The organism is Pseudomonas sp. AC016 (assembly GCF_979253365.1).
The window spans coordinates 2,645,379-2,871,793 of sequence record NZ_CEEDCC010000001.1 but is presented as its reverse complement, the minus strand read 5'-3'; the positions used below and the strand labels follow the sequence as shown (position 1 = coordinate 2,871,793).

The window sequence follows — 226,415 nt, the reverse complement described above, 5'->3', positions numbered from 1 at the left end:
CGACGGACCATTTCCGGCAGGATTTCGGCCGCGTTTCCGCACAGGGCGATGGAGATGGCCTTGCCTTCGGCGGTGTATTTGGCGATGCGGGCCAGCGCGTCATCCAGGTCGTCGGCCTGTTCGTCGACGTAGCGGGTCTTGATACGGAAATCGATACGGCTCTGCTGGCATTCGATGTTCAGCGAGCAGGCTCCGGCCAGTGTCGCGGCCAGAGGTTGCGCGCCGCCCATGCCGCCCAGGCCTGCGGTCAATACCCAGCGGCCCTTGAGGTTGCCGTCGTAATGCTGGCGACCGGCTTCGACGAAGGTTTCGTAGGTGCCTTGCACGATGCCCTGGCTGCCGATGTAGATCCAGCTGCCGGCGGTCATCTGGCCATACATCGCCAGGCCCTTGGCATCCAGTTCGTTGAAGTGTTCCCAGCTCGCCCAGTGCGGCACCAGGTTGGAGTTGGCGATCAGCACGCGCGGGGCATTGCTGTGGGTCTTGAACACGCCGACCGGCTTGCCGGATTGCACCAGCAGCGTCTCATCGTCATTCAGGTGGGTGAGGCTTTCGACGATCTGGTCGTAGCACTCCCAGTTGCGTGCCGCCCGCCCGATGCCGCCGTACACCACCAGTTCGTTGGGGTTCTCGGCGACTTCCGGGTCCAGGTTGTTCATCAGCATGCGCAACGGTGCTTCGGTCAGCCAGCTTTTGGCCGTCAGTTTCGTACCGCGTGCAGCACGTACCTCGCCTTCGCGGTGGCGGGTCCAGTCCTGCTTCAGGTCTTGCTTCTCGGTCACACGTTTCTCGGTCACAAAAAAATCCTCGGCGATCATTCCAAACCAGCCCGCAAAGGGCGCTCACATCCGTCTGGCAGAACCAGCCTGCCAGCTTGTCTCTACTCGTATATACAAGCATATGCAATCCGAAGGCCAACTTGAATCGAGGGTCTTCCCCAACGCGCGGATGCCCGATTTCAAAGGGTTTTGCGGGGAGTTGGAATGAAAGGATATTTTCCTGGCCTGTTCCGAATCTGTTACCTGAAACGTTTCCTGCGCTGTTTTGGGGCGGCGGGTAACAGAATGATGCACGTCACAGTGGAGCGCCTGTGAAACCTGATTTCTCGATAGCTGAGCTGTAGATTTTCGTTTGTGGAGGGGGTGGCGAAGCGGCTTAATCTGCCTGGTTTGATGAGGGCATCAGGCTGCGTGACAGAGACGGCGCAACAAGAACGCCAGACGCTGGCAAAGGACGTGTTCATGGCCGCACAGGCTCACTCGCCACAGGTACATCATGTGTTCGGTCTTCATCGCACCTGGACGCAACGCTACGTTTTCAACAACCTGAACGCCCTGCTGAACGGGCCGCCGAATCTCTCGCCTGACACACTGCTGCGCTCGCTTGCGCGTTATCGGGGCGGCTATTGCCATGAGCTGAACTCGGCATTCAAGGCTCATCTGGAACGTCAGGGCGTCGAGGCGACGCCATATCTGGCGCGGGTGGTCTACCGCACCGGTGACCGGGTTCTGCCGCCTTCGCATCTTTACCTTCTGACGCAGGTCGCAGGCCGGGCACTGCTGTGCGATACCGGCTTTGGCAACGGCCTGCTCTGGCCCATTGAACTGGACACCGAGAGCGCTCGGCCGCAGAACACCCTGGCGTTTCAGGTGCGTCCATCGCAGAGCGGCAGAGGGTTGTGGATCAGTGAGCAGGGCCAGTGGGACGAGTTGTACCGGCTGGGCGATGAGCCTTCGCGGCAGGCGCACATCGACTCGGCCAACCACTATTCCGCTACCTCGCCCGACTCCATTTTCTGTCGCAACCTGGTATTGACCCGTTACACCCGCGGTGGGCGAAGACGCCTGTTGAATCTGCGTTACGTGAATGAAACGCAGCAGACGGTGTTACTGGATTCGCGCTCGGCGTTCGATAGCTGCCTGCAAGGTCAGTTCGACGTCAGGCCCACAGCGGCCGAAGCCGGGCGCCTGTTCGAGATTGCCTGTAATGCCGCCCGCCCGGCCGCCTGACAAATAACTGTAAGTGAATAACTGGGCGTACTTATTTAAAAACTAGCACCCGTAATCGATGCTGTTTACCCATCATGCGTATTGATCCTGTTTTCGGAGCGCATGATGAAAGACGCTGGTTTTTCAACCGCCCATGGCGGAATGGTTATTTGGGCAGCCTTGATTGCCTCGTCGTTTTTTGCCGCCGGTTATGTGAGCCAGGCGGTTGATCCGGTGTTGCTGACCGGGCTGCGCCTGTTGTTTTCGGCGCTGCTTTTTCTGCCGATTCTGCTGGTGAAGGGCAACCTGTCGATGAACATCACACGACTGCGTTGCCACTGTGTGCTGGGGTTGCTGCTGGCGGTCTATTTCGGCTCGCTGTTCGAAGCGCTGCGCTACACCTCGGCTGTGCACACCGCAACGCTTTACACGTTGGTGCCGCTGATGACGTTGTGCTTCGAGGTCGCGTTGATGCACGGGATGATTCTCAAAGGCCGGGTGTTCCCGATGTTGACCGCTGCCGTGGGCGCCGTGTTGCTGATCGTGGCAGGTTCGCATGCGGATGCCACGCCGTCGCTTTACGCGTTGGTGGTCTACGGTGTGGGCTGTCTGGCGATGGCACTTTATTCACCGCTGAGTCAGCGCTACAAGCTCAAGGCGCTGAGCGACACCAGCCCGGTCGCGATGACCTTCTGGAACATGCTGTTTGGCGCGCTCTTTCTGCTGCTGATTGCCGCTGCAACCGGAGGCTGGCGCACCGGGACGGAGCTCATGGCGATCGATGTCTTCTGGCTGTTTTATCTGGCGCTGTTCGGCACACTCGGGACGTTCTGGCTGTTGCACCGCGCCATCGGGGTTATCGGGTCTTCGACCGTGATTTCCTACGTGTACCTGAGCACGCTGTTCGTCACCCTGTCTCGCTGGTATCTGGGGGAGCAGCCGGTATCAATGGGTGTTACCGGCGCGTTGCTGGTCCTGCTCGGCATGGTTGCGCTGGTGCTCAAGAGCCGCCAGCGCAAGCTTGCCACTGTCTGATGTCAGCCCGCTTTGACGAAGGCTGGCTGCCAGCCTTCGAACTCGCTCTCCAGATAGGCGGCCACTCTGAGCAGTTGTTCTTCCTGCCAGTGGGGCGCGACGATCTGAATGCCGATCGGCATGCCGTTTTGTGGATCGTGGCCGCACTTGATGACCGCTGCGGGTGAGCCCGACAAGCTGAAGGGAAAGACGAAGGCGTAGCGGCCCCGATCCTCGAGGGACTCTCCGTGGGCAAAGGCGACATCGCCGTACACCGGGGAAATGAACAGGTCGTAGTCGTTGAAGAACCGCGCAAGCTGGTGACGGAACGTGTCAATCATGACCCAGTCACGCTTCAGCTCTTCGGTACTCAGCTCGACGCCACGGCTCATTTCGAGCAATTGCGCGGTTGCCTTGGTGAACTGGTCCTTGCCGATGGCAGCGAACAGCGCTTCCCACCCTTTGCCGCCGTCGCCACCAGTGATAAAGACCCGCCACAACACGTCGCAAGCCTCTTCGAGCAGAGGCGGCCTTGCGTCCTCCACTGCGCTGACCACGTTGTTCAGACGTCTGGCGACCGCGTCCAGCACGCCCTGGACGGCCGGGGTCACCTGAGCGACGGACGACCTGCCCGATACGGCAATTCGCAGGTCCTGCAAAGGTTTGCCGGGTGCAAAGGGCACGTCCACCGTGTCCGGGTCCTTCTGATCGGCACCGCTGATGAGTTTGCCCAGCACCCGCAGGTCATCGACATACCTGCCCATGACGCCGAAGGCCGAAGTCATGTGGAACAGGCCTGAGCGTTCGTTGGGGTATTGCCCGCTCAGCGGGACGCGACCCTGAGTCAGTTTCAGGCCGCAGATGCCATTGAAATGCGCTGGAATACGCACGCTGCCGCAGGCATCGGAGGCCAGCCCCGCCGGTGACAGACCTGCAGCGATGGCCGCCGCTTCACCGCCACTGCTGCCGCCTGCGGTACGGCTTGAGTCGTGCGGGTTGAGCGTGCGCCCGTACAGCAGGTTCTCGGTCTCGAAGGCCATGCACAGTTCAGGCACGTTGGTGATGCCGAGAATGATCGCTCCGGCTTGTCTCAAGCGGGCCACGGCGGTGGCGTCAACGGTGCTGGGTTCGTTGCGCCACTGCTCCACGCCCCGGGACATGCGAAAGCCCTTCACGTGGCACACGTCCTTGATGGTGATCGGGATGCCATGCAACGGCCCGCTGAACTGCCCTTTGCGTGCCTGGGCATCTGCCGCTTCGGCCTGCTGATACAGGCTCTCGCGCTGCTCCAGCAGAATGATTGCGTTGATCTGTGGATTGCGTTCCTCGATGCGCTGCAGGTAGAAGTCGACCAGCGAAACGCTGGTCAACACTCTGCGCCGGATCAGGCTGGCCATTTCTTCGAGCGTCAACTCGTCCGGTTTAAGCATGCTTGAGTCCTTTCTTGCTGCCGAGCCACTTGTTCGGGATCTGGTACATGTTGCGCACCACCAGCGAAAACGCTTTCACGAACAGCTTCGGCTTGGCGGCAATCACCTCCAGCGATTCCTCGATCATCTTGAGCACGTGCTCCAGCGCCTCGGGCGTGATGTTCAGTGGCGGGTAGAACCTGAGCACCGGATGCTCGGCCTTTTCGTTCATCGAGTGCCCGGCGTGTACGCCACGTTTGCCCAGTTCCATGCTCATCAAGGCTTCGTACACCGAGCCCCGCAGGCGCAGACCGGTCATCAGGCCGACGCCCGGCACGTCTTCGATGATCTGCGGGAAGCGCGAAGCCAGCCGTTGCAGACCGTTACGCAACAGGCCGCCGTTGATCCGCGACAGCTCCACCAGATTGTGCTGCTGGATGTAATCAATGGCGGCAAGTGCCGCAGAGCAGGCCAGTGGATGGCCGCCGGTGGTGCGGTTGTCCGGTTCGATTTCATCGAGCGGAAAACGGTTGGTCAGGGCCTGGCTGTAAACGGCACAGGCGAAGGAGGTGTAGCCGCCGGTCAGACCTTTGGACAGGATCATGATGTCCGGCACCACATCGTCGTACTGAACCGCGAACCACTTGCCGCAACGTCCGAACCCGGTCTGGATTTCGTCGGCGATAAGCAGGGTCTGGGTCGCATCGCACAGTGCGCGGATGTTGGCCATGTAACCGACGGGTGGAACCTGCAGGTGCGCACCGCCCAGGATCGGCTCGACGTAAATGGCGCAGACACCCTCGCCAACAGCCTTTTGCAGCGCGGCGAAATCGCCATATGGCACGTAGGTAACTTCTTCGGAATAGGTGCCGTAGCTGCTGTGGTGCTGTTGCTGACCCAGAATGCTCATGGCGGCCAGGGTTTTGCCGTGATAGGAATCGGTCATCACGACAATGCCGCGCCGATGCTTTTGGACCTGCAGCACGTAGCGCATGGTCTGCTCGATGGCCTCGGCGCCCGACACCATGTAGCGCACCTCGCCCCAGTCACCGGGAATCAGGTGGCGCAGGCGTTCCGACAAGACAGCCTGCGTCGGGTGTTCACGACCTTCCGGCACCCACGCCAGCTCGCTCAGTTGCGCCTGCACACGCTCGCGCACGGTCGGGTTGCGATGGCCGACGATGAACACGCCGTAGCTGCATGCACAGTCGATGAATTTCTTGCCGGTGTGGTCCGTGACGTAAATGCCGTCAGTGCTCTTTTCCACCGAGGTCTTGCCGATGCGATAGAGCTTGGCGGCCGAGGCGCTCCAGAACTGTTCGCAGTCGTCCAGCAGTTGTTCACGCGGCATGGTTGAGGACATGTCTGAAAGTCTCCTTGATACGTTGGCCGGCGCGTTCGACAGGCAGGGATCTGGCGGTAACAGGGCAGCGCAACACCAGCGCACTGCCGCGTGCCGGGCTTGCGTACACACCGTTCTGGTACAGGGATTCGCGCAGTTGCGCTTCGTTGCGACCGTGCAGCGGCACGCTGACCCAGCCACCCAGCGCGGTGGCGCCAAGGTCTGTCAGTACGCCGGTCAGCAGCTGACCGTTGTGCATACAGCGCTGAGGCGAGTTATGGGTGTGCAGGTAATCGAGCGTGGTCAGGGCTGCGACGCAGGCCATCGGGTTACCGGCCGTGGTGCTGCCATGTTTGGCGGGCGTGCTGCGGCCATAGACCTTGTAGGCCATTTCTTCGCTGCAGGTGTAGGTGCCGATCGGCACTGCGCTGCCGCCCAGCGGACCGCCCAATACGGCGATGTCCGGGGTGTTGGTGTACTGCTCGAAGCCGAACAGGGTGCCCAGGCTACCCAGGCAGGTGGCGACGTCCATGGCGATGACCGGCGCCTTCGCGTCACCGGCAGCGGCATACAGGCGGTCAAGCAAGGGCTGCTCGATCAGGCGCAGAACGCCCTTTTCGTCGGTGATGACACTGGTGTGGCAGACCGCAAAGCAGTCGTTCCAGTCGATTTTTGCCAGATCATCGGCATGACTGACGGCAACGCGCTTGAAGCCCAGCAGTCGCTGGATTTCGCTGTAGCGATCAGGTTGAGTGAGGCTGCGGCCATAGGTCAGCGAGCCGTAATCGCCTCCCTTGATGAACACCAGCGTATTGCGACGAGGATTCAGCCCCTTGCACAGCTTCAACGCACCTTCGAAGGCTTCGTCACCCGAACTGCAGACATAGGAGCTGACCAGCGGGTCCGGCAGCAGTCCGGCGAGGCGGCGGCACAGCGCGATCAAGGGTTCGGACATCAGGACCCGATTGGACAGCCCCATGATCTCGGCCTGGGCTTTGACGGCATCGATGACTTCTGGCACCTGAAAGCCGAAACCGCCCGACAGGTCGATGATTTCCTGGCCTTCGGCATCTGTGTAGGTCTCGTAGAGTCCGGCCACAATTGTTTTTTTAGTGTTTTTCATAGGGGCTCTCAGCGATAGCTCAAGGCGTTGAAGATGCGACGGCGGTCGTCGACGATGGCCTGGCGTCCGTGCATGACCCGGCGGTTGTCGATCATCACCATGTCGTTGTCGCGCCAGCCGACCGGGTAGGTCAGGGCGGTCGAAACCTCTTCGATCTCTTTCAGGAACTGCTCGGGAATGGGGTCGCCCGAGACGGTGTCGATGATCGGCTTCTCGTAGTTGAACGACGGGCCAAGAATGCTGTTGGCGAACGCCGGTCGCTGGCTGATCGGCGAAACCGGAATGGCCGGCGTGGAAAAGGCGTAATGAATCGAGTCGTCGCTGGTGTTGAAGGTGATGCGCGTCTGCGGGTCGTTGCCGACGATCTGCATCAGGTCATCCGGCATGACGAGGCTCGGATCGTTCTTGTCGGCCGAATAGTGGCAGACCAGACGACGCCATTTGTCTGCACTGACCGTGCGGCTGTAGCGAATCGGGTTGTTCTCGAAAAAGGCCCGGCATTCGGCCGACAAGGCGCGCAGCACGGCTTCACCGTCGCATAGCGTGGTTTGTGAACCCTGACGGGGCGCTTCCTGACAGTAGAACCAGGTGATGTCCGGCCAGAATGGAGAGTTGCCGTTCTCGCAGTGCAAACCGATTTCCTGGGTCCCGGCATCGACCAGCTGCGCGGCACCGCCGACCATCGTGCGCGCCGGGTCCAGGCTCAGGCGGGAACTGTTGTTCTTCACGAACCGGCTGAAGGTTTCGGCTTCATGAATACAGTCACGCATCAGCACCACGCCATAGGTCCCCAGCAGCTCGTAGAGCGCCTGGGTCGTCAGCGTGGCGAATTGCGCGGGTTCGATCACCGCGAATTCGGGGTTGTCAGAGCGAGAGGCAGGCATGTTCATCGGCAGAAGTCCTTTGCATGGATGGAGAAAAACGGTGCGCGAACGCTTCGGCAATCTCGGCGCGTCTGGGGCGACCGGTCACGGTGTACAGCTGTTCAAGCAGGGGATTGGCGAGGTCCAGCAACCAGAGCTTGCTGGGGCGTTCCACGTCGGAGAAACGTTTGGTCGACCACTGCGCCAGGTCGCTTCGATCCGGTTGTGACTCGACGCACAGCAGGGCGATCAGGCCGTGGTCTTCGTCCAGAAAGACCGCTGCGTCGCGAACGCCGTCGTATTTGCGGTATTCCAATTCGACCTGCTCCGGGCTCACGTTGCGGCCGTTGGCCAGGCAGATCACATTCTTCTTGCGACCGTGGACGTACAGGTAACCGTCGCTGTCCAGTGCGCCCAGGTCGCCGGTGTCCATCCAGCCATCGGCGCTCATGGCGCAGGCGCTCGGGTCCGTGCCGGAATAACCGCTGAACAGCGACGTGCTTTTGACTTCGATGGTCTTGTCGAGGCCGATGCGAACCTGAACGTGTGGCAACGGCTTGCCCACGCTGCCCAGGCGTTGCTGTTCGGCAGTGTTCACGCTCACCACCGAAGCATTTTCGGACAGCCCGTAGCCCTGGAACACCGACACACCCTGTGCTTCAAGGGCGCGCAGGATCTCGACATCAACCGCTGCACCGCCGCAGGTGATGTGCACCTGTTCGGTGAGGTAAGTGGCCAGACTCCGAGCGATCTCCCGGTCTTCCTGGAGCCTGCGCAGAAATTCGTTGAGCATGACCGGTGGCACCGTCAGCGCGGTGGGTTTGACCCGTTGAATCCAGTCGGTCAGGCGCGCAGGCGATGCGCCCGGTTCGCCCAGCAACGGCTCATTGGGCGGCAGAAAATGAATCGTCCCGCCTGCCAGAAGCGGCAGATAGGAGGCAGTGACCTGTTCCAGCAGCAGGCTCAAGGGCACCAGCGACAGGTAACGGAGGTGGGCGTTGGCCGGCATTCTGAAACGCAGCGAGTTCAGCACCTGGCCAATCGCGGCGCAGGACAGTCGAACGCCTTTGGGATTGCTGGTCGTGCCTGAGGTGTGGATGATCTTGCAGATCCAGTCGTGCTCGACAGCTGTCTGTGCCAGTGGCTGGGGAATGGCCGGTAAATCCAGATGCCGGACCTTGTTGGCGGGCAGCTCCAGAAGCCAGCGCTCGGTGAGCGTTTTCTGACCGGCCGAGTCCACGAGAAAACCGTCGCAATGCGCTGCCAGGTTTTCTGCCTGGACCTGACTGAATGCCAGGGGCAGCGGCAAAGAAGTTATGCCTGCGAACAGACACGCCAGATCGGCGATCAGCCACTGACTGGAGTTGCGCGTGACGATGCCGATCACCACCGGATCGTTCGGCATCTTCGGCTGGAATCGGTGCTGCAACTCTGCAGCCAGGGCAAATGCCTGTTGGCGCAGTTCGCGGTAGGTGAGGGATCTGGCGGTGTCGCCATGGTCCACTGCGCAGACTTTCTCGCCGTGAACCTGCAGGGCGGAGCGCAACTGGGCAATCAGGTTGGCGCTCATTGCGTCACCCTCGCTTGTACTGGAAGGTGATTGAACAGCGTGCCCAGGGTCATGGCAGCGAAGCGCGAGCGCTGCGGATCGACCTTGATGAATCCGGTGATCGGGCGTTTGGCGTAGTAGGAGCCCCAGTTCTTGCCGCCGTCTTCGGAAAGAAGCGTGGGGTCGGCGGTCAGCAGCGGCTCGAAGACAATCTGGCAGCTTTCCATCATTTCCCGCACGCGCGGGGTTACGGTGCACAGCAGGTACTGCGCGCCCATGCACCAGGCCAGCAACGGAATCATGTTGACCATGATCACGCCGGCCGTGACGTGATGCGAGATCAGGCTGCCGATTTCAACAATCGAGGAACGGTCGATCTGCTGCCCGTGACGTTCGGACAGAATTTCATGAATGGGGCGGGACAGGTACTGTTCGGAAAACAGTGTGCGGTGATCGCCGAAGGTAATTCCGGCGCATGACATAATTCTTTCATCTTCGTCCTGAGTGAGGGCGAAATACTGCGGGTTGGGTTCTATGGTGGCTTTATATGATGACTGAAATTTACTCTTAACTATTTCGACAGCCTGCTTCCACAGCGGTGATTCACAGTCGGTCACGCGTATAAGCATGATGGCATCTCCATTGTTTGTGATGATCCTGAAACGTGCTGCGAATGTATTTGGGAAAATTCCTACACACCATTTAAAAAACAAAAACGGTCTGTTAATATCTAAATAGCTGGGTACTCTACGAGCACATTGGACTTCTGGAATATATGGATATGCTTAAAAGCAATATGCTCAGAAAGTTGGATATGCAGGACTTGTTGATTTTCATTTCGGTTTACGAAAGCTCCAGCGTCACCGAGGTCTCCGAGTCCCTTTTTGTTAGCCAATCCACCGTCAGCTACTGCCTGAAAAAGCTGCGCAACAGCTTTGAAGACGAGTTGTTCATCAATACCCGCAGCGGTATGCGACCCACGTATAAAGCCACGACCATGTACAGCCATGTTCTAAAGATCGTGGAAAGTATCAATGTTTGTTATTCCGGCGCTGCGCTGTTGTCGCCGCCTCAGAAAGATGTCATCTACAATGTCTGTGCGCCCGAATATTTCGAACTTCTTATCTTGCCTGGTTTATTAAAGTTGTTTTCTTCCAATGAAGTTCCGGTCACGTTGAATGTTCAAAAGATTCACCGCGACATTCCGGTCAAAGAGTTGAACGGTGGCGCGCTGGATCTGGTTATTTGTTTCGGTCCCAATTATCACCGCGGCGGCGGCGGACTGAAATCCCAAATACTGTTGGATGATGATTTAGTGTGTGTGGTGGATCGCAACTTCATGCCACCCGAAACAGGTTTCGAACTTGAAAACTTCGTGGCCCGCAGGCACGTCTATCCGACGCCCTGGACGTCTGAAACCAACATGGTAGACGGCTGGCTGAGCAAGCAGGGCAGCAGCCGGCAGATCGTGGCCAAGGCCAACAGCTATGGGGCAGCCCTGCACATGATCGCCGGTTCCGATGTGGTGGTGACCCTGCCCAGGCGTGTGGCGCAATTAATCGTTAATGATGATATTCATTTTTCAACAGATGCGCCGGCAGGCTTGCCGACATTTACGCTGGATATGGTCTGGAGTGAGAGCGCCGATCAGGATCCGTCCAACTCGTGGATCAGGGAACAGGTGGTCAAGGCGTGTATGGAATACACGGTTTAGATGATGTTCGGTCAGGTCTGATTCTGAACGAGGGGCGTGTTGTCTTTTGGGTGTCACACAGCGCCGTTTATATTCATGTGACGAGTAACGGCGCTGTATTGTTGCATCAGGGAATAGGGTCTATTTCATTATCGGTAACTATCGATAGATTGTCTGACAAAATTAGCCTCAGATGACTTTCACTGCCCGCCCTATGAATTGAATCGGCCCGGTTGGTTTGCCGATTGACGAGCCGGTGGACTTTTCCAGCGTCAGTTCAAACAACTGGTTGGGTTGCAGGGGCGGCAGTTTATCGAGCGCGATGTTCAGGCTTTGCCCTGGCTTGACCAGCCCCAGCGACACCGGTCCCTGCCAGTCGTCACCCTTGGTCCAGAACTCCAGCGCCTTGTCGGCCGGTACTTCGAACGCGCCCAGCGGGATGAGCTGGATTTCCTGTCGATTGCTGGCCTGCACGACCCAGCCGGGTGATTTGTCCTGAGGTCCGACGAGTACCACCAGATAGGAAGGTGGCGCCGGATCGCGGGTCAGCAACGTCAGGCCCAGCACCAGCGAGGCTGCGATGCCTGCACCGGCCAGCCCGCGCCAGATCGCCAGATTGTCCCACCAGCGCACGCGCTGTTCAGGCTGCGCGTGAGGCGTTGCCCGATCCATCAGGTTGCGTTCGATCCGCTCCCACAGGCCGGGTGATGGCGTGACGGGTTCCGCCAGCTCGGTCAACGGCAGCAGGCGTTGATCCCAGGCGTCTATCGCGGCCTGCAGATCCGGTTCGTGAGGCAGGCGACGTTGTACCTCGAGCCTCTGTTCGGCCGACAGCGTGCCGAGCACATACTCGCCTGCCAGCTCGTGAATATTCTTGTCCGAAGGTTGGGTCATCCCATGCACTCCCGCAAAGCCGTCAGGCTGCGCTTGATCCAGGCTTTGACCGTACCCAGTGGCGCGCCGATTTTCTGCGCGATTTCCTGATGCGAATAACCGTCTACATACGCGTGAAACACGCAGTTGCGCCGCACCGGCTCAAGCTGCTCCAGGCACGACGTGATGCGTCCCGGATTGACTCGCCAATCGAAAGCATCGCCGGTTTCCTGCCAGCCTTCCAGTGTCGCCTGTTCATGATGATCTTCGCTGTCGTCATCCTCAACCCGGACTTCCCGCGCCGTGTTGCGCAGGTTGTTGAGTGCAAGATGCCGGGTCACGCTGAATATCCAGCCGCGTGCCGAACCGCGTGATGCGTCGAAACTGGCCGCACGGGTCCAGATTTTCAGAAACGCGTCATGCACGATGTCCTCGGCCAGCTCCCGGTCGCGAACCAGTCGCACGACCACACCGAGCAGCCGTGCGCTTTCCTGTTCATAAAGACGCTGCAGGGCCTGCCGCTCACCGCGGGCGCAGGCTTGCAACGTGCCTTCGTAATCAAAGAGAGATTCGTGTGAGGACAAGGTAATCCGCCATCGATGGACTAATGCCTCGTTGATATCACGAGGACCCGCGCAGCAGCATAGCTCACTGACTGCGCGGTGCCCGATTGCCTGGCTGTATCAGTTGGCAGCCCAGAACAGGTAGTCAGCCTGGTACTTGACCACTTCCTTGGCGCCCTTGTTGCTGGCTGCGCACGCGGTGGTCGGTGCCACGCCGCCTTTCAGCGCGGTGCGCTGGATGTAGGCAACACCGGTCATGGCGCCTTTGCCTTCTGCCGGGTTGGCCTTGACCAGTTGGTACGGCAGGTTGCCTGCGCTCGAAGGTGCAACAGCGACCTGAGTGCCGGTCACTTTCGAGCCGTCTTTGGCTTCCCAGGTAGCCGGCGGGCCGTAGTAGGTGCCGACCTGCTTGCCGCTCTTGTCATTGAGCACGGCCTTGGGACCGACAAACGCCCATTCCATTTCGTTGGGCATGTTGGCTTTTGCGCGGCACTCGTAGGTGATTTCGCCGACCCCGGTGGTTTGCATGCTGATCTTGTGGCCAGCCGGAACCCGAACGCTTTCGGGCAGATCGGTCTGGGCCAGGGCGACGGACGACAGGCAAGTGAAAGCCAGGGTACTACCTGCAAGGCAGAGCAAGCGTTTTGCGTTCATGCAGAAATCTCCAGATTATTTAACCGCGCTCAGCAACTCGAAGTGGCTGCTGTATGTACTACCCGCGAAGAAACAATCTGGATGCAGTGATTTGAAAATATTTTTTCAGGCCCGGCTGAAGCGGCTGCGCAACACGATAATCCCGGCAATTGCCGCAATGCCCGAACCGATCAGCACGCCGACTTTCACCTCGTCGATCAGATGCTGCTGACCCGGGAATGCCAGGTTGCCGATGAACAGACTCATGGTGAAACCGATGCCGCACAGGATCGCCACGCCATACAGCTGCACCCAGTTGCTGCCCTCCGGCAACACCGCGAGCCCTGAACGAATCGCCAGCACAGCGGCGAGGAACACGCCGATCTGCTTGCCCACGAACAGCCCCAGCGCGACACCGAGCGGCACCGGATCAACGAGGTTTTCCACCGTGATACCGGCCAGCGAAACACCCGCGTTGGCAAAGCCGAAGATCGGCACCACCGCGAACGCGACCCAGTAATGCATCTTCTCTTCAAGGAACAGCAACGGCGAGCGCGCTTCTTCCTCGGGCTTGCCCATCGGGATGCACAACGCCAGCGCGACGCCTGCCAGCGTGGCGTGAACGCCAGACTGCAACACGAAGAACCACAACAGCGCGCCCAGCAGCAGATAAGGCAGCAGGCGACGAACGTTGAGTCTGTTCATCACAATCAACACCGCCAGCGTGGCGAAGGCGGCGCCCAGCATCGGCAGGTTCAGGCCGGAACTGTAGAAGAACGCAATGATGGTGACCGCGCCCAGGTCGTCGAGAATCGCCAGTGCGGCAAGAAACACTTTCAGCGAGGTCGGCACCCGGTTGCCCAGCAGCGACAGCACGCCTAGAGCAAAGGCGATGTCGGTGGCCGCAGGAATCGCCCAGCCGCTCATCGTCTGCGGGTTGCCCCAGTTGATGGCGATGTAGATCAGCGCCGGGATCAGCATTCCGCCTGCTGCTGCAAAGCCGGGCAGGGCGCGCTGCCCCCAGGTCGAGAGCCCGCCCGCCAGCACTTCGCGTTTGATTTCCAGGCCGACCATCAGGAAGAAGATTGCCATCAGGCCATCGTTGATCCACAACTCGACCGACAGACCCAGCCATACGCTGTGCAGAATCGAAAAGTAACCGGCGGAGAGTGGCGAGTTGGCGACGATCAGAGCAGCCAGCGCTGCGAGCATCAACACGATGCCGCCTGCCGATTCGGAGGCGAGAAAGCTGGCGAGGATGGCGACGGCTCGGGGTGTTTCCTTGACAGGGAATTGAGTCATGGTCGTCCTTGAACGAGAAGCTGATTTTTAGAGGGCGTCCAGCATACCGTCATTGCCAATGGGGTTCAGCTCAATCAGGCAGCAACGACTGGGGCCTGAGGATTGCAGCTCGATTTCCGTGAGTCCGCCCGTCGTGTCCACTTGAGCGCAGTCGTGTTTGCCGAGGATTTCCCAAGGCTGGCCACTGACGCTCAGCGCCACTTGCTCGGCCATGCTGAACAGCACGAAGGTGCTGGCCGAACTGAACAGCCTTTGCGGCTGACGCACGTCGATCCACTGCTGGCGAGCATTGTACCGATGTGCAGCGTAGATCAGGTTGAAATCCCGGATCGGTCCGTCGAGCAACGTGCACTCGACCTGACTGTCACCGCTGAACGCGAACGGGTCGGATGGCAGCAGCGGGCGGCTGTCGATGCCGTCAACGGACAGCGTCATGCCCGCGCCCTGCAGCACGGTGATTATGCGCTGATAACCGGCAAACACTGAAAAACCACCCGAATTCTCGATGTCGGCGATCGACAGGCGCCAGCCGAAACCGTCCAGATCCTGACCCGCATCGCGGGCGATTTCTTCAGTGCTGCCACCGCCGTTCTTCCACGGCATGCGCGGGTAATCGACGGCGCGCAGAATTCGGGTCTGGGTCATTTGGTGAAACGTCCTTCAAGGCGATGACGGGAGCCGGGATGGATCAGACGTGCGGCGGTCACCGGCTGGCGGCCTGACCAGGTGCGACGACGAATCAGCAGGCAGGGTTCGCCCGCGTCGATCTGCAACAGCTTGCACTCGTCAGCTTCTGCCAGAATCGCCTCGACCACGTGTTCACCCTCGGTCAACGGTGCGACCTGCGAGAGGTAGGCATAAGGCGTCTGTTGAGTAAAATCCTGCTTGAGGTAATCCGGTGCGACCAGGGCGTTCACGAAGCGGTCTTCGATCTGCACGGCGATGTCGTTTTCGTAGTGCACGATCAACGAGTGGAACACCCGCTGACCCTCGCGCATGTCCAGCGCCAACGCACGCTCGGAGCCTGCGGCTTCTTCCTTGAGAACGATGACCTTGCAGGAATGACGATGGCCTCGTGCGGCGATCTCGTCAGCAATATTGTGGACTTCGAACAGCGCCGATTGGCTCTTGGGTTCGGCCACGAACGTGCCGACACCCTGCATGCGCACTAGCAGGCCTTCGGCAGTCAGCTCGCGCAGGGCACGGTTGATAGTCATGCGGCTGAAGCCCAATTGGGTCACCAGCTCGCTTTCCGATGGCACGCGATGATGTGGCGGCCACGTGCCGTTCTGGATCTGCAGGGCGATCATGTGTTTGACGCGGGCGTACAAGGGTGCGGGACTTTCGCCCATCTGGGCTGCCAGTGAGGAAGAGGCGGGCGGCGTCGGCACGTGTGTGTCCTTGTTATCGAGATGATTCAGGCGCTCAAGCTAACCATTAAGCGGTGGCACGGCAAGTTTGCCGACGGTTTACCGGATCGCCAAACGTCTGTATATGTATATACAAATTACAGTGATGGGGTATGAAGTCAATGTCAGCCTTCTTTGCCGAGCGTGCGTTACTCCCTGACGGCTGGGCCAGCGATGTGCGTCTGGAGGTCAGCCCCGAGGGAACGTTGACGCGGATTCAGGTCAATGCCGATCGGCAGGGCGCGGAAGTGGTCAGCGGTCCGTTGCTGCCCGGCATGCCAAACCTGCACTCGCACGCTTTCCAGCGCGCCATGGCCGGACTCGCGGAAGTGGCGGGCAACCCGAATGACAGCTTCTGGACCTGGCGCGACCTCATGTACCGTCTGGTCGGGCGTATCGCGCCGCAGCAACTGGGCGTCATCGCCCGTCAGCTGTACATCGAAATGCTCAAGGGCGGCTATACCTCGGTTGCTGAGTTTCATTACGTGCATCAGGACCTGACCGGCAAGCCTTACGCCGATCCCGCTGAGTTGGCGGTACAGATCAGCCAGGCGGCGAGTTCGGTCGGCATCGGTCTGACGCTGTTGCCGGTGCTCTACAGCCATTCAGGTTTTGGCGGACAGGCACCGAACGAGGGCCAGCGCCGATTTATCCACAGCACCGAGAGCTATCTGGACCTGCAGGCGCGTCTGCAGCCGATTCTGGCAAGTCGGCCGTCGCAGCGACTGGGCCTGTGCTTTCACTCCTTACGTGCCGTTACGCCCGAGCAGATCAGCGCAGTGCTGGCCGCCAGCGACCCGCATTGCCCGGTGCATATCCACATTGCCGAGCAGCAGAAGGAAGTCGCCGACTGCCTGAGCTGGAGCGGTCGGCGACCCTTGCAGTGGTTGTATGAAAACACGCCTGTGGATAAGCGCTGGTGTCTGGTGCATGCCACCCACGCCGAGCCTGATGAAGTGGTGCTCATGGCGAACAGCGGTGCGGTAGCCGGTTTGTGCCTGACCACCGAAGCGAATCTGGGCGACGGCATTTTCCCCGCTGTGGATTACATCGCTCAGGGCGGGCGCTGGGGTATCGGCTCGGACAGCCATGTGTCGCTCAGCGTGGTCGAAGAACTGCGCTGGCTGGAGTACGGTCAGCGGCTACGCGACCAGCGCCGAAACCGGTTGTATCGCAGCGATCAGCCGATGGTCGGACGAACGCTGATGGACGCCGCGCTCGCAGGCGGTGCGCAGGCGCTGGGTCAGGAGATCGGTGCGCTTGAAGTTGGCAAACGTGCCGACTGGCTGGTGCTGGACGGCAATGACCCTTACATCGCCACCGCGACAGGCGACGCCATTCTCAATCGCTGGCTGTTCGCGGGCGGTGATCGTCAGATTCGCGACGTGGCCGTGGCCGGACGCTGGGTGATCCGTGAAGGACGGCATGCCGATGAAGAGCAGAGCACGCGGGAGTTTGCGCAGGTATTGCATACGTTGCTGGGCTAGTCAGTGAAGCCTTGAATCGACGCAAGTCTCGTGGGAGGCGGCTTGCCGGCGATGGCGTCAGTTCAGTCACTGATAGATCGCTTCAGAAAAAGCATCGCCGGCAAGCCGCCTCTTATCAAACTACCTGTAACTTACTGAAGAAAATGGATTTTTTTGTAGGAGCGCGCTTGCCCGCGATAGGATCTTACAGACAGAAAACCAGCGACTGAACTGACGCAATCGCGGGCAAGCGCGCTCCTACGGTCTGAGTTTGCCGCGCGACAGCGCTACGTCGAAGACGTGGTGGCGCCTCCCACAGTCTGGTGTGTGCAATGCTCAACCCCGTCCCGCCAGCGGCTGCAATTTCGCCAGCCGCCATGCCACGCCCAGCGCCATCAGCAGCAACACGCCAATGAACAGCCCGATGCCGTTCCAGCCTGCGTAGTGCCAGAACACGCCGCCGCCGGTACCGGCCACGCTTGAGCCTGCGTAGTAGCAGAACAAATACAGCGAGGTCGCCTGGCCCCTGGCGACGGTGGCCCTGCGGCCGACCCAACTGCTGGCCACCGAGTGCGCGCCGAAGAAGCCGAAGGTGAAGATCAGCACGCCTGTGATCACGACTGGCAATGGCGTGAAGAGCGTCAGGCTCAGGCCGAACAGCATCATCACGATCACCGCCCACAGCACGCGGCGACGGCCCAGGCGGTCAGCCAGTGAGCCAACCTTTGCCGAGCTGTAGATGCCGGACAGGTACACCACCGAGAACACGCCCACCACAGCCTGACTCAGGTGATACGGTTCGCTCAGCAAGCGATAGGCGATGTAGTTGAAGAGCGTGACGAACGCGCCCATCAGCAGGAAAGCGGTCAGAAACAGCAGCGGCAAACCCTTGTCGCGGAACTGCACAACAAAACCATCCAGCAGGCTGCGCGGATGCAGCGAGCGGGCGCGGAAGTTGCGCGACTCGGGCAGGATTCGCCAGAACACCGCCGCTGCAATCAGCGCCAGACCGCCGACCACCAGCATCGCGGCGTGCCAGCTCACATAATCGATCATCACGCCGACGATCAATCGCCCGCTCATGCCGCCCACCGCGCTGCCACCGATATACAGCCCCATCGCCAGCCCCAGGTGCGTGGGGTGTATCTCTTCGCTGAGGTAGGTCATGGCCACCGCCGCCAGGCCACTGAGCGACAGCCCGACCAGCGCCCGGGTGACGAGTACGCCTTCCCAACTCGGCATCAACGCACTGGCGATGGTGAACAGCGAGGCGCAGAACAACGCCATGACCATCACCGACTTGCGTCCCAGTCGGTCGGAAACCGGACCGGTGATCAGCAGGCCGATGGCGAGCATGGCCGTAGCGACCGAAAGGATCAGGCTGCTCTGGGCGGCGGTGATGGAAAACTCCTGCGACAGCATCGGCATCATCGGTTGCACGCAGTACAGCAGGGTGAACGTCGAGAAGCCGCCTGCGAACAAGGCCAGCGCCGTGCGCTTGAACAGCGGCGTGTTTTTTTCGATGTAGCTGTCACCCAGCGGGACCGACGACTCGGCAGACAGGGTGTTTGACTTGATGGTGGATGGAGCGGCGGCAGGGTTCACGGTCAACCTCGGAGCACGGTTCGGGCAGGCAATGAAAAAATCATATAGCTGGCTAATGATTCAATCCAATATATTGTTCGACCTGTTTGATACGTAAAACGACTTGATTGAGGCTGTATGGAACTGCGCCATCTGCGTTACTTCATCGCCGTGGCCGAGGAGCTGCATTTCGGCCGTGCCGCTCAGGTGCTGGGCATTTCCCAGCCGCCGCTGAGCCAGCAGATTCAGGCGCTGGAGCAGGAGCTGGGTACGCGCCTGTTCGACCGCACCAATCGGCGTGTCGAGTTGAGTGAGTCAGGCCGATTGTTTCTCGACGAAGCGCGTCTGGTGCTGGCGCAGGTGGACAAGGCCGCTGACGTGGCCCGGCGTGCGCAACTGGGGCAATTGGGCGAGCTAAAGGTCGGGTTCACGTCTTCCGCGCCGCTGACGTCGAATATTCCCGAGGCGATCTTTGCCTTTCGCCAGGCGTACCCGCAGGTGCATCTGGACCTGACTGAGATGACCAGCCAGCAGGTCGCAGCGGGGCTGGAGGACAAGAGCATTCAAGTGGGCATCATGCGGCCGCTGGAATTGCCTGATTCTCTGGAAGTGTTCGAGCTGCTGAACGAACCCCTGATCGCGATCATGCGGGCCGATCATCCGTTGGCGGCGGGCAGTGAAGACGGGATCTACATGGCAGCGCTGGCGGCGGAGCCGTTCGTGTTCTTTCCGAGGACCTACGGCAGCGGGATCTATGGCCAGATCCTGAGCCTGGCCCGCGCGGCTGGCTTCAACCCGTTGATCACCCAGGAAGCGGGCGAGCCCATGACCATGATCGGTCTGGTGGCAGCAGGGCTGGGTGTCACTGTACTGCCCGCACCGTATCGCCGGATGCGCATCGACGGTGTGGTCTACCGCAACCTGCTCGACCCCGGCGCCACCAGCCCGGTGTGGCTGGTCAAGCGCAAGGACGAACAGTCCGCGATGGCCAGAGCGTTTTTCGAGTTGGCGACAAAGGGCTAGGGTGCTGGAGTAGCCAACACTGATCGTGCCCATCGCTCCGCGTGGGCATTACCACGCTGGAGCGCTCGTTGTTATACACAAATCGACCTGAAGGAATGCGGTATCTGAAGTGGGAGCGGACTTGTCCGCGAATACTGCGTTTCAGACGCTGGATCTTCGTCGGATGTACCAGCTTTCGCGGACAAACGGAACGCCGCCCGGTCCGCTCCCACGGCCGAAATAGTGCCCGCATCCAGATGCGCGTTTCGACTTGTGTATAACGATGAGCGCTGGAGCGTAGGAACGATCAGCATCACGGCCGGAAGCCTCGCCGATCACGCCCAGCGCTTGAAGATCAGCGATGTATTGACCCCGCCAAACGCGAAGTTGTTGTTCATGACGTATTCGTTGCTCATTCGTCGGGGTTCGCCAACGATGTAGTCCAGATCGCCACACTCTGGATCAATCGAATCGAGATTCAGCGTGTGGATATACCGATCACTGTTGAGCATTTCGATGCTGAACCACGACTCCAGCGCGCCGCAGGCACCCAGGGTGTGGCCGAGGAAGCTTTTCTGCGAGCTGAGCGGCATGCGCGAACCGAACAGGCTGCTGGTGGCGAGGGTCTCGGCGATGTCGCCCTGTTCCGTCGCTGTGCCGTGACCGTTCACGTAGCCAATGGCCTCGGGCGGCAGGTTGGCGTCTTCAAGCGCCAGCTCCATGGCGCGGCGCATGGTGATCTGCTCCGGCCGGGTACTGTGTGCGCCGTCGGCGTTGCTGCCGAAACCGACGATCTCGGCGTAGATGTGGGCGCCACGTGCCTGGGCATGCTCCAGTTCCTCAAGCACCAGCATGCCGCCGCCTTCACCGATCACCAGCCCGTCGCGGCCTGTGTCGTAAGGGCGTGGCGTGGTGTGAGGGGCGTCGTTCTTGAGGCTGGTGGCGTACAGCGCGTCGAACACCATCGCTTCGGTCGGGCACAATTCTTCCGCGCCGCCTGCCAGCATGAGCGGCAGACGTCCGAACTTGATCGCTTCATAGGCATACCCGATGCCCTGGCTGCCACTGGTGCAGGCACTGGACGTCGGGATCAGACGTCCGGTCAGACCGAAGAAAATGCTGATATTGGCGGCCGTGGTGTGCGGCATCATTCGCACATAGGAGTTGGCGTTCAGACCGACCGCCACCGAGTTGATCAGCATCGCACCGAACGCCTTGATCTCATCGGTGCTGCCAGTGGACGAACCGCAGGCCGTGCCCATACGGCCATCGCGGATGATCGGGTCGTTCAGCAGTCCGGCGTCAATCAATGCCTGCTCCGACGCGCCCACCGCAAAGCGCGATACACGCCCCATGCTGCGCAATTGCTTGCGCGTCCAGTGTGCGGGCACGGCGAAATCATCGATAGGTCCGGCCAGTCGCGTGTTCAGTTCCGTAAACCGGTTCCACTCGTCCATGCGCCGGATGCCGCTGCGATTGGCGGTAAAATTCGCCTCGACGCTGGCCCAGTCGCTGCCAATCGACGTAATGCCGGACATGCCGGTGACCACCACGCGTTTCATCAACACAGGCCTCCGTTGACAGCCAGCACCTGGCGCGTGATGTAAGCGGCTTCGGCCGACATCAGAAAATTCACCGCACCCGCCACTTCCTCGGGCGTGCCCATGCGCTGTGCCGGAATCATCTTCATCAGTTCATTCACCGGCACGTTCTCGTCGAGCATGGCGGTGTCGATCAGGCCCGGTGCGACGCAGTTGACCGTGATCTTGCGTTTGCCCAGTTCGATGGCCAACGCCTTGGCCGCACCGATCAGCCCTGCCTTGGAGGCGCTGTAGTTGACCTGCCCGCGATTACCGATCAGGCCGGACACCGACGTGATGCACACGATGCGGCCAGCCGAACGACGACGAATCATCGGCATGGTCAGCGGATGCAGCACGTTGTAGAAACCGTCGAGGTTGGTGCGCAGCACCTGATCCCAGTCGTCATCAGTGAGCGCCGGAAAGGCGCCGTCGCGGGTCAGGCCTGCATTGAGCACCACGCCGTAATAGGCACCGTGGGTTTCCACGTCCTGCTCAAGAATTTCCTTGCAGGCCGCTCGGTCCGACACGTCGAATTGCAGGACACGGGCCTGGCGACCCAGGGCAATGATCTCGGCCTGCACCGCTTCGGCTTCGCTGCGGCCGGTGCGGCAGTGCAGGATCAGGTCGTACCCGGCCTGAGCCAGACGCAAGGCGATGGCGCGGCCGATGCCACGGCTTGAGCCGGTGACCAGTATGGATTCAGTCATGCCGGGGCTCCTTCAGCCAGGTAGTCAGCAGTGTTGGGTGGGCAATATACATTGAGGCGCGCAAAGGCGTTGATGTCCGGGCCTGTCAGGGTGCATTCGAAGACACCCATGCCGCTGTCGTCCTGCAGCGACCGCACGGCGTGGATGTTCAGTTCGCTGCCAGCCGGAAAGTGCGCAACGTCGCAGTCGAACTTGCGGCTGCCGAGCAGAAAGCCCAGCTTGACCGCTTCGCCCTTGCTGCGTGCCTGACAGCCGGCAAACGCCGCCACGCTCTGGGCCATCAGCTCCACGCCGACCCAGGCGGGCAGGCTGCCGTCCGCTTCGTTGAAGAGTCCGCCGGCGCGCACGGTCAGGCAGGTCTGGATCTGCTCTTCATCAAAGGCCAGCACCTGATCGATGAGGATCATGTCGCCAGCGTGCGGAATCAGTTCGGCGAGCGGCCAATCGATCATGGTGCATCTCCGATAATCAGGCTGATGTTGTTGCCACCGAAGGCAAAGGACTTGCTCATCAGGTAACGGCTGTCGCCAGCGGCCAGACGTGCGCCCGGTGCAGTCAGTTGCAGTACAGGTTCGGATGGATCGGCCGCGCCGTCCCAAACATGAGGCGGCAGGACGTGTTCAAGGTTGTCGGGCGACAGGCTCAGCCAGCAGAACGCGACTTCCAGCGCCCCGGCTGCACCGAGGGTATGGCCGCTCAGTGGTTTGGTCGACGAGCACGGCACGCCGTTCGGAAACACCGCCTGCACTGCCAGGCTTTCCATGGCGTCGTTGTGAACGGTTGCGGTGCCATGCAGGTTCAGATAACCGATCTGTTCAGGCGCAAGCCGGGCGTTGCTAAGCGCTTGCTGCATGGCATCACGTGCGCCGCGCCCGGTTGGTTCCGGGGCCGAGATGTGGTGCGCATCGCAACTGGCACCCGCGCCCAGCAAGGCGATCGAGTGGTTGCCACCCGCTTCGCGGGTCATGAGAAACAACACCGCGGCTTCGCCGATGTTGATTCCGTTGCGGTTGCTGGAAAACGGATTGCACAGCTGCGGCGACATGGCTTCCAGCGAGGAAAATCCGTTCAGGGTCAGTTTGCACAGGCTGTCCACGCCGCCGCACAGCACGGCGTCGCAGAGCCCCATGTCCAACGCCCGTCGAGCACTGAGCAAGGCCCTGGCACTGGACGTGCAGGCAGTTGAGATCACGTAAGCCGGGCCGGTCAGTTGCAACCAGCTCGCCAGAAAATTGGCCGGTGCACCGAGCTCCTGCTGCGCATAATCGTAGTGCTCGGGGAAGGTCTGCTCACGCAGCCACTGGACCATGCTGCTGCTGGCTTCATCGATGCCGGAAGTGCTGGTGCCAATGATCACGCCGATGCGCGACGCGCCGTATCGGTCGATGGCCTGACGAATGTCGCCCTCGATCTGCAAGGCGGCAGCCAGCAGCAACTGATTGTTGCGGCTGTGTTGCGATTGCAGTGATGCGGGCAACACAGGCAGCGCGTCCTTGACCGCGCCCACCGGCAACGTGCGTTCCGCCACCCAGCCGTCTTCGAAAACCATGCCTGAGCAGTCGCCGGCGAACAACCGGCGAGACACTTCGTCCTGGCCGTTGCCCAGGGCGCAGATCAGCCCCAGTGCGTTGAGGTGGGCGGTCATGGCGTGGTCTCGCTGTTCAACGGGGTCACTTTGTAGCTCAGGCCGTCCTTGAGGCGGACGGTAAAGGCATTGGCCGACTGATATTCGACCAGCCAGCGATTCTCAAGACGGCGCTGCATGCCCTGGCGATAGGCCGTCGGGTAGCGGCTGTTCAATTCCTGATCCGGTGTCATGGCAAACATCAGCGCGGCGAACAGTTCGCGGGCTTCAGGGTTGGGCGGCAACAGGCCGTCTGCCTGCCACTTGCCGTCGATCAGCAACTGACGCGCCTGAGGAATGCCCAGCGGGTCCATCATCGACCAGCGCAGGCCCTTGTTCTCCTGCTGGATGATCAACATCCAGTCCTGGCGCTGATCCGCCTGCCTGCGCTCGATGTGCAACTGCATCGGCAATGCCAGCGTGGGTGCGGTGGTCGGCAATGGCGTCTGGCTGGCGCAACCTGCGAGCAGCAACAACGAAAGAATCAATGCTCGGATCATGTTGCATCACCCCGCAACGGCTTGCGGGCCACCACGTTGACCAGCGTTTCCTTGCGCTGCCCGAAAGGCTTGGGCTTGCGCAGCTTCAAGGCTTCCAGCAGGCCGAAGTCCGTGGCGCGGCTCCACCACAGGTAAGGGTAGGAAACATTGCTGGCCTCGAACTCAAAACCCTGCCGACGGATCATCTCCAGGTACTGCGCGGCGCTTTTCTGAACGTGCATGGGGTGACGGAACAGCCAGCGGATCACCCAGGTGTCGATATAAGCCTCGGTGGATTCGGCGAACAGCAGATAGCCGCCCGGCTTGAGGACGCGATAGAACTCGGCCAGCGCCTGTTCCTGCTCGACCAGATGGTGAAAGGTCTGATGGCAGAACAGCAGGTCGACGCTCGCGTCGGGCAGTTGCAGCGCGGCGCAGTCGCTGCCGATCAGTTCGACGTCGAGCCCGAGCGCGGCGGCCTCTTCGCGGCTGCGCGACAGGCTGTCCGGGTCGGCATCGACACCGAGCAGTCTGGCCGGGCTGAACACCTTGCTCAGGTGCCGGAACGATTTGCCCTGTCCGCAGCCTGCGTCCAGCAACACCGGCGCGGCAGGCAGCGGACCCGTGAACAGACTGCGCAGGTCATCGATGGCGACACGCAGCACCCGGTATTGCCAGATATTGCTGCGCAGAAACCACAGGCCAAAGCGGGTTTCTTCGACGTAGCTGTCGCTCAGGAACGGTCCGTTCATGCATCATCGCTCGTGCAGATTTCCGAGAGCACGCGCAGGCGCCGCTTGGGTTCGCTGACAAACGGGTTGCGCTCGTCCCAGGCGTAACCGGCCAGAATGGAACTGATCATGCGGCGTATGTCAGGCGTTCCGCCCTCATAGAAAATCACGTTCTGAAAGGTGTCGTCGTACCAGCCTTCGACGTAGGCGCGGAATGTATCAACGCCTTTCTTGAGCGGGACGGCGAACTCGGTTTCCCAATCCACCGCTTCGCCGCGCAACTGACGATTCAGCACGCCTGCCGCCATGCTGGCTGAGCGCATCGCGATGGTCACGCCCGAGGAAAACACCGGGTCGAGGAATTCCGCCGCGTTGCCCAGCAGCGCAAAGCCCTTGCCGTGCAGGGTTTTGACGTTGGCCGAGTAGCCACCGATGGTGCGTACCGGAGTGTCCCAGACTGCGTTTTTCAGCACGTTGGCCAGCTGCGGGGTCTCCGCGACGAAGGCCCGCAGGCAGGCGTCCAGGTCTTCGGGTTTGCCTTCGAACCGCTCGGCCGACGCCACCACGCCCAGCGAGCAGCGTCCCTGGCTGAACGGTATGGTCCAGAACCACACGTCGCTGTGCTCGGGATGAATGCTGACGAGGATTTTCTGGCGGTCGAAAGGCGGGCTCTCGATATGGTCTTCGATGTGCGTGAACACGGCCTTGCGCACCGGAAATCCGGACGGCGCTTCGAGGTCCAGCAAGCGCGGCAGCACGCGGCCGTAGCCGCTGGCGTCGAGCACGAAATCGGCCTGCACGCTGTATTCGCTGCCGTCTTCGCGTCTTACGCGCAGGATCGGTTGCGGACCGTCGAAATCGGCGCTGATGATTTCCTGCTCATAGCGGATTTCCACGCCTTGCAACTCGGCCTGATCGGCCAGCAGCTTGTCGAACTCGGCGCGCTGCACCTGAAAGGTGGTGGGCTTGCCGTCGGTGAAAGTGTCGCCGAAGTCGAAATCGCTGTACTGCTCGCCCCGCGCAAAGGCTGCGCCATTCTTCTGCTGGAACCCGGCGGCCTGCACGGCTTCGAGCATGCCCGCCTCCTCAACGAAATCCAGGCAATGGCAGAGCAGGCTTTCGCCGATGGAGAAGCGCGGGAATACCTGACGCTCGACGATCAGCACATCGTGACCCTGGCGTTTGAGCAGCGCCGCAGCAATCGAACCGGCCGGACCGGCACCGATGACGACGACCTGGCGAATTTCCTTGTCAGTGATGGGCACAGGTATTCCTTTTCGGTGGATCGATTGAAGGAGTGGCGCGTGAGGGCAGTCGCGCGGGCGTTATCCAGAACACCAGAACCATCATGGGCGTGGCTCCGGGGATCCAGCAGGTTTCTTCTGGCGCGGGCTGGCCCAGGGCGCGAGCATGAAGCTGAACGCCAGCCCCAGGCTCACCGACAGTCCGAAGTTGCTGATCGCCGGGGTGCCGGAAATCGCCAGCAGCCCGAACGACAGCCAAGTGGTGACAGCGGCCAGCAGCGTGCCCAGCAGGCTCACCGCAGCGCCGCCGACCTGTTCGCGCATCAGAATGGCGTAATCGACACTGATTGCCGTGACCAGCAGCAGGCCGAACAGGCTGAACAGGGTCAGTGGCTGGCCGAGCCAGCCCAGGCTGGCAAGGCTGCACAACGCAGCGAGCAGGGGCAGGGCGACGATGCGCAGTGCGCCGTTGAAGCCGAACGGTACGATCAGCAACAGCACGATCAGCACACACGACGCCAGCTTCAGTTCGGCGGCGCTGACCTGGGTGCTGGCGAACACTTGATTGAGCTCGCCCAGCCGATCCACCAGTTGCACGCCGTCCAGCCCGCCCGCCTGCATGCGCAGCAACGCCGTGCTGTTCAGGCCGCGCAGGCTCACCATGGTCGCCACGCCTTCTTCATTCGTCCCCAGCCAGAGCGTACGCCAGGGTTCGGCCAGCGGGCCTTGCAGCGCAAGATCGATGTCTTGCATCGGCAATGCCTGTAGTTGAGCGAGCTCGGTTTTCAAAGCACTTTCGGGAACGCCAAGTTGCACCAATGGCTGCCAGTATTGCGGCAACTTCGCCAAAGCGGCGCGGGTTGCCTGTTGTTCGGCAGGCGAGTCCAGCAACTGGTTGATCGCCATGTAGCCTTGCAGCTTGTCCATGTTCACCAGTTGATCGAGACGCTGGGTGAGCGCGGTCTGGCGGTCCAGCAGCTCCTGCTGATCCTTGCCGCGCACCAGAAAGAACTGACTGGTGGGCTGGTAACCGGTGATACGTGCGATGGCCTGGGCTTCGTCGGTCAGCGACTGCGGGGCTGCGACCCACTGGCGAATGTCGTTCTTGGTGGTCAGGTGCCAGAGACCGCCGCCGCAGAAAGCCAGCAGCAACACCAGCAAAATCGGCGTGCTGACGCGTTGCAGCAAGGCGGCGCGGCAATCGAGCATCTGCTGGGCCAGCTTGAGCGGCCACTGCGCGGGATGAATTTCGATCCTGCTGAGCAGCGCGGGCAACAGGCATACCGCTGTCAGGTACGCGCCGATGAGACCTGCCGCCGAGAATACGGCAATCTGGGTCAGCGCCGGGAACGGCGTCCAGGCCAGCGCCAGATAACCGATGCAACTGGTGACCAGGCTCAGGCTCAGCCCCGGCAACGTCAGGCGCAAGGCAGGCCAGCTGCGCCAGGGCTTGAGGCTCCAGCTTTTGGACAGATAGTGCAGCGGGTAATCGACTGCCACGCCGATCAGGCTCGAGCCCAGCACCAGCGTCATGACGTGCATGCTGCCAAACACCGTCACGCAGGCGACTGCTCCAAACAGCATGCCGACGATGACGGGTACAAACGCCAGCAGCACGCTCCACCTTCTGAACGCCAGCAACAGCAGCAACAGGATACCGATGGTTGCGCCGCCGCCGACCCAGGTGATTTCCCGGCTGGCCTGTTTCTGGCCGTCCGCTGCGTATAGCAAACCGCTGGCGGCCAACAGTTGGCCTCCTGCCTGACTCGCCTGCTGGCGGGCAGTGGCGAGCAGGTCCGCGACCTGGCCGGGCAGGCGCATGTCGAAGGCATCGTTGCCGGTGCGTGTACGCAGCAATACCCAGCTTTTACCGTCGGCCGAGGCGATCAACGCGCCGCTGGCCAGATCCGGTTCGACCGATCCCTGGCGGGGCAGGCCGTTCTGTATGCGCCCGGTCAGGCCCAGCCAGTCGTCCTGGCTGGGCACGAGGCTGAAACCGGCAAAAGGGTCGAACAGGGTTTGCACCCGCTGATCGATAAAGCCCTGCGGGTCATCGATCAGTTGCGCCCGATCCGCCGCCGGCAGCATCGCGATTCGCCCTTGCAGCAGTTGGTTGCGCAGGGCAGGCAGATCGGCCTGCAGTGTCCACTGTACTTTTTCGAACAACCCGCTGGCCTGCCATTGCTCGGCCAGCGTGCGGGCGAGGGTGATGGCTTGCTGACGGTCGGCGTGACCGACCAGCACCAGCATTTCGCGGTTGAGCGGTTCCTGAATGCGTTTCTCGGCCGTGCTGACCAGCGCGTCGTTGTCAGTGCCCGGCACCAGTTCCATAAGGTTGGCCGACAGCGGCGAGCGGTCGTGCCATTGCCAGGCGGCCAGCGCCAGCACACCCGCCAGAATCAGCAGGAACAGGCGCGGCAGCAGGCGCTCAGTTCGCAAAGTCATTACGTTGCGCGTCGGTCAGCGCGGCGGCGCTGGTGCTGTCGATCATCTTCAGGACCGTGCTGTCGCCCTGGGTTTCCAGCAGTTCTATGCGTTGCACCAGTTCGCCGCCGTCGATATTGATCTGCGTGAACACCTGCTGCAGCAACAGCGAGCGGGGTGTCAACGTCAGGTGCCAGGCGTTGGCGTCGCCTTTGAGTTGCAGTTCGAAATCCCGTTGCAGGCCACTGCTGTCACCTTGCAGCACGGCGAGGAACAGGCGGTTCTGTTCGGCTCCGGCGTTCTTGTTGGGCACCGGCTTCCAGACGCTGGCGCTGCCTTCGGCTTCACGGCGCGCAATGCCGTTGGCGTTGATGCGGTAGTCCTGTTTCAGCGGGGTTTCCAGCAGCCACAGCAGCCCGGCGTCCCTGGCCAGCACGAAACGGCCCTTGCTGATAAGCGGCTGCGGCAGGGCGCGCAGGTGTTTTTCCTGAGTGAAACGCCCTTGCACCACGGCAGACCTGGCCAGTTGATCGCTCAGCTGTTGCAGGTCGAAGGCGTGTGCCAGCGACGACAGGCACAGCAGGCCCAATACGCATAACGCTCGAAGCGGACGGCTCATGGCAAGGCTCTCTCTACGGCATCGATGAAGACCCTGGGCGAGGCCAGTTGCATTTCGTGAGTCTGGCTGTCGACAGCGACCTGAACGGTGCTGGCGCGGGTCAGGCGTTCGCCGGTGACCGCGTCGGTGATCAGGTAGTTGATCTTCAGCCGGTTCTCCCATTCCACCAGATCGGCGCGCACGTTCAGCTTCTGGCCGAACACGGCGCTGCGCACGTAACGCAGCTGGACGTCGATCACCGGCCAACCATACCCGGATTCGAGCATCTGCATGTAGTTGTGGCCGATGTGGTCGAGCAGCGCGCAACGCGCCACTTCCAGGTATTTGACGTAATGCCCGTGCCAGACAATGTTCATCATGTCGACGTCAAAAAACGGCACCACGATTTCGGTGTCGACCTGCAGAAATCCCTTACTGCGCATGCAGCCTCCAGTGTCGGTTGGCGATGTGTTTCAGGCACAGGCGCAGCTCCGCCTCCAGCGCCCGGTCTTCGATGACGGGGGCGAAGTCCTGACTCAGTTGTTCGTGCATGGCGGCCAGCGCGGGTGGCAGCGGGCGTGCATCGGCGGACTTGGTGCGCAGCCAGACGCCCTGGTTGGCGGCGATCAGCGTGGCGGCGGCGACCTGCTCGGTCAGCTCCAGCACCCGGATCGCGTCGCGCGCGGCGATGGTGCCCATGCTGACCTTGTCCTGATTGTGGCATTCGGTGGAGCGCGAAAACACGCTGGCCGGCATCGTGTTTTTCAATGCTTCTGCGGTCCAGGCGCTGGCGCCGATCTGCACGGCCTTGAACCCGTGGTTGAGCATTGCGCGTTCGGCGCTGGCGCCCGACAGGTTGCTCGGCAGGCCGTGGTTGTAACGCTCGTCCACGAGCAGCGCCAGTTGCCGGTCCAGCAGGTCGGCGACGTTGGCGACCAGCGTTTTCAGGCTGTCCATGGCGAAAGCAATGTGCCCGCCGTAGAAATGCCCGCCGTGCAGCACGCGTTCGGCTTCGGCGTCGATGATCGGGTTGTCGTTGGCGCTGTTGAGTTCGATCTCGATGAACGAACGCAACCAGTTCAGGCTGTCGGCCAGCACGCCCAGCACATGCGGCGCGCAACGCAATGAGTAGCGATCCTGCAGGCGATGCAGCGGCGCGGTTGGTGCGTCGATCGCCAGGTCCTGGCGCAGCCATGCGGCCACCCGGGTCTGACCCGGATGCGGCTTGGCCGCGAACAGGCGCTCGTCGAAGTGCTCCGGATTGCCTTGCAACGCCACCACGTTCATTGCCGTGATGCGGGTCGCCAGTTGCAGCAGGTAATCGGCCCGCGCAAATGCGAGGCAGGCCAGTCCGGTCATCACCGCCGTGCCGTTCATCAAGGCCAGCGCTTCCTTGGGCCGCAGCACCAGCGGCGTCCAGCCCAGTTCGCGGTGCACGTCGCTGGCCGCCCGGCGTTCGCCACGGAACATGACTTCGCGCTCGCCCGAGAGCGTCGCGGCTACGTAGGACAGCGGCGTCAGATCACCGCTGGCACCGACCGAGCCTTCTTCCGGGATCAGCGGCAATACGTCCTGATCAATGAACGCCTGCAGACGCTCCAACAGTTCGACGCGCACCCCGGACACGCCCTGACACAGCGACTGCAGCCGCGCCGCGAGCACGGCGCGGGTTGCCTGTGCGTCCAGCAGCTTGCCCAGGCCGCAGCCATGAAAGGTGTACAGGTGACGCGGCAGCGCTTCGACGTGTTCCAGCGGCACGGCAACCACGCACGAATCGCCATAGCCGGTGGTGACGCCGTAGATCACGCCTTCCTTGTTCAGCAGCGAATCCAGAAACCGTGCGCCTTTGGCAATGCGCTCGCGGAACGCGTCATCGCTCTGCAAAACGGTGGGCACCTGGCGGTTGGCCAGCGCCAGCACGTCTTCAATGCGCAGCGCCCGTTCGCCGAAGGTAATGGTGTCAGGAGCGTGGTTCGTCATCGGACTTCCAGAATGGGTAGAAATTGAACCACTGCTGTGGCGCTTCAAGGCAGTAGTGGCCGAGGCGTTCGGCATAGCGCGTGGCCCAGTGTTCGATGACCTGCGGGCGGTCGCTGCGCCGCCATTCGATGGCGTCGGCAAAGGGTTCGAGAATCACGCGATAGCCGGTCGGGCCTTTGAGGCAGAAGAACAGATTGACCGGGCATTTGAGCAGCCCGCCCAGCAGCCACGGGCCTTGCGGGAAGGCGGCGGGCTGGCCGAGAAAATCGACACGCACGTTGCGTCCGCCGTGCAACGGCACACGATCACCGGCAATGGCCAGCCATTCACCTTCTTCGATGCGCTGGTTCAATTGCAGCATGATGGCCGGGTCCAGCTCGCTGACCTGGATCAGCCGCAGGTTGGTCGCCCCGGCTTCGCCCAGCAGACGGTTGAAACGTTCAGCGTGCTTGGTGTGCACCAACACGTTCATGGTGACTTTCTCGCCCAGTTCGGCGAGGGCGCGACACACTTCGAGATTGCCCAGGTGCGCGCCGACCAGCAGTTGGCCACGCGAACCGCGCAGGTTCTGCCGCAGATGCGCCGGGTCGATGATCTCGATCTGGTCGATGCCGAGCCTGCCGTTCCAAACGTCGAGCTTGTCGAGCAGCGCGTCGGCGAAGGCCATGAACTGGCCGAACACCCGGCGCTGGGTGGGGCGCAGTTCGGGCCGGTTGCTCCACTGCGACAGGCGCTGCTGGTACTCGTGGATGCTGTGCCGGGCGCGGCGGCCGAACAGGAAGAAATACAGCACGATGCCATACAGCACCGGTGTCAGCAGGCGACGGCCGAGCAGTTTGACGCCCCACGCGGTGAGCTTCATCAGCAGAAAACTGCCACGCTCCTCGTGGTTCGCCCAATGCTGCTTCGACTTATGTTTTACGCTCATGACCGCCACCGCTGCCAGAGAATGACCGGGAGGCGAACCAGCATGCCGAAGAACAGTTTGGCGTGCATTTTCGAGATCAGCGCGTTGTCGTGGAACAGGCGAAAGTGTGACAGGCCGTCCTGCGGATAGTGAACGCGGGTCGGCAGCCAGCGCATGGGCTGCCTGCGCCATGACAGGCGCACGAGAATCTCCGAATCGAAGTCCATGCGCCTGCCGATCCGCGCGCTGTCGATCAGCTTCAGCACGGGTGCCAGCGGGTAGAGCCTGAAACCGCACATCGAGTCGCGAATCTGCAGCGACAGGGTGTTGATCCAGACCCACACGTGGGTCAGATAGCGCGCATACAGGCGTCCTTTCGGAACACTCTCGTCGTACTGTGGATAACCGCAGATCAGCGCGTCGGGATGCTCGCGTGACTGCTGCAGAAACAGCGCAATGTCCGTCAGGTCATGCTGGCCGTCGGCATCGACCTGCAAGGCATGGCTGAAACCCAGCCGTGCGGCTTCACGAAAACCGGCCATCACGGCGCCGCCCTTGCCCTGATTGACCGGCAGGCGCACCAGATAGACCTGCTCGGTCTGTGCAAGCTGTTGCAACACCGTCGCGCAGGCCGGGCTGCTGGCGTCGTCCACCAGCACGCAGGGCAGCCCGGCTTGACGAACGGCCCTGACCACGTCGGGCACGGCCAGCTCGTGATCGAACACCGGAATGATCGCACAGGGCTTATGCATGCGCAGCCTCCAGCACGATCCGGCCACTGGAGCAGGGCGCGCCTTCGCTGTTGCGAAAGGCGAAATGCAGTTTCGAGCGTTGCTCATCGAAGCGCAGGGTCAGCGTGAGCCAGTCGCCGGGGCGCACCAGTTGCTGAAACTTCAGCACTTCCATCCCCGCAAAGCGCGGTGGCAGGTCCAGCAGGTTTTGGCTCAGTTTCATGGCCCATTCCACCTGCACCACGCCTGGCAGGACGGGAGCCTTGGGAAAGTGGCCGCTGAAGTACGCGAGATCGGGTGGAACGACCAGATTCAGTTGCAACTCGTCATCGACGGTTTTCTGATCCAGCAGCTCCGGAAGTTTCGGGCGCTCGGCCATCAGCAGTGCTTCAACGTCGGCCTGCGGCAGTTTGTCCTGAGCGTTGAGCGGCATCTGCCGCAGCAGCCGCCAGCGCCGAGGCAGCGCCAGGGCTTCGCAATGCGGACGCAGGTGCTGGCGCAGCGCTTCGGTCAGGGCACGACGGCCCTGTGTCCGGAGTGCGAGCAGACCACTGTCGCTCAGCACGACCAGCGCACCGAGTAAGGCACGGTTCTCCTGAACCACGCCCAGACGCGCCTCGCGGACCCACTCATGGGTGACGAGCGCCTGTTCGATCAGGGGCAGCGAGATACGTTTTTCCTCAAGTTTGACGATGCGGTCCAGCCTGCCCAGCAGTTCGAAACGGCCGTCGGGGTCGATGTGTACAGCGTCGGCCGTGTGTTCGATATGGCCAACAGGCAGGTACGGCGAGCGGACGCACAAGGCACCGTCGTCGCCGCGAGTCAGCTCAACGCCTTCGAAGGGTTGCCAACGCTGTTCGCCCTGACGCCACGCAATGCCGCCGGTTTCCGAGCTGCCGAAGATTTCCGTCGGCCATTGCCCCAGTCGCTCATGCAGGCTTTGCGCTGCTTCGCCCGGCAGTACGCCACCGGAGGAGAACACCCGGGTTACGACGCTCAGGCGTGGCCAGTCGAGGTTGTCGCCCATGCGCTTGAGCAGGGCCGGGCTGGCGACCCAGGCGAACGGCGCATTTTCGAGACTGGCGCGCTGCACGTCTTCGGAGAAGGGCAACTGACGACGCAGGAATGAACGCCCCGCGCACAGCGGCCACAACAACCGGAACAGCAGGCCGTAGATGTGCTGGGTCGCCACGCTGCCCACCATGCAGGACTGGCCCAAGTCCGCGCCCCAGAGCTGCTCCAGGGCCGTGACTTCATTGGCAAGTTGGCGCAGACGTTTCTCGATCAGCTTCGGCTCGCCACTGGAGCCTGAGGTGCACAGGCTCAGGCAGCACCGGTCCAGATCAAGCTCTGCCGGTGCCAGGGAGGCTGCGTGCAGGTCGCCCAGCGCTGTATCGCTTGGCTGGTCGGTGATCCAGAGATCCACCTGACCGGCCCAGCGTTCGCGGGTCTGGCTTTGCAGATCGGCAGGCAGCAGCACGCTTACGCCGGCGCGCCAGGCACCGAACAACGCGATGCCCAGTTCGGCGGCATCTTCAAGGTGCACGCCCACTTGCCGGACGCCACGGGCTTGAAGCCCGCCCGCAACGCTCAATGACTGCGCGCGCCATTGGGCGAGCGTCAGCTGTGGAGTGGTGGTCAGCAGTCGATCCGTGGTGGTGTCGAGCAGCAGGTTTTCAAGATTCAGCCAGTTCATGCAATCCATTTCATGGGCCGCCCATGACGCGCAGGCGGACGATCAGTTCGCCTGCGAACAGCAGGCCCATCAGTCCATAGGAAACAAGGCCGGTGTAGAGCGTCCACCATGACAGCGGTGCCCACAGCGTCAGCGCCGCTGCAGCAAGGCCGTTGCCCAGAAAGAACACACACCACACCTGAGTGACCCGCCGGGTGTAGCGAATACCGGATTCAGAGAGTTCAGGCCGGTTGATACGCGCCATGCGTTCGACGATTGGCGGGCCGTAGATCAGGCTCGAACCGAACAGGCCCAGCATGAACAGGCTGACCAGCACCGGGTACCAGCGCAGCATCACATGGCTGTCGAGCAGCCCGAGCACCACGCAGAACCCCAGCGCCACCAGCGCCATCGCCAGGCTGCCCGGCCTGCGCTCACCGGTGACGATGCGCGCCAGCCACAGGCTTCCCAGCAGCAGGGCGAACTGCCAGGGCGCGAAGTGCTCGGTTCCCCAATAGACGGCGAACGGGTACAGCAAACCGGCCAGCACCAGGATCAGACCGACCAGCCGTTTCATTCGGCGGTGCTGACCAGTCGGTAGACGGCCTCGACCACATCGTTGACGGTTCTGACGGACTTGAACTCTTCCGCCGCGATTTTCTTGCCGGTCTTGCGCTTGATGTGGTCGATCAGGTCAACAGCGTCAATGCTGTCGATTTCCAGGTCCTGATAGAGGTTCGCCTCGGGGACGACCCTTTCAGGTTCCAGTTCGAACAGTTCGACCATGGCCGTGCGCAGGGTTTGGAAGATGTCTTCACGGGTTTGCATGTTCAATCCTCAGACCGGCTGTCTGGCGCTGACGAACGCCACAAGGCTGTCGACGTTGGCGAAATGGTTGCGGGTGTCCTTGGCGTCGGCATCTATCTTGATGCCGTAGCGCTTCTGGATGGCCAGGCCCAGTTCCAGTGCGTCGACCGAATCCAGTCCAAGGCCCTCGCCGAAGAGCGTCTGGTCATTGCCGATGTCTTGCGGGGTGATGTCTTCGAGGCCCAGGGCATCGATGATCAGCACTTTAATGTCCAGGTGTAGATCGCTCATCTGTGGCGAGCTCCTTGATGAAGTAGTCATGCAGGTAATCGTTGAGCCTGCGGGACGCCAAAGGCGGCGGGCCCAGCACGCTGAAGGCTGTAGGGTCTATATCGGCACCCACATGCAGGGTGAAATGCACACGGCGTTGCGGAATCCGGTACCAGGGCTCGGCCTTGGTGAGGGTGGTCGGGCTGACCTTGATGGTCACCGGCGTGATCATGCTGGCGCCGCGCAGGGCAATGGCGGCGGCGCCCCGGTGAAAGGCAGGCGGCAGGCCGGGCTGGGTGCGCGTACCTTCGGGAAAGATGATCAGCGTCTGGCCGCCTTGCAGGCGTTCCACAGCGGCATCAAGCATGTCCATGCTGCCGTCGTTGCTGATATAGCCCGCGGAGCGCACCGGCCCGCGCGTGAACGGGTTCTCCCACAGGCTGCGCTTGACCACGCAGTTGGCGTCACGCACCAGCCCGATCAGGAACACCACGTCGATCAGGGACGGGTGGTTGGCAATGATCATCTGGCCGGGGCGTCCCAGCTTTTCGGCGCCTTTGACCTCATAGGTCAGCACGCCCAGACGCGCCATGATTCTGATGAAGCGCCAGAACAGCCGACTGATGGTCCGGCGGGCACGTCGCTGATGGTCTGCGACGCTTCCTGGAAAGCAGCTCAGGACCGGAAAAACGAACACGCGCAGACACAGCCCGCTGATCCCGAACAGACCAAAGCTGAAACCGGTGGCCAGCAGACGCCAGTAATAGGCGTCCCGGCCTTTCTTCAATGGTTGCGTTGCCACTTCCATAATCGGTTGTTCCACGGATGCAGGCATGAGGACTGGTCGGTGTGCAGGGCTTGCAACAGATTCAGGGCATGGGGCCACTGCGTGCGTTGCGCGCCTTGCGTGTCGGTATTCAGGGACAATTGCCACTCGTTACCCGGCGTCAGCAGCAAGCCGACGGCATAGGGAAAGGGCACGTCGTCGATCCATTGGGCATAGGCGTGCGGAGGCTGTTCTTCGGTTACCACCAGCAGCACGGCCGGTGCGCCCTCGGCCAGCAGGGCAGCAGCTTCGAATGCCCCGTATTCAAGTCCGTCGCCGGCGGCCGCCAGTGCGGTCATTTCGCTGGTTTCACCGCGCAGGATCGACCACAGACCAATCACGGCGTTGTGCACCGACAGGCTGAACTGGGTCGGCGACATGGGCTCGTCAGCGGCCAGATCGCGAAGGATGTCGAACGTGCGGGGCGTTTCGCCGTGGCGGGACACGAATACCAGCGGCATGCGCTCGTAGCCCTCGCTGAGGGGCCAGCCGACCGCGAATGCCATGCGCGCCATGCGGCCCAGCCGTCGGCGCTGCATCGCAGGCAGAAAAGACACATCCGGTGCCTCGTTGCTGTCCTGCAACTGTTTAGGGGTGCGGCTCCATTGCTCCCACTCGTCTGCGCTCGCCAGGCCAGGTGCCCAGGCGCGCCATCGTGCAATGTTGAAGGTGATCAAAACTTCTCTTCCCGCCCCTGCGGGCTTGTTTCTCGCTACTTCGATACCAGGACGGCATCAGTCTGGGCGGTAAGTTGAATGAGTGTGCGCATTATCCTTGTGGGGATCGTGACTAGCAAATTTGTTACAAGTAAAGGGTTTACACAGCAGCCATTCTCATTCAAGTGATGCATGCGTACGCATTATTGACGCTCAACCAGACAGTCATTGAAATGACATAAATGTGTCGTATTTTTCACTAGGCTTGCCGATAAGGTCGCCGTTGTCGTATGCATTGCCTAGACTCGACCACGCGTACAGCCTTTATCGGTCAGTCACGTCGTTTCTTAATCTCTCGAGGAATTCAAAGCATGCGTCGTGTGGTATTCAATCAGAAGGGGGGAGTCGGCAAATCGAGCATTGCCTGCAATCTGGCTGCAGTCAGCGCTAATGAAGGCTATCGGACCCTGTTGATCGACCTCGATGCCCAGGCCAACTCCACCCAGTACCTCACCGGCCTAACGGGCCACGATATCCCGATGGGAATTGCCGAGTTCTTCAAGCAGACGCTGTCTTCCGCGCCGTTCGGCAAGAAGAACCATGTCGATATCTACGAGACGCCGTTCGATAACCTGCATGTGGTAACTGCCACGGCAGAACTTGCCGATTTGCAGCCAAAGCTTGAGGCAAAGCACAAGATCAACAAGCTTCGCAAATTGCTGGATGAGCTGGGCGAAGACTACGAACGCATCTACCTGGATACGCCTCCTGCGCTCAATTTCTATGCGGTGTCGGCGCTGATTGCGGCAGATCGCGTCCTCATTCCTTTCGATTGCGACAGTTTTTCCCGGCAGGCGCTCTACGGCCTGCTGCGGGAAATCGAAGAGTTGAAGGAAGATCACAACGAGAACCTGCAAGTGGAAGGCATCATCGTCAACCAGTTCCAGCCTCGGGCGAGCCTGCCGCAGCAGATGCTGGATGAACTGGTGGCCGAAGGCCTCCCGGTATTGCCGGTCTACCTCAATGCGTCAGTGAAGATGCGCGAGTCTCACGAGGCCTGTCTGCCTCTGGTCCACCTTGATCCGCGCCACAAGCTGACAAGGCAGTTCGTCGACCTGCATCACTTGCTGGAAACCAACGCACATCCTTGATTTCCTTTGTCAGGGCGTCGGCGCGCCGGCGCGCTTCGGTGATCATGTCCTCGGGAATGTCGATGGCAGCATCCATGTCGGCCTGGAATGTGTTCTGAGAAGCGATCAGGCGGTTGCTGCCCGGCGGGCAATCGCATCGCACTTCGTGGCCATGCGTGGCAGCCGCCACAAATCCATCGACATAGGTCGGATTGCCCTGGGCGATGTAGCCTGCGCTGCCGCACGCCGGGCACCATACCGGGTCGCCCATGAGTGCCACCCGTTGATCGTCCAGAATCATGCGTGACGAGGTGTTCGACACAAGACCGCCGCTGGTGGTCGTATCACCTTCCCTGACTATGAATGGCATAGAGCTGCTTCCTTTGGAGTGTGGAACGCCGAATGCTAGGCGCAAAACACCTGTCCTGAGGGCTGAATCAGCCGTTAAGGACCGTTCCTACAGGAAAGTCATCCGGGCGTTGGAAAGTGTTGCAGAGCGCGGCCTCCAAGCGGCAATCGTTACTCCAGCCGTAATGATTGAGTGGTCTGCTTGATTGATGCCTGGACCTTCCCGCTCCTAAGGTGAACCACGACAGCGAAATCGTGGAGCGATCATGACAATAACAACTTCCCCCGACGCGCGTTGGACGCGTCGCCGCACCGAGAAGCAGCGGCGGCTCGAACAGGTGCGGTCCCTGGCCGACGGCGTGGTGCTGCCGACCGACAGCATCGTCGCGGCGCTGGAGGCCCTGCTGGTGTCCGGTGATCGCGTGGTGCTTGAGGGCAATAACCAGAAACAGGCCGACTTTCTGTCCCGCGCACTCGCAAAGGTCGATCCTGCCAAGGTGCACGACCTGCACATGATCATGCCGAGTGTCGGACGGTCCGAGCATCTGGACCTGTTCGAACAGGGCATCGCCCGCAAACTGGATTTCTCCTTCGCTGGCACGCAAAGCCTGCGCATTAGCCAGTTGCTGGAAGACGGCCTGCTGGAAATCGGCGCGATTCACACGTATATCGAGCTTTATTCGCGACTGGTGGTCGACCTGATCCCCAACGTGGTGCTGGCCGCAGGCTTCATGGCCGACAAGGCTGGCAACATCTACACCGGGCCGAGTACCGAAGACACCCCCGCGCTTATTGAACCGGCCGCCTTCAGCGACGGCATCGTCATCGTGCAGGTCAATCAACTGGTTGATGACGTGACTGATCTGCCCCGCGTGGACATCCCCGCTTCCTGGGTCGACTTCGTGGTTGTGGCCGACAAGCCGTTCTACATCGAACCGCTGTTCACCCGTGACCCGCGCCACATCAAGCCGGTGCATGTGCTGATGGCGATGATGGCCATCCGTGGCATCTACGAGAAGCACAACGTCCAGTCGCTGAACCACGGCATTGGTTTCAACACCGCGGCCATCGAGCTGATCCTGCCGACCTACGGCGAATCGCTGGGGCTGAAAGGCAAGATCTGCCGCAACTGGACGCTCAACCCGCACCCGACCCTGATCCCTGCGATTGAAAGCGGCTGGGTCGAGAGCGTGCACTGCTTCGGCACCGAACTGGGCATGGAAAACTACATTGCTGCGCGCCCTGACGTGTTCTTCACCGGGCGCGACGGTTCGCTGCGTTCCAATCGGCAGCTGTGTCAGCTGGCAGGCCAGTACGCCGTGGACCTGTTCATCGGCGCGACCCTGCAGGTCGATGGCGACGGGCACTCCTCGACCGTGACCCGAGGCCGTCTGGCAGGTTTCGGCGGTGCGCCGAACATGGGCCACGACCCGCGCGGCCGTCGCCACGCCACCCCGGCCTGGCTGGACATGCGCCAGCAGACCGATGACGGCCCGGCCGCCTATCTGGAGCGCGGCAAGAAGCTGGTGGTGCAGATGGTCGAAACCTTTCAGGAAGGCGGCAAACCGACTTTCGTCGAAACCCTCGACGCCGTCGAAGTGGCCCGCAAGAGCGGCATGCCGCTGGCACCGATCATGATCTACGGCGATGACGTGACCCACCTGCTGACTGAAGAGGGCATCGCCTACCTCTACAAGGCGCGCAGTCTGGAAGAGCGTCAGGCGATGATTGCCGCTGTGGCAGGCGTGACGGCCATTGGTCTGCGCCACAACCCGAAAGACACCGCCCGCATGCGCCGCGAAGGGCTGATTGCGTTGCCTGAAGACCTCGGCATCCGCCGCACCGACGCCAGTCGCGAACTGCTGGCCGCAAAAAGCATCGCCGATCTGGTCGAGTGGTCCGGTGGCCTCTACAACCCGCCTGCCAAATTCAGGAGTTGGTGATGAGTGCACTCAAACAGACACCGCAATCCGTCTCACTGTCCGAGCATCTGGCTGACCTGGCCGTCGATGCGCTGATGGATGAGGCCAATCTGTCGCCCAAGCCTGCCTTGGTGGACCGTCGTGGCAATGGTGCGCACACCGATCTGCATCTGGGGTTGATGCATGCGTCGGCGCTGTCGCTATGGCCGACCTTCAAACTGATGGCCGAGGCCGCTGCGCAGTTCAAGATCGTTGGGCAGCCGTTGCGTGAAGAGCTGGGACGACTGGGGCGCGAAGGTGAAGCCGCGATGCTGCACACCACTGGCGGCGTGAACACCCATCGCGGCGCGATCTGGGCGTTGGGTCTTCTCGTCACCGCCGCAGCGCTGGACGTCAACGATTGCGCGCCAGCCTCGATCTGCCAGCGCGCTGCGCGTCTGGCGCTGATCGAGGATCGCCATGTGGTTGCCAGCAACAGCCACGGCAGCATCGTCGCGCAACGCTATGGCGCAATGGGCGCTCGCGAACAGGCGCAACAGGGTTTTCCCGCCGTGACGAATGTCGCGCTGCCGCAATTGCAGCGCAGCCGTGCGGCGGGCAGTGGTGAGCAGAACGCGCGCCTGGATGCGTTGCTGGCAATCATGACCACGTTGGCCGACACCTGCGTGCTGTACCGCGCCGGGCCTGAAGGTCTGCAGGCCATGCAACAGGGCGCGCAACGCGCGCTGGACGCGGGCGGCAGCGCCAGTCTGGCCGGGCGTCGTGAACTGCACGAGCTGGATAAGCAATTGCTGGCCCTCAACGCCTCGCCCGGTGGCGCAGCCGACCTGCTGGCGGCCTGCCTGTTTATTGATGGTCTTGAGCCTGCGCTCGGCTATGCATCGAGCCCTGCACCGAGGAGTGCCTGATATGGAAACCCTGTCTTTTGAATTCCCCGCCGGACAGCCGCCCAAGGGCCGTGCGCTGGTGGGTTGCGTCGGCTCCGGCGACCTGGAAGTGCTGCTGGAACCCGGACAGCCGGGCAAGCTGACGATTGAAGTGGTGACCTCGGTCAACGGCGCCTCGTTGCGCTGGAAACATCTGTTCGAACGCATGTTCGACGGCCAGATGCCGCCTGCGCTGAGCATCGATATTCATGACTTCGGCGCGACGCCGGGCGTGGTGCGACTGCGCATGGAACAGGGTTTCGAGGAGGTCGGCCATGACTGATACCGCACGTTTGCTGAGCCAACACAGCTTCATCGAACTCGGCGCCCGCCAGCGCGCCCGCGCCTTGCTGGATGCGGGCAGTTTCCGCGAATTGATCGACCCGTTCGACCGGGTCATGTCGCCCTGGCTGGCGCGCCAGGGCGTGGTGCCCCAGGCCGACGACGGTGTGGTGGTCGCCAAAGGGACGGTCGACGGCCTGCCGGTGGTGATTGCTGCCATCGAAGGCTCGTTTCAGGGCGGCAGCATGGGCGAAGTGGGCGGCGCGAAAATGGCCGGCGCGCTTGAACTGGCTGCCGAGGACAACCGCAACGGCATCCCGACCGCCGCCATCGTGCTGCTGGAAACCGGCGGCGTGCGCTTGCAGGAAGCCAATCTGGGCCTGGCCGCGATTGCCGAGATCCATGCCGCAATGGTCGATCTGCGTCAGTACCAGCCGGTGATCGGTGTGGTGGCAGGCAGCGTCGGTTGCTTTGGCGGCATGTCCATTGCGGCCGGGCTGTGCAGCTATCTGCTGGTGACTCAGGAAGCCCGTCTCGGCCTTAACGGTCCGCAGGTAATCGAGCAGGAAGCGGGCATCGAAGAGTATGACTCCCGCGACCGGCCCTTCATCTGGAGCCTGACCGGCGGTGAGCAGCGCTTCGCCAGCGATCTGGTAGACGGCTTTGCCGCCGATGACGTGGCAGCGATCAAACAGCAGGTCGGCAACTGGCTCAGGCAGGGCGTGCCTGCGCAGCATCGCAGTGGTCAGCACACAGTGTTTCTGGAACGTCTGGCGAATCTGGACACTGCGTCGCAGATCGACCCGCAGACCGTCCGCACTCTCTTTCAAGGAGCCCGGTCATGAGTACTCAGCAACGGGGTTTGAACTGGTTCAACGCATTGAGCGCAGGTGCAACGCCGGTCAGCGATTTGCCCGCGTCGCTCAAGGTGGCCGACGGCACACTGGGCGATCAGCCGGTGCGTTTTCTGGCAGTAGTAGCCGATCCGGATAACCGCTTTCCTCGGGCGCGTCAGGGCGAGGTTGGGCTGCTGGAAGGCTGGGGCCTGGCCAGGGCGGTGGACGAGGCAATCGAGCTGGATCGTGAGCGGCCTGACAAGCGCGCGTTGATTGCCATCGTCGACGTGCCAAGTCAGGCCTATGGCCGACGCGAAGAAGCGCTGGGCATTCATCAGGCGCTGGCGGGTGCTGTGGACAGCTATGCGCGGGCCCGCTTGGCCGGGCATCCGGTGATCGGACTGCTGGTCGGCAAGGCGATGTCGGGTGCGTTTCTGGCTCACGGTTATCAGGCCAATCGACTGATCGCCCTGCGTGATCCGGGCGTCATGGTGCATGCGATGGGCAAAGCGTCGGCGGCCCGCGTCACCCTGCGCAGCGTCGAAGAGCTGGAAAAACTCGCCTCGACCATTCCACCAATGGCTTACGACATCGACAACTACGCCAGCCTGGGTCTGCTGTGGGAAACCCTGTCGGTCAGCCAGATCGAACAGCCGGGCGCGGAGGATCTTGCCCAGGTGCGCAATGTGCTCGGCAGTGCAATCAAGGACGTGAAAGCCAGCGGCACTGATCTGAGCAGTCGCCTGGGTGCGAGCAACCGGGCGGCATCGGCCCACGTGCGCCAACTGCTGCGAGCGCAGTGGTGAGGCATTTGTCATCGGCCGTGCTGCCCCACGACTTGTTGTGGGGCATGCCGCTGTCCGCCTTGCCTGAAGACGCGCCTGAGTGGGCCGTCGAAGCCGTGCTGGCCGGTCGGCCGGTGGTGGTGCGCCGTCAGGTCGTGACGGCGGGGCTGGTTGCGGTGGGGCTGCGTGGTCATGCTCGAGAGCAGCGTTACGCGGCGGTCATGGCGTGCGCGGACATTTCCCGTCGGGTCAGCCCGGAGCAATTGGTGGATGTGGTCGACGGTTGCCTGCACGACTGGCCTGCGCTGCGCGCCTTGTGTCTGATCCGCCCGGTCATGGATTCGCTGGAACTGAGCTGGGGCGTGGGTGGCAGCGCCGGATTCGAACTGGCTAGCGGTTTTTCGGCGCTGCATCAGGGCAGCGATCTGGATTTGATCCTGCGCACGCCCCAGCCTGTAGAGCGCTGCTGGGCGGCCGAACTGGTCGAGGCGCTGGAAACGGCCGTCTGCCGGATCGACGTCCAGTTGCAACTCGAGCAGGGTGCCGTGGCGCTGCGCGAGTGGGCGCGGCCGTCGGGTCGAGTGCTGCTCAAGAGTGCCAGCGGCGCCCGTCTGGTTGCCGATCCATGGCAACTGGCCGAGGTGTGCGCATGAGCAGCTTCTGGGTGTTTCCAGGCCAGGGTGCACAGCAGGCGAACATGCTGCATCAGTTGCCGGACGATCCCGTGGTTCGCGACTGTCTGCAGGACGCTTCGACAGCGCTGGGTGAAGACGTCATGGCGCTGGACACCGTTCAGGCGCTGCAATCGACCCGGGCCGTTCAGTTGTGTCTGCTGATCGCAGGCGTGGCCTGTGCCCGGCTGTTACAGGCGCGAGAATGCAAGCCTGATTACGTGTCCGGATTGTCCATCGGGGCCTATCCGGCTGCCGTGATTGCCGGTGCGCTGGCGTTCGACGATGCCGTGCGTCTGGTGGCGCTGCGCGGCGAGCTGATGCAAAGCGCCTATCCCGAAGGCTACGGCATGACGGCGGTCATTGGCCTGGATCAGGCGCAGGTCGAGGCGATGATTGCTCAGGTTCATCAGGCCGGGTCGCCGGTGTTTCTCGCCAATATCAATGCTGACAATCAGCTGGTCATTGCTGGCAGCGCCGAGGCGATGCGTCAGGTCGGCCAACTCGCCAAGGCTGCGGGTGCGGCCGCCATCAAGCGTCTGGCGGTCAGCGTGCCGTCGCACTGTTCGCTGCTTGAAGCGCCTGCGCAGACGCTGGCCGATGCGTTCGCCAGGGTTGAGGTCAGTAAACCGAACGTGCGCTACCTCAGTGGCAGCACCGCGCGCCCCGTGATGGACGCTGAAAAGCTGCGTGACGATCTGGCCTTCAACATGTGCCGGGTCGTGGATTGGCGCAGCACCGTGGAAACCGCCTACGAGCGGGGCGTGCGCCTGCAGATCGAATTGCCGCCCGGTGCTGTGCTGACCGGACTGGCGCGCCGGGTGTTCGACCAGGGAACGGCGGTGGCCTTTCAGGCCGCACGTCTGGACAGCCTGATCGCGCTATCGCGAGAGGAGGGCGCCCGCACCTGATAGAGACGCCGTGCAGCTGCTACGAAGGACAAAAACAACAACTTCAGCAATGCAAACAGAGGAATAACAACAATGATTATCTACGGTGTGGCGTTTTTGGCGTTTTGTACCCTGGTGGGTATTTTTATCGGCGAAGTGCTCGGCAAATTGATCGGCGTGCCTGCCAACGTCGGCGGTGTCGGTATCGCCATGTTGCTGCTGATCGGGCTCGGCAGTTATCTGAGCAAACGCGGCCTGTTCAAGGGCAAGACCGAACAGGGCGTCGAGTTCTGGAGCGCGATTTACATCCCGATCGTGGTCGCGATGGCTGCGCAGCAGAATGTCTATGGCGCGCTCAAGGGCGGCCCTATGGCGATCCTCGCGGGCACGCTGGCCGTGGTGGTGGCCTTCGCGATGGTTCCGGTGCTGACACGCATGGGCAAGGGCCAGACTGAAGTGCCTGCCGCTCCCACCAAGACGGCGGGGTAAGGGCCATGTACGAGTCCATGATAAAAGTCATCACCAGTTACGGGCTGATCAGCGGCTTTGCGGTGATCGGCATCACGATGTGGTTCTCCTATTGGCTTTCGGACACCTTCACCAAAGGTCGCCTGCACGGTTCGGCCATCGCCATCCTGCTGGGGCTGGTGCTGTCGTACATCGGCGGCGCAATGACCGGCGGGCAGAAGGGCGTCGTCGATCTGCCGCTGCTCTCTGGAATCGGGTTGCTGGGCGGCGCGATGCTGCGGGATTTTGCGATTGTCGCCACGGCATTCGGCGTCAACGTCAATGAACTCAAGCGTGCGGGGTACGTGGGCGTGCTTTCGCTGTTTGTCGGCATCGGCACGTCGTTCATCGCCGGTGTCGCGGTTGCCACTGCGTTCGGTTACACCGATGCGGTCAGCCTGACGACCATTGGCGCAGGGGCCGTGACCTATATCGTCGGTCCCGTCACCGGCGCGGCGATTGGAGCCAGTTCCGAAGTCATGGCGCTGTCCATTGCAGCGGGATTGATCAAAGCGATTCTGGTGATGATCGCGACGCCCTTCGTGGCACCGTTCATTGGCTTGAACAACCCGCGCAGCGCAGTCATCTTCGGCGGGCTGATGGGCACGTCGAGCGGTGTGGCGGGCGGGCTTGCGGCCACCGATCCGAAGCTGGTGCCTTATGGCTGTCTGACGGCTGCGTTCTACACCGCGCTGGGTTGCCTGCTGGGGCCGTCGCTGCTGTTCGTGATCATGCGCGGACTGTTGGGATAGGTTGGGATAGTCCGAAAACACCTCAGGCGCAGGTGCGCGCTTGAGGTGCGTTGCGGTCAGGTCGAACGCGGCTCCAGCAGCCGGTTCGCATACATCCTGCACTCCGCCACCAATGCGAGCAGGTTGGGATCACGCTCCTTGGATTTGAGAAAGACCATGCCGATGTGCTGCTGCATGCGATAGCGCTGTTGCAGCGGGATCAGCCGCACGCGGTTCTCATACACCGCCGCAATTCGCCCAGGCAGCAGCGCATAACCCACGCCTGAACTGACCATGCTCAACAGCGTGAAGATGTCGTTGACCTGCATCGCCACCTTGGGCTCGAAGCCAGCCTGCTGGAATACCCGGATGCCATCGCGGTGTGTGGCGAAGCCCTGGGTCAGGGTGATGAACGTCGCTTCACGCAGGTCGCTCAGGTCCACTTCGCTGTGTTCGGCGAACGGCGAGTCGGTCGGCACCGCCAGAAAGATATCGTCCGAGAACAGCGCCAGATGCTCGCAGTCCGGGTCGTTGGTGCTTTCATCCAGGGACACGAGCATTGCGTCCACTTCCATGTTCTTGAGCTTGTAGAGCAGGTCGATGTTGGAACCCAGAATCAGGTCGATATTCAGCTCGCTGCGACGGATCTTCAGGCCCATGATCAACTGCGGCACGGTCTTGACCGTCAGCGAATACAAGGCCCCAAGCCGAAAGCGCGCTGCCGAGAAACCTGCTGCCTGACGCGTCAGTTCCACCGTAGTGATGACGTCGTGCACCAGTTTCTGCGCGCGTTCCTCCAGCACATAGGCACTTTCCAGCGGCGTCAGGTTGCGGCCCTCGTGTTTGAACAGCGGGCAGCGCAGAGCGCTTTCCAGCGAGTGAATGGCGCGATGCACGCTGACGTTGCTGGTCTGCAATTCCGCCGCTGCGCGGGCCAGGTTTCCGGTGCGCATGAAGGCCAGGAAAATCTCCAGCTTCTTCAGGGTAAGTTCGTCATCAATCTGCATGGCGGGGCGCTTAGTGTTGGGGTGGGGGGATTGTGCACAACTCACTCAAGGTTCGCTGCCTGAAATCTGTGCGGCAGACAGACATGTTGCACTTTGTTTCAATAAACGGGAGCCTCTGCAATCAGTGTCTTCGGTAAAACAGGGTATTACGCGGATGTATTACGGAGAAAAATTCAACGCCTGGTCTCATCTCGTCGGCGCAGTGCTGGCAGCCGTCGGAGCCATCTGGCTGCTGGTGATGGCCAGTCTGCATGGCGATGTCTGGAGAGTGGTCAGCGTGGCGATCTATGGCGTCTGTCTGGTCACTCTGTACAGTGTCTCGACCGTGTACCACAGCGTGAAAGGACGTTCGAAGTCCATCATGCAGAAGGTCGATCACTTTTCGATCTACCTGATGATTGCGGGCAGCTACACGCCGTTCTGCCTCGTGACCCTGCGTGGCGCGTGGGGCTGGACCCTGTTCGGAATTGTCTGGGGGCTGGCGCTGATCGGCATCCTGCAGGAAATCAAACCGCGCTCGGAAGCGCGCATCCTTTCCATCGTCATCTACGCCGTGATGGGCTGGATCGTACTGGTCGCCATCAACCCCCTGCTGGCCTCGCTCGGCGTGGCCGGGTTCATCTGGCTGGCGGGCGGCGGCGTGCTGTACACCGTCGGCATCCTGTTCTTCGCCTACGACCACATCCGCCACTGGCACGGCATCTGGCACCTGTTCGTGATCGGCGGCAGTCTGATGCACTTTGTGGCGATCTGTTTTTATGTGCTTTGAGGGTATGTGTTGAGCCAAGGAAAGCGCTGGAACCGCTTATCGAAAGGTATTGTTTTTAAAAAGGATTAAATCGATCAATGATGAGTGCACTTATTTTGGTACATTTCATAGATGAGCAAAATAAGGGCGAAAGTCATGAGTAAGCACATAGGTTCCGACTTCGATGATTTCCTTGCTGAGCAGGGTCTCGCCGAGGAGGTGTCTGCGGCCGCTCTCAAACGCGTGATTTCATGGCAGCTCGCAGAAACCATGAAACGGCAGAAGGTGAGTAAAAAGGCTTTGGCCGAGCGTATGCACACGAGTCGTTCCGCCGTTGATCGGGCACTTGACCAGAATGACGCAGGTATGACCCTTGCCACGCTGGCAAGTGCTGCCCGCGCACTCGGACAAAGAGTTGAGGTACGGCTTGTGCCCGAATGGGATAAAGCTCACGCGTAAGCGTCACCGCCTCGTTAAAAATCACCCCACAACTGCTGCGCCACGCTGAGCGCGACGACGGGGGCGGTTTCGGTGCGCAGCACGCGTGGGCCGAGGCGGGCGGCGTGGAAGCCGGCGGTCTGGGCTTGATCGACTTCAGCGTCGTTCAAACCGCCTTCCGGGCCGATCAGGAAGGCCAGGCTTGCCGGTTTTTCGTGGCTGGTCAGTGGTTCGGCAACCGGGTGCAGGACCAGTTTCAGGTCTGCTTCGGTCTGTTTCAGCCAGTCGGCCAGCGGCATCGGTGGATGAATCACCGGCACCACCGAGCGGCCGCATTGTTCGCAGGCGCTGACCGCAATCTGTTGCCAATGCATCTGGCGTTTTTCAGCGCGCTCGTCCTTTAAGCGTACTTCGCAGCGCTCACTGACGATCGGAGTGATTTCGCTGACGCCCAGCTCGGTCGCCTTCTGAATCGCCCAGTCCATCCGCTCGCCACGCGACAGACCCTGACCCAAATGGATACGCAGACCGGATTCGACCTGCCCGTCAAAGCGTTCATCCAGTTGCACGCGCACGCGCTTCTTGCCGACTTCCAGCAAGGTGCCTCGAAACTCGCTGCCGGAGCCATCGAACAACTGCAGCGCATCGCCTTCGGTCATGCGCAGCACGCGGCTGATGTAATGCGCCTGTGCTTCGGGCAGTTCGTGCTCGCCAAGACTCAGCGGCGTGTCGGTGAAAAAACGGGACAGTCTCATGGTGTTTCTCTGTAGGCGTACTGATGTGTATGTCTTGGGAAAAAGCTTTCGCGGACAAGTCCGCTCCTACGAAGTATGCATTCCAAAAGGAGATATGCGTTACACGTGGGAGCGGACCGGGCGGCGTTCCGCTTTTCCGCGAAGGCGCTGGTCGGATCAGCCCGGATCCCTGAAGTCCGGGTGGAAGTTTTCGCGCACAGCCACGTTGATGCTGCTGCGCGTGGCGATGTCGATGCCTTCACTGGCGACCTCGGCCAGAAAGTCGATCTGTTCCGGTGTGATGACGTAAGGCGGCAGGAAATACACCACGCTGCCCAGCGGCCTCAACAGCGCGCCGCGTTCCAGGGCATGCTGAAACACCTTCATGCCACGGCGCTCCTGCCATGGATAGGCGGTCTTGCTGGCTTTGTCCTGAACCATCTCGATGGCAATCGCCATGCCGGTCTGGCGTACTTCGGCCACATGGGGATGGTCCACAAGGTGCGCCGTGGCGATCGCCATGCGTTGCGCCAGGGCCTTGTTGTTCTCGATGACGTTGTCCTGCTCGAAGATATCCAGCGTCGCCAGCGCCGCAGCACAGGCCAACGGATTGCCGGTGTAACTGTGTGAATGCAGGAAGGCGCGCAGGGTCGGGTAGTCGTCGTAGAACGCGTCGTAGACATCATCGGTCGTCAGGCAGGCCGCCAGCGGCAGATAGCCTCCGGTCAGCGCCTTGGACAGACAGAGGAAATCCGGACGAATGCCCGCCTGTTCACACGCGAACATCGTGCCGGTGCGGCCGAACCCAACAGCGATTTCATCGTGGATCAGGTGCACGCCGTAACGGTCGCAGGCTTCGCGCAAAAGCTTCAGGTAGATCGGGTGATACATGCGCATGCCGCCCGCGCCCTGAATCAGCGGCTCGACGATCACAGCAGCGACGCTGGCATGGTTTTGCGCCAGGGTCTGTTCCATGGCCGCGAACATGTTGCGCGAGTGCTCTTCCCAGCCCATGCCTTCGGGGCGGTGGTAGCAGTCGGGGCTCGGGACCTTGATGGTGTCCAGCAGCAACGCCTTGTAGGTTTCGGTGAACAGCGGCACGTCGCCGACCGACATCGCCGCCATGGTTTCGCCGTGGTAGCTGTTGGTCAGGGTCACGAAGCGCTTTTTATCGGGCTGACCGCGATTGAGCCAATAGTGAAAGCTCATTTTCAGCGCTACTTCGATGCAGGACGAACCGTTATCGGCGTAGAAACAGCGTGTCAGACCTTCCGGGGTGATCTTGACCAGACGCTCCGACAACTCGATCACTGGCTGGTGGCTGAAACCCGCGAGGATCACATGTTCCAACTGATCGACCTGATCCTTGATGCGTTGATTGATGCGCGGGTTGGCGTGCCCGAACACGTTGACCCACCAGGAGCTGACGGCGTCCAGGTAACGCTTGCCTTCGAAGTCTTCAAGCCACACGCCTTCGCCCCGCTTGATGGGGATCAACGGCAGGTTCTCGTGGTCTTTCATCTGGGTGCAGGGGTGCCACAGAACCTTGAGGTCACGCTGCATCCACTGGTCATTCAGGCCCATTTGCACTCTCCGGGTAGCGACTCGCTCGAAGCGAGGACGAACAATCGCGCAAGCCTATGCAATGCCCGGCTGTGTCACAACCTTTGATGCAGTTTTAAGGGGCGACGGACATTGCTGGCGGCTATCTGATGGCTCGCGTATCCTGCCTCGCTATTCGATGTTCCGGGCTGACTTGCCCAACCTTCCCTTGTTTTTTCGGAGTTCACGGAATGCTTTCTGGGTGGCTGCGCGCGTGTGCGCTGATAGTGACAGGGCTGGTCAGCGTTTCGACGCTCGCCGATGACAAACAACGAACCGCGATTGTCGTCGGCGGCGGCATGGCAGGCCTGACGGCTGCGTACGAACTGCAGGCCAAGGGCTGGCAGGTCACTCTGCTGGAAGCCAAGCCGAGTCTGGGCGGACGTTCGGGTCTGGCCACCAGCGAGTGGATCGGCAACACCAAGGCCCAGCCGGTGCTGAACCGCTATCTGGACACCTTCAAGCTGGCCACCGTGCCTGCTCCCGAGTTCGTGCGCACGCCCAGTTACCTGATCGACGGTGTGTACTTCACCCAGGCGGATCTGGCGGTCAAGCAGCCGGCCACCGCTGAAGCCATCAAGCGCTACAACGACACGCTGGATAACCTGGCGCGCTCCATTACTGATCCGGAGAACCCGGCGTCCAACAGCACCCTGTTCGCGCTGGACCAGATCAACGTCGCCAACTGGCTGGATCGCCTGAGCCTGCCCGCGACGGCGCGTCAGTTGATCAATCAGCAGATTCGTACCCGTTATGACGAACCTTCGCGACTGTCGCTGCTGTATTTCGCTCAGCAATCCAGCGTCTATCGCTCGGTGGATGAGCGCGACCTGCGCGCCTCGCGCCTGCCGGGTGGCAGCACGGTGCTGGCTCAGGCGTTCGTCAAACAGCTGAAAACCATCAAGACCAACTCGCCTGTCTCGTCCGTTGTTCAGGACAAGGACCACGTCACCGTCAAGGCTGGCACCGCAAGCTACACCGCCGACTACCTCGTGATGGCCGTGCCATTGCGTTCGCTGGGCAAGATCCAGATGACGCCGTCGCTGGATGCACAGCACATGGGCGCGATCAAGAGCACCAACTACGGCTGGCGCGACCAGATCATGCTCAAGTTCAAGACCCCGGTCTGGGACAGCAAGGCGCGCATGTCGGGTGAAGTGTTCAGTAACACTGGCCTTGGCATGCTGTGGATCGAGCCTGCGCTCAAGGGCGGCGCCAACGTGGTGATCAACCTGTCCGGCGACAACGCCCGCATCATGCAGGCCTTTGGCGACAAGCAGCTGGTCGATCAGGTGCTGATTCGTCTGCACGCGTTCTACCCCGAAGCTCGTGGCGCCTACACCGGCTACGAAATCCGTCGTTACAGCGTCGACCCATCGACAGGCGGTTCTTACCTGGCCTTTGGTCCAGGCCAGATCAGCAAATACTGGCGCCTGTGGGAGCGTCCGATCCAGCGTGTAGCGTTTGCTGGCGAGCACACCGATACCCTTTATCCGGGCACGCTGGAAGGCGCGCTGCGCAGCGGTCAGCGTGCGGCCAGTCAGGTTCAGGATCTGGCGGCAGGCAAGTCGTTCGAGCCGGTCAAGGTCGCTCCGCCGAAAGCGCCAGCGCCTGCTGCGCAGAAGTCGGACTGTAATTTCTTCACCAGCCTGTTTGGTTGCACTTCCGATAAGCCGGTCGAGCCTGCCAAACCACAAGCTGAGAAACCTGGCTTCTTCTCGCGCCTGTTCGGTGGTTCGGACACGCCGGTAGCCGCGCCTGCGCCTGTCGAGAAAGCGCCAGAGCCCGCGCCTGCACCTGCACCTGCACCTGCGCCGGTTCCTGTCGCGCCGGTTGTTGCGCCTGTCGTGACGCCGCCCGCCAGGACTGAGCCGGTCAAGAAGCCTGCTGCCAAGGCGGAGCCTGCGAAGAAGACGCAGTACAAGGAGCCGGCGAAAAAAGAACCGGCCAAGAAAGAGCCCGTGAAAAAAGAGCCGGTGAAAAAGGCTCCGGCCAAGACCGATGACGCCAAGAAGCCTGCAGCCAAGGCAGCAACCGATACAGCGCCTGCCGACGTCAAGAACTGACGGCAATCGCTGAAAAAGAAGGGGCACGGTGCAAACCGAGCCCCTTTTTTTATGCCCGGCGAATTCGTTTTATCTTCGGGGCAGACAGTGGGGCCGGTTCGCGTGGGCAATCATGCCGTTCATCGGCATCGAACGGCCGACGGTCCCGGCAAAGTGTTACAGCGCTGAAATTATCGGGATGCTGTGGGCGGTCTGAGACAGAAAAACTTCTGCAAACGATCGATCATATTCTTCGATGCATCAAAGCGAAATTTTGCGCTTTCATTCGATAGATAAAAAGCTAGTCTGGTAACACTTCTGACAAGGTATAGGCAATGCAGCTACGTAACTCATCCTCTCGCTACGGTCTGGTCAGCATGGCGCTGCACTGGGGTGTAGCGGCTGTAGTGGTTGGTTTGTTCGCGTTGGGGCTCTGGATGGTCGGGCTGGATTACTACGATACGTGGCGCAAGGCCGGGCCTGATCTGCACAAGAGCATTGGCATCACGCTGTTTGCAGTCATGCTGGTTCGCGTGGTCTGGCGTTTGCTCAGCCCGCCGCCTGCGCCGCTGTCCAGCTACAGCCGCATGACGCGCATCGGTGCCACGTTCGGACATCTGTTTCTGTATGTCGCACTGTTTGCCCTGATGTTCGCCGGTTACCTGATCTCGACCGCTGATGGCGTAGGGATTCCTGTATTCGGTCTGTTCGAAATACCTGCTCTGGTTTCGGGTCTCCCGGAACAGGCAGAAACCGCTGGCTGGATTCATCTGTATCTGGCCTGGACCGTCGTGATCTTCGCGGGGCTCCATGGCCTGGCTGCACTGAAACACCACTTCATCGATCGCGATGTGACCCTCAAACGCATGTTGGGTCGTCATTGATTGTTCAACCAAAACGGGAATAAAAGCATGTTGAAGAAGTCTCTCGCCGCTCTGGCTCTGGGTACCGCACTGTTGTCCGCTGGCCAGGCAATGGCAGCCGACTATGTTATCGACAAGGAAGGTCAGCACGCTTTCGTTGACTTCAAGATCAGCCACCTGGGTTACAGCTTCATCCATGGTACGTTCAAGGACTGGGACGGTACGTTCAGCTTCGACGCTGCCAAGCCTGAAGCGAGCAAGATCGCTGTCGAGCTGAAGACCGCCAGCCTGTTCACCAACCACGCTGAACGTGACAAGCACATCCTGAGCAAGGACTTCCTGGACGCTGGCAAATTCCCTGAAGCCAAGTTCGTGTCCACCAGCGTCAAGTCCACCGGCGAGAAGACTGCCGACGTGACCGGCGACCTGACCCTGCACGGCGTGACCAAGCCAATCGTGATCAAGGCTACCTTCAACGGCGAAGGCAAGGATCCGTGGGGCGGCTACCGTGCCGGCTTCAATGGTACTTCGACGCTGAACCTGAACGACTTCGGCATCAAAGGCCCAGGCCCGACGTCGCAGACGCTGGATCTGGACATCACCTTCGAAGGCGTACAGAAGAAGTAAGTGTCCGCCTGAAGCAAAAAACGCCGACCCTTGGGTCGGCGTTTTTGTGTGTGGTGTTTGTGCAGTTTGAGGAAGTGACGCGGAGCGTCACGGGCTGCATGCCCACGCTGAGTACTCATCGTTATACACAAGTCCGCAAGACGCGCAAAACGGGGGGCAAAACGAAAGTGACTGACTGAATGCATACCCCGTGGGAGGCGGCTTGCCAGCGATGGCGTCAGGGTGATGATCGTTCCTATGCTCCGCGTGGGAATGCCGCTCAAGACGCTCCGCGTCCGCTTCGGATGTGATGCGCAGCGATGGGTACGATCACAGCGAGCAAACAGTCTGCACAAACAAAAACGCCCCGAGCGAGTCGGGGCGTTCTGTTTGGTGCTCGGCTATCAGCTGTCGCGATTGCGGGTCAGCAGGGCCGGTTTTTCACCGCGTGGGCGGGCTGGCAACTGATCCAGTTGCTCGGCCGACGGGAAGCGGTCGATCTTGGACTCTTTGTGCACGATCTTCGGCTGTGGCTGACCATCGCGCTGGCTGCGAACTGCAGGTTCCTGCGGCTCACGAGGTGCGCGGTCTTCACGAGGCGCTGACGGACGACGGTTGCGTGGAGCCTGTCCGTCGCGGGAACGGGGTGCGGAGCCGGTACCTGCACCTGCGCCGTTACGCTTCGGTGCGCCAGTGCCGGAACCTGTACGTGCGCCGCCACCGGTACGACCCGGGTTGGCAGGACGCGCTGCGCCACCGGCTGCGGGTGCTGCTGCGCCAGGCGCTGCCGCCGGGCGACGACCACGATTCTGGCCTTTGCCTTGGTACGGGCTGACGTAATCGGCGCGGTTGCCGAAGTTATCCACTTCGTCATCCAGGAACTCGTCAGGCGCACGGTCCGACTGCGGGCGGGGTGCAGCGGCCTGCGAGGCGCGCTGTTCGCCGCGAGGCGTCCCTTCACGAGGTTTTTTTTCGCGCGGTTGACGGGCAGGGCGTTCGCCACTGGCTGCAGCTGCAGCCGGCTTTTCCTTGCCCTTATCCTTTCCCTTGTCGCGGCGACCGCCGTTGTTCTTGTCGCCATCACCACGGGCCGGACGTGCACCACGGGGATTGCGAACATCGGGACGCTCACGCACTTCAGGCTTTTCAGCCTCGACTGCAGTGATGTCGAAACCCATCAGATCGCCGTCCGGGATCTTCTGCTTGGTCATGCGCTCGATGCTTTTGAGCAGCTTCTCTTCGTCCGGAGCAACCAGCGAGATCGCCTCGCCCGAACGACCGGCACGGCCGGTACGACCGATGCGGTGAACGTAGTCTTCATCGACGTTCGGCAGCTCGAAGTTGACCACGTGCGGCAACTGATCGATATCCAGACCGCGAGCGGCGATATCGGTGGCGACCATGATACGGACATCGCCCGCCTTGAAATCGGCCAGCGCCTTGGTGCGTGCGTTCTGGCTCTTGTTGCCGTGGATGGCGACGGCAGCGAGGCCGTGCTTGTCCAGGTACTCGGCCAGACGGTTCGCGCCGTGCTTGGTGCGGGTGAACACCAGCACCTGCTCCCAGGCACCCACGGTGATCAGGTGCGCCAGCAGCGAACGCTTGTGGTTGGCCGCCAGACGGAAAACCCGTTGCTCGATACGCTCGACCGTGGTGTTCGGCGGCGTGACTTCGATGCGCTCGGGGTTGTGCAGCAGCTTGCCGGCCAACGCCGTGATGTCGCTGGAAAACGTGGCCGAGAACAGCAGGTTCTGACGCTTGGCAGGCAAGCGGGCCAGGACCTTTTTCACGTCGTGGACGAAGCCCATGTCGAGCATCCGGTCCGCTTCATCGAGCACCAGGATTTCAACGTGAGACAGGTCGACGCTGCCTTGGCCAGCCAGATCGAGCAGGCGGCCAGGGCAGGCCACCAGTACGTCCACACCGCGGGACATGGCCTGAACCTGTGGGTTCATGCCGACGCCGCCGAAGATGCAGGCACTGACGAACTTCAGGTCGCGGGCATAGATCTTGAAGCTCTCATGCACCTGTGCAGCCAGTTCGCGAGTCGGGGTCAGGACCAGAACGCGGGGTTGGCGCGGGCCGTGACGCTGGGATTTGTCCGGAACACCATTGGGAAACAGCCGCTCCAGAATAGGGAGGGCGAAACCGCCGGTTTTACCAGTACCTGTCTGTGCCGCAACCATCAGGTCACGACCTTGCAACACGGCGGGAATGGCCCGCTGTTGCACCGGAGTAGGCTGGGTGTAGCCCGCTGCCTCGATGGCGCGGACTAAAGCCTCGGAGAGACCGAGGGAAGCAAAGGACATGAGTAATCCTGTTCTGTTGGAGCTTAAGCTCAAGGGATGTCTTGCCTGGCGTGAATGGCGTGTAAAGACAACGCGATCCCGTCCGGTCCTGCGGGGTCTTCAGCCTTCTCCTGACGCCTGCACGGGATGAAAAGTGTGCTGTTGGCGTGAGCGAGGTAGCGTTTGCAAGACCGAGCGTCCGGGCGTAAGCCTGGCGGGAAGGCTGGAGTATAACAGAGCGAACGCAATACGCCGCTTTCCTGCTGCCCAACGGTGTATTGCGCCGCGATCTCCCGGAAATTGTCAGGGAAATCGCGGTATTGCAGCGGCTGTCAGCGTGGCAGTTTGAGGTTGTTCCAGACTGCCAGGCTCGGATCCGCCTGATTCAGGGTGTAAAAGTGCAGGCCAGGGGCGCCGCCTTGCAGCAGTCGCTCGCACATTTCGGTGATGACTTCTTCACCGAACGACTGGATGCTTTGTACGTCATCGCCGTACGCTTCCAGCTGCTTGCGGATCCAGCGCGGAATTTCCGCACCGCAGGCATCGGAGAAGCGGGCCAGCTTGCTGTAGTTGGTGATCGGCATGATGCCCGGCACGATAGGGATGTTCACGCCCATCTTCTGCACGCGCTCGACGAAGTAGAAATAGCTGTCGGCGTTGAAGAAATACTGAGTGATCGCACTGTCGGCACCGGCGTTGGCCTTGTTGACGAAGTGCTTGAGGTCGTCTTCGAAGTTGCGGGCCTGCGGGTGCATTTCCGGGTAGGCGGCGACCTCGATGTGAAAGTGGCTGCCGGTCTCTTCACGAATGAAGCTGACCAGATCATTGGCGTGACGCAGCTCACCACTGGCCATGCCCATGCCGGAAGGCAGGTCGCCGCGTAGCGCAACGATGCGCTTGATACCGGCTTCCTGATACTGGCTCAGCAGACCGCGCAGGTCGGCCTTGCTGTCACCCACGCACGATAGGTGCGGGGCGGCCGGTACTTTGACTTCGTTTTCCAGCTGCAGCACGGTGTTGAGCGTGCGGTCGCGGGTCGAACCACCGGCACCGTAAGTGCAGGAGAAAAAATCCGGGTTGTAGCTTGCCAGCTGACGGGCAACGTTCAGCAGCTTTTCATGTCCAGCGTCGGTCTTGGTGGGGAAGAACTCGAAGCTGTAGCGACGTTCTTGGCTCATGGAGGCCGATCTCATCTTAAAGCGAACGGGGAGGTCGCAGAGTGGGAGCGGACTTGTCCGCGAAGAAATCTGCTTATCAACGAAAGACGGGTGATAAATCAGATGCCTTCGCGGACAAGTCCGCTCCCACAGGTCCCATCTGCCTGCCCGGAGCGTGCGATGTAGCCACACCGAACGCTCCGGGCAGACAAACGATCAGTAGCGGTAAGCGTGTGGCTTGAACGGACCTTCGACGGTCACGCCGATGTAGTCGGCCTGGGTCTTGGTCAGTTTGGTCACGACGCCGCCGAAACCGCGGACCATTTCCAGGGCTACTTCTTCGTCGAGTTTCTTCGGCAGTACTTCAACGGTCAGGCGCTCGGCTTTCTGGGCTGGCGACAGGTTGGCGTACTTCTGTTCGAACAGGAAGATCTGAGCCAGAACCTGGTTGGCGAACGAGCCATCCATGATGCGGCTCGGGTGGCCAGTGGCGTTGCCCAGGTTCACCAGACGGCCTTCGGCCAGCAGGATCAGGTAGTCGTCGTTCTGTGCGTCGAACGCGCCAGCGCCTGTGCGGTGGATCTTGTGAACCTGTGGCTTCACTTCTTCCCATGCCCAGTTCTTGCGCATGAAAGCGGTGTCGATTTCGTTGTCGAAGTGACCGATGTTGCAGACCACGGCACGCTTCTTCAACGCCTTGAGCATGTTGGCATCGCAGACGTTGACGTTACCGGTGGTGGTGACGATCAGGTCGATCTTGCCCAGCAGCGCCTTGTCGATGCTCGCTTCGGTGCCGTCGTTCTCGCCGTCGATGAACGGGGAAACCAGTTCGAAACCGTCCATGCACGCTTGCATCGCGCAGATCGGGTCGACTTCGGTCACTTTGACGATCATGCCTTCCTGACGCAGGGACTGGGCCGAGCCCTTGCCCACATCACCGTAGCCGATCACCAGCGCCTGCTTGCCGGACAGCAAGTGGTCGGTGCCGCGCTTGATGGCGTCGTTCAGGCTGTGACGGCAGCCGTATTTGTTGTCGTTCTTGCTCTTGGTCACCGAGTCGTTGACGTTGATGGCCGGGATCTTCAGTTCGCCCTTGGCCAGCATGTCCAGCAGGCGGTGAACGCCGGTGGTGGTTTCTTCGGTGACGCCGTGGATCTTGTCCAGCATCGCCGGGTATTTCTTGTGGATGATCTCGGTCAGGTCGCCGCCGTCGTCAAGGATCATGTTGGCGTCCCAAGGCTGACCGTCCTTCAGGATGGTCTGCTCGATGCACCACTCGTACTCTTCTTCGGTCTCGCCTTTCCAGGCGAACACAGGGATACCGGCAGCAGCGATGGCAGCAGCGGCCTGATCCTGAGTAGAGAAAATGTTGCAGGACGACCAGCGTACTTCGGCACCCAAGGCAACCAGGGTTTCGATCAGCACGGCAGTCTGAATGGTCATGTGGATGCAGCCGAGGATTTTAGCGCCTTTCAAAGGCTGCTCACCGGCATACTTGCGGCGCAGGCCCATCAGGGCTGGCATTTCGGATTCGGCGATGATGGTTTCGCGACGGCCCCAGGCAGCCAGGGAAATGTCGGCAACCTTGAAATCGTTGAATTCTGCGGGCGTGATTACAGCACTCATTGAGAGTCTCCATTCCATAAAAATGCGAATGGGCGCCGTTGTGCGTTTAAGGCTTGCCGACTGAGCATCAGTCGGTCAAACAACGCCCCATCCGAGCCTGACAGGGAGAACCTGCTGCAGCGCCCCTCGGACAGGTGGCGGGAACGGCATCAGCGTGGATGGCCGCTTGAAACGGAGGGCAGTATAGCTGCGCTGGCGATTCTTCCCAAGGTTTTCTGTCGGCTGGCGGGCGTCTGGATCGGTGCCTGCCGGAATGTTCTTGGCGCACAACGGTTTAGGTGTGCTGTTTTTTCATGTGGGTCGCGGGGCGTCAATTGCCCCGATACAGAGTCACAATGGGTCAAGGCATGGGCGCGAGTGGCTGGCTCTGCCATCATGCGGTTCTCTTATCGAAGACGCTCAGGAGTGAACATGAATTTCCATACCCGCAAATGGGTCAAGCCTGAAGACCTGAATCCCAACGGCACCCTGTTCGGCGGCAGCCTGTTGCGCTGGATCGATGAAGAAGCGGCTATTTACGCCATTGTTCAACTGGGCAACCAGCGTGTGGTGACCAAGTACATTTCCGAGATCAATTTTGTCAGTGCGTCGCGTCAGGGCGACATCATCGAGCTGGGTATCACCGCCACCGAGTTTGGTCGTACCTCGATCACGCTGATGTGTCAGGTCCGCAACAAGATCACCCGCAAGAGCATCCTGACGGTCGAGAAGATGGTGTTCGTCAATCTGGGTGAAGACGGCCAGCCCGCGCCGCATGGCCGGACCGAGATTCGCTACATCAAGGATCAGTTTGACGCGCCTGAGTAAGCGGTATTGATCGCTCCTCCGCGTCCACTCTGGAATGTGACGCAGAGCGTCACGGGCTGCATGCCCACGCGGAGCATGGGCATGATCGGCGTGCCGAGATCACGCTGATCGTTCCTACGCTCCAGCGTGGTAACGCCGCTCAGGACGTTCCGCGTCCGCTGTCTATCAGTGTGATTACTTCCCCTGCAACTGCCGCAACCACGCCAGCCCTTCGCTGGTGTCGCCTTTGGGGCGGTATTCGCAGCCGATCCAGCCTTTGTAGCCCAACTCGTCGATGACGTTGAACAGGTGCTCGTAGTTCAGTTCGCCCAGGTCCGGCTCGTTGCGATCCGGCACGCCTGCGATCTGGATGTGGCCGATACCGGCGAAGTCGCGACGCAGTTTGCTGGTCAGGTCGCCTTCGACGATCTGGCAGTGGTAGCAGTCGAACTGAACCTTGAGGTTATCCGCACCCACCAGTTTGCAGATGTCCTGCGCCTGATCCTGACGATTGAGGAAAAAGCCTGGCATGTCGCGGGTGTTGATCGGCTCGATCAGGATCGTCACCCCGGCGCCCTTGGCCTGTTCGGCCGCAAACGCGAGGTTCTCCAGATACACCGCCTGATGACGTTCGCGCAGGGCTTCGCTGGGCAGCAGACCGGCCATGACGTGAATCCGGTCATTGCCCAATACCTGCGCGTACTCCAGCGCACGTTCGATGCCGCTGCGAAATTCCGCTTCACGACCGGGCAGTGTGGCGATGCCTCGTTCGCACGCGTCCCAATCGCCCGGCGGTGCATTGAACAGCGCCTGCACCAGGCCGTTGTCGCTCAAGCGCTGCTTGAGCTCCTGCGGCGTCCAAGCATAAGGAAACAGGTACTCGACCGCGCCGAAACCGTCGGCGGCCGCTGCGGCAAAGCGCTCAAGAAAATCATGCTGCGGGTACAGCATGCTGAGGTTGGCGGCAAAACGAGGCATGTTAACTCCAGTCTTCAAAGGGTCAGACGAATGGCCAAAGCAGCAGGGTAATCACGAAGCCCAGTGTGCCCAGCAGCGTGACCAGTACGGTCCAGGTGCGCAAGCCGTCGGCGACGTTCAGGCCGGCCAGCTTGGTGAACATCCAGTAACCGGCATCGTTGATGTGCGACATCGCCAGACCGCCACCACCCATGGCCAGGCACAGCAGGGCCAGATGGTTGGCGCTCAGGTCCAGGGTCGCGATCAACGGGCTGAGAATGCCGGCGGTGGTGACCAGTGCAACGGTGGTCGAACCTTGCACGGCGCGCAGCAGCAGGGTCAGCAGGAAGCCCAGCGCCAGCACCGGCAGACCGGTGTTGCGCAGCGCTTCGGAGACGACCGCACCGATGCCGGTATCGACCAGCACCTTGCCGAACACACCACCGGCACCTGCAATCAGGATCACCATCGCCACACCCGGCAACGCCGAGCCGATCACATCGGAGACTTGCGTACGGCTCCAGCCACGGCGCGAACCCAGCAGCCAGGCGCACAGCAGTGTGTCAATCAACAGCGCCACGAGTGGCGCGCCGAGCACAGTCAGGATGGCGCGCAGGGTCGAATCGGCAGGCAACATGGTGGTTGCCAGCGTACCCATCAGGATCAGCACGATTGGCAGCAGAATCAGCGCGATGATCAGACCGAAGCCCGGTGCAGGCGCAGGCGGCAGTTTGCTCGCCAGACTGCTGGCACTTTCCTCGGCACCCATCGAGCGGGTTTCGGTGGCTTCACGCACGTTCGAATAGTCGTTGCGCGCCCAGGCTTCCAGGTCTTCGTTGGTGACGTGCGGGCCGTAGACTTCGGCGCGGATGTCGTCGGTCATCGGGTAGGTCTTGCGGGTCATGCGACCGGCTACGAAGTAACCGATCACACACAGCGCGGCGACAATCGGAATGCCCAGCATCAGCACGCGACCCAGGTCTGCGCCCAACTGGCTGGCTGCGGCAACAGCGCCCGGATGCGGCGGCAGAAAGGCGTGGACCGCCAGCAACGCGGCGCACATCGGCAGGGCGAAGATCATCAGCGGCTTGCGTGCGGCACGGGCCACGCCATAAGCCAATGGCATGAGGATGATCACGCCGACTTCGAAGAACACCGGAATGCCGACCATGAAACCCGCCACCGTCAGCGCCAGCGGCGTGCGCTTGTTGCCGAAACGGTTGATCAGGGTTCTGGCCAGCGCCTCGGCGCCACCTGAGAGTTCGATGATGCGTCCGATCATCGCGCCCAGGGCAATGATGATCGCGATATGACCCAGGGTCTTGCCCATGCCGCCTTCAATCGTGGCGACCAGATCGGCAGGCTTAACGCCCGCGACCAGCGCCACGATGATGCTGACCAGCATCAGGGCGACAAAGGGCTGGAATTTGTACTTGAGGACCAGAAACAACAGCAGTGCGATGCCCGCACCGGCCACGACCATCAACATGATTGGCGTCATGCCTGCGCGCTCCCTTCAGGAGTGACAAGGGGTGACAGTGAGCAAATCCGAACAAAAACGGGATGTAGGTAAGTCATGCTCTCGATTCCTGTTGTTATTGTTTTCCGGCCACGCCGGGGTTGGCCAAGAGGCGCGACGCGCCTCCGGATCAATGGGTTTCGGTTACCACCTGGCGCCGAACACCTGCCGCAGTTCTTCCAGAGCCGCAGGCTCCAGCGGGGCAGGTTTGGGGTTGCTCATCAGCCACAGACGGGCCGTTTCTTCGAGTTCTTCCAGGGCGTAGCAGGCCTTGGCCACCGAGCTTTCCCAGACCACCGGGCCGAGGCGTTCGAGCATCACGCCACGCACGCTGTTGGCCAGTTGCGCGACCTGTTCGGCGACCTTCGGCGAGCCCGGACGCTCGTAGGGGATCAGCGGAATGTGCCCGACTTTCATGACCTGATAAGGCGTCAGCGGCGGCAGAATGTCGTCTTCACGCCACACGCCAGCCAGCGTCAGCGCCACCAGATGCGTGGAGTGGGTGTGCACCACGCCGCCGACTTCAGGGTTGCGGTCGTAGACTTCGCGGTGCAGCGCCAGGGTCTTGGACGGCTTGTTGCCGGAGACCCATTCGCCCGCCAGATTGACCTTGGCGATGTCGGCCGGGTCCATGCGACCCAGGCAAGCATCGGTCGGCGTGATCAGCCAGCCATCGTCGAGACGGGCGCTGATGTTGCCTGCGCTGCCGACGGTGTAGCCACGGCCGTAGAGCAGTCTGCCGACATCGCAGATTTCCTGACGCAGAGCGTTTTCGTCGATCATCAGGCTTCCCCCGCCAATTGCTTGAGGGCCTTGGCGAAGAAGTCGCGTGCGCCGAAGTTGCCGGACTTGAGAGCCAGCGCCAGCGGTTGGGCGCCAGTGCTGAAGGTGGCTGGAACGCCCGGATCGATCTGCGTGCCGATCTGCAGCAGTTGCACGCCCAGCGCCTGAACCACCGCGCCGGACGTTTCGCCGCCTGCGACCACGAAGCGTCGCACGCCTGCGTCCAGCAGACCCTTGGCGATCTGACCCAACGCGTCCTCGACCATCGCGCCGGAGCGCTCCACACCCAGCTCTTTCTGCACGGCTTTGACTTCATCCGGCGTGCTGGTGGCGTATATAAGTACGGTCTGCCCGGCGTCTTTGGCGAACGCCAGCGCCTGCTCGACCACAGGTTTGCCCGCGGCGAGGTCCAGCGGGTTGACGCGCAGTGCAGGGCGATTGCCTTCCAGCCAGGCCGCAACCTGACCGTTGGTGGCAACCGATGCGCTGCCTGCCAGCACCACTTCGCCGCCGCCCACGTTGATGTGTTTCGCCGCGTCGAGATCACGCAGCTTGCCCGCCTTGCGAAAGTTGCCCGGCAGGCCCAGCGCCAGGCCCGAGCCGCCTGTCAGCAACGGCAGGTCGGCACAGGCTTCGCCCAGCGTATACAGGTCGGCGTCGGACAGCGCATCGGCAATCGCCATGCTGACGCCTTCGGCGCGCAGTTCGGCAATTTTGCTGCGCACGCTGTCCACGCCTTTGGCGACGCTGTCGTAACGCAGCAGGCCGACCTTGTGAGTGGTTTGAGCTTGCAGCACGCGCACCAGATTGGCATCGGTCATCGGCGTCAGCGGGTGATTCTGCATGCCCGATTCGCTGAGCAACTGGTCCTGCACGAACAGGTGACCACGGAAGATCGTACGGCCGTTTTCCGGGAATGCTGGACAGGCCAGGGTGAAGTCGCTGCCCAGTTGTTCCAGCAGCGCTTCGCTGACCTGACCGATGTTGCCAGCGGCGGTCGAGTCGAAGGTCGAGCAGTACTTGAAGAAAATCTGTTCACAGCCGCGTTCACGCAGCCATTCCAGCGCCGCCAGCGATTCGGCGACCGCGTCGGCCGAAGGCGTGGTGCGGGATTTCAGGGCGATGACGATGGCGTCGGCATCCAGACCGGCCGCCATTTCGGCGCTCGGAATACCGATGCTCTGCACAGTGCGCATGCCGCCGCGTACCAGCATGTTGGCCAGGTCGGTCGCGCCGGTGAAGTCATCGGCAATGCAGCCCAGCAGCGGGCGAGAGTGAGTCAGGCTCATCGAAGGCTCCTCAGGCTTTATCGGTCTTGGCTTTCGGCAGTTCGATGCCCGGGAAAATCTTGATCACGGCCGAGTCATCCTCGCGACCGAAACCGGCGCTGGAGGCCTGCATGAACATCTGGTGTGCGGTGGCCGAAAGCGGCAGCGGGAATTTGCTGCTGCGGGCGGTATCCAGTACCAGGCCCAGGTCCTTGACGAAGATGTCGACGGCAGACAGCGGCGTGTAATCGGCATTGAGAATGTGCGGCACGCGGTTTTCGAACATCCACGAGTTGCCTGCGCTGTTGGTGATTACTTCGTACAGCGCGTCGGCATCGACACCTTCCCGCAGGCCCAGCGCCATGGCTTCGGCGCTCGCGGCGATGTGCACGCCTGCCAGCAACTGGTTGATGATTTTGACTTTCGAGCCCAGACCGTGGACGTCGCCCAGGCGATAGACCTTGCCTGCCATGCCGTTGAGGATGGCTTCAGCCTTGGCGTACGACTCGGCGGGGCCGGAGGTCATCATGGTCATCTGGCCGGAAGCGGCCTTGGCTGCGCCGCCGGAGATCGGGGCGTCGAGGTACAGCAGGTTCTGCGCGGCCAGACGCTCGCCCAGTTCGACCGCGAAGGTCGGCGCAACGGTGGCGCAGCCGATCACCAGACTGCCGGGACGCAACGCTGCAATGGCACCGTTCTCACCGAACAGCACGGTTTCAGTCTGCTCGGCATTGACCACGACCGTGACGATCACATCACAGGCAGCGGCCATCGCCGCCGGGGATTCACAGGCAACACCACCTTCCTGAGCGAACGCCTCGGTCACGCTGGTGCGCACATCGCAGGCATGCACATTGAAGCCGCTGCGCAGCAACGAACGGGCAATGCCCAGACCCATCGCACCCAGGCCGATGACGCCAACATTCTTAGTGTTCATGCAGTAATCCTCAAAGTCAGTGTCCGCGCCTGTGAGACCGGCATGTGGACGTTATTGTTCTGATCTGTGAATTGGATAGTGGATCAATGAGTAAATAATGTGAAGTATTTTTATTTTTCACATAATTTAACATTCGATAGAGTTTTTCCATCGGGCAGGGTGGGGCGGTGACGCAGATCGTCACAGGCACGATCATTCATACGGCTTCAGCCCTCACGCTGATCGTTCCCATGCTCCAGCGTGGGAATGCATCTCGGGACGCTCCGCGTCCGCTTCCAAAGGCGACGCGCAGGTGAGGGCGGGACGAACCTAGCGCTTGCCGCCGACCGGGGCGAGGAGCAGTTCGATGCGTTGTTTGCGGATGCCGTCGGCGGCAGCCTCGGCCAGGGCGGCGTCGGTGATGATGGTGTCGAACTGGTCCAGCGCGGCGACCTTGTACATGCCAAAGGTGCCGTATTTGGAGCTGGTCGCGACCAGTACGGTTTGCGAAGCGGATTGCATCGCAGCCTGCTTGACCTCGACTTTCAGTGCCGAGGGCGTCGTGGTCCCGCGCTGCAGATCCCATGAACTGGTGGACATGAACGCCACGTCCGTTGCCAGTTGCCGCAAGGTCGCAGCCGCCAGCCCGCCGACGCTTGAACGGTTCGGATGATCGAGCAGGCCGCCGGTGTGAATCACGTCCACGTGCCCGGCATCGGCCAGCGCGTTCACCACGCCAAAGTCATTGGTGACCACCGTCATACCCGACAGCGCAACAATGTGCGGCACGATTTCCAGCGTACTGGTGCCTGCGTCCAGATAGATCGTCATGTCCGGATGCAGCAGACCGGCCGCCAGCCGCGCCATGCCCTGTTTGTGCGGCAGCTCGACCACAGCCTTGGATTGATGGCTGGGTTCGCTGTGCACCTGACTGGCGATGCGCACCCCGCCTGTGACCGAATAGGCACGACCTTCCTGCTCCAGCAACGCGATGTCTCGGCGGATGGTCATGTGCGAGCAATCGAACATCTCCATCAACTGATGCACGCTGAGCACCTGATGCTTGCGCAACTGACGCAGCATCAGCTCCCGACGCTGATCGGGAATCATCGGTGTGCCGCCGGAAATGGCGAGCTCCTCTTCGGTGGACATTGCAGCTCCTGTGCCTCGGTGATGCCGCGGATCACGACGTGCGGTCCGGGCATCTTAGCCAATCGCCCCGCCAATGGAAGTGGCGACCGGCTTTTGTTCACAGGATCAGCTCATCCAGTTGCCGCCATCCACGTTATACGTCTGCGCCACCACGTACTCGCTGTCCGCCGAGGCGAGGAAAATCGCCATGCCGGTCAGGTCGTCCGCCGTGCCCATGCGCCCGAAGGGCACCTGTTCGCCGACCAGCTTTTTCTTTTCACCGAGCGGGCGGTTTTCGTAACGGGCGAACAACGCATCGACGCCGTCCCAGTGCTCGCCGTCCACCACGCCGGGCGCGATGGCGTTGACGTTGATGCGATGTTTGATCAGGTCCAGACCGGCCGACTGGGTCAGGCTGATCACGGCAGCCTTGGTCGCGCAGTACACACCGACCAGTGCTTCACCTCGACGTCCCGCCTGACTGGCCATGTTGATGATCCTGCCGCCATGTCCCTGGGCGATCATCTGTCGGGCAGCCGCCTGCAGGGTGAACAGCGTACCGCCGACGTTGATCGAGAACAGACGCTCGAAGCTCTCGCGGGTGATGTCGGCAATCGGTGCCAGATCGAACAGCGCAGCGTTGTTGATCAGGATGTCCAGCTTGCCGGTCTGCGCCACCACGGCAGCGATTGCCTGATCAATGGACGCCTGATCGGTCACGTCCATCCTGACCGCATAGGCGTTCAACCCGAGTTCGTTTGCTGTGGCTTGCGCACGTTGCAGATTGATGTCGGCGATGGCGACCGTTGCACCTTCGCGGATATACGCCTGCGCAAAGGTACGGCCGATGCCACGGGCAGAACCGGTGATGAGCGCGCTTTTACCTTCCAGTCTTTTCATGATTCGTTATCCGTCTTTCAGAGAGTGTGTCGGATTACTTGGGATACCCGGCGCGTTTCATCTCGCGTTCAGTGACGGTCTGGGCGGCGGCAAGGGTCTGTTCGACCGTGGTCTGCCCGGTCAACGCTGCGGTGAACAGCTTGCCGACCGAGGTGCCAATGGCTTGGAATTCCGGGATGGTCACGTACTGAATGCCGACGTAAGGCACCGGTTTGGCGGACGGATGCGCGGGATCGGCGTGCTGCATCATCTGCAAGGTCACCTTGGCGAACGGCGCAGCCTTTAGATAAGCCTCGTTATAGGTCGAAGTACGAGTGCCTGGCGGTACGTTGCTGATGCCGTCTTTCTCGGTCACCAACTGGATGTATTCCTTGGACGTCGCCCAAGTGATGAACGCCTTGGCGGCCTCTTTATGTGTGGAGGTGACGGGAATTGCCAGCGACCACGCGTAGAGCCACGACGAACCCTTGTCGGTGACTTCGGTGGGGGCAGGCGCAAAGCCAACGCTGTCGACGACCCGGCTCTGTTCCTTGTCGGTGGTGAACGAGCCCGCGACGCTGGCGTCCACCCACAGCGCACACTTGCCGCTGTTGAACAGGGCCAGCGTTTCGTTGAAGCCGTTGCTGGTCACGCCGGGCGGGCCGTACTTCTTGAGGGTGTCGACGTAGAAGTTTGCCGCTCTGGTCCATTCCGGGCTTGTCAGTTCAGGCTTCCATTGTTCGTCGAACCAGCGCGCGCCGAAGGCATTCGCCATGGTGCTCAGCAGTGCGATGTTCTCGCCCCAGCCCGCCTTGCCGCGCAGGCACATGCCGTACAGGCCTTTGTCGGGCTGATGCAGTTTGGCGGCAAACTCGCCCAGTTGCGTCCAGGTCGGGTGCTCCGGCATGGTCAGCCCGGCCTGCTTGAACAGGTCGGTACGGTAGTAGGTGATGGTGCTTTCGCCGTAGAACGGCAGGGCGTATAGCGTGTCTTTCACTGACAGGCCCTGACGCACGGCCGGGAAAATGTCCTGCAGGTCGTATTCAGGCGGCAGACCGGTAATCGGCTCAAGCCATTGCTTGGCGCCCCACAACGGGGTTTCGTAAGTGCCGATGGTCAGCACATCGAACTGGCCGCCCTGGGTCGCAATGTCGGTGGTCAGGCGCTGGCGCAGTACGTTTTCCTCCAGCACCACCCAGTTGAGCTTCACGTCAGGATGCTGCTGCTCGAAGATCCTCGACAGGCGCTGCATGCGGATCATGTCGCCGTTGTTAACGGTAGCGATGGTGATGGTCTCAGCCGCGTGGCTGACGAGGGCGAAGGACAGACCGGCAGACAGGAAAAGCGCTTTGTGCATCTTCATCGTCGTGCTCTCCACTCCGCGCCGCTGATGGCGGGAGTCATTGTTTTTGTTGTTGGCCGTGGTGTTCGTGAAACGAGGCTGCTTTTACGGGAGGCAACTGCCACGGCGGAGACCCGATTACATCAGCCAAACCGGACCCGGACAAACGCACTGCGGATGCCATTCCGATACTTTTTTAACCGAATGTCCTCCGGTCGTCCGAAATCAAAAAAGTATCAGTGCCGGTCGGTATCACCGCTAGCGAGAGTGGATCAGGCAGGCGTATGTTGATGCCTGCACGAAGCACCCATAACGATAAAAGGCGCCTGCAATGCCTGACAGCCGAGCCGCTCTTTTCGAGCAGCGTCCCGCCGAACTGGAAGTCATTCTTCCCGAACCGGACCAGTGTTTTCGCTGGTACGAGCACGACTATCCCTACGCCCTGGCGCGCTGGAATCATCATCCTGAATTCGAGATTCACCTGATCCGCCGTGGCAGCGGCAAGCTGGTGGCGGGCGATTACATCGGCGGGTTCGACGCAGGGCATGTCGCGCTGATCGGTCCCGACCTGCCCCATGACTGGATAGGTGATCTGGCGCTGGGCGAGCATCTGCCGGGGCGCGACGTGGTCTTGCAGTTCGACGGTGCTGCGCTGCTGGCGTTGCGCAAGACGCTGCCGGAACTGGGCGAGTTGCAGCGTCTGTTCGAGCAGGCACGCCGTGGTATCGAGTTCACGGGTGCCACGGCGGTACAGGCGGCGCGGTTGATGGAAGACATCGGTACGGCGCAGGGTCTGGAGCGGCTGATACTTTTTCTGCAGTTGATCAACACGCTGGTCAAGGCTCCGTCTCAGGAAGCTCACCTGCTCGCCAGCAGTTGCTATGCACCGACGCTGGACGCGCGCAGCTCCGAGCGGATCAACAAGGCGTTCGACTATCTGTTGAGCGAGTTGACCAATGACATTCGGCTGTCGGTGATCGCCCAGCGCCTGGAGATGACCGATCCGGGATTTTCACGTTTCTTCAAACGCAACACCGGCCACGGTTTCATCGAACTGATGCGAAAACTGAGAATTCAGCGCGCCTGCCGATTGCTGTTGCAGTCCGACATGTCGGTGTCGGACATCTGCTTCGAGGTCGGCTATGCCAACCTCTCCAACTTCAACCGGCACTTTCGCGTCGAGACGGGCCAGACGCCGAGCGATTACCGACGCGCCATGGCGATGACCCTGTTCAATACGGCGCGCAGCGCTTGAGGCTACGCAACCGATTGCGACTCACTCAGTGCGCCGAGTCCTTCACCTGCGGCTCCCGCGTGACGGCCTTGACCAGTTTGCCGATGGTCAGGCCCTGCAACAGGATCGACAGCAGCACCACGATGTAGGTAATGCTCAGCAGCAGATCGCGTTCCGGCCCGGTCGGCAGGGCCAGTGCCAGCGCAACGGAAACACCGCCACGCAAACCACCCCAGGTCAGAATACGTATGGTGCCCTGAGGCACAGAACGCCAGCGACGCAGCAGCAGAATCGCCGGTGCCACGGTGACAAACCTCGACAGCAGAATCGCCACGGCCAGCAGGCTCGCGGCAGTCAGGTGCTGCCACGAAAACGGCAGCAGCAACAGCTCCATGCCGATCAGCGCGAACAACATGGCGTTGAGCATGTCATCCAGCAATTCCCAGAAACCGTCCATGTAACGACGGGTCATGTCGTTCATCGCCAGATTGCGTCCCAGGTTGCCGATGATCAGCCCAGCCACGACCATCGCGATAGGGCCGGAAACGTGCAGCTCCGACGCCATCGCCGATCCACCGATGACCAATGCCAGGGTCAGCATGACCTCGATCTGATACTGCTCGATGCTCTTGATCATCAGGTACACGGCATAGCCGATCAGGCCGCCGAACAGCACGCCGCCCACGGCTTCGTGCATAAACAGCATGGCCGTTTCACCGACGGTCGGGGTTTCACCCAGTTGCGCGATGCCCAGCAACACCGTGAACACCACAACCGCCGTGCCGTCGTTGAACAGACTCTCGCCGACAATGGTGGTTTTCAGCGGCTTCGAGGCATTGGCGGTCCGCAACACGCCCAGTACCGCGATGGGGTCGGTCGGCGAAATCAGTGCGCCGAACAGCAGGCAGTAGAGCGGGCTGACGTGCCAGCCGAACAGGGCAAAGATCCAGTACGCCAGTGCGCCGATCACGGTGGTTGCGATCAACACGCCGAACGTTGCCAACAGCCCGATAGGCCAGCGGTAGCTGCGCAGGTCCGCCAGGTTGACGTGCAGTGCGCCCGCAAACAGCAGGAAGGACAGCATCCAGTTCATCAGCAGATCACCGAAGTCGATCTGGCCGATCAGTTCCTGAACGCGATTTTCCAGACCCGGAAAGCCCATCAGGCTCAGGCCCTGCAAGATCAGCGAAAACATCAGCGCAGTGACCATCACGCCGATAGTGGGCGGCAGACCGATGAAGCGGAAGTTCACATAGGTCAGCAGCGAAGTGAGGCAGATAAAGGCAGCAACAAGTTCAAGCATCCGTCATTCCAGAGTCCGTGTATCCAGTTTCAATTGCGGCGTGGCAGAGCTACACCCAGGCAGAGTGTGATGGACCGGGCAGCGGTTCAGGCACATTGCCCCAAACACAATTGGGGTTTGCGTTGACCACGCAACGACCTGCATGTTGCAAAAAAGCGCGGCAATCAGACGGAGTGACGGCAGGAGACGGAGCCCTGCGCAGGGGAAACAGACGCAAAAAAATCAGCCCGGACTGGGGTCCGGGCTGATGGTGGGTGGAGCGTTGGGTTCAATGTATCGGGGTGGCCTCCTGGCATGTCTGGAATCATTGGCTGTTACGGCAGCCGCTGAGAACCTGGTACTGAACGGTGTTCAGATCGCCTTTGGAATCCTGGTAAGTCATCAGTTTCGGCATCACGCTGCAGGTCTTGACGTCCGGCGACTTGCGGATGACTTTCGCGACATCCAGGTGCATCCCGTAATGGTATTCCTTGATTTCCGGCATCGGCTTGTTAGCGCGGGTTGCATATTTTTGCACGGCGGCCTGGTGATCCTTGATCAGGGTTTCTGCCTTGACTTCGTCTGAGGTGTAAGCAAAAGCGCTCAGAGGGGAAAGAATCGCCAGGGCCAGCAGCAGGGATTTAGCAGTAGTACGCATGTTCGTGTTCTCCGTTGTTTGAAAGTGAGTTCAATGTAACGGTCGAGGGTTAACGCGAACGTTACTGAATAATTACGTTTTTGTAAGTTTGGAGATTACCCGGTTTTTTTGATGTTTTTTATTTATGACAAATTTGTCATGTTCCGCTCACCTTCCTGTTAGGTACTCGCTCGTAAGATGGGCACATTCCTGCAAAGCGCCCAGCGCAACGCAGGGTCCAGACATTAACGAGAGAAGAGGAAATGAAGATGAAACTGATTAAATCGATGGTCTTTGCAGTCGCCGCCTTGTCGTTTACAAGCGCCTTTGCCGACGACGGCAACGAATTCGCAAGCACCGCTGCAGACAAGATGCGCATGGCCCAGGAGCAGCGTTTCCAGGAGCGTCAGGCCGCCAAGCAGGGTGAGCAGTACGTCAACTCGGATGAGAAATCCAAGTCTGACAAGTCCGACAAGACTGAAGGCTAACGCGTTTGGTTTGCAATGAGCAGCACCCTTGTTCGCCTTTGGCAGCTTTCCGGCTCCTTTGGTTGAGGCGAATGTTTAAGCGTCCTTCGGGGCGCTTTTTTTTGCTTTTTTAAAAAGCACAATATGCCAGTTGGCATATTGTATTAGTTTCGTATTTCTGAAGTGTTATTCTGATTTTAGTGCAAGTAGCGTTTCTTTCGGATTTGTAATCTTCTCGTCATCTTCGTGTTATCTCCGCCTCTTCAAGATTGTGCCTCACTGGCAGCCGTCTATTTATAACAACATGCCAGGTCGACACGTTTACCCGATCTGCCAAATGAACGGAGCGCACATGAATCAACGTAAAAGACTTTCCCTCGCCTTGTGTTCGACCCTCGCCGGGATGACACCCTTTGCCGCCTTCGCAGAAGAGCAGAAAGAAGGGTTTGTCGAAGGCAGCACGCTCAATATCCTCAACCGAAACTTCTACATGAACCGTGACCACCGCAATGGCGAGTCGAGCCCGACGGGCAGCGGCTACTCCGAAGGCTGGGCGCACGGCATCATGGGGCGTTTCGAGTCGGGCTTCACCCAGGGCACCATCGGCGTCGGCCTCGATGCGTTCGCCATGGTCGGCATCAAGCTGGACACGGGCGACGGCCGAAACGGCCTGCAGACGCCGTTCTCGGTGATGCCTGTCGATTCGGATGGCAACGCCCGCGACGAATACACCAAAGTCGGCGGCGCACTGAAAGCCAGAGCTTTTGACACCGTGGTTCATGTCGGCGATGTGTTTCCAGTGACGCCAGTGGTCGCCTACGGTGATGCGCGTCTGCTGCCGGAAAGCTTTCGCGGCGTGACTGCCAGTAACACCAGCATCAAAGGCCTGACTGTGCAGGGTGGTCGCCTCAACGGGATGAGCCAGCCTGCATCCAGTGACATGAAAGAAGGCTTTTCCACGTTTTACGCCGGGCCGGTCGACTCGCCCTGGCTCGCGTACTTCGGCGGGGACTATGAAGCCACCGACAGACTGAACCTTTCGCTGTACACCAGCCGGTTGAAGGATGCCTGGGATCAGAAATACGGCTCGGCTTCCTACGTGCTGCCGATCACCAGCGACCTGTCCATGACCAGCAGCCTGAACTATTACAACGCGACCGACGAAGGCAAGCGCCTGCTCGGCGAGTTCGACAACGACATCTGGAGTGCCAGTGTCGGCCTGAAATACGGCGCACACAGCCTGGCGGTTTCCCATCAACGCAACCAGGGCGACGACGACTTCGATTACCTGAGACTGTCCGACTCGATCTATCTGGCCAACTCCATTCAGTACAGCGACTTCAACTCACCGAAAGAACGCTCGTGGATGGTCACTTACAACCTGGACATGACCACCTACGGCGTGCCGGGCCTGACGTTCATGACCCGTTACGGCAAAGGCACCCATGCCGATTACTCCAATGCCAACAGCACCTACATGCGCCGCGACGCGCAGGGCAACCCGCTGACCGACCAGAAACGCTGGGAGCGCAACATCGAAGCCAAATACATCGTGCAGACCGGCACCATGAAAGACCTGTCAGTACGCGTGCGTCAGGCCACGACCCGGGCGACCGCGTTCGAATCGGATCTGGATGAGGTGCGGGTGATCGTCGAATACCCGCTGAGCGTGCTTTGACGCCCTGCGGTGTCAGGCTGCAGGCGACTGCCGTGCGGGGTAGCTGACGTCACGCAATACCCCGCCGTAGCCGTCGTACAAATTGCTGTCCGGCACAAGTCGCCGGGCAGCCAGCTCTTCATGCACGCGTCGCAAATGATAGAAGGGCATGCGTACGAAGAGGTGATGCTCGATGTGGTAATGAATGGCATGCGGACCCACGATGAAGGTCTGCCAGTTCGGACGCACGATGCTGCGCGCGTTCTGACTCTGATCATCACAGGCCGGCAGACCAGCGTGCTCCATGATGGCTCTTATCCGGCCCATCAATGGCAGCAAGGTGATGGCGGGCAGCAGCCACAGGCCCAAGTAGAGAAGCGCATGCCCTGACCAGACCAGCAGGCCCAACAGCAGTCCATTGCTGACCAGCATGGACAGGATTTCCAGAACAGCCTGCCGACGTGACTTATCGACCTTGGGCATGATTGCTCGGTAGTCGCCGCGAGCAAATCTGAATGCACTAATGAAATAACCCACTGCGCACAGGTCCGCCAGCAACCGCCTGGCCAGCTTGTCCCGTGGCAGCGGATAATCCCCCAGACCAAATACGGCCACCACCGGGTCGTCATGTTGCATGGGCCGCAGGTGATGTTTCAAATGCCCGGCGCGGTAGGTCTGCATTGAAAGGAACAGAGGACCTGCGGCACACAGTTGCCCGACCACGTCATTCGTTAGCTGTCGAGGCAACAACACACCGTGAGCACTCTCATGCATGATCACCGCCAGCGCCAGCTGGCTGCGAGCGATCACCACCGCTGCCAGCAGATATGTCACGGGGTGTGGCCACAGCGCGGCACATACGAACGCCACCGCAATCAGCCCCCAGTCGGCCAGTAGCGCCAGCAGGCTGATCCAGGGTTTTACCACCAACAGCTCGGCAGGCGGCATGAAGGCTTTCAGCGCCACATTGTTGCCGGCACGTGATTCAGTTGCGGACACGGGCATTGCCTCCTTGTCGCTGGATGAGCAGGGTACATACCACAGCCAGCATTACACCGCCTGCCACATCAATGACCGTATGTTGCTTGAGGGTCAGGGTGGATACACAGATCAACAGCCCGGTGATTGCGATCAGCCATTTGTGATGTTGGTCCCAGAGCGCCCGGCAGGCCAGACAGGTTACCGCCACATGCAGGCTGGGGCAGCCGTTGGAGGCGCTGTCCAGTTGCCAGAGGCGGCTGATACGTTGTTTCAGAAACGCGTTATCGATGAGGTCGACTTCGGGTCTGGGCACGATCTCGGGAAACAGCCAGAAGCAGACCAGGGCCACACCGAAGGCCATTGCGGTCGCGGTGCCGAAGGCTCTGAATCGCTCGGCGCTGGCGTAGGCCGCTGCCAGAAGTACGTACGGGAAGAACAGCGCGTACAGCCACCAGGAATGTGCAATAAACGGAATCCATTGATCGACCGGAGTGACCCAGTAGTAGCGCGGCACGATGAAGCGTTCCACGCCAATGAAGACACTCAGTCCGGACAGCAGCCCAACCAGTGCCACGAGCGCCTGACGATAGTCGGGACCTTGGTTCAGGCGACGGGCAGGCCAGAATGAAGGTTTCATAGGCTGGACAGGCAATCGACCCAAGCGTCGATCCTGCTCTGAGCACGTGCGCTGCTGCCTGCGCCGGAGTCATCAGGCGAGGTCGACGCACACAATTGTCGGGCGGCCTCGGCCACTTGATGTTGAAACTCGGCGGCATTGCCACGCCAGGCGACCACACGATGCAGCAAGCCCAGTTGAGCTGCACGCCGGGCGTTGCTTGACTGTTCGGGCTGGTCGCTGACCACCAGAATGATCGGCCGCTGGTAGACGAGTGCGATCGATAGGGCAGCCATGCCCGGTGCCGAGACCATCAGTTGAGCCTGCGCCGAGCGGCTTGCCCAGTCCGGGTCGATGGCCAGCCAGCCGGCACGCCCGGCGTATCCTTCCCCCACCCGATGCGTATTCAGGCCTGCCTCGGTCAGGCCCGCGCTCAAGGCGTCGGCCAGGGCGGGCTCGCTGAAGTGCGGGTTGAGGTAGACGGTCGCGAGGTTGTCTGCTTCATCCGCCAGCGTACATGCCAGCGCGACAGGGGTTGGCAGGCGATGAAGCGTCGTGGTCTGTGGCTCGCCAGGACCGTAGGCAAAATCGTGCTCGATGCAGGCGCGTGCGGCGTTTATCTGACGATCGACAATCCAGCCGAACAATCGTCCGAATTGCGGCGGCCACATGCCCTCGAAATTATTGAGCAACGCAACCTTCAGACTTGCGCCATAAACATGCACCACCTTGCGCCGCCAGCCGGGCAGCATGCCCATGTACAAGAGCGCCGGGTGGAAGGAGTCGTTGATCACCAGATCCCTGTCACGCAACAGGCGTCGTAATTGCAGAATGTCGCGCAGCATGCGGCCGGGGCGGAACAGATAATGCGCGACGTTGCGGTTGGTCGCCTTGCGCAGCATGTTCTGCTCGCTGTCGAACTGCACCGCATAGTGCGGTGACAGCATCGGTGCGTTGATGCCGAAACGCTGGAGAAAATGCTGTCCCTGTTCCGACGTGGTCAGCACCTCGACCTCATGTCCGGTCTTGCGCAGCGCATGGACCAACAACTGAGCGCGCATCAGATGGCCACGGGCGTCGGCCGTGGCGAGGTATAAAATGCGTGAGCTCATTCGAAAGCGCCATGTGCCTTGCGCCCGCCGCCAAACACCCAGCCTGCAACGTACATCGCCAGTGCCCCGGTCACGCCAAAGCTGGCATCTACCACGCGGATGTCCCTGAGCAGGCTGGCCAGTTGTGCACGCTCATGTGGGGCAACGATGCGTCGCAGGGTGGTTTCACATAGGCGCACATGGGCTTTCTCGTCGGCCAGAACCTTTGACAGCAACGGATGCAGGCTATGTTTTGTGCCGATGACGGCGCAGTGACGACTCAACACACGCTCAGCCATCTGCTCGGCGCACAGTCCAGTGGCATAGGCAGGCACCAGCAAACCGTGTTCAAAATGCCCTGCATACCGATGCGCCAGACGTTGCCAGCGCTGGATCTTGCGTCGACTGAGCCAGTCCGGTTCCATTCGCATGGTGCCGTCATCACCCATTGCACACAAGGCGTCTGTGAACAAGGTGACGTGCCGACGCTCGTCCGCCAGATGCTGCTCGACCTGACGTTCCAGCCACGGCGGCGATTGCGGCATCAGTTCGTCCAGCAGTGCACGCTCCGTCGCGTCTTCACCGGCCAGATACATGCGCAACAACAGGCGTTCACCACGTAGGCTGCGGTGCAGGCGTCGCAATGCAGCACGTTTGAGGCGGTCTACCAGCCGAGCCTGCAACCCGCTCAGACCCTGGGCTCGAGGCGCCTTCAGGCAACCGAAGTCAGACGGGCTGATGCTGTGTTCGATTACCGTCATGGTGCGAGCTGCGGACTGCGATGCCAGGCCAGAATCAGGCCGATAAAGCTGTCGCGCATGAACGCTGCGCCTGACGTCGCGGCTGCAGGAAAACTTTCTTCAGTGCCGTTGTAGCGCAGGTAGCCCTTGCCGTCGACAGCGCCCAGTTCCAGGGTGTCGAGCTTGTTGAAGCCACGCTTGCGCACGTCTGCCAGCAGCGGGCTGTCTTCCAGACCGAAGATGAACAACTGGCGTTGGACTGCCCACGTCGGGATCTGACTGCTCAGAGCCTGCAACTTGATATTCCAGGTGCCACCGGTCAGGAGTGTATTCAAGTCGGCAGTGCCCGGTTGATCGGAGGTAAAGCTGGCGCGCAGCAGCGACTTGGATACTTTGCCTACCCCAAGCGCAATCGTGATGTCATCGGCCTTGGGATTTTTCTCGTCGCTGGCGCGGACCCCGATGAAATAGCTGGCCACGCGTGCTGCGAGTGATGGTTGCGCCAGTACATCGTGGGCCTGCGCGGCGGTGAAGAGCACCCGTTCTTGCGTGCCTTCGCGCACAGCGATCTGATACGGATCAAGCCTGATATCGCTGAACTTGCCGCGCACCGGGGCGTGGACGTAAGTGTCTGTGTTCCACTTTGTCTTTGAACGGCGCAGCAGCACATGCAGGCTGAGCGGTACACGCTGGCCCTGCTCGGAAAGCCCTGTGCCGTGCAGAAGTACATCACCGATCACCGTCTTGCTGTCGTGTGTGGCCTCGGAGGCAATCAGGATCGTATGGTTTTCGGCATCAACGCTGGCGGTGGCATCAGGTACGTCCAGCGCCACGCGATTGCAGATCTTGTCCGGATTGGGGATGGCCGCTGCACAGCCACTGTCTGATTCGAAGTGATAGACCCCGCGGCCTGTGAACTCGGACGGTGCAGCGTGAGCCACTCCACTGAGCGTCAGCACTGCAAGGCACATCATGGAGCAGCCAAGTGAAGCGATGGAAAAGGGTTTCATGCTGACTTCCTGTGAGCACGCACACTGCGTGCGATGGCGAGATCTGACTCGGATCAATCCTGATTGCGGTGATAGGACAGCGCTTCACTGTGACGTGCGCTGGCCCGGCCAGCCGATATGCCGCACCCCCGGACTACCGCCCCTGCGGTGTCCAGGAGCGACATGCCGATCACGACAACAGTTGCCGCCAGCCGCCGCATGCCGCGCAACGGTTCAAGGTCCTGATGATCAAGCGCTTTCAGGCTGTAGCCGAGACGACCGACCATGACGCATAACGGGCCGATGGGACCACTGCGCCCGAGCCATTGCAGCCAGTCGGGCATGTAGGCGCGTACCAGATAAGGGGTCAGACCGACACTGTCGCCGCCGCGCAACCAGCGCAGCTTGACCAGCTCGCCCCGGCTGTCCGGGAGGCGATGTTCAGTGTGCGCGCGCGGCGCATAGGTCACCGCCACGCCTGCTGCCTGCATACGCAGCCCCATCACCTGACAATGCGCGCGGTACACGCCGCCAAGCGGCTCATAGCGGTGCGCTTCAAAAGTCCCACAGCGAAATGCCACGTTGTTGGCATAGAAATTACGCGTTGCCCCCTTGCGCAACGGGCTGGGGAAATACATGAAATCTATGGCCGTTAACGCGCTGCCCGTGACGCCAGGCGCGTAACTGGTTCGTCCGGCGACCGCAACGGGCGCATTGGCCTGCGTGAAGGGCATGAGCAGGTGTTCCAGCCAGTCAGCGCCGGGCAAGCAGTCGGCATCAGCAAATACCACGTACTCGCAGCGCGCCTGATCGACACGATCGAAGCCGACATTCTTTGCGTCGTAATAGCCGGTCTGTGTATCGATCTCGACGAAATCCAGTGTCCGTCCCGCCAGCGCGCGCAGGGCGTCACGCGCCGCAAGATCGAGGCCGTCATGTGTGATGACCCACTGCGCAAGAATTCGGGGGGAAACGCTCTGCTGGGTAAAACGAGTGATCAGCCGCTTGAGGCTGCTTACAGCCTGGACGGCGTCATTGCCACCGCGAAGGTTGTTGGTTTCCAGCACCAGTGCGGTACGGGACGCAATGTCGAGCAGGTTTACGGCCGTGCCATTGCCGCAATGCAGGCCCTGCACGTTGGCGCTCGCTTCCTGGCTATCCATGTCTGAGTGTCTCTGGGGCCGGGTCTGCCTGCTCGCCTGGCTTGGCAAACTGGACACAGGACACCGGGATTGCCGAAGCGCCGATCACACCACGATTTCTGAAACTATTCAAACACAGAGTTTGCCCTGCTCTGCGCCTGCATCGACGCTTCGTTGATCGCAGCCGGTCGCCATTTCTGGCACCGGCTGCGGTGTTGATCAGCGACGAGCGCTTTTCAACCGTTATTTCGCTGTCGCGGGCGCGTTTGTCTCGTCCTCCTCCTCCCGCCGATGTGCCCACTGATACAGCGCTGGCAGCACCAGCAAGGTCAGCGCGGTAGAGGACAGAATCCCGCCAATCACCACAGTCGCCAGCGGCCTCTGCACTTCTGCACCGGTGCCTGTTGCCAGCGCCATCGGGATGAAGCCCAGCGATGCGACCAGCGCGGTCATCAGTACCGGGCGCAGGCGGGTGAGGGCGCCTTCGGTGATGGCGTCGTGCAGGGAGCGGCCTTCTTCGCGCAGGTTGCGGATGAACGAGATCATCACCAGTCCGTTGAGTACCGCCACACCTGACAGGGCAATGAAGCCCACGCCTGCGGAGATCGACAGCGGTATGTCGCGCAGCCACAGCGCCATGACGCCGCCGGTCAGGGCGAACGGGATGCCGGTGAAGACCAGCAGGCCATCCTTGAGGTTGTTGAACATCAGGAACAGCAGCGCGAGCACCAGTAACAGTGCAACGGGAACCACGATCTGCAGGCGTTTGGCGGCCGACTGCAACTGTTCGAACTGACCGCCCCAGTTGGTCCAGTAGCCCGCCGGAATCTGTACGCTGCTGTCGATGGTCTGGCCCGCGTCCTCAACGAATGAGCCCAGGTCACGGCCGCGCACGTTGGCGCTGACGATCACCAGTCGTTTGCCGTTCTCGCGGCTGATCTGATTCGGGCCCAGTACCAGATCGAGGCTGGCAACCTGCGACAGCGAGATGAAGCTGATCTGCTGGTTAATGCTGCCTGCGCTGGCCGGCACCGGAATCAGCAGACTGGACAGTCCGGCCACGTCGGTGCGCAGCTGTTCGGACAGGCGCACCACCATGTCGAAGCGGCGATCTCCCTCATAGAGTGTGCCGGCCTGCCGTCCGCCCAGTGCGGTGGCGATGGCGTCCTGCACATCGGCAACGTTGAGGCCGTAGCGCGCCGCCTTGTCCCGATCGATGTTGATGGTCAGCACCGGCAGGCCAGTGGTCTGCTCGACCTTCACTTCTGACGCGCCTGGCACCTTTTGCATGGCGGCGGCGATTTTGGCGGCAGTCTGGTTGAGCACGGTCATGTCGTCGCCGAACACTTTGACCGCCACATCGCTGCGCACGCCCGACACCAGTTCGTTGAAGCGCAACTGGATCGGCTGGGACAACTCGTAATTGCTGCCCGGCACGCTGGCAGCGGCCTTTTGCAACTCGGCGATCAGGGTTTCCCGCGACTTGTCAGGGTCTGGCCATTCGCTCTGCGGCTTGAGCATCACGTAGCTGTCGGAGATGTTCGGCGGCATGGGGTCGGCGGCAATTTCTGCCGTGCCGGTACGCGCGAACATGCGCTCCACTTCAGGCATCTTTTCGATCACGGCCTTTTCGAGGCGCTGCTGCATGTCCACCGATTGCGTCAGGCTGGTGCCAGGCACGCGCAGGGCCTGCAGTGCGAAGTCGCCCTCGCTCAGGCTCGGGATGAACTCACTGCCCATGCGGCTGGCAGTAAAACCGGACAAGACCATCACCACAAACGCCAGGGTGAAGGCAATCCAGCGATGCCTCAGCACCCAGCCGAGCACCGGCGCATAGCGCTGGCGAGCGGTGCGCATCACGAAGCCTTCTTCTTCCTTGACCTTGCCGGTCACGAACATGGCGATGGCAGCAGGCACGAAGGTGACCGACAGGATCATGGCACCCAGCAGGGCGATCACCACGGTAAACGCCATCGGGTGGAACATTTTGCCTTCGACGCCTGTGAGGGCGAAGATCGGCAGGTACACGACCATGATGATCAACTGGCCGAAGATCAGCGGGCGTCGAGCCTCTTTAGCCGCAGCGAAGACTTCATGGAAACGTTCGGCGCGGGTCAGCATCCGGCCGTGTTTCTGCTGAGCATGGGCGAGCCTGCGAATCGAGTTCTCGACGATCACCACCGCGCCATCGACGATGATGCCGAAGTCCAGCGCGCCGAGGCTCATGAGGTTGGCGCTGACCTTGTTGGCAAACATGCCGGTGAAGGTGAACAGCATCGCCAGCGGAATGACCATCGCCGTGATCAGCGCAGCGCGGATATTGCCCAGGAACAGAAACAGGATCGCGATGACCAGAATCGCGCCTTCGACGAGGTTTTTCTTCACCGTTGCAATGGCTTTTTCGACCAGGTTGGTGCGGTCGTAAACGGTGACCGCTTCGATGCCTTCGGGCAGTGTGCGATTGATGTCGGCCAGTTTGGCGGCCACGGCCTGGGAAACCGTGCGGCTGTTTTCGCCAATCAGCATGAACACGGTGCCGAGGACTACCTCGCGACCGTTTTCAGTGGCGGCGCCGGAGCGCATCTCCTTGCCGATGCCGACTTCAGCCACGCTGCTCACCCGAATCGGCGTGCCCTGAACGTTGGCGATGACGATGTTGGCAATGTCATCGATATTTTCGAGCTGGCCCGGTGCGCGGATCAGCAGTTGTTCGCCGCCTCGTTCGATGTAGCCCGCGCCGACGTTGGCGTTGTTGCGCTCCAGCGCCGCAACCAGATCATTCAGGGTCAGCTTGTAGGCGGCGAGTTTCTTGGGATCGGGCGCAATTTCATACTGTTTGGCGAAGCCGCCAATGGTGTTGATTTCGGCCACACCGGGCACGTTGCGCAACTGCGGCTTGATGATCCAGTCCTGAATCACCCGCAGGTCGGTCGGCGTGTACGGCGTGCCGTCCTCCTTGCGTGCGCCTTCTCGGGCTTCGACGGTCCACAGGAAAATCTCGCCCAGTCCGGTGGAGACCGGCCCCATCATGGTTTCGACGCCTTCGGGCAACTGGTCCTTGGCAATCTGCAGCCGTTCGTTCACCTGTTGGCGGGCGAAGAACAGGTCGGTGCCGTCCTCGAAAATCACCGTGACCTGTGACAGACCCGAGCGCGACAGCGAGCGTGTCTGTTTCAGACCGGGCAGCCCGGCCATGTTGGTTTCGATGGCGAAGGTGATGCGTTGCTCGGTCTCCAGCGGCGAAAAGCCGGGTGCCGAGGTGTTGATCTGCACCTGTACGTTGGTGATGTCGGGTACGGCATCGATGGGTAGTTTCTGGTAACTGGCGATGCCCAGCCCTGCCATCAGCAGGACCGCAAGCATCACCACGATGCGCTGTTCAATCGCGAATTTGATCAACCGTTCAAACATGAGGGAATACTCGTACGACGCAGGTCAATGGGCGTGCTCGGCGGAGCCTTTGCCCAGCTCCGACTTGAGAATGAAGCTGCCGGCGGCGGCCACTTGAGTGCCTGCGGCCAGGCCTTTGACGATTTCCACGTAGCCGCCGTCGCTGCGGCCGAGCGTGACGGGCGTCAACTGAAAGCCCTCGTCGTTGCGCACGAACACCGAAGGCTTGTCTTCAACGGTCTGGATCGCCGACTCCGGCAGACTGACCGCGACCTGGCTCTGTTCTGCCGCCACATCGACCGAGACGAACAGTCCCGGTCGCCAGGCGCCATTGGGGTTGGCGAGGGTGACTCGAACGGTGGCCGCGCGCGTCTGTTCACCCAGCAGGCTGCCGACATAACCGATACGGCCCTCGACACGAGCGTTCAGGTCGGGTGCGCTGACCGAGACCGGACGCCCGACGATGACTTTGTCCAGGTCCTTGGGCGCGACGCCGAAGGTGGCCCAGACGCGGGACAGATCAGACAGCGTGAAGGCGTTGCTCGCGTCGCTCACCACTTCGCCGATGGCCAGGTGTTTCTCCACGACCATCGCGTCGAAAGGGGCAATCAGTTCATAGCGGTTGCCTGCTGTGGGACTGACGCTGGCGCCGATGGCGCTGAGCTTCTGCCGGGCGTTGGACAGGCTGATGTCCGCTTCCTGAAACGCCTGACGCGCCTGCTGGTAATCCTGTTCGGCCGAAATCCGGTCTTCCCAGAGTTTCTTCTCGCGTTGCAGGGTCAGCCGCGCCAGTTCCTGGCGTCGCTGCGCCGCGTTCAACTCACTGCGTTGATCGGAGATCTGCTGGCTGGCGATGACGGCCAGCACCTGACCTTTTTTGACGCTCTGGCCCAGCTCGACCTTGACCGATTCGACGACGCCGCCGACCCGAGGCACTACGTGGGCGGTGCGGTCTTCATCGAAGCGGATTTCGCCGGGAAAGGTGACTGACGTGCTCATTGGTCGGGGCTCGGCGGCGACCAGTTCAATGCCGGCGGCCTTGATCTGTTCGGCGCTGAGCTCAAGGTGGCCTTCTTCTTCCTCGTGAGCGGGCTCTGCTTTGGCGTTGCCGTGCTGTTCTGGCTCACTGCCGTGGCCGTCCTCGCCATGTTCCTCGTCCGCGTGGGTTTCTTCGCCTGCGTGGGCGTCCGCCGATTCGTTGGCGTGCGTGTCCGGTTCAGCCTGGGCGCTGAAGGGCAGCAGGCCAGGCTTCAGGGTCAGGCTGCCCAGGCCAATGATGACCACCACCGCCAGGGCGATGCCAATGCTTCGTTTGTTGTCCATGGATGCTCCCGGCAATCATGTAGGTGCTGCGCACGCTGCGGTGCGCTCGATAGGTGCGCAAAAAAGAAGTCAGGGTTTGAGGCTGAACCGGTCGAGGTCGCCATAGATGCGTTCGACGCTGACGCTGGCGTCGGTGGCCGTTGCCAGCGATTCCAGATATTGGCTGCGGGCGGAAATCAGGGTGCGCTGGGCATCCAGCACTTCGAGGAAACCGAACTTGCCCATCTCGAAGCCACGCGTTGCCGTATCAACCGCGCGCTGCGCCGCAGGCAGGATGACCCGGTTGAACGACTCCACTTCGCGCGAGGCGGTGGCCCATTGATCAAGCGCCGACTGGATCTGGGTGCGCAGTTTCAGCTCCACGGCATTGCGCAGGTCGCGTGCCTGGTCCGAGCGTCTGGCAGCAGAAAGGACGTTGCCCTGATTGCGATCGAACAAGGGAATCGGCATCGACAGACCGACCACATTGATGCGCTCGCGATCTTCACGGCTGTACTGGCTGCCGACACTGACGGTCAGGTCCGGAACCCGTTTTGCCCGTTCCGAACCGAGCGCGGCTTCACGCTGGTCGATCTGGGCCTGGGCGAGACGCAGTTCGGCCGTTTCGTTGAGGGCGGTCAGCATTCTGGCCGAAGGCGGCACCTTGCCGGGTGACAGATCGGTGTAGTCCAGCCGGTCGAATGAGGCGGTCGATGACCCCGTCGCTCGTGCCAGCTCGCGGTAGCTGTTGATTTTCAGGGTCTCGGCGCGCCGTACCAGCAGGTCGGTTTCAGCCAGTTGCACCTGAGCCCGTGTCGCCTCGACCGGTGAGGTCTTGCCCGCCTGCACACGGCCTTCGGCCACTTGCAGGCCACGCTCGGCCAGTGAGCGGGATTGCCGCGCCAGATCCAGACCGGCCTGCGCACGGGCGGCGGCGTAGAACGCCTGAACCACCTCGGCACGCAACTCGTTGCCGCGCCGTTCAAGCTCGATCCGGGCGGCGTCCTGGCCACGGCTGGCGGCCTCGATTCGCGCCCCGCGCTTGCCGCCCAGTTCCAGCGCCTGGCTGAGCATCACGGTGGTGGTGCGGGTCTCGCTGCGTGTGTCCTCCGCCTCCCAGGACGCTACCGGATTGGGCATCAACCCCGCCTGCTGGCGTTCACCTTCAGCCACCCCGATTTCCCAGCGGGCGGCCGCAAGGTCAGGGTTCTCGGCAAACGCCGCTTCGATGGCCTGTGGCAGGCTCAACCCCTGAGCGATCGCCACCGGAGTCATCAATGGAAACAACAGCACGCACAGCGCGCCCGTTCTGATGTGCGTCCACCCGGACGCCAGCCTAAACCCGAGCACGATCGTGGCTCTCCAGTTGCATACAACACCCCCGTCAGTGGAAAGAACAACCGCGCCAAAAGGGCTGTTGAACCTGAATGGGGAGGACTTTATGTAACCGGAGGTATCAGAGGGATTGCTGCAAAATTACAATTCCGTTATGTGCTGTGGAGGCTGGCTGTTTGCCCGTACACTGCGGATCAACCGACATCAGACAGGACATTTATCCATGCGAATCCTTGTAGTAGAGGACGAGCCGAAAACTGCCGAATACATGCATCAGGGTCTGACCGAAAGTGGCTATGTTGTCGATATCGCCGCCACCGGACTCGACGGGCTTTATCTCGCGCAGCATCAGGCGTATGACATCGTCATTCTGGATGTGAACCTGCCTGAAATGGATGGCTGGGAGGTCCTGGCCCGGCTCCGGAAAACCGTCAATACCCGGATCATGATGGTCACTGCGCGGGGCCGTCTGGAAGAAAAGGTCAAGGGCCTGGAAATGGGGGCCGACGACTATCTGGTCAAGCCCTTCGAGTTTCCCGAATTGCTGGCCAGAGTCCGCACCCTGATGCGTCGCTGCGAACAGCCCAGCACGCCGCAGGTCCTGCAGGTCGGAGATCTGGAGCTGGATCAGGGGCGCCACCGGGCCTTTCGTGGCAAGCAGCGTATCGACCTGACCACCAAGGAATTCGCTTTACTGCATCTGCTGATGCGCCACACCGGAGAGGTCATGTCGCGTACCCAGATCATTTCGCTGGTCTGGGACATGAACTTCGATTGCGACACCAACGTGGTCGAGGTTTCGATCCGCCGCCTGCGGGCCAAGATCGACGACCCGTTTGAAACCAAGCTGATCCACACCTTGCGTGGTGTCGGTTATGTGCTGGAAGTGCGCGAATGAAACCCACGCGCCTCTCGACGCGGCTGGGCCTGACGGTCACCGCATTGAGTGCGTTTCTGGTGGTGATCATGGAGCTGTTCGCCTACGCGGCCATTTCCCATCAACTCGATCTGCGTGCAGAAGACAGCCTGAGGGAGAAATTCACGCAGATCGAGCATGGGCTCAGCGAGGGCTTTCTGTCGGTTGGCGACATCGTCCAGTATCCGCATACGCTGCGCGATCAGATTGTCGGTCATGACAGCTTTGCCCTAAGCATCTTCGACTCGAACATGCCCCGCCAGCCGCTGATGAATATTGGTAATGAAGAAGGCCGCAATTTGCCGCCGCCCGCAGCTGGTGGTCAGGATCAGGGCTTTCACGCGCTGGAGGCCAGCGAAGGTCACAAGCTGCTGGTGGGCTACAAGAACATTCGTCTCAAGACGGATGAAAACATTCTGGTCATGCTGACGCTGGATCGAAAAAACGATACCTCGCTGCTGCACGCCTACATGATGTCCACCTTCATGATTCTGCCGGTGATTCTGTTACTGGTCGGGCTCGGGGCCTGGTGGGTCGTGCGCCGTGGTCTCAGGCCTTTGGGAGCATTCCGGAAAGTGACCGCACTGATTTCGGCCCGCGACCTGTCGCACCGCATGAAAGTGACCGGCCTGCCGGACGAATTGCGCGATCTGGCTCACGCCGTGAACTTCATGCTGCACCGGCTGGACGGCGACGTTCAGCAGCTGTCGCAGTTCTCGGACGATCTGGCGCACGAGATGCGCTCGCCCATGAACAACCTGATGGGCAAGGCGCAGGTGACGTTGTCGCGACCCCGTCCGCCGGAAGAGTACAGACAGGCGCTCGAGTCCTGTACCGAAGAGCTGGAGCGCATGTCGCGCATGATCGCCCAAATGCTGTTTCTCGCAAGCGTCAGCCAGCCCTCTGCGCCGTTGGCGCTGGAGCCTATCGATCTGCGCGAGGAGTCGGAAAAAGTGGCTGAACTGTTTTCGGCATCGGCTGAGGACCGTGACATCACCTTGCAGATCGAAGGCAACGGTAAGGCCATGGGCGACCGACTGATGATTCAACGGGCGATCTCCAACCTGCTATCCAATGCGATTCGCCATGGGTCGAGCGGCAGCGCCATCACGATCAGGATCGCCGCACACGCCGAAGACATTACGCTGTCTGTGCGCAATGCCGGGGAAGGCATTGATGCCGAGCACCTGCCGCGTCTGTTCGACCGGTTTTACCGGGTTCACGTCAGTCGCGCCCGGCAGCAGGGCGGTACAGGTCTGGGGCTGGCCATCGTCCGGTCGATCATGAGCCTGCATGAAGGCCAGGTGAAAGCCGAGAGCGAGCCTGGACAGTTCACCACGTTCAGCCTGATTTTTCCTAAACTGGTGTAAGCCGGAAGAACCTTTGGGCCGCGTCCGGCTCTGAGCTTTAAGGCTGTTCGTGCCTGGCATGCTTCTAGATGAAGCCGACATAATAAGGATGGATGTATGACAGTAGCTTTCTGGTGTGTGCTGGTAGCGATCCTTTTGCCGATCGCCTGCGCAGGCATCGCCAAGATCGGCAGCGGCAAATTCAAGCCCGGCAACAATCATGACCCTCGCGCTTTTCTCGACAAGCTGGAAGGGTTTCCGAAGCGCGCACATGCCGCGCAACTGAACAGCTATGAAGTAACCCCCGCGTTCGCAGCGGCGGTGATCATTGCGCATGTCGCGGGCAACGCGCAGCTGGTCACCATCGACGTGCTTGCGGTGCTGTTCATCACCAGCCGCCTGCTCTACATCATCTTCTATCTGGCCGATCTGGCAGCGATGCGCTCCATCATCTGGCTGGTCGGGATGGGCCTGATCGTTGCCCTGTTCGGCGTGTCGGCATTTCCGGCTGCGGCGTGATTGACTGTGGCAGTCACTTAAAACTGTGGGAGGCGCCACCACGTTTTCGACGTTGCGCTGTCGCGCAGCGAACACGGACCGTAGGGACGCGCTTGGTCTGGGCGGCAATCCGACGATAGGATCCTACAGACAGAAAATCAGCGACTGAACTGACGCTATCGCGGGCAAGCGCGCTCCTACAAAAAATCGCGTTTCTTCAGTGGGTTGCAGGTTGTTGGATAAGAGGCGGCTTGCCGGCGATGCAGTCGACGCGGTTTGCCAGAAAAACCGCGTCATCGTTCATCGCCGGCAAGCCTCAGTGAATTACGCGTGGGTAAGCAGTTGCCAATGGCCGCTCACTCATCCGGCTGCACTTTTTCAAGCTCTGCCTGCGCATCCTGCAATTCCTTGCGAGACTCGGCGAGTTTGTCCTTGCGCTTGTTGATCTTCTCCGGATCGCCCTTTTCCATCGCCTTGGTCAGGTCGGACTGGCGACGGCTGACTTCACGTTTGGCGTCCAGGACCTTCTGTTCGCGCTGTTTGACTTGCGACGCCTCGGTGCAGTTTGCATTGACCTCGGCGAGTGCTGTTTCCAGACCTGCCTGTTGAGCCTTGTTGCCTTCGCTCTTGGCTTCCTGAATCTTGCTGCTGATTTCCTGACTCTTGAGCAGGCACTCGGATGGCGGTGCCTGTTCAGCGGCGAACAGCGGTGCAGCCAGTAACGTGCAGCTGGTGAAAAGCACCAGCGTTGATAAAAACTTCATATGAACTCCTTTTGAAAGCAACAACGCCCGGGCATAAAAAGTGAAACCCGGACTCTAGAAACCTGAAATACCTGAAACACGCAATTGCTGGCTCAATGCCTGTACTTGCGGATCGTTGAAGAATGCGACGAGTTTTGCCGCCCGTCCCGGACCGACGCCCGGTTCTGCCTGCCATTGTTCAATACTGCGTGAGGCCAGCTGATCCCAATCGGCATACAGTCGAGCGCTTCCTGCGGGCGGCAGGCCGATAGCCTTGAGCCATGTCTCGAACGGCTTTTGACGGGCGGTTTGCAGGCTGGCGAACAGTTTAGCGCTGCTCCGCTCGGCAAGACCGGGAATGTTAACAAGCTCAGCCTGATCGAGGGTCATCCAATCGACCAGACCATTGATTTTCCCGCTTTCGATGAGCCTGTCCCAGGTGCCCGGCCCTACGCCACTCAAGGCCAGCCCCTTCTTGCCGCTCAGCCAGGTCAGTCGCGCCCGAAACTGGCTTTCGCAGCCCGGCGTCGGTTGCCAGCAACTGAGTTCATGAAAGTCGCTGGCCTGTGGAGCGTTCACCTCCGCCCGCTCGACACTGCGCGTAATCACACCGTCGAGCCGTGGAATGGTCAGCCCGGCCAGACTGATCGCCACCTGATCGCCGGGGCGGATATCCAGCGTCTGCCAGCGTTGCAGTGAGCCGGTGCTGATGCGATTGACGGTCCGGTCGTCAAGGCGGATCGGCTTCAGTTCCAGAATCGGGGTGATTCTGCCGCTGCGGCCAATCGTGAAACTCACCTTGCGCACCTCGGCCAGCGCTTGCGCATAGGGATGCTTCCAGGCCGCGATCCAGTAAGGCGCTTTCGCCTGCCAGCGTTCGGAGGAAGGACGCTCGCCCTGACGCATGATCACGCCGTCCGTGGCAAACGGCATCGGCGTCCGATACCAGTGCTCGCGCCATTGCGCGGCTTGCACGTAGCTTTCCAGCGGGAGCGTGTAGCTCGTGCTGTCGGCAAAACCCAAGGCTTTCAAGCCTGCCAGACGCTCGCTCATGGTGGCCGGTCCATCGGGCCAGTCCCAGACGAACAGCCCGATGGTTTCTGCCTGCGCAGGGCTCAACGTCTTGCGGGCCAGCAGTCCGGCCACCTTGCTGCGTGCATTCACGCTGCCTGCCGACGCTTGCACATGCTCGGACAGCCGCTCGTACAACTCGCCTTGCAGCACGGCGTCATCCGGCCACGGCAATTGCTGAGGAATGGCCTTGATCAACTGCGCCTGAGCCGTCCAATCCTGGCCTTTGATCCCGTCGCCACGACTGATTGCCTTCGCCAGCCTGCCCTTGGAGTAGACCAGCGTAACGGCCACGCCATCGACCTTGGGTTGAATCCACAGACCGGTCCGGCCCTTGAGCCAGGCCTTGACCGCCTTGTCGTCGGCCAGCTTGTTCACGCCCGTGTGTGCAATGGGATGCACCACCGAGCCGCCCGCGGTCTTCAGTGGATTGTCGTCCGACGCCGGAACAGAAAAACACGTACGCCATGTGTTCAGCTTCTGCCGCGACTGATCGTAAAGCTCGTCGGGAATTCGCGAGACGCCCAGACGGTGGTAACTGTCGTCCCATTCGGCGATCTTTTGTTGAAGTGAGAGGATTTCGGTTTGTGCCTGTGTGGCAGTCCAGTTCGGGCACTGGCTGGCAGTCGTGAAGGGGGAAAGGGCGATCAGAAGGGCGCAGCCCATCAGGCGGGTAACAGACAGCATCGAAGCATCCTTGCTTGGGATTGGCTGGAGAAGGCTAGCTGCCGTCTGGATATGAGGCTTGTCGGCATGGTTACCGGATTTTTCGACCCTGGCGCACTGAAGGTGATGGCATTCGTATCCAGCCGATAACTTCGCTCGCTGTTACAAAAGCGTCGATGATGAACGGCGGTTTTGGTGTAAATAACTGTTTGCGCAGTGGGTGTGACGTTTCTACAATGTATCTACTATTTGGCGGGGTGTTGTATGGAAGTCAAAATTCAGCAGTGGGGCAATAGCGCAGCAATCAGATTGCCAGCCAATGTGCTCAAGCAGATGAGCCTGGTCAGCGGCGATGTGCTGGTGCTGGATGTTTCCAGCGAAGTGATGACGCTCAAGCCTGCCAAGGCCAGACTGCATTACCAATTGGCCGACCTTATGGCCCAATGCGATTTGAATGCGTCCGAGCCAGAGGAGTTGGCTGGTTGGAACGCCATGCAACCCATAGGGCGTGAAGTGTGAAGCGGCCCGGATTCAATCGCGCGGATATCGTTCGCATCAACCTCAATCCAACCGCTGGCCGAGAACAGCAGGGCGATTTTCGTCCCGCGTTGGTGCTGACGCCAGCAGCATATAACGTCTCCGGCCTTGCGATCGTTGCGCCTATCACCCAGGGTGGCGATTTTGCGCGTTATGCGGGGTTCGCTGTTCCTTTGAGTGGGTCGGGCACCGAGACTCAGGGGGTCGTTCTGTGTAATCAGATTCGCACGGTTGATCTGCAAGCGCGTGGCGCGAAGCGTATCGAGTCAGCCCCCGATGCGGTGATCAATGATGCGCTGGCCCGCGTACAGGCACTCTTTGAGTAAACATACTCACTGAGTGGGAGCTAGCGTCCCAAACAAAAGCCCCCGGAGACTCACGTCGCCGGGGGCTTTTGATCACCGCAGGAGAATTACAGACCGGCAGCGGCGCGCAAGGCGTCGGCGCGGTCGGTTTTTTCCCAGGTGAAGGCGGTGAAGGTGTCATCGCCAACGGTCATTTCGACCGGGGTACGACCGAAGTGGCCGTAGGCCGCAGTGGCCTTGTACATCGGGTGCAGCAGATCCAGCATGGTGGTGATCGCGTACGGACGCAGGTCGAAGTGCTCGCGAACCAGGCTGATGATCTTGTCGTCGGACAGCTTGCCGGTGCCGAAGGTGTTCAGCGAGATCGAAGTCGGTTGTGCAACGCCGATGGCATAGGAAACCTGAATCTCGCAACGCTCGGCGAGGCCCGCAGCGACGATGTTCTTAGCCACGTAACGGCCGGCGTAGGCAGCCGAACGGTCAACCTTCGATGGGTCCTTGCCGGAGAACGCGCCGCCGCCGTGACGGGCCATGCCGCCGTAGGTATCGACGATGATCTTGCGGCCGGTCAGGCCACAGTCACCCACCGGGCCACCAATGATGAAATTGCCGGTCGGGTTAATGTGGAACTGAGTGTCCTTGTGCAGCAGATGCGCAGGAATGACGTGCTTGACGATCAGCTCCATCACGCCTTCGCGCAGGTCTTTGTAGGAAACGTCCGGGTTGTGCTGGGTCGACAGAACGATAGCGTCGACGCCCACGACCTTGCCGTTTTCGTAGCGGCAGGTGACCTGGGATTTCGCATCCGGGCGCAGCCACGGCAGCAGGCCGGACTTGCGGGCCTGAGCCTGACGCTCGACCAGTTGGTGCGAGAAGGTGATCGGGGCAGGCATCAGCACGTCGGTTTCGTTGCTGGCGTAGCCGAACATCAGGCCCTGGTCGCCAGCGCCCTGATCTTCAGGCTTGCTGCGGTCAACGCCCTGGGCGATGTCCACCGACTGCTTGCCGATGATGTTCATCACGCCGCAGGTCGCGCCGTCGAAGCCGACGTCGGAGCTGTTGTAGCCGATGTCCAGGATGACGTTACGCACGATGTCTTCCAGATCGACCCAGGCCGAAGTCGACACTTCGCCAGCGATGATCGCCACACCGGTCTTGACCAGTGTTTCGCAAGCCACACGGGCGTATTTGTCTTCAGCGATGATGGCGTCCAGAACCGCGTCGGAAATCTGGTCGGCGATCTTGTCCGGGTGCCCTTCGGACACGGACTCGGAGGTGAAAAGTGAGTATTCGCTCATCTCTACGGGTTTCCTTCATTTTACCGATGGTGAGTGTCGCCAGCCGGTCGCTGAAAATGGCGAACCTGGATCTGGAAACCATTACGTAAGCCTACATAAAGGCTTTCCCCGGGAACTAGCCCCGCAGCGATGGCCCAACGGGCCAGGTCTTCCTGCTCGAAACCTAACCAGAGATCGCCACAGGCCTCCCTGGCCCAGCTCTGGTCATGACTACACAATTCTGTTACCAGCAAGCTACCGCCGGGTTGTACGCATTCGGCCAGTTGCGCCAGCGCTTCGGCCGGTGCGGCGAAATGATGGAGCACCATATTCAGTACGACGCAGTCGGCGCGTACTTTACTGTCTGTCAGTGCATCGGCCAGCTTCAGCTCGACATTAAACAGCGCCTTGCGCTGACACAGGTCGCGGGCCAGTTCCAGCATCGCCGGGCTGTTGTCCATCGCGATCACGTGCCTGAAACGTCTTGCCAGCTCCGGGAGAAAGCCGCCGTCGCCGGGGCCTACTTCCAGTGCCGTTGCCTCGCTGCCGAAGCTGAGTTTGTCGAGCAGCGTCAGCAGGCTTTCACTGTACTGGGCAAGGCCTGCGATCAGGTCCTGCTGGGCGCGAAACTTTTCCGCGGTCCGGGCAAAGAAATCCTGACTGGCGAGCGCCCGCTGACGATGCACCAGACCAATACGCCCTTGAACCTCATCCGGCAATGCCAGTGTGTCCACTTCATCGAGCAGGGCGGCGTGCAATCTGCCGCCGGGCAAGTCGGTGTGGGGCAGGGCGCGGCGGTAAAAAATCGCATTGCCCTCACGCCGGGTCGCCACCAGGTCAGCCTGCGCCAAAACCTTCAAGTGATGACTCATGCCCGACTGACCTATAGCGAAAATCTGCGCCAGTTCCAGCACGCCAAACGAGTCGTTGGTCAGTGCACGCAGAACGTTCAGTCGCAACGGATCGCCGCCGGCCTTGCACAATGCAGAGAGGTCGTCGCATGCATCATGGCGGATTGCAGGCACACGCAGGTTCATAGGCTCCGCAGTCTAGTGATCGATTCATGAGGTCGCAAGGCCAATATCAAAAAGTTTTGATATTGCTTGATGGGTGGCGCCTGTCGATCCTGCTGAACTTGTCGCAAGCTGTCGTTATCCAGTAGTAACAGGCTAATTAATGTCCACAACACAGGAAAAAAGCCTAAGGTCCACTATCTGTGATTGCCCCCGGCCGGTCCCTGAGGGAAAATGGCCGCCTTTTTCAGATCCCAATCCTTTACTGTCAGGAGATCAGCGATGCCAAGCCGTCGTGAGCGTGCCAACGCTATTCGTGCCCTCAGCATGGATGCCGTGCAAAAAGCCAACAGCGGCCATCCGGGTGCCCCCATGGGCATGGCGGATATCGCCGAGGTTCTTTGGCGCGATTATCTGAAGCACAACCCGGCCAACCCTGCGTTCGCCGACCGTGACCGTTTCATCATGTCCAACGGTCACGGCTCGATGCTGGTCTATTCGTTGCTGCACCTGACCGGTTATGACCTGTCCATCGACGACCTGAAGAATTTCCGCCAGTTGCACAGCCGCACGCCGGGTCACCCCGAGTACGGTTATACGCCTGGCGTTGAAACCACCACCGGTCCTCTGGGTCAGGGCTTTGCCAACGCGGTCGGTTTCGCCGCAGCCGAGAAAACACTGGCTGCGCAGTTCAACCGTCCGGGCCATTCCATCGTCGATCACCACACCTACGTGTTCATGGGTGACGGCTGCATGATGGAAGGCATCTCGCACGAAGTCGCCTCGCTGGCCGGCACGCTGCAACTGGGCAAACTGATCGCGTTCTACGACGACAACGGTATCTCCATCGACGGCGAAGTCGAAGGCTGGTTCACCGACGACACGCCGAAGCGTTTCGAATCGTACGGCTGGCAGGTCATCCGCAATGTCGACGGCCATGACGCCGACGAGATCAAGACCGCCATCGACACCGCTCGCAAGAGCGATCAGCCGACCCTGATCTGCTGCAAGACCACCATTGGTTTCGGTTCGCCGAACAAGCAGGGCAAGGAAGAGTCCCACGGTGCTCCGCTGGGCGCTGATGAAATCGCCCTGACTCGTGCTGCCCTGAAGTGGAACCACGGTCCTTTCGACATCCCGGCTGACATCTATGCCGAGTGGAACGCGAAAGAAAAAGGCCTGGCTGCCGAAGCCGAGTGGGATCAGCGTTTCGCGGCCTACTCTGCTGCTCATCCTGAACTGGCCAACGACTTCATCCGTCGCACGAGCGGCGAGCTGCCAGCTGACTTCGCCGAGAAATCGGCAGCCTATGTGGCTGAAGTCAACGCCAAGGGCGAAACCATCGCCAGCCGTAAAGCCAGCCAGAATGCCCTGAGCGCATTGGGCCCGCTGCTGCCTGAGATTCTCGGCGGTTCGGCTGACCTGGCCGGTTCCAACCTGACCATCTGGAAAGGCTGCAAGAGCATCACCGGCGAAGACCCTAACGGCAACTACCTGCACTACGGTGTGCGTGAGTTCGGCATGGGCGCCATGATGAACGGCATCGCTCTGCACGGCGGTTTCGTGCCGTACGGCGCAACCTTCCTGATCTTCATGGAATACGCCCGTAACGCAGTGCGCATGGCTTCGCTGATGAAGAAGCGCGTGATCTACGTGTTCACCCACGACTCCATCGGTCTGGGCGAAGACGGCCCGACTCACCAGCCGATCGAGCAACTGACCAGCCTGCGCACCACGCCGAACCTGGACACCTGGCGTCCAGCCGACGCGGTGGAATCCGCCGTGGCCTGGAAATACGCCATCGAGCGTAACGACGGTCCTTCGGCGCTGATCTTCTCGCGTCAGAACCTGCCTCACCAGGCACGTGACGAAGTCCAGCTGGCTAACATCGCTCGCGGTGGCTACGTGCTGCGCGACTGCGTCGGCGAGCCTGAGCTGATCCTGATCGCCACTGGCTCGGAAATCGGTCTGGCCGTTCAGGCTTACGACAAACTGATCGGGCAGGGCCGCAAGGTTCGTGTGGTGTCCATGCCATGCACCAGCGTGTTCGAAGCTCAGGATGCGATGTACAAGCAGGACGTTCTGCCACTGCAGGTCAGCGCGCGCATTGCCATCGAAGCGGCGCATGCCGACTACTGGTACAAGTACGTCGGTCTGGAAGGCCGCGTGATCGGTATGACTACCTTCGGCGAGTCGGCGCCTGCGCCTGCGCTGTTCGAAGAGTTTGGCTTCACGCTGGAAAACGTCCTGAGCACTGCTGAAGAGCTGCTCGAAGGCTAAGCACGACGCGTCCCCTAGCAGGGACGCGTTTGCCCTCAAACGGATTGCCCGGACAGTCTTCCCTGTTGTCCGGGCAGCCGTGGCCGTCAGCAAGCGCGCCCCTTCGGGTTCAGCTTAAATCCATGAGAACCCCATGCCCCAGCCCCGCCCCTATAAAGTTGCTCTGAACGGCTACGGCCGCATTGGTCGTTGTGTCGTGCGTGCGCTGTGTGAGCGAGGGACGAAAGCCGGGTTTGAAGTGGTTGCAATAAACGATCTGGCCGACATGGCCAGTCTTGAATACCTGACGCGCTTCGATTCCACCCACGGCCGGTTTCCCGGTCAGGTCCGGGTCGAAGGGCAATACCTGCACATCAACGATCACAGGATCAAGGTGCTGCGCAGCTCGACGCCTGAAGAGATCGACTGGGCTTCGCTGGACGTCGATCTGGTGCTCGAATGCTCCGGTGTCTACAACACCCGTGAAGACGGCCAGCGTTTTCTGGATGCTGGCGCGCCACGGGTGCTGTTCTCGCAGCCGATGGCCAGCGAGGCCGATGTCGATGCCACAGTGGTGTTTGGCATCAACCAGCAGAAGCTGACCGGCCATGAGCTGTTGGTGTCGGCCGCGTCCTGCACCACCAACTGCAGCGTGCCGCTGCTGCGCCTCTTGGATCAGGCTGTCGGGCTTGAGTACGTCACCATCACCACGATCCACTCGGCCATGAACGACCAGCCGGTGATCGACGCCTACCACCACGAAGATCTGCGCCGCACGCGCTCGGCGTTTCAGTCGATCATTCCGGTCTCCACAGGCCTTGCCCGCGGAATCGAAAGGCTGCTTCCGGAACTTGCCGGCCGAATTCAGGCCAAAGCTGTTCGCGTACCGACCGTCAATGTGTCCTGTCTGGACATCACGTTGCAGACGGCTCGTGACACCGACGCACAGGACATCAACCGAATCCTGCGCGAGGCCGCTACCAGCGGCCCGTTGAAGGGTTTGCTGGCCTACACTGAGTTGCCGCACGCCAGCTGCGATTTCAATCATGACCCGCATTCGGCGATTGTCGATGCGAGTCAGACCCGCGTTTCCGGACCCAGGCTGGTGAATCTGCTGGCGTGGTTCGATAACGAGTGGGGCTTTGCCAATCGAATGCTCGACGTTGCAGAGCACTTTCTGCGCGTCGCTGACCAACAACAGTAAAAAACAGGAACGCCTCATGACCGTGTTGAAGATGACCGACCTCGATCTGCAAGGTAAACGTGTACTGATTCGTGAAGACCTCAACGTCCCTGTGAAGGACGGCGTCGTCAGCAGCGATGCACGTATCCTTGCTTCGCTGCCGACCATCAAGCTGGCGCTGGAAAAGGGGGCGGCCGTGATGGTCTGCTCGCACCTGGGCCGTCCGACCGAAGGCGAGTTCTCTGCTGAGAACAGCCTCAAGCCGGTTGCCGACTACCTGAGCAAGGCACTGGGCCGCGACGTTCCGCTGGTTGCCGATTACCTGGACGGCGTTGACGTCAAGCCAGGCGACATCGTGCTGTTCGAGAACGTGCGCTTCAACAAGGGCGAGAAGAAGAACGCCGATGAGCTGGCGCAGAAATACGCCGCGCTGTGCGACGTGTTCGTAATGGACGCCTTCGGTACTGCACACCGCGCTGAAGGCTCGACCCACGGCGTGGCCAAATTCGCCAAGGTCGCTGCGGCAGGTCCGCTGCTGGCTGCCGAGCTGGATGCGCTGGGCAAGGCGCTCGGCGCTCCGGCCCAGCCGATGGCGGCCATCGTCGCCGGTTCCAAGGTGTCCACCAAGCTGGACGTGCTCAACAGTCTGAGCGCGATCTGCAACCAGTTGATCGTCGGCGGCGGCATTGCCAACACCTTCCTGGCAGCAGCCGGTCACAAGGTGGGCAAATCGCTGTATGAGCCGGACCTGCTGGACACTGCCCGCGAAATCGCCGCCAAGGTCAGCGTTCCATTGCCGACCGACGTTGTGGTCGCCAAGGAATTCGCCGAAAGCGCTACCGCTACCGTCAAGCTGATTGCCGATGTGGCCGATGACGACATGATTCTGGACATCGGTCCGCAGACTGCTGCGCACTTCGCCGACTTGTTGAAATCTTCGAAGACTATCCTGTGGAACGGTCCGGTTGGTGTGTTTGAATTCGATCAGTTCGGTGAAGGCACCAAAACGCTGGCCAAGGCGATTGCCGAAAGCTCTGCGTTCTCCATCGCAGGCGGCGGCGACACACTGGCAGCCATCGACAAGTACGGTGTAGCCGAACAGATTTCCTATATTTCCACAGGCGGCGGTGCGTTCCTCGAGTTCGTGGAAGGCAAGGTTCTGCCCGCAGTTGAAGTGCTTGAACAACGCGCCAAGGCCTGAAAACAGGCATTTGGACAAGGAGTCGTACATGGTCAGGGCGTTACCGTGGTTCCTCATCGCAGGGTTGCTGGGCGGTTGTGCAGGCAAGCCTGAAGCCGAAGAGGCCGAGAGCGCTTCCCGGACCGATGTGCTGCATTTGAGTTGTTATCAGGCGGGCTGGCAGGCCGAGACAGTGCCGGTGATCTACAAGCGCGGCGGCCAGGAGGTATGGGATCGTTACGAATTCATGCCCAAGGCAACAGGGTTGCCAGGCTGTCCGTAAGCCGGGTTGAGGCTTTTGCGGCAACCACGGCAAGCTTCAGCGGTCATTAGTGGGTGGACATCTTTTTATGAAGAAGGAGTTTTGCCATGAAGATCGCTGCCCTGGCATTTGTGAGTTGCGTTGTACTGGCCGGTTGTACCGGTTCCGGCTCTCATGCCTGCAAAGTATTCAGCCCGGCCTCGGTGGATGTGCCGACAACCGAGAACAGTCAGCGGGTCGAGGCGCGCGCCACGGGTGAACCGGCCGATGACGGTAAACAGGAACAGAACTGCCCCTGATACAACGAAGCCGCAGGCACACGCCGGGTTTCGCAGGGCAGGCCAGGAGAAGTCATGAAAGGCTTGATTGCCCTCGGAACATTGGCGGTGCTGGGCGGTTGCTCGATGATGAGCAAGCCACAACAGAATGACCCGTGGATTCACTGGGTCTGCGATAGCGGTGCCGAGATTCATTGGCGCTATATCGATTCAGCTAAAAAAGAAGTGGATGCGCGGCTGAATCAGAGCGATCAGGTTTTCAGGCTAAAGGCTGAACCCGGTGCTTCCAGCGGCACGCTTTACAGTAATAATGTGCTGGCGTTCGACAACAAGGGCAGCGAAGGCCTTGTGTATTGGGACGCCACCAATGATTTGATCGGTCGCGGCTGCAAAGCCAGATAAGTCGTAGCCGATGCACCATTCGCAGGGCTTGCGGCCCGTGCGTATAACTTGAATAGCAGCCGCCACTACGGCAGGCTTGCACGATTAACGACCCTACCGGGAGAGACACAGACAATGGCACTTATCAGCATGCGCCAGATGTTGGACCACGCAGCCGAGTTCGGCTACGGCGTTCCAGCTTTCAACGTAAACAACCTGGAACAAATGCGCGCCATTATGGAAGCGGCCGACAAGACCGACTCCCCGGTGATCGTTCAGGCTTCGGCCGGCGCCCGCAAATACGCCGGTGCCCCGTTCCTGCGTCACCTGATCCTCGCGGCAATCGAAGAGTTCCCGCACATCCCGGTGGTCATGCACCAGGACCACGGCACCAGCCCTGACATCTGCCAGCGCTCGATCCAGCTGGGCTTCAGCTCGGTGATGATGGACGGCTCGCTGAAGGAAGACGGCAAGTCCCCGGCCGATTACGAATACAACGTTGACGTGACCCGTCGCGTGGTGGCCTTCGCTCACGCCTGTGGCGTGTCCGTGGAAGGCGAGCTGGGCGTTCTGGGCTCGCTGGAAACCGGTATGGCCGGTGAAGAAGACGGCGTTGGCGCCGAAGGCATTCTGGATCACAGCCAGATGCTGACTGACCCGGAAGAAGCCGCTGACTTCGTGAAGAAGACTCAGGTCGATGCCTTGGCCATCGCCATCGGCACCAGCCATGGCGCTTACAAGTTCACCAAGCCGCCTACCGGCGACATTCTGGCGATCGAGCGCATCAAAGAGATCCACAAGCGCATTCCGAACACTCACCTTGTGATGCACGGTTCCTCTTCCGTACCTCAGGAATGGCTGAAAATCATCAACGAATACGGCGGCGACATCAAAGAGACGTACGGTGTGCCGGTCGAAGAAATCGTTGAAGGCATCAAGCACGGCGTGCGCAAGGTCAACATCGACACCGACCTGCGTCTGGCGTCTACCGGTGCTATCCGCGAGTTCATGGCCAAGAACCGCAGCGAGTTCGATCCGCGCAAATACCTGGCCAAGACCGTTGTTGCCATGCGTGACGTCTGCATCGCCCGCTACGAAGCCTTCGGCACCGCTGGCAACGCCTCGAAGATCAAACCGATCTCGCTGGACGCCATGTTCGAACGCTACGCCCGTGGCGAGCTGGATGCCAAGATCAACTAAATTGATCGAGCATTGAAAAAACCCGCAGCGATGCGGGTTTTTTTGTGCCTGTCCGTAGCCGATGGCGCCGCTGGAATGTGACATGCCCACGCGGAGCACTCAGCGTTATACACAAGTCTGCCTCAATACTGATCGTGCCCATCGCTCCGCGTGGGCATGCCTCCCGTGACGCTCCGCGTCACAAATGGCACAGACTGCGGACTCAGTGAGCCGAGCGCATGACCTGGATAACGCTGGAGCTTGGACACACATCTGCGCCACATTCGAGAGCGGACGCGGAGCGTCCTGGGAGGCATTCCCACGCAGAGCGTAGGAACGATCATCATCGCATTCCTCCAGGAGCATGGGCACGATCGGTGTGCGTGAGATCCACGGGTTCCCTACGCTGACTTCATCAATCCCGCACACGCTGTCTTGTAAGCCTCGTGCTGATACTTGTTCAGCGTATCGGGCAGGGCGAAGGCGTGTTTCTTGTTCTGGGCGTTGATGGTTTGCGGGGAAACGAGCGTCACGTCGCAGTCGGCCAGCAACTGGAATACCGTCTCGATCTTGAACGTGGTCGGGCCGCCTGCGAATTCGCCTTTCTTGCTGCGCTTCTTGATCGCGACATGGCTGATGCCATTCTCGCGCACGAAGCTGGCGATCTGAGTGGCGAAGGCTTTGACGTTGGCAGACTCGTCGTCATCTTCCAGCGCAATCTTTTTGGTCGCCAGTGGCAGGTGTGCGATGCCGCCTTGCTGACGCGTGGCCAGAGCAAAGATGGCTTCACTGCCTTTGATTTCTACACCGCAAATAATCATGAGAAAACCTGATGAAGTGATTCATAAAAGAAACAGGTTATCTCATCGCTGGCGTTATTCCTGTGCAATCGACTCCAGATACTCCGACCGCTCGTCACTCATGCGAGCCACGCAGTCGTTCTCACTGATAGTGAAAGCCTTGCTGCCTGCAGCAGACGGAAACACTTCGACAGCGCAATCCGCATCGCGCAGCTTTTCCCAGGCGGCCTGAGCGGTCTTGAGCTTGCTGGTGAAGTCGTTGAATTGCGTCTTGTTGGCGACGAACTGCGACTGGACCCGCTGGAGCAGGTTCTGGAAGTTTTCCTTGAGCAGCTCTTCAGCCGTATGGCGGCTGTAGGCCGAGCATTCCAGGGTCTGATTATCGCTGTCCACGCCGTCGCACGGCGTGCTGTCCGGATTCTGAGCAGCATGCGCGCCTGTCACGGCCGTGGCCATCAAGGCCAGGGTCAGGAAAATCGTTCTCATTGAGTCGCTCCGATCCATTGATGTAACGAATTCTGTCCTAACCGCGTGACAATGAACAGGTTTACGACAGGGTGTGACGAAGTGCTGTCACCCTTTGTCGTTTCTTGACGCTTTCGGCAAGCCCCTTGTCGTTTTTGCACCCGGCTCGGCCAACCCTCCGGCATATGCTGACCCCATTAGCGCCGACAGCCGATTCGGTGCGCAAGAACCTGAATGGGGACAGCCTGATGAGCCCAGCCGAACTGCACGCCGACAGCATCGTTATTGACGGGCTGATCATCGCCAAGTGGAACCGTGAACTGTTTGAAGACATGCGCAAGGGCGGCCTGACCATGGCCAACTGCACCGTGTCGGTATGGGAAGGCTTTCAGGCCACCATCGACAGCATCTGCACCAGCCTGAAACTGATGCGCGAAAACAGTGATCTGGTGATGCCGGTCCACACCACCGCCGACATCCGCAAGGCCAAGGAACTGGGCAAGACCGGCATCCTTTTCGGCTTCCAGAACGCCCATGCCTATGAAGACCAGATCGGCTACGTCGAGATCTTCAAGAAGCTCGGCGTCGGCATCGTACAGATGTGCTACAACACCCAGAATCTGGTCGGCACCGGCTGCTACGAGCGTGATGGCGGGCTGTCGGGCTTCGGCCGCGAGATCGTCGCCGAGATGAACCGCGTCGGCGTGATGTGCGACCTGTCCCACGTCGGCTCCAAGACCTCCGAAGAAGTCATCCTCGAATCGAAAAAGCCGGTCTGCTACTCCCATTGCCTGCCGTCAGGCCTTAAGGAACACCCGCGCAACAAATCCGATGCCGAACTAAAGTTCATTGCCGACCATGGCGGCTTCGTGGGCGTGACCATGTTCGCGCCGTTTCTGGCCAAGGGCATCGAGTCGACCATCGACGACTACGCTGAAGCCATCGAGTACGTGATGAACATCGTCGGCGAAGACGCCATCGGCATCGGCACCGATTTCACCCAGGGTCACGGCCAGGACTTCTTCGAGTACCTGACCCACGACAAGGGCTACGCCCGCCGCCTGACCAACTTCGGCAAGATCATCAACCCGCTGGGCATCCGTACCGTGGGCGAGTTTCCCAATCTGACCGAAACCCTGCTCAAGCGCGGCCATCCAGAGCGCGTGGTGCGCAAGATCATGGGCGAGAACTGGGTCAACGTTCTGGCCGACGTCTGGGGCGAATAAGCCGCCTGTTACACCTGAACCTATACACGCCCACGGCCTTCGTTGCGGTGGGTGTAACCCGAATCATCTGGAGTTTGTTCCCCATGGCCAAAATAGCCCCGCAACTGCCCATCGAAGTCGACAGCGAAACCGGTGTCTGGACCTCCGATGCACTGCCGATGCTCTACGTGCCTCGCCACTTTTTCGTCAACAACCACATGGGCATCGAGGAAGTGCTGGGCGCCGATGCCTACGCCGAGATTCTCTACAAGGCGGGCTACAAATCGGCCTGGTACTGGTGTGAGAAAGAAGCCGAATGCCACGGCATCGAGGGCGTCGCCGTGTTCGAGCACTACATGAAACGCCTGTCGCAGCGCGGTTGGGGCCTGTTCAAGATTCAGGACATCGACCTCGACAAAGGCACGGCCAGCGTCAAGCTCGAACACTCCTGCTTCGTATACGTCTACGGCAAGGTCGGTCGCAAGGTCGACTACATGTTCACCGGCTGGTTCGCAGGTGCCATGGATCAGATCCTGGCCGCCAGCGGCAGCTCGATCCGCACAGTGGCCGAGCAGGTCTACGGTGGTTCGGAAGAAGGTCATGACGACGGACTCTTTGTCGTCAAGCCGCTGTAAATCGAGGATCGCGTTATGGCTTTCGAAGCGATGTTCCAGCCGATCCAGATCGGCAAGCTCACCATCCGCAACCGCGTGCTCAGCACGGCGCATGCCGAGGTCTATGCCACCGATGGCGGCATGACCACCGACCGTTACGTGAAGTATTACGAAGAGAAAGCCAAGGGTGGGATCGGCCTGGCCATCTGCGGCGGTTCGTCCAGTGTTGCGATCGACAGTCCGCAAGGCTGGTGGAAATCGGTCAACCTGGCCACCGACCGGATCATTCCGCACTTCCAGAATTTGGCCGACGCCATGCACAAGCATGGCGCCAAGATCATGATCCAGATTACTCACATGGGACGCCGCTCTCGCTGGGATGGCGATCACTGGCCTACCCTGCTGTCGCCGTCGGGCATTCGCGAGCCGGTGCACCGCGCCACCTGCAAGACCATCGAGCCCGAGGAAATCTGGCGCGTGATCGGTAACTACGCCAGCGCCGCAGCACGTGCCAAGGCCGGTGGGCTGGACGGCGTGGAGCTGTCGGCTGTGCACCAGCACATGATCGATCAGTTCTGGAGTCCGCGCGTGAACAAGCGTACGGACGAGTGGGGCGGCAGCTTCGAAAACCGCATGCGCTTCGGTCTGGAAGTGATCAAGGCTGTGCGCAAGGAAGTCGGTCCCGACTTCTGCGTGGGCCTGCGCATCTGCGGCGACGAATTTCACCCTGATGGCCTGAGCCATGAGGACATGAAACAGATCGCCAGTTACTACGACGACACCGGCATGATCGATTTCATCGGTGTGGTGGGTTCAGGTTGTGACACCCACAACACCCTGGCCAACGTGATCCCCAACATGAGTTATCCACCGGAGCCGTTTCTGCACCTGGCGGCCGGTATCAAGGAAGTGGTCAAGGCGCCTGTACTGCATGCGCAGAACATCAAGGACCCGAACCAGGCCACGCGCATTCTGGAAGGCGGCTATGTCGACATGGTCGGCATGACCCGTGCGCACATTGCCGATCCGCACCTGATCGCCAAGATCAAGATGGGCCAGATCGATCAGATCAAACAGTGCGTGGGTGCCAACTACTGCATCGACCGCCAGTACCAGGGGCTGGACGTGCTGTGCATCCAGAACGCAGCCACGTCGCGTGAATACATGGGTGTGCCGCACATCATCGAAAAATCCACCGGGCCGAAACGCAAGGTGGTGATCGTCGGTGCCGGGCCTGCTGGAATGGAAGCAGCACGGGTATCTGCCGAACGTGGACACGACGTGACGCTGTTCGAGAAAAAGGAATTCATTGGCGGACAGATCACCACGGCTTCGAAAGCGCCGCAGCGTGACCAGATTGCCGGTATCACCCGCTGGTTCCAGCTGGAGCTGGCACGCCTGAAAGTCGATCTGCGCCTGGGCACCGCTGCCGACGCGGCGACCATCCTCGACCTGCGGCCCGACATCGTGGTGTTGGCGGTGGGCGGTCATCCGTTTCTGGAGCAGAACAAGCACTGGGGCGCGGCCGAAGGTCTGGTGGTCAGCAGTTGGGACGTGCTGGACGGCAAGGTTGCGCCGGGCAAGAACGTGCTGGTCTACGACACCATCTGCGAATTCACCGGTATGTCCGTGGCCGACTTCCTGGCCGACAAGGGCTGTCAGGTCGAGATCGTCACCGACGACATCAAGCCGGGCGTAGCCATTGGCGGTACGTCGTTCCCGACCTACTACCGCAGCATGTACCCCAAGGAAGTGATCATGACCGGCGACATGATGCTGGAAAAGGTCTATCGCGAGGGCGACAAGCTGGTGGCGGTGCTGGAGAACGAATACACCGGGGCCAAGGAAGAGCGGGTGGTCGATCAGGTGGTGGTGGAGAACGGCGTGCGTCCGGACGAGGCGATTTACTACGCGCTCAAGGAAGGTTCGCGCAACAAGGGCCAGATCGACATCGATGCCTTGTTTGCCATTCAGCCGCAGCCTTCGCTGAGTGAGCCGGGCGACGGTTACCTGCTGTTCCGGATCGGCGACTGCGTGGCACAGCGCAACACCCACGCAGCGATCTACGACGGCTTGCGCCTTTGTAAGGACTTTTAAGAAACCCTTTCCAGTGGGAGCGGGCGTGTCGGCGAAAATGCGGTTTCAGACGTAGCCTCTTTATCGTCTGCCCTGGCTTCTTCGCGGACAAGCCCGCTCTTATCAAACAACCTGTAAGCCACTGAAGAAACGAGGTTTTGTGGGGGCGGACTTGTCCGCGAAAAGGCCGGTACATCCGACGCATATGCAGTGGCTGAAATACTGCATTCGCGGACAAACGGAACGCCGCCCGGTCCGCTCCCACTGAGTTTGCCGCGCGACAGCGCTACGTCGAAGACGTGGTGTTGCCGCCCACACGGTCCGGAGCCGAGCCAACATGTTGAACACCCTTCTTCCCATCCTGCTGTTCACCGCGCTGGCCCTTGCGGCGCTCGGCGCATTGCGGCGGGTCAAAATGTGGCGCAACGGCCGGGCCGCGAAGGTCGACTGGCTGGGCGGGCTGCTGGCCATGCCCAGGCGCTACATGGTCGATCTGCACCACGTGGTCGCCCGCGACAAATACATTGCCAATACCCACGTTGCCACGGCGGGCGGTGCTGTCGCGTCGATTATCCTGGCGATTCTGGTGCACGGTTTCGGCTTGCATAACCGCCTGCTCGGCTACGCGTTACTGCTGATGACCGCCGTGATGTTCGTCGGGGCCATCTTCGTTTACCGCCGACGTCTGAATCCGCCCGCGCGTCTGTCCAAAGGTCCGTGGATGCGTCTGCCAAAAAGTCTCATGGCGTTTGCCGCGAGCTTTTTCATCGTCACGCTGCCGGTGGCAGGCATTCTTCCCGAGCATTTCGGCGGCTGGGTGCTGGTCGCGATTCTGGGACTGGGCGTGCTGTGGGGCGTGAGCGAACTGTTCTTCGGCATGACCTGGGGCGGCCCGATGAAACACGCTTTCGCCGGTGCGCTGCACCTGGCCTGGCACCGTCGCGCCGAGCGCTTCGGCGGCGGTCGCTCCACGGGTCTCAAACCTCTGGACCTGAATGATCCGACCGCGCCACTCGGTGTTGAAAAACCCGAGGATTTCACCTGGAACCAGCTGTTGGGCTTCGACGCCTGCGTGCAGTGTGGTAAATGCGAAGCCGCGTGCCCGGCATTTGCCGCAGGCCAGCCGCTCAACCCAAAGAAATTGATTCAGGACATGGTCGTGGGTCTGGCGGGCGGCACCGATGCACATTTTGCAGGCAGCCCGTATCCGTCGCTCGATGGTAAAGGCAAGCCGATTGGCGAGCACGGCGGACATCCGCATCAGCCCATCGTCAACGGTTTGGTGGATGCCGAGACACTCTGGTCGTGCACCACCTGCCGCGCCTGCGTCGAGGAATGCCCGATGATGATCGAGCACGTCGATGCCATCGTCGACATGCGCCGTCACCTGACCCTGGAAAAAGGCGCGACGCCGAACAAGGGCGCCGAAGTGCTGGAGAACCTGATCGCCACCGACAATCCGGGCGGTTTCGCACCGGGTGGTCGCATGAACTGGGCGGCGGATCTGAACCTGAATCTGCTCAGCGAGAAAAAGACCGTGGACGTCCTGTTCTGGGTCGGCGATGGCGCGTTCGACATGCGCAACCAGCGGACGTTGCGAGCCTTCGTCAAAGTTCTGAAAGCAGCCAGAGTCGACTTCGCCGTGCTGGGGCTGGAAGAGCGCGACAGTGGTGATGTGGCGCGTCGTCTGGGCGATGAGGCCACCTTCCAGATGCTGGCCCGACGCAACATTCAGACGCTGGCCAGGTACAGCTTCAAGCGCATCGTGACCTGCGACCCGCACAGCTTCCACGTGCTCAAAAACGAATACGGCGCGTTTGGCGGCGACTATCAGGTACAGCATCACAGCACGTATATGGCCGAGCTGATTCAGAGCGGATCCGTAAGAGTGGGTCAGCACAAAGGCACCAGCGTGACGTATCACGATCCCTGTTATCTGGGCCGCTACAACGGCGAATACGAAGCGCCCCGCGACGTACTGCGTGCGCTGGGTATCGAGATCAGGGAAATGCAGCGTTCCGGCTTCCGCTCACGTTGTTGCGGAGGCGGTGGCGGTGCGCCGATCACTGACATTCCCGGCAGGCAGCGTATCCCGGATATGCGCATGGACGACATTCGGGAGACAGGCGCCGAACTGGTGGCGGTCGGTTGTCCACAATGTACCGCGATGCTCGAAGGCGTGGTCGAGCCTCGACCATTGATCAAGGACATCGCCGAACTGGTGGCCGATGCGCTGCTGGAAGACGACGTTATCCCCAGCAAGCCTGTTCCGGCAAAACGTGAACCTGCGGAGGTGCACTGATGAGCGACATTATCCGCCGCGACCCCCGCGCCGAGTGGATCGCCCGCAACCGGCTGCATCCGCTGCACGCGGCGATGCAACCTGCACAAACCAGCTGGATGGGGCCTAACGGCCTGATGCGCAAGACTGTGCATGGGCTGGGCTTCATCGGCCCAAACGGTATCAAGCGGATCGACCGCAGCGGTGCGCAGCAGGGTGGTGCAGTCAAGCGCTCGGCCGCCACTGAAGTGCAGTTGCCGTTGCATCAGGTTGTTGATCCAGCGTTCTACATTTGCGTGGTTCCCGACATGGTCGGCGGCCGCCTGAGCAGCCATGACCGCGACCTGCTGGGTCTGGCCCGTCAGTTGGCGGGCACGGACGGTGCCGTGCTGGCCGTGGTGTTCGGCGAGCACAAGGAAACTTCATTCGAGACAGCGGGCGTGGACCGCCTGCTGGTTATGGATGGCACACAATTCAGCGGTTATTCACCTGAGCAGCGCGTGCAGGGGCTGCGTGCTGTGGATAACCAGTTCAACCCTCGCCACTGGTTGCTGCCCGACAGCCGCACCGGTGGCGGCGAACTCGGTCGTCGGTTTGCGGCCAGTATTGGCGAGCGCCCGGCGACTCGTGTCTGGCAGGTCAAGGATGAGCACTGCATTGGCAGGGCCGGGGCAGGGCGCGAAGATCTGATTCGGCCTGTCGCGAGGCTGATTCTGGCGGCGGCTGAATGTGCAGAACCCGTAAGCGAAACCCGACATGAGGCATCACCCGTTGAGTTATCCACAACGGTGGCCCGCAGCTTGTCCCGTATCGAGGACCTGGGAGCGGTGACAGTCGATCCTGCAGTTATCCCCATGGCAGAGGCCGAATTCATTCTGTCCGGCGGTAATGGGGTGAAAGACTGGGCCTTGTTCCACCGCACTGCGATGGCCCTGGGCGCTACCGAAGGTGCTTCACGTGTGGCTGTAGACGATGGATTCATGGGCCGCGAGCGGCAGGTCGGCGCCAGCGGCACCTGGGTCACGGCGCGTGTCTACGTGGCAGTAGGCATCTCGGGTGCCATCCAGCATTTGCAGGGTATTGGTGCTTGCGACAAGGTCGTTGCCATCAACCTTGATGCAGGCTGTGACATGGTCAAGCGGGCCGATCTGTCCGTCATCGGCGAAAGCGCGGCCATTCTCGACGCGCTGATCGCTGCAGTCGAAGCCTGGCGCAACGGGGAGAAACGAGATGCGGCCTGATCAAAACAACGTGGCAGTGGATAAGTCAGGCGTGCAGATCATCAGTTTGGTGTCCATCGGCGCTCACCCGACTTCAGGCCGTGCGCGCCGCGCTGAGCAGGACGCACGAGCCGTCGAGTTGGGGATGCAGCTGGTTGGGGATAACTTGCACGTGCTCCACGCGGGCGATGCACAGGAGCCCGCCTTGCGCGCTTATCTGGGCATGGGGCTGAGCGAGCTGCACGTGCTGGAGCAGCCGCAAGGCGCCGATGCACTTGGCGTGCTCACGGACTATATTCGTGACTCTTCCGCACAGGTGGTGTTGACCGGCAGTCAGGCAGAAACCGGCGAAGGCTCAGGCATGTTGCCGTTCCTGCTGGCTGAAAGACTGGGCTGGCCGCTGGTTACTGGCCTTGCCGAGGTCGAGTCGCTGGATAACGGCACTGCGCTGGTGCTGCAGGCGCTGCCTCGTGGCCAGCGTCGTCGTCTCAAGGTGCGCCTCCCGTTCCTCGCCACTGTGGATAACGCTGCGCCCAAACCGCGTCAAAGCGCTTACGGCCCCGCGCAACGCGGTGTGCTCGGTGTGGAAGACGTCGAAGTGATCAACGACGAGTTACTCACAGGCCAGCCGCTGCAACCCGCCAAGCCACGTCCCAAACGCTTGAAAGTCATCAAGGCCAAAAGCGGCGCTGATCGCATGAAAGCGGCGACCGCCAAGGCCAGTGGCGGCGGTGGGCAAGTGCTGAAAGGCGTGAGCCCTGAAGAAGGCGCTGCAGCCATTCTCAAGCTGTTGATAGAAGAGGGTGTGGTTCGATGACGTGTGCGGCTGACTTACACACATTCCCTGTGAGTTCGCCTGTGGATAAGGTGTTCGCGGCTTGCTGAACTCCTTGCCAGCCGTGGCCTGCAGCGGTCTGATTAAATATTGATCAAGCTAAGTGGCGGTTTTTACTGGCTTTTCGATGTGGATAAAAAGATCACACGTCAGTATCTGTTCAGATAACTGCCCACAATCTCTGTTGGCGTCTCTGTGGACAAGTTGTTCGTGATCGGCTGTAAGCCTTTAAAAACGGGCTGTCTGAGGTTTCGTACAAAAAACGATCAATCGCACTCCTGTCGGTTTCCAAGAGCATCATAAGTGCCTGAAATGGACGTCCAGGATGGTTTTCCACAACCGGCTGCTTAATGAGCCAGAGTTGTACCCAAACTCTGTTGGCGCTTCTGTGGATAACGTGTTCGTGACCCCTTGAAAGCCAGACGATATGAGGTCTGTGGCGTTTTGATCAAAAAACGTACAGGCAACGGATTTATAGCGTCTTTTAAATAAGTCACGGTTTTTAATGATTTTTCTGAGGGGCTGGAACGTTGTTCACACGGGCCCTGTGCGCCGTTTTGTGGATAAGTTGTGAGTAGGTATGACTGCGCTGCGTCTTTAACACAATAAAGGGAGAGGGAACATTGACCGGCGAGGTCCGCCGACCAATGTTCCTGGGAATGGCAACGGGATTATTCGTGATTGACCGCAACACCCTTTAAATAAGGCGCAGGCTCGGCGCCAAGATTCTCCAGCATGCGCGAGCTGTACCAGTCGACGAAGTTGACCACGCCGAACTCGTAGGTTTTCGAGTAAGGACCTGGCTGATAGGCCGTCGAGTTGATACCGCGCTGGTTTTCTTCGGCCAGACGACGGTCCTGGTCGTTGGTGGCGTCCCACACCTGACGCATGCGTTCCACGTCGTAATCCACGCCTTCGACGGCGTCCTTGTGGACGATCCACTTGGTGGTGACCATGGTTTCCTGTGCGCTGATCGGCCACACGGTGAACACGATGATGTGATCGCCCATGCAGTGGTTCCAGGAGTGCGGCAAATGCAGGATGCGCATCGAGCCCAGATCCGGGTTCTGGATGCGGCCCATCAGTTTCTTGCAGCCGACTTTGCCGTCCATGGTCATCGACACGGTGCCCTTGAGCAGTGGCATGCGCACGATGCGGTTACGCAGGCCAAAGCTGGCGTGGGCGTAAGGGATCTTCTCTGCATCCCAGGCAGCGGCGGAGGCGGCTACATGGTCCTTGAAGGCCTGGTCGGCACGCGGGTCGGTCACGTCGTCCCATTCCAGCAGGGTCTTGAGCAGTTCCGGGTGCGAGGCGTTGCAGTGGTAGCACTCGCGGTTGTTTTCGAGCACCAGCTTCCAGTTGGCCTTCTCCATCAAGGTGGTCTGCACCGCCACCTTGGTGTTCTCCATGTCGTAGGGTTCCATGTAGTGACGCAGGGTCGACAGGAACTCGTCGATGGCCGGCGGGTTTTCCGCCAGGCTGATGAAAATGTAACCGCCTGCGGTTTTCACGTTCACCGGCTTCAGGCCGAACTGCGTCATGTCGAAGTCGGCACCCATCTCGCTGCCTGCGTATAACAGGCGGCCATCCAGCTCGTAGGTCCATTGGTGATAGTGGCAGACCAGCTTGGCCACCTTGCCTTTCTCGGCGGTGCACAGACGCGAGCCCCGGTGACGGCAGACGTTATGGAACGCATTGACCGCTCCATCCGGGCCGCGCACGACCAGAATCGGATTCTTGCCGATCTGCAGCGTCAGGTAGTTGCCCTTGGCCGGGATTTCACAGGTCATCCCCGCAATCAGCCATTCCTTCTGGAAAATCTCCTGCATATCGATTTCAAACAGCCGTTCATCACTGTAGAAAGGCTGCGGCAACGAATACGTGCGTTCACGATTCTGCAGCATATCGGCAGTGGCCTTGCGTGCAGGTTCCAGCAGGTCGCCCAGGCTCAGGGTTGCGGTGACGTCCATCGTTAAAATCCCTCATGACCGCGTCTGAAGGCGGCCTGCGAATGTGGCTGATACGGTTGTTGTAGCGCTGCACGCAGGGCGACGGATCAGTCGTCCTTGCTTGATTGCCCTTGGTGGCGAGTGTGGAGGTGGGCGTTCGACGAACCTTATCCATGCGCGACATGGCCGAATCCGTTCCCGACGCGAAACACCTTGTCTTTGCGGGCTGGTCGCCGTAAGTACGTGAATGTCGTTGATGGATAAGTGACAGCGCCTTCTGTTAAGCAGAATCCGCACCATAAGAGGCCGACAGTCGGCCGTGGAGATCGTGTATGTCCCAAAGTTTCCTCAGCCCGGTCACGACCCAGACATGGGCCAACGGGCGCCACCTGGTACGAGTCGTCAAAGTCATCCAGGAAACCTGGGATGTACGCACGTTCTGCTTCATGGCCGACCAGCCGATCCTGTTCTTTTTCAAGCCCGGGCAGTTCGTGACCCTGGAGCTGGAAATCGACGGCGTGCCGATCATGCGCTCCTACACCATCTCCAGCTCGCCATCGGTGCCTTACAGCTTCTCGATCACCGTCAAGCGCGTGCCGGGCGGCAAGGTCTCCAATTACCTGCACGATACGTTGCATGAAGGTCAGGAGCTGGCGGTGCACGGGCCGGTCGGTCTGTTCAACGCCATCGACTTTCCCAACCCCAGGATTCTGTACCTCAGTGGCGGCGTCGGCATCACGCCGGTGATGTCCATGGCGCGCTGGTTCTACGACACCAACGCCAACGTCGACATGGTGTTCGTGCACAGCGCCCGTTCGCCCAAGGACATCATCTACCACCGCGAGCTGGAGCACATGGCGTCGCGGATCGACAACTTCAGCCTGCACCTGGTCTGTGAAAAACACGGACTCGGCGAACCATGGGCCGGCTATCGCGGCTACCTGAATCAGAAAATGCTCGAGCTGATGGCCCCGGACTTCATGGACCGCGAGGTGTTCTGCTGCGGGCCTACGCCCTACATGTCAGCGGTCAAACGTCTGTTGCAGGAAAACGGCTTCAACATGGCGCAATACCATGAGGAATCCTTTGGTGCTACGCCGCCGGAAGCCCGCGCCGACGCGGTCGAGCAGGCCGAGATCGCTGCCGATGCGCCAGACGTCGATATTGCCGATCTGCATCAGGTCGAGTTCACCGACACTGGCAAGAGCATTCGGGTTGGGCCAGGTGAGACCGTCCACGCCGCCGCCGCCAAGCTGGGTCTTATGATCCCCAAAGCCTGTGGCATGGGGATCTGCGGGACCTGCAAGGTGATGAAAATCAGCGGCGAAGTGGAGATGGAGCACAACGGCGGCATCACCGACGACGACGTTGCAGAAGGCTACATCCTGTCCTGCTGCAGCGTGCCGAAAGGGGACGTGCGAATCGAATATTGAGGTCTGCGCGGGATGCAGGTCAGCCCTGCATCACCAGCCGAATGTCGGCAGCCAGTTCACGAACGCGTGCTTCCTCGGTGTCCCACGAGCACATGAAGCGTGCGCCGCCGTTGCCGATGAAGGTGTAGAAGCGCCAGCCTTTGGCCGTCAGTGCTGCGATGGCCGCTTCGGACAGCTGCAGGAACACGCCGTTGGCCTCTACCGGGAACATCAGGTCCACGCCGGGAATATCCTTGACCAGATCCGCCAGCAGCTGTGCGCAGCGGTTGGCGTGACGGGCGTGTTTGAGCCACGCGTCGTTTTCCAGCAAGCCGACCCACGGCGCTGACAGAAAGCGCATCTTCGACGCCAGTTGCCCGGCCTGCTTGCAGCGGTAATCGAAATCTTCGGCCAGGTCATGGTTGAAGAACAGAATCGCCTCGCCCACCGCCATGCCGTTTTTGGTGCCGCCGAAACACAGCACGTCAACGCCCGACTTCCAGGTCAGTTCAGCTGGCGAGCAGTCCAGAAAGGCGCAGGCGTTGGAGAAGCGCGCGCCGTCCATATGCAAATGCAGACCCAGTTCCTTGCAGGTCGCGCTGATCGCCTTGAGTTCTTCGGGTTGATAGACGCCGCCCACTTCAGTGGCCTGAGTGAGGGTCACCACCCGAGGTTTGGGGTAATGAATGTCCTGACGCTTGAGCGCCACTTCACGGATCGATTCAGGGGTCAGCTTGCCGCCTGCGCTGCGGGCAGTCAGCAGCTTGGAGCCGTTGGAAAAGAACTCCGGCGCGCCGCATTCATCGGTTTCGACGTGAGCCGTTTCCGAGCAGATGACACTGTGGTAACTCTGGCACAGCGATGACAGCGCCAGCGAGTTGGCCGCTGTTCCGTTGAACGCGAAAAACACTTCGCAGTCGGTTTCGAACAGACGGCGGAAATCATCCGACGCCCGCGCAGTCCATTGATCGTCACCGTAGGCTCGTTGATGACCCTTGTTCGCCTGTTCCATCGCTGCCCATGCTTCGGGGCAGATACCGGAATAGTTGTCACTGGCGAACTGTTGGCTTTGGTCTGTCATGGCCGATTCCTTATGGGCTTATCCTGCGCACTGTATCGAAAAACCGGTGTCGCGGTCATGTATTGCCTGCTCGACTCTTTACCTGTCAGGAGTGATATGGATCTTTCCAACCCGCCTTTTCTGCCGGGACGCAACAAGGCGCTGGACCTGCTCAAGTGGCTGGCGATGCTGAGCATGGTGCTCGATCATCTGCGCTACGTGGGCTGGTCGATCAACGAGCTGTACGTGCCGGGGCGTTTTGCCTTTCCGTTTTTCTGTCTGGCCATTGCCGTCAATCTTTCACGACGCAGCGCAGCGGTGGTCGCTGCGCGTGTGCAATGGCGGTATCTCTTGTGGTTGCTGGCCTTCGCCGCGCTGTCGGAGATTCCCTATCGTCTGTTCATGGCTGATGCCACGGTGCTTAACGTCATGCCGACCCTGCTGCTCGGCCTGCTGATTGCGCAGGGCTGGCAGCAGCAGACGCCCGTGACGCGGGTGATGGCGCTTGTCGCGTTGCTGCTTGGGGTGATGTTTCAGAAATACCTGATGTTTGGAATGGCCGGCGTGTTGTTGCCGCTGGTGTTTGTTCTGGTGCTGAACAGATCGCTTGGGTATGCGGTTTTTCCGGCGGTTTTCTGCGTGGCGGGCAATGCCTGGCCCGAGATGTTTGCCGGTGCGGCGTGGGGTGATCCGATTTCCATCGGGTCGCTGATTGCCTGTTTGATTGCGCCGGTATTGGGCCTTGCGCTGCTGCGCACCAGGCCGCGATTCAGGGTCATGCCGATGCGGCGCTGGGCGTATGCGATCTACCCGCTGCATTTTCTGGCGTTGCTGGGGTTGCGTGAAGTGTTGCGGGTGGTCTGAGCCTGCATACTGATCCGAACCTGGGCGCAGGAATACGACGATGATCGCTCCCACTCATCGCTATAGACAAAACGCCAGCACTGCATTTATCTTCCGCAGCAGGCCGCCTCATGTGGCCAACGTCGCTCGGACGGTTCCGGGCGCTTACGTCTGCGAGATTCTCATGGCTGACCAAGGTTCGCCGCGCCGCTTTGCGCGCATCGATCGACTCCCCCCTTACGTGTTCAACATCACCGCCGAGCTGAAGATGGCTGCCCGTCGTCGTGGTGAGGACATTATCGACTTGAGCATGGGCAACCCCGACGGGGCTACGCCGCCGCACATCGTCGAAAAACTGGTTACCGTCGCCCAACGTGAAGACACTCACGGCTACTCGACTTCGCGTGGCATTCCGCGTCTGCGTCGGGCGATTTCCAACTGGTACAAGAAGCGCTACGAGGTCGACATCGATCCCGAGAGCGAAGCCATTGTCACCATCGGCTCCAAGGAGGGCCTGGCGCATCTGATGCTCGCGACGCTCGATCAGGGCGATACCGTGCTGGTGCCCAACCCCAGTTATCCGATCCACATCTACGGTGCGGTGATTGCAGGCGCTCAGGTGCGCTCGGTGCCACTCGTGCCGGGTGTGGATTTCTTCGCCGAGCTTGAGAAGGCCATTCGTGGCTCGATTCCCAAGCCGAAGATGATGATCCTGGGTTTTCCGTCCAACCCTACCGCGCAGTGCGTAGAACTGGACTTCTTTGAGCGCGTGGTGGCGCTGGCCAAGCAATATGACGTGCTGGTGGTTCACGATCTGGCCTATGCCGACATCGTCTATGACGGCTGGAAAGCACCATCGATCATGCAGGTTCCCGGCGCCAAGGACATTGCGGTTGAGTTCTTCACCCTGTCCAAGAGCTACAACATGGCGGGTTGGCGGATCGGTTTCATGGTCGGCAATCCCGAACTGGTCAACGCCCTGGCGCGGATCAAGAGCTACCACGACTACGGCACCTTCACGCCGCTGCAGGTCGCAGCCATTGCGGCACTGGAAGGCGATCAGCAATGCGTGCTCGACATCGCCGAGCAGTATCGCCAGCGTCGCAACGTGCTGGTCAAAGGCCTGCATGAACTGGGCTGGATGGTCGAGAACCCCAAGGCATCGATGTACGTGTGGGCGAAGATTCCCGAAGCTTACGCGCACCTGGGTTCGCTGGAGTTTGCCAAGAAGCTGCTGCTTGAAGCCAAGGTGTGTGTCTCGCCCGGCGTCGGGTTTGGTGAGTACGGCGACGATCACGTGCGTTTCGCGCTGATCGAGAACCAGGACCGCATTCGCCAGGCCGTGCGCGGTATTCGTACGATGTTCCGGGCGGACGGATTTGTGTCGGGCAAGGCGGTCTGATTGCGACACGGCTGAACAGGAATCCCTCGAGTGAACTCGGGGGATTTTTTTTGCCCTGGCGAATTGATCGTGCCCACGCGACATTCCGTGCGTCCGTCTGGACGTAGAGCGTCCAGTGAGGCATTCCCACGCGGAGCACTCATCGTTATACACAAGTCCGCCTCGACACTGATCGTGCCCATCGCTCCGCGTGGGCATGCATCCCGTGACGCTCCGCGTCACATATGGCACAGACTGTGGATTCAGTGAGCCGAGCGCACGTCTCAATTCACCTTTTCGCCCCTCGGCGACTCACTTTGACGGAGCAAAGTAAGCAAACTCCTTCGCTCCGGTTCCGGCCCCGGCTTCGCCGGGGTTCCTTCGTCCTGACACTGATTCGGGGGTCGCTGCAAATGGGCCATCCATGGCCCAGTGCAGCTCAATCGGCATCCATGCCGATTGCCCCCCGAATCAGCGCCAGGACTCAGCCTTCACCCACGTCGCAATCGGCGGTGTCCGCACTATCGCGCAAAAAAAGCACGGCAGTGCCGCTGTCTCGCTGGATAGCCAGATGACTTGTGTATAACGATGAGCGCCGAGCATGAGAACGGTCAGGTACATCCAGCGCCAATGTCGTAAACGCACCTTTGTGTGGCGTCCGTAGGCATCTGGTCGCTTGGCGTCGGCCATACCATCGCTGGCAAGGGGCAATCCACATGCCCGACCGATAAGACAGGCGCCGCGCCGCCGCTGGGAGAACCGCGATGTTCAGCAAGCAAGACCAGATCCAGGGTTATGACGACGCACTGTTGGCGGCGATGAATGCCGAGGAGCAGCGTCAGGAAGACCATATCGAGCTGATCGCCTCGGAGAACTACACCAGCAAGCGCGTGATGCAGGCCCAGGGCAGCGGTCTGACCAACAAGTATGCTGAAGGTTATCCCGGCAAGCGCTACTACGGCGGTTGCGAGCACGTCGACAAGGTCGAGCAACTGGCCATCGAACGCGCCAAACAGCTGTTCGGTGCCGGTTACGCCAACGTCCAGCCGCACTCCGGCAGTCAGGCCAACGCCGCTGTGTATCTGGCATTGCTGCAGGCGGGCGATACTGTGCTGGGCATGAGCCTGGCCCATGGCGGTCACCTGACCCACGGTGCCAAAGTCAGTTTCTCCGGCAAGCTGTACAACGCCGTGCAGTACGGCATCGACACCAACACCGGCCTGATCGACTACGACGAAGTCGAACGTATCGCGCTGGAGAGCAAACCGAAGATGATCATTGCCGGTTTCTCGGCCTACTCCAAGACGCTGGATTTTCCGCGTTTCCGTGAAATCGCCGACAAGGTCGGTGCCTATCTGTTCGTGGACATGGCCCACGTTGCCGGTCTGGTCGCCGCAGGTCTGTACCCGAACCCGCTGCCGTACGCTGATGTGGTCACCACCACGACCCACAAGACCCTGCGCGGTCCGCGGGGCGGGTTGATTCTGGCCAGGGCCAACGAAGAGCTGGAAAAGAAATTCAACTCTGCCGTGTTCCCCGGTGGTCAGGGCGGCCCGCTGATGCACGTCATCGCCGCCAAGGCCGTGTGCTTCAAGGAAGCCATGGAGCCAGGTTTCAAGGCCTATCAACAGCAAGTGATCGACAACGCCCAGGCCATGGCGCAGGTGTTCATCGATCGCGGCTTCGATGTGGTTTCCGGCGGCACCGATAACCACCTGTTTCTGGTCAGCCTGATCCGTCAGGGCCTGACCGGTAAGGACGCCGACGCCGCGCTGGGTCGTGCGCACATCACCGTCAACAAGAACTCGGTACCGAACGATCCGCAGTCGCCGTTCGTGACGTCAGGTCTGCGCATCGGCACACCGGCTGTCACCACGCGCGGTTTCAAGGTCACTCAGTGCATCGAATTGGCAGGCTGGATCTGCGACATCCTCGACAATCTCGGCGATGCCGATGTCGAGGCCAATGTGGCAGGTCAGGTCGCCGCACTGTGTGCCGATTTTCCGGTTTATCGCTGAGTCAGGAGTAGCCCTATATGCAGCATTACTCAGGCTTCGGCCTTCTCAAGCACTCCCTCAGCCACCACGAGAACTGGCAGCGCATGTGGCGCACGCCGACCCCGAAAAAGGTCTACGACGTGGTTATCGTCGGCGGCGGCGGGCATGGTCTGGCAACGGCCTACTATCTGGCCAAAGAGCACGGCATCACCAATGTGGCCGTGGTCGAAAAGGGCTGGCTGGGCGGTGGCAACACGGCTCGTAACACCACCATCGTGCGCTCCAACTACCTGTGGGACGAGTCGGCTCACCTGTATGAACACGCGATGAAGTTGTGGGAAGGCCTGTCACAGGATCTGAACTACAACGTCATGTTCTCTCAGCGTGGTGTCTACAACCTGTGCCATACCCTGCAGGACATGCGTGATTCCGAGCGTCGTGTCAGCGCCAACCGCCTGAATGGCGTGGACGGCGAGCTGCTCAACAGCAAGCAGGTTGCGGAAGAAATCCCCTACCTGGACTGCTCGAAAAACACCCGCTATCCGATCATCGGCGCAACCGTTCAGCGCCGTGGTGGCGTGGCCCGTCACGATGCTGTGGCCTGGGGCTTTGCCCGTGCAGCCGATGCGTTGGGCGTCGACCTGATTCAGCAGACCGAAGTGATCGGTTTCCGCAAGGAAAACGGTGTGTGCATCGGCGTTGAAACCAACAAGGGTTTCATCGGTGCCAAGCGCGTCGGCGTCGTGACTGCAGGCAACTCTGGTCATATGGCCAAACTGGCGGGCTTCCGTCTGCCGATCGAATCCCACCCGCTGCAAGCGCTGGTGTCCGAGCCGATCAAACCCATCATCGACAGCGTGATCATGTCCAACGCCGTGCACGGCTACATCAGCCAGTCCGACAAGGGCGATCTGGTGATCGGTGCCGGTATCGACAGCTGGGTCGGCTACGGTCAGCGCGGCTCGTACCCGGTGATCGAACACACCATCCAGGCCATCGTCGAGATGTTCCCGGTGCTGTCCCGCGTACGCATGAACCGTCAGTGGGGCGGCATCGTCGACACCACGCCGGATGCCTGCCCGATCATCTCCAAGACGCCGGTCCCGAACATGTTCTTCAACTGCGGTTGGGGCACGGGCGGCTTCAAGGCCACTCCCGGCTCGGGCAATGTATTTGCCGCAAGCCTGGCCAAAGGCGAAATGCATCCGCTGGCCAAGCCTTTTTCCATCGACCGTTTCCACAACGGTGCCTTGATCGACGAACACGGCGCAGCCGCGGTCGCCCACTAACAGGAGAAACACCATGTTGCATATCTTCTGTCCTCACTGTGGCGAACTGCGCTCCGAAGAGGAATTCCACGCATCGGGCCAGGCGCATATTCCGCGTCCGCTCGATCCGGGTGCCTGCACCGACGAGCAGTGGGGCGATTACATGTTCTTCCGCGATAACCCGCGTGGCCTGCACCACGAGCTGTGGATTCACGCTGCCGGTTGCCGCCAGTACTTCAACGCCACGCGCAACACCGTGACCTATGAAATTCTCGAAACCTATCCGATTGGCGCCAGGCCGCAGTTCACGGACAAGGGAGACAAGGTATGAGCCAGAGCAATCGACTGCCCAACGGCGGCCGTATCAACCGTAGCAAGGTGCTGAATTTCACCTTCAACGGTCAGACCTACCAAGGCTTTGAAGGCGACTCCCTGGCGTCGGCACTGCTGGCAAACGGCGTTGATATCATCGGCCGAAGCTTCAAGTATTCGCGTCCACGCGGCATCTTCGCAGCGGGTTCCGAAGAGCCGAACGCCGTGTTGCAGATCGGCGCGACCGAAGCCACGCAGATCCCCAACGTGCGTGCTACGCAGCAAGCCCTGTATTCGGGACTGGTTGCGACCAGCACCAACGGCTGGCCGAGCGTGAACAACGATGTGATGGGCATTCTCGGCAAGGTCGGCGGCAAGCTGATGCCGCCGGGCTTCTACTACAAGACGTTCATGTACCCGCAGTCCTTCTGGATGACGTACGAAAAGTACATCCGCAAGGCGGCAGGTCTGGGGCGCTCGCCGACCGAGAACGACCCGGACAGCTACGATGCGATGAACCAGCACTGCGACGTGCTGATTGTCGGCGCAGGCCCTGCAGGTCTGGCGGCGGCACTGGCAGCGGCGCGCAGTGGTGCCCGCGTGATTCTGGCCGATGAGCAGGAAGAGTTTGGCGGCAGCCTGCTCGACAGCCGCGAAAGCCTGGATGGCAAACCGGCCATTGAATGGGTGGCCACTGTCATTGCCGAGCTGAAAAGCCTGCGCAACGTGACCCTGCTGCCTCGCGCAACGGTCAACGGCTATCACGATCACAACTTCCTGACGATTCATGAGCGCCTGACCGATCACCTCGGCGACCGTGCGCCCATCGGCATGGTGCGTCAGCGCATGCACCGTGTGCGCGCCAAACGTGTGGTGCTGGCGACCGGTACTCACGAGCGTCCATTGGTCTACGGCAACAACGATGTGCCGGGCAACATGCTGGCCGGCGCCGTTTCCACCTACGTTCGCCGTTACGGCGTGGCGCCGGGCAAGAAGCTCGTGCTGACCACCAACAACGATCATGCCTATCGCGTTGCGCTGGACTGGCTCGACGCCAGCCTGCCAGTCGTGGCGATTGCCGATGCGCGTCACAACCCGCGCGGTCCGCTGGTGGAAGAGGCACGTGCCAAAGGTATCCGCATCCTCACCGGCAGCGCCGTGATCGAGGCCCGTGGCACCAAGCGCGTGACGGCTGCACGTGTCGCCGCCATCGACATCAAATCACACAGCGTGACCAGCCCCGGTGAATGGCTGGAGTGCGATCTGGTCGCCAGCTCCGGTGGTTACAGCCCGATTGTTCACCTGGCATCGCACCTGGGCGGCAAGCCGGTCTGGCGTGAAGATATCCTCGGTTTCGTGCCGGGCGAAGCACCGCAGAAACGCGTGTGTGTCGGTGGCGTGAATGGCGTCTACAGCCTGGCGGACAGCCTGGCCGACGGTTTCGAAGGGGGCGTACGCGCTGCCAGCGAAGCGGGTTTCAAACTGGTTGAAGGCGTCATGCCCAAGGCCCTGAGCCGTGCTGAAGAGCCGACCCTGGCGCTGTTTCAGGTACCACACGAAAAGGGCACAGCCCGTGCGCCGAAGCAATTCGTCGATCTGCAGAATGACGTCACCGCTGCGGCCATCGAGCTGGCGACCCGTGAGGGCTTCGAGTCGGTCGAGCACGTCAAGCGCTACACCGCACTGGGCTTTGGCACCGATCAGGGCAAGCTCGGTAACGTGAACGGTCTGGCCATTGCGGCGCGCTCGCTGAACGTGTCGATCCCGGAAATGGGCACCACCATGTTCCGCCCCAACTACACGCCAGTCACCTTCGGCGCGATTGCCGGTCGGCATTGCGGCCACGTCTTCGAGCCGGTGCGTTTTACCGCGTTGCATGCGTGGCATGTGCGAAACGGTGCCGAATTCGAAGACGTCGGTCAGTGGAAACGTCCGTGGTACTTCCCGAAAAACGGTGAAGACATGCACGCCGCGGTCGCCCGCGAGTGCAAGGCCGTGCGCGCCAGCGTGGGTCTGCTGGACGCCTCTACACTGGGCAAGATCGACATTCAGGGGCCCGATGCCCGTGAATTCCTGAACCGCATCTACACCAACGCCTGGACCAAGCTGGACGTGGGCAAGGCGCGCTATGGCCTGATGTGCAAGGAAGACGGCATGGTCTTCGATGACGGCGTAACGGCCTGCATCGCCGACAACCACTTCCTGATGACCACCACCACCGGCGGCGCTGCACGCGTTCTGCAATGGCTGGAAATCTATCAACAGACCGAATGGCCGGACCTGAAGGTCTACTTCACCTCCGTGACCGACCACTGGGCGACCCTGACGTTATCCGGCCCCAACAGCCGCAAGCTGCTCAGCGAAGTCACCGACATCGATCTGGGCCGCGAAGCCTTCCCGTTCATGACCTGGAAAGAAGGTCTGGTCGCAGGTGTTCCGGCTCGGGTATTCCGTATTTCCTTCACCGGCGAGCTGTCCTACGAGGTCAACGTTCAGGCCGACTACGCGATGGGCGTGCTGGAGAAGATCATCGAGGCGGGCAAGCAGTACAACCTGACGCCTTACGGTACCGAAACCATGCATGTGCTGCGAGCCGAGAAGGGCTTCATCATTGTCGGTCAGGACACGGACGGCTCGATGACCCCGGACGACCTGAACATGGGCTGGTGTGTCGGTCGTACCAAACCGTTCTCGTGGATCGGCTGGCGCGGCATGAACCGCGAAGATTGCGTGCGTGAGCAGCGCAAGCAACTGGTCGGCCTCAAGCCGGTCGACCCGAACCAATGGCTGCCGGAAGGCGCGCAACTGGTGTTCGACACAAAACAGGCGATTCCGATGAGCATGGTCGGTCACGTGACCTCCAGCTATGCGCACAACTCGCTGGGTTATTCGTTTGCAATGGGCGTGGTCAAGGGTGGCCTGAGCCGAATGGGCGAGCGGGTGTTCGCACCGTTGGCCGATGGCAGCGTGATCGAAGCCGAGATCGTTTCGTCGGTGTTCTTCGATCCGAAGGGCGAGCAGCAGAATGTGGAGTGACACTTTTGTCCGGTCCGACGCTCCAGCGTGGGAACGCCGCTCAAGACGCTCTGCGTCCGGCTCGTTCATGAGCGCAGCGTCTTACAACAGAATTCAAAACAGGTGATCCATGACCACAGTCAATGTTTACCCACAACGCCCGACCTCTGACGTGAAGGCAGAATCGCCGCTGTTTCATGCCAGCCTGGAGACCCTTGTCGGCAAGGGCCGCGCCAGTCCGGGCGTGTTCCTGCGCGAGAAGAAGCTGCTGGGCCACCTGACCCTGCGGGGTGATGCCCACGATCCAGCGTTTGCCGCTGGCGTACACAAGGCGCTTGGCATGGAATTGCCCGCCGCACTGATGCTGGTCACCAGCGGTGAACGCTCGCTGCAGTGGATGGGCCCGGACGAGTGGCTGCTGATCGTGCCGAGCGGCGAAGAACTCGCTGCGGAGCAACAACTGCGCGAAGCATTGGCGGGCTTGCACATCGCAATCGTCAACGTCAGCGGCGGCCAGTCGATTCTTGAACTGACCGGCCCCAGGGTCCGTCAGGTCCTGATGAAATCCACCAGCTACGACGTTCACCCCGACAACTTCCCGGTCGGCAAGGCCGTCGGAACGGTGTTTGCCAAGTCGCAACTGGTAATCCGCCGTACAGGTGAAGAAACCTGGGAACTGCTGATCCGCCGCAGCTTCGCCGATTACTGGTGGCTGTGGTTGCAGGATGCGTCAGCCGAGTATGGTTTGAGTATTCAGGCTTGAAGTGAGTGGTGTCTGATAGCGTCTTCGCGAAGACCTGACAGGCGATAAGGATTCAGGAGTATTCGCTTAATGAGTCGTGCCCCCGATACATGGATTTTGACTGCCGACTGCCCCAGCGTCCTGGGTACGGTCGATGCCGTGACCCGCTTTCTGTTCGAGCAGGGTTGCTACGTGACCGAGCACCATTCGTTCGATGATCGCCTGTCGGGACGCTTTTTCATTCGTGTCGAATTTCGCCAGCCCGACGGTTTCGACGAAGAAGGTTTTCGCGCAGGTCTGGCCGAGCGGGGCAGTGCTTTTGGCATGATCTTCGAACTGACAGCGCCCAATTACCGGCCCAAGGTCGTGATCATGGTCTCCAAGGCCGATCACTGCCTGAACGATTTGCTGTACCGCCAGCGCATCAATCAGCTGTCCATGGACGTGGTCGCAGTGGTGTCCAATCACCCTGATCTTGAGCCGTTGGCAGCGTGGCACGACATTGCGTACTACCATTTCCCCCTTGACCCCAACGACAAGCCTGCGCAGGAGGCCAGGGTCTGGAAAGTTATCGAAGAGTCCGGCGCCGAACTGGTGATTCTTGCCCGCTACATGCAGGTGCTGTCACCGGACCTGTGCCGCAAGCTCGATGGCAAGGCGATCAATATTCACCACTCGCTGCTGCCCGGTTTCAAAGGCGCCAAGCCTTACCATCAGGCCTACAACAAGGGCGTGAAACTGGTGGGTGCAACGGCGCATTACATCAACAACGACCTGGACGAAGGCCCCATCATCGCGCAGGGCGTGGAAGTGGTCGATCACAGTCACTATCCCGAAGACCTTATTGCCAAGGGCCGGGACATTGAAGGGCTGACACTGGCTCGTGCGGTGGGGTATCACATTGAACGCCGAGTGTTTCTCAACGCCAACAGGACAGTGGTTCTGTAGGACTTCACAACACCAACGATTGTGGGAGGCGGCTTGCCGGCGATAGCGTCAGACCGGTTATTTACTGGGTCGCCTTCGAACACGCATCGCGGGCAAGCCCCCTCCCGCAGTCATGGTTTCTCGGCAGGTACGATACAAGCAACCCAGAGCAATCGGTGCGTTGCCGCAACACCCAATCAAAGCAGCGCATTTCTCCGCTACAACACAATAAAAGCGAGGTGAAAGCATGTCTGGTAATCGCGGTGTAGTGTATCTCGGCGCTGGTAAGGTCGAAGTGCAAAGCATTCCTTTCCCCAAAATGGAAGACCCACGCGGCAAGCGCATCGAACACGGTGTGATCCTGCGTGTGGTGTCCACCAACATCTGCGGCTCGGACCAACACATGGTTCGTGGCCGTACCACTGCCCAGACCGGGCTGGTCCTCGGTCACGAAATCACCGGTGAAGTGCTCGAAGCCGGTCGTGATGTGGAACACCTCAAGGTCGGTGATCTGGTGTCCGTGCCATTCAACGTGGCATGCGGCCGCTGCCGTAGCTGCAAGGAACAGCACACAGGTGTCTGCCTGACTGTGAACCCTGCTCGCGCGGGCGGTGCCTACGGTTATGTCGACATGGGCGACTGGGTCGGCGGTCAGGCGGAATACGTACTGGTGCCTTACGCTGACTTCAACCTGCTCAAACTGCCGGATCGCGATGCTGCGATGGAAAAGATCCGCGATTTGACCTGCCTGTCCGACATTCTGCCCACCGGCTACCACGGCGCAGTGACTGCAGGCGTCGGCCCCGGCAGTACTGTGTACGTAGCGGGTGCCGGGCCGGTCGGTCTGGCAGCGGCGGCTTCAGCGCGTCTGCTGGGCGCTGCGGTGGTGATCGTGGGTGACGTCAACCCGACCCGTCTGGTGCATGCCAAGGCTCAGGGCTTTGAAATCGCCGACTTGTCTCAGGACACTCCGCTGCACGAACAGATTGCCGCGCTGCTCGGCGAGCCTGAAGTGGATTGCGCCATCGATGCGGTGGGCTTCGAAGCGCGCGGTCACGGCCATGCCGGTGCGCAGTCCGAAGCACCGGCCACCGTGCTCAACTCCTTGATGGGCGTGGTGCGCGTCGCAGGCAAGATCGGTATTCCAGGTCTATACGTCACCGAGGATCCAGGCGCCGTGGACGCGGCCGCGAAAATGGGCAGCCTGAGCATCCGCTTCGGCCTGGGCTGGGCCAAATCCCACAGCTTCCACACGGGCCAGACGCCTGTCATGAAGTACAACCGTCAACTCATGCAAGCCATCATGTGGGACCGCATCAAGATCGCTGACGTGGTGGGCGTCGAAGTCATCAGTCTCGATGACGCGCCGCGTGGCTATGGCGAGTTCGATGCAGGTGTGCCGAAGAAGTTTGTGATTGATCCGCACAAGTTGTTCAGTGCGGCGTGATACCAATAGCCGGGCGGCTTAGGCCGCCCATGCTATTTGCCACCTGATCCAGAGCGTCATAGTGATAACGGCACAGCGTTACCGGATCGCGTGAAGTCATAGGGATACTTTTCCAATCTGCGCATCAGTCTGATGTATCAGAGTCTCTCGGCCCGTACTGTCGACCGGCTGCGCGTCTGCGGGGCTGAGTAAGGTGATCAAGACCTCGAATCTCCAGCATGCGTTGGTCAATATCATTGAACACGCGATGGTTTGTTGGATGAGAAGACGCCTGCTTATAAGGGCGGGCCATTTCTGGAAGAAACCCTTTCCCTTTACCTGACAGAGCGTCTTCAACCTTTTGCGCCACTGACTCTTTGGCATTGCCACCTTTGACGATGAAGCGCTCCAGGTTTGCCCGGCCGACGTCGGCATTTAATTTTTTTATTACGTTTTTATAAGGGTTTGTGTTTTTCATCGCATTCAGCATTTCACCACTCACCGCGCTAAAGCTCAATGTTTGCAAGCTGGGAAGCGTTTTCGACGCGCTGGAAATGGGCGCTGTGATGTACTTCTGTTTAAGGGCTTGCCAAGCAGCGTAAGGTCGTTTCTTGAACCGTTGGACAGCCCTCAGTACTGACACCGCCGCCGGAAATGACAGGTGCCCCTCTGGATCAACCAAATTGATCGGGTCACCTTCACAGTACGCATACGCATTGAGTCCGCCCTCGCCAAACGGGCTCAAACTGTCCGAGCTATTGAACCTCATGAGCACCGTGTTGAATGCCCGATAACCATTGCCCAACAGGTAATGCCCGGTTACGGGGTCTGAGTGCTGACCCGTGAAGGCGGGTAGATCCCTAAGGTTGGCTTGAGGGTGTCGTTGACCATACGGTGTAAAGGAAGCCTTCTCCTCTGGTGTCGCGATGACCGATGCCTGCTGATCGGTCGCAAGCAATACATAGGTTGGCGTTTGATTCTGCCCATACTCAAGCGCCAGCAACTGATCACCAGCGTGCAACAGCGTGCGCTGTGCGTGCCCCTGAAGGTGTGTCATCAGGCGGTTCTTTTGAAAGAAACGCTGCACGCTCTCATGTCCCGTCTGTGCGCTGAGTACCAGCCGATCCAGCGGGTCATAGTGATAACGGCAAAGCAGGGCCGGTGCGATCAAGCTCATGGTGCCTACCTTCTCTAAGTGAATCGTTCAGGTTTGAGCCTGCTCGAAGTCCGGTTCGCAGCCTAGCTATGAGAACTGTCAGGTAAAGCCTTTCTGGACGTCATGCTCAAACGTCACAATCGGAAATAACCGCTATCTCCAGCCCCCCACCGGGAACAAGCTTCCGCTCCCCCAGTCAAACCGTCTGTTTTACCGCCCACTATCGGGCGGTTCAGGTTTTGATGAGGTTGACCGAATGAAGACTGCACGCATGATGGCACTGGCAACGTTGATGGGCCTGGCAGCAAGCCCGGTGTTTGCCTTCAACCTGAATGACGCAGCGAATGCGGTTTCCAATGCAACAGGCGGTAATCAGAAAGCGACCGCTGCGCCTGAAGCCGCTGGCCTGCTCAACGCGCTGGGTTCTCAGCTCAACGTGACCCCGGAACAGGCGGTTGGTGGGACAGGTGCATTGCTGGGGTTGGCCAAGAACAAACTGGCCGGCAATGATTACTCGCAACTCGCTAAATCGGTTCCCGGTCTGGAACAACTGTCCGGTACTTCGGCGCTCGACAGCCTGGGCGGTGCAAACGGCCTTGGCAAGCTGCTGGGCGGAAGCAAGGCAGGCGACAATTCGATGCTCAACAATGCCTTGGGCAACGTGCAAAGCATGGGCGACGTGAACAATGCCTTCAAGGCACTGGGCATGGACAGCAGCATGGTCAGCCAGTTTGTCCCGGTGATTTTGCAGTACCTTGGTCAGCAAGGTGCGGGCGGCTCCGCGTTGCAAAGTCTGAGTAGCGTGTGGGGTGCGGGTAGCTGACCGGGTCTCTCGCCCCTATGATCCCCTGCGCAGGGCTGTTCCCTTTTTGACCATGGCATGGTCTGTCACGCCAGACGTCAGCGACCCTGCCAGGTTGAATGCCACGCCTACCAGCGAGGTTGGCGAAAAACCCTCGGTGCGCAACTTTCCCCCCCACATGGCTGCTGCGCTGAGATGTGCGCCTGCATTGCTCTTTTTCCCGGTGTCCACCAGTTTTGCCAGTGCAACGTAGTCGAACGCCTGTTTCAGCGTCAGGTTGGTATCGCCGTGACTGGCAAGGTTGAGGTTGACTGATGCGAGCTTCTTGATGAAGGGCGATTCCGCATCGAGGTTTCGGACAGCATCGTCGATGTATTTTCTGGTTGGCGACATGGGCTCGGGTGAAATCATATTTCTGCGCAAGGCTTTGCTCACGGTCCGAATAAAACCGTCCTCGGAAGTCATGCCGGCCGTTGTTGTGACTGCGTTACTGAGTTTTTTCACTCGCACACTGAGCATGCCCAGTGCGCCTTCGATGGGAAAGTGTCCTGTAGGGTCGGTATGGCCTATAGGGTCGCCCCAGCAGTAACCATAGGTGTTGAGCCCGCCTTTGCCGAAAGGGCTTAGGGTATCGGGGCTGTTGAAGCGCATCAGTATCGGATTGAAGGCACGTGCACCATTACCCAGTTGATAATGGCCTGTGATCGGGTCGGGTGCCTGGCCTGTGTAACCCGGCAGGTAAGGCGGGCTCTTTGGTGTAGAGGTTCCGTAGGGAGAATAGGCGAAGGCCTCGCGCTGCCGAAGGCTGACACTGTGAAGCACCGAGTTTGACTGGTCCGTGCCCAGCAGATGAACGCGATGCTCGCGCATATCCTTCTCTGACGCGGCCAGCAGCCGATGTTCGGACCGGAGGAAGGTAAGTCCCACCAGGCCCCTCAGCTCGCTGACCAGAACGTCATCCTGATAAAACTGCCTGACGCTCTCCTGATCAACTGGCATGCAAGCAGCAAGGCGATCCATTGCGTCATAGGCGTAAAGGCCTGACGCCGTGGTGTGAGTCGGCAGCATGAGAAAATCCTTTTTCCATGTTTGACTCAGCTTCGTTCAGCAGCGGCGAGCAGTCTACCTGTCGAAACTGCTAGTCAGCGCTGCGCGGCCTCAAGCCTCAGCGCCGCAATCCGTGCATCCTTCTCGATCCACAATTGGTTGACCCAGCCCTGGATTTTCTCGCGAAACACAGGATCGTTCTCGTAATCACCCTGCCACAGCGCCGGGTCCATGGGGCGCGTCCTGATATCGACGATCACTTTCGGCACGCGCCCGCACAGCATGTCCCAGAAGCCTGGGATGCCGGAGCCGGGATACACGACCGTCACATCCAGAATCGCGTCCAGCTGTTCGCCCATCGCAGCGAGCACGAAGGCAACGCCGCCTGCCTTGGGCTTGAGCAGGCTGGTGTAGGGCGAGGTCTGTGCCGCATGCTTGGCAGGGGTGAAACGTGTGCCTTCCAGATAATTGACGATGGTCACGGGCTGGCGCTTGAACAGTTCACAGGCTGCCTTGGTGATCTCCAGATCCTTGCCCTTGAGTTCAGGGTTCTTTGCCAGAAACGCCTTGGTGTAGCGCTTCATGAACGGGTAATCCAGCCCCCACCAGGCCAGACCCAGCAGCGGCACCCAGATCAGTTCCTTTTTCAGGAAGAACTTGAAGAACGGCGTGCGTCGGTTGAGCGCCTGAATCAACGCCGGAATGTCTACCCAGGACTGATGGTTGCTGATCACCAGATACGAGGTGTCAGCGCGCAGGCCTTCGTCGCCACGGATATCCCACTGCGTCGGAACGCAGGCTGCGAAGATGAGCTTGTCGATCTCGGCCCAGGTTTCGGCAATCCACATCACGGCATGGGAGCAGCGGTCCCGCATCCTGCCTCGGAACAGAAGCTTGAGCAGGGCGAAGACCAGTAGCGGGCCGATCAGTACGAGCGTATTGATCAGCAGAAGCAGGGCGACGAAACAGCCGGTGAGTACACGGCGCATAAAGGACTCTTGAACGTTCAGGGCTGGCAATGATAAAGACCCTCGCGCTCTACGCCAATTACACAGGTACTTACAAATGTTTCATGTGCAGGGGATTATGCTCACAAAACCCCGAGCTGCCGAACCAATGGCGGGTTCGCTGTCTAAAACCGGGCGCCAATCAGGCGTTGTCCATTGAGAGGAATCCTGAACGTGAAACCGATTCTGGCGCTGTTGTCCCTGCTCGCTCTGCCTGTCATGGCAGCCGAGCCGACGCTGTATGGTCGTTACGAGAACATCAAGGTGGTGGATGTCGGCCAGACCTTCAAGGCCAAGATGGACACCGGTGCGCTGACCGCTTCTCTGTCGGCCAGGGACATCGAGCTGTTCAAGCGCGATGGCGACGACTGGGTGCGTTTCCGCCTCGCCACCAAGGACGCCGACAGCAAGGTCTATGAGCACAAGGTCTCGCGGATCAGCAAGATCAAGGGCCGCTCCGAAGGCGATGACGAAGACGATGAAGTGATCGATCCGACCAAGCGTCCGGTCGTGGACATGGAACTGTGCCTGGGCAACAAGAAGCGTACCGTCGAGGTCAATCTGGTGGATCGCAGCCACTTCAACTATCCGCTGCTGATCGGTGCCAAGGCACTCCGCGAGTTTGACGCAGCCGTCAATCCGGCACGCCGTTATACCGCTGACAAACCCGATTGCTGATTGACGCAGAGGGCTGAAATCGCGCAACGTTTCGCCCTCTCTCCCAGCGCTCGGATGCCATGCCTCACATACTGATTGTCGAAGACGAAGCCGCGATTGCCGATACGCTGGTCTATGCGCTGCAAAGCGAGGGCTTTACTACGTCATGGCTCAGCCTGGGGCAGGATGCCGTCAACCATCAGCGCGCATCGCCTGCCGACCTGATCATTCTGGACATCGGTCTGCCGGACATCACCGGTTTCGAGACGTGCAAGCAACTGCGGCGCTTCAGCGAAGTGCCTGTGATGTTCCTGAGTGCGCGTGATGGCGAGATCGACCGGGTCGTGGGGCTGGAGATCGGGGCTGATGACTATGTCGTCAAACCGTTCAGCCCGCGAGAAGTGGCGGCGCGAGTCCGGGCGATTCTCAAGCGTATGCAGCCGCGTACTGCACCTGTCTCGGAAAACCAGCCATTCACGGTCGATCTTGAGCGTTTCCAGATCAGCTACCGTGCCCAACCCTTGAGCCTGACCCGTCACGAATTCCGGCTGCTGCAATGCCTGCTGGCTCAGCCCGAGCGGGTGTTCAGTCGCGAGCAGTTGCTCGATGCGATGGGCGTAGCGGCAGATGCCGGTTATGAGCGCAGTATCGACAGCCATATCAAGAGCGTGCGTGCCAAGCTGCGTGTCGTGGTGGCCGATGCCGAGCCGATCCAGACCCATCGTGGGCTGGGTTACAGTTTCAGTCCAGGCCACAGCTGATGCCGTTGAGCATCCGGATCTTTCTGGTCTACGCGGTGTTCATCGCGTTGACGGGTTACTTCGTGCTCAGCACAGTGATGAAGGAAGTGCGCCCCGGCGTACGTCAGTCCACCGAAGAAACCCTGGTCGACACGGCGAATCTGCTGGCCGAAATTCTTCATGACGATGTAAGGGACGGCACCCTTGACCAAAGCCGCCTGCCGGACGCGCTACAGGCTTACGGTCTGCGACAGCCCGCCGCGACCATCTGGGGCTTGCCCAAGAATCAGGTCAACAACCGCATCTACGTGACCGACGCCAACGGTATCGTCCTGCTTGATTCCAGTGGGCAGGCTGTAGGTCAGGACTATTCACGCTGGAACGACGTCTATCTGACCTTGCGCGGCAAGTACGGCGCGCGTTCGACCCGCAGCGATCCTGACGATCCGAATTCGTCTGTGATGCACGTCGGCGCGCCGATTCGTGACAACGGCAGGATCATTGGCGTGGTCACCGTCGCCAAGCCCAACAGCTCGTTGCAACCCTATGTCGACCGTGCCGAGCGCCGATTGCTCTGGTACGGCGGTGGCCTGATGGTATTGGGCCTGTTGCTGGGCGGACTGTTCTCGTGGTGGCTGGGTTCGGCCTTGCGGCGTCTGACCGGATACGCCCAGGCCGTCAGCGAAGGACGCCGCGCCGAACTGCCGCATTATCGAGGTGGTGAGCTTGAGCAACTGTCTGCGGCGGTCGAACACATGCGCACGCAGCTGGAAGGCAAAGCCTACGTCGAACGCTACGTGCATACACTGACCCACGAACTGAAAAGCCCGCTGGCAGCGATTCGCGGCGCTGCCGAGCTATTGCAGGATGAGATGCCCCGCGGACAGCGACAGCGTTTCGTCAGCAATATCGAGGGCGAAAGTGCGCGATTGCAGCAGCTTATCGAGCGTCTGCTTAACCTGGCGATGGTCGAGCAACGCCAGGGCCTGGAAGAAAGGGTTCCAATTGTTCTGGCGGAGCTGATCGATGAACTGCTGGCCGCCAGAAGTACCCGCATCGAGCGGCAGGTATTACGTATCGACATTCATATTGATCCCGGTCTGCAACTGCTGGGCGAGCGCTTTCTGCTGAGTCAGGCACTGGCCAACCTGATCGATAATGCACTGGACTTCACTCCCGTCGATGGCAGGCTTAGTCTGACGGCCAAGCCTGAGGGTGAGCGGATCCGCTTCACGCTTTACAACGACGCCGCCCCGATTCCCGACTACGCCCTGCCACGCCTGAGCGAGCGTTTCTACTCCTTGCCACGTCCTGACAGTGGTCGCAAAAGCACCGGGCTCGGGCTGAATTTCGTGGAAGAAGTCGTGCAGTTGCATGCCGGAGAAATGCACATCGGGAATGTCGAAGGCGGGGTCGAGGTGAGGTTGATTTTGTCGGGCGTCGCATGAGGTCTTCACCGGTGTGGTTGGCTGCCTCTTTTAGTTCATTTGTCTGGACGTCCATACCAGACAGGCTCATAGGTAAACTTTCTGCTGCTCTCAGTGCCTTTCTCAAAAGGATCGGTTTTTTCAATATATGAGGGTCTTAGCCCCCGCACATGACTGTTATCCCGAACGAAGGATGCAGTGACTCCGCCCTTGTAACTTTTGACGGGCAAACCTGTAATGGAAGACAGGGTTTCCCCGAATGGAACTCTGCCATCGCCTGAGTAACAAACAACGGTTCGAATGCTCTCATAGTTTTCCAACGCCACATTACTGCGTCTGAGCTTGTGATAAAACGCGTCGGCGGCTATCGGCTCGTTGCCCAGATAGATGAACGAACCGTCGCTGTTCGAAGGGCGAGCGCCGTGGGCATTAATGAGTAACTCCTTCTTGCCATTTGTCTTGATCCGGTCGTAAAGAGCAACGCCTGATAGATCTCTGTTATTGGATAAGCGCATTTTTCTGGGGCCGAAGATTGCCTGTCGAGCGCGTTGAAGGGGTTTACGCAAGGCACCAAATAATCGTGAAACAGCCCCCTGAATTCCATTCAGGACTGGCACATGCCCCGTCGGATCATTGCGATTGACCGGATCTCCCAGGCAGTACGCGTAAGCATTCAATCCTCCTTGACCAAATGGGCTCAAGCTATCCGGGCTGTTGAACCTCATCAACACCGGATTGAATGACCGATAAGCATTGCCCATCGGGTAATGCCCGGTCACTGGGTCCGCCCGTTCGCCATTGAAGCCGGGCAGGTTCATCGGGTCGGCCACTGGATGACGCACGCCGTAGGGTGTGTAGGTGAACGATTGCTCAGGCATTGCAATGATCGAACCCTGCTGGTCGATCAAAAGGGATACGCAATCGACGCTGTCGTCGATCTGGTTTTGTTGGGCCAGTACCAGCCTATGCGTCTGGAGCAGCGTATAACGCGCATTCCCCTGAACTTGCGTAGCCAAGCGATTTCTCTGATAGAAAAACCCCATGCCGGCCTGCCCGTCGCGAGCGTTTCTGGCCAGGCGATCCAATGCGTCGTATTGATAACGACACTGCAAAACAGACGAGCCGCATGCCATGGACTTTTTCTCTATTCTGAGCGGTCATTGGCCCTAGTCTGTGTGAGTCTGCTCAGGTCTCCCAGCTAGTGGAACCACCAGGTAGAGTCACGCCTGCCGCCAGGCATGACTCGATCAGCCACCACACAATCTCCACACAACGCCCATCCTGCCTCCATATGCCCATTCCAGACTCTCTCCATCGAAAAACAGGGAGAGCCCCATGAACCGAAATCTGGCTGTAAAACTGGGCACCATCGCGCTGCTGATCATTCTGCTGCTGATTCCATTGTTGATGATCGGCAGCCTGATCACGGATCGGCAGTTGCAGCGCGACGGGGTGCTGGACGATATCGCGCGCAGCTCAAGCTTCAGTCAGCGCCTGACCGGCCCGCTGCTGGTCGTGCCGTATCGCAAGAACATCCGCCTCTGGAAGACCAACGCCCAGACCCAGGAGCGTTACCTTGAAACCGCTTCTCAGCGGGGCTTTCTGTACTTTCTGCCGGAGCGTTTCGAGCTGGATGGCAAGGTGCAGACCGAACTGCGTTCGCGAGGTATCTACGAGGCGCGTCTTTATCATGCCGATAACCATATCAGCGGCCAGTTCGTATTGCCCGAGCAGTTAGGCGTGACAGATGACTTTGCCGACTACACCTTCGAGAAGCCCTATCTGGCGCTGGGCATCAGCGATATTCGGGGTATCGAAAGTTCGCCGAAACTGCAGATGAACGGGCAGACGCTTGACCTGCTGCCGGGATCGCGGGTCGAGTGGCTGGGCGAAGGGGTGAGCGCCAACCTGCCGATGCTGGAAGGGCGCGAGCAGGTCACGCTGGATTTCGCATTCGATCTGCGCCTGCAGGGCACCGGTCAGTTCGAGGTCGCGCCGGTGGGCAAGTCCAGTCGCGTGCAGTTGAGTGCCGACTGGCCGCACCCGAGTTTCATCGGCAATTACTTGCCGACCCAGCGCGAGATCACCGATAAGGGCTTCAGTGCCGCATGGCAGGCCTCGTTCTTTTCTACCAATCTGGAAGACGCACTCAGCCGCTGCCTGACAGCGCAGACATGCGAAGACTTTAAAAGTCGCAGTTTCGGTGTGAGTTTTGTCGATCCGGTGGATCAGTACCTCAAGAGCGATCGGGCGATCAAATACGCGCTGCTGTTCATCGCACTGACGTTTGCCGGGTTCTTTCTGTTCGAAGTGCTGAAAAGCATGGCCGTGCACCCGGTTCAATACGCACTGGTGGGCGCGGCGCTGGCGTTGTTCTACCTGATGCTGCTGTCGCTGTCCGAGCATCTGGGTTTTGCCATGGCCTACGTGCTGTCGGCGAGCGCCTGTGTGTGTCTGATCGGGTTCTATGTCAGTCACGTGCTGCGCAGCGTGCTTCACGGGGCGGGTTTTGCGGCGGGCCTGAGCGCGTTGTATGGGTTGCTGTACGGACTGCTGAGTGCCGAGGACTACGCGTTGCTGATGGGCGCCTTGCTGCTGTTCGGCCTGTTGAGTGTGTTCATGATCCTGACCCGCAAGCTGGACTGGTATGGCATTGCCATCAGTCGTCCGAGCCAGCCGCTCGAGGTCGGTCCGGAGGCACGTCATGAGTAAGTGGCTCGGTTTGCGCGAGGATCAGGCCAGGGCGCGCTGTCTGATCTGCATGATCATCGGTCAGTTACCGGAGCCGCCACGATCCCGTGCATGCCCCGGCAATCGATCACGCAGCCTCAGACCGGTGGCTGAGTCGCCAGCATCGAAGGTCGCTGGCTGACTTCCAGGTACCAGTTGGCCAGACGAGGATAGGCACCGCGCCAGCGCAGGTCAGGCTGGCGGAAGTCCAGATACCCCAGAGCGGCTGCGACGCTGATGGACGCCACATCGAATGACGAGCTGAGTTCGGTGATGGCGTCCTGCTCAAGATAGGTGAGCGTGCGTTCGATCTTCGCCTGCTGATTCTCCAGCCACAGATCCCAGTGCTTCTCGGCAGGGCGCAGGGCGGTTTCATAGCGGATCAGGATGGCGGCATCGAGTATGGCATCGGCCAGCGAGGCGAGGGTCAGTCGTCTCCAGCGTGCCGAGCCGTCGCGCGGGATCAGCGGATTGCCGACATGTTGATGGTCCAGATAATCGAGGATGACCCGGCTGTCGTGGATCACATTGCCATCGGCCAGGCGCAGCGCCGGAAGCTTGCCTGCCGGATTGTCGCCATTGAGCTCGTCAGACGGATTGACGGGTGTCAGCACCGTGGGATGCAAGTGCAAGCGGTCAACCTGACCGGTTTCATGAAGCATCACCACCACCTTGCGGGCGAAGGGAGAGGCCGCGTTGAAATACAACGTCATCTGGGGGGCAGACATGGGTGTTCCTCGACTGAGACAGGTCCATAGACTAGTCAGCGAGTGGTGGGACTGCAATCGGGTTGAGTGGATTGGCCTTGAACGAGCTTGATTTCAAGTCCGCGTCCGCTCTCTCAGTGTCGCACCAGCAATCCTCGGATACTCAACCCCGCAGCTATCCCCATGCCTGCCCACGCCAGCGTGTCCCACCAGCCATCGCCCAGCAGCGCCGCAAACAGGCCTGCGCCTGTCAGCAGTGCGATCCATGCGGGTTTGGCGAAGGTTTTCCAGAACCGGGACGGCTTGCCACTCATTGCACCACCTGCGCCTGGGTTGCGCTCGCTGTTCGGGCGGCGCGGCGTCTGACCCACCACAGGTAAACGCCGCTGCCGAGCACAATGATGGTCAGCACATCCAGTGCCGCCCAAAGAATCTTCATTGGCATGCCGCCGTAGTCACCGAAGTGCAGCGGTTGCGACATGCCCAGTGCGTCCATGTACCACGGGCGTTCGACCACGGCGGTGACTTGCAGGGTCTGGGCATCGATCAGCACAGGCGTTGCCAGGTGCGCGGTCAGGTGTGTGTTGCCCTTGAGAAAGACCGCGTAGTGATGCTCGCTGGAGAAGCGCGTGCCGGGGAAGGCGATGAAATCGGCCTGCATGCCGGGCGCGGCAGATTCGGCGATTTCCAGCAGGCGTGTGGCCGGGGCGCGTTGCGTCAGCGGCGGTGCGTCGCGATAGGGCGCGATCATGGTTGCCAGCGCGTCGTTGCGCCACGAAGCAATCAACAGGTCGGCACAGGCACTGATCACGCCTGTGACGCCCACCACCAGCGCCCAGGTGAGGGTCACGACGCCAATCAGGTTGTGCAGGTCGAGCCAGCGGGTCCGGGTGGACTTGCTCGCCCGGACCGTGCCGAACTCGAGCTTGCGCATGAACGGTGAATACAGGACCGTCCCGGACACAATAGCCACCACGAACAGCAATCCCATGAAGGCCAGCAACAGCTTGCCCGGCAGTTCCGCGTACATGTCCACGTGCAGGCGCAGCATGACCATCATGAAGCCGCCGTTGGCCGACGGCATTTCCAGCGCTTCGCCAGTACGCGCATCCAGCGCGAAGGTGTGGGACGAGTTGGGCTCGGTTCCGGCCGTTGCCGCCGTGATGGCCATCACGCCATTGGGGTCTTCGTCATCCCAGCCGAAATACTGCATCACCTCACCGGGACGATGCGCTTCGGCGGCCTTCGCCAATTGCTCCAGATTCAGGTGAGGCGTGTCAGCGGGCATTTCCCTGTAATGCGGCGCATCGCCCAGCAGATGATCGATCTCATGGTGAAAGATCAGCGGTAGACCGGTAATGGCCAGCATCAACAGGAACAGTGTGCAGATCAGGCTGCTCCAGGTATGGACGACAGACCAGCGACGCACGGTTTGGCTTTTCATGGGGTATCCACAGGCGAAAGGGCAGGGCTCGTTAAGGCTGAGCCGCATGAAACCTGAAAAGTGTCAGCACAGGGCACGGTCGAGACTCGCCGCTGTGTTTCAGCGTTTTGCCGCAGCGGTGTCATTCCTCGGCAGGACCGTGACCCACCAGGGCGTATGTTCTTCGATCCGAACCGGCAACGCAGGCAGCAACGCCTTGAGTGCCAGGTCGGTATCGGTCAGCGGAAAACTGCCGGTGATGCGCAGGTCGGCCACCTGCGGGTCGACGCCCAGATGCCCCTGTCGATAACGACCCAGCTCGGCCAGCATGTCCTGCAGGCGGGCGTTGTCCACCACCAGCATGCCGCGGGTCCAGGCGTCCGCCCCCATCGGCAGGGCGAGCAGCGGACCCAGGCCGTCACGGGTCAGGCGGATCTGCTGACCTTCACGCAGGATCTGCTCCTGAGGAAGATCGCGGGCGTTGGCGGCGACAGCCGATTGCAGCACGCTGAGCAGCGTGCCGTCGGCGTCGCGCCTGACCAGAAAACGCGTGCCGAGCGCGCGCATATTGCCGTCCGGGGTTTCCACGATGAAGGGCCGGGGATCGTCATGATCGCCGGTCTGCACCAGTATTTCGCCGTCCTGCAGGATCACTCGACGCTGATTCGCATCGAAGCGCACATCGATTGCGCTGTGGGTGTTGAGGCGAATGACGGTGTTGTCGGCCAGACGCACATCGCGCTGTTCGCCGGTCGCGGTGCGCTGATCGGCGAGCCAGTAGTCGAGCGCGAGGTAACGGTCAGCGGTGAACAGCGCCAGACCGCAGGCCAGAAACACCCCGGCCAGACCGCCACCGAGCTTGCGCAGACTGCGCCGCAGGGTGCCGGGCGCCTGCTGCAAGGCCTTGCGCGCCGGACCTGAGGGCACGGCAAAACGCTGGTTGAGCATGCCCAGCTGGCTCCAGGCACGGGCGTGTTCTTCATCGGCCGCCAGCCAGCGGGCGAACTCGGCCCGCTCGGCATCGTTGCCGCTGGCCGAATCCAGATTCAGTTGCCACTCGATGGCTGCATCCAGCACGCGCGCCGATACCGGACTGGCGTTCATGTCGGCGTGCCATACAGCGCTGCATAGCACTGACGCATCGCTTGAGCCAGGTATTGCCTGACCCGCGATACAGAAACACCGAGACGTTCGGCAATTTCGCCGTGGCTCATGCCATCCAGACGGCTATACAAAAAGGCCGCCCGCGCCTTGCTAGACAAGGTGGCCAACAGGCGATCGATCGTTTTCAGGTCTTCCAGAATCAGCAATTGCTCTTCGGGAGAGGGTTGTTCGGCTTCCGGGACTTGCATCAGTTCGCAGAGATACGCCTGTTCCAGCGCAGCACGGCGGAAATGATCGAACATCAGGCCCTTCGCAACCGTCGCCAGAAACGCCCGCGGCTCTCTGGGTGCCTCCAGTTCATCACGCCCCAGCAAGCGCACGAATGTGTCCTGGCTCAGATCCTGCGCGCGCTGCGGGCAGGCAACGTTGCGCCGAAGCCAACCCAGCAGCCAGCTGCGGTGATCGCGATACAACGCTCCAACGATCTGGCTATGAGGGCTTGGGACTGACGACACGAACGGCCTCGATGAGAAGAATCTAACTAAAGAGAATCATTCGCGATTGTGACAGGGCGCGTGGGTAGTGGCAATTAGCGTCTGTCGGCTGAGGGGAGACATTCGGCTGCCTGAGCGTTTCTACGCTCCTGCGCTCATCGTTAACAAATCCGCCTCGACACTGATCGTGCCCATCGCTCCGCGTGGGCATGCATCCCGTGACGCTCCGCGTCACAAATGGCACAGATTGCGGATTCAGTGAGCCGAGCGCATGACGTGGGTAACGCGAGCTTGGGCGCGCATCTGCGCCACATTCAAGAGCGGACGCGGAGCGTCCTGGGCGGCGTTACCACGCAGAGCGTGGGAACGATCAGCGTGATCTTAAGCACGCCGATCATGCCCATGCTTGTGCTCAGCGTTATACCCGAGTCTTGCTGCGAACACGGACTACTGTGGGAGGCGGCTTGCCGGCGATGCTTTTTCTGAAGCGACCTATCAGTGACTGAACGGACGCCATCGCCGGCAAGCCGCCTCCCACGGGGTATGCATTCAGTCAGTCACTTTCGTTTTGCCCCCCGTTTTGCGCGTCTTGCGGACTTGTGTATAACGATGAGCGCTCTGCGTGGGAATGCAGCCCGGGACGCTCTGCGTCCCAATGACGCCGCATCACATGATCAAAACGAATGCGACTGCTTGCGCCTGCGCCACTGGCCCAGGCATTCCTCCAGACGAACCGGGCTGTCGATCTGTTGGCGGCGGGCGTGGCTGAAGAGGATCAGGGCCAGTTCGGCGGTGACCAGTGCATCGGCGCTGGCGTTGTGGCGCTCTTCGGCGTGCAGACCGAAGAAGCGGGTCCAGTCGTCCAGTCCGGCGTGGCGCAGGTTGGCCTGCTCGCAGAGCATCGGGGCGATTTCCGCGACGTCGAAGAAAGGATGCTGCAGGCGGTAATTCAGGCTGTCTTTCAAGGCGCGCGACAGCATGTGCTGGTCGAACGGCGCATGAAACCCCAGCACCGGGCTGTCGCCCAGAAACTCCATGAAATCCAGCAGCGCCTCGACCGGCTCACTGCCCGCTGCAATCGCACTGGGTGCCAGACCGTGAATCAACACCGCCGGGCTGACCTTGTGATCGACCCGCAACAGCGTGCGCTCGAATTGCTGACCCAGATCGATGGCGCCGTCCTCGATCACCACCGCTCCGATGGACAGCACCTGGTCGCGGTTCATGTTAAGGCCGCTGGTTTCCAGATCCAGCACCACCCAGCGCTGCTGGCGCAATGGCTTGTCGCTCAGCTTCGCGCAGCTTGGCAGTGCGTTGAGCCGCTGCACCTGTTGGTTGTCCAGCGGTGCGGTTCTGGGGCGAGGCTTCAGCCAGTCGAACAGATTCATAGGGCGTCGATATTCACAGTTGGTAGCGCATTGTCAGGCTGGTTTGCAGACGCTGCGCCTGACGAAACGATTCACGCAGGATGCGCCGGTCCAGATGGTTCAGGGTGTCCGGATCGATGCGGTTGGAGTACGCGAGGTTCTGGCGGCTCTGCAATTGGTGCTGCTGCATGCGCGTCTGCTGGATGAAGTGGTACGCCTCTTCATAGGCTGCACCGTCCAGCGGGTCGATGGCCTCACGCTCGACCAGTTGCCGCAGGCGCTCCAGGGTATTGTTGGCCCCGATGCCGTTGGCCAGCGCCAACAGTCGCGCGCCATCCACGAACGGCGTCAGGCCTTCGGTTTTCAGGTCCAGCGTGTCTTTTTCGCTGCCCTTGCGGGCCAGCACGAAATCCTTGAAACGTCCCACGGGCGGACGTTGGCGCAGTGCGTTTTCAGCCATCATGCGCTGGAACAGTTTGTTGTCCGCGACCTGCTCGAGAATGCCGCGACGCAGTTGCTCGCAGCCGCTTTCATCGCCCCAGACCACACGCAGGTCGAAGTAGATGCTCGAGGCCAGCAGGTTCTCGGGCGTGGCCTCCCGAATGAACGACGCGAATCGTCGCGACCATTCGGCGCGCGACAGGCACAGCTCCGGGTTGCTGGCCATGATGTTGCCTTTGCACAGCGTGAAGCCGCATTGCGCCAGACTCTGGTTGATCCGCTCGGCAATCGGCAGCAGCAGGGCGCGAATGCGAGTGGCTTCTGCGGCGTCGGCGGCCTCGAACAGAATGCCGTTGTCCTGATCGGTATGCAGCGTCTGCTCGCGTCGGCCTTCGCTGCCGAAGCACAGCCAACTGAACGGCACGCCGGGATCACCTTTTTCTTCGAGCGTCAGTTCGATGACCCGGCAGACCGTGTGGTCGTTGAGCAGTGTGATGATCTGCGTGATCTGAGTCGAAGACGCACCGTGGGCCAGCATGCGATCAACCAGCTGAACGATATCGCCGCGCAGTCCGGTCAGCGCTTCGATGCGTGGCGCATTGCGAATGGTACGCGCCAGATGCACCAGGTCGACCCGTTGCAGGGAGAACAGATCCCGCTCGGAAACAACGCCGCACAGGCGTCCATCCTTGACCAGACACACATGGGCAATATGCCGCCCGGTCATTGCGATGGCCGCATCGAATGCGCTCGCGTCGGGGCTCAGGTGGAAAGGCGCCTGGCTCATGCTGTGCCGGATCTCGGCGCCGAAATCAGTGGAGCTGTCGGCAACTGCCTCGCGCAGATCACGCAGGGTGAAAATGCCCAGCGGCGCCTGACGCTCATCGACGATCACGATGCTGCCCACTTGCTGTTCATGCATCAGCTTCACGGCTTCACGCATCGGCATTTCAGGGCCGCACATGACCGGGTGCCGCATGGCCAATTCGCCTAGGCGGGTGTTCAGGGAGTACTGCGTGCCCAGGGTTTCGGCGGCACGTTGCTGAACCTGCTGATTGACCTGATCCAGCAAACTGCTGACGCCGCGCAAGGCGAAGTCGCGAAAGGTTGTGGACAGTGCGAACAGCTTGATGAACGCCTGCTTGTTCAGTTGCAGGCAAAACGTGTCTTCGGCGGCCAGATGCTCGGTGCGCGTGGCCCGTTCGCCCAGCAATGCCGCCAGTGGAAAGCATTCGCCGGTGGTGATTTCAAAGGTGGTTTCAGTGCCGCCTTTGGCAGAATGCGGACGTTCGCCTACCACTCGGCCCTGTTTGACGATATAAAAGTGCTCTACTGGCCCATCGCCAGGCTTGATGATGCTCTCATCGGCAGCGTAAAACCTGAGCTGACATTGTTCGACGAGGTAGGCCAGATGGGCGTTTTCCATCTGGTTGAAAGGCGGGAATCGTTGCAGGAACTGCATGGTGCCGTGAATGTTCTGCAGCACCGCTGTCTTGCCTGCCTGGGTGAAAGCGTCTGCTTTACTCATGAGCTGTTCCGCGTTCTTGTTATTGAGGCTCATGGTCGGCCGCTTGCAGCACAGTGCCCATTGGACGTAAGTCTTACGCCGGAGCTGAACGTAATGGGTCACTCTGTTGCCTGAGTGGGTGAACGAACGCACTGGAGCGCGAACGATCATTGGCCGGGAAGCCGACGAAATACAGTGCAGGTCTACCGTTATCTGCTGTCGGATAGGTTCAGGGAATGATGAGATTGCGATGATTGACCACGACATATTGAGCGACGAAGAGCGCAGAGCCCTCACTGAGGTCATGCTGGAGCCTGACCGCGATGCGCCACAACGCGTGCTGATCGTCGACGACGACAACGACGCGCGCGAACTGCTGGCCGAAATTCTCAGCCTCAACGACATCAGCTGCATGACAGCGTCGGATGTCGACGGGGCGCTTGAGCTGATCAGGACGCGTGAGTCCATCGGCCTGTTGATCACTGACCTGCGCATGGCGCCGTCGGATGGTCTGGACCTGATACGTCAGGTGCGCGAATCGGATCGCGCCGAGTTGCCTATCATCATCGTTTCAGGCGATGCCAATGTGCGTGACGCCATCGATGCGATGCACCTGAACGTCGTGGATTTTCTGCTCAAGCCGCTTAACACCAAGCAACTGGTGAAGCTGATCAGGCGTGAACTGGGGATGTAACGGCTGCCTCAATGGCTCTGATAACGTGCTTTCTCGCAGCAAACACCGACCGTAGGAGCGCGCTTTCCCGCGATCTGCCGGGAACCGGCAGCAAAACCTGCATACGCGGTATGTCAGATGCAACCTTAGGGCCGCTGCGCAGCCCATCGCTGCCGTCGTAACCTCCGAGAGCTCCTACGCCCTTCGGGCAGAAACAGACGTGCGTACATTTCAGTAAATTACGGTTGGCGCGTGCGCCGCCAGGGCCTGAGCCCTGGAGCGCGCTTTGCCTGTGGCGTTACTGAGCGTTTTTAGCCTTGAACTCGCGACGACGACGATGCAGCACCGGCTCGGTGTAGCCGTTCGGCTGGCGAGTGCCTTCGATCACCAGTTCAACCGCTGCCTGGAAGGCAATATTGCTGTCGAAGTCCGGAGCCAGTGGACGATACAGCGCATCGCCTGCGTTCTGGCGATCCACCACCGGCGCCATGCGCTTGAGGCTTTCCAGCACCTGCGCTTCAGTGACCACGCCATGGCGCAGCCAGTTGGCCATGTGCTGGCTGGAAATGCGCAGCGTTGCGCGGTCTTCCATCAGGCCGATGTCGTTGATATCCGGCACCTTCGAGCACCCTACGCCCTGATCGATCCAGCGCACCACGTAACCCAGAATGCCCTGCGCGTTGTTGTCCAGCTCGTTCTGGATTTCTTCAGGCGTCCAGTTGATATTAGGCGCGAGCGGGATGGTCAGGATGTCGTCCACAGACGCAGGCTCGCGCTGGGCCAGTTCGGCCTGACGGGCGAACACATCGACCTTGTGATAGTGCAGCGCATGCAAGGCAGCAGCCGTCGGCGAAGGTACCCACGCGGTGTTGGCACCGGCCAGCGGGTGAGCGATTTTCTGCTCCAGCATTGCAGCCATCAGGTCAGGCATTGCCCACATGCCCTTGCCGATCTGCGCCTTGCCTTGCAGGCCGCATTTCAGGCCGATATCGACGTTGGAGTTCTCGTAGGCCGCAATCCATTTTTCGGCCTTCATCTGCGCCTTGCGCACCACCGGACCTGCTTCCATTGAGGTGTGAATTTCATCGCCCGTGCGGTCCAGGAAGCCGGTGTTGATGAACACCACGCGCTCGCTGGCAGCCTGGATGCAGGCCTTGAGGTTCACCGTGGTGCGGCGCTCCTCGTCCATGATCCCGACTTTCAGTGTGTTGCGTGGCAGGCCCAGTACTTGTTCGACACGGCCGAACAACTCGTTGGTAAACGCCGCTTCTTCCGGGCCATGCATTTTCGGTTTGACGATGTACATCGAACCGCGACGGCTGTTGCTGCGTGTGGTGTTGCCGTTGAGGTTGTGCATCGCCGCGAGGCTGGTCAGCAGACCGTCGAGGATGCCTTCTGGCACTTCGTTGCCGTGCTTGTCCAGAATCGCATCGATGGTCATCAGGTGACCGACGTTGCGGATGAACAGCAGCGAGCGTCCGTGCAGCGTCACTTCGCCGCCAGCAGGCGTGGTGTAGACACGGTCCGGGTTCATGGTGCGGGTGAAAGTTTCGCCGCCCTTGGACACCGACTCGGCCAGATCGCCTTTCATCAGGCCCAACCAGTTGCGATACACGACGACCTTGTCGTCGGCATCGACCGCAGCGATGGAGTCTTCGCAGTCCATGATGGTGGTCAGCGCGGCTTCCATCAGGATGTCTTTCACGCCTGCAGGGTCGGTCTGTCCGACGGGGCTGGACGCGTCGATCTGGATTTCGAAATGCAGGCCGTTGTGTTCGAGCAGCACGGCGATCGGTGCCGAGGCATCGCCCTGGAAGCCGATCAATTGTGAGTCGTTCCTGAGCCCGGTGTTGCTGCCGCCCTTGAGGCTGACCACCAGCTTGCCGTCGACCATTCTGTAGGCGGTCGATTCAACGTGCGAGCCCGCCGACAGCGGCGCGGCTTCGTCGAGGAAGGCGCGGGCGAAGGCAATGACCTTGTCGCCACGTACCTTGTTGTAGCCTTTGCCCTTCTCGGCGCCACCTGCTTCGCTGATGGCATCGGTGCCATAGAGCGCGTCGTACAGCGAGCCCCAGCGGGCGTTGGACGCGTTGAGCGCAAAGCGTGCGTTCATCACCGGCACGACCAGTTGCGGGCCGGCCATGGTGGCGATTTCTTCATCGACGTTTTGCGTCGTGATCTGGAAGTCCGCTGCTTCTGGCAGCAAATAACCGATTTCCTGAAGGAATGCCTTGTAAGACGAGGCGTCGTGGGCCTGTCCGGCACGGGACTGATGCCAGGCATCGATTCTGGCCTGCAAGTCGTCACGTTTTTCGAGAAGAGCGCGGTTTTTCGGAGCGAGGTCGTGGATCAGTTGGTCCGCACCGGCCCAGAACGCGTCGACACTGAGGCCGGTTCCGGGAATGGCTTCGTTCTGTACGAAGTCATACAGGGCTTTGGCGACCCGCAGGCCACCGACTTGAACGTACTCAGTCATTGCACTTGCCTCACTCTGCTCAGCAGGGTCGAGCTCACTCAAAGAGCGCTCTGTTATTGATTTTGGTGTTATGTAGTGCGCGCTGCGAAATACTACATGAGCGGCAGCATTGTGAAAACGCTGGCGAATATGTCGATAGAACGACTGGATTGTCTTATCCGGTCACGCTTTCTTCGCACTGTGCTCTAAAGCCGTCTGGATTGTTCCACATGCCGTGTTGAACGGTACACGATTTGCCATTCGCGGTCCGCTACGCAACCGTGCCTATACTCATCCAACCCTTGCATTGTGAACAACAAGAGGAATTGACCGTGGATCATCTCGTCGTAACGCTGGTTGCACCTGACAAGCCCGGCCTGGTCGAGCGTATTGCCCAATGCATCGCCGAGCAGGGTGGTAACTGGCTTGAGAGCCGCATGTCCCGCATGGCTGGGCAGTTCGCGGGCATTCTGAAAGTGGGCGTGGAACCTGAAAAGTACGATGACCTGATCGCAGCGCTGAATGCGCTCTCGGCTCATGGCATCCGCATGCTGCTCGCCGAAAGCGTGGTCGAGACCACCGGCCAGACCCGACCGATCAGCATGGAACTGGTCGGCAACGACCGCGCCGGTATCGTGCGTGACATCACCCGGGTACTGGCGGAGCAGGGCGTCAACGTCGAACGGCTGATCACCGATGTATCGCCTGCGCCCATGAGCAGCGAACTGCTGTTTCACGCCGATGCACTGCTCGGCGTGCCGTTGACCCTGTCGCTGGACGACTTGCAGGCCCGGCTGGAAACACTGGCGGATGACCTGATGGTGGAGCTGGTGTTGCGTTCAGAAGACAAACCACGCTGAGGTTTATCCACGCTTATCCTGCACCTGCCTGTGGATAAGCTGGGGGAATCGCGTTGCACGCCATGTGTAGCGCGGCTTTGCGAGAGTTGATCAAAAATTCAACAGTTTCAACGGCTTGTGCACAAATAGCGTGAGTCTGCCTGTGGATAACCGTTGGAGAACCCTTTGCAGGCCACGTAGAACGTGGCTTGCAAGGTTCTGTATGTTTTTTGATCAGCTTCGGCGGCGCAGACTCAGCCAGGCGTCGATGCTGTAAATCGCAAGACCCGCCCAGATGCAGGCGAAGGTGACAATGGTGCTGGCGTTCATATGCTCGTCGTAAAGCAGCACGGCCAGCAACAGGACCAGTGTCGGTGCCAGATACTGAAGAAAGCCCAGCGTGGTGTAAGGCAGATGTCGGGCTGCGGCGTTGAAACACACCAGCGGGATCAGCGTGACCGGGCCTGCGGCTGCCAGCCAGATGGCCTGAGAGGTGGTCCAGAACTCGGCCTGGGCACTCAGCGCGCCAGGATTAAGCGCCAGCCAGATCAGCGCCAGCGGCACCAGCATCCAGGTTTCCACGACCAGACCGGGCAGGGCGGCGACCGGCGCTTTCTTGCGGATCAGCCCGTAGAAGCCGAATGTCAGCGGCAGCACCAGCGAGACCCACGGCAGATTGCCGACCTGCCAGACCTGCTGCGCCACCCCGGCTGCTGCAAATCCCACCGCCAACCACTGCAGACGCCTGAGCCGTTCGCCCAGCAGCACCATGCCGAGCAGCACGTTGACCAGCGGATTGATGTAATACCCAAGACTGGCTTCAACCATGCGCCCGTTGTTCACCGCCCACACGTACACAATCCAGTTGGCTGCGATCAGTGAGCCGCTGAGCGCCAGCACGGCGAGGCGTTTCGGGTTGTCCCGCAGTTCGCGCCACCAGCCGGGGTGCTTCCAGAACATCAGCACGATCGAGCCGAACAGCGCGGACCAGAGCACTCGGTGAATGATGATCTCGATGGCCGGTACGGCGGCAATGGCTTTGAAGTAGATGGGGAACAGGCCCCAGATGGTGTAAGCACTCAGGCCGAGAATGTATCCGCGACGCGGATTGGCAGCTTGCATGGGTCGTCCCTTAAAAGCAGGTTTTTATAAGTGTTTCATCGTGCCCGCGCACAGTGCTCATGGTTATACACACGTCCGCCTCGACACTGATCGCGCCCATCGCTCCGCGTGGGCATGCCTCCCGTGACGCTCCGCGTCACAAATGGCACAGGCTGGGGCTCCAGTGAGCCGAGCTCATGACGTGGATAACGCTGGAGCCTGGGCGCGCATCTGCGCCACATTCGAGAGCGGACGCGGAGCGTCCTGGGAGGCATTCCCACGCAGAGCGTGGGAACGATCATCATCGTATTCCTCCAGGAGGATTTGTGTATAACGCCGAGTCCAGAGCGTGGGCACGATCATTGAGTGTTCAAAACAGCTTCAGTGGCTCCTCGTTCAACGCCGACATCTGCTCGCGCAGGGCCAGAATGTGGTCGCCCCAGTAACGTTCGGTGCCGAACCAGGGGAAGCTGTGCGGGAATGCCGGGTCATCCCAGCGGCGCGCCAGCCAGGCGCTGTAGTGCATCAGGCGCAGGGCGCGCAATGGCTCGATCAGAGCCAGTTCGCGCGGATCGAAATCGTGGAATTCGTTGTAGCCGTCCATCAACTCGGACAGTTGGCCGAGACGTTCCTGGCGGTCACCGGCCAGCATCATCCAGACGTCCTGCACCGCAGGACCCAGGCGGCAGTCGTCCAGGTCGACGATGTGGAACACTTCGTCGCGGCACATCATGTTACCGGGGTGGCAGTCGCCGTGCATGCGGATGTTGGTGTGCGGCGTTGCGGCGTAAACGTCCTCGACCCGCTTGAGCAGGTCGCGCGCCACGGACTCGTAGGCGGGCAACAGGCTGCGCGGAATGCAGTCGTTTTCCAGCAGGTAGTTGACCGAGTCATTGCCAAAATTCTTCACGCCCAGCGCTTCGCGATGTGCGAACGGCTTGGTTGCACCGACGGCATGGATGCGGCCCAGCAACTGGCCCAGGCGGTACAACTGATCGAGATTGCCCGGCTCGGGGGCGCGTCCGCCACGACGTGGGAACAGGGTGAAGCGAAAGCCTGCATGCTCGAACAGGGTTTCACCGTTGTGCACCATGGGCGCGACCACGGGTACTTCGACTGCGGTCAACTCCTGCGTGAAGCTGTGCTCCTCGAGAATCGCCTCGTTGGTCCAGCGTTGCGGGCGGTAGAACTTGGCGATCAGCGGCTGGCCGTCTTCGATACCGACCTGATACACCCGGTTTTCATAACTGTTGAGCGCCAGGATGCGCGCATCACTGAGAAAACCGATGCTTTCGACGGCATCAAGGACGAGGTCGGGAGTAAGTGTTGCGAACGGATGAGCCATGACTACTCCTGCGCGCAGCAGGTTGCCGCGTCGGACCGCTGATGTTAACGCAGACCGGTCCCGGTTCGCCAAAGCCCTGACGGTTTATCTGCGCAAGCATTCGATTGTCACCAAACGTTCATCGTCCGTTCTCTGTTCAGCCATATGGGATCACTAGAGTCGCCGCCAATGAGATCGATCTCAAAAAGGGGCGACAATGACGGATCTGAAAGCGGTTGCGCGACTGGCCGGGGTTTCCCGGGCCACGGCTGCCCGCGCCTTTGCGACGCCCGATGTGGTGCGCGCCGACACGCGTGAAAAAATATTCGTCGCCGCACGCGAGCTGGGCTTCCGTCCGAACCGGCTGGGCCGTCAGTTGCGCCTGCAGACCACCAACCTGATCGGCGTGGTCGTTCCCAACCTTCATAACCCGGTCTTCGCCGAACAGTTCCAGGCGATGGAAAGCGCCGCCCGTCGTCGCGGGTACAACCTGTTGCTGGTCACCACCGATTACGCCAGCGAGCGTGAAAGCGACGTGGTGGAAGAGCTGTTGCGCCAGCGGGTCGACGGACTGGTGCTGACGGTGACCGATGCCGAGCACAATCAGGTCCTGCAAAGCCTGATCAATGAAGACACGCCTTTCGTGCTCGCCTACCACCAGACCAGCAATCCGGATTACAGCGCTGTGTCGGTGGATAACCGGGCAGGCATGGCGCTGGCTACACGCCATTTGATCGAACTCGGGCACTCGCGCATCGCCATGGTCGCGGGTCCGGCCATGCAGTCCGACCGTGCGCGCCTGCGTTACACGGGCTATGGCGACGCGATGCTCACGCAGGGGCTTCAACAACTGCCAGTCATTGAAATGCCGGCTCACACCCAGGCGGATTTCGCCGCAATCGAGCCTCTGTTGCGCGGCCCCTACGCACCGACAGCGCTGGTCTGCTCCAACGACCTGCTGGCCATCAGCCTGATTGCCGAGTTGCGGCGCAACGGGCTGGAGGTTCCCGGCCGCGTTTCGGTGATGGGCTTCGATGGCATTGCCCTGGGCACCCAGATGCACCCGACCTTGTGCACCGTCGTTCAGCCCATTGCCGAGCTGGCGCACACCCTTATTGATCAATTGCTGGCGCAGATCGCTGGATCTGCGCCGGTTTCTCACTGCCTGCCGTGCCATATCCGGCCCGGTGAAAGTACCCAGTCCTATCAGGAGACGCTTCATGCTCAGCTTCAGTAAAACCCTCGCGGCACTGTTGTTGTGTGGCGCGGCCAGCCTCGCTCAGGCCGCCGAAACCGCGATTTGCTACAACTGCCCGCCCGAGTGGGCGGACTGGGGCTCGCAGCTCAAGGCCATCGCCGACAGCACCGGCGTGCAGGTGCCGCTCGACAACAAGAACTCCGGGCAGGCCCTGGCGCAGATCGTCGCCGAACAGGCTGCGCCGGTTGCCGACGTGGTGTATTTCGGCGTGACCTTCGGTCTGCAGGCGCAGAAGGCCGGGGTGGTCGACACCTACAAGCCCAAGCACTGGGATGATATTCCGGCTGGCCTGAAAGACCCGGCAGGGCACTGGTTCGCCATTCACTCCGGCACGTTGGGCATTATGGTCAACGTCGACGCACTGGGCGGTCTGCCTGTGCCGCAGAGCTGGGCAGACTTGCTCAAGCCTGAGTACAAGGGCATGGTCGGCTACCTTGATCCGTCCAGCGCATTCGTGGGTTACGTCTCAGCTGTGGCGATCAACCAGGCGATGGGCGGCACGCTGGACAATTTTGCGCCAGCCATCGACTACTTCCAGAAACTGGCGAAAAACTCGCCCATCGTGCCCAAGCAAACGGCCTATGCCCGCGTGCTGTCCGGTGAGTTGCCGATCCTGGTCGACTACGACTTCAACGCCTATCGCGCTCGCTACAAGGACAAGGCCAACGTCGCGTTCGTGATTCCCAAGGAAGGCACCATCGGTGTGCCTTACGTGATGAGTCTGGTGGCCAAGGCGCCTCATCGCGTCAACGCCGAGAAGGTGCTGGATTTCGTACTGTCCGACGAGGGGCAGGCGCTGTGGGCCAAGGCCTATCTGCGTCCGGTGCGCTCGAACATGCCTGCCGAGGTGGCCGCACAGTTCCTCCCGGACAGCGACTATGCCCGCGCAGACGTGGTGGATTACCAGCACATGGCGGCGGTGCAGGAAGCCTTCGCGGCCCGTTACCTGCGTGAGGTGAAGTAATGTCAGCCTCGCTGGGAGACGCCATTGTTTTGCGTTCGAGCGGATTGTCCAGGCTGCGCCTGCGCCCGACCGCTGCCGTGGCGCTTGCCCCGGCGATGGCAGTGCTGATGGCGTTCTGGCTGCTGCCGCTGACGCACCTCATCGTGCTCGGTGCGCAGGGCAACGAAGTGGATGGCAGCGGTTACTGGCAAGTGCTGAGCAGCGCTCAATACATGGGCAGTCTTGCGCAGACCTGTGTGCTGGCTGCCGTGGTGACACTGGCCGCCTTGCTGGTCGGTGGAATCAGTGGTGTATTTCTTGCCCGCAATCAGTTCTTCGGCCGCTCCGCGCTGGTCGCGCTGCTCACTTTTCCGCTCGCGTTTCCTGGCGTGGTGGTGGGTTTTCTGGTGATCTTGCTGGCGGGTCGGCAAGGCATCTTTGCCGCGCTCGGCCTGGAACTGGCAGGTGAGCGGTGGATCTTCGCCTATTCGCTGACCGGCCTGTTCATCGGCTACCTGTACTTCTCGATTCCGCGGGTGATCCTCACGGTCATGGCGGCCTGTGAGAGTCTGGACCGGAGTCTGGAGGAAGCAGCGCATTCCCTGGGCGCAGGACACTTGCGTGTGGTGTGCGACGTGATTGTGCCGGGCCTGATGCCTGCGCTGGTGTCCTGCGGCGCGATCTGTTTTGCCACGTCGATGGGCGCATTCGGTACGGCGTTCACGCTGGGCACACGCCTGAATGTCACGCCGGTGGCGATCTATAACGTGTTCACCAACTACGCCAACTTCACGGTCGCCGCTGCGTTGTCGGTGATCCTCGGTCTGGTGACCTGGGCAGTGCTGCTGCTGGCGCGCCGTCTGGTCAAGAACTCGGGGATTGCCCTGTGAAACGTTCTCCTCTGTTTGCTGCGCAGTTGCTGTTCACCCTTTTGGTTTGCGCGTTCATGCTGGTGCCCGTGGTGCTTTCGCTGCTGGCCGGTCTGACGCGCAATTATTTTCAAGGCCTGTCCAGCGGGCTGACCTTCGACTGGCTGGTGCAGGTCTGGCAGGCCTATTCGCCGACCGTCTGGCTCTCGCTGCAACTGGCCGTGGCCTGTGCGCTGTGCGTCTGCCTGATCGGCGTGCCGGCCGCTTATGCGCTGGTGCGCATGAATAACCGCTTCAGTCGTGCCTTTGAAGAACTGATGGTGTTGCCCGTCGCCATGCCCGGTCTGGCCAGTGCTCTGGCGTTACTGCTGACCTACGGGCAATTCGGCAGCTTTCGCGGCAGTTGGCTGTTCATTCTGGTTGGCCATGTGCTGTTCACCCTGCCGTTTCTGGTACGTCCGGTAATGGCCGTGATGCAGCGCCAGCAACTGCCGGTGCTGGAAGAGGCGGCGGCAAGTCTGGGCGCCGGACCGATCAAGCGCTTCTTCAGCGTGGTGGTACCCAACTGCCGCGCCGGGATTCTGGCCGGCGTTCTGATGGTGGTGACCTTGTCGCTGGGCGAATTCAACCTGACCTGGATGCTGCATACCCCCATGACCAAAACCCTGCCGGTCGGTCTGGCCGACAGTTACGCGTCGGCGCGGCTGGAAGTGGCCAGCGCCTACACCCTTCTTTTTCTGTTGCTGATTGTGCCGCTGCTGATTGCGTTGCAGGCCATCAGCGCCCGTCTTGCCCGAGGAGACAGCCGATGAGCGGCACGACCATACGCCTGAAGGGCTGCCGCAAGGCATTTGCCGACGGCACCGTTGCTGTACAGGACCTGCACTTGACCATTGAACCGGGCGAAACGCTGGCCATTCTCGGCCCGTCGGGCTGCGGTAAAACCACCACGTTGCGCCTGATAGCCGGGCTTGAGCGTCCGGATGTCGGTCAGGTGCTGTTCGACGATCAGGACATGACGCGTCTGCCCATCGAACGGCGTGATGTCGGCATGGTGTTCCAGAATTACGCGCTGTTTCCTAACCTCGATGTGGCGGGCAATATCGTCTACGGCCTGAAGATTCGCGGCCTGTCCCACGCCGAGCGCAACAAGCGCTGTGATGAGTTGCTTGAACTGGTCGGCCTGACCGATCACGGCAAGCGCCGCATTCATGAGCTGTCCGGCGGGCAACGTCAGCGCGTTGCGCTGGCACGTGCGCTGGCGCCGCGTCCTCGGGTGTTGCTGCTCGACGAACCGCTGGCCGCGCTGGACGCACAACTGCGTGAGCGTCTACGCAGCGAGCTGGATCAACTGTTGCGCGGGCTGGGCATCACCTCGGTGTTCGTGACCCACGATCAGGGCGAAGCGATGGCCTTGGGTGACCGGATTCTGGTCATGGACAAAGGCTGTGTTTCGCAACTGGCGACACCGAGGGAAATCTACCAGCAGCCTGCCAACGCGTTTGTGGCCGGGTTTGTCGGCAACCTCAATGCGTTCAGCGTGCTTGGGCGTACCGAGTCAGGCCTGAAGGTCACGGGTGGTGAGTTGCCATGGTCGGGCGTCGATCTGCCGGGCACGGTGTATTGCCGTCCCGAGCACCTGCGCCTGACGTCCGGAGGCGGGCAGTTGCAGGGCCGGCTGGTCGGTCAGTTCTTTCAGGGCGCGCAGAGTCGGCTGCTGGTGGACGTGGGCGGCGCTCAGCCGTTGCTGGTCGACAGCCCGGATAACCTGATCCATGCGGCAGGCGCGCATCTTGACTTGAGTGTCGAGCCGCAAGTGCTGTTCACCCTGCATTCGTAAGCCGTTTTTCTGTCGAGAAATTATTTTGAATCGTCCGTTTCTTATTGCCCAGATCAGTGACCTGCACCTCAAGGCCGATGGCCGTCTGACCTACGGGGTCGTCGACACACTGGGCGCGTTGCGCCGCGCTGTCGAACACATCAATGCCAGCAAACAGCGGCCGGATATTGTGGTGATCAGCGGCGATCTGGTGGACTTTGGCAGGGCCGATGAATACGCGGTGCTCAGGCCGGAGCTGGAGCGTCTGCAGATGCCGTTCTATCTGGTACCCGGCAATCATGACGACCGCGAGCATTTGCTGGCTGCGTTTGCCGACCACGTGTACCTGCCGCTGTCCGCAGACGGTCCGCTGGACTGGGTGGTCGAGCAGCATCCGGTGCGTCTGATCGGCCTGGATTCGACCATCCCCGGCGAGCATGGCGGACAGCTGGATTATTGCCAGCTTGACTGGCTGAACGCTCAACTGTCGCGTCGCCCCGATGTGCCGACGGTGATCATCCTGCATCACCCGCCGTTCATGTCCGGCATCGGTCACATGGATCACAAGCCTTTCGGTAACGCGGTGGAGCTGGAGCGGGTCATCGCCCGGCATCCGCAGGTGGAGCGTATGTTGTGCGGGCATTTGCACCGGCCGATGCAGCGTCGTTTCGGTGGCAGCCTGACCTGCGTCTGCCCCGGCACTTCACACCAGATCGTGCTCGACCTGGACGAAGCCGCGCCTGCGCATTTCAATCTGGAGCCCGCAGGTTACGTACTGCACCGCTGGCATCCGCAGGAAGGGCTGGTCAGCCATAACGCGGTGTTCGGGGAATATGAAGGGCCGTATCCGTTTTATGACGTGAACGGCTTGATTGACTGAGGTTGGCCATATCGGATTGTTGATCGTGCCAATGCTCCGCGTTGGCATGCATCCCGTGACGCTCCGCGTCACAAATGGCACAGACTGAGAATTCAGTCAGTCGGGCGCATGACGTGGATAACGCTGGAACCTGGGCACACATCGGCGCCACATTCGAGAGCGGACGCGGAGCGTCCTGGGAGTCATTCCCACGCAGAGCGTGGGAACGATCATCACGATCAGTGACTGCGTCAGGCGCCGATGATGCCGCCGTCCTGGCGGGTGATCACCATTACCGATGAGCGCGGTTTGCCGTTGGGCAGGTGCTCGGGGAAGGTCGAGCCGCCGTTCTCGCCGGGGTGCTGAACGCCGATGAACATGGTGCGATAGTCCGGCGCGAAGCTGATGCCGGTGATTTCGCAGCCGACCGGCCCGACCAGGAAACGACGGATTTCACCGGTGGCCGGGTCGGCGCAGAGCATCTGGTTGTTGCCCATGCCTGCGAAGTCACCCTTGTTGCTGGAGTCGCCATCGGTCTGGATCCACAGGCGACCGGCCGCGTCGAAGCTCAGGCCGTCCGGGCTGTTGAACATGTTCTGCGGGGTGATGTTGCTGGAGCCACCCTGCGGCGTACCCGGATGCACGGTCGGGTTGCCCGCGACCACAAACAGGTCCCACTCGAACGTCAGGGACGAGGCGTTATCTTTCGTCTCACGCCAGCGCAGGATCTGCCCGTACTGGTTCTTGGCCCGCGGGTTCGGACCGCCGACCGGCTGGCCATCCTCGCCGCGCTTGGCGTTGTTGGTCAGGGTGCAATAGACCTGGCCATCCTTGGGGCTGACCACAATCCATTCCGGGCGGTCCATGCGCGTGGCTTTCACGACGCTGGCGGCCAGGCGCGCGTGGATCAGCACTTCTGCCTGATTGTTGAAACCGTTGGTTGCGTCGAGCCCGTTCTTGCCATGGGTCAGCTCGATCCACTGACCCTTGCCTTTCGGGTGGTCCGGGTTGTTGTCGCCACCGTCGAACTGCGCCACGTACAGCGTGCCGTGGTCCAGCATGTTGCGGTTGTTCTTTGGATTGATGCGATCGATCCTGTTGCGGCTGACGAACTTGTAGATGAACTCGCCACGTTCGTCATCGCCCATGTACACCACGGCACGACCGCTCTTGGTCAGGGTGAAGGCGGCGTTCTCGTGCTTGAAGCGACCCAGCGCGGTGCGTTTGACCGGCATGGAGTCGGGCTCGAACGGATCGATCTCGACCACCCAGCCGTGACGGTTGATCTCGTTGGGGTTCTTGGCGACGTCGAAGCGCGGGTTGTACAGGTGCCAGTTGTTATCCCGGCTGGCAGCTGTCACGCCATAGCGCTTCATGCCGGCATCGAAGACCTGATCAGGATTGGTGCTGCCGAAGCAGTCGGTGAAGTTCTCTTCGCACGTCAGGTAAGTGCCCCACGGCGTCTTGCCGTTGGCGCAGTTCTGAAAGGTGCCCAGCACGCGGGTGCCGGTTCTGTCGGCTTCGGTTTTGAGCCATTCGTGGCCAGCGGCCGGGCCGCTCACTTTGATCGGCGTGTTGCCGTGAATGCGACGGTTGTAGCGCGAGCCCTGCACGAACTGCCATTTGCCGTTCTTCTGCTGGACTTCGATCACTGAAACGCCTTCGGCGGCCAGGGCCTTGCGCACGTCTTCGGCCGATTGCGGCGTCTGGCCGTGATCGAAGAGGTAGCGATAGTTGGTGTATTCGTTGTTGATCGCCATCAGCGCGCGATCCTTGCGGCCGCGCATCGGGAACAGGCTCATGCCGTCGTTGTTGTCACCGAACTGCACTTCCTGCGCTCGGGCGGAGCCTTTGCCGCTCGGATCGAACGCCGGGCCGCCCGCCTCCAGCGGCTGGCCCCAGCTGATCAATACGGAGGAGGTGTAGCCCGCCGGCAGGCTGATGCTGTCGGCCGTGGCGGCGGGAATGCTTTCAAAACCCAGCAGTCTGCGGGAAGCCGAGCTGATGCCTTCGGCCAGTGCGCTACGGGTCAACAGGTTGCCGCCCAGAAACATCGCAGCGCCGCAAAGGGCGCCCGCGCTGATGAAGCCCCGGCGGGTGAGACCGACCATGTTTTCCAGATCGGTGGACTGATTTTCTTCTAATAGTTTCATCATCACGGCTCCCACAAATGTGGTGGCTACCTTAAAGCGCGTGTATGACGGAATTGTGTCGTAACAATGGCCCTGAATCGTTAGAGCGGCGTGCCCAGCAGAACCAGTGAAGGCGCGAAGCGAACCTGCACCGGATTGCCGGTTTCCAACTGCTGCGTGTGTAACACGTCACGGCTCGCCAGGGCGCACAGCGTATGGCCGCTGGGCAGAAAGATGCGCACTTCGCTGGGACCGTCTTCGGCGTCGATCACTTCTTCGATCTGTCCAAAAAGGCAATTGTTTCCCGATGTTTCAGAGTGGTCCGCCGCGAACAATTCCAGCCATCCGGCCTTGATCAGGGCGACGACTTCAGTCCCGATATTCAGCTCCATCCGCAGGCTGCTGTCGTGAGTGATTTGCGCGTCGATGAACACCTCGTCCGCGAGGTGCAGGCGAACCGTGTCGTTATGGCCTTGCCGGGTGATGCTCACGATCCGCCCCAGCAATTGGTTGCGCGCGCTGGTGCGCAGGGTCAGGCGGTTGAGCAGGTCGAGGTCGCTGCTGTCTTCGGCGGCTTCCAGCACCTGTGCCTGAAGTGCCTGAACCCGTTGATAAAGCCGCAGCACCCGCTCGCCCTCTGCCGACAACTTCGCCCCACCACCGCCGCGTCCGCCAACGCTGCGCTCGACCAGCGGCTTCTGCGCCAGATTGTTCAACTCGTCGATGGCGTCCCACGCCGCCTTGTAACTCAGCCCCGCGCTCTTGGCCGCACGGGTGATCGAACCCTGCTCGTCAATGTGCTGCAACAGCGCAATGCGTTGCGGGCGGCGGGCCATGTGTTGGGTGAGGAGGGGGGGTAACGGCATGGTGATTGAACGCTCTGGCAGGTGGCGCGAGTGTAAAACATCTGATGGTTCCCATGCCCTGTGTTCGCTTCGTCAACTTCACGCTGATCGTTCCCACGCTCCAGCGTGGTAACGCCTCTCGGGACGCTCCGCGTCCGCTGTTGACGCTGTTGATGTGAGGCAGAGCGTCACGGCTGCATGTGCACGCGAAGCATGGGCACGATCGGTGTGCTGGAGATCTATGACCCTTCCACCGGCTTGGGCGTTCTGGCCAGGCAGTAGACGTCCACCCGGCTGGCACCTGCACCGGTCAATAAACGGGCAATCACCTCGGCGGTGGAGCCGGTGGTCAGTACGTCGTCCACCAGGGCGATATGCTTGCCGCGCAGCCATTCGGCATCCACCAGAGCGAACGCCCCGCGCAGGTTGCGCTTGCGTGCCTTGGCATCCAGACCCTGTTGATTGGGCGTGTCACGGATTCGCAGCACATGGCGCTCGTCCATCGGCAGTTGAAGTTCTTTACTCAGCCACGCGGCGAGCATGGCAGCCTGGTTGTAACCTCGCCGGCGAAAGCGTTTGCTGGCGAGCGGTACAGGCACAAGATAATCAGGGCGTGCCAGTCCTTCGTCAAAACGATGCTGTAGAAACTGCCCAAGCAGTTCAGCCATCAACCGCCCCATGGGCCATTTGCCGTTGTGCTTGAAGCGGGTGATCAGACTGTCAACCGGGAAGTCATACAGCCAGGGCGCGACCACCTGAGTGAAGGCGGGCGGCTTTCTGATGCACTGCGCGCAGCTCATGCCGAACATCGGCAAGGGCAGGGCGCAGCACTCGCATTGGTCGCCGAGCCACGGCAGCTCGGTTTCGCACGGCATGCAAATGGGCAACGGGACATCGCTGCGCTCATCGCATAACAAACAGGTCTGTTTGTTTTTTAACCAGATGTAAACCTCATGCTTGTGTCTTGGTTGACAGCGCATCGCTCTTCCTTAAATATGCCGAACATCCGTGTAGCGCTTGTGGTCTTTTCGTCCCCGCGCTCAGCCCCCAGAACCACAAAGGAGCCGCCCGATGAGCGCCAGCATCACCGCCACTCTGCGTCACGACTGGACTTTAGCCGAGGTCAAGGCGCTGTTCGTACAGCCATTCAATGACCTGCTGTTTCAGGCGCAGACCGTGCACCGCGCTCATTTCGACGCCAACCGCGTTCAGGTTTCGACCCTGCTGTCGATCAAGACCGGTGCCTGCCCCGAGGACTGCAAGTACTGCCCGCAGTCCGGTCACTACAACACCGGTCTTGAAAAGGAAAAGCTGCTCGAAGTCCAGAAAGTGCTGGAGGAAGCCGCTCGTGCCAAGGCCATCGGCTCGACCCGTTTCTGCATGGGCGCGGCGTGGAAGCATCCGTCGGCCAAGGACATGCCGTATGTGCTGGAGATGGTCAAAGGCGTCAAGGCCATGGGCCTGGAAACCTGCATGACCCTGGGTCGTCTGGATCAGGACCAGACCGCAGCGCTGGCGTCCGCCGGACTGGACTACTACAACCACAACCTGGACACCTCGCCCGAGTTCTACGGCAGCATCATCACCACCCGTACCTACGGCGAACGCCTGCAGACCCTGGCCTACGTACGCGATGCCGGAATGAAGATCTGCTCGGGTGGCATTCTGGGCATGGGCGAGTCGCTCGATGACCGCGCCGGTCTCCTGATCCAGTTGGCCAACCTGCCCGAGCACCCCGAGTCGGTGCCGATCAACATGCTGGTGAAAGTCGCCGGTACGCCGCTGGAAAATGCAGAAGACGTCGATCCGTTCGACTTCATCCGCATGCTGGCGGTGGCGCGGATTCTGATGCCCAAATCCCACGTGCGCCTGTCCGCTGGCCGCGAGGCGATGAACGAGCAGATGCAGGCGCTGGCGTTCCTTGCCGGTGCCAATTCGATTTTCTACGGCGACAAACTGCTGACCACCGCCAATCCGCAGGCCGACAAGGACATGCTGCTGTTCTCCCGTCTGGGCATCAAGCCGGAAGCGGGCGAAGAGCATCCTGACGAAGTGCATCAGGCCGCCATCGAGCAGGCACTGATCGAGCAGCAAAGCAGTGCGCTGTTCTACGACGCAGCGTCTGCCTGACCCTCTGGAGCGGAGCCTGCATGTCTTTCGATCTGCGTACCCGACTCGAGGCGCGCCGCAACGAACATCTCTATCGCCAGCGACCCCTGCTGCAGACCCCGCAAGGGCCGCAGGTGGTGGTCGATGGCAAGCCGCTGCTGGCCTTCTGCAACAATGACTATATGGGGCTGGCCAATCATCCCGAGGTGATCGCCGCGTGGCAGGCGGGCGCCGAGCGCTGGGGTGTCGGCGGCGGAGCCTCGCATCTGGTGATCGGCCACAGCACGCCGCACCATGCGCTGGAAGAAGCCTTGGCCGAACTGACCGGTCGGCCGCGCGCCTTGTTGTTCTCCAACGGCTACATGGCCAATCTCGGCACTGTCACAGCGTTGGTGGGGCAGGGCGATACCGTGCTGGAAGACCGTCTGAACCACGCCTCGCTGCTGGACGCCGGTCTGCTGAGCGGCGCGCGGTTTTCCCGTTATCTGCACAACGACGTGACAAGCCTCGAGTCCCGACTGGAAAAATCGGTGGGCGATACGCTGGTGGTGACCGACGGCGTGTTCAGTATGGATGGCGACGTGGCCGACCTGCCTGCGCTGGCGCGTGCCGCCAAGACCAAAGGCGCGTGGCTGATGGTTGATGATGCGCATGGCTTCGGTCCGCTGGGCGCCAACGGTGCCGGGCTTGTCGAGCATTTCGGCCTGAGCATGGAGGATGTGCCGGTGCTGATCGGTACGCTCGGCAAATCTTTCGGCACGTCCGGAGCTTTCGTGGCGGGCAGTGAAGAGCTGATCGAAACCCTCATCCAGTTCGCCCGGCCCTACATCTACACCACCAGCCAGCCGCCTGCGCTGGCCTGCGCGACGCTTAAAAGCCTGGAGCTGCTGCGCACCGAGCATTGGCGTCGCGAACATCTGACCAACCTGATCCGCCAATTCCGCCACGGCGCAGAGCAATTGGGCCTGCAACTGATGGACAGCTTCACACCCATCCAGCCGATTCTGATCGGCGACGCCGGACGTGCCTTGCGCCTGTCGCAACTGCTGCGCGAGCGCGGCGTGATGGTGACTGCCATTCGCCCGCCCACCGTGCCTGTCGGCAGAGCGCGTCTGCGAGTGACACTGTCGGCGGCGCACACCGAGGCGCAAGTGCAGCTATTGTTGAATGCACTGGAGCAGTGTTACCCGCTGCTGGACGTGGTTGAATCAATGGAGCCCGATCATGCGTGATCGTCTGATCCTGCTGCCGGGCTGGGGCTTGGGTGTTTCGCCACTTGAACCGCTGGCGGCTGCGTTGCGCGGGCTGGACGAACATTTGCGCGTCGAGGTCGAGCCGCTTCCGGACATCGACAGCTGTGAGCTGAACGACTGGCTCGATGAGCTGGACGCCAACCTTCCCGACGACGCCTGGCTGGGCGGCTGGTCGTTGGGCGGAATGCTCGCGGGAGAACTGGCGGCCCGGCGCGGCGAACGCTGTTGCGGCCTGTTAACGCTGGCCAGCAATGCCTGTTTCGTCACGCAGGGTGCCTGGCCGCATGCGATGCCTGCGCAGGATTTCGAGGCGTTTCTGGCAGGTTGCGCTGCCGATCCTGATGCAACCCTCAAACGTTTCAGCCTGTTGTGTACCCAAGGCGCGGAAGACCCGCGTGGACTCGCCCGACTGCTCAAGGCCGGCGCGCCGCATACCTCGCCCACTGCGCTGGTCGACGGGCTGAAGATCCTGCAGCAACTCGACACGCGCAGTGCGTTGCAGACCTATCGTGGACCCCAGTTACATCTGTTTGCCGGGCTTGATGCATTCGTGCCAGCCGAAGCTGCGGGTGATCTGCTGGACCTTTTGCCGGACGTTGAAGTCGGCGTGATCGAACAGGCCAGCCATGCCTTCCTTCTGGAAAACCCTCACGGCGTGGCGGCTGCGATCCAGGCTTTTCTACATGAATCGGAACACGAGTCGGACCATGACTGACCTTTCACATGCCGTGCTGTCGGCAGGTCTGCCTGACAAGCGTCAGGTCGCGGCCTCATTTTCCCGCGCAGCGAGCAGTTACGACAGCGTCGCTGAATTGCAACGCGCCGTCGGGCACGAGCTGATGTCCCGCTTGCCAACCGAATGCGCTCCCTCACGCTGGCTGGATCTGGGCAGTGGAACGGGCTATTTCAGCCGCGTACTGGCGCAGAGATTCGACACCAGCGAAGGTGTCGCGCTGGACATCGCCGAAGGCATGCTGCGTCATGCTCAACCTTTGGGCGGCGCCCGGCATTTCGTGGCAGGCGATGCCGAGCGCATGCCATTGGCCGATGAGTCCTGCGAGCTGATCTTTTCCAGCCTAGCCGTGCAGTGGTGCGCAGACTTCAGGGCTGTGCTGGGCGAAGCGTTTCGGGTGCTGAAGCCGGGCGGGGTGTTTGCCTTCGCCAGCCTGTGCACGGGGACATTGTATGAACTGCGCGAAAGCTGGCAGGCGGTCGATGGTCGGGTGCATGTGAACCGCTTTCGGCGTGAGGACGACTACCGTCAGTTGTGCGCAGCCAGCGGTTTGAGCGTCAGCAGCCTTGAAGTGCGTCCGCATGTGCTGCATTACCCGGACGTGCGCAGCCTGACCCATGAACTGAAAGCGCTGGGCGCCCACAACCTCAACCCCGGGCGGCCCAGCGGCTTGACGGGACGCGAACGGATTCTAGGCTTGGTGCGGGCGTACGAGCGCTTTCGCCAGAGCGCAGGGCTGCCCGCCACCTACCAGGTGGTCTATGCGGTACTTGAAAAACCCTGACCGGGTTCACTTCATAAAGGGAAGAGCGCCGAGATGAGCGTTGCGTATTTCATCACCGGAACTGACACGGATGCCGGCAAGACCACGGTCGCAGCCGGCCTGCTGCATGCGGCACGACTGAGCGGCCTGAGCACGGCGGCGGGCAAGCCGGTTGCATCAGGCTGTGTTGTCACCCCCCAGGGGCTGCGCAACTCCGACGCGCTGGCGTTGCAGGCCGAGTGCTCCATCACGTTGAGCTATGACGAAGTCAATCCGGTCGCTTTTGAGCCCGCGATCGCACCTCATCTGGCTGCGCGTGAGGCAGGTGTGGCACTGACCGTTCGTTCCCTGTTGCAACCGATGCAGCACATCCTGAACAAACAGGCGGACTTCACCCTGATCGAAGGTGCGGGAGGCTGGCGCGTGCCGCTGGCCGATCAGAGCAATCTGTCCGACCTGGCCATTGCCTTGGGGCTGCCGGTGATTCTGGTGGTTGGCGTGCGCCTCGGCTGCATCAACCATGCGCTGCTGTCGGCGGAGGCGATTGCCAGAGACGGGCTGCACCTTGCGGGCTGGGTCGCCAACATCATCGACGGCAAGACGTCGCGGCTGGAAGAAAACCTCGCCACGCTGGCCGAGCGTCTTCCGGCGCCGTGCCTTGGGCGTGTGCCACGGCTTAAGAATCCCGACGCCGAAAACGTGGCGCATTGTCTGCATCTGGAGCTTCTCGATGCATAGCGCGTCTATCTTATTGACCGGCATGAATGTTTTGATTTCTCAAGACTCAAGCTATTAAAAGGCCTAGTGCCATTAGTCTATTTGTCGAGCATTTCCCCGCCGTTACTGGTTCAATGGCTTTGTTCGCTATTTGAACCGAGGATCGGCTTATGCAAATCACCATGAATAACACTCTTTACCCAGGTCTGAGCGCCATGCAGGTCGGGCAAAGCCGTGTCGATCAGGCAGCCACGCAGATCGCCAGCAGTAATATCGAAGTGTCGGGCCGAAGCCAGTCTTCGGACTTCCAGCTCGAGAACCTGCGTTCGGTCGATCGAAGCCAGCGTTCCGACCTGCCTGCCAACATCGTCGAACTGGCGGCTGGCAAATCGCAGATCGAAGCTGGACTTGCTGCGCAGAGAGCCAGTAATGAAGCCTTGGGCACGCTGATCGATACCTACGCCTGATCACTGTCTGTAACCTTCGCGCCGTGCCTTCCGTGCACGGCGTCATGCGCTGAATCTCCCCGTATCACCATCCTGTATCGCCGCTGCAACCCCTTGCTGCTCAACTAGACTCCACACAATCGTTTACATAACGCCGCTTCCCTTTGCCTGCGTGGTCTGCAGCGCATTGTGGACGAATGGTGCGTGCGCCGCTATTGACAAGGTTTAGGCGTAAACGTATGTTTCAAACACCTGTTTGACCGTAAGGCATACGAGATTGTCTGGTTCTGGAAGCATGCTTCCAGTCACCGCCCGGTCATTCGTTCCAGGATTCATCAGCAGAGGTTAATCGCTATGCCTGATTACAAGGCCCCCTTGCGTGATATTCGTTTCGTTCGTGACGAACTGCTCGGCTACGAAGCGCACTATCAGAGTCTGCCAGCCTGCCAGGACGCTACCCCGGACATGGTTGACGCCATTCTCGAGGAGGGCGCCAAGTTCTGTGAGCAGGTGCTGGCTCCGCTGAATCGGGTAGGCGATATCGAAGGCTGTACCTGGAGCGAAACCGGCGTGAAGACGCCGACCGGTTTCAAGGAAGCGTACAAACAGTTCGTCGAAGGCGGCTGGCCGAGCCTGGCGCATGACGTCGAGCACGGCGGTCAGGGCCTGCCTGAATCGCTGGGTCTGGCAGTCAGCGAGATGGTCGGTGAAGCGAACTGGTCGTGGGGCATGTACCCAGGCCTGTCGCATGGTGCGATGAACACCATTTCCGAACACGGTACGCCCGAGCAGCAAGAGGCGTATCTGACCAAACTGGTGTCTGGCGAATGGACCGGCACCATGTGCCTGACCGAGCCTCACTGCGGCACCGACCTTGGCATGCTGCGCACCAAGGCCGAGCCTCAGGCTGACGGTACCTACAAGGTCTCCGGCACCAAGATCTTCATTTCCGCTGGCGAGCACGACATGGCCGATAACATCGTCCACATCGTGCTGGCCCGCCTGCCGGATGCTCCGGCTGGTACCAAAGGCATCTCGCTGTTCATCGTGCCCAAGTTCCTGTCGTCTGCCGATGGCGGCGTTGGTGAGCGCAATGCAGTGAACTGCGGTTCCATCGAACACAAGATGGGCATTCACGGCAACGCCACCTGCGTAATGAACTTCGACGGTGCGACCGGTTACCTAATCGGCCCGGCGAACAAAGGCCTGAACTGCATGTTCACCTTCATGAACACGGCACGTCTGGGCACTGCATTGCAGGGTCTGGCTCACGCGGAGCTGGCGTTCCAGGGCGGTCTGAAATACGCCCGTGAGCGTCTGCAGATGCGTTCTCTGACCGGCCCCAAGGCACCTGAAAAGGCGGCTGACCCGATCATCGTTCACCCGGACGTGCGTCGCATGCTGCTGACCATGAAGGCGTTCGCCGAAGGCACACGCGCCATGGTGTACTTCACAGCCAAGCAGGTCGACATCGTCAAGTACAGCGAAGATGCCGATCAGAAGAAAGCAGCCGATGCGCTGCTGGCCTTCATGACCCCGATCGCCAAGGCGTTCATGACTGAAGTGGGCTTCGAAGCCGCCAACCACGGCGTGCAGATCTACGGCGGTCACGGCTTTATCGCCGAGTGGGGCATGGAGCAGAACGTTCGCGACAGCCGCATCTCGATGCTGTACGAAGGCACCACCGGCATCCAGGCACTCGACCTGCTGGGCCGCAAGGTGCTGATGACTCAGGGCGAAGCGCTCAAGGGCTTTACCAAAATCGTGCACAAGTTCTGCCAGGCCAACGAAGGCAACGAGTCCGTTCAGGAATTCGTGGCTCCGCTGGCAGCGCTGAACAAGGAGTGGGGCGAACTGACCATGAAAGTGGGCATGGCCGCCATGAAGGACCGTGAAGAAGTCGGCGCTGCTTCGGTCGATTACGTGATGTATTCGGGCTACGCCTGCCTCGCCTACTTCTGGGCAGACATGGCGCGTCTGGCGGCCGAGAAGCTGGCAGCCGGTACGTCGGACGAGGCGTTCTACCGCGCCAAGATTCAGACCGCGCGGTTCTACTTCCAGCGCATCCTGCCGCGCACCCGCACTCACGTCGCCACCATGCTGTCCGGTGCTGGCAACCTGATGGAAATGAAAGAGGAAGATTTCGGCCTGGCTTACTGAGTCCGGTCCGAATCACCCGAGCCGCCTGATCACTGATCAGGCGGCTTTTTTGGGTCCCGGATTTGATCGTGCCCATGACACTCTGCGTCACATGGAGAGCGGACGCGGAGCGTCCTAGGCGGCGTTACCACGCAGAGCGTGGGAGCGATCAGCGGTCTCAAGCACACTGATCGTGCCCATCGCGTGGGCATGCATCCCATGACGCTCCGCGTCCCAAATGGTCGGGTCACAGGGATTTCAGTGTGTATACCGGGACACGGAGCGTGACGAACGATCAGACGCCGCCTGTCTGCGATCACTCAGCGTTGTATGGCTATTTACCATCAATCGATAAACCTTTTCCGTCTCCTGCCGTTACAGAATCAGTCACTGTTCAATCCTGCTGAATGCATTGTTTTCAGGATGAAGGCACAATGCTATTGATTCGGGTGTTGCCCGGGTTCAGGCGAGGAGACAGCCTCTTTTGTTACGTCCATCTGCTGCGCGACTGAGTCATTTTCTGCCGTCACTGGCATTGTTGGTGGCGGGGCTGGCGGCTGCGTATGTCAAAGACCTGAACGTGTTCTTCACCTCGCTGTTCAACGTGCTGCCGACTCTCGTGCTGCTGTTGGGCGGCGCCTACTGTGGTGTCTACCGGCGTCAGCGCGAGCTGTTTCTGATGATCACCGTGTACATCGCCTATTACCTGCTGGACACCCAGACCGACTATTACCGCGACTTCGGCAAGGTACGCGAAGACGCTGCGGTGATCTTTCATCTGGTGTGTCTGCTGCTGCCTGTGCTCTTCGGACTTTACGCTGCGTGGGAAGAGCGCACGCATCTGTTCCAGGATCTGGTTGCACGGCTTGCGGTGCTGCTGGCCGTGGGGAGTGTCGCGTTGGGGCTTGAGCAGAGTTACCCGATGGCGTTGCAGACCTGGCTTGCCGACATTCGCTGGCCAGCGCTGCATGGCGCGTGGATGAGCCTGATCCAGTTGTCGTACGCGATGTTCCTGATCTCGTTCGCCGTATTGCTCTGGCAGTACCTGGAAAAACCCAGGCCGTTGCACGCGGCGCAACTTGTCGGTCTGCTGGGTCTGTTCTGGGCGTTGCCCAAGACCTTCATTCTGCCGTTCACGCTGAATATCCTGTGCAGCCAGGTGATGCTGATGATCGCCGCCGCCGTTGCTCATGAGGCCTATCAAATGGCCTTCCGCGACGAGCTGACCGGCTTGCCCGGACGTCGTGCGCTGAACGAACGCATGCAGCGCCTGGGGCGCAATTACGTACTGGCGATGAGTGATGTCGACCACTTCAAGAAATTCAACGACACCCACGGCCACGACGTAGGTGACCAAGTGCTGCGTCTGGTGGCGAGTAAGCTGTCGAAAATCACCAATGGCGGTGGCAAGGCGTATCGCTACGGCGGTGAAGAGTTTGCCATCGTGTTCGCGGCCAAGACCATTGACGAATGCCTGCCGCATCTGGAGGCGATTCGTGAATCCATTGCCAGCTACGAAATCCAGCTGCGCAACAAGGACAGTCGGCCACAGGACGACCAGCAAGGTCGTCAACGCCGAGGTGGCGCGCACACCGGCACCGTGTCGGTCACTGTCAGCATCGGTGTGGCCGAGCGTCAGCCGGAACATCGCACGCCTGAAGAAGTGCTCAAGGCTGCCGACCAGGCGCTCTACGCCGCGAAGGGCGCGGGGCGCAATTGTGTGATTTCCCACCAGCAGCAGAGCCGGCGCGGAGCCGTGCGAACCACCGAAGCGGCGACCTGATAAAACGTTTCTGACCAGTGACCTGTTATGACTTGATAGTCACGACACGACCCTATGTGTCTGAAATGTTGTTCGGGTAGACTCGTGTCTATCGACGGCTGATCCGTATTTCCGACCGGAACGAATCAGCATTTACAGGTCTCTCGCTCCGTTTTCACGAGGTTTGCCATGGCTGATTACAAAGCGCCGCTGCGCGATATGCGCTTCGTCCTCAATGAAGTGTTCGAGGTTTCCAAACTCTGGGCTCAACTGCCGGCGCTGGCTGAAACGGTCGATGCCGAGACAGTCGATGCCATTCTTGAAGAAGCAGGCAAGGTCACCAGCAAGACCATCGCGCCACTGAGCCGCAATGGTGACGAGGAAGGCTGTCACTGGAAGGACACCGTCGTGACCACGCCAGCGGGTTTCCCTGAAGCTTATCGCACCTACGCCGAAGGCGGCTGGGTCGGCGTTGGTGGCAATCCTGATTTCGGTGGCATGGGCATGCCCAAGGTGGTCTCGGCTCAGGTCGAGGAAATGCTCAACTCCGCCAGTCTGGCATTCGGTCTGTACCCGATGCTGACGTCCGGCGCCTGTGTGTCGATCAACACCCACGCCACCGAAGCGCTGAAAGCCAAGTACCTGCCGAACATGTATTCGGGCGTCTGGTGCGGTTCGATGTGCCTGACCGAAGCCCACGCCGGTACCGACCTGGGCATCATCCGTACCAGGGCCGAGCCGCAGACTGACGGTTCCTACAAGATCACCGGCAGCAAGATTTTCATCACCGGCGGTGAGCACGACCTGACCGAGAACATCATTCATCTCGTTCTCGCCAAGCTGCCGGACGCGCCAGCAGGCCCGAAAGGCATTTCGTTGTTTCTGGTGCCCAAGTTCATGGTCGGCGACGACGGCAGCATCGGTGAGCGCAATACCGTGAGCTGTGGCTCCATCGAGCACAAGATGGGTATTCAGGCTTCGGCCACGTGCGTGATGAACTTCGATGACGCGGTCGGCTACCTGATCGGCGAGCCCAACAAGGGGCTGGCGGCGATGTTCACCATGATGAACTACGAGCGTCTGGGTGTCGGCATTCAGGGGCTGGCGTCGGGCGTGCGCTCGTACCAGAACGCGGTTGAATACGCCCTCGACCGCCTGCAAAGCCGTGCGCCGACCGGTGCGCAGAACAAGGAAAAGGCCGCTGATCCGATCATCGTCCATCCTGACGTGCGGCGCATGCTGCTGACCATGAAGGCATTCAACGAGGGTGGCCGTGCGTTTTCCAGCTACGTCGCCCTGCAACTGGATATCGCCAAATTCAGCGAGAACGACACGGATCGCAAGCGCGCCGATGACCTGGTTGCCCTGTTGACCCCGGTCGCCAAGGCATTTCTCAGCGATGTCGGTCTGGAGACCACCGTGCATGGCCAGCAGATATTCGGCGGTCATGGCTACATTCGCGAGTGGGGCCAGGAACAATTGGTTCGTGACGTGCGCATTACCCAGATTTACGAAGGCACCAACGGTATTCAGGCGCTGGACCTGGTCGGCCGCAAGATCGTCGGTTCCGGTGGCGCGTTCTACCAGTTGTTTTCGGATGAGGTGCGCGAGTTCATCGCCGCTTCGGACAGTTCGCTTGGCGAGTTCACCCGTCCGCTGGCGTCAGCTCTGGACATGCTGGACGAGCTGACCAACTGGGTGCTGGACCGTTCGCGCAGCAACCCAAATGAGATCGGTGCGGCTTCTGTGGAGTATCTGCATCTGTTCGGTTACACGGCGTATGCCTACATGTGGGCGATGATGGCCAAGGCCGCCGTGGGCAAGGAAGCGCAGGAAGACTTCTATGCCAGCAAGCTGGGTACGGCGCGTTTCTACTTCGCCCGTCTGCTGCCGCGTATTCATTCGTTGAACGCATCGGTGCGTGCTGGCAGTGAGTCGTTGTTCCTGCTGGATGCCGAACAGTTTTAAAACAGTAGCAGCGTGTAAGCATTTGCTTACACGCCGTGCTGCCATTTGGCCTCTTCCTTTAATTCGGATCCAAAGTTACTCTAAATCCATGGACGTAGCGCAGGATGCGCAATCAAACATAACAGGGACACGTAAGGAAGCCTGCCAGGATGGTGGGACGAAAGGGATGTCAGGGAAACAGTCTGGAAAACCTCGCTTCGGCGGGGTTTTCTTTGTGCGCGTGTTTTATATCCCCCGCCCAGCGCCAGTGTTGATCGTTACCACTCTCTTCGCTCATCGTTATACACAAGTCCGCAAGACATGCAAAACAGGGGCCAAAACGAAAGTAACTGACTGAATGCATACCTCGTGGGAGGCGGTTTGCCGGCGATGGCGTCAGTTCAGTACTGATAGGTCGCTTCAGAAAAAGCATCGCCGGCAAGCCGCCTCCCACAGTCCGTGGTCGCAGCAAGACTCGGGTATAACGCTGAGTACAAGCATGGGCATGGGCATGGGCATGATCGGCGTGCTTGAGATTACGCTGATCGTTCCTACGCTCCGCGTGGGAATGCCGCTCAGGACGCTCCGCGTCCGCTCTCGAATGTGGCGCAGATGCGTGGACAAGCTCCAGCATTATCCACGTCATGCGCTCGGCTCAATGAATCCGCAATCTGTGCCATTTGTGACGCGGAGCCTCACGGGATGCATGCCCACGCGGAGTGAAGGCACGATCAGTGTTGAGGCGGATTTGTGTATAACGATGAGCGCGGAGCGATGGACACGATCGGTGTCAGGTTCTCGCGCAATTCACCCAACGATTTACCCCCAACAATACTGGCGCCGTGCCAGAGCGGGTTGAACCCTCATGGATGCCCAAGGTCGATTAGCTGTATGGCCAATCAGAGCCAATCACTCAGGAGCTTTCCATGGACATCATTCGTATCATCTTCGCCATTCTGCTGCCTCCGGTGGGCGTGTTCATGCAAGTGGGTCTGGGCGGCGCTTTCTGGCTCAATATCCTGCTGACCCTGTTCGGCTACATCCCGGGCATCATCCACGCGATCTACATCATCGTTTCGCGTAAGTAAGCAGTCAGCGCTTCAAGGTGCTGCGGTTGATCGTTCCCGGCGCGGGAACGATCATACGGCGCCGTCCAGAACATCCCGGTAAAAACGCCATTCCTTTTCCAGTGCATCTGCCAGGTTCGCCGCCTTGCGGAAGCCATGGTATTCGTCCGGGTAAAAGTGTCCTTCGGCCTTGATGCCCTTGTCCTGCAGAGCCTTGAGCATGTCGCGGGTCTGCGCCGGAACCACCACCGCGTCCAGTTCTCCTTGGAAAAAGATCACCGGTACGCTGATGCGGTCAGCGTGCAACAGCGGTGTTCTCGCCTCGTAGCGCTCAAGGTCTTTAACCGGGTCGCCGATGAGCCAATCCAGGTAATCCCCCTCGAACTTGTGGGTTGCCCTTGCCAGAGCAACCGGATCGCTGACGCCATACAGACTTGCGCCCGCACGAAAGACATCCTGAAACGCCAGTGCGCACAGCGTAGTGTAGCCACCGGCACTGCCGCCACGGATGAACGCCTGATTCGCGTCGATCAAGCCTCTGTCGGCCAGATGGGCAACGACTGCGCAGGCGTCCTCGACATCCGCCACGCCCCAGGTCAGGTGCAGGGCCTGGCGGTACTCACGACCATAGCTCGTGCTGCCACGGTAATTGAGGTCGGCGACGGCGAAGCCCCTGTGGGTCCAGTACTGGATACGTGGGTCGAGCACCGGATAGCACGCCGAGGTCGGGCCGCCGTGAATGAACACTACCAGCGGCGGCTTTTCTGCATCGGTCATGGCTGGGTAGAAGTATCCGTAAGCCTCGGCATCACCGCTCGGGTAGCACAAGGACTCTGGACGACTGATCTGCTCGGGCGGCAGCGGCGACGTCCCGCCGGCCACAACCTGCACGCTTTTGTCGGCACGTGATATCGCCAGTACCGCCGCTGTGCTGACGGCCGACGCGGCGATGCAATAAATATATTCCTCATCCAGTGCCAGGCTGCGAAAGCGGCTGTAACCGGCGCTGAAGTCAGTCACCGAACCCTCGGTGTCGCTCAAGCCCAGAATGCCCGAGCCTTCCTGCGACCAGCAGGCGAGAAAACCATCGCTGAGCGGCAGCCACGTGCAACCGCCCAACTGCCAGGGTGCTGGCGAATGGTCCGCTGCCGCCGCTTTCAAGGGAACGAAGCCAGACGCGGACTCAGTCCACGGCTGCCAAAACGCGGCCCGGTCAGTCAGGCAGTACAAACGGCCCTGCGCATCGAAGCGTGGCTGCTGCAAGGATTCTTCTGCGTCATCGCCCGCGATGCACAGCGCATTACCCCAACTGCCGTCATCCTGCCTGGCTGCGCACATGAGGCGCGTGACGGTCCATGGCTGGTGTGGGCGCTGCCACTCAACCCAGGCCAATCGCCTGCCATCGGCGCTGACGACTGGCGAGGCGTAGAAGTCCGCGCCTTCCGCCAGCAATCGACGTTGCCCGTCAGCCAGATCGATGCTCACCAGCCGGTGGGTTTTATGGTCTTCTTCAACGGCAAGGATCTGGCCATTGGTATGGAATACACCGCCGTAGCGTTTATCGCCCTGGGTCAAGGACTCCGGCGTACTGCCGTCCAGTGGCTGGCGATAGAGCTGCTGATCGCGCTCGTTGACGAACACCACCGCGTCATCGGCCAGACAGAACGATCCTCCGCCGTACTCATATACCCGGCTGCGCACGCTGAAGCCGTCGGGCGTCAGGCAGCGGCTATCGCCCGCGTACCATTGCCAGATGCGGCAGGCGCCGTCTTCAGGGCGGAATTCATTCCAGAACAGGCCCGCCGAACTGACATCCAGTTCGGCGAAGTCCACGCCTGCAGCGACGGCCTGGGCTGCGGAAAGCGGCTCAGGACGATTTGGCGATGAGTCGTGAGTTTCGTTCATTGCGGAAGGCCAGCTCTTCAATGGTTTGGGTGGCAGTCTCGGATTCGTCGCGAGCCTGCGTGATCATTCCGTGGTGCTGGGACTTGCTGCACACCGGATCCGCATTGGCAGCGTCGCCGGTCAGCATGAAAGCCTGGCAGCGGCAGCCGCCGAAGTCCTTTTCCTTTTCGTCGCAGGACCGGCAGGGCTCTGGCATCCAGTCATAACCGCGAAAGCGGTTGAAGCCGAACGAGTCATACCAGATGTGCTGCATGCTGTGCTCGCGCACGTTGGGAAACTGGATAGGCATCTGACGCGCGCCGTGGCACGGCAGGGCGGTGCCGTCGGGCGTCACGGTCAGGAAGATACTGCCCCAGCCGTTCATGCAGGCCTTGGGGCGTTCTTCGTAATAATCGGGGGTGACGAAGATCAGCTTGCACGGATGATTTTCCGCTTCCAGCTGTTCACGGTATTGATTGGTGACAGCTTCGGCGCGCACCAGTTGATCCTTGGTCGGCAGCAGGCCGATGCGGTTCAGGTGCGCCCAGCCGTAGAATTGACAGGTCGCCAGCTCGACAAAATCCGCCTCAAGGGCCAGACAGAGTTCGATGATCTTGTCGATTTTGTCGATGTTATGCCGATGGGTCACGAAGTTCAGCACCATCGGGTAGCCGTGCTTCTTCACGGCACGGGCCATTTCCAGCTTCTGCGCGAAAGCTTTTTTCGAGCCGGCGAGCATGTTGTTCACTTGCTCGTCGCTGGCCTGAAAGCTGATCTGGATATGGTCCAGACCGGCTTCCTTGAACGCGATGATTTTCTCTTCGGTCAGGCCGATTCCAGAGGTGATCAGGTTGGTGTAGTAACCCAGACGTCGCGCTTCGGCGATCAGTTCGGCCAGGTCCTGACGCACCAGCGGTTCTCCGCCGGAAAAGCCGATTTGTGCCGCACCCATCTGCCGGGCTTCCTGCATCACTTTGAACCACTGCTCGGTGGTCAGCTCCTGACCCTGTTTTGCGAAGTCGAGCGGGTTCGAGCAATACGGGCATTGCAGCGGGCAGCGGTAGGTCAGTTCGGCCAGCAACCACAGCGGCAGGCCGGTTTCCGGCCTGGGCGGTATCAGTGGGCTGGAGGTTGCGAGTGTCATGTCAGTCAAGAGTGATCCAGTGTTTTTCCTGGGCGACCTTCATGAAGTCATCGACGTCCATGCCCAGCTCGGGAACGTTGGGGAATTTGTGTTCCAGTTCTTGAATGATGGCAGCGACCGTTCGCTGTCCATCGATCAGCCCGCCAATCCAGCCGGCACTTTCATTGAGCTTGATCATGCCTTCGGGGTACAGCAGCACATTGCCGTTCTGGGCAGGCTCGAACTGGAAGCGGTAGCCTTGACGCCACTTGGGGACCTTGTTGCGAAATGCCAGGCGTTCCGGGTTCGAATTGTCTTTGTGAGTATGAACGTTCATAGCGCGATTCCCTTATGCCAGACCCTCTGGTCTGTGACGCTGTGGTAGGGCGGGCGGTTCAATTCATACGCCATGGACATCGCATCAAGCATGCTCCACAGAATATCGAGCTTGAACTGCAGGATCTCCAGCATGCGCTGCTGGCCTTCATACGTAGTGTAGTGCTGCAGCGTGATCGCGAGACCGTGTTCCACATCGCGACGTGCCTGGCCCAGGCGGGTGCGGAAATACTCGTAGCCGGCCGGGTCGATCCACGGGTAATGCTGAGGCCAGCTGTCCAGGCGCGACTGATGTATCTGGGGCGCGAACAGCTCGGTCAGCGAGCTGCTGGCCGCTTCCTGCCAGTTGGCGCGGCGGGCGAAGTTCACGTAGGCATCGACGGCAAAACGCACGCCCGGCAGCACGAGCTCTTGCGAGCGCAGCTGATCCGGGTCCAGACCCACTGCCTGACCGAGTCGCAGCCAGGCTTCGATGCCGCCGTCTTCGCCGGGGGCGCCGTCATGGTCGAGCAGACGTTGAATCCACTCGCGACGAATCTCGCGGTCCGGGCAGTTGGCCAGAATCGCGGCGTCCTTGAGCGGAATGTTCACCTGATAGTAGAAACGGTTGGCGACCCAGCCCTGAATCTGCTCGCGAGTCGCGCGGCCTTCGTACATCGCCACATGATAGGGATGGTAGATGTGGTAGTACGCGCCCTTGGCCCGCAGGGCCTGCTCGAATTCGGCGGGGGACAGCGCAGTGGCTTCGCTCATGTCGGCTCCTAAAGCTCGATACTCATGCCATCGAAGGCAACTTCGACGTTGCGGCGGACCAACTCGGCGCGCTCGGGAGAGTCTTCGTCGAGGATCGGGTTGGTGTTGTTGATGTGGATAAGCACCTTACGCTGGGTCGGGAAACCTTCCAGCACTTCAAGCATGCCGCCGGGACCGTTCTGGGCCAGATGGCCCATTTCCCGGCCGGTGCGAGTGCCCACGCCACGGCGCTGCATCTCGTCGTCGTCCCACATCGTGCCGTCGACCAGCAGGCAGTCGGCGTCGCGCATCTTCTCGGCCAGTGCTTCATCGACCTTGCCCAGGCCCGGTGCATAGAACAGCTTGCCGCCGGTGCGGGTGTCTTCCACCAGCAAACCGATGTTGTCGCCCGGGTGCGGGTCGAAACGGTGCGGCGAGTAGGGCGGAGCGGCGCTGCGCAGCGGGAATGGCGTGAAGCGCAGGTTCGGACAGGCCGGGATCACGAAGCTGCCCTGCAGCTCGATGCGGTTCCAGTCCAAACCACCGTTCCAGTGCTTGAGCATTTCAAACAGTGGAAAGCCGGTGCTGAGGTCTTCGTGAACCATGTCGGTACACCACACCTGATGCGGGCAGCCTTCGCGCAGGCTCAACAGGCCCGTGGTATGGTCGATCTGGCTGTCCATCAACACGATGGCGCTGATCCCGGTGTCACGCAGCGCGCGGCCCGGTTGCATCGGTGCGAAGCTTTGCAGTTGAGCGCGAATATCCGGCGAAGCGTTGCACAGCACCCAGTTCACGCCATCGTCGGACAGCGCGATGGACGACTGAGTACGCGCCTGCGCCCGCAGGCTGCCGTCGCGAAACCCTGCGCAGTTGACGCAGTTGCAATTCCACTGGGGAAAACCACCACCGGCAGCGGAACCTAGAATCTGGATGTACATGTCAGCTCCCTACCACATGACCCGAAACAAAAAACAAAAGCAGCCCGACAATAAAAAAAGCCCCGGCGAACCGAGGCTTTACAGCGCACTGGAATCAGCGGCTTGCGAAGTACATGGTGACTTCGAAACCGATGCGCAAATCAGTGTAAGCAGGTTTAGTCCACGACATGGGAAAGCTCCTTCAGATAATGCTACGGTTGGTGACTACATCTTAGTGCACGGGTAACGCCATACGTTCAGATGCTTAGGGAGCTATCTTACTCAATTTAACAATCCCGGAGGGGCCAAATCTCTACGAAAGACCGTTACCGTTCAGGTAAAGATCCTTGCAGGCTGGGGCTGGCAGGCGATTGGCGAGGATGAGCCAGCCTGCGCTGGCGTTGCTCAACTGACGCGCGGCCGCGTTTAACGAGTGTGTATCCAGATTTGACAGAGCGACACGTACGCAATCCGTATGACTTTCGGCGTGCCCGGCGAGGTGTGCCTGCCAGCGCGCTTCGGCGGCCTGCTCGTGGGGCAGCGTCGACGGGTCCAGCTGCGCGCCCAACGCCTGACGTTGTTCAGGCAGATCGGTGTTGGCTATCAGTTCAGGCAGGGCATTCAAAAAGTCCTCGATATGCGCGACCAGCAGATCGACATCGCATACCGGTGACTGGACACCCAACAGCAGTCCGGTTGTTCCGTCGATCTGCCGGATGCCGCTGAAAACCGCGTAGCCCAGCTGCAACTCGACCCGCAGCCTTTGGTAGAAGGGCGCTTGAAGGAGGTGAGCAAGCATGCGCCACGCAGCCTCATCCTCAGCCGATGCGCTGGGTGCCGGGCAGAACAGCACGACTGCGCTTTCCGAAGACGGCGACGCTTGCGTTTGCCAGCGCTTGCCTGGCTGATTCGCCCTGGACGTTGGCAACTGTGCTTGCGGACTGCCTGGTGCGCTGGCCAGCGCTGCATTCACGCGAGTTTTGCAGCTGCCTGGCAGCTTTATGGCAAGGCTCCTCCAGCTTGACGCGGCCCAGACACCCTGCAGATCGCCGGTCTCTGGTCCTGCCGGTGTGTGTAAAAAGTGATCAGGCAGTTTTTTGAGCAACTGGCGAATCGGGATCAGCGTCGGTTCACTTGCCGCTTGTCCGTAGCGGGCCAGCGTTTCAGGGGCTGGATGCGTCAATCGATGCAAACAGTGTTCGATAACTGCAGCAAACGGCTCAGGAAGTCCGACCAGTCCAAGTTGCCAGTACGTGCCGTAAGCACTGAACGCCAGGGTCACGCCGGCCTGTCGGGCGTCTTCAATCAGGTCTTTCAGGCTGTCATTTAGCAGTTGCCAGAGCGCGGGCTGCGGGTGCTGCAATGTCCAGCGCAAGTATACGGCCGCTTCGATTGCGACAGGCTGGGCGTCTGGAACCGGCAGTAAAAACGGATTGGGTGCAGGCAGGTCCCAGACAATGTGTTCAGGCGTCGAGTTATCCACAGTCGGAAGATTGATCAGCGCCTCGGGGCCAAGCTGATCCAGCAACCTGCGCAACGCTTTGGCGCCTTGCTCGCTCAGCTCTGCCGGAAGATCGCGGCAATAGTGATGGGCCAGCGCCAAGGCGCCACAGGATTGCAGCTGACGTTGCTGAATACGCCGATATTCTTCTGTGAGCGAGGGCCAGTTCTGCTGGAAAAACGAAAGCCAATCGAGCAAAAGACACGCCGCCTCCGAAGGTGTGAGTGTGCTTGAGGCGCTTTTCTCGAATGTCACATCCAGCAGCAACTGCCCACCGAACTGATAGAGCGGCGCGGTTTTCAGCGAATCGATCAGACCGCGCCCGATCAACGTCGCCACCAGTCCGCCCGGCTTCGCAGCGTTCATCCAATGGCACAGGAATGCGGCGGCCTCATTAGCCTTTTCCGGCAAACCTTCGCAGGCGAATAACAGGTGCAGATGTCGGGACTCGGTATCCGGCGCATGTGCAGCGTTTTGAGCCAATGGCGGCGGAGCGTGCTGCTCAATGCGCTGGCCGCTGGCGAACAATGCTCCGTAGCGCGTTGCCAACCTTTCGAGTTCGGCCAGCGACTGCGGCCCGCTCAGGCACAGCGTCATCTGCCCGGCCTGATAAAAGCGCTGGTAGAAGTCATTCAGCGCCTGTTGAAAGGCGGGATTGGGCACCGACAGGCTGTAGCGGTTGCCTGCATGAAAACCGCGCAATGGATGCTGCGGGTTCACTGATGCCAGCAGATGGTTCTGCTGGCGTGACTTTGCATCACCCCGCCAGGCAATGAACTCGGCGTGCAGCACTTCGCGTTCACGCAATTGGTCCGAAACAGCCATGCGCGGATGAGCGAGCATGTCGCACAGCCGCTCCAGCCCGTCGGCAAAAACAGCGGGCGGCAGTTCGAAGAAGAAGTCGGTGGTGCGTTCGCGGGTGCTGGCGTTGATCTGACCGCCGTGACGTTGCACGAAGGTCATCAGGTTCTGTTCCTTGGCGAAACGCTCGGTGCCCAGAAAGAACAGGTGTTCCAGAAAATGCGCCAGCCCCGGCCACGCCTGCGGCACATCATGACTGCCCGCCGCGATCCGCAACGAAGCGGCGCAGCGCTTGAGCCGTGGCGCATGGCACAGCACCACGCTCAGGCCGTTGGTCAGGATGATGCGTTCGACGGCAGACGTGTGCGGGGAGGGCATGGCGGGTCGCAAGGGCTGGGGAAACAGAGCGTCATGCTAGCGGATAATCAGGCCGCTTCGCGAGGTACTGAGTGTCATGCACAGATCCGAACCCGATCGTGCCCATGCTCCGCGCTCATCGTTATACATAAGTCTGCTTCGACACTAATCGTACCCATCGCTCCGCGTGGGCATGCCTCCCGTGACGCTCCGCGTCACAAATGGCACAGCTTGCGGATTCAGTGAGCCGACGCATTACCTTTGTAACGACGAGCGCTGGAGCCTGGACGTGCAACCCACGACGCTCTGCGTCACATTCAAGAACGGACGCGGAGCGTCCTGAGAGGCGTTCCCACGCTGGAGCGTAGGAACGATCATCATGATCGAGGGTGCCTTACCGTGCCGAGTACAAATCCGGCCTGCGATCCTTGAAGTAGTCATTTACCACTCTGGCCTGCGTCAACTGCGCCCGGTCCAGCTCGGCGATCAGCAACGCCTCATCCTGCCCTGCCAACGCAGGCCGGCTGCCGTCCGGTGCGCAGACGCTGCTCAGGCCGCAATAGCGAATCTTGCTCTCACTGCCGCAGTAATTGGCGTACGCCACGTAACAATGATTTTCGAACGCTCGCGCCCGCACAGTCACGTCGCAGACGAAATCGAAGGGGGCCATGTTGGCGGTTGGCACCAGAATCAACTCGGCACCGGCAAGCGCCAGGCGACGGGTGTTTTCGGGAAACTCCACGTCGTAGCAGATCAGCATCCCGAGTCGCCAGCCATTCAGCTCGACCACCGGGCAAAGATCCTCGCCTGCGCTGAACATCAACTTGTCGAGATCGCTGAACAGGTGCGTCTTGCGGTAGTTGTCCACTCGGTCGCCCTGACTGTCGATCAACTGCACGGCGTTGTAGATACGCTGTTCGGCGCTGCGCTCCGGATAGCCGTACAGAATCGCAATCCCGTACTGCCGGGCAAACTCTGCAATACGCGTCGCGGCAGCTCCGTCCTGCGCTTGCGCCAGCTCGGCGCAGGCCTTTGCGCCGATGTTGTAGCCGGTCAGAAACATCTCCGGGCAGACCAGCACCTGCGCACCTTGCGCGGCGGCCGCTCGTGCCTGGTGTTCCAGTCGAGTCAGGTTGCCGCTGACGTCCAGCGGCAAGGGCTCGCATTGATACAACGCGACACGCATGAGGGTTTCCTTCTGTCAGTCGGCGAGCGCAATCGGGCCGATGTCATTGAACACATCGCCGGGTCCGGGGTTTTCGGCGTGAGTCTTGCCGCCAAAGTGATTCATGATGCCCCACACCGCATTCAGCGAAGTCTGCACCGCGCCTTCAACCCAGGCGGGCGTCCACGACACGTCATCACCGGCGATGAACATGCCGCGCTGTTCGGCGGGCATGTCCTGCTGCATGAAGTGCGCGTACATGCGCTGGTTATAGCGGTAATGGCCGGGCAGCGCACCCTTGAACGCGCCGAGGAAGTGCGGGTCGGCTTCCCACGAAACGGTGATCGGGTCGCCGATGATGCGCGCCGCGATGTCGACTTTCGGATAGATCTTCTTCAGGGCATCCAGTGCCAGCTTCACGCGTTTGTCGATGGGCTGCGGAAGCATTTTCAGCGCGTCGCTCATCCACGAATACGACAGGCAGATCACGCCGGGCTTGTCGTCGCCGTTGTCGAACAGGTAAGTGCCACGGGTCAGGCGATCCGTGAGGGTCATGCTCATCAGGTCGCGGCCGGTTTCCGGGTCCTTGTCTTTCCAGAACGGGCGGTCGACCATGACGAAAGTTTTCGACGACTGCATGTAGCGCGTGCGGTCCAGCGCCATCCACATCTTTTGCGAGAACAGCGTTTCCTCGCATTCGATCTGGGTGGTCAGCAACCAGCTTTGGCACGTGGTCAGCACGGCAGCGTACTGGCGGGTATCGCCCCAGTTGTCGGTAACGGTCAGGTTGCCGTCTTCGCTGCGGGCGATGCGCTTCACGCCGGGACGGGGTGCGCCACGATGCAGGGACGACAGGCTGGTGCCTTTGGGCCAGTGCTCGCAATGGTCGGGCACATGGCTCCACAGGCCGACCGGCACCTGCTGCACGCCGCCGACGATCAGATGCTGGTGTTCATCGCAGTTGGTCATGACCACGCGAAAGATTTCCAGCATCGAGTTGGGGAAGTCCGAGTCCCAGCCGCCGGTGCCGAAACCGACCTGGCCGAACACTTCGCGGTGGTAGAACGACAGTTTGGCGAACGCTTTGGACGTCGCGACGAAGTCATAGAACGTGCGGTCGTCCCACAGCGGGACGAGCTTGTTCCACAGCTCCTTGAGGCGCGGCACATCGCGGTCACGAATCGCCTGCTGAATGTCGGCAAACTGCGAGCCGCTTTCCAGCGCGTCGGCCCAGGCGTCGGCGACTTCCTGAAACAGCGCAGGCAAGTCCGACAGCATCTGTGCGTAATAGGTGGTGCCTTCCAGATCGATGACCGTACTGCCCGAGGCCGCCGTCAGCGGATTGGGGAAGGGTCTGGACTCAAGGCCCAGCTTGTCGACGTAATGAAAGAAGGCTGTCGATGACACCGGAAAGCGCATGCCACCCAGCTCGGCGACGATGCCCTTGGCACCTTCGAATTCCTGCGAGCGCAGCCGTCCGCCCATCTTGGACGCTTCGTAGACCACCGGTTTCAGGCCCATCTTCATCAGCTCGTAAGCCGCTACCAGCCCGGCGATACCGGCACCGATGATCGCCACTTCCGCGCCATGCTGTTCCTTGGGGATGCTGCCCAGACCTTTCGGGTGCTCGATCCACTCATCGAAGGCAAACGGAAAATCGGGACCAAACATAGTGATCGGCTTCTTGCCGTTGGCGGGGTGACGATTGTTTTTCATGACTGACCTTGGTGGGCAACGGCGAAAAACAACAGTCTAGATAAGCTCGCGCACGTTAATAAGACGCAAAGTGTCGTCGATATGATGTTTGTTTGTGCAAAGTGACGAAGCTGGACGTTGTTTTGAGTGGGCTTGTGTCATTTTGATCAGTATCAGACCGGTTGGCCCCGGTCGATCTTGCTGCTGAGGATGATCGAGGTGGTGGTCTTTTCCACGCCATCTACGCTGCCGATCAGGTCCAGCAGTTCGTCCAGCTGCTCGGGTGAGTCGGTGCGCAGCCAGGCCACGTAATCGAACTCGCCGCTGACCGCGCACAGCTGTTGCACCTGCGCCAGCGCACTCAGCCGACGCAGCACTTCCTTGCCCGAACGCGGTTGCACAGTGATGCCGACATACGCCTGCAAACCGCCATCGACCACCCGCTGGCCGAGACGCACGCCGTAGCCGGTGATCACTTTGGTACTCTCCAGCCGGGCCAGACGCGACGTGACCGTGGTCCGCGCAATGCCGAGCTGGCGGGCCAGCGTCGCGACACTTTCGCGGGCATTGATCTGCAGGGCTGCAATCAGCTTCCGGTCGATTTCGTCCAGTACTGGCGGGTTGGAAGTGGACACGGGACTCTCCATCAAAAACATAGGCTACTGACTAAACACTTTTTGCGGGAGGCCTCCCACAGCCGTAAGTTTGCAGTAAGTCAGCGCTGCATCAGAACTTCCAACGTCTGGCTGTCTTGGCCAGACGCGCCTGCAGACCGTCCAGGTTGTGCGCCAGTTGCTGAGTCATCAGTTGATAGCCCACCAACTCAGCGGGAACTTCGGGTTTCGCAGGATTCGCTTCCGAAGAGCGCGCCAGCCGGTCGGTCGCGCCGGTCTGTAGCGCTCGGGCCATGCCGATCAACTGACGACGGACCTGCCGGTACTCGGTATCCAGCGATGCCTTCAACGATTCTCCCGCTATCTGGTCCAGATTGGCCGGGCGAATGTTGGCGAGGATTTCCAGCGTGCTCAGGCACATGCGGAAGTGTCCCTGAATGGCGTCCAGCTCGACCATGGACATCTTCACTTCCTTGGACACCGACGGCAGCAGCGAGCGCAGTTGCAGCATCGTGACATTGAGCTTGGCGGTGAGCTTCAAATGCTCATCGGCCGTCACCGGCTGGCCCTGCACGATCCGTCCGTAAACCTTGGCGCAATCACGCAGACCGCTGGCCAGGTTGTAACGCCACGAAAACACAGCATACAGCGGCAAGGCAAAGGAGAACGCCAGCGCCAATGCGATACCGATCAGAATATCCACGGTGCGCCACAGCCCGTCGCTGATCGGGTTGTAGCCATGGCCCGCGACGATGAACAGCGTGATGGCCGACAACAGCGCGGTATAACCGCCCTTGCCGATAGCGTGATAGGCAAAGAAACCGCACAGCACCGACATGATCGCGTAAGTCAGCAGCGGTATTTCCAGATAACCCTGCTGCACCACAACCATCAGGCCCAGCCCCGCACCGATCAGCGTCCCGTAGGCGCGCTCGACCGATTTCTTGCCGATGTTGCCGTGGTGCTGCAGACCGCCAATCACGATCAGCATCGTTACCGACGCCCACTCGCCATGGGGCAGATTGAGCCCGGTGGTCAGCAGAATGGTCACCAGCAAACCCACCGAAATCCGCGCCGCGTGGATCAGTCGCGCATTTCGATAACGGCGGTACGGATCCAGCAAAGGACGCAGAACAGGGCGAAGCCAGGAAGGTATATAAGCAGAGCGCGAATTCGTCATGCGTTAAAAGACCGCGAGGGTAGGGAAGAAGTCCCTGATTGGATGGCGATGATTGCCAGTAAGCCACATTTAGCGCCAGACGGGGCTGGTTTGTTGAGGTCAGGCTGTTCCAGAAATATTATTCGCGCCGTTTGAGGTTCCGCATGTGCTTGCGATGAGTCGCAACGGACGCAGTGCGCAATCCGTTATCGCGATGACCCTTTGATCTGATAGTGCGTGCTGCGACCGCCGCCGGGCAGGCGGACGCTGTAGTCCTTCGCCAGCACCCGCTCGATACGCACCAGCGCACGCTCAACTCACTGTTTCGCTGGCAACCGCAAGCATGTTGCGCTGGGCCCTATCGACCAGATCATCGACCCACCGAGCGTCTTCCTGACTCACCAGGCCGTAGCGCTGCGGGTAGAAAAATTGCCAGTGATGGGCGATGTCGCTCAGATGGAGGGCTTCGTGCTGGCTCAGCCATAAACCGGACTGCACGACAGGCAGAGCAGTGCCCGAAAAGCGCTTGTTCAGACACAGATTGGTCTGGGGTGCGAAGGTCAATACGAGGTCTTGAGTGGGCTGTAGCTGAAGGTTTACAGCCGGTATGTCGGGCTTTTTCAAAAGATGCATGGTGCCCTGGATGGCATGCCGTACTACCAGCCATTGACCTGTGGTGTTTTTTGCCAAAAGCCACTGCGATATGCCGCTGTCGGGCACTGACTTGAGTTCGCCGTCGATCCAGCGGTGCATCGTGCTGGCGTCAGGGTCGTAACAGCTCGACCACAGGTTGATCGCCCAGGTCAGCGTATGCGTCTCAGTGTCCACCAGCCCCTCATCGGGCATGGTTTTCCAGTAACGCTCGGTCACGTCATGCCTGGCACGCAACGTGTTGTAGAGCGCCCAGCCGCCCATGAACAGCGGTGTGGCGGCGAGTGCCCACACGATGTAATCGTCGATGGCCTGATCAATATCAACGTGCGACGCAAACAGGCTTGCGTAAACCATCAGGCTCAACAGAAACAAGAGGCACGGCAGCACGCTGCCAAATATGACGGGCACGAGCAGGATCTGCAGCCAGCTGGAAAGGCGTGAACCCGCATGGAGGCGCGCCTCTGCCAGTTCCTGATCACTCATTGCCGACTGCTTGCGCTGCTTGAGTCTGGGGTCGGGCGTGTGAAAGCGTTTATTGAGCGTGTAACTGTCTTCTGCCATGCCGACTGAAGCTCCTGGCGTCGGGGTTTACTTCAGAAATCGTGAGTGTTCCGTCGCTAGCGCGCGGTTTCATGATGCGTGCATGTCGGCAACCGAGGGCACGTTGCGCTGCGCTCTTTCGACCAGCACATCGACCCATAGGCCATCTTCCTCACTCACCAGGCAATGACGCTGCGGATAAAAAAAATCATAGTGATTGGCAATTTTGCTTAGATAAAGCCATTCCTGTTCGCGCAACCACACGCCGGACTGCGCGACAGGCAAGTTCTTGCCGCTGAAGCGCTTGCCCAGACAAATATTGGTCTGGGGCGCGAAGGCGAGTGCGAGGTTTTGAGTGGGCTGTAGATGAAGTTCGACAGGGGGAACCTCGGGTTTTCCCTTTAGCATTTCGCCCTTCATGTCGTGTCGCAGTATCAACCACTGGCCCGTGGTGGTTTTTGCCAGCAACCATTGCGACACACCGGTGTAGTGCACCGTGGTGAGTTCGCCGTTGACCCATTCATACACCACGCAGGACTCGTAATCGATATTCGCCGACCACAGGTTGATCGCTGAGACCAGCGTATGCGATTCCAGGTCGACCAATCCTTGATCGGGCATGGTTTTCCAATAACGCGCCTTCACGCCGTATTGGATGTGGACAATGCCGTAAATCGCCCAGCAAGCCAGAACGACCCCGGCAACGTCCAAAATCCAGATCCTCTCGTGATCGGGCAACGGCCTGTCATCCGTGGACATCAGGAGAGCAGCGAGATCAGCAGGCATCAAGAGCAGGGCCGCGAGGAGTAAAAGGAACACGAACATAATCAGTATCCCGGTGGTACTGACCTGCTGCGTGTAGCCGTGCACCACGGCCCGTTCATCAGCAGTCATCGCCGACTGCTCGCGATGGCCGAGCCTTGTGTCTGGCTTGTAGAAGCGGCTATAACGCGCGTTATCGCTTTCTGCCATGCGTACTGAGCCTCCTGAAGACATCGCCTGCCAGCCGAAGAGTTCGGCTGGCTTCACGGCGCGGTTCACTAAACGGCGAGAAGCCTGAGTTCAACGCGCGATTCATGACGCATGCGTGTCGGCAACCGGCTGTACAGTGTATTGTGTTCTTTGGACCAGACCATCGAGCCATCGGGCGTCCTCCTGGCTCACCACGCCGTAACGCTGCGGGTGAAAAAACTCCCGGTGATGGGCGATGTCACTCAGGTATTTTTCTTCCTGGCGAGTCAACCAGACGTCGGACTGCACAACAGGCAAGGCGCTGCCTGAAAACCGCTTGCCCAGGCAGATATTGGTCTGTGGTGCGAAAGCCAACACAAGCTCGCGCGTGGGATGGAGCTGAATGTCGGCAGCGGGCACCTGGGGTTCTCCCGCCAGGATTTCGCCCTGCACAGTGTGTCGTAGCACCAGCCACTGGCCTGTGGTGGTTTTTGCCAGCAGCCACTGTGACGCGTCGCTGTAGCGTGTCACCTGGCGCTCGCCCTCCCACTCATGCACGTCGTTGTAATCAATATCGAAACACTGTGACCAGAGGTTGATCGCCGATACCAGCGTGTGCGCTTCGGTGTCCACTCGCCCCAGGTCGGGCATGGTTTTCCAGTAGCACAAGGTAGCGTCGTACTGTGCACGCACGATGTTGTAAAGGGACCAGCCAACCACGAGGAGCGCACTGGCAGTCAACATCCAGCTTCGGTACTCATACAGTGCTCCATCGACATCAAAGCGTTGGGCAAACCCGCTTTTATAGAGATACAGGCCCACCAGGGAAAGGGCCGGTGGCAGGGTAGCGCCGAACAGAAAGGGCACGAACAGAAGGGTCAGCCAGCCAGGGCCTTGCATAAACGCATGACGGCGCGCCTCGACCAATTCGTCAGCGGTCATTGCCGACTGCTCGCGATGGCTGAGTCTTGGGTCGGGTGTGTGGAAGTGGATGTAGCGCGCGACAACGTCTTCTGCCATGTCGACTGAAGCTCCTTGAGACATCACCTGCCAGCCAATACGTTCGGCCCTGAGTCAGGCGGCTCGGTGCGCCATTTCGACAGCTTCCAGGCGATGTTTCAAGGGGCGGGCCTGACTGTTTTCGAGCTGACGTCGAAAGCGGTGGCGCGGGGTGTCACGCAGCCCGAATGGGACGCCCGGCTTCATGCGTGAGCTTATCCCGTTGCTTGTATCGCGAGCTCTTCTGGATTTCCGGGGGCCTGCAATGTCGGCGTCGCGCCCCCTTGTTTCTGCGCGACAGGCAACTCGCACGACTCGCCACGGCCTATGGGGAAATAATGAAAGCCGCTTTTTGACAGGCGTTCGATGTCGTATAGGTTGCGCCCGTCGAAAATCACCGGAGCGCCGAGCCGCTGCTGAATCTGTTCGAAGTCGGGTGCCTTGAACTGCTGCCATTCGGTGCAGATGATCAGCGCATCGGCGTCATTGAGGGCCGCCTCCGGTGTGCCCATCAGCGACAGGTCCTTGCGATAGCCATAAATGCGCTGAGCTTCCTGCATGGCTTCAGGATCGAACGCTCGCACGCTTGCACCCGCGGCCCATAGGGCTTCCATCAGTGTTCTGCTGGGCGCGTCGCGCATGTCGTCAGTGTTGGGCTTGAACGCCAGGCCCCACAAGGCAAAGGTCTTGCCGCGCACATCTCCCCGGTAGAAGGCATTGATCCGCTCGAACAGCTTGTTCTTCTGCCGCTCATTGATGGCTTCGACCACGCAGAGCAGGTCGTTGGAGCAATTCGCTTCGCGGGCGCTGTGTATCAGTGCGCGGATGTCTTTGCCGAAGCACGAACCGCCATAGCCGCAGCCGGGGTAGATAAAGTCGTAACCAATGCGTGAGTCGGCCCCGATCCCCAGCCGCACCGCTTCGACGTCCGCGCCCAGATGCTCGGCCAGTTCAGCAATCTGGTTGATGAAGCTGATCTTGGTCGCCAGCATGCAGTTGGCCGCGTATTTGGTGAGTTCGGCGCTGCGCAGGTCCATGAACATGATGCGGTCATGATTGCGGTTGAACGGTGCATACAGCTCGCGCATGACCTTTCTGACCGCTTCGCTTTCGCAGCCGATGACGATACGGTCCGGACGGCGGCAATCCTTCACCGCAGAGCCTTCCTTGAGAAATTCGGGGTTGGAAACGATATCGAACTGCAGCAGGCGTCCGGCCTGACGCAAGGCCTTGTCGATGTGCGCTCGCAGCGCATCGCCACTGCCCACCGGTACCGTGGATTTTTCCACGATGATCAGCGGCTTGCTGCGGTGCCGGGCAATGCTGTCGCCCACTGCAAAAAAGTTGTGCAGGTTGGCCGATCCGTCTTCGCAAGAAGGGGTATCGACAGCGATGAACAATACGTCGGCATGCTCGACCGCCGCTTGCTCGTCGCTGGTGAAATTCAGGCGCTTGTGGTCAAGGTTTTCGCGCACCAGGTTGGACAGCCCCGGCTCATAGATGTGCACCTGACCCTGCCTGAGCTGGTCGATCTTGGCCTGATCGATGTCCATGCACAGAACGTCATGACCGACCTCGGCAAGCACCGCTGCCTGCACCAGTCCCACATAGCCGCTACCGAATACACTGATTTTCATGAAAGTGACCCTGAAGAGTTTGCGGGAAAATGCGCCGACGATGGCTGTGCGGAATGTCTGTCGTAGCCAAGGTTACACCGGTAGTTTTCGATCGTGTGACGGTCTCGTGAACAGGTTGCGTCCCGGGACAGGCGGAGCCCGTCGATTCCGGACCGATTGGCCGCTCGCGCAACAGGGCTCTCGCATCCTGGCACTGAGGTGTTATTTTGAGCGACTGCCTTATCAGACGATCAGGTATTCAACGCCTTGTTTTCTTTACCACCCTCTGCAAAGGAGTGCTTCTGCCCATGAACCTTTCACTCAAGCATCTGGCCGCTACGACCCTGATGCTCGCCAGCCTCTCAGCGTTCACACCCGCGGCGCTGGCCGCTATCACACCGCAACAGAGCGCTGCCATTCTCAAGTCGTTCAGTGATGCATCGGTCAAGGACTTCAGGCAGTTCCTGGGCAGTCTTGCAAAGAGCGACATCGCCAAATCCGACAACCTCGGTCCGGCCATCAGCGCCTTCCTGGACAACAAAACCCTGACAGCCGAACAGCAAAACGAAATCCATCGGCTGTTGGGTATTTACGCCCGCGTGAAATACGGCAGCGCAGCGAATGAAACCTTGCGTGAACTGGTCGCCATTCCGACCTTCGCGGTGGAAGGCGTCGCCCAGCACGACAACCCCGAGTTCATCAAGATCGCCGAGAAGCTCAAGACGCTCGCCGAGTCGTTCAACCTCACCTTCCGCAACATCGACAATCGAGTCTACGAAGTGTCTCTTGAGGGGGCAGGTGATGAAGTGGTCGGCATTCATGCCCATGCCGATGTCGTGCCTGTCACGCCGGCAAACTGGGTACTGCCAGACGGCACCAAACTGGACCCTTTCAAGGTCACGCTGATTGGCGACCGCATGTACGGTCGTGGTACCGAGGATGACAAGAACGGCATCGTGGTTGCGATGTACGCCATGAAAGTCATCAAGGAAGAAAAGCTGCCGCTGGCTCGAAACTTCAAACTGCTGATCGACACCACCGAAGAGACCTCCGGCGACGCGATTCCGTACTACTTCGAGCGCAACCCGACGCCGAACTACAACCTGGCGCTGGACGGCGGCTACCCGGTGGTGATCGCCGAGAAAGGTTACGGCACGGTGATGGCGAATTTCCCTGTGCGTAAGGGTGAGGGCAAGGGCGCCGAAATCACCTCCTTGACCGGCGGCGCGGCGACCAATCAGATTCCATCGAAATCGGTCGCCACGCTGGTGACGGACAAACCCGCAGAACTGGCCGCTGAGCTGCAAAAGGCGGGTGCCGAGTACGCGAAGCGCAACGGTGGCGACTTCAAGGTGGACGCGGCGGTCGAGGGCAAGGACGTTAAGCTGACCGTAACCGGCGTATCGGCCCACTCGTCCGATCCTGCATCGGGCGTCAACCCGGTGGCCCGAATGCTCGACTTCATCAACAGCCTCGACGGCAAGGTTGAGTTGAAACACAACCACATCACCGACGCGGCCCAATACGCGGCTGACAACTGGGGTCTGGATTATCTGGGCAGCAAACTGGGTGTCGGTTTCTCGGACGAGTTCATGGGCCCGCTGACCGCTTCCCTGACCTTCGTGGGGATGGATGCGAAGACCTTCAAACTGGCGGTGAACCTGCGAGTGCCGAAAGGCAAATCACCCGAGAAGCTCAAGGCCGAGATCGCCGAAAAGCTGACGGCATGGAGCAAGCAGAGCAAGATTGCGCCTGCATTCGATTACTCCGTCGCCGAGCCGATGTACCGCAACCCTGAGGGTGAGTGGGTCAAGGCTCTGCTGGCCGTCTCTACTGAAAACCTGGGCATGCCTCACACGTTCGGCACCTCGGCGGGCGCCACCTCGGTCCACAACCTGCCCAATGGCGTGCAGTTCGGCTTGGCCATGCCCGAAGCCAAATACACCGGACACACCGACAGCGAGTTCAAGACCACCGAGCAGTTTCTGCTCGACCTGCAGATCGTGACGGAAATGATGGGGCGTATCGGGCAATTGCCGAAGCTTTGATCTGAAGGCCTGATCCGGCGTGAACAGGGCGCTCTGCAACGCATTCAAGAGCGGACGCGGAGCGTCCTGGGAGGCATTCCCACGCAGAGCGCTCATCGTTATACACAAGTCCGCTCCAACACTGATCGTGCCCATCGCTCCGCGTGGGCATGCCGCCCGTGACGCTCCGCGTCACAAATGGCACAGACTGTGGATTCAGTGAGCCAAGCGCATGACGTGGATGACGCTGGAGCTTGTCCACGCATCTGCGCCACATTCGAGAGCGGACGCGGAGCGTCCTGAGCGGCATTCCCACGCGGAGCGTAGGAACGATCAGCGTGATCTCAAGCACGCCGATCATGCCCACGCCTGTGCTCAGCGTTATACCCGAGTCTTGCTGCGACCACGGGGTATGCATTCAGTCAGTCACTTTTGTTTTGGCCCCCGTTTTGCGCGTCTTCCGGACTTGTGTATAACGATGAGCGCAGAGCGTAGGAACGATCATCACTCGACACCGATCGTGCCCATCGCTCCGCGTCCCATTGGTCGCCACGCACTGATTGACGCCTCATACCCTGCCCGGCATATTAGCGCTCGTTTGTGATCGTTAATGCTCGTTTATGCAGGTTCAGATTGTCATGACTCCTACCCACGAAACCTTCCCCGGCGAACGCCAGCAGTTGATCAGTGAACGCCTGGCCCGGTACGGCCGGGTGATTGCGGCTGATCTGGCCAGCGAATTCAATGTTTCTGAACACTCGATCCGCCGCGATCTCAGTGCCCTGGCCGCCTCGGGTGTATGCAAGCGCGTCTACGGTGGTGCGATTCTGTTGCGCACCGCTGAAGGCCCCATGGCCGCACGCGTACAACAGGACACCACACGCAAGGACAGCCTCGGACAGGCCGCAGCATCTTTGCTGAGCGACGGGCAACACGTCTTTATCGACGCCGGTTCCACCAACTTCGCCATCGCCAGCGCTATCGACCCCCGGCTTCACCTGACCCTCACCACCAACTCACCGTTGATTGCCGTGCAGCTGATGACACTGCCCAACGCCGAAGTGATTCTGCTGGGTGGGCGTCTGAATCCGACGGCGGGAGGTGTGATCGGTCTGACGGCGGTCCAGCAACTGCGTCAGTTCAGCTTCGACCTGTGCTTTCTCGGGGCCTGCGCGCTGGATCCGGACAACGGCGTCACCGCATTCGGGCTGGAAGACGCCGAGTTCAAGCGCGCCGTCGTCGCAGCGAGCGGCCAGATTGTGGTGGCCGTGACCAACGAAAAGCTGTCCAGCGTCGCTCATTACCAGGTGGCCCAGTGCGAAGACGTGTCGGTGCTGGTGGTCGAGCAGGATGCGCCACGCGAGCGGCTCGATCCGTTTCTGGGCAGGATTGCCAATGTCGTGACCGCAGCCTGAGCGGAAAACTCACGTATGTCGCGCTTGCCCATTGTCTGGCGCGCCATTTACGTCTAGTTTGCTCCCTATTTAGTATGACTATTAATCGCACCCTCTAATAAGTACAAGAATCAGGAGTCACCGATGCAACCCATTCGTCTCGGTCTGGTGGGCTACGGCAAGATCGCTCAGGACCAGCATGTTCCCGCGATTCTCGCCAATCCCGCCTTCACGCTGGTGTCCGTCGCCACTCAGGGTCAGCCTTGTGCGGGCGTGCAGAACTTCAAGTCCCTGACCGAGCTGCTCGAAAACGGGCCGCAGGTCGATGCCATCGCGTTCTGCACACCTCCTCAAGGTCGATTCGCCTTGGTGCAGCAAGCCATTGCCGCTGGCAAACACGTGCTGGTCGAAAAACCGCCGTGCGCCACGTTGGGCGAAGCCATGGAGCTGGTGAATCAGGTACACGAACAGGGCGTCACCGGCCTGTTCGCCTGGCATTCGCGTTACGCACCCGGCATCGAAGCCGCCCGCGACTGGCTCGCGACGCGCACTCTGGAAAGCGTGAAAATCGAGTGGAAGGAAGACGTCCGCAAATGGCACCCCGGCCAGACCTGGATCTGGCAGCCCGGCGGTCTTGGCGTTTTCGATCCGGGCATCAATGCCCTGTCGATCGTGACCCACCTGCTACCGCTGCAACTGTTCGTTGAGTCTGCCGAACTGCGCGTCCCCGACAACTGCCAGTCGCCCATCGCCGCTGACATCAAAATGTCCGACGCCCGCCACCTCGACCTTCGCGCCGAATTCGACTTCGATCACGGTCAGAACGAACTGTGGAGCATCGAAATCCGCTGCGCAGAAGGCGTCCTGCGGCTGGATAACGGCGGCGCACTGTTGAGCATCGATGGCGTGCGTCAGACCGTGTCGGAAGAAGGCGAGTACACCGTGGTCTACCGGCATTTTCAGCAGTTGATTGGCGACAGGAAGAGCGACCTGGACCTGCAGCCGTTGCGGCTGGTGGCGGACAGCTTTTTCGTGGGCAGTCGGGTGCTGGTTGCGCCGTTTTACGATTGATGGTCGGGGCGTTCTTCGTGTTCTGAAGTCATCTTCAGAGACGGCGTGGTGTCTTGCTGCAAGCCGCCTCCCACGGTCCGGTGTTTGCCGCGCGACAGCGCTATGTCGAAGATGCAGAAGCCGGGTCCGTTCAGCAGGTTCGGTTTCCTGACGCCCGGCCCTATCGGTGCAATATCGCCTGATGGATTTCCTGCAACGGCATGATGCGTTGCGCGGCGTTGAGTTTGATGGCTTCCTTGGGCATGCCGAACACCACGCAGCTTGCTTCGTCCTGAGCGACGGTCGAGCTGCCAGCATCAAGCATTTCCTTGAGGCCGCGTGCGCCGTCGTCGCCCATGCCGGTCATGATGATTCCGGTGGCGTTCTTGCCCGCGAACTTGGCCACTGAACGAAACAGCACATCCACCGAAGGCCGATGCCGGTTGACCAGCGGCCCGTCGATCACCTGAGCGTGATAGTAGGCGCCGCTGCGGGTCACCATCATGTGCTTGCCGCCGGGAGCGATCAGCGCAAGACCGGGCAGGATGCGGTCGTTGTTCTTTGCCTCGCGTACTTCTATCTGGCACAGGTCGTTGAGGCGGGCTGCGAACGAGGCGGTGAATTTCTCCGGCATGTGCTGCACGATGACCATGCCGGGACACACCCGTGGCAAGGACGTCAGCACAGCCTCCAGCGCCTGGGTTCCCCCGGTCGAGGTGCCGATAGCGACAATCCGTTCGGTCGTCTGGGCCATGGCGTGGCCGTTGGCAGCGGGCAGGATGGCATCTGCGGTGAGCTTGCTGGCGGGCGCCAGGACCGGAACCGCAGCGCGCTTTCCCAGATTCCTGACATTGGAGTTGGCTGCCGCACGAATCGCTGTCACCAATTCTGCTGCCGACTCGATCAGGAAGTTCTTCAGGCCCGTGGTGGGTTTGGTGATGATTTCCACCGCTCCGGCGGACAAGGCCTGCAGCGAGGTCTCTGCGCCTTTCTGCGTCAGCGACGAGCAGATCACCACCGGCGTCGGCCGCTCGCTCATGATCTTCTTGAGAAAGGTGATGCCGTCCATGCGAGGCATCTCCACGTCCAGCACGATAACGTCCGGCCATTCCCGTGCCAGCTTGTCCATTGCGAAAATCGGGTCCGAAGCGGCGCCCATCACATGCATGTCGGGCGTGTCGTTGAGGATCGCCAGCAGTACCTGACGAACCACGGCCGAATCATCGACCAGCAGTACGCTGATTTTTTTGGTTGGCATCGTTATCGATGGTCCCTGTTGGTGTGTGCCGGACCCAGACGTTGCCGTTCCAAAGGTCGAAGATGATATTGCGGTAGCCGGTGCTGCCCATGTCCTGCGCCATCAGGTGCAAATGGTGCTGCTCGGCGAGCATCAGGGCGGCACGTATGTTTAGGCTGGCGACGTCATGTGCATGCAGATCATGACGGTGACAGGGGAACATTTCGCCGCCGCCGAACAGCTTGACCTGATAGTCCTCAGGCCGGGTGTCGTTGATGCGGGCATGACGGATGAGCATCTCAAGGGCTTCATCGGCGTACTTGCCGTCCAGTGGCTGGCCTCTGCGGATACGTCCCGGAAGCATGAAGTGGCACATGCCGCCGATATGCCGTAACGGATGCCAGAAGGTGATGGCCACGCATGACCCGAGCAGGGTGCGAAGGCGGGTAGGGCGGGTCGCAAAGCTCACTTCACCAGGAGCCAGCACCACTTCGGCCGCGCCGACAGGCTTTTTCATGGTTTGCGGTAAATCGAGGGGGCGACGAGCTTCAGGGTGTCGTTTACACCGTTGAGGCTTTCCGAATGGCTGATGATGAAGAAACCGCCCGGCTTGAGACGTGGCAGCAGGCGCGCGACCACCTTGCTCTTGGTTTCCTGATCGAAATAGATCATCACGTTGCGCAGGAAGATCACGTCGAACTCGCCCAGATCGGGCAAGGTTTCATTGAGGTTCACCTGAACGAAATTGACCCGGTTGCGCAGCGACTTTTCGATCAGAAAGGTGCCGTCCTGACGGCCAGTGCCCTTCAGGCAATACTTGACCAGCAACGGCTGTGGGAGGGTGCCTGCGCGTTCCATGGGGTAATGGCCGGTGCGTGCCTTGGCCAGCACCTGGGTGCTGATGTCCGAGCCGATCACTTCCCAGGGCGTAGTCCCCAGACCTTCGGCCAGGGTCATCGCCAGGCTATAGGGCTCTTCTCCGGACGAACTGGCAGCGCTCCACAGCCTGAACGTCTTGCCCGGTGTCGCCTTGGGCAACACGTGCTGGCGCAGAAAATCGAAGTGCTTGGGCTCGCGGAAGAAGTACGTCTCGTTGGTGGTCAGCAGGTCCAGCGCGACCTGCAGTTCACCGTGGCGCTGGTCCGTCATGATCAGCTTGAAGTAGTCGCCATAGCTTTTCAGTTCATAGTGCTTGAGGCGCTTGAACAGGCGGCCGGCTACCAGCGCCTTCTTGGCCGGCGACAGATTGATACCCGCTGCGCGATACAGCCAGGATTGGAACTGGCCGAATTCGCGGTCGTTGAGTGCGGCTGTGTCTGGCATATGCGGATCTCAGTGCGCGTCGAAATCGAGAGCGGGTGTCTGACCGGCTTCGGCCAGGCTCGACATCTCGTCGATGGACAGCACGCGTTCGACTTCCAGCACGATGACGAATTTGCCCTCGACCTTGGCCATGCCGCTGATGAAGTCGGCACGAATGCGTGCGCCGAAATTCGGCGGCGGCTCGATCTGCGAGGCGGGAATTTCCAGCACTGCCGAGACCGTATCGACCAGCAGGCCGATGTCCTGCGGCTGACCGTCTTCGGTGCTGGCTTCAATGATGATCACGCAGCTGCGTCGCGTGGTTTCCGAGTTTTGCCGACCGAACCGCGCCGACAGATCGACCACCGGTACGACGGCGCCGCGCAGGTTGATCACGCCGCGCACGAACGAGGGCATCATCGGCACCACGGTCAGGCTGCCGTACTCGATGATTTCCTTGATGCCCAGAATGCCGATGGCGAACATCTCGCCACCGAGCATGAACGTCAGGTACTGCGCCTCTTCTTCCACTGCGGCTGCGGTCTGGTGTGTCTTGGCCAGTGCGCCCATGTCGTTCTCCCTGTGTGACCTGTATCCGGTCTGCGATCAGAAACGGGTGAATTCCGATTCATCCGGCGCGCTGGCCATGTTGTAGGCAAACGCCTTTTTAGGGGCGGGCTTGACCGGTCGCGACGGCTGGCGAGGCGGGGCACTGCTGGAGGTGTCAACGCTCAAGTCGTTCACGGCCGTTCTGGATGCCGAACTCAGGACGAAGAAACTCATGGCCTGCTGCAGTTGTTCGGCCTGGCTGCTCATCTCTTCGGCTGTGGCCGCCAGCTCTTCGCTGCTCGACGCGTTCTGCTGCGTTACCTGGTTGAGCTGGGTCATGGCGGTGTTGATCTGCGCCACGCCTGCGGCCTGCTCTTCGGACGCAGCACTGATCTCTTGCACCAGATCCGAGGTCTTGTTGATCGACGGCACCATCTCATCCAGCAACTTGCCGGCCTTTTCGGCCATGTCCACGCTGCTCGAAGACAGCTCGCCGATTTCCTGAGCTGCCACCTGGCTACGCTCAGCCAGCTTGCGCACTTCGGCGGCAACCACGGCGAAGCCCTTGCCGTGCTCACCCGCACGGGCGGCTTCGATGGCGGCGTTGAGGGCCAGCAGGTTGGTCTGGTAGGCGATGTCGTCAATGATGCTGATGCGTTGGGCGATTTTCTTCATCGCCACCACGGTCTGCTGCACCGAGTCGCCACCTTCTGTGGCTTCCTTGGCAGCCTTGCTGGCCATGCCGTCAGTGACCTTGGCGTTCTCGGTGTTCTGGTTGATGCTGGCACTCATCTGTTCGACCGAAGCGCTGGTCTCTTCAACGCTGGCGGCCTGCTCGCTGGTGGCCTGACTCATGGACTGAGCCGTGGCGCTGACCTCTTCCGAGGCGCTGGCCAGATTATCGGCCGCGTTGCGCACTTCGCCGATGATGTGCGACAGCTTGCCGACCATGTTGCGCATGGCGTTGAGCACCATACCGGTTTCGTCTTTCGAGCCTTCCGCTATCTGCGCGCTCAGGTTGCCTTCAGCCAATTGCTCGGCGGCGATGGCAGCGTCCTTGAGCGGGCGGGAAATGATCCGTGCGATGAACAGCGCCAGGCCCAGCCCGATCAGCAGCGCAGCGACCAGCACCGCAATGATCGAGATGCGCGCATTTTCATACAGGGCTGCGCCTTTCTCGCTGGCCGTGGTTGCGCCTGCATCGTTGAGTTCGACCATTTTCTGCAGCTGGTTGGTCGCTTCATCGAAGTGCAGCTTGGATTCGCCCTTCAACAACGTACGAGCCTGGTTCTCAAGACCCTGGCGTGACAGGTCGAACAGCTCTTTGCTGACCACCAGGTACGCTGCCCATGCGGTGGTCACGGTGTTGAACAACTGACGATCCGTGTCGTTGGACAGCAGGTGTTCATAGGTGGCCAGGCGCGTTTCGAATTGCTTGCGCGCCTCGACAGCCTCCTGTTCCATCTGGGTCTTTTCCTGCGCCGTATCGGCAGCGATGTGCCGGTTTTCCTTGAGGCGGTAAGTGGCGGCAAAGAAACGCATGCCTGAAGCGGCACGCATGGACGGCATCCAGTTTTCCTTCATGTCCTGAGCAGTCTGGTTGACCTGCCCGAGCTGAATGATGGCGAACACGCCCATGGCCGCCGTCAGCGCCAGCACGACCAGGAAGGAGGTGATCAACTTGGTGGATATCTTCAGATCGTAAAACCATTTCATCGGGGTTACCTCCATGGAAATGCAGGCGCGTCAGCGGGCCGCAGCCGACAGCGAATAAGGGGTTTGAGTCGAGCGGGCTTCCAGCTGGACGATCTGGTTGAGCAGCGCCGGTATGTCGAGAATCAGTGCCACCGCGCCGCTGCCCAGAATGGTCGAGCCGCTGATGCCACGCAGGCCGCCGAACAGTTTGCCGAGCGGCTTGATTACGGTCTGGAACTCGCCGAGCAGGTCGTCCACCACCAGCCCGGCCTTGTGCTCTGCGTAACGCACGACCACCACGTTCTGGCGCCGCGCGACGGGACCTTCATGGTTGAAGTGGTCACGCAGGTACACCAGCGGCAGCACCTCGCCGCGCAGGTCCAGATAGCCGTTGTCGCGGCTGGACTGACGGTCCTGTTCGTCGAGCTCGATGCATTCCTGAACCATGTCCAGAGGGATGACATAGGTCGATTGATCGATGCCGACCAGAAAGCCGTTGATGATCGCCAGTGTCAGCGGCAGGCGGATCCGCACGACGGTGCCCTGGCCGGGCTGGCTATCCAGGTCCACGGTGCCGCGCAGCAGGGTGATGTTGCGCTTGACCACGTCCATGCCGACGCCGCGCCCCGACAGATTGGTGACCGCTTCGGCCGTAGAAAAACCTGGCTCGAAAATCAGGTTGTAGATTTCCTGATCGGTCAGCACCGCGCCGCTCGCGACCAGGCCGCGCTCCTGCGCCTTTTCCAGAATGCGCTCGCGGTTCAGGCCTGCGCCGTCATCGGCAATTTCGATTACGATGCTGCCCGAGTCGTGGTAGGCATTGAGGCTCAAATGACCTTTTGCCGACTTGCCTGAAGCACGGCGCGCTTCAGCGCTTTCAATGCCGTGGTCCATGGAGTTGCGCAGCAGATGCATCAACGGGTCGCCGATTTTCTCGACCACGGTCTTGTCCAGCTCGGTCTCTGCACCACTGATAATCAGGTCGATGTCTTTACCCAGTTCCTGGCTGACATCGCGCACCACTCGACGGAAGCGATTAAAGGTGTCGCCGATGGGGATCATGCGCAGGTGCAGGGCGCCATCCAGAATTTCTTCGACCAGCCCCGATACCGTCGAGCTGGCTTCCTGAAGCGGCGCATTGTTGCAGGAGCGGGCCAGCAGATTGGCCCCGGCACTGGCGATCACCAGTTCGCCGACCAGATTGATCAGCTCATCGAGCTTGTCGGCGTTGACCCGCACATAGCGGCCGTCCTTGTTCTTTTGCTCGTTCCCAGGCGATGCCCGTTCTGTGGAAACCTGTGCAGGGCCTCGCGGCACGGCGCGCTGATCGCCCATCAGTTCGCCACTGTGGATGACCGGGCTGGTGTCGTCCTGCGACACCAGATCAGTGCGTGTGGATTCCGCAGTTTCATCCAGGGCAGTGATCTCTACGGCGCAGTCTTCGCGCACGAAATCGAACACTTCATTGATTGCTGCATGCCCGGCTGCCGAGCGGAAATCGATCTCGAAACCCAAATGACAGGATTCGGGGTCCCATTCCTCGACGGTCGGAATGCTGTCGGTCACGGTGGTGACCTGGACCATCTGGCCCAGCGTATTGAGGTAACGCAGGAACGACAGCGGGTCCATGCCGTTGCGAAACACGTCCACGCCGAAACGCAGGGAAATGTGCCACAGCCTTTCTGCCTGAATATCGCTGACAGTTTCCGTCTGCACAGGCTGTGCAGCCGCTTGCGCAGGTGCCTGATACGCCTGCAAGGCCTGACGCAACGCGGCTTCACGCTCCAGCGCCGCGGCCTGAAGCTGCTCGCCACGGCTGGCCACCACCTCGATCAGCTCAAGCATGTGGTCGCCGGACTTGAGCAGCACCGCGATCAACTCCGCATCCACCGACACGCTGCCTTCACGCAACCGGTCGAGCACGTCTTCGACAATATGGGTAAAGCTGACAATCGGAGTCAGGCCAAACAACCCGGCAGAGCCCTTGATGGTGTGGGCCGCACGGAATACCGCGCCGATGGCATCCTGATCGCCGGGCTCGCTTTCCAGTTGCAGGAGGGATTCCTCCATGGCCAGCAACAGCTCACGCGCCTCGACGATGAACGTCTGCTGTGCCTGATCAAGATTAATGCTCACGTGAACTTCCTTTTCGATCACTGAACCACACTGCAACGGGCGCTAAGCGAAGGCACCCGGATGACACAGTTCGAATGTTTCCACGACCGCCTTGCTCTGCCCGGTCAGGCTGAGCGCAGTGCCGGTTTTGCCAGCCTCGCGCTCGATGACCGCCAGCAGTTGAAACCCTGCGCCGTCCATTTCGGTCACCTGCGACAGGTCAATCTCCATGCGTGGCGCAGCACCCATCTGCGGCAGTAGTCCGGCAGCGAGTTCGGTCACGGTATAAATCGTCAGTTCGCCATCGATGCTGACACGCAGCGTGTCAGCTGTGGTTTCGCTCAACATCGGCATGCTGGCCTCCATGGCCCGGACGTTCAGGGCAGAATGAGCTTGGAGACCGCTGCCAGCATCTGTGCAGGCTGGAACGGCTTGACCACCCAGGCCTTGGCACCAGCGGCCTGGCCTTCGGCCTTCTTGGATTCCTGCGACTCGGTGGTCAGCATGATGATCGGCGTGAACTTGTAACTGGCCAGCTTCTTCACTTCCTTGACGAACGTGATGCCGTCCATGTTCGGCATGTTCACGTCGCTGATGATCAGGTGCACCTTCTGCCCGCTGAGCTTGCCCAGTGCGTCCTTGCCGTCGCAGGCCTCGATCACATCGTATCCAGCACTTTTCAGCGCAATGCCGACGACCTGCCGAACGCTGCTCGAGTCGTCGACCACCAATACACTCTTAGCCATGATTCGCTCCTAGAAGAACGTGATTTCCTGAGAATTCTGTTGCGCTGCCGATTCGCCGCGGTGCGTGCGGCGCTGTTCGTCAGTGGCGTAAGTCGACTCCATGCGCGCCAGCCACTCGCGGGCATTGATCGCGACGGCTTCGTCCGGAGACTGGCTGGACTGCTGCAAATGGGTGTGCAGCGAGTCGATGTTGTCGCGCACATGGGTGAGGATCTGACTGACCCGGTCCTGGAACTGCAGGCTGACCAGTACCTCGGTCATCTCGTCGCGAATGCCGTAGCTTTCCTGCTTCAGCAGGTCGGCGGATTCGGCCAGGCGTCCGGTAATGCTCTGGAAACGCTGCAGCACATGCTGGATGCTTTGTTCGGACTCGGCCACTGAATGGCTGTCCTGATCCGCGCCGCTGGAGGCAGCCTGAACCAGTTGGGTAATGGCGTTGTTGATGATGTCGACCTTGGCCGACATCTGCTGACCGGTCTCGCTGGACTTGCTCGACAGGCTGCGCACCGCATCGGCCACCACCGCAAAGCCTCGCCCGGCTTCACCGGCACGCGCTGCTTCGATGGCCGCATTGAGGGCCAACAGGTTGGTCTGCGCCGCGATGGCTGCAACGTCGGCTGCCATGGTACGCAGCTCGCCGGTATAGGCCGTGAGGCTGCGCACCTGAGTCAGCGTCTCGTCGCGGCTGGCCTGCGTGGCTTTCAAGGAATCAATGACCTGGCTCAGCTCGCTGTCGCTCTGCGCCAGCACCTTGAGTGCGCCGTCCGCATTCTGCCCGTCCAGCTCACCCGCAGCCTGCTGCGACGCCTGAACAGTCTCCTGCAGCCGCTCGGAAATGCCGGTGAACCGACTGGTCAGCTCAACAATGGCGGTCTCGGTCTGCTGACGCGAGCTTTCGACCTGCTTGGCCCAGATCGGCATCGCACCCAGCAACACTTCATTGAGCTGCGCCCGAGAAGCCTTCGCGCCGATTGCAGCGTCATTGGCCCGATGCTGTGTGAGCGCATCCGCCGTCAGACGCACGGCCTGTTCACGTTGCGAACGCGCACTCCACACCCCGGCACCGACGCCGAGAATGGCCAGTACGGCGCATGCAGCAAGATTGGCGGAGGAGGTGCCCGACTGAGTCAGAATCCAGGCAATGGCCGGAATGACCGGGACCAGCGGAAACCAGAGGAAGCGGGGATGACTTTGACCTGGAGTACTACCGTACTGACTCGACGTCATGGGTTCGATCCTTGAACATTACAGCGGATGGAAGCAACTTAGGGGTTATCTGCCTCGATCATGGCAACTTTAGAGCGCACAGACGCCACCCGTCCGGTTGATGACAGTTGGGTGACCAAGTGCATGATGTGCCTGAGTATTAGGTTTAGCTGTGATTCTGGAAATTGCGAGGAGAGGGGGATTTTGCACAGCGTCTCGGCTAACGTCGGGTTGTGGGAGGCCCTCCTCGACGCAGCGGCGTGGAGCAGAAAAGACGCCTATATGTCTTTGATACAGCGCGCGCTCGCAGTAAAAAAATCAGGCGCGTTGTTCGCGATGGCGCTGCCATTCCTCCCAGCAGTTCTCCGCAACGATATCCGGATAGCCCCGCTCCTGTTCCATACTGAGCGCGACACTGAACCGAACCGCCATGCACGTCGCCTTGTCCCGGATGCCGATAACTTCCTCCTCCGTAAGTGGCGAGCCTTTTTCGTTTTCTACGGCTGTAAGAATGGCTACCAACGCAGGTATGAAAACAAGGCAAATCGGATCGGTTTCCATGGGTATCTCCAAGTTTTTTCGCACCCTAGCAGAGTGGCAGAGCGGTCCTGACGCTTGCTCACAGTCAGGCAATGTGTGTGTTACATGCTAATCCGCAAACGCCGCCTCGATAAACGCCTCCAGCGTCTTCTCCTCCAGAATCTCCATCGAGAAATGGCCGAACCGCTTGGGCAGCCAGATAATCCTTCCCCCGGATGGCGTTTGCAGGTTCGAACGTGCCAGCGGCTTGCCGTTCTCGTCTTCCGGCTGCACACCGGCTGCGATCAGTTCGTCGTAAACCTTCTCGATATCCGGCGTCGAATAACAATGCCGATAAATCATGCCCTCGCCGGACGTATCCAGCAGCTCCTTCAGATTCCCCGCCAACGGCTGGACCAGCATGAAACGCTCCGTGCCGATCATTGCAATGGCATAACGCACATGCAGACCGCCGCGCTCCCAGACAAGGGTTTTGGAGATTCTGGCTTGCAGGACGCGCGCGTAATAAGCGCAGGCTTCTTCAAGGTCGCTGACGAGGACGTCGATGTGGCTGAATTTCAGGTCCATTGAGAGAGTGTTCCTGCCAAAAAGTTTGATGCTGTGGGTTTAGCGTTTAAAAATGACATGGCACCGAGCGCACCACTTTTCTGCTTCGGTCCGATTCATTGGAAAACGCAGTGCGAGATGATCTGCATTTGCAGTCTCCAACACCATCGCGTATCGCGTGAAACCCGTGTTGATTTCGAAGGCCGGAATGTTCGTGCCTGCTGCATCCACCAGCCGAGAAATGCCAGACACATTCTCAACCCGTAGCCATTCCAATCGCCACGTCACCACCCACGAGAAGTCATGAATTTGATAGTTGCCGGAGGCCATATTGAACTGAGCAAGTTTCTGGCTGGAGCGATCGAAGACGACAAACAGGGGCTTCGGATAGCCGAGCAACTGAGTAGCCTCAAGGCTTAGGCCTGCCTTGAGGTTAACGGAGGCAACCAGTCTTTTGGCTCGTCTGCGCCGCCATACCCAGTAACCGATGGCGAGGCAGAAAAGTGAAAAGAAAATGGAAAAGGCTTCAAATACGTTGAATGTTGTCCTCCCGGTTGAAGGCAGCATGCAATACAAGAGAAAGACCGTCACTGACCCCGATAACCAAAAGACAGGGATCGCAATGATGTTGGCCAACCTGATCCCGAACGTCCCCAAATCGCTGAACATCACTGCATCCACTGTCACTGATAGGTAAGCGGATCTTGCGATACACGCAGTCCGATTATGCCTGAGTATGCCCTGCTGTCTGCGTTGGCGAATAGACCTGCCAGTTTGATAAAGGCCGAAACAGGCCTACAAAAAAGACCCGCAAAGCGGGCCTTTGAACATCAGTTGCTGAACGCTTAGCGTGCAGTCAAGGCTGCGTAGCTGTTCATCAGATTCCGGTAGTTCGGAATACGCTGGGACAGCAGATTGCCCAGGCCTTCGATATCGTTGCGCCAGTCGCGCTGCAACTCACACGCCACCGAGAACCAGTTCATCATCTGCGCGCCTGCTTGCGTCATGCGGTTCCAGGCGGCCTGCTGCACAGCTGTATTGAACGTGCCGGACGAGTCAGTCACCACGAACACATCGAAGCCTTCAGCCAGTGCCGACAAGGTCGGGAAGGCTACACAGACATCCGTCACCACACCGGCAATGATCAATTGCTTACGACCGGTGGCCTTGATCGCTTTGACGAAGTCTTCGTTGTCCCAGGCGTTGATCTGGCCAGGGCGAGCGATGTAAGGCGCGTCCGGGAACATCTCCTTGAGTTCCGGTACCAGCGGGCCGTTCGGGCCTTGTTCGAAGCTGGTGGTCAGAATGGTCGGCAGTTCGAAGAACTTCGCCACGTCGGCCAGTGCCAGGACGTTGTTCTTGAACTCGTTCGGCGTGAAGTCCTGTACCAGCGAAATCAGACCTGTCTGGTGATCGACCAGCAGAACGATGGCGTCGTCTTTGTTCAGGCGGTTGTAAGTGGCGTTAGTCATGATGGAATCCTTTTTCGAAGTGGTGAGTGGCTGTCGTTTCAACGTGTGGCTAGATTAATGTCCATCTAGGCGTTGAAAAAGCGCTTGAAAAAGGTTTGTCTGTCGACTCGAAGGAGACAATCCGGACGGTTTTTATGGATGAATATGGCCGTTTGAAACGCCCAGCACCACTACCGGACTGTTTCAAAGTGAGCGTCTTACCACGGCCGGTTGCTGTTCAGACCTTTATGCGTGCAAGCCAGTGGTTCACGGTCGTTTGATCAAAGTGTGTCGGGTCAAAATCTTCCCCGATCCACTCCTTCATGACGTCGTGCTCGGGGTGTTCAGGGTCGGCAATAGCCTCCCGAAGCATCTCGTAACCCCCTTCGCCGCCTATGTCTTCGGGTGGACAGGCATTAGCACCTTCAAAGCAGTACGGTATTTGAGGGCAGGCGTTCGCAGGCAACGTTTTTTCGACCTTGATATCGTGCTCCCAGCTGTCGCCGAGGTCGTAGACATAAGTGAACGCCCGCTTTCCATCCAGCACCTTGCTCAAGGTTTTGCGAGCCTCAGGAGTCACTTGTCGTCCCCAGCCATCAGGATCGGGAGTGCCATAACGCTCACCGGCAATTTCAAACTCATGCAGATGGCTGTCGCTCCAGCCCATCACGTCCTGGATGACCCGATGCAGCTTGACCAGGGTAATGTTTGCAGGCACTGCGAATCGACGCCAAATCTTCGGGGTAATCTCTTTTAGCTCGATGTGCAGCAGCAACAGATCAGAATCGGGCGTTGGAAAGTGAATAATCTTGGCCATGTATCAGGCACCTCCGCGGTGTTTCGTAATATGAGAAAAACGTTTCAAACCAGCAACTCGCTCCCCGTCATCATCTGAGCAATGCCCCGTTCGTTTTCCAGCCGATGCATCGCGATTCGTGAGAACGGGTGGGAGCTTCGCTGGGCGGATGCTCAAGTAGCGGCCTGCGCCGAGAAACGCTACGAGGTCTCAAAATCAGTCGGCACGAAGGCGGTCACGAGCGTCGTGACCGCATGTTACTTAGATTCTTCCGTGCGGCAAGGCGGATCACGAGGATGGGCCCATGTGCGATATGGGCTGGCCGATACACTGCTTGCCCGCACCGCAGATGCATTATCAGGGTGCGCCTGTCGATTCAGCGCCATGTGCAGTGCCTCATGAAAAAAATCAGAGGTACCTCAGGTCAACTTTTCAGCCAGTTGCCCCCGTATCTCAAGAAGGGTTCTGCCTCTCGTCTCCACCATCATGCCCGGCCTCTGAATCAGATCAATTTCTGCAACGGTCAGGCCAAGATCACGCAAGCTGTCCACCCATCGCTGCAGCCGCCCAGAAGCGGTATCTCTGGCATTCGGCCCCTTGGCCCGAAGACACGTATCGCACATGTCGTCAGGTGAAACCCTGCTCGTCCAAGTCCCGGGGCGTCGATACTCGAACAACCCGCAATCACAACGACACACCCACACAGCGCCCTTGCCCGAACGGCTTGAACGACACCACGCAATCGCCGTCAACTTCCCTCGACGTTTGCCGGTGTGATCAGTGGCGTGCTCAGGGCGGGGTTGGAGTTGCGACAGGCAGTGCAGGGTGATTTTTGTCATGTGATACCTCCTTGGATAGTTGAAGATGCAGGGTGCTGGGCATTTTTCGGGCGAGCCGATCCCGTTGGCGCTGGTGCAGCGTTTTTGGGTTGGGTGTGTTTTTTTGGGGCTGAGTTATCGGCTGTTTTCAGGTAACAAAATCAGCCCGCTCACCTGCGGTTACGCAGACCGAACCGGTCAAGAGCGGCGTTCTGATAATCTCTCCAGCTGTGATGGCAATTATGGTTCCTATATGGGTTCCATATGGTGTGCCCTATATAGGATCCTGTCAAGAGGGCGAATCGTGGACCTGGCTATTAAATTGAAAGCGATCCGGCGCACGGAAGGGGTAACCCAGTCCGAGTTTTGCGAGCGGGTGGGCATCAGCCTCAGCACGTATAAAAAATACGAGGCCTCGATGTTTGAGATGGGGTATGGGGCCCTGTGCAAGGTGAGTAATCACCCGGATTTCAAGAAGTACACTCTGTGGTTGATGACAGGTGAAACAGCGCCTGATTGTGGGCAGGTTGGTGCGGAGTAGGGATGAGGAATGGGCCGTCGGTTAATTGACCAGTACGTCGCTAATCGCCGTGCCTGGGAGGCTCCACAACACTTAACCGTGGGAGATGGTCTGAGCAATCCTATCTATCCAATACCACGACAAACATCAGGTGATCAGATGGCGCGATTTTCGATTTACAGCGGATTGACGCTGGTTGGCTACTCGTCGCTGGAGAACGGAGATCCGTCCATGGGCGTTGCTTTCGGCCTGTTCGAGCCAACTGCCGGATACCTCGCTATTCAAAACGAGTGCCGTACAAATCACTTCGATCAGTCCGGCTTGGCCCTTTCAGTAAAAACTGAAGCAGGCGTTGTGATTCCATCTATGGGAGTCGCCATTCTGGATTACGCCATAGAGCTTATGCCCGATTGCGTCGAGGCCAGTATCCTCGGCATTCCTGCTGCATTTTACGAAGCGTTGTTCCCTGACCACGTGATCAAGCAAGCGCACCAACTCGCCAGGTAAACCGCTCTATGGCGAGCAGGACGGGCCGACTTTAGCAGGAGGTGCGATCCTTGAGTTATCGGACACCGCAAAAGCTACTGACTGGAGCAATTGGCAGAGCGTCGAGAGTAGGTTATGAAACTCGGCACTGTCGGCATCAGACCAGTCTCTGCCGAACCTCAGAGCCAGGTGTACGCTGCTCACGGGGTCGCCATTCTGTGCAGACTCGAGCGAGTAGCGTTCACCCGCCGAAAACGTACCTTGTATACAGCCAGGGAATACTGACTCCAGAGAGGTAATGACGACTTCAGGGCAGCCAATATCGAGCTCGTCTTCAACGTTAGACAGGCTGTTTTCATCGGGGTCGGTAGGCTTCAAAATAATAATGTCAAAGCTCATCGTCGCGGGCCCTCTTCGTGTAATGCATTTGGCATCGTCAGCTTGACAATGATGAACGTATTTTTTGCTGCTAAAGTTTCTCTTTGGTTCGATGCAGTATTGATTTTTAACTGTTGCGTCAGCTTGGCTGATCTATGCCGGTCAGGCGAACGAGACAGGCCAGGGCTTCATAAAGCCCCCGGTGTTAGATGGCTAGCTAATTAATCAGCCCTAGCATCATTACACGACTCGCGCAAAATTACTGCTGCTAATAAGACCTCTGGATGCTAGGTTTCGGAGTTTATCTATAATCGCTCCCCGCTCTGCCCTCGAAGTAATCGGATCGACCATTTGGTATTGCGCTTCGCACCACAGGTCAACTTCATGGGCCCAGAACACCTGTGCAACAGGCTCTGATGTTAACCGTCCTATCAGGTAAGACGCTTGTTGCCAGCGCGGGCGCAGTTGCATAAGTGTGCGACGTCGCGTGGTCGGTAGTTCATGCCAGTCTCTGTCAAACCGGGCGTCCAATTCGGCTTTTAGGGAGTTCCAGGGCTGTTTGTCCAGTTGTGCGGCTGCAGCCATAAACACTGCGTCGGATGGGTCATCAAGCGCTGCCAGCATTAAACTCACTTGTCCTTCGCCCAAAAGTCCTATGACCGCGCGTCGCACATTGGGATAACCGGATCGGGCTGCTGCTGCCAGCCAGCTGTGTTCGAGCTCGACACCAAGCTCTTTCGCTAACCCAAGGATACCCAGCCATTCACGCTTTGCAGTAGGCAAGTCTTGGTTCAGCCGCTCAACCAATAATGAATGCGCATCTACATCATGGCTCGGTGCTACCCAGCGCGCCAGGCTGCGGATGGACGGGGATGCGTCGAGCAGAGACGTACATAACGTTGGCTGCGGGTTTTCCAGCAACGGCAACAAAGCTCGTAGTACGCAGACACGTACTTTAGCGCCGGGACGCAAGAGTGCCTCACGCAGCAATGGTACTGCTCGGACATTCGGTAGCTCATGACAGGCTGTAACTGCCAACAGTCGTACGGTCAGCTCTCGATGCGCCAGAGCGTCTCGCAGTAGTGTCTGCCTGTCACCATCTTTTTCCAATAACAAGGTGAACAGGTAGCGAGCCGCGCGACCTTGTCGCGTCAGAAAGCTTGTGTAGACTTCGTCGTCTGCCTCGACCGACTGTAATACCGCGCGCACGGCCTTCAGGGTCGGGCCGTGATCAGCTCTGTGGCGCAAGGCCAGCGCCATGAAGTCTTCGAGAGCGAATAGCAACGCTGGCACGTGAGTGGGCGATAGGTAGCGAGCCAGACCCGCTTCTGCCAAATCGCGAACCTGCGGTACCCAATCGTTGAGTCGTTCTATCAATGCCACCAGTGCACCGGGGGAAGGGCGATCAATCAGCTCTCGTACAGCGACTTCGCGAACGAAGCCATTACGATAATTACTCAGCGTTATCCAGTCACCGGTCTTTTCGGCATGGCGGAGCAATTGCAAGGCTTCGTCGCGACGATAAGTTGCCCACTCACCGACAGGCGCTGGTCGGTTCTCCAGTAGAGCCAGCCATTCCGATATATAAGCCATGCTTCAGTTCCTCAATCAGTGCCAAGAGGATCGATTATCTTGCGAATCCTCTAAACACAGAGCCAACGGCATCATAACGGGTGATGATGTCTCATGAATACCGTGCATCACATGTTCAAAAAGCCGCTCATAGGATCAGCAATAAGACAGCATGGCACTACGAAAAAAACGGACCGTTTTTAACGTGTCATGTATTCACAAGCTCTTGCGCTGGATGTTTTTTAAATGCAAGCACCCATAGCATGATAATTGCTACAGGGGGAAGAAAAGCTGTTAAGCACCACCAACCGCTGTAGCCACACTTCTTGAAGATTACGAAGAGGGAAAATATCGGCATGGCAATATGGGCGGCTACCAACGTTATATTTTGGGGTACGGCTAGAAAGTATTGATTGGGTAGTTCATTTCTGGCAGGCCAAGCCCTAAGAGCCAGAATAGGGAAGCCAAGCCATGCGCCTAGTGGTATGCCGAATGGGGTTAGCAGGAATATTAATGACCAGTAGGGTGAAAGTCCTGCTTTTTTAAGTAAAAAAGGTAGGGGATCCCAAGCAGAATAAATACAATCAACGCGATCTGTACTTGAAACATTTAGATGTCCTTATGCATAGCTATGGATAAACTCCACGTGGTGCGAAAATAGCCGGGCGGGTAGGGCGTAAAACATTCCTTGTTCATCTGGCTATCCGTGTCTTGGCCAAGGCTTTTCAGCGTACCGATGACTGTATAAGGTGTTATACAGCATGGATGGGAGCACTCATTGTCTTGATCGGGTGCGCGGAAAAGTTGCCTGACAACCTACTCGATTTGCGCGGGACGTGTCTATAGCGGGTGAGTTGAAAGATATTTTCATTGTTATAGCCACGAACGTGACTGCGGAGGTCAATGATTTCTATCTGGGCTTACAGCGTATTTTATGCCCGCTGGCACCCTTTGACTGAGGCCAATTGATAGATTGATGCCGGTATATTCCTGTACTGACCTGCCGCAATGGCTCTATTCCAGGGTGGGGAAACTGGAATAGAGATGAGTAGCCCTCCCGTCAAAGCCCCGCTGGGCTGCCCCTGTCGTTATAGGCTTATCATGTTTTCAATATCGAGCGTACCTACTTTACGCCGCTGTCGTTCCGTCTTCGGTACGCCGTGACCGTCCTTCCGCATCACGTCTGGTGCGGAAGGTTTTCACTGCTGCTGGGCAGCCGGTTTTGCGGATTAAAGCATCCCATGTGCCGGAAGAGGTTTTGCCTTGCGTTGCCATCTGACAGGACTCCAAAGGTGTACCAGCGCACCGGCATCGCGCCGATTGAGTACCTTTGGACCATATGACTGTCCTTGTGAATAACCACCCAAAAACACAAAAGCCGCGCAGTGCGCGGCTTTGAGTATGGTGGGCCCACACGGACTCGAACCGTGGACCAAAGGATTATGAGTCCTCTGCTCTAACCAACTGAGCTATGGGCCCTCAGCAGGACGCGGATTATAACGGCGGTTTCGCGGCTGTGCTATCCGAAAAGTCCTAAACGTTCATAAGAAGAAACCTGGCGCAGAATTCCTCGGGTGGCAGGGGCAGGCTGACGATGTAGCCCTGCATCTGTTCGCAGCCTTCTGCGGCCAGGAATTGCTGCTGTTCGCTGTTCTCGACGCCTTCGGCGATGACGGTCAGTTGCATGCTGCGGCCCAGGGCGATGATGGCGCGGACGATGGCGGCGTCGTGGGTGTCTTCTGGCAGGCCGCGGACAAAGGACTGGTCGATCTTGAGGATGTCCAGTGGCAGGCGTTTGAGGTAGCTGAGCGACGAGTAGCCGGTGCCGAAGTCGTCGATGGCCAGCTGGACGCCGAGTTTCTTGAGTTTGTGCAGCACGGCCAGGGCTTCCTGGGTCTGGCTCATGATGAAGTTTTCGGTGATTTCCAGTTGCAGGCAGCCGGGTTCCAGGCCGTTGTCGGCCAGCAGTTGTTCGATGCGGGTCACGAGATGTGGCTGGCGCAGTTGTGCGCCGGCGAGGTTGACGGAGAGCGGGCCGAAGGGCTTGTGGGTTTTGCGCCATGCGTGCATTTGCAGGCAGGCCTGTTCGATGACCCAGTCGCCGATCTGCAGGATCATGCCGTTTTCTTCGGCCAGCGGTATGAAGTGCTCCGGTGGCACTTCGCCGAAGGTCGGGTGGCTCCAGCGGATCAGGGCTTCGGCACCGACCATGCTGTTGGTCTGCAGGCTGGTCTTGGGCTGGAACGACAGGCTCAGTTCGTTGCGGTCCAGTGCGCGTCTCAGTTCCTGCTCGAGCGCGATGCGTTCGCTGGCCTGGGAGGTGAGGTCGCGGGTGTAGCTTTCGACGCGGTTGCGGCCCTTGGCTTTGGAGCGGTACATGGCCGCGTCGGCGTTTTTGACCAGCGTGGCGACGTCTGTGCCGTCGTTGGGGAACAGGCTGCAGCCGATGCTGGAGCTGATGAAGAATTCGTGTTCTCCCGCCTGAAAGGGCGCGCTGAAGCAGGCCAGCAGTTTGTTGGCGATGCTGACGGCGTCGCTGGGTTGCAGCAGGCCGGGCAGCAGGACGATGAATTCATCGCCGCCGAGCCGGGCGACGGTGTCGATGTCGCGCAGGTGTTCCTTGAGGCGCTGGGCGATGCCTTTGAGCAGCAGGTCGCCGACCGGGTGGCCGAGGCTGTCGTTGATGTGTTTGAAGCGGTCCAGGTCCAGAAACAGCACGGCGCCGAGGCTGCCGGACTCTTCGCTGTGCAGCAGGGCGGTCTGCAGGCGGTTTTCGAACAGGGTGCGGTTGGGCAGGCCGGTGAGGGGGTCGTGGTGTGCCTGGTAGTCCAGGCGTGCCTGAGCGTGCTTGAGGCTGGAGATGTCGGCGAACACGGCGACGAAGTGGGTGATGAGGTCGTCCTTGTTGCGCACGGCGCTGATGGTCAGCCAGCTCGGGTAGATGTCGCCGTTCTTGCGGCGGTTGTAGATCTCGCCTTGCCAGTGGCCTTCTGCAGTTAGTTGATGCCACATCGCGGCATAGAAGGCGCTGTCGTGCTGGCCAGAGGCAAGCAGGCGGGGCGTATGGCCGATGGCTTCGGTCTCGCTGTAACCGGTGATCTCACTGAAGGCGCGATTGACGGCGTGGATGCGCTGGCGCGTGTCGGTGATCAGTACGCCTTCAGCGGTGCTCTCGAACACGGTGGCGGCCAGGTGGAGTTTTTCCTGCATGTGCTGGCGTTCGGTGACATCACGGCTGATGGTCAGCAGACAGTCTTCGCCGTCGATCAGCACCGGGTGCGCAGAGAGTTCACAGAGTCGGATGTTGCCTTCGGAGCCCCGGATTCTGGTGCGAAACTCATGTACAGAGCCATGCCGCTTGATGTGCCCGATCATGGCCTGGCGTTCGCTCAGGTCGGCCCAGATGCCCAAGTCGAGCGTGGAGCGCTCCAGGCACTGTTTTTCGGTGTACCCGGTGATGCGGGAAAAGCCTTCGTTGACTTCGAGAATCACCCCATCGCGCACACGGCTGATGGTCAGCCCGTCCGGGGAGGCGTGAAAGGCTTTGGCGAACTTTTCTTCCGAGAGCTGCAATTGTCGCTGGGCCTGTTTGAACGGGGTGATGTCGCGAACCACCACCAGCACAGCGGGCTTGGCGCCCAGGTTGAAGGGTTGGGCGGACATGAGTCCGGAAAAGGTCTGTCCGTTCTTGCGTCGCAAGGGCACTTCCAGATTGCGGATATTGCCTTTTTGCAGCTGTTCGAGCAGGCCTGGACCCATGCCGGGAACGGCCCATACGTTGATCTGGGTGGGGGTTTTGCCGATGGCTTCTTCGGCGGTTAGGCCGGATTGTTCTACAAACGCATTATTGGCTTCCAGAATCTGGCCATCGATGAGGCTGGCGATGACCATGATGTCCGGGCAGTGAGCGAAGACTGAGGCGAACCTGTCTTCAGATTGACGCAGTGCTTCTTCTGTTTGTTTGATGTCACTGATGTCGGTCATTAATCCACGCATAAGTGCTCACGTCCGTGCTTGGTCTGGCTGCCGATATCGCGGGGGCCACAGCACTTGCTCCGTATCGTTGCGCACGAGCGGGCCAGGGTTGTGGTCATTACCGCTGCTGATTTATTGCTAGCAGAAGGTCTCAACATCACGGCAAGTTTGCGCACGATGCTGCGGCAAATATCCTGGCAACAACCGATAGGCCAAAGGATCACGAGCAGGCTTTTTGCCTGCAGTGACACATAGTTGTAGGTCAGGTTTCGGAATTTTGCCTGCCGGGCGACGGCTGACCGAAGTATTTTCGAGGGGGTTTCAATGAAACACCCGAGATAGAGCGCTTTGAAATTTCGGCGGGCCTGAAACGCAAAACCCCCGGCGGGCCGGGGGTTCTGTTTGAACGCGTTGCGTGCTGCGCGTATTACTCGTCGAGGAACGAACGCAGGTGTTCGCTACGGGTCGGGTGACGCAGTTTACGCAGTGCCTTGGCTTCGATCTGACGGATCCGCTCGCGGGTCACGTCGAACTGTTTGCCGACTTCTTCCAGCGTGTGGTCGGTGTTCATGTCGATGCCGAAACGCATGCGCAGAACCTTGGCTTCACGAGCCGTGAGGCCCGACAGCACTTCGCGTGTCGCTTCTTTCAGGCTTTCGACAGTGGCGACATCGATTGGCGACTGCATGGTCGAGTCTTCGATGAAGTCACCCAGATGCGAATCTTCGTCGTCACCGATCGGGGTTTCCATGGAGATCGGCTCTTTGGCGATCTTCAGTACCTTGCGGATCTTGTCCTCAGGCATTTCCATGCGTTCGCCCAGCTCTTCCGGAGTCGGTTCGCGACCCATTTCCTGCAGCATCTGGCGGGAAATACGGTTGAGCTTGTTGATCGTCTCGATCATGTGCACCGGAATACGGATGGTGCGTGCCTGGTCGGCAATCGAGCGAGTGATTGCCTGACGGATCCACCAGGTGGCATAAGTCGAGAACTTGTAACCACGACGGTATTCGAACTTGTCCACCGCCTTCATCAGACCGATGTTGCCTTCCTGGATCAGATCGAGGAATTGCAGACCGCGGTTGGTGTACTTCTTGGCAATGGAGATCACCAGACGAAGGTTCGCTTCTACCATCTCTTTCTTCGCGCGGCGGGCCTTGGCCTCACCGATCGACATGCGACGGTTGATGTCCTTGATCTCGGCAATCTTCAGACCGGTTTCTTCTTCGAGCGCGGACAGCTTCTGCTGGCAACGCTGGATATCAGGCTGCAGGCGACCAATGGCTTCGGCGTATTTGCTTTTGCCCTTGGCCAGCGCATCGGTCCAGCTCTCGTCGACTTCGTTGCCAGGGAACTGGCGAAGGAAGTCGGCGCGCGGCATGCGTGCATCACGTACACACAGCTGCATGATGGCGCGTTCCTGAGCACGCAGACGGTCGAGAGCACCACGTACCCGCTCTACCAGACCTTCAAACTGCTTTGGAACCAGCTTGATCGGCATGAACAGTTCGGCAAGGGCAACCATTTCGGCAATGGCGTGCTTGTCTTCGCGGCCGAGCTTCTTCAGGGCCTTGCGGGTGATTTCCATCTGATCGGAGACAGCACCGAAGCGCTGTGCAGCGATGACCGGATCCGGGCCGCTTTCGACTTCGTCTTCTTCATCGGAAGCGTCTGCCGATTCTTCCTCGTCGTCGTCGGTGCCTTCGGCCTTGGCGGCTTTGGGATCGACAGGCGGAGGCACTTCGGCAGGCGGCGCGATGCCGTCATCCGGATCGATGTAACCGCTGAGAACGTCGGACAGGCGACCGCCTTCGCTCGTGACACGTGTGTATTCGGAAAGAATATGGTCAACCGTGCCAGGGAAGTGCGCAATTGCGCCCATCACTTCGCGGATGCCTTCTTCGATACGTTTGGCGATTTCGATCTCGCCTTCACGGGTCAGGAGTTCAACGGTACCCATTTCACGCATGTACATGCGAACAGGATCGGTGGTACGACCGATGTCGGTTTCAACCGCTGCCAATGCTGCGGCCGCTTCTTCAGCGGCTGCCTCATCGGTATCGGCGTCGGCCAGCATCAAGGCGTCCGCATCCGGAGCACTCTCGTGTACCGGGATCCCCATGTCGTTGATCATGCGGATGATGTCTTCCACCTGCTCAGGATCTGAAATATCCTCGGGCAGGTGGTCGTTGACCTCTGCGTAAGTCAGATACTTCTGCTCACGACCCAGGGTGATCAACTCTTTGATACGAGACTGCTGTTGCGCTTTTCCGGACATAACACCCTATCCACTGAAGGTCTTGGCGGGCAAAAAACAAGCCGAGGATTATACCCGAGCTATGACCTCACGCGCCAGTTGAGGTCGGGGTTTGTGCAGGAACATTGCGATTTAGCAGGTCCCGAAGCTGAATTTTCTCTTCTGCACTCAGTTCGGTTTGACGTGCCTTGCTGATCAGATGTTCCAGGCTACGCTCGCGTTGGCGAGCGGATAAGCTAGTTATAGTGTCGAAAAACTGTTGTTCAAGGTTATCGGCCTCGATCAACCATTCCTTTTCGGCCAATGCGCGCAGCAAACGGCCCTGTTCGGTTCCATGCCACCGCGCTATCAACTGTAACGACCGAAGATTGGGATTCTTTTGCCGGGCTTCAATAAGAGAAACCAATAATTGAGCCTGAGACTGGTCTTCTGCCGCGAAATGGCTGGCATTTTCGACTTTCTCGGCCAGTTCTGGGTGGTGCAGCAATGTTCTGAGTGCGGCCTGCATCGGTGGTTCAACCGCTGTCGGCACACGTGGCGCGCGCGGTTCGAAGTCCCCACGCTTGCCTTTTTTGTCCCAGGGTTTCTTTTCCCATTTTTTCTGATTCGGACCGCCGGTTTTCTTTGGCGTCCATTCCTGCTGCGCTTCATAACCGCCTTGCGGCTGGTAGTCGGCGAAATCAGGCATCGCGTCATAATCGACATACGGATCGTAACTGGGCGGCGCTTCCGAGGGCGCGCTCTGCACCAGCTGGCTGACGGCTTCGCCGGTCAGGCCGGTGATTTCGGTCAGGCGCTGACGCATCAGGGTCTTGAGGTTCGCGCCGGGCACCTTGTCGATCAGCGGAGCGGCGAGGGTGGCCATATGGGCCTTGCCCTCGAGCGAGCGAGGGTCTGCTTCCTTGGTCAGTTGCTCAAAAAAGTAATCGGCCAGCGGCTGCGCGTGCTGGTTGATGCGCGCCCTGAATGCATCGGTGCCTTCCGAGCGCACCAGGGTGTCCGGGTCCTCGCCTTCGGGCAGAAACAGAAAGCGTGCCCGCCTTCCGTCCTGCAGGCTCGACAGTGTCGCTTCAAGCGCTCGCCAGGCTGCGTTACGGCCTGCCTGGTCGCCGTCGAAACAGAACAGCACGTTGGGCACGACCCTGAACAGACGCTTCAAATGTTCTTCGCTGGTGGCCGTACCCAGCGTGGCTACGGCGTTTCGCAGGCCTTGCTGGGCCAGTGCGATGACGTCCATGTAGCCTTCGACGACGATGATTTCATCGAGATTGCGATTGTACTTGCGGGCTTCGAACAGGCCGTAAAGCTCTTGGCCTTTATGGAAGACCGGTGTTTCCGGCGAGTTAAGATATTTGGGTTTGTCGTCGCCCAGTACCCGGCCGCCAAACGCAATGACCCGGCCGCGTGAATCGCGAATCGGAAACATCACCCGATCACGGAATCGGTCGTAACGCTTGCCGGTTTCTGCGTTTTCGATCAGCAGGCCGGCGTCGATCATTACCTTTTGCTGCAGGGTATCGCTGCTCAGGTGTTTGTACAGGTTGTCCCAGCCTGGAGGTGCGAAGCCGAGGCCAAAGTCCCGTGCGATCTCGCCTGACAGACCGCGGCCCTTGAGGTAGTCCACTGCGGCTCTGCGCGTCGGATGGTTCTTTAGGGCCTGGCGGTAAAATTCTGCGGCGGCAGTCAGTAGCGGGTAGAGCGGCGAATCGGTGGGCTGGCGCGGCTTCTGACCTTTGACGCCCTGCTCGCGGGGCACTTCCATGCCGGCGGCTTTGGCGAGGTCCTCGACGGCCTGAGGAAAATCCAGGTTGTCGTGGTCCATGATGAACCCAAGGGCGTTGCCACCCGCGCCGCAGCCAAAGCAGTAATAGAACTGTTTGTCTGGGCTGACGCTGAAAGAGGGTGTTTTCTCTTTGTGAAACGGGCAGCAGGCGCTGAAGTTCTTGCCGGTTTTCTTGAGCTGCACACGCGAGCTGACCACGTCGACGATGTCGGTACGGTTCAGAAGGTCGTCGATGAAGCTCTGGGGAATCAGCCCGGCCATGGCATTCTCATATCAAGCGTGTCGCGAAATTATCGTGGTGACTCTACGAGCGTTCCGTCGGCCTGTCAGCCGCCTTTTTGAAAGGCACTGCAACAAGCGGGCACGTCTTGGCATCCGAAGGTCGGTGCTTGGGCCTGATAAGGGATTTTCATATGCACGAGACGCTGCCTTGGCTGAGCTTCTTGCGAAGTCATCAAGGCATACTCGTCTTGTCCATTGATCGATGTGCTGCCCGAGAGGGCATGACCAATGTTGCCTGTAAGCAGGCGGGACGTGCTTGACTGAAGCCTGGGTCGCATGTGCTGCCTTGGCTGCTCGGTCAATCTAGCGTGATGCTATAACTGCAACTGCCGACAGCCCGACTGTAAGGCCGGGCAAGGCAGAAGCTTTCGACGTAAGTCTGTATTAGTACAGACGAACGGCGCGGCGCTGCTCGCGCTGAACTTTCTTGGCGTGACGTTTGACAGCAGCAGCTGCCTTACGCTTACGCTCGGAAGTCGGCTTCTCGTAAAATTCGCGGCTACGAACTTCAGCCAGAACACCGGCTTTTTCGCAGGAGCGCTTGAAACGACGCAGAGCTACGTCGAAGGGTTCGTTCTCTTTAACTTTGACGGCTGGCATCCAGAGCTACCTTCATTCATTACCGGGGTCAACGCTTCGTGCAAACACTGCACAAAAGTACGTCGGTTTTTAAGGGTTGCGGATGTTAACCCCTCATTGAGAGGAATGCAAAGCCTCTGATCGAAAACCGCTGGTCGGCACCTCGGTCGGCGACTATTATGCGCGCCTTCAAATCTGCCCCCTACAAGGCGCAACCCCATGCTAGTACTGGGATTAGAAACGTCCTGCGATGAAACCGGCGTCGCGCTTTACGACAGTGAGCGCGGTTTGCTGGCCGATGCATTATTCAGTCAGATCGACCTGCACCGTGCTTATGGCGGCGTGGTGCCGGAGCTGGCTTCGCGTGATCACGTCAAGCGCATGTTGCCCCTGATTCGCCAGACGCTGGCCGAAGCCGACTGCGTGGCGACCGACATCGACGCCATTGCCTACACCGCAGGGCCGGGCCTTGTGGGCGCTCTTCTGGTCGGTGCGTCCTGCGCACAGGCCCTGGCGTTCGCCTGGGACATTCCGGCGCTGGGCGTGCATCACATGGAAGGCCATCTGCTGGCCCCGATGCTGGAAGAAAATCCACCCGAGTTTCCGTTCGTCGCTTTGTTGGTGTCCGGCGGCCACACGCAGCTGGTTCGAGTCGATGGCATCGGTCAGTACGAGTTGCTGGGCGAGACGCTCGATGACGCAGCAGGCGAAGCATTCGACAAGACGGCCAAGATGATGGGCCTGCAATACCCGGGCGGTCCGGAGATTTCCAGACTGGCGACTCAGGGTGTGGCGGGGCGCTTCACGTTTCCGCGGCCGATGACGGATCGTCCGGGCCTGATGTTCAGCTTCAGCGGTCTGAAAACGTCTGCACTCAACACCTGGCAGCAGTGCCAGAGTGCCGGGGACGACAGTGAGCAAACCCGTTGCGACATCGCTCTGGCCTTCCAGCAGGCGGTAGTGGAGACTTTGACCATCAAGTGCAAGCGTGCGCTCAAGCAGACCGGGCTCAAGAGTCTGGTCATCGCGGGCGGTGTCAGCGCCAACAAGGCGCTTCGTCTGTCGCTGGAGAGCATGCTGGGCGATCTGCGCGGGCAAGTGTTTTATGCGCGTCCCGAATTCTGCACCGATAACGGCGCCATGATTGCTTACGCGGGCTGTCAGCGTTTGCAGGCAGGCCAGAAGGAAGACCTGAGCATCAGCGTGCAGGCGCGTTGGCCAATGGAGCAACTGTCGGGGCTGTAATACACCGATCAGAAATGCCGTTCGCGCCCGGCGATCAGGTCGCGTAGATTGCCGCGATGTCGCCAGACGATCAGCAGGGTCAGGACGCTCATGGGCAGCAATGCCCGGGGTTCCTGCCAGGCCAGCAATGGCAGTGTGAGGGGGGTGGCGATCAGCGCGGCCAGCGAGCTGGTGCGGGTCAGGCGGAACGTCAGCAGCCAGGCGGCGATGGCCAGCGCAGCAGCGGGAAGATAAAGCCCGAGCAGCACGCCGGCAGCCGTGGCGACACCTTTACCACCGCGAAAGCGGAAGTACAGCGGGAACAGATGGCCCAGTACGGCGCACACGCCGATCCAGCCCTGTTGTGATGGATCAAGGCCCAAGGTTCTGGCGATCAGAACCGGGACCAGACCTTTGCACAGGTCGCCGATCAGCGTGAGGATGGCCATTTTTTTACCGGCCAGACGCAGCATGTTGGTCGCGCCTGCGTTGCCTGAACCGCTTTCACGCGGGTCGGGACCGCCGTTGAGGCGACTGAGCAGGATGGCGAAGGACAGTGAGCCGAGCAGGTAGGCGAAGGTCGCCAGTAACCAAAACATGCTAACCATTCCGGGCGAGGATGCCCTGATTCTAACGGCGCATCGCGCCCTTGTCGTGCAGCGGAGAGTAGTGCTTGGACAGAGTTTTCATTCAGGGTCTTGAGGTCGATACCGTGATCGGCGCGTACGACTGGGAGCGCGGCATTCGTCAGTGCCTGCGTCTTGACCTGAGTTTTGCCTGGGACAACCGACCTGCAGCCGCGGGCGATGACCTGAGCAAGGCACTCGACTACGCCAGTGTTTCGACCCGCATCCAGGCCTTTGCCGAGCAGGCGCAGTTTCAGTTGGTCGAGACGTTTGCCGAGCGCCTGGCCGAGGTGCTGATGGCTGAATTCAATATCCCCTGGCTGCACCTGAGGCTGACCAAGCCCGGTGCGGTCGCTGCCGCCGCCGGTGTGGGCGTGGAGATCGAGCGCGGATGTCGCTGACGCGGATTTTCCTCGGGCTCGGCAGTAACATCGAGCGCGAAAAACACCTGCATTCCGGGCTCGATGCGCTGGACAGCTTCCTGAGCGAGTTGAGCTGTTCGCCGGTATTCGAGAGTCATCCGGTAGGCATCAAGAGCGGCCCGTTTTTCAACCTGGTGGTGTCGGCGCTGACCGATTTGCCGTTGATGGAGCTGGACCGCCGTCTGAAATTCATCGAGGCCGACAACGGTCGCTACGCCCCGGACCGCAAGGGGCTGCCGCTGGACATCGACGTGCTGCTGTATGGCGAACAGGTCGGCAATTTCGACGGGCTGATCCTGCCTCGCGCCGAAATTCTCAAGAATGCGTTCGTCTTGTGGCCTTTGTCGCTGATTGCCCCGGATCGTCTGCACCCAGGTGTTGGTGTGCCGTTCAGCACGTTGTGGGCTGACGCGCAGATCGATCAGCAGCTGTGGCCTGTGGCGTTCGAATGGAAAGGCCAGGCGTTGACGCCTGCCAGATTGCTCAAGGGCTTCTGATCGTGCCCACGCTGAGGCGCAGGAAGCGATCAACTTACCGATTGCCATACTCCGCCTTGTACACCTTGAGCGCATCCAGTCGCGCATTTTTCAGGGCGTTGCCCAGCTCCTGGCCCTGCAAGCCTTTCTCGAGCAGCGGCTGTACCGAAACCGCTCGTGCGGCGTCTGCGGCGCCGCGCAGGTACTCCGCCTGTGGATAACTGCGCTGCTCGAAACCATGACGGCCTCGCGCATCCATTTCGCATGCGGCGATGAATTCCTCGAAGCGCTGCGGCCTGCGGTACACGTCGAAGCTGTGCAGCAGTTCCAATACGGTCGAGGGCTTGAGTTCCAGCGCCCGGTGCCCGTGGGTGTGGTACTGACCGACCAGCAGGGCCAACTCCTGGCATTCCCTCGGTACACGGAAGCGCTCGTTGACGGCCTTGATCAGGCGCAAGCCGGTATGCTCATGGGCGATGTGTCTCGGCCATTCCGACTCAGGTGTAAGCCCTTTGCCCAGATCGTGCAGCAGGCAGGCCCAGCGCACGCTCAACGGATGCTCATGAATGGCAGCCTGCTCCAGAACGCTCAGTACATGCACGCCCGTGTCGATTTCAGGGTGATGCGCGGCTGGCTGAGGCACGCCGAACAGGTCCTCGACTTCGGGCATCAGTTCTTTCAGCGCGCCACACTCATGCAGCACCTTGATGAACACCTGTGGTTGTTTTTCCATCAGCGCTCGAGAGATTTCCTTCCAGCTGCGCTCGGGCGTCAACGCCTTGAGCTCGCCGGATTCACTGAGCTGACGCATCAGGCCCAGCGTCTCGGGAGCGATGCTGAAACCATGCGGCGCATAGCGAGCGGCGAAACGGGCAACGCGCAGTACACGCAGGGGATCTTCGGCGAACGCGGGGGAAACGTGACGCAGAATGCGCGCTTCTAGGTCCTGCTGGCCGTGATAGGGGTCGGTCAGGTTGCCGTCCTTGTCTTCGGCCATCGCATTGATGGTCAGGTCGCGACGGATCAGGTCCTGCTCGAGCGTGACATCAGGGCTGGCATGAAAAACAAAGCCGCCATACCCCACGCCGCTTTTGCGCTCGGTGCGTGCCAGCGCATATTCCTCGCCCGTCAGCGGGTGGAGAAACACCGGGAAATCGGTGCCGACCGGACGATAGCCCTTGACCAGCATCTCTTCGGCCGACGCGCCGACGACCACCCAGTCGATATCGGTGACGGGTAAACCCAGGAGGCGGTCGCGTACGGCGCCGCCAACTTTAAAAATCTGCATAAAAAACCTCCGTAAGCGCGACAGGATAAACCTTGCGTCGTCCTTACGGAGGCTAAAACCGAACGATGACCGGTTTAAGCTTCACGTTTTCAGGATTTAGAGGTGTACAACCGCCAAATCGAGCCGGGGATATTCACTGTCGGCGTGCTCGCCTCTCGGTGGTACATGGTGGGTTTTCACGATCTGATCGCCCTGCAGGGTTTCCAGATGAATGTCGAAACCCCAGAGACGATGCAAGTGCTTGAGCACTTCATCGGTGGAGTCGCCCAGCGGTTTGCGGTTGTGCTGTTGATGACGCAGGGTCAGCGAGCGGTCTCCGCGCCGGTCAATACTGTAGATCTGGATGTTGGGCTCGCGGTTACCCAGGTTGTATTGCGCGGCCAGTATTTCGCGAATGGTGCGGTAGCCGTTCTCGTCATGGATGGCCGGGACCAGCAGATCATCTTTCAGGTCGTCGTCCATGATGCTGAACAGCTTGAGGTCGCGTATGACCTTGGGCGACAGGTACTGAAGGATGAAACTCTCGTCCTTGAAGCTGCTCATCGCAAACTTGATTGCAGTCAACCAGTCAGTGCCGGCAATCTCTGGAAACCACTGGCGGTCCTCATCGGTCGGGTGTTCGCACATCCGGCGAATGTCCTGGTACATGGCAAAGCCAAGCGTGTACGGGTTGATGCCGCTGTAGTGGGGGCTGTCGAAACCCGGCTGGTAGATGACGCTGGTGTGCGATTGCAGGAACTCCAGCATGAAGCCATCGGTGACCAGGCCCTCGTCGTACAGATCATTCATCAGCGTGTAATGCCAGAACGTGGCCCAGCCTTCGTTCATCACCTGAGTCTGACGCTGAGGGTAGAAGTACTGCGCAATCTTGCGCACGATGCGCACCACTTCGCGCTGCCAAGGCTCCAGCAGCGGCGCGTGTTTCTCGATGAAATAGAGAATGTTTTCCTGAGGCTCGGCAGGGAAGCGTGCATTGTCTTCCTTGCCGCCTTCCTTCGTACTTTTCGGGATGGTGCGCCAAAGGTCATTGATCTGGCGCTGCAGGTGCTCTTCCCGATCCTTCTGCCTGCGCCGCTCCTCTTCCGCCGAAATCGGATACGGACGTTTGTAGCGGTCCACGCCGTAGTTCATTAACGCATGGCAGGAGTCGAGCAGGTCTTCCACCGCGTCGATGCCATGGCGCTCCTCGCACTGCATGATGTATTGCTTGGCGAACACCAGGTAATCGATGATCGAGCTGGCATCGGTCCAGGTGCGGAACAGGTAGTTACCCTTGAAGAAGCTGTTGTGCCCGTAACAGGCGTGCGCCACCACCAAGGCCTGCATGCAGATGGTGTTTTCTTCCATCAGGTAAGCGATGCACGGGTCGGAGTTGATGACGATTTCATACGCAAGACCCATCTGGCCGCGCGTATAGGATTTTTCAGTGCTGAGGAAGTGTTTGCCGTAGGACCAGTGGTGGTAGCCCAACGGCATGCCGACCGAGGCATAGGCGTCCATCATTTGTTCAGCGGTGATCACTTCGATTTGATTGGGATAAGTGTCCAGCGCATAACGATCGGCGATACGGCTGATTTCGCGGTCGTAGGTCTGGATCAGTTCGAACGTCCACTCTGACCCCGTGGAAATGGGTTGGCGTTTCTGCTCTCTGGCGGTCATGACACTAACCTTCGCTGGAAGAGTTCGCGGAATACCGGATAGATATCACCGGCAGAGACAAGCTGCTGCTGGGCGAACGTGTCGGCATATTCCTCGCCGATGCGCTCATATTCATACCAAAGTGCCTGATGTTCGCGCGGCGTGATCTCCACGTAGGTGTAGTACTGCACGAACGGCATGATCTGCTTGGTCAGGATGTCGCGGCAAATCGGCGAGTCGTCGTTCCAGTTGTCGCCGTCGGAAGCCTGGGCCGCGTAAATATTCCATTCACTGCTCGGATAACGCTCGGCCATGATCTCCTGCATCAGTTTCAGGGCGCTGGAGACGATGGTGCCGCCGGTTTCCCGAGAATAGAAAAACTCTTCCTCGTCCACTTCGCGGGCACTGGTGTGGTGGCGAATGAACACGACTTCGATCTTGTCGTAGTTACGCTTGAGGAACAGATACAGCAGGATGAAAAAGCGTTTGGCGATGTCCTTGGTCGCCTGGGTCATGGAGCCGGAAACGTCCATCAGGCAGAACATCACAGCCTTGGAGCTGGGGTTGGGCTGCTTGACCAGCAGGTTGTATTTGAGGTCGAAGGTGTCCAGATACGGCACGCGACGAATGCGCGCCTTGAGGCGTTCGATTTCCACCTCAAGCGCTTGAATGTCTCCGAAGTTGTCGGGTTCTTCGCGCTTCATGCGCTCAAGTTCGCTGTTGGCTTCCTTGAGTTTTGCCCGGCTGCTGCCCGACAGGGCAATGCGTCGCGCGTGGGCGGAGCGCAGCGTACGGATGATGTTGATGCGCGAAGGATTGCCTTCGTTACTGATCCCGGCGCGCACGGTCTTGAAGGTGTCCGTGCCTGTCAGGTTGCGCTTCACCAGGTTGGGCAACTCCAGGTCCTCGAACATGAATTCGAGAAATTCTTCCTGGGTGATCTGGAACACGAATTCATCCATGCCTTCGCCGGAATTGCTCGCCTTGCCAGGTCCTTTGCCGCCGCCTCCGCCTTGCGGCCGGGCGATGTGTTCGCCGGTGGTGAATTCCTTGTTGCCAGGGTGAACGACGGTCTGTTTGCCGCCACGTCCGTGGTGCAGCACAGGTTCGTCGATGTCTCGGCCGGGAATACTGATCTGCTCGCCATGCTCCATATCGGTAATGGAGCGGCGGCTGACAGCTTCTTCCACTGCTTTCTTGATGTGGTCACGATAACGCCGCAGAAACCGTTGCCGGTTTACCGTGCTCTTGTTCTTGCCGTTGAGACGTCGGTCAATCACATAGCTCATAGGCCCTCCGGGCAGCTTCAAGTTGCAAGCTTCAAGCCGTGAGGCTGAAGCTTAAAAGCAAGCGCTGGCACAAAACAGCACCTCAGACGAACCTACGCCCGCCTGAGGCTTACAGCCTGCCGCTTGCCGCTGCCATTACTGCGACTTGCGTACGCGCAGATACCATTCGGAGAGTAGACGTACCTGTTTATCGGTGTAGCCCCGTTCAACCATTCGAGTGACAAAGTCGTTGTGCTTCTGCTGGTCTTCCTTGCTGGCCTTGGCATTGAAGCTGATGACCGGCAGCAGGTCCTCGGTGTTGGAGAACATTTTCTTCTCGATCACGACACGCAGCTTCTCGTAGCTGAGCCAGGTCGGGTTCTTGCCGTTGTTGTTGGCGCGGGCGCGCAGCACGAAGTTGACGATCTCGTTGCGGAAATCTTTCGGGTTGCTGATACCGGCCGGTTTCTCGATCTTTTCCAGTTCCTCGTTCAGTGCCACACGGTTGAGAATCTCGCCGGTCTCCGGATCGCGGTATTCCTGATCCTGAATCCAGAAGTCCGCATAGAGCACGTAACGGTCGAAAATGTTCTGCCCGTACTCGCTGTAGGATTCCAGGTAAGCGGTCTGAATCTCCTTGCCGATGAACTCGATGTAGCGCGGCGCCAGGTATTCCTTGATGAAGCGCAGATAACGCTCGCGCGTTTCAGCGGGGAATTGCTCCTGTTCGATCTGCTGTTCCAGCACATAGAGCAGATGCACCGGGTTGGCCGCGATTTCATGCGGGTCGAAGTTGAACACCTTGGACAGAATCTTGAACGCGAATCGGGTCGACAGACCGTTCATGCCTTCGTCGACGCCCGCGCTGTCGCGGTACTCCTGGATCGACTTGGCTTTCGGATCGGTATCCTTGAGGTTCTCGCCGTCGTACACCCGCATCTTGGAATAGATGTTGGAGTTGTCCGGCTCCTTGAGGCGCGACAGGGTGGTGAACTGCGCCAGCATCTTCAGCGTGTCCGGTGCGCAATGCGCCTTGGACAGAGAGCTGTTGAACAGCAGCTTGTCGTAGATCTTGATCTCGTCGCTGACCCGCAGGCAGTAAGGCACCTTCACGATATAGATACGGTCGATAAAGGCTTCGTTGTTCTTGTTGTTGCGGAAGCTGTGCCATTCCGATTCGTTGGAGTGCGCCAGCAATATGCCGGTAAACGGAATCGCGCCCAGCCCCTCGGTACTGTTGTAGTTGCCTTCCTGAGTGGCGGTCAGCAATGGGTGCAGGACCTTGATCGGCGCCTTGAACATCTCGACGAATTCCATCAGGCCCTGGTTGGCCCGGCAGAGCGCGCCCGAATAACTGTAGGCGTCGGCGTCGTTCTGCGGAAACTCTTCCAGCTTGCGGATATCGACCTTACCGACCAGCGCCGAGATGTCCTGGTTGTTCTCGTCACCCGGTTCGGTCTTGGCCACAGCGATCTGGTTGAGAACCGATGGATAGAGTTTCACGACCTTGAACTGACTGATGTCGCCCCCGAACTCAGCCAGACGCTTGGTCGCCCAGGGCGACATGATGGTGCTCAGGTAGCGCCGCGGGATGCCGAAGTCTTCTTCGAGAATGGCACCGTCTTCATTGGCATTGAACAGGCCCAATGGCGATTCGAATACCGGCGAGCCCTTGATGGCGTAGAACGGGACTTTTTCGATCAGTTGTTTGAGTTTTTCAGCCAGAGACGATTTACCACCGCCAACCGGGCCGAGCAGATAGAGGATCTGCTTCTTTTCTTCCAGGCCTTGAGCGGCATGACGGAAATACGAGACGATCTGGTCGATGCATTCTTCCATCCCGTGGAAGTCTGCAAACGCCGGATAGCGACGTATCACCTTGTTGGAAAAAATT

Annotated in this window: 205 protein-coding genes, 1 tRNA gene, 2 pseudogenes and 1 riboswitch (2 of these 209 cut by a window edge); of the genes and pseudogenes, 84 read left to right on the top strand and 124 right to left on the bottom strand. The window is 60.2% G+C overall.

What is annotated here, in order from left to right; all coding sequences use genetic code 11:
* Positions 1–818, bottom strand: the beginning of a protein-coding gene (gene hutU / locus AC0IXS_RS13000; RefSeq protein ID WP_235806311.1) for a urocanate hydratase. It extends 913 nt beyond the left edge of the window; only the first 818 of its 1,731 coding nucleotides appear in the window; it begins with the start codon at positions 816–818; its stop codon lies beyond the left edge, outside the window.
* A 423-nt stretch (positions 819–1,241) separates the two neighbouring features.
* On the opposite strand from hutU, the gene AC0IXS_RS12995 reads away from it, so the two are divergent.
* Both AC0IXS_RS12995 and AC0IXS_RS12990 read left to right on the top strand, forming a co-directional pair.
* Complete coding sequence (locus AC0IXS_RS12995; RefSeq protein WP_449121728.1) at positions 1,242–2,009, top strand: arylamine N-acetyltransferase family protein; 768 nt, start codon at positions 1,242–1,244, stop codon at positions 2,007–2,009.
* Between the two features lie 105 nt (positions 2,010–2,114).
* Positions 2,115–3,023 (top strand): DMT family transporter, encoded by a 909-nt coding sequence (locus AC0IXS_RS12990; RefSeq protein ID WP_025995359.1) that lies wholly within the window; start codon positions 2,115–2,117, stop codon positions 3,021–3,023.
* Between the two features lie 2 nt (positions 3,024–3,025).
* On the opposite strand, the gene AC0IXS_RS12985 is transcribed toward AC0IXS_RS12990, so the two are convergent.
* The 6 genes from AC0IXS_RS12985 to AC0IXS_RS12960 are packed head-to-tail and all read right to left on the bottom strand — an operon-like array spanning position 3,026 to position 9,917.
* Positions 3,026–4,432 carry an amidase gene (locus AC0IXS_RS12985; protein WP_191953956.1) on the bottom strand — a complete coding sequence of 469 codons (1,407 nt, stop codon included), beginning with the start codon at positions 4,430–4,432 and terminating at the stop codon, positions 3,026–3,028.
* Entirely contained in the window at positions 4,425–5,774 is a 1,350-nt protein-coding gene (locus AC0IXS_RS12980) for an aspartate aminotransferase family protein (protein ID WP_025995357.1), read from the bottom strand. Before AC0IXS_RS12980 ends, AC0IXS_RS12985 begins: the two co-directional genes overlap by 8 nt.
* Complete coding sequence (locus AC0IXS_RS12975; RefSeq protein WP_471824802.1) at positions 5,752–6,876, bottom strand: aminotransferase class III-fold pyridoxal phosphate-dependent enzyme; 1,125 nt, start codon at positions 6,874–6,876, stop codon at positions 5,752–5,754. The genes AC0IXS_RS12980 and AC0IXS_RS12975 overlap by 23 nt, the downstream gene beginning before the upstream one ends.
* Before the next feature lie 8 nt (positions 6,877–6,884).
* Positions 6,885–7,766 carry a TauD/TfdA family dioxygenase gene (locus tag AC0IXS_RS12970; RefSeq protein ID WP_471824800.1) on the bottom strand — a complete coding sequence of 294 codons (882 nt, stop codon included), beginning with the start codon at positions 7,764–7,766 and terminating at the stop codon, positions 6,885–6,887.
* Positions 7,741–9,309: an AMP-binding protein gene (locus AC0IXS_RS12965; RefSeq protein ID WP_025995354.1), complete on the bottom strand. Its 1,569-nt coding sequence runs from the start codon at positions 9,307–9,309 to the stop codon at positions 7,741–7,743. The genes AC0IXS_RS12970 and AC0IXS_RS12965 overlap by 26 nt, the downstream gene beginning before the upstream one ends.
* Positions 9,306–9,917, bottom strand: a complete 612-nt coding sequence (locus AC0IXS_RS12960; RefSeq protein ID WP_471826231.1) for a thermostable hemolysin — start codon at positions 9,915–9,917, stop codon at positions 9,306–9,308. Before AC0IXS_RS12960 ends, AC0IXS_RS12965 begins: the two co-directional genes overlap by 4 nt.
* Before the next feature lie 152 nt (positions 9,918–10,069).
* On the opposite strand from AC0IXS_RS12960, the gene AC0IXS_RS12955 reads away from it, so the two are divergent.
* Positions 10,070–11,002, top strand: a complete 933-nt coding sequence (locus AC0IXS_RS12955) for a LysR family transcriptional regulator (RefSeq protein WP_025995352.1) — start codon at positions 10,070–10,072, stop codon at positions 11,000–11,002.
* A gap of 168 nt (positions 11,003–11,170) precedes the next feature.
* Here AC0IXS_RS12955 and AC0IXS_RS12950 read toward each other — a convergent pair whose 3' ends face one another.
* The 6 genes from AC0IXS_RS12950 to hutC form a co-directional block, all read right to left on the bottom strand.
* Complete coding sequence (locus AC0IXS_RS12950; RefSeq protein WP_122668153.1) at positions 11,171–11,875, bottom strand: anti-sigma factor; 705 nt, start codon at positions 11,873–11,875, stop codon at positions 11,171–11,173.
* Positions 11,872–12,438, bottom strand: a complete 567-nt coding sequence (locus AC0IXS_RS12945; RefSeq protein ID WP_025995350.1) for a sigma-70 family RNA polymerase sigma factor — start codon at positions 12,436–12,438, stop codon at positions 11,872–11,874. The genes AC0IXS_RS12950 and AC0IXS_RS12945 overlap by 4 nt, the downstream gene beginning before the upstream one ends.
* 99 nt (positions 12,439–12,537) lie before the next feature.
* On the bottom strand, positions 12,538–13,071 hold the full coding sequence (locus tag AC0IXS_RS12940) for a DUF3455 domain-containing protein (protein ID WP_004880392.1): 534 nt from the start codon (positions 13,069–13,071) through the stop codon (positions 12,538–12,540).
* Between the two features lie 105 nt (positions 13,072–13,176).
* Positions 13,177–14,352: a Na+/H+ antiporter NhaA gene (gene nhaA / locus AC0IXS_RS12935; RefSeq protein WP_122409383.1), complete on the bottom strand. Its 1,176-nt coding sequence runs from the start codon at positions 14,350–14,352 to the stop codon at positions 13,177–13,179.
* Positions 14,353–14,379: 27 nt separating this feature from the next.
* Positions 14,380–14,997 carry a HutD/Ves family protein gene (locus AC0IXS_RS12930; protein WP_057410919.1) on the bottom strand — a complete coding sequence of 206 codons (618 nt, stop codon included), beginning with the start codon at positions 14,995–14,997 and terminating at the stop codon, positions 14,380–14,382.
* Entirely contained in the window at positions 14,994–15,704 is a 711-nt protein-coding gene (gene hutC / locus AC0IXS_RS12925; RefSeq protein ID WP_170969020.1) for a histidine utilization repressor, read from the bottom strand. Before hutC ends, AC0IXS_RS12930 begins: the two co-directional genes overlap by 4 nt.
* Before the next feature lie 179 nt (positions 15,705–15,883).
* On the opposite strand from hutC, the gene AC0IXS_RS12920 reads away from it, so the two are divergent.
* Entirely contained in the window at positions 15,884–17,248 is a 1,365-nt protein-coding gene (locus AC0IXS_RS12920) for a formimidoylglutamate deiminase (protein WP_057410918.1), read from the top strand.
* 315 nt (positions 17,249–17,563) lie between these two features.
* Here AC0IXS_RS12920 and AC0IXS_RS12915 read toward each other — a convergent pair whose 3' ends face one another.
* The gene (locus tag AC0IXS_RS12915; RefSeq protein WP_081021877.1) at positions 17,564–18,832 is read right to left on the bottom strand and encodes an MFS transporter; all 1,269 of its coding nucleotides are present in this window, start codon (positions 18,830–18,832) and stop codon (positions 17,564–17,566) included.
* A gap of 117 nt (positions 18,833–18,949) precedes the next feature.
* On the opposite strand from AC0IXS_RS12915, the gene AC0IXS_RS12910 reads away from it, so the two are divergent.
* Positions 18,950–19,834, top strand: a complete 885-nt coding sequence (locus AC0IXS_RS12910) for a LysR family transcriptional regulator (RefSeq protein ID WP_025995345.1) — start codon at positions 18,950–18,952, stop codon at positions 19,832–19,834.
* A gap of 314 nt (positions 19,835–20,148) precedes the next feature.
* On the opposite strand, the gene AC0IXS_RS12905 is transcribed toward AC0IXS_RS12910, so the two are convergent.
* From AC0IXS_RS12905 to AC0IXS_RS12815, 19 genes are all read right to left on the bottom strand, one after another.
* Complete coding sequence (locus AC0IXS_RS12905; protein WP_137202694.1) at positions 20,149–21,375, bottom strand: beta-ketoacyl-ACP synthase; 1,227 nt, start codon at positions 21,373–21,375, stop codon at positions 20,149–20,151.
* The gene (gene fabG / locus AC0IXS_RS12900) at positions 21,375–22,103 is read right to left on the bottom strand and encodes a 3-oxoacyl-ACP reductase FabG (protein ID WP_191957529.1); all 729 of its coding nucleotides are present in this window, start codon (positions 22,101–22,103) and stop codon (positions 21,375–21,377) included. Before fabG ends, AC0IXS_RS12905 begins: the two co-directional genes overlap by 1 nt.
* A complete protein-coding gene (locus AC0IXS_RS12895; protein WP_122668148.1) occupies positions 22,100–22,555 on the bottom strand; it encodes a hotdog family protein in 456 nt (151 codons plus the stop codon). Before AC0IXS_RS12895 ends, fabG begins: the two co-directional genes overlap by 4 nt.
* Positions 22,552–23,748: a beta-ketoacyl-[acyl-carrier-protein] synthase family protein gene (locus AC0IXS_RS12890; protein WP_471824795.1), complete on the bottom strand. Its 1,197-nt coding sequence runs from the start codon at positions 23,746–23,748 to the stop codon at positions 22,552–22,554. Before AC0IXS_RS12890 ends, AC0IXS_RS12895 begins: the two co-directional genes overlap by 4 nt.
* The gene (locus AC0IXS_RS12885) at positions 23,745–24,227 is read right to left on the bottom strand and encodes a hypothetical protein (protein WP_191957527.1); all 483 of its coding nucleotides are present in this window, start codon (positions 24,225–24,227) and stop codon (positions 23,745–23,747) included. Before AC0IXS_RS12885 ends, AC0IXS_RS12890 begins: the two co-directional genes overlap by 4 nt.
* Entirely contained in the window at positions 24,224–24,958 is a 735-nt protein-coding gene (locus tag AC0IXS_RS12880; protein WP_191957526.1) for a class I SAM-dependent methyltransferase, read from the bottom strand. Before AC0IXS_RS12880 ends, AC0IXS_RS12885 begins: the two co-directional genes overlap by 4 nt.
* Positions 24,955–26,202 carry an NAD(P)/FAD-dependent oxidoreductase gene (locus tag AC0IXS_RS12875; protein WP_122668146.1) on the bottom strand — a complete coding sequence of 416 codons (1,248 nt, stop codon included), beginning with the start codon at positions 26,200–26,202 and terminating at the stop codon, positions 24,955–24,957. Before AC0IXS_RS12875 ends, AC0IXS_RS12880 begins: the two co-directional genes overlap by 4 nt.
* 81 nt (positions 26,203–26,283) lie before the next feature.
* A complete protein-coding gene (locus AC0IXS_RS12870) occupies positions 26,284–28,626 on the bottom strand; it encodes an MMPL family transporter (protein ID WP_449125044.1) in 2,343 nt (780 codons plus the stop codon).
* On the bottom strand, positions 28,610–29,224 hold the full coding sequence (locus tag AC0IXS_RS12865; protein ID WP_471824791.1) for an outer membrane lipoprotein carrier protein LolA: 615 nt from the start codon (positions 29,222–29,224) through the stop codon (positions 28,610–28,612). Before AC0IXS_RS12865 ends, AC0IXS_RS12870 begins: the two co-directional genes overlap by 17 nt.
* Complete coding sequence (locus AC0IXS_RS12860; protein ID WP_069145248.1) at positions 29,221–29,646, bottom strand: acyl-CoA thioesterase; 426 nt, start codon at positions 29,644–29,646, stop codon at positions 29,221–29,223. The genes AC0IXS_RS12865 and AC0IXS_RS12860 overlap by 4 nt, the downstream gene beginning before the upstream one ends.
* Entirely contained in the window at positions 29,636–31,183 is a 1,548-nt protein-coding gene (locus AC0IXS_RS12855) for an HAL/PAL/TAL family ammonia-lyase (protein WP_471824789.1), read from the bottom strand. The genes AC0IXS_RS12860 and AC0IXS_RS12855 overlap by 11 nt, the downstream gene beginning before the upstream one ends.
* The gene (locus AC0IXS_RS12850) at positions 31,164–32,111 is read right to left on the bottom strand and encodes an LpxL/LpxP family acyltransferase (protein WP_471824787.1); all 948 of its coding nucleotides are present in this window, start codon (positions 32,109–32,111) and stop codon (positions 31,164–31,166) included. Before AC0IXS_RS12850 ends, AC0IXS_RS12855 begins: the two co-directional genes overlap by 20 nt.
* Positions 32,108–32,842, bottom strand: coding sequence for a glycosyltransferase family 2 protein (locus AC0IXS_RS12845; RefSeq protein ID WP_191957521.1), 735 nt, complete (start codon positions 32,840–32,842; stop codon positions 32,108–32,110). The genes AC0IXS_RS12850 and AC0IXS_RS12845 overlap by 4 nt, the downstream gene beginning before the upstream one ends.
* On the bottom strand, positions 32,835–34,517 hold the full coding sequence (locus AC0IXS_RS12840) for an ApeI family dehydratase (protein WP_471824785.1): 1,683 nt from the start codon (positions 34,515–34,517) through the stop codon (positions 32,835–32,837). Before AC0IXS_RS12840 ends, AC0IXS_RS12845 begins: the two co-directional genes overlap by 8 nt.
* A gap of 10 nt (positions 34,518–34,527) precedes the next feature.
* Positions 34,528–35,073, bottom strand: coding sequence for a COG4648 family protein (locus tag AC0IXS_RS12835; protein WP_137202698.1), 546 nt, complete (start codon positions 35,071–35,073; stop codon positions 34,528–34,530).
* Positions 35,070–35,324 (bottom strand): acyl carrier protein, encoded by a 255-nt coding sequence (locus AC0IXS_RS12830; RefSeq protein ID WP_025995330.1) that lies wholly within the window; start codon positions 35,322–35,324, stop codon positions 35,070–35,072. The genes AC0IXS_RS12835 and AC0IXS_RS12830 overlap by 4 nt, the downstream gene beginning before the upstream one ends.
* A 9-nt stretch (positions 35,325–35,333) precedes the next feature.
* Positions 35,334–35,594, bottom strand: a complete 261-nt coding sequence (locus AC0IXS_RS12825) for a phosphopantetheine-binding protein (RefSeq protein ID WP_004880350.1) — start codon at positions 35,592–35,594, stop codon at positions 35,334–35,336.
* On the bottom strand, positions 35,569–36,381 hold the full coding sequence (locus AC0IXS_RS12820) for a lysophospholipid acyltransferase family protein (protein ID WP_137202699.1): 813 nt from the start codon (positions 36,379–36,381) through the stop codon (positions 35,569–35,571). Before AC0IXS_RS12820 ends, AC0IXS_RS12825 begins: the two co-directional genes overlap by 26 nt.
* Entirely contained in the window at positions 36,357–37,076 is a 720-nt protein-coding gene (locus AC0IXS_RS12815; protein WP_057410905.1) for a beta-ketoacyl synthase chain length factor, read from the bottom strand. The genes AC0IXS_RS12820 and AC0IXS_RS12815 overlap by 25 nt, the downstream gene beginning before the upstream one ends.
* 350 nt (positions 37,077–37,426) lie before the next feature.
* Here AC0IXS_RS12815 and AC0IXS_RS12810 point away from each other — a divergent pair, with 350 nt between their 5' ends.
* Positions 37,427–38,206 (top strand): ParA family protein, encoded by a 780-nt coding sequence (locus AC0IXS_RS12810; RefSeq protein WP_004880345.1) that lies wholly within the window; start codon positions 37,427–37,429, stop codon positions 38,204–38,206.
* Here the strand turns inward: AC0IXS_RS12810 and AC0IXS_RS12805 are convergent.
* A pseudogene (locus AC0IXS_RS12805) lies at positions 38,184–38,555 on the bottom strand (PAAR domain-containing protein); the annotation flags it as partial. The gene AC0IXS_RS12810 and the pseudogene AC0IXS_RS12805 overlap by 23 nt on opposite strands.
* A gap of 244 nt (positions 38,556–38,799) precedes the next feature.
* On the opposite strand from AC0IXS_RS12805, the gene mdcA reads away from it, so the two are divergent.
* The 9 genes from mdcA to madM all read left to right on the top strand — a co-directional run bounded on the left by mdcA (position 38,800) and on the right by madM (position 46,104).
* Positions 38,800–40,476, top strand: a complete 1,677-nt coding sequence (gene mdcA / locus AC0IXS_RS12800) for a malonate decarboxylase subunit alpha (protein WP_057410904.1) — start codon at positions 38,800–38,802, stop codon at positions 40,474–40,476.
* Complete coding sequence (locus tag AC0IXS_RS12795; protein WP_057410903.1) at positions 40,476–41,363, top strand: triphosphoribosyl-dephospho-CoA synthase; 888 nt, start codon at positions 40,476–40,478, stop codon at positions 41,361–41,363. Before mdcA ends, AC0IXS_RS12795 begins: the two co-directional genes overlap by 1 nt.
* Before the next feature lies 1 nt (position 41,364).
* Positions 41,365–41,664, top strand: coding sequence for a malonate decarboxylase subunit delta (locus AC0IXS_RS12790; RefSeq protein WP_004880339.1), 300 nt, complete (start codon positions 41,365–41,367; stop codon positions 41,662–41,664).
* Complete coding sequence (locus AC0IXS_RS12785) at positions 41,657–42,508, top strand: biotin-independent malonate decarboxylase subunit beta (protein ID WP_057410902.1); 852 nt, start codon at positions 41,657–41,659, stop codon at positions 42,506–42,508. The genes AC0IXS_RS12790 and AC0IXS_RS12785 overlap by 8 nt, the downstream gene beginning before the upstream one ends.
* On the top strand, positions 42,505–43,305 hold the full coding sequence (gene mdcE / locus AC0IXS_RS12780; RefSeq protein WP_122668135.1) for a biotin-independent malonate decarboxylase subunit gamma: 801 nt from the start codon (positions 42,505–42,507) through the stop codon (positions 43,303–43,305). Before AC0IXS_RS12785 ends, mdcE begins: the two co-directional genes overlap by 4 nt.
* Positions 43,306–43,310: 5 nt before the next feature.
* On the top strand, positions 43,311–43,937 hold the full coding sequence (locus AC0IXS_RS12775; RefSeq protein ID WP_471824780.1) for a malonate decarboxylase holo-ACP synthase: 627 nt from the start codon (positions 43,311–43,313) through the stop codon (positions 43,935–43,937).
* Positions 43,934–44,866, top strand: a complete 933-nt coding sequence (gene mdcH, locus AC0IXS_RS12770; RefSeq protein ID WP_122668133.1) for a malonate decarboxylase subunit epsilon — start codon at positions 43,934–43,936, stop codon at positions 44,864–44,866. Before AC0IXS_RS12775 ends, mdcH begins: the two co-directional genes overlap by 4 nt.
* A gap of 72 nt (positions 44,867–44,938) precedes the next feature.
* Entirely contained in the window at positions 44,939–45,334 is a 396-nt protein-coding gene (madL, locus tag AC0IXS_RS12765) for a malonate transporter subunit MadL (RefSeq protein ID WP_004880328.1), read from the top strand.
* A gap of 5 nt (positions 45,335–45,339) precedes the next feature.
* Positions 45,340–46,104, top strand: coding sequence for a malonate transporter subunit MadM (gene madM, locus AC0IXS_RS12760; RefSeq protein ID WP_004880326.1), 765 nt, complete (start codon positions 45,340–45,342; stop codon positions 46,102–46,104).
* A gap of 56 nt (positions 46,105–46,160) precedes the next feature.
* On the opposite strand, the gene AC0IXS_RS12755 is transcribed toward madM, so the two are convergent.
* Positions 46,161–47,090 (bottom strand): LysR family transcriptional regulator, encoded by a 930-nt coding sequence (locus AC0IXS_RS12755; RefSeq protein ID WP_122668132.1) that lies wholly within the window; start codon positions 47,088–47,090, stop codon positions 46,161–46,163.
* Positions 47,091–47,244: 154 nt separating this feature from the next.
* Between AC0IXS_RS12755 and trhA the strand changes: the two genes are divergently transcribed.
* Positions 47,245–47,859 carry a PAQR family membrane homeostasis protein TrhA gene (gene trhA / locus AC0IXS_RS12750; RefSeq protein ID WP_191957515.1) on the top strand — a complete coding sequence of 205 codons (615 nt, stop codon included), beginning with the start codon at positions 47,245–47,247 and terminating at the stop codon, positions 47,857–47,859.
* Positions 47,860–47,994: 135 nt separating this feature from the next.
* Positions 47,995–48,297 carry a Fis family transcriptional regulator gene (locus AC0IXS_RS12745; protein WP_471824777.1) on the top strand — a complete coding sequence of 101 codons (303 nt, stop codon included), beginning with the start codon at positions 47,995–47,997 and terminating at the stop codon, positions 48,295–48,297.
* A gap of 14 nt (positions 48,298–48,311) precedes the next feature.
* Here AC0IXS_RS12745 and AC0IXS_RS12740 read toward each other — a convergent pair whose 3' ends face one another.
* Together AC0IXS_RS12740 and AC0IXS_RS12735 are read right to left on the bottom strand one after the other, a co-directional pair.
* Complete coding sequence (locus tag AC0IXS_RS12740) at positions 48,312–49,031, bottom strand: 16S rRNA (uracil(1498)-N(3))-methyltransferase (protein WP_122668131.1); 720 nt, start codon at positions 49,029–49,031, stop codon at positions 48,312–48,314.
* Positions 49,032–49,187: 156 nt separating this feature from the next.
* Positions 49,188–50,594, bottom strand: a complete 1,407-nt coding sequence (locus tag AC0IXS_RS12735) for an adenosylmethionine--8-amino-7-oxononanoate transaminase (RefSeq protein ID WP_057410897.1) — start codon at positions 50,592–50,594, stop codon at positions 49,188–49,190.
* Positions 50,595–50,803: 209 nt separating this feature from the next.
* Here AC0IXS_RS12735 and AC0IXS_RS12730 point away from each other — a divergent pair, with 209 nt between their 5' ends.
* The 3 genes from AC0IXS_RS12730 (at position 50,804) to AC0IXS_RS12720 (ending at position 54,147) form a co-directional block, all read left to right on the top strand.
* Entirely contained in the window at positions 50,804–52,678 is a 1,875-nt protein-coding gene (locus AC0IXS_RS12730) for an FAD-dependent oxidoreductase (protein WP_471824775.1), read from the top strand.
* A 314-nt stretch (positions 52,679–52,992) separates the two neighbouring features.
* A complete protein-coding gene (locus AC0IXS_RS12725) occupies positions 52,993–53,541 on the top strand; it encodes a cytochrome b (protein ID WP_122668128.1) in 549 nt (182 codons plus the stop codon).
* A gap of 27 nt (positions 53,542–53,568) precedes the next feature.
* On the top strand, positions 53,569–54,147 hold the full coding sequence (locus AC0IXS_RS12720) for a YceI family protein (protein ID WP_004880308.1): 579 nt from the start codon (positions 53,569–53,571) through the stop codon (positions 54,145–54,147).
* 383 nt (positions 54,148–54,530) lie between these two features.
* Here AC0IXS_RS12720 and AC0IXS_RS12715 read toward each other — a convergent pair whose 3' ends face one another.
* From AC0IXS_RS12715 to ahcY, 3 genes are all read right to left on the bottom strand, one after another.
* Positions 54,531–56,435, bottom strand: coding sequence for a DEAD/DEAH box helicase (locus tag AC0IXS_RS12715; protein ID WP_025995671.1), 1,905 nt, complete (start codon positions 56,433–56,435; stop codon positions 54,531–54,533).
* Between the two features lie 311 nt (positions 56,436–56,746).
* Complete coding sequence (gene metF / locus AC0IXS_RS12710) at positions 56,747–57,607, bottom strand: methylenetetrahydrofolate reductase [NAD(P)H] (RefSeq protein ID WP_257013800.1); 861 nt, start codon at positions 57,605–57,607, stop codon at positions 56,747–56,749.
* A 180-nt stretch (positions 57,608–57,787) separates the two neighbouring features.
* Entirely contained in the window at positions 57,788–59,197 is a 1,410-nt protein-coding gene (ahcY, locus tag AC0IXS_RS12705) for an adenosylhomocysteinase (protein WP_057410516.1), read from the bottom strand.
* Positions 59,198–59,220: 23 nt separating this feature from the next.
* A riboswitch (S-adenosyl-L-homocysteine riboswitch) is annotated at positions 59,221–59,331 on the bottom strand.
* A 277-nt stretch (positions 59,332–59,608) separates the two neighbouring features.
* On the opposite strand from ahcY, the gene AC0IXS_RS12700 reads away from it, so the two are divergent.
* Positions 59,609–60,004 carry an acyl-CoA thioesterase gene (locus AC0IXS_RS12700; protein ID WP_004880288.1) on the top strand — a complete coding sequence of 132 codons (396 nt, stop codon included), beginning with the start codon at positions 59,609–59,611 and terminating at the stop codon, positions 60,002–60,004.
* Positions 60,005–60,178: 174 nt separating this feature from the next.
* Here the strand turns inward: AC0IXS_RS12700 and otnI are convergent, their stop codons facing one another.
* The 8 genes from otnI to AC0IXS_RS12660 all read right to left on the bottom strand — a co-directional run bounded on the left by otnI (position 60,179) and on the right by AC0IXS_RS12660 (position 68,799).
* On the bottom strand, positions 60,179–60,961 hold the full coding sequence (gene otnI, locus AC0IXS_RS12695) for a 2-oxo-tetronate isomerase (protein ID WP_025995669.1): 783 nt from the start codon (positions 60,959–60,961) through the stop codon (positions 60,179–60,181).
* Between the two features lie 22 nt (positions 60,962–60,983).
* Positions 60,984–62,441, bottom strand: coding sequence for a GntT/GntP/DsdX family permease (locus AC0IXS_RS12690; RefSeq protein WP_122668126.1), 1,458 nt, complete (start codon positions 62,439–62,441; stop codon positions 60,984–60,986).
* A 162-nt stretch (positions 62,442–62,603) separates the two neighbouring features.
* The gene (gene otnC / locus AC0IXS_RS12685; protein ID WP_069145214.1) at positions 62,604–63,242 is read right to left on the bottom strand and encodes a 3-oxo-tetronate 4-phosphate decarboxylase; all 639 of its coding nucleotides are present in this window, start codon (positions 63,240–63,242) and stop codon (positions 62,604–62,606) included.
* Positions 63,242–64,531, bottom strand: coding sequence for a 3-oxo-tetronate kinase (otnK, locus tag AC0IXS_RS12680; RefSeq protein ID WP_471824771.1), 1,290 nt, complete (start codon positions 64,529–64,531; stop codon positions 63,242–63,244). Before otnK ends, otnC begins: the two co-directional genes overlap by 1 nt.
* Before the next feature lie 10 nt (positions 64,532–64,541).
* Complete coding sequence (ltnD, locus tag AC0IXS_RS12675; RefSeq protein WP_024685313.1) at positions 64,542–65,447, bottom strand: L-threonate dehydrogenase; 906 nt, start codon at positions 65,445–65,447, stop codon at positions 64,542–64,544.
* A 309-nt stretch (positions 65,448–65,756) separates the two neighbouring features.
* Positions 65,757–66,578: a DeoR/GlpR family DNA-binding transcription regulator gene (locus tag AC0IXS_RS12670; protein ID WP_004880275.1), complete on the bottom strand. Its 822-nt coding sequence runs from the start codon at positions 66,576–66,578 to the stop codon at positions 65,757–65,759.
* A 105-nt stretch (positions 66,579–66,683) separates the two neighbouring features.
* Complete coding sequence (locus AC0IXS_RS12665; RefSeq protein ID WP_449117475.1) at positions 66,684–67,457, bottom strand: L-iditol 2-dehydrogenase; 774 nt, start codon at positions 67,455–67,457, stop codon at positions 66,684–66,686.
* Positions 67,458–67,491: 34 nt separating this feature from the next.
* Complete coding sequence (locus AC0IXS_RS12660; protein ID WP_137202707.1) at positions 67,492–68,799, bottom strand: ABC transporter substrate-binding protein; 1,308 nt, start codon at positions 68,797–68,799, stop codon at positions 67,492–67,494.
* A 310-nt stretch (positions 68,800–69,109) separates the two neighbouring features.
* Here AC0IXS_RS12660 and AC0IXS_RS12655 point away from each other — a divergent pair, with 310 nt between their 5' ends.
* Positions 69,110–70,033, top strand: a complete 924-nt coding sequence (locus AC0IXS_RS12655; protein ID WP_471824768.1) for a cupin domain-containing protein — start codon at positions 69,110–69,112, stop codon at positions 70,031–70,033.
* A gap of 25 nt (positions 70,034–70,058) precedes the next feature.
* Here AC0IXS_RS12655 and AC0IXS_RS12650 read toward each other — a convergent pair whose 3' ends face one another.
* Positions 70,059–71,315 (bottom strand): cation:proton antiporter, encoded by a 1,257-nt coding sequence (locus AC0IXS_RS12650; protein WP_029244149.1) that lies wholly within the window; start codon positions 71,313–71,315, stop codon positions 70,059–70,061.
* Positions 71,316–71,619: 304 nt separating this feature from the next.
* On the bottom strand, positions 71,620–71,952 hold the full coding sequence (locus AC0IXS_RS12645) for a DUF2790 domain-containing protein (RefSeq protein WP_004880266.1): 333 nt from the start codon (positions 71,950–71,952) through the stop codon (positions 71,620–71,622).
* 242 nt (positions 71,953–72,194) lie between these two features.
* Between AC0IXS_RS12645 and AC0IXS_RS12640 the strand changes: the two genes are divergently transcribed.
* Positions 72,195–72,419: a hypothetical protein gene (locus AC0IXS_RS12640; RefSeq protein ID WP_029244148.1), complete on the top strand. Its 225-nt coding sequence runs from the start codon at positions 72,195–72,197 to the stop codon at positions 72,417–72,419.
* Positions 72,420–72,750: 331 nt separating this feature from the next.
* Entirely contained in the window at positions 72,751–74,076 is a 1,326-nt protein-coding gene (locus AC0IXS_RS12635; protein WP_122668121.1) for an OprD family porin, read from the top strand.
* Between the two features lie 12 nt (positions 74,077–74,088).
* Here AC0IXS_RS12635 and AC0IXS_RS12630 read toward each other — a convergent pair whose 3' ends face one another.
* The 9 genes from AC0IXS_RS12630 to AC0IXS_RS12590 all read right to left on the bottom strand — a co-directional run bounded on the left by AC0IXS_RS12630 (position 74,089) and on the right by AC0IXS_RS12590 (position 85,620).
* Entirely contained in the window at positions 74,089–75,054 is a 966-nt protein-coding gene (locus AC0IXS_RS12630; protein WP_057408863.1) for a fatty acid desaturase family protein, read from the bottom strand.
* Positions 75,041–75,673 carry a phosphatase PAP2 family protein gene (locus AC0IXS_RS12625; RefSeq protein WP_057408852.1) on the bottom strand — a complete coding sequence of 211 codons (633 nt, stop codon included), beginning with the start codon at positions 75,671–75,673 and terminating at the stop codon, positions 75,041–75,043. Before AC0IXS_RS12625 ends, AC0IXS_RS12630 begins: the two co-directional genes overlap by 14 nt.
* Positions 75,670–76,764, bottom strand: coding sequence for a glycosyltransferase family protein (locus tag AC0IXS_RS12620; RefSeq protein ID WP_122668120.1), 1,095 nt, complete (start codon positions 76,762–76,764; stop codon positions 75,670–75,672). The genes AC0IXS_RS12625 and AC0IXS_RS12620 overlap by 4 nt, the downstream gene beginning before the upstream one ends.
* Entirely contained in the window at positions 76,761–77,504 is a 744-nt protein-coding gene (locus tag AC0IXS_RS12615; protein WP_471824764.1) for a hypothetical protein, read from the bottom strand. Before AC0IXS_RS12615 ends, AC0IXS_RS12620 begins: the two co-directional genes overlap by 4 nt.
* Positions 77,501–78,493 (bottom strand): hypothetical protein, encoded by a 993-nt coding sequence (locus AC0IXS_RS12610; RefSeq protein WP_057408849.1) that lies wholly within the window; start codon positions 78,491–78,493, stop codon positions 77,501–77,503. Before AC0IXS_RS12610 ends, AC0IXS_RS12615 begins: the two co-directional genes overlap by 4 nt.
* Before the next feature lie 53 nt (positions 78,494–78,546).
* Positions 78,547–79,635, bottom strand: coding sequence for a glycosyltransferase family 2 protein (locus tag AC0IXS_RS12605; RefSeq protein WP_081021712.1), 1,089 nt, complete (start codon positions 79,633–79,635; stop codon positions 78,547–78,549).
* Positions 79,636–79,857: 222 nt separating this feature from the next.
* The gene (locus AC0IXS_RS12600) at positions 79,858–83,025 is read right to left on the bottom strand and encodes an efflux RND transporter permease subunit (protein ID WP_471824762.1); all 3,168 of its coding nucleotides are present in this window, start codon (positions 83,023–83,025) and stop codon (positions 79,858–79,860) included.
* A 24-nt stretch (positions 83,026–83,049) separates the two neighbouring features.
* Positions 83,050–84,327, bottom strand: a complete 1,278-nt coding sequence (locus AC0IXS_RS12595) for an efflux RND transporter periplasmic adaptor subunit (RefSeq protein WP_057408847.1) — start codon at positions 84,325–84,327, stop codon at positions 83,050–83,052.
* Between the two features lie 69 nt (positions 84,328–84,396).
* Positions 84,397–85,620, bottom strand: coding sequence for a TolC family protein (locus tag AC0IXS_RS12590; protein WP_025995657.1), 1,224 nt, complete (start codon positions 85,618–85,620; stop codon positions 84,397–84,399).
* Positions 85,621–85,864: 244 nt separating this feature from the next.
* Between AC0IXS_RS12590 and AC0IXS_RS12585 the strand changes: the two genes are divergently transcribed.
* From AC0IXS_RS12585 to AC0IXS_RS12575, 3 genes are all read left to right on the top strand, one after another.
* Positions 85,865–86,539: a heavy metal response regulator transcription factor gene (locus AC0IXS_RS12585; RefSeq protein ID WP_004880256.1), complete on the top strand. Its 675-nt coding sequence runs from the start codon at positions 85,865–85,867 to the stop codon at positions 86,537–86,539.
* A complete protein-coding gene (locus tag AC0IXS_RS12580) occupies positions 86,536–87,927 on the top strand; it encodes a heavy metal sensor histidine kinase (RefSeq protein WP_449117480.1) in 1,392 nt (463 codons plus the stop codon). Before AC0IXS_RS12585 ends, AC0IXS_RS12580 begins: the two co-directional genes overlap by 4 nt.
* A 96-nt stretch (positions 87,928–88,023) precedes the next feature.
* Positions 88,024–88,425 carry an MAPEG family protein gene (locus tag AC0IXS_RS12575; RefSeq protein ID WP_057408846.1) on the top strand — a complete coding sequence of 134 codons (402 nt, stop codon included), beginning with the start codon at positions 88,024–88,026 and terminating at the stop codon, positions 88,423–88,425.
* Between the two features lie 335 nt (positions 88,426–88,760).
* Here the strand turns inward: AC0IXS_RS12575 and AC0IXS_RS12570 are convergent, their stop codons facing one another.
* Positions 88,761–89,168 (bottom strand): DUF1090 domain-containing protein, encoded by a 408-nt coding sequence (locus tag AC0IXS_RS12570; protein ID WP_025995654.1) that lies wholly within the window; start codon positions 89,166–89,168, stop codon positions 88,761–88,763.
* 54 nt (positions 89,169–89,222) lie between these two features.
* Positions 89,223–90,905 (bottom strand): NAD-dependent DNA ligase LigB, encoded by a 1,683-nt coding sequence (gene ligB / locus AC0IXS_RS12565; RefSeq protein ID WP_057408845.1) that lies wholly within the window; start codon positions 90,903–90,905, stop codon positions 89,223–89,225.
* 243 nt (positions 90,906–91,148) lie between these two features.
* Here ligB and AC0IXS_RS12560 point away from each other — a divergent pair, with 243 nt between their 5' ends.
* Complete coding sequence (locus AC0IXS_RS12560) at positions 91,149–91,403, top strand: AbrB/MazE/SpoVT family DNA-binding domain-containing protein (RefSeq protein ID WP_057408844.1); 255 nt, start codon at positions 91,149–91,151, stop codon at positions 91,401–91,403.
* Positions 91,400–91,747, top strand: a complete 348-nt coding sequence (locus AC0IXS_RS12555) for a type II toxin-antitoxin system ChpB family toxin (RefSeq protein ID WP_057408843.1) — start codon at positions 91,400–91,402, stop codon at positions 91,745–91,747. Before AC0IXS_RS12560 ends, AC0IXS_RS12555 begins: the two co-directional genes overlap by 4 nt.
* Before the next feature lie 86 nt (positions 91,748–91,833).
* On the opposite strand, the gene metK is transcribed toward AC0IXS_RS12555, so the two are convergent.
* Both metK and AC0IXS_RS12545 read right to left on the bottom strand, forming a co-directional pair.
* Positions 91,834–93,024: a methionine adenosyltransferase gene (metK, locus tag AC0IXS_RS12550; RefSeq protein WP_004880242.1), complete on the bottom strand. Its 1,191-nt coding sequence runs from the start codon at positions 93,022–93,024 to the stop codon at positions 91,834–91,836.
* A gap of 20 nt (positions 93,025–93,044) precedes the next feature.
* Positions 93,045–94,040, bottom strand: coding sequence for an ArsR/SmtB family transcription factor (locus tag AC0IXS_RS12545; RefSeq protein WP_057408842.1), 996 nt, complete (start codon positions 94,038–94,040; stop codon positions 93,045–93,047).
* Between the two features lie 258 nt (positions 94,041–94,298).
* On the opposite strand from AC0IXS_RS12545, the gene tkt reads away from it, so the two are divergent.
* From tkt to fba, 7 genes are all read left to right on the top strand, one after another.
* Positions 94,299–96,296, top strand: a complete 1,998-nt coding sequence (gene tkt, locus AC0IXS_RS12540) for a transketolase (RefSeq protein WP_471824756.1) — start codon at positions 94,299–94,301, stop codon at positions 96,294–96,296.
* A gap of 133 nt (positions 96,297–96,429) precedes the next feature.
* A complete protein-coding gene (epd, locus tag AC0IXS_RS12535; protein WP_004880237.1) occupies positions 96,430–97,479 on the top strand; it encodes an erythrose-4-phosphate dehydrogenase in 1,050 nt (349 codons plus the stop codon).
* Positions 97,480–97,495: 16 nt separating this feature from the next.
* A complete protein-coding gene (locus tag AC0IXS_RS12530) occupies positions 97,496–98,659 on the top strand; it encodes a phosphoglycerate kinase (protein ID WP_004880234.1) in 1,164 nt (387 codons plus the stop codon).
* Positions 98,660–98,687: 28 nt separating this feature from the next.
* On the top strand, positions 98,688–98,921 hold the full coding sequence (locus tag AC0IXS_RS12525) for a hypothetical protein (RefSeq protein ID WP_004880233.1): 234 nt from the start codon (positions 98,688–98,690) through the stop codon (positions 98,919–98,921).
* Between the two features lie 86 nt (positions 98,922–99,007).
* Positions 99,008–99,199 carry a hypothetical protein gene (locus AC0IXS_RS12520; RefSeq protein WP_137202716.1) on the top strand — a complete coding sequence of 64 codons (192 nt, stop codon included), beginning with the start codon at positions 99,008–99,010 and terminating at the stop codon, positions 99,197–99,199.
* A gap of 54 nt (positions 99,200–99,253) precedes the next feature.
* A complete protein-coding gene (locus AC0IXS_RS12515) occupies positions 99,254–99,580 on the top strand; it encodes an MliC family protein (protein WP_057408838.1) in 327 nt (108 codons plus the stop codon).
* Between the two features lie 114 nt (positions 99,581–99,694).
* On the top strand, positions 99,695–100,759 hold the full coding sequence (gene fba, locus AC0IXS_RS12510; RefSeq protein WP_004880227.1) for a class II fructose-bisphosphate aldolase: 1,065 nt from the start codon (positions 99,695–99,697) through the stop codon (positions 100,757–100,759).
* 380 nt (positions 100,760–101,139) lie between these two features.
* Here fba and AC0IXS_RS12505 read toward each other — a convergent pair whose 3' ends face one another.
* Complete coding sequence (locus tag AC0IXS_RS12505; protein ID WP_004880226.1) at positions 101,140–101,559, bottom strand: DUF3010 family protein; 420 nt, start codon at positions 101,557–101,559, stop codon at positions 101,140–101,142.
* Positions 101,560–101,613: 54 nt separating this feature from the next.
* The gene (locus AC0IXS_RS12500; RefSeq protein ID WP_029244139.1) at positions 101,614–102,024 is read right to left on the bottom strand and encodes a lysozyme inhibitor LprI family protein; all 411 of its coding nucleotides are present in this window, start codon (positions 102,022–102,024) and stop codon (positions 101,614–101,616) included.
* Between the two features lie 227 nt (positions 102,025–102,251).
* Here AC0IXS_RS12500 and AC0IXS_RS12495 point away from each other — a divergent pair, with 227 nt between their 5' ends.
* The 6 genes from AC0IXS_RS12495 to etfB all read left to right on the top strand — a co-directional run bounded on the left by AC0IXS_RS12495 (position 102,252) and on the right by etfB (position 110,216).
* Positions 102,252–103,229, top strand: a complete 978-nt coding sequence (locus AC0IXS_RS12495) for a dipeptidase (RefSeq protein ID WP_025993273.1) — start codon at positions 102,252–102,254, stop codon at positions 103,227–103,229.
* A gap of 83 nt (positions 103,230–103,312) precedes the next feature.
* Positions 103,313–103,843: a DUF5943 domain-containing protein gene (locus AC0IXS_RS12490; protein ID WP_122668113.1), complete on the top strand. Its 531-nt coding sequence runs from the start codon at positions 103,313–103,315 to the stop codon at positions 103,841–103,843.
* 15 nt (positions 103,844–103,858) lie between these two features.
* Positions 103,859–105,919 carry a dimethylglycine demethylation protein DgcA gene (dgcA, locus tag AC0IXS_RS12485; protein WP_471824752.1) on the top strand — a complete coding sequence of 687 codons (2,061 nt, stop codon included), beginning with the start codon at positions 103,859–103,861 and terminating at the stop codon, positions 105,917–105,919.
* 316 nt (positions 105,920–106,235) lie between these two features.
* A complete protein-coding gene (gene dgcB / locus AC0IXS_RS12480; protein ID WP_057408682.1) occupies positions 106,236–108,200 on the top strand; it encodes a dimethylglycine demethylation protein DgcB in 1,965 nt (654 codons plus the stop codon).
* Positions 108,200–109,420 (top strand): electron transfer flavoprotein subunit alpha, encoded by a 1,221-nt coding sequence (etfA, locus tag AC0IXS_RS12475; protein WP_349350850.1) that lies wholly within the window; start codon positions 108,200–108,202, stop codon positions 109,418–109,420. Before dgcB ends, etfA begins: the two co-directional genes overlap by 1 nt.
* Positions 109,410–110,216, top strand: a complete 807-nt coding sequence (etfB, locus tag AC0IXS_RS12470) for an electron transfer flavoprotein subunit beta (RefSeq protein ID WP_471824750.1) — start codon at positions 109,410–109,412, stop codon at positions 110,214–110,216. Before etfA ends, etfB begins: the two co-directional genes overlap by 11 nt.
* A 689-nt stretch (positions 110,217–110,905) precedes the next feature.
* Here the strand turns inward: etfB and gbcA are convergent.
* The gene (gbcA, locus tag AC0IXS_RS12465) at positions 110,906–112,204 is read right to left on the bottom strand and encodes a glycine-betaine demethylase subunit GbcA (RefSeq protein WP_025993279.1); all 1,299 of its coding nucleotides are present in this window, start codon (positions 112,202–112,204) and stop codon (positions 110,906–110,908) included.
* Positions 112,205–112,515: 311 nt separating this feature from the next.
* Here gbcA and gbcB point away from each other — a divergent pair, with 311 nt between their 5' ends.
* Entirely contained in the window at positions 112,516–113,616 is a 1,101-nt protein-coding gene (gene gbcB / locus AC0IXS_RS12460; protein WP_025993280.1) for a glycine-betaine demethylase subunit GbcB, read from the top strand.
* A 19-nt stretch (positions 113,617–113,635) separates the two neighbouring features.
* Here the strand turns inward: gbcB and AC0IXS_RS12455 are convergent, their stop codons facing one another.
* The gene (locus AC0IXS_RS12455) at positions 113,636–114,676 is read right to left on the bottom strand and encodes a threonine aldolase family protein (RefSeq protein WP_057407991.1); all 1,041 of its coding nucleotides are present in this window, start codon (positions 114,674–114,676) and stop codon (positions 113,636–113,638) included.
* Positions 114,677–114,772: 96 nt separating this feature from the next.
* Here AC0IXS_RS12455 and AC0IXS_RS12450 point away from each other — a divergent pair, with 96 nt between their 5' ends.
* The 9 genes from AC0IXS_RS12450 to fdhA all read left to right on the top strand — a co-directional run bounded on the left by AC0IXS_RS12450 (position 114,773) and on the right by fdhA (position 126,587).
* Positions 114,773–115,519, top strand: a complete 747-nt coding sequence (locus AC0IXS_RS12450) for a TraX family protein (protein ID WP_471824747.1) — start codon at positions 114,773–114,775, stop codon at positions 115,517–115,519.
* 163 nt (positions 115,520–115,682) lie between these two features.
* Positions 115,683–116,900 (top strand): alanine transaminase, encoded by a 1,218-nt coding sequence (alaC, locus tag AC0IXS_RS12445; protein WP_004880202.1) that lies wholly within the window; start codon positions 115,683–115,685, stop codon positions 116,898–116,900.
* A 743-nt stretch (positions 116,901–117,643) separates the two neighbouring features.
* Complete coding sequence (gene glyA / locus AC0IXS_RS12440; RefSeq protein ID WP_029244125.1) at positions 117,644–118,897, top strand: serine hydroxymethyltransferase; 1,254 nt, start codon at positions 117,644–117,646, stop codon at positions 118,895–118,897.
* A 17-nt stretch (positions 118,898–118,914) separates the two neighbouring features.
* Positions 118,915–120,165, top strand: a complete 1,251-nt coding sequence (locus tag AC0IXS_RS12435; protein WP_005763688.1) for a sarcosine oxidase subunit beta family protein — start codon at positions 118,915–118,917, stop codon at positions 120,163–120,165.
* A gap of 13 nt (positions 120,166–120,178) precedes the next feature.
* A complete protein-coding gene (locus tag AC0IXS_RS12430) occupies positions 120,179–120,475 on the top strand; it encodes a sarcosine oxidase subunit delta (protein WP_004880192.1) in 297 nt (98 codons plus the stop codon).
* Entirely contained in the window at positions 120,472–123,492 is a 3,021-nt protein-coding gene (locus AC0IXS_RS12425; RefSeq protein WP_057409319.1) for a sarcosine oxidase subunit alpha, read from the top strand. Before AC0IXS_RS12430 ends, AC0IXS_RS12425 begins: the two co-directional genes overlap by 4 nt.
* Before the next feature lie 109 nt (positions 123,493–123,601).
* Positions 123,602–124,234, top strand: coding sequence for a sarcosine oxidase subunit gamma (locus AC0IXS_RS12420; RefSeq protein WP_025993284.1), 633 nt, complete (start codon positions 123,602–123,604; stop codon positions 124,232–124,234).
* A 69-nt stretch (positions 124,235–124,303) separates the two neighbouring features.
* Positions 124,304–125,161, top strand: coding sequence for a formyltetrahydrofolate deformylase (gene purU, locus AC0IXS_RS12415; protein WP_057409317.1), 858 nt, complete (start codon positions 124,304–124,306; stop codon positions 125,159–125,161).
* Between the two features lie 226 nt (positions 125,162–125,387).
* A complete protein-coding gene (fdhA, locus tag AC0IXS_RS12410) occupies positions 125,388–126,587 on the top strand; it encodes a formaldehyde dehydrogenase, glutathione-independent (RefSeq protein ID WP_004880185.1) in 1,200 nt (399 codons plus the stop codon).
* 124 nt (positions 126,588–126,711) lie between these two features.
* Here fdhA and AC0IXS_RS12405 read toward each other — a convergent pair whose 3' ends face one another.
* On the bottom strand, positions 126,712–127,743 hold the full coding sequence (locus tag AC0IXS_RS12405; protein WP_057409316.1) for an RHS repeat-associated core domain-containing protein: 1,032 nt from the start codon (positions 127,741–127,743) through the stop codon (positions 126,712–126,714).
* A gap of 235 nt (positions 127,744–127,978) precedes the next feature.
* Between AC0IXS_RS12405 and AC0IXS_RS12400 the strand changes: the two genes are divergently transcribed.
* Positions 127,979–128,545 (top strand): DUF2780 domain-containing protein, encoded by a 567-nt coding sequence (locus AC0IXS_RS12400; RefSeq protein WP_057409315.1) that lies wholly within the window; start codon positions 127,979–127,981, stop codon positions 128,543–128,545.
* 15 nt (positions 128,546–128,560) lie between these two features.
* Here AC0IXS_RS12400 and AC0IXS_RS12395 read toward each other — a convergent pair whose 3' ends face one another.
* Entirely contained in the window at positions 128,561–129,592 is a 1,032-nt protein-coding gene (locus AC0IXS_RS12395) for an RHS repeat-associated core domain-containing protein (protein ID WP_471824742.1), read from the bottom strand.
* 74 nt (positions 129,593–129,666) lie between these two features.
* On the bottom strand, positions 129,667–130,560 hold the full coding sequence (locus AC0IXS_RS12390) for an acyltransferase (protein WP_057409313.1): 894 nt from the start codon (positions 130,558–130,560) through the stop codon (positions 129,667–129,669).
* 192 nt (positions 130,561–130,752) lie between these two features.
* Here AC0IXS_RS12390 and rloA2 point away from each other — a divergent pair, with 192 nt between their 5' ends.
* Genes rloA2 through creC form a run of 3 tightly spaced genes read left to right on the top strand, consistent with a single transcriptional unit; the run spans position 130,753 to position 133,423 of the window.
* The gene (gene rloA2, locus AC0IXS_RS12385) at positions 130,753–131,256 is read left to right on the top strand and encodes a retropepsin-like aspartic peptidase RloA2 (protein WP_004880177.1); all 504 of its coding nucleotides are present in this window, start codon (positions 130,753–130,755) and stop codon (positions 131,254–131,256) included.
* Between the two features lie 59 nt (positions 131,257–131,315).
* Entirely contained in the window at positions 131,316–131,996 is a 681-nt protein-coding gene (creB, locus tag AC0IXS_RS12380; protein ID WP_057409312.1) for a two-component system response regulator CreB, read from the top strand.
* Positions 131,996–133,423, top strand: coding sequence for a two-component system sensor histidine kinase CreC (gene creC, locus AC0IXS_RS12375; RefSeq protein ID WP_057409311.1), 1,428 nt, complete (start codon positions 131,996–131,998; stop codon positions 133,421–133,423). Before creB ends, creC begins: the two co-directional genes overlap by 1 nt.
* Before the next feature lie 35 nt (positions 133,424–133,458).
* Here the strand turns inward: creC and AC0IXS_RS12370 are convergent, their stop codons facing one another.
* Positions 133,459–134,535: an RHS repeat-associated core domain-containing protein gene (locus AC0IXS_RS12370; RefSeq protein ID WP_057409310.1), complete on the bottom strand. Its 1,077-nt coding sequence runs from the start codon at positions 134,533–134,535 to the stop codon at positions 133,459–133,461.
* 202 nt (positions 134,536–134,737) lie between these two features.
* On the opposite strand from AC0IXS_RS12370, the gene creD reads away from it, so the two are divergent.
* Positions 134,738–136,114, top strand: coding sequence for a cell envelope integrity protein CreD (creD, locus tag AC0IXS_RS12365; RefSeq protein ID WP_057409309.1), 1,377 nt, complete (start codon positions 134,738–134,740; stop codon positions 136,112–136,114).
* A 116-nt stretch (positions 136,115–136,230) separates the two neighbouring features.
* On the opposite strand, the gene AC0IXS_RS12360 is transcribed toward creD, so the two are convergent.
* The 7 genes from AC0IXS_RS12360 to AC0IXS_RS12330 all read right to left on the bottom strand — a co-directional run bounded on the left by AC0IXS_RS12360 (position 136,231) and on the right by AC0IXS_RS12330 (position 143,196).
* The gene (locus AC0IXS_RS12360) at positions 136,231–136,860 is read right to left on the bottom strand and encodes a glutathione S-transferase family protein (protein WP_449117485.1); all 630 of its coding nucleotides are present in this window, start codon (positions 136,858–136,860) and stop codon (positions 136,231–136,233) included.
* Positions 136,861–136,973: 113 nt separating this feature from the next.
* On the bottom strand, positions 136,974–137,153 hold the full coding sequence (locus AC0IXS_RS12355; RefSeq protein ID WP_004880162.1) for a hypothetical protein: 180 nt from the start codon (positions 137,151–137,153) through the stop codon (positions 136,974–136,976).
* A complete protein-coding gene (locus AC0IXS_RS12350; RefSeq protein WP_471824737.1) occupies positions 137,150–138,283 on the bottom strand; it encodes a PepSY-associated TM helix domain-containing protein in 1,134 nt (377 codons plus the stop codon). Before AC0IXS_RS12350 ends, AC0IXS_RS12355 begins: the two co-directional genes overlap by 4 nt.
* A 99-nt stretch (positions 138,284–138,382) precedes the next feature.
* Positions 138,383–139,366, bottom strand: a complete 984-nt coding sequence (locus AC0IXS_RS12345) for a FecR domain-containing protein (RefSeq protein ID WP_137203541.1) — start codon at positions 139,364–139,366, stop codon at positions 138,383–138,385.
* The gene (locus AC0IXS_RS12340) at positions 139,363–139,881 is read right to left on the bottom strand and encodes an RNA polymerase sigma factor (protein WP_043305524.1); all 519 of its coding nucleotides are present in this window, start codon (positions 139,879–139,881) and stop codon (positions 139,363–139,365) included. Before AC0IXS_RS12340 ends, AC0IXS_RS12345 begins: the two co-directional genes overlap by 4 nt.
* 653 nt (positions 139,882–140,534) lie before the next feature.
* The gene (locus tag AC0IXS_RS12335; RefSeq protein WP_057409206.1) at positions 140,535–141,248 is read right to left on the bottom strand and encodes a 3'-5' exonuclease; all 714 of its coding nucleotides are present in this window, start codon (positions 141,246–141,248) and stop codon (positions 140,535–140,537) included.
* Positions 141,249–141,261: 13 nt separating this feature from the next.
* A complete protein-coding gene (locus tag AC0IXS_RS12330) occupies positions 141,262–143,196 on the bottom strand; it encodes a DUF294 nucleotidyltransferase-like domain-containing protein (protein ID WP_057409209.1) in 1,935 nt (644 codons plus the stop codon).
* A gap of 229 nt (positions 143,197–143,425) precedes the next feature.
* Here AC0IXS_RS12330 and AC0IXS_RS12325 point away from each other — a divergent pair, with 229 nt between their 5' ends.
* Entirely contained in the window at positions 143,426–143,869 is a 444-nt protein-coding gene (locus AC0IXS_RS12325) for a response regulator (RefSeq protein ID WP_004880150.1), read from the top strand.
* Between the two features lie 277 nt (positions 143,870–144,146).
* Here AC0IXS_RS12325 and AC0IXS_RS12320 read toward each other — a convergent pair whose 3' ends face one another.
* On the bottom strand, positions 144,147–146,324 hold the full coding sequence (locus AC0IXS_RS12320) for a malate synthase G (protein WP_122690314.1): 2,178 nt from the start codon (positions 146,322–146,324) through the stop codon (positions 144,147–144,149).
* Between the two features lie 311 nt (positions 146,325–146,635).
* Here AC0IXS_RS12320 and AC0IXS_RS12315 point away from each other — a divergent pair, with 311 nt between their 5' ends.
* Positions 146,636–147,163 carry a glycine cleavage system transcriptional repressor gene (locus AC0IXS_RS12315; RefSeq protein WP_057409208.1) on the top strand — a complete coding sequence of 176 codons (528 nt, stop codon included), beginning with the start codon at positions 146,636–146,638 and terminating at the stop codon, positions 147,161–147,163.
* Positions 147,164–147,376: 213 nt separating this feature from the next.
* Here AC0IXS_RS12315 and rarD read toward each other — a convergent pair whose 3' ends face one another.
* Together rarD and AC0IXS_RS12305 are read right to left on the bottom strand one after the other, a co-directional pair.
* The gene (rarD, locus tag AC0IXS_RS12310; RefSeq protein ID WP_004880142.1) at positions 147,377–148,264 is read right to left on the bottom strand and encodes an EamA family transporter RarD; all 888 of its coding nucleotides are present in this window, start codon (positions 148,262–148,264) and stop codon (positions 147,377–147,379) included.
* Between the two features lie 349 nt (positions 148,265–148,613).
* A complete protein-coding gene (locus AC0IXS_RS12305; RefSeq protein WP_025994825.1) occupies positions 148,614–149,588 on the bottom strand; it encodes a serine/threonine protein kinase in 975 nt (324 codons plus the stop codon).
* Between the two features lie 196 nt (positions 149,589–149,784).
* Between AC0IXS_RS12305 and AC0IXS_RS12300 the strand changes: the two genes are divergently transcribed.
* From AC0IXS_RS12300 to AC0IXS_RS12275, 6 genes are read left to right on the top strand one after another with little or no spacing between them, the layout of a single operon-like run.
* Positions 149,785–150,804: a substrate-binding domain-containing protein gene (locus AC0IXS_RS12300; RefSeq protein WP_057408145.1), complete on the top strand. Its 1,020-nt coding sequence runs from the start codon at positions 149,785–149,787 to the stop codon at positions 150,802–150,804.
* Positions 150,788–151,789, top strand: a complete 1,002-nt coding sequence (locus AC0IXS_RS12295) for an ABC transporter substrate-binding protein (protein WP_122668098.1) — start codon at positions 150,788–150,790, stop codon at positions 151,787–151,789. The genes AC0IXS_RS12300 and AC0IXS_RS12295 overlap by 17 nt, the downstream gene beginning before the upstream one ends.
* A complete protein-coding gene (locus tag AC0IXS_RS12290; RefSeq protein ID WP_471824730.1) occupies positions 151,789–152,658 on the top strand; it encodes an ABC transporter permease in 870 nt (289 codons plus the stop codon). The genes AC0IXS_RS12295 and AC0IXS_RS12290 overlap by 1 nt, the downstream gene beginning before the upstream one ends.
* Positions 152,655–153,449: an ABC transporter permease gene (locus AC0IXS_RS12285; protein WP_024688179.1), complete on the top strand. Its 795-nt coding sequence runs from the start codon at positions 152,655–152,657 to the stop codon at positions 153,447–153,449. Before AC0IXS_RS12290 ends, AC0IXS_RS12285 begins: the two co-directional genes overlap by 4 nt.
* Positions 153,446–154,477: an ABC transporter ATP-binding protein gene (locus AC0IXS_RS12280; RefSeq protein ID WP_057408148.1), complete on the top strand. Its 1,032-nt coding sequence runs from the start codon at positions 153,446–153,448 to the stop codon at positions 154,475–154,477. The genes AC0IXS_RS12285 and AC0IXS_RS12280 overlap by 4 nt, the downstream gene beginning before the upstream one ends.
* Before the next feature lie 25 nt (positions 154,478–154,502).
* Positions 154,503–155,336, top strand: a complete 834-nt coding sequence (locus tag AC0IXS_RS12275; protein WP_057408149.1) for a phosphodiesterase — start codon at positions 154,503–154,505, stop codon at positions 155,334–155,336.
* Between the two features lie 230 nt (positions 155,337–155,566).
* On the opposite strand, the gene AC0IXS_RS12270 is transcribed toward AC0IXS_RS12275, so the two are convergent.
* From AC0IXS_RS12270 to AC0IXS_RS12260, 3 genes are all read right to left on the bottom strand, one after another.
* A complete protein-coding gene (locus AC0IXS_RS12270; protein WP_057409253.1) occupies positions 155,567–157,468 on the bottom strand; it encodes a PhoX family protein in 1,902 nt (633 codons plus the stop codon).
* Between the two features lie 80 nt (positions 157,469–157,548).
* A complete protein-coding gene (locus AC0IXS_RS12265; RefSeq protein WP_057409245.1) occupies positions 157,549–158,313 on the bottom strand; it encodes a TOBE domain-containing protein in 765 nt (254 codons plus the stop codon).
* 218 nt (positions 158,314–158,531) lie between these two features.
* A complete protein-coding gene (locus AC0IXS_RS12260; RefSeq protein ID WP_471824726.1) occupies positions 158,532–159,272 on the bottom strand; it encodes a ComF family protein in 741 nt (246 codons plus the stop codon).
* Between the two features lie 91 nt (positions 159,273–159,363).
* Here AC0IXS_RS12260 and bioB point away from each other — a divergent pair, with 91 nt between their 5' ends.
* The 10 genes from bioB (at position 159,364) to AC0IXS_RS12210 (ending at position 171,249) form a co-directional block, all read left to right on the top strand.
* The gene (bioB, locus tag AC0IXS_RS12255; protein WP_057409247.1) at positions 159,364–160,422 is read left to right on the top strand and encodes a biotin synthase BioB; all 1,059 of its coding nucleotides are present in this window, start codon (positions 159,364–159,366) and stop codon (positions 160,420–160,422) included.
* 20 nt (positions 160,423–160,442) lie between these two features.
* Positions 160,443–161,633 (top strand): 8-amino-7-oxononanoate synthase, encoded by a 1,191-nt coding sequence (bioF, locus tag AC0IXS_RS12250; RefSeq protein WP_471824724.1) that lies wholly within the window; start codon positions 160,443–160,445, stop codon positions 161,631–161,633.
* Positions 161,626–162,369, top strand: coding sequence for an alpha/beta fold hydrolase (locus AC0IXS_RS12245; protein WP_057409249.1), 744 nt, complete (start codon positions 161,626–161,628; stop codon positions 162,367–162,369). The genes bioF and AC0IXS_RS12245 overlap by 8 nt, the downstream gene beginning before the upstream one ends.
* Positions 162,362–163,171 carry a malonyl-ACP O-methyltransferase BioC gene (bioC, locus tag AC0IXS_RS12240; protein WP_122668095.1) on the top strand — a complete coding sequence of 270 codons (810 nt, stop codon included), beginning with the start codon at positions 162,362–162,364 and terminating at the stop codon, positions 163,169–163,171. The genes AC0IXS_RS12245 and bioC overlap by 8 nt, the downstream gene beginning before the upstream one ends.
* 33 nt (positions 163,172–163,204) lie before the next feature.
* Positions 163,205–163,888, top strand: coding sequence for a dethiobiotin synthase (gene bioD / locus AC0IXS_RS12235; RefSeq protein ID WP_471824721.1), 684 nt, complete (start codon positions 163,205–163,207; stop codon positions 163,886–163,888).
* A 149-nt stretch (positions 163,889–164,037) separates the two neighbouring features.
* On the top strand, positions 164,038–164,334 hold the full coding sequence (locus AC0IXS_RS12230; protein WP_004880111.1) for a hypothetical protein: 297 nt from the start codon (positions 164,038–164,040) through the stop codon (positions 164,332–164,334).
* A 333-nt stretch (positions 164,335–164,667) separates the two neighbouring features.
* Positions 164,668–166,473, top strand: coding sequence for a phenylacyl-CoA dehydrogenase (locus tag AC0IXS_RS12225; RefSeq protein WP_025994839.1), 1,806 nt, complete (start codon positions 164,668–164,670; stop codon positions 166,471–166,473).
* Positions 166,474–166,936: 463 nt separating this feature from the next.
* Positions 166,937–168,235 carry a GGDEF domain-containing protein gene (locus tag AC0IXS_RS12220; protein WP_025994840.1) on the top strand — a complete coding sequence of 433 codons (1,299 nt, stop codon included), beginning with the start codon at positions 166,937–166,939 and terminating at the stop codon, positions 168,233–168,235.
* A 168-nt stretch (positions 168,236–168,403) separates the two neighbouring features.
* A complete protein-coding gene (locus AC0IXS_RS12215; RefSeq protein ID WP_057409252.1) occupies positions 168,404–170,182 on the top strand; it encodes an acyl-CoA dehydrogenase C-terminal domain-containing protein in 1,779 nt (592 codons plus the stop codon).
* Positions 170,183–171,087: 905 nt separating this feature from the next.
* Positions 171,088–171,249, top strand: coding sequence for a YqaE/Pmp3 family membrane protein (locus AC0IXS_RS12210; RefSeq protein ID WP_004880105.1), 162 nt, complete (start codon positions 171,088–171,090; stop codon positions 171,247–171,249).
* A 51-nt stretch (positions 171,250–171,300) separates the two neighbouring features.
* Here AC0IXS_RS12210 and AC0IXS_RS12205 read toward each other — a convergent pair whose 3' ends face one another.
* The 14 genes and pseudogenes from AC0IXS_RS12205 to AC0IXS_RS12140 all read right to left on the bottom strand — a co-directional run bounded on the left by AC0IXS_RS12205 (position 171,301) and on the right by AC0IXS_RS12140 (position 186,680).
* The gene (locus tag AC0IXS_RS12205) at positions 171,301–173,133 is read right to left on the bottom strand and encodes a S9 family peptidase (RefSeq protein WP_122668093.1); all 1,833 of its coding nucleotides are present in this window, start codon (positions 173,131–173,133) and stop codon (positions 171,301–171,303) included.
* Positions 173,096–174,256, bottom strand: coding sequence for a pyrroloquinoline quinone biosynthesis protein PqqE (gene pqqE / locus AC0IXS_RS12200; protein ID WP_370454403.1), 1,161 nt, complete (start codon positions 174,254–174,256; stop codon positions 173,096–173,098). The genes AC0IXS_RS12205 and pqqE overlap by 38 nt, the downstream gene beginning before the upstream one ends.
* Before the next feature lies 1 nt (position 174,257).
* Positions 174,258–174,572: a pyrroloquinoline quinone biosynthesis peptide chaperone PqqD gene (gene pqqD / locus AC0IXS_RS12195; RefSeq protein ID WP_471824717.1), complete on the bottom strand. Its 315-nt coding sequence runs from the start codon at positions 174,570–174,572 to the stop codon at positions 174,258–174,260.
* A complete protein-coding gene (pqqC, locus tag AC0IXS_RS12190) occupies positions 174,569–175,324 on the bottom strand; it encodes a pyrroloquinoline-quinone synthase PqqC (RefSeq protein ID WP_004880097.1) in 756 nt (251 codons plus the stop codon). Before pqqC ends, pqqD begins: the two co-directional genes overlap by 4 nt.
* Positions 175,325–175,332: 8 nt before the next feature.
* Positions 175,333–176,244, bottom strand: a complete 912-nt coding sequence (pqqB, locus tag AC0IXS_RS12185) for a pyrroloquinoline quinone biosynthesis protein PqqB (RefSeq protein ID WP_043305504.1) — start codon at positions 176,242–176,244, stop codon at positions 175,333–175,335.
* A 94-nt stretch (positions 176,245–176,338) separates the two neighbouring features.
* Positions 176,339–176,413, bottom strand: a complete 75-nt coding sequence (gene pqqA / locus AC0IXS_RS12180; protein WP_003422658.1) for a pyrroloquinoline quinone precursor peptide PqqA — start codon at positions 176,411–176,413, stop codon at positions 176,339–176,341.
* 136 nt (positions 176,414–176,549) lie between these two features.
* Positions 176,550–178,903 (bottom strand): annotated as a pseudogene (pqqF, locus tag AC0IXS_RS12175) (pyrroloquinoline quinone biosynthesis protein PqqF).
* A gap of 373 nt (positions 178,904–179,276) precedes the next feature.
* Positions 179,277–180,068, bottom strand: coding sequence for a carbon-nitrogen hydrolase family protein (locus AC0IXS_RS12170; protein ID WP_471824714.1), 792 nt, complete (start codon positions 180,066–180,068; stop codon positions 179,277–179,279).
* Positions 180,069–180,083: 15 nt separating this feature from the next.
* Positions 180,084–181,763, bottom strand: coding sequence for a flavin monoamine oxidase family protein (locus AC0IXS_RS12165; RefSeq protein ID WP_004880091.1), 1,680 nt, complete (start codon positions 181,761–181,763; stop codon positions 180,084–180,086).
* 152 nt (positions 181,764–181,915) lie between these two features.
* On the bottom strand, positions 181,916–182,377 hold the full coding sequence (locus AC0IXS_RS12160; protein WP_122572932.1) for an Lrp/AsnC family transcriptional regulator: 462 nt from the start codon (positions 182,375–182,377) through the stop codon (positions 181,916–181,918).
* 91 nt (positions 182,378–182,468) lie between these two features.
* A complete protein-coding gene (locus AC0IXS_RS12155; RefSeq protein ID WP_471824711.1) occupies positions 182,469–183,536 on the bottom strand; it encodes an FUSC family protein in 1,068 nt (355 codons plus the stop codon).
* A gap of 291 nt (positions 183,537–183,827) precedes the next feature.
* Entirely contained in the window at positions 183,828–184,730 is a 903-nt protein-coding gene (locus tag AC0IXS_RS12150; protein WP_057410602.1) for a hypothetical protein, read from the bottom strand.
* Between the two features lie 69 nt (positions 184,731–184,799).
* Positions 184,800–185,681 (bottom strand): hypothetical protein, encoded by an 882-nt coding sequence (locus AC0IXS_RS12145; RefSeq protein ID WP_122668086.1) that lies wholly within the window; start codon positions 185,679–185,681, stop codon positions 184,800–184,802.
* A gap of 102 nt (positions 185,682–185,783) precedes the next feature.
* The gene (locus AC0IXS_RS12140) at positions 185,784–186,680 is read right to left on the bottom strand and encodes a hypothetical protein (protein WP_471824709.1); all 897 of its coding nucleotides are present in this window, start codon (positions 186,678–186,680) and stop codon (positions 185,784–185,786) included.
* A 15-nt stretch (positions 186,681–186,695) separates the two neighbouring features.
* Between AC0IXS_RS12140 and AC0IXS_RS12135 the strand changes: the two genes are divergently transcribed.
* Positions 186,696–186,872 carry a hypothetical protein gene (locus AC0IXS_RS12135; RefSeq protein WP_191957489.1) on the top strand — a complete coding sequence of 59 codons (177 nt, stop codon included), beginning with the start codon at positions 186,696–186,698 and terminating at the stop codon, positions 186,870–186,872.
* Positions 186,873–186,874: 2 nt separating this feature from the next.
* On the opposite strand, the gene AC0IXS_RS12130 is transcribed toward AC0IXS_RS12135, so the two are convergent.
* Positions 186,875–188,296 (bottom strand): UDP-glucose dehydrogenase family protein, encoded by a 1,422-nt coding sequence (locus tag AC0IXS_RS12130; protein WP_163033468.1) that lies wholly within the window; start codon positions 188,294–188,296, stop codon positions 186,875–186,877.
* A 287-nt stretch (positions 188,297–188,583) separates the two neighbouring features.
* Between AC0IXS_RS12130 and AC0IXS_RS12125 the strand changes: the two genes are divergently transcribed.
* From AC0IXS_RS12125 to AC0IXS_RS12115, 3 genes are all read left to right on the top strand, one after another.
* Complete coding sequence (locus AC0IXS_RS12125; RefSeq protein ID WP_057410598.1) at positions 188,584–190,323, top strand: dipeptidase; 1,740 nt, start codon at positions 188,584–188,586, stop codon at positions 190,321–190,323.
* A 617-nt stretch (positions 190,324–190,940) separates the two neighbouring features.
* Positions 190,941–191,717, top strand: coding sequence for a DeoR/GlpR family DNA-binding transcription regulator (locus tag AC0IXS_RS12120; RefSeq protein WP_057409968.1), 777 nt, complete (start codon positions 190,941–190,943; stop codon positions 191,715–191,717).
* Between the two features lie 123 nt (positions 191,718–191,840).
* A complete protein-coding gene (locus tag AC0IXS_RS12115) occupies positions 191,841–192,767 on the top strand; it encodes a Gfo/Idh/MocA family protein (RefSeq protein WP_057409965.1) in 927 nt (308 codons plus the stop codon).
* A gap of 160 nt (positions 192,768–192,927) precedes the next feature.
* On the opposite strand, the gene AC0IXS_RS12110 is transcribed toward AC0IXS_RS12115, so the two are convergent.
* The 14 genes from AC0IXS_RS12110 to AC0IXS_RS12045 form a co-directional block, all read right to left on the bottom strand.
* Entirely contained in the window at positions 192,928–194,004 is a 1,077-nt protein-coding gene (locus AC0IXS_RS12110) for a protein-glutamate methylesterase/protein-glutamine glutaminase (RefSeq protein ID WP_025993473.1), read from the bottom strand.
* On the bottom strand, positions 193,967–194,500 hold the full coding sequence (gene cheD, locus AC0IXS_RS12105) for a chemoreceptor glutamine deamidase CheD (protein WP_025993472.1): 534 nt from the start codon (positions 194,498–194,500) through the stop codon (positions 193,967–193,969). The genes AC0IXS_RS12110 and cheD overlap by 38 nt, the downstream gene beginning before the upstream one ends.
* Entirely contained in the window at positions 194,497–195,306 is an 810-nt protein-coding gene (locus AC0IXS_RS12100; protein WP_025993471.1) for a CheR family methyltransferase, read from the bottom strand. The genes cheD and AC0IXS_RS12100 overlap by 4 nt, the downstream gene beginning before the upstream one ends.
* A gap of 9 nt (positions 195,307–195,315) precedes the next feature.
* Complete coding sequence (locus tag AC0IXS_RS12095; RefSeq protein ID WP_004880047.1) at positions 195,316–195,855, bottom strand: chemotaxis protein CheW; 540 nt, start codon at positions 195,853–195,855, stop codon at positions 195,316–195,318.
* A 36-nt stretch (positions 195,856–195,891) separates the two neighbouring features.
* The gene (locus AC0IXS_RS12090) at positions 195,892–197,550 is read right to left on the bottom strand and encodes a methyl-accepting chemotaxis protein (protein WP_122689896.1); all 1,659 of its coding nucleotides are present in this window, start codon (positions 197,548–197,550) and stop codon (positions 195,892–195,894) included.
* 30 nt (positions 197,551–197,580) lie between these two features.
* Positions 197,581–199,665 carry a chemotaxis protein CheA gene (locus AC0IXS_RS12085; protein WP_471824705.1) on the bottom strand — a complete coding sequence of 695 codons (2,085 nt, stop codon included), beginning with the start codon at positions 199,663–199,665 and terminating at the stop codon, positions 197,581–197,583.
* A 42-nt stretch (positions 199,666–199,707) separates the two neighbouring features.
* The gene (locus AC0IXS_RS12080; protein ID WP_122424438.1) at positions 199,708–199,998 is read right to left on the bottom strand and encodes an STAS domain-containing protein; all 291 of its coding nucleotides are present in this window, start codon (positions 199,996–199,998) and stop codon (positions 199,708–199,710) included.
* A 23-nt stretch (positions 199,999–200,021) separates the two neighbouring features.
* Complete coding sequence (locus AC0IXS_RS12075; protein ID WP_004880039.1) at positions 200,022–200,390, bottom strand: response regulator; 369 nt, start codon at positions 200,388–200,390, stop codon at positions 200,022–200,024.
* A 9-nt stretch (positions 200,391–200,399) separates the two neighbouring features.
* A complete protein-coding gene (locus AC0IXS_RS12070) occupies positions 200,400–201,311 on the bottom strand; it encodes a methyl-accepting chemotaxis protein (protein ID WP_370454402.1) in 912 nt (303 codons plus the stop codon).
* A 603-nt stretch (positions 201,312–201,914) separates the two neighbouring features.
* Positions 201,915–202,157: a hypothetical protein gene (locus tag AC0IXS_RS12065; protein ID WP_004880035.1), complete on the bottom strand. Its 243-nt coding sequence runs from the start codon at positions 202,155–202,157 to the stop codon at positions 201,915–201,917.
* Positions 202,158–202,244: 87 nt separating this feature from the next.
* Positions 202,245–202,703: a VOC family protein gene (locus AC0IXS_RS12060; RefSeq protein ID WP_449123842.1), complete on the bottom strand. Its 459-nt coding sequence runs from the start codon at positions 202,701–202,703 to the stop codon at positions 202,245–202,247.
* 39 nt (positions 202,704–202,742) lie between these two features.
* Positions 202,743–203,351 (bottom strand): hypothetical protein, encoded by a 609-nt coding sequence (locus tag AC0IXS_RS12055; RefSeq protein ID WP_471824703.1) that lies wholly within the window; start codon positions 203,349–203,351, stop codon positions 202,743–202,745.
* Between the two features lie 176 nt (positions 203,352–203,527).
* Entirely contained in the window at positions 203,528–204,154 is a 627-nt protein-coding gene (gene ycaC, locus AC0IXS_RS12050) for an isochorismate family cysteine hydrolase YcaC (protein WP_054540870.1), read from the bottom strand.
* 217 nt (positions 204,155–204,371) lie between these two features.
* Positions 204,372–204,950 (bottom strand): plasmid pRiA4b ORF-3 family protein, encoded by a 579-nt coding sequence (locus AC0IXS_RS12045; protein ID WP_122813667.1) that lies wholly within the window; start codon positions 204,948–204,950, stop codon positions 204,372–204,374.
* 1,101 nt (positions 204,951–206,051) lie between these two features.
* Between AC0IXS_RS12045 and AC0IXS_RS12040 the strand changes: the two genes are divergently transcribed.
* Together AC0IXS_RS12040 and AC0IXS_RS12035 are read left to right on the top strand one after the other, a co-directional pair.
* Positions 206,052–206,288 (top strand): helix-turn-helix domain-containing protein, encoded by a 237-nt coding sequence (locus AC0IXS_RS12040; protein WP_029242333.1) that lies wholly within the window; start codon positions 206,052–206,054, stop codon positions 206,286–206,288.
* A 9-nt stretch (positions 206,289–206,297) separates the two neighbouring features.
* The gene (locus tag AC0IXS_RS12035; protein WP_240045220.1) at positions 206,298–206,774 is read left to right on the top strand and encodes a hypothetical protein; all 477 of its coding nucleotides are present in this window, start codon (positions 206,298–206,300) and stop codon (positions 206,772–206,774) included.
* A 597-nt stretch (positions 206,775–207,371) separates the two neighbouring features.
* On the opposite strand, the gene AC0IXS_RS12030 is transcribed toward AC0IXS_RS12035, so the two are convergent.
* The 6 genes from AC0IXS_RS12030 to rpsU form a co-directional block, all read right to left on the bottom strand.
* The gene (locus tag AC0IXS_RS12030; RefSeq protein WP_057409954.1) at positions 207,372–208,724 is read right to left on the bottom strand and encodes a HEAT repeat domain-containing protein; all 1,353 of its coding nucleotides are present in this window, start codon (positions 208,722–208,724) and stop codon (positions 207,372–207,374) included.
* A gap of 1,381 nt (positions 208,725–210,105) precedes the next feature.
* Positions 210,106–210,182: transfer RNA gene (locus AC0IXS_RS12025), tRNA-Ile, on the bottom strand.
* Between the two features lie 54 nt (positions 210,183–210,236).
* Positions 210,237–212,687 carry an EAL domain-containing protein gene (locus AC0IXS_RS12020; RefSeq protein WP_161987297.1) on the bottom strand — a complete coding sequence of 817 codons (2,451 nt, stop codon included), beginning with the start codon at positions 212,685–212,687 and terminating at the stop codon, positions 210,237–210,239.
* A gap of 418 nt (positions 212,688–213,105) precedes the next feature.
* The gene (gene rpoD / locus AC0IXS_RS12015) at positions 213,106–214,956 is read right to left on the bottom strand and encodes an RNA polymerase sigma factor RpoD (RefSeq protein ID WP_004887794.1); all 1,851 of its coding nucleotides are present in this window, start codon (positions 214,954–214,956) and stop codon (positions 213,106–213,108) included.
* 67 nt (positions 214,957–215,023) lie between these two features.
* Positions 215,024–216,979 carry a DNA primase gene (gene dnaG, locus AC0IXS_RS12010; protein WP_096767444.1) on the bottom strand — a complete coding sequence of 652 codons (1,956 nt, stop codon included), beginning with the start codon at positions 216,977–216,979 and terminating at the stop codon, positions 215,024–215,026.
* Positions 216,980–217,384: 405 nt separating this feature from the next.
* Positions 217,385–217,600 carry a 30S ribosomal protein S21 gene (gene rpsU, locus AC0IXS_RS12005; RefSeq protein WP_002551877.1) on the bottom strand — a complete coding sequence of 72 codons (216 nt, stop codon included), beginning with the start codon at positions 217,598–217,600 and terminating at the stop codon, positions 217,385–217,387.
* Between the two features lie 198 nt (positions 217,601–217,798).
* Between rpsU and tsaD the strand changes: the two genes are divergently transcribed.
* Complete coding sequence (gene tsaD, locus AC0IXS_RS12000) at positions 217,799–218,824, top strand: tRNA (adenosine(37)-N6)-threonylcarbamoyltransferase complex transferase subunit TsaD (protein ID WP_025993458.1); 1,026 nt, start codon at positions 217,799–217,801, stop codon at positions 218,822–218,824.
* An 8-nt stretch (positions 218,825–218,832) separates the two neighbouring features.
* Here the strand turns inward: tsaD and plsY are convergent, their stop codons facing one another.
* On the bottom strand, positions 218,833–219,402 hold the full coding sequence (gene plsY / locus AC0IXS_RS11995; RefSeq protein ID WP_057409940.1) for a glycerol-3-phosphate 1-O-acyltransferase PlsY: 570 nt from the start codon (positions 219,400–219,402) through the stop codon (positions 218,833–218,835).
* A gap of 74 nt (positions 219,403–219,476) precedes the next feature.
* On the opposite strand from plsY, the gene folB reads away from it, so the two are divergent.
* Positions 219,477–219,830: a dihydroneopterin aldolase gene (folB, locus tag AC0IXS_RS11990; protein ID WP_004887801.1), complete on the top strand. Its 354-nt coding sequence runs from the start codon at positions 219,477–219,479 to the stop codon at positions 219,828–219,830.
* Positions 219,821–220,348: a 2-amino-4-hydroxy-6-hydroxymethyldihydropteridine diphosphokinase gene (folK, locus tag AC0IXS_RS11985; RefSeq protein WP_217666052.1), complete on the top strand. Its 528-nt coding sequence runs from the start codon at positions 219,821–219,823 to the stop codon at positions 220,346–220,348. Before folB ends, folK begins: the two co-directional genes overlap by 10 nt.
* Before the next feature lie 34 nt (positions 220,349–220,382).
* On the opposite strand, the gene AC0IXS_RS11980 is transcribed toward folK, so the two are convergent.
* The 4 genes from AC0IXS_RS11980 to AC0IXS_RS11965 form a co-directional block, all read right to left on the bottom strand.
* Positions 220,383–221,615 carry a multifunctional CCA addition/repair protein gene (locus tag AC0IXS_RS11980; protein ID WP_122668076.1) on the bottom strand — a complete coding sequence of 411 codons (1,233 nt, stop codon included), beginning with the start codon at positions 221,613–221,615 and terminating at the stop codon, positions 220,383–220,385.
* A 96-nt stretch (positions 221,616–221,711) separates the two neighbouring features.
* Positions 221,712–223,274 carry a SpoVR family protein gene (locus tag AC0IXS_RS11975; protein ID WP_057409936.1) on the bottom strand — a complete coding sequence of 521 codons (1,563 nt, stop codon included), beginning with the start codon at positions 223,272–223,274 and terminating at the stop codon, positions 221,712–221,714.
* Positions 223,271–224,542, bottom strand: coding sequence for a YeaH/YhbH family protein (locus AC0IXS_RS11970; RefSeq protein ID WP_004885330.1), 1,272 nt, complete (start codon positions 224,540–224,542; stop codon positions 223,271–223,273). Before AC0IXS_RS11970 ends, AC0IXS_RS11975 begins: the two co-directional genes overlap by 4 nt.
* Positions 224,543–224,677: 135 nt before the next feature.
* A protein-coding gene (locus AC0IXS_RS11965; RefSeq protein ID WP_004885332.1) for a PrkA family serine protein kinase crosses the window boundary here: on the bottom strand, positions 224,678–226,415 show its 3' portion. The gene runs 185 nt beyond the window's last position; 1,738 of the gene's 1,923 nt are visible here — the last part of the coding sequence; its start codon lies off the right edge, out of view — the gene reads right to left on this strand; the stop codon is at positions 224,678–224,680.

What these genes read in the sequence shown, in the direction of transcription:
- AC0IXS_RS12615 (WP_471824764.1), bottom strand. Translation starts at nt 77,504, where the DNA reads ATGACGGTAATCGAACACAGCATCAGCCCGTCTGACTTCGGTTGCCTG.
- bioB (WP_057409247.1), top strand. Translation starts at nt 159,364, where the DNA reads ATGAGCGCCAGCATCACCGCCACTCTGCGTCACGACTGGACTTTAGCC.
- AC0IXS_RS12455 (WP_057407991.1), bottom strand. Translation starts at nt 114,676, where the DNA reads ATGACAGACCAAAGCCAACAGTTCGCCAGTGACAACTATTCCGGTATC.
- AC0IXS_RS12210 (WP_004880105.1), top strand. Translation starts at nt 171,088, where the DNA reads ATGGACATCATTCGTATCATCTTCGCCATTCTGCTGCCTCCGGTGGGC.
- AC0IXS_RS12795 (WP_057410903.1), top strand. Translation starts at nt 40,476, where the DNA reads ATGAGTGCACTCAAACAGACACCGCAATCCGTCTCACTGTCCGAGCAT.
- AC0IXS_RS12345 (WP_137203541.1), bottom strand. Translation starts at nt 139,366, where the DNA reads ATGAACGCCAGTCCGGTATCGGCGCGCGTGCTGGATGCAGCCATCGAG.
- metF (WP_257013800.1), bottom strand. Translation starts at nt 57,607, where the DNA reads ATGAGATCGGCCTCCATGAGCCAAGAACGTCGCTACAGCTTCGAGTTC.
- AC0IXS_RS12595 (WP_057408847.1), bottom strand. Translation starts at nt 84,327, where the DNA reads ATGGACAACAAACGAAGCATTGGCATCGCCCTGGCGGTGGTGGTCATC.
- AC0IXS_RS12955 (WP_025995352.1), top strand. Translation starts at nt 10,070, where the DNA reads ATGCTTAAAAGCAATATGCTCAGAAAGTTGGATATGCAGGACTTGTTG.
- AC0IXS_RS12665 (WP_449117475.1), bottom strand. Translation starts at nt 67,457, where the DNA reads ATGAAAAGACTGGAAGGTAAAAGCGCGCTCATCACCGGTTCTGCCCGT.
- AC0IXS_RS12070 (WP_370454402.1), bottom strand. Translation starts at nt 201,311, where the DNA reads ATGCCGATCTGGGCCAAGCAGGTCGAAAGCTCGCGTCAGCAGACCGAG.
- AC0IXS_RS12910 (WP_025995345.1), top strand. Translation starts at nt 18,950, where the DNA reads ATGGAACTGCGCCATCTGCGTTACTTCATCGCCGTGGCCGAGGAGCTG.
- AC0IXS_RS12490 (WP_122668113.1), top strand. Translation starts at nt 103,313, where the DNA reads ATGGCCAAAATAGCCCCGCAACTGCCCATCGAAGTCGACAGCGAAACC.
- AC0IXS_RS12430 (WP_004880192.1), top strand. Translation starts at nt 120,179, where the DNA reads ATGTTGCATATCTTCTGTCCTCACTGTGGCGAACTGCGCTCCGAAGAG.
- fba (WP_004880227.1), top strand. Translation starts at nt 99,695, where the DNA reads ATGGCACTTATCAGCATGCGCCAGATGTTGGACCACGCAGCCGAGTTC.
- AC0IXS_RS12690 (WP_122668126.1), bottom strand. Translation starts at nt 62,441, where the DNA reads ATGACGCCAATCATGTTGATGGTCGTGGCCGGTGCGGGCATCGCACTG.
- AC0IXS_RS12640 (WP_029244148.1), top strand. Translation starts at nt 72,195, where the DNA reads ATGAAGATGAAACTGATTAAATCGATGGTCTTTGCAGTCGCCGCCTTG.
- AC0IXS_RS12820 (WP_137202699.1), bottom strand. Translation starts at nt 36,381, where the DNA reads ATGGAAGTGGCAACGCAACCATTGAAGAAAGGCCGGGACGCCTATTAC.
- AC0IXS_RS12260 (WP_471824726.1), bottom strand. Translation starts at nt 159,272, where the DNA reads ATGCGCTGTCAACCAAGACACAAGCATGAGGTTTACATCTGGTTAAAA.
- AC0IXS_RS12660 (WP_137202707.1), bottom strand. Translation starts at nt 68,799, where the DNA reads ATGAAGATGCACAAAGCGCTTTTCCTGTCTGCCGGTCTGTCCTTCGCC.
- AC0IXS_RS12580 (WP_449117480.1), top strand. Translation starts at nt 86,536, where the DNA reads ATGAAACCCACGCGCCTCTCGACGCGGCTGGGCCTGACGGTCACCGCA.
- AC0IXS_RS12610 (WP_057408849.1), bottom strand. Translation starts at nt 78,493, where the DNA reads ATGAAACCCTTTTCCATCGCTTCACTTGGCTGCTCCATGATGTGCCTT.
- AC0IXS_RS12435 (WP_005763688.1), top strand. Translation starts at nt 118,915, where the DNA reads ATGCAGCATTACTCAGGCTTCGGCCTTCTCAAGCACTCCCTCAGCCAC.
- AC0IXS_RS12655 (WP_471824768.1), top strand. Translation starts at nt 69,110, where the DNA reads ATGCCTGACAGCCGAGCCGCTCTTTTCGAGCAGCGTCCCGCCGAACTG.
- AC0IXS_RS12755 (WP_122668132.1), bottom strand. Translation starts at nt 47,090, where the DNA reads ATGCAGATTGATGACGAACTTACCCTGAAGAAGCTGGAGATTTTCCTG.
- AC0IXS_RS12450 (WP_471824747.1), top strand. Translation starts at nt 114,773, where the DNA reads ATGGATCTTTCCAACCCGCCTTTTCTGCCGGGACGCAACAAGGCGCTG.
- fabG (WP_191957529.1), bottom strand. Translation starts at nt 22,103, where the DNA reads ATGACTGAATCCATACTGGTCACCGGCTCAAGCCGTGGCATCGGCCGC.
- AC0IXS_RS12055 (WP_471824703.1), bottom strand. Translation starts at nt 203,351, where the DNA reads ATGTTCAGCGATTTGGGGACGTTCGGGATCAGGTTGGCCAACATCATT.
- AC0IXS_RS12890 (WP_471824795.1), bottom strand. Translation starts at nt 23,748, where the DNA reads ATGACCGCCCACCTCAACGCACTGGGGCTGATCTGCGCCCTGGGCAAC.
- AC0IXS_RS12620 (WP_122668120.1), bottom strand. Translation starts at nt 76,764, where the DNA reads ATGAGCTCACGCATTTTATACCTCGCCACGGCCGACGCCCGTGGCCAT.
- AC0IXS_RS12785 (WP_057410902.1), top strand. Translation starts at nt 41,657, where the DNA reads ATGACTGATACCGCACGTTTGCTGAGCCAACACAGCTTCATCGAACTC.
- AC0IXS_RS12145 (WP_122668086.1), bottom strand. Translation starts at nt 185,681, where the DNA reads ATGGCAGAAAGCGATAACGCGCGTTATAGCCGCTTCTACAAGCCAGAC.
- AC0IXS_RS12360 (WP_449117485.1), bottom strand. Translation starts at nt 136,860, where the DNA reads ATGTCTGCCCCCCAGATGACGTTGTATTTCAACGCGGCCTCTCCCTTC.
- AC0IXS_RS12730 (WP_471824775.1), top strand. Translation starts at nt 50,804, where the DNA reads ATGCTTTCTGGGTGGCTGCGCGCGTGTGCGCTGATAGTGACAGGGCTG.
- creB (WP_057409312.1), top strand. Translation starts at nt 131,316, where the DNA reads ATGCCTCACATACTGATTGTCGAAGACGAAGCCGCGATTGCCGATACG.
- epd (WP_004880237.1), top strand. Translation starts at nt 96,430, where the DNA reads ATGCCCCAGCCCCGCCCCTATAAAGTTGCTCTGAACGGCTACGGCCGC.
- AC0IXS_RS12020 (WP_161987297.1), bottom strand. Translation starts at nt 212,687, where the DNA reads ATGACCGACATCAGTGACATCAAACAAACAGAAGAAGCACTGCGTCAA.
- gbcA (WP_025993279.1), bottom strand. Translation starts at nt 112,204, where the DNA reads ATGGACGTCACCGCAACCCTGAGCCTGGGCGACCTGCTGGAACCTGCA.
- AC0IXS_RS12715 (WP_025995671.1), bottom strand. Translation starts at nt 56,435, where the DNA reads ATGTCCTTTGCTTCCCTCGGTCTCTCCGAGGCTTTAGTCCGCGCCATC.
- AC0IXS_RS12930 (WP_057410919.1), bottom strand. Translation starts at nt 14,997, where the DNA reads ATGACCCAGACCCGAATTCTGCGCGCCGTCGATTACCCGCGCATGCCG.
- fdhA (WP_004880185.1), top strand. Translation starts at nt 125,388, where the DNA reads ATGTCTGGTAATCGCGGTGTAGTGTATCTCGGCGCTGGTAAGGTCGAA.
- AC0IXS_RS11970 (WP_004885330.1), bottom strand. Translation starts at nt 224,542, where the DNA reads ATGAGCTATGTGATTGACCGACGTCTCAACGGCAAGAACAAGAGCACG.
- glyA (WP_029244125.1), top strand. Translation starts at nt 117,644, where the DNA reads ATGTTCAGCAAGCAAGACCAGATCCAGGGTTATGACGACGCACTGTTG.
- pqqC (WP_004880097.1), bottom strand. Translation starts at nt 175,324, where the DNA reads ATGAGCGAAGCCACTGCGCTGTCCCCCGCCGAATTCGAGCAGGCCCTG.
- AC0IXS_RS12880 (WP_191957526.1), bottom strand. Translation starts at nt 24,958, where the DNA reads ATGAACGGACCGTTCCTGAGCGACAGCTACGTCGAAGAAACCCGCTTT.
- AC0IXS_RS12625 (WP_057408852.1), bottom strand. Translation starts at nt 75,673, where the DNA reads ATGAAACCTTCATTCTGGCCTGCCCGTCGCCTGAACCAAGGTCCCGAC.
- AC0IXS_RS12740 (WP_122668131.1), bottom strand. Translation starts at nt 49,031, where the DNA reads ATGAGACTGTCCCGTTTTTTCACCGACACGCCGCTGAGTCTTGGCGAG.
- AC0IXS_RS12560 (WP_057408844.1), top strand. Translation starts at nt 91,149, where the DNA reads ATGGAAGTCAAAATTCAGCAGTGGGGCAATAGCGCAGCAATCAGATTG.
- rarD (WP_004880142.1), bottom strand. Translation starts at nt 148,264, where the DNA reads ATGCAAGCTGCCAATCCGCGTCGCGGATACATTCTCGGCCTGAGTGCT.
- AC0IXS_RS12670 (WP_004880275.1), bottom strand. Translation starts at nt 66,578, where the DNA reads ATGTCCACCGAAGAGGAGCTCGCCATTTCCGGCGGCACACCGATGATT.
- AC0IXS_RS12325 (WP_004880150.1), top strand. Translation starts at nt 143,426, where the DNA reads ATGATTGACCACGACATATTGAGCGACGAAGAGCGCAGAGCCCTCACT.
- AC0IXS_RS12495 (WP_025993273.1), top strand. Translation starts at nt 102,252, where the DNA reads ATGAGCCCAGCCGAACTGCACGCCGACAGCATCGTTATTGACGGGCTG.
- AC0IXS_RS12850 (WP_471824787.1), bottom strand. Translation starts at nt 32,111, where the DNA reads ATGAGCGTAAAACATAAGTCGAAGCAGCATTGGGCGAACCACGAGGAG.
- AC0IXS_RS12585 (WP_004880256.1), top strand. Translation starts at nt 85,865, where the DNA reads ATGCGAATCCTTGTAGTAGAGGACGAGCCGAAAACTGCCGAATACATG.
- AC0IXS_RS12125 (WP_057410598.1), top strand. Translation starts at nt 188,584, where the DNA reads ATGAACCTTTCACTCAAGCATCTGGCCGCTACGACCCTGATGCTCGCC.
- trhA (WP_191957515.1), top strand. Translation starts at nt 47,245, where the DNA reads ATGTATTACGGAGAAAAATTCAACGCCTGGTCTCATCTCGTCGGCGCA.
- AC0IXS_RS12170 (WP_471824714.1), bottom strand. Translation starts at nt 180,068, where the DNA reads ATGCGTGTCGCGTTGTATCAATGCGAGCCCTTGCCGCTGGACGTCAGC.
- tkt (WP_471824756.1), top strand. Translation starts at nt 94,299, where the DNA reads ATGCCAAGCCGTCGTGAGCGTGCCAACGCTATTCGTGCCCTCAGCATG.
- AC0IXS_RS12825 (WP_004880350.1), bottom strand. Translation starts at nt 35,594, where the DNA reads ATGAGCGATCTACACCTGGACATTAAAGTGCTGATCATCGATGCCCTG.
- AC0IXS_RS12500 (WP_029244139.1), bottom strand. Translation starts at nt 102,024, where the DNA reads ATGAGAACGATTTTCCTGACCCTGGCCTTGATGGCCACGGCCGTGACA.
- AC0IXS_RS12790 (WP_004880339.1), top strand. Translation starts at nt 41,365, where the DNA reads ATGGAAACCCTGTCTTTTGAATTCCCCGCCGGACAGCCGCCCAAGGGC.
- AC0IXS_RS12950 (WP_122668153.1), bottom strand. Translation starts at nt 11,875, where the DNA reads ATGACCCAACCTTCGGACAAGAATATTCACGAGCTGGCAGGCGAGTAT.
- cheD (WP_025993472.1), bottom strand. Translation starts at nt 194,500, where the DNA reads ATGAAAAAGCCTGTCGGCGCGGCCGAAGTGGTGCTGGCTCCTGGTGAA.
- AC0IXS_RS12860 (WP_069145248.1), bottom strand. Translation starts at nt 29,646, where the DNA reads ATGCGCAGTAAGGGATTTCTGCAGGTCGACACCGAAATCGTGGTGCCG.
- AC0IXS_RS12370 (WP_057409310.1), bottom strand. Translation starts at nt 134,535, where the DNA reads ATGGCATGCGGCTCGTCTGTTTTGCAGTGTCGTTATCAATACGACGCA.
- AC0IXS_RS12980 (WP_025995357.1), bottom strand. Translation starts at nt 5,774, where the DNA reads ATGTCCTCAACCATGCCGCGTGAACAACTGCTGGACGACTGCGAACAG.
- purU (WP_057409317.1), top strand. Translation starts at nt 124,304, where the DNA reads ATGAGTCGTGCCCCCGATACATGGATTTTGACTGCCGACTGCCCCAGC.
- metK (WP_004880242.1), bottom strand. Translation starts at nt 93,024, where the DNA reads ATGAGCGAATACTCACTTTTCACCTCCGAGTCCGTGTCCGAAGGGCAC.
- AC0IXS_RS12080 (WP_122424438.1), bottom strand. Translation starts at nt 199,998, where the DNA reads ATGCCGATGTTGAGCGAAACCACAGCTGACACGCTGCGTGTCAGCATC.
- dnaG (WP_096767444.1), bottom strand. Translation starts at nt 216,979, where the DNA reads ATGGCCGGGCTGATTCCCCAGAGCTTCATCGACGACCTTCTGAACCGT.
- madM (WP_004880326.1), top strand. Translation starts at nt 45,340, where the DNA reads ATGTACGAGTCCATGATAAAAGTCATCACCAGTTACGGGCTGATCAGC.
- AC0IXS_RS12060 (WP_449123842.1), bottom strand. Translation starts at nt 202,703, where the DNA reads ATGGACCTGAAATTCAGCCACATCGACGTCCTCGTCAGCGACCTTGAA.
- AC0IXS_RS11975 (WP_057409936.1), bottom strand. Translation starts at nt 223,274, where the DNA reads ATGACCGCCAGAGAGCAGAAACGCCAACCCATTTCCACGGGGTCAGAG.
- AC0IXS_RS12975 (WP_471824802.1), bottom strand. Translation starts at nt 6,876, where the DNA reads ATGAAAAACACTAAAAAAACAATTGTGGCCGGACTCTACGAGACCTAC.
- AC0IXS_RS12270 (WP_057409253.1), bottom strand. Translation starts at nt 157,468, where the DNA reads ATGAAACTATTAGAAGAAAATCAGTCCACCGATCTGGAAAACATGGTC.
- AC0IXS_RS12405 (WP_057409316.1), bottom strand. Translation starts at nt 127,743, where the DNA reads ATGAGCTTGATCGCACCGGCCCTGCTTTGCCGTTATCACTATGACCCG.
- AC0IXS_RS12300 (WP_057408145.1), top strand. Translation starts at nt 149,785, where the DNA reads ATGACGGATCTGAAAGCGGTTGCGCGACTGGCCGGGGTTTCCCGGGCC.
- AC0IXS_RS12885 (WP_191957527.1), bottom strand. Translation starts at nt 24,227, where the DNA reads ATGATCCGAGCATTGATTCTTTCGTTGTTGCTGCTCGCAGGTTGCGCC.
- AC0IXS_RS12635 (WP_122668121.1), top strand. Translation starts at nt 72,751, where the DNA reads ATGAATCAACGTAAAAGACTTTCCCTCGCCTTGTGTTCGACCCTCGCC.
- ycaC (WP_054540870.1), bottom strand. Translation starts at nt 204,154, where the DNA reads ATGACTAACGCCACTTACAACCGCCTGAACAAAGACGACGCCATCGTT.
- AC0IXS_RS12725 (WP_122668128.1), top strand. Translation starts at nt 52,993, where the DNA reads ATGCAGCTACGTAACTCATCCTCTCGCTACGGTCTGGTCAGCATGGCG.
- AC0IXS_RS12230 (WP_004880111.1), top strand. Translation starts at nt 164,038, where the DNA reads ATGCAAATCACCATGAATAACACTCTTTACCCAGGTCTGAGCGCCATG.
- AC0IXS_RS12645 (WP_004880266.1), bottom strand. Translation starts at nt 71,952, where the DNA reads ATGCGTACTACTGCTAAATCCCTGCTGCTGGCCCTGGCGATTCTTTCC.
- pqqB (WP_043305504.1), bottom strand. Translation starts at nt 176,244, where the DNA reads ATGTACATCCAGATTCTAGGTTCCGCTGCCGGTGGTGGTTTTCCCCAG.
- AC0IXS_RS12120 (WP_057409968.1), top strand. Translation starts at nt 190,941, where the DNA reads ATGACTCCTACCCACGAAACCTTCCCCGGCGAACGCCAGCAGTTGATC.
- AC0IXS_RS12985 (WP_191953956.1), bottom strand. Translation starts at nt 4,432, where the DNA reads ATGCTTAAACCGGACGAGTTGACGCTCGAAGAAATGGCCAGCCTGATC.
- AC0IXS_RS12830 (WP_025995330.1), bottom strand. Translation starts at nt 35,324, where the DNA reads ATGCAAACCCGTGAAGACATCTTCCAAACCCTGCGCACGGCCATGGTC.
- AC0IXS_RS12280 (WP_057408148.1), top strand. Translation starts at nt 153,446, where the DNA reads ATGAGCGGCACGACCATACGCCTGAAGGGCTGCCGCAAGGCATTTGCC.
- creD (WP_057409309.1), top strand. Translation starts at nt 134,738, where the DNA reads ATGAACCGAAATCTGGCTGTAAAACTGGGCACCATCGCGCTGCTGATC.
- hutC (WP_170969020.1), bottom strand. Translation starts at nt 15,704, where the DNA reads ATGGGCGAAAGTCCCGCACCCTTGTACGCCCGCGTCAAACACATGATC.
- AC0IXS_RS12155 (WP_471824711.1), bottom strand. Translation starts at nt 183,536, where the DNA reads ATGACGAATTCGCGCTCTGCTTATATACCTTCCTGGCTTCGCCCTGTT.
- AC0IXS_RS12600 (WP_471824762.1), bottom strand. Translation starts at nt 83,025, where the DNA reads ATGTTTGAACGGTTGATCAAATTCGCGATTGAACAGCGCATCGTGGTG.
- AC0IXS_RS12265 (WP_057409245.1), bottom strand. Translation starts at nt 158,313, where the DNA reads ATGCCGTTACCCCCCCTCCTCACCCAACACATGGCCCGCCGCCCGCAA.
- dgcB (WP_057408682.1), top strand. Translation starts at nt 106,236, where the DNA reads ATGTTGAACACCCTTCTTCCCATCCTGCTGTTCACCGCGCTGGCCCTT.
- AC0IXS_RS12100 (WP_025993471.1), bottom strand. Translation starts at nt 195,306, where the DNA reads ATGCCAGACACAGCCGCACTCAACGACCGCGAATTCGGCCAGTTCCAA.
- AC0IXS_RS12520 (WP_137202716.1), top strand. Translation starts at nt 99,008, where the DNA reads ATGAAGATCGCTGCCCTGGCATTTGTGAGTTGCGTTGTACTGGCCGGT.
- AC0IXS_RS12115 (WP_057409965.1), top strand. Translation starts at nt 191,841, where the DNA reads ATGCAACCCATTCGTCTCGGTCTGGTGGGCTACGGCAAGATCGCTCAG.
- AC0IXS_RS12855 (WP_471824789.1), bottom strand. Translation starts at nt 31,183, where the DNA reads ATGACGAACCACGCTCCTGACACCATTACCTTCGGCGAACGGGCGCTG.
- AC0IXS_RS12505 (WP_004880226.1), bottom strand. Translation starts at nt 101,559, where the DNA reads ATGATTATTTGCGGTGTAGAAATCAAAGGCAGTGAAGCCATCTTTGCT.
- AC0IXS_RS12650 (WP_029244149.1), bottom strand. Translation starts at nt 71,315, where the DNA reads ATGCTTGAACTTGTTGCTGCCTTTATCTGCCTCACTTCGCTGCTGACC.
- tsaD (WP_025993458.1), top strand. Translation starts at nt 217,799, where the DNA reads ATGCTAGTACTGGGATTAGAAACGTCCTGCGATGAAACCGGCGTCGCG.
- AC0IXS_RS12335 (WP_057409206.1), bottom strand. Translation starts at nt 141,248, where the DNA reads ATGAATCTGTTCGACTGGCTGAAGCCTCGCCCCAGAACCGCACCGCTG.
- AC0IXS_RS12130 (WP_163033468.1), bottom strand. Translation starts at nt 188,296, where the DNA reads ATGAAAATCAGTGTATTCGGTAGCGGCTATGTGGGACTGGTGCAGGCA.
- AC0IXS_RS12745 (WP_471824777.1), top strand. Translation starts at nt 47,995, where the DNA reads ATGAGTAAGCACATAGGTTCCGACTTCGATGATTTCCTTGCTGAGCAG.
- AC0IXS_RS12110 (WP_025993473.1), bottom strand. Translation starts at nt 194,004, where the DNA reads ATGCCAACCAAAAAAATCAGCGTACTGCTGGTCGATGATTCGGCCGTG.
- AC0IXS_RS12095 (WP_004880047.1), bottom strand. Translation starts at nt 195,855, where the DNA reads ATGGGCGCACTGGCCAAGACACACCAGACCGCAGCCGCAGTGGAAGAA.
- AC0IXS_RS12530 (WP_004880234.1), top strand. Translation starts at nt 97,496, where the DNA reads ATGACCGTGTTGAAGATGACCGACCTCGATCTGCAAGGTAAACGTGTA.
- folK (WP_217666052.1), top strand. Translation starts at nt 219,821, where the DNA reads ATGTCGCTGACGCGGATTTTCCTCGGGCTCGGCAGTAACATCGAGCGC.
- AC0IXS_RS12205 (WP_122668093.1), bottom strand. Translation starts at nt 173,133, where the DNA reads ATGAACGAAACTCACGACTCATCGCCAAATCGTCCTGAGCCGCTTTCC.
- AC0IXS_RS12605 (WP_081021712.1), bottom strand. Translation starts at nt 79,635, where the DNA reads ATGGATAGCCAGGAAGCGAGCGCCAACGTGCAGGGCCTGCATTGCGGC.
- AC0IXS_RS12400 (WP_057409315.1), top strand. Translation starts at nt 127,979, where the DNA reads ATGAAGACTGCACGCATGATGGCACTGGCAACGTTGATGGGCCTGGCA.
- AC0IXS_RS12570 (WP_025995654.1), bottom strand. Translation starts at nt 89,168, where the DNA reads ATGAAGTTTTTATCAACGCTGGTGCTTTTCACCAGCTGCACGTTACTG.
- AC0IXS_RS12840 (WP_471824785.1), bottom strand. Translation starts at nt 34,517, where the DNA reads ATGAACTGGCTGAATCTTGAAAACCTGCTGCTCGACACCACCACGGAT.
- AC0IXS_RS12525 (WP_004880233.1), top strand. Translation starts at nt 98,688, where the DNA reads ATGGTCAGGGCGTTACCGTGGTTCCTCATCGCAGGGTTGCTGGGCGGT.
- AC0IXS_RS12845 (WP_191957521.1), bottom strand. Translation starts at nt 32,842, where the DNA reads ATGCATAAGCCCTGTGCGATCATTCCGGTGTTCGATCACGAGCTGGCC.
- AC0IXS_RS12425 (WP_057409319.1), top strand. Translation starts at nt 120,472, where the DNA reads ATGAGCCAGAGCAATCGACTGCCCAACGGCGGCCGTATCAACCGTAGC.
- etfB (WP_471824750.1), top strand. Translation starts at nt 109,410, where the DNA reads ATGCGGCCTGATCAAAACAACGTGGCAGTGGATAAGTCAGGCGTGCAG.
- AC0IXS_RS12940 (WP_004880392.1), bottom strand. Translation starts at nt 13,071, where the DNA reads ATGAACGCAAAACGCTTGCTCTGCCTTGCAGGTAGTACCCTGGCTTTC.
- AC0IXS_RS12960 (WP_471826231.1), bottom strand. Translation starts at nt 9,917, where the DNA reads ATGCTTATACGCGTGACCGACTGTGAATCACCGCTGTGGAAGCAGGCT.
- AC0IXS_RS12035 (WP_240045220.1), top strand. Translation starts at nt 206,298, where the DNA reads ATGGGCCGTCGGTTAATTGACCAGTACGTCGCTAATCGCCGTGCCTGG.
- AC0IXS_RS12835 (WP_137202698.1), bottom strand. Translation starts at nt 35,073, where the DNA reads ATGAAACGGCTGGTCGGTCTGATCCTGGTGCTGGCCGGTTTGCTGTAC.
- AC0IXS_RS12865 (WP_471824791.1), bottom strand. Translation starts at nt 29,224, where the DNA reads ATGAGCCGTCCGCTTCGAGCGTTATGCGTATTGGGCCTGCTGTGCCTG.
- AC0IXS_RS12290 (WP_471824730.1), top strand. Translation starts at nt 151,789, where the DNA reads ATGTCAGCCTCGCTGGGAGACGCCATTGTTTTGCGTTCGAGCGGATTG.
- AC0IXS_RS12150 (WP_057410602.1), bottom strand. Translation starts at nt 184,730, where the DNA reads ATGGCAGAAGACAGTTACACGCTCAATAAACGCTTTCACACGCCCGAC.
- AC0IXS_RS12225 (WP_025994839.1), top strand. Translation starts at nt 164,668, where the DNA reads ATGCCTGATTACAAGGCCCCCTTGCGTGATATTCGTTTCGTTCGTGAC.
- AC0IXS_RS12970 (WP_471824800.1), bottom strand. Translation starts at nt 7,766, where the DNA reads ATGAACATGCCTGCCTCTCGCTCTGACAACCCCGAATTCGCGGTGATC.
- otnI (WP_025995669.1), bottom strand. Translation starts at nt 60,961, where the DNA reads ATGCCTCGTTTTGCCGCCAACCTCAGCATGCTGTACCCGCAGCATGAT.
- creC (WP_057409311.1), top strand. Translation starts at nt 131,996, where the DNA reads ATGCCGTTGAGCATCCGGATCTTTCTGGTCTACGCGGTGTTCATCGCG.
- AC0IXS_RS12895 (WP_122668148.1), bottom strand. Translation starts at nt 22,555, where the DNA reads ATGATCGATTGGCCGCTCGCCGAACTGATTCCGCACGCTGGCGACATG.
- AC0IXS_RS12515 (WP_057408838.1), top strand. Translation starts at nt 99,254, where the DNA reads ATGAAAGGCTTGATTGCCCTCGGAACATTGGCGGTGCTGGGCGGTTGC.
- AC0IXS_RS12165 (WP_004880091.1), bottom strand. Translation starts at nt 181,763, where the DNA reads ATGAAAAACAATCGTCACCCCGCCAACGGCAAGAAGCCGATCACTATG.
- AC0IXS_RS12870 (WP_449125044.1), bottom strand. Translation starts at nt 28,626, where the DNA reads ATGACTTTGCGAACTGAGCGCCTGCTGCCGCGCCTGTTCCTGCTGATT.
- AC0IXS_RS12140 (WP_471824709.1), bottom strand. Translation starts at nt 186,680, where the DNA reads ATGGCAGAAGACGTTGTCGCGCGCTACATCCACTTCCACACACCCGAC.
- AC0IXS_RS12810 (WP_004880345.1), top strand. Translation starts at nt 37,427, where the DNA reads ATGCGTCGTGTGGTATTCAATCAGAAGGGGGGAGTCGGCAAATCGAGC.
- AC0IXS_RS12990 (WP_025995359.1), top strand. Translation starts at nt 2,115, where the DNA reads ATGAAAGACGCTGGTTTTTCAACCGCCCATGGCGGAATGGTTATTTGG.
- alaC (WP_004880202.1), top strand. Translation starts at nt 115,683, where the DNA reads ATGGCTGACCAAGGTTCGCCGCGCCGCTTTGCGCGCATCGATCGACTC.
- ahcY (WP_057410516.1), bottom strand. Translation starts at nt 59,197, where the DNA reads ATGAGTGCTGTAATCACGCCCGCAGAATTCAACGATTTCAAGGTTGCC.
- mdcA (WP_057410904.1), top strand. Translation starts at nt 38,800, where the DNA reads ATGACAATAACAACTTCCCCCGACGCGCGTTGGACGCGTCGCCGCACC.
- AC0IXS_RS12330 (WP_057409209.1), bottom strand. Translation starts at nt 143,196, where the DNA reads ATGAGTAAAGCAGACGCTTTCACCCAGGCAGGCAAGACAGCGGTGCTG.
- pqqD (WP_471824717.1), bottom strand. Translation starts at nt 174,572, where the DNA reads ATGAACGTTCATACTCACAAAGACAATTCGAACCCGGAACGCCTGGCA.
- AC0IXS_RS12030 (WP_057409954.1), bottom strand. Translation starts at nt 208,724, where the DNA reads ATGGCTTATATATCGGAATGGCTGGCTCTACTGGAGAACCGACCAGCG.
- AC0IXS_RS11980 (WP_122668076.1), bottom strand. Translation starts at nt 221,615, where the DNA reads ATGCAGATTTTTAAAGTTGGCGGCGCCGTACGCGACCGCCTCCTGGGT.
- mdcE (WP_122668135.1), top strand. Translation starts at nt 42,505, where the DNA reads ATGAGTACTCAGCAACGGGGTTTGAACTGGTTCAACGCATTGAGCGCA.
- AC0IXS_RS12995 (WP_449121728.1), top strand. Translation starts at nt 1,242, where the DNA reads ATGGCCGCACAGGCTCACTCGCCACAGGTACATCATGTGTTCGGTCTT.
- gbcB (WP_025993280.1), top strand. Translation starts at nt 112,516, where the DNA reads ATGTCCCAAAGTTTCCTCAGCCCGGTCACGACCCAGACATGGGCCAAC.
- bioC (WP_122668095.1), top strand. Translation starts at nt 162,362, where the DNA reads ATGACTGACCTTTCACATGCCGTGCTGTCGGCAGGTCTGCCTGACAAG.
- AC0IXS_RS12245 (WP_057409249.1), top strand. Translation starts at nt 161,626, where the DNA reads ATGCGTGATCGTCTGATCCTGCTGCCGGGCTGGGGCTTGGGTGTTTCG.
- AC0IXS_RS12575 (WP_057408846.1), top strand. Translation starts at nt 88,024, where the DNA reads ATGACAGTAGCTTTCTGGTGTGTGCTGGTAGCGATCCTTTTGCCGATC.
- dgcA (WP_471824752.1), top strand. Translation starts at nt 103,859, where the DNA reads ATGGCTTTCGAAGCGATGTTCCAGCCGATCCAGATCGGCAAGCTCACC.
- AC0IXS_RS12700 (WP_004880288.1), top strand. Translation starts at nt 59,609, where the DNA reads ATGAATTTCCATACCCGCAAATGGGTCAAGCCTGAAGACCTGAATCCC.
- AC0IXS_RS12965 (WP_025995354.1), bottom strand. Translation starts at nt 9,309, where the DNA reads ATGAGCGCCAACCTGATTGCCCAGTTGCGCTCCGCCCTGCAGGTTCAC.
- bioD (WP_471824721.1), top strand. Translation starts at nt 163,205, where the DNA reads ATGAGCGTTGCGTATTTCATCACCGGAACTGACACGGATGCCGGCAAG.
- AC0IXS_RS12395 (WP_471824742.1), bottom strand. Translation starts at nt 129,592, where the DNA reads ATGCTGCCGACTCACACCACGGCGTCAGGCCTTTACGCCTATGACGCA.
- AC0IXS_RS12045 (WP_122813667.1), bottom strand. Translation starts at nt 204,950, where the DNA reads ATGGCCAAGATTATTCACTTTCCAACGCCCGATTCTGATCTGTTGCTG.
- otnC (WP_069145214.1), bottom strand. Translation starts at nt 63,242, where the DNA reads ATGATCGACGAAAACGCTCTGCGTCAGGAAATCTGCGATGTCGGCAGA.
- pqqE (WP_370454403.1), bottom strand. Translation starts at nt 174,256, where the DNA reads ATGACACTCGCAACCTCCAGCCCACTGATACCGCCCAGGCCGGAAACC.
- rpsU (WP_002551877.1), bottom strand. Translation starts at nt 217,600, where the DNA reads ATGCCAGCCGTCAAAGTTAAAGAGAACGAACCCTTCGACGTAGCTCTG.
- AC0IXS_RS12075 (WP_004880039.1), bottom strand. Translation starts at nt 200,390, where the DNA reads ATGGCTAAGAGTGTATTGGTGGTCGACGACTCGAGCAGCGTTCGGCAG.
- plsY (WP_057409940.1), bottom strand. Translation starts at nt 219,402, where the DNA reads ATGTTTTGGTTACTGGCGACCTTCGCCTACCTGCTCGGCTCACTGTCC.
- ligB (WP_057408845.1), bottom strand. Translation starts at nt 90,905, where the DNA reads ATGCTGTCTGTTACCCGCCTGATGGGCTGCGCCCTTCTGATCGCCCTT.
- AC0IXS_RS12545 (WP_057408842.1), bottom strand. Translation starts at nt 94,040, where the DNA reads ATGAACCTGCGTGTGCCTGCAATCCGCCATGATGCATGCGACGACCTC.
- AC0IXS_RS12090 (WP_122689896.1), bottom strand. Translation starts at nt 197,550, where the DNA reads ATGAAATGGTTTTACGATCTGAAGATATCCACCAAGTTGATCACCTCC.
- bioF (WP_471824724.1), top strand. Translation starts at nt 160,443, where the DNA reads ATGTCTTTCGATCTGCGTACCCGACTCGAGGCGCGCCGCAACGAACAT.
- ltnD (WP_024685313.1), bottom strand. Translation starts at nt 65,447, where the DNA reads ATGAACACTAAGAATGTTGGCGTCATCGGCCTGGGTGCGATGGGTCTG.
- AC0IXS_RS12215 (WP_057409252.1), top strand. Translation starts at nt 168,404, where the DNA reads ATGGCTGATTACAAAGCGCCGCTGCGCGATATGCGCTTCGTCCTCAAT.
- AC0IXS_RS12735 (WP_057410897.1), bottom strand. Translation starts at nt 50,594, where the DNA reads ATGGGCCTGAATGACCAGTGGATGCAGCGTGACCTCAAGGTTCTGTGG.
- AC0IXS_RS12065 (WP_004880035.1), bottom strand. Translation starts at nt 202,157, where the DNA reads ATGGAAACCGATCCGATTTGCCTTGTTTTCATACCTGCGTTGGTAGCC.
- AC0IXS_RS12350 (WP_471824737.1), bottom strand. Translation starts at nt 138,283, where the DNA reads ATGAAAAGCCAAACCGTGCGTCGCTGGTCTGTCGTCCATACCTGGAGC.
- AC0IXS_RS12320 (WP_122690314.1), bottom strand. Translation starts at nt 146,324, where the DNA reads ATGACTGAGTACGTTCAAGTCGGTGGCCTGCGGGTCGCCAAAGCCCTG.
- AC0IXS_RS12420 (WP_025993284.1), top strand. Translation starts at nt 123,602, where the DNA reads ATGACCACAGTCAATGTTTACCCACAACGCCCGACCTCTGACGTGAAG.
- rpoD (WP_004887794.1), bottom strand. Translation starts at nt 214,956, where the DNA reads ATGTCCGGAAAAGCGCAACAGCAGTCTCGTATCAAAGAGTTGATCACC.
- AC0IXS_RS12390 (WP_057409313.1), bottom strand. Translation starts at nt 130,560, where the DNA reads ATGCGCCGTGTACTCACCGGCTGTTTCGTCGCCCTGCTTCTGCTGATC.
- otnK (WP_471824771.1), bottom strand. Translation starts at nt 64,531, where the DNA reads ATGAGCCTGACTCACTCTCGCCCGCTGCTGGGCTGCATTGCCGATGAC.
- AC0IXS_RS12305 (WP_025994825.1), bottom strand. Translation starts at nt 149,588, where the DNA reads ATGGCTCATCCGTTCGCAACACTTACTCCCGACCTCGTCCTTGATGCC.
- AC0IXS_RS12905 (WP_137202694.1), bottom strand. Translation starts at nt 21,375, where the DNA reads ATGAAACGCGTGGTGGTCACCGGCATGTCCGGCATTACGTCGATTGGC.
- etfA (WP_349350850.1), top strand. Translation starts at nt 108,200, where the DNA reads ATGAGCGACATTATCCGCCGCGACCCCCGCGCCGAGTGGATCGCCCGC.
- nhaA (WP_122409383.1), bottom strand. Translation starts at nt 14,352, where the DNA reads ATGACTCAATTCCCTGTCAAGGAAACACCCCGAGCCGTCGCCATCCTC.
- mdcH (WP_122668133.1), top strand. Translation starts at nt 43,934, where the DNA reads ATGAGCAGCTTCTGGGTGTTTCCAGGCCAGGGTGCACAGCAGGCGAAC.
- AC0IXS_RS12720 (WP_004880308.1), top strand. Translation starts at nt 53,569, where the DNA reads ATGTTGAAGAAGTCTCTCGCCGCTCTGGCTCTGGGTACCGCACTGTTG.
- madL (WP_004880328.1), top strand. Translation starts at nt 44,939, where the DNA reads ATGATTATCTACGGTGTGGCGTTTTTGGCGTTTTGTACCCTGGTGGGT.
- AC0IXS_RS12295 (WP_122668098.1), top strand. Translation starts at nt 150,788, where the DNA reads ATGCTCAGCTTCAGTAAAACCCTCGCGGCACTGTTGTTGTGTGGCGCG.
- AC0IXS_RS12355 (WP_004880162.1), bottom strand. Translation starts at nt 137,153, where the DNA reads ATGAGTGGCAAGCCGTCCCGGTTCTGGAAAACCTTCGCCAAACCCGCA.
- AC0IXS_RS12920 (WP_057410918.1), top strand. Translation starts at nt 15,884, where the DNA reads ATGTCAGCCTTCTTTGCCGAGCGTGCGTTACTCCCTGACGGCTGGGCC.